Source organism: Flavobacterium suncheonense GH29-5 = DSM 17707, assembly GCF_000430025.1.
GTDB lineage: Bacteria > Bacteroidota > Bacteroidia > Flavobacteriales > Flavobacteriaceae > Flavobacterium > Flavobacterium suncheonense.
Map to the genome: position 1 here is coordinate 166,626 of NZ_KE387020.1, position 230,686 is coordinate 397,311.

A 230,686-nucleotide genomic window follows, 5' to 3' on the forward strand; every position below is an offset into this window, starting at 1 on the left:
TCAAGAAATTAAATAAAAATATCGTGAAAAAAAATGCTTCTTTTTTGCAGTGATAAGGCAAGATTGAAGCATTTTTTTATTTATAAGACTAAAAAAGCTCAAGTTGTGTGGGCTGCAGTTCTTTAGGCACTTCCGATTTTCCCCAAAAATTCTGGATATTCCCAAATTGCTTGTCGGTTATTCTTAAAATGCTCACTTTTCCTAACGGCGGCAATAATTTCTGTACTCTTTTCTCATGAACGTCTGCACTTTCACTACTGGCACAATGTCGCATATACACCGAATACTGCATCATATTAAAACCGTCTTTTAAAAGCTGGTTCCGAAAACCGGAAGCATTTTTCCGGTCTTTCTTGGTTTCGGTGGGTAAATCAAAAAACACAAATAGCCACATAATGCGATAACCGTTTAAATCCATAATTGTGGGTATTTAATTTTTTTTCGCTCCCCAGTATAACATTGCTGTAAGGAACTTGCCGTTTTTTGCAGTGCTACCATTAAAGGACTCTTTTCGTCTTTAAAATAAACTGTTCGGGTTAAGGTTTGTAAAAGTTCTGCCTTAATCGCTGTTTTCAGTTCCTGTTCTTCATAATGCTGCACTAACTCATAAACCTTTTCATCCACAATGGGCCGAAAAGGCTCCATGATATCGTCTGCCAAAGCAAACGCATTGTACTTGCTCTTATGGTGAATCCCTAACGTATTTAATAAACCACTTCCGGACAAAGCCCTTGCTGTTGCCGCTCTCAATAAAGCATAGCCGTAATTTAAAAAGTTATTCGGATAGTCGCCAAAACGCTCCCTTTTGAAGTTTGCCGTATGAAACTCTTTCCAGTACAGGTTAGCCGCAACAGCTTCCATATTCGAGGTATCGCCACTTAAAACTTTCGAGGCCAGGAAATCAAATTTATTTTTCTTTCCGGTAATTTTTGCCAATAATATCCCCTGATTATTGATTTTCTCTACAATGGTTTGTTGCCAAAGCTTCTTTTTTAAAGGTTCGGAAGCATTAATCTGTTCTTTAAAAATCTCCTGTTGAATGTGGTGGCTGTTTAGGTTAAGAAACATTCCGTTTGGCAAATGATTGGTTCCGCAGACAATTACCGAGGTGTTGTTCTCCAAGAGTAAATTCATTGCCGGAATACTCAAATAAATTTCAGGATTATCAAGAACAATAAATCCTACATCCTCAACCGGAATGCTGCTTTCCCTACTCTCCGATTTCAGTATTAACTGAAGATTCTTAGTGGTTATTGAGGTTTTACTTTCTATTAATAAAGTTCGCTTTATCATAAGAGTAAATTATTTTTTACAACAATTTACTATAAATAAAATTTTATTTGTTTTTTTATCGCCAAAAGGAAATTATAGTCTATATATTACAATTTTGGCGATACCCCCAACCTAAAAACACAGAACCATTAAGAAAATTTCAAGGGTTTACGTTAAGAAGTAGTAGCTGTCTGACCGAAGGGAGTTCGGATAATTTAGAAACCTTTGGAATTTTTAGGTGGCGTGTTTCAGTCTTGAAACCTTTAGGTTCACGAAATCCATAGGCAAAATAACACTTGAGTATTTTTTGTTTCCTTTAACTCATTAGTTAATATTTTGTTTTGGCATTCGTTGAATCGGAGATTTGTATCAAGACAAAAGAAAAGAAGTTGTTCAATTCAAAACAACACAATCGGGACTTTTACAGGCTCAGCCTCCGATTAACTAAAAATCAGCCCCCAATTAACTAAAAAAAGTTCTAAACCCCTTTCAAAACCCACCACCAAAACACCAGCGTCAAAAAAGACATAGGAATCCCGAAACCAATCATCATGTTGGCCAGCTTGGGTTTTAAACCGTAATTGACGGCGACGATGGCTCCGGTAATCATGGGTGCCATGGCGGCTTCCAGTACGGAAACCTGTACCTCCTGCCCTTTTCCGTTTAAAATCATCACGTATAAAAGATAGAAGAAAGCCGGAGTGATGAGGAGTTTAAAAAACAGCCCTAAAGTCAGGAATTTCCAGTGTTTGCTTTTCCAGTCGAATTCGAGTTGCATGCCCACGGCTACTAACGCTATGGGTGTTACGGTTGTTCCCAGACGCTGGAATACCGATTGGAGCATTTCGGGGAAATCAAGCTGCATGACATTGAGTAAAACGGCCACTATAAACGCGATGAAAGGTGGAAACAACAAAATCTTTTTAAAAACCGTAGTTGTGGAATTTTCGGTACTTCGGGAATACAGCGAAGCAATTAAAATCGCTACCGTGGAAACCACCACGAACGAACCCGGCTGATCTACAATAACGGCGGTTTCCAGAGCCTTTTTCCCGTAAACCGCTTCGACAACCGGAAAGCCTACAAACGAGGTATTGCCCAATCCGGCTACTATTATCAAACAACCCGTTAGTTTTTTAGACCAACCAAACACTTTTGAAAACGCCGTAAAAAACAAAAACGACAACCCAAAACCCAGCCATGCAATGCCCAACGGAAACAGCAGTCTTGAACTGATTTCCAGTTTCGGGATATAATACAGCGCCACGGCAGGAAGCGAAATGTAAATCACGAACTGGTTGAGCGTTTTGTAACTTAACGGAGGAAAAGCCGCCATTCTTTTGAGCAGAAAACCCAAAAGCATGCAGACAAAAATGAGTATAATGTTATCCATAACAAACGTTGACGGGCAAAGGTATTACTAATTTGAAATCTATTTACTACTTTTACCAAAAGCTTTGTTTTGAACTCTTCGCATAAAAAATCGGCCTTAAAGGAAAATGACGGTATTGAACAACCGGACAGCATTAGCGCTTCTTCCGTGGAACAAATCCAGAAGTTCCGAAGAAAGCAACCTACTGCCGAAGAACTGATTGCCAACATCCTGAAAGGCGACAAAACCGCCTTAAGCCGCGCCATCACCTTAGTGGAAAGCACCAGCGAAAAGCATCTGGAAAAAGCCAACGACATCATTAAAGGCTGTTTGCCTTATGCGAACCAATCGATTCGGATTGGGATTACGGGCGTTCCGGGTGTGGGAAAATCGACGTTTATTGAGGCTTTCGGAAAATATCTGACTTCGATTGGAAAGAAAGTAGCCGTTTTGGCGGTGGACCCGAGCAGTTCCATTTCGCACGGCAGTATTTTAGGCGATAAAACCCGCATGGAAGAACTGGTGAAAGACGAAAATGCGTACATCCGACCGAGTGCTTCCGGGGAAAGTCTGGGCGGTGTGGCGCGAAAAACAAGGGAAACCATTATTTTATGTGAAGCCTGTGGTTTTGATACCATTCTGATTGAAACCGTGGGTGTCGGTCAAAGTGAAACCGCAGTACACAGTATGGTCGATTTCTTTCTGCTGCTGAATTTAGCCGGTGCCGGTGATGAATTGCAGGGCATCAAACGCGGGATTATGGAAATGGCGGATTTAATCGTAATCAACAAAGCGGACGGCGACAACGTAAAACGCGCCCGATTAGCCAAAACCGAATACAACCGTGCTTTACATCTGTTCCCGATAAAAAACTCGGGCTGGTCACCAAAAGTAACCACCTGTAGCGCGCTTCACAACGAAGGAATTGCAGAAGTTTGGGAAACGATTACCGAGTATTTCAACCTGACAAAAGAAAATCATTACTTCGAACAAAAACGCAAGGAGCAAAACCAATATTGGCTCATTGAAACCATCAACGAACAGTTAAAACAGCATTTCTACAACCATCCGGAAGTACAAAAATTACTGGAGGAAAACAAAAAAGCGGTGCAAAACAATGAGATCTCACCGTTTGCCGCCGCTCAGTTGCTTTTGAACATGTATCATAAATAGACAGCACTGCAAACTGCGACTGTCCAATGAACAATGAACACTGCTTAAGCTTCGTAGCGCTCCATTTCACGATCGTAAAACTCTCCTGCCAAGGTAATTAAATGTTCCATTTCGGATTCCATTTCGTGTTCGTCTTCTTCGTCAATGTCTTCTAAAAATTCCACTGAATCGTCTTTCAGATTGATTAAAAAACGCGGGAATTCTAAGTGAATGATGAAAATATCGTCCGGGAAATCAGTGTTGTCTGCTAATACGAATTTCGGTAATTCCATAAAGGTTATGAATTATAAATTATGAGTTATACGTTTAAAAAAAACTAAATTCCAAATCTTTAATGTCAAATCTATTTTTAACAATATAAGGTCATTAAAGAAAATCTTTCAATCTTTCAATCTTTCAATCTTTCAATTATCAATTTATTACTTAAATGATTAAAGCGAAGATACAAAAATAAGGCGGCTGCGGTTAATCCGGACAATAATCCAATCCAGATGCCGATGGCTTTCAAATCGGTGTACAATCCTAAATAAATCGAAATTGGGAAACCGATTAACCAATACGCAATGAAAGTAATGTACATCGGGATTTTCACATCCTGCAATCCGCGTAAGGCACCTAAAACCACCACCTGAATCCCGTCGGAAATCTGGAAAATGGCAGCGATGATGATTAAATGGGCGGCGATGGAAATCACCTCAGAACTGTCTGCCAACTGCGCAACGTTTTCGGCATTCATAAACAATTCCGGCAAATACGGATGCAGCACCACGAAAATGAAGGCGAAAATCCCCTGAATGATAATTGCTAACAGGAACAACGAACGGGCAACGGTTCGCAGGAGTTTAAAATCCTGAGCACCTTTGTAATTGCCGACTCTCACCATAGCTGCAACGCCCAAACCGGAAACAAACATAAACGTAAAAGTTGCCAGACTCAGGGCTATCTGATTGGCTGCCTGTGCAGTGGTTCCGATTCTTCCGGAAAGCCAGATGGCTCCGGTGAACAACGCCACTTCAAAAAACATCTGCATCGAGGAAGGCAAGCCTAAATTTACAATTTTTTTTACGATATCTTTTTGCAGTTCTCTGAATGAAAATCCCTCAAAATACGTTTTAAAACGCTCTTTGTGAATCAGGGAATAATGGATGTAAATCAACATGACAAAACGGGAAATTACCGTTCCGTAGGCCGCGCCCAACATACCCAGCTTCGGAAAGAACCACAAACCGTAAATCAAAACCACGTTCAGGAAAAAGTGTACCACGTTGCACAGTAAATTCGCCCACATCGCCACTTTGGTTTCCGATTTTCCGTCGGCAAACTGTTTGTAACCCTGAAAGATAATCAGCGGAATTAGTGAAAACGCCACGATATCCAAAAACGGTTTGGCTAAAGTAACCACGTCTTCCGGTTGCCCCATCAGACTAATCAGGGGCTTTGAAAAATAGATAATCAGAAACAGACTGATACCCAAAATGGTACACAAAATCAGGCCGTGATGGAAAATGGTACGTTCTTTATCCACATTTTTCTCGCCGTCTGCTTCTGCTACCAAAGGAGTAATCGCCGTAGAAAAACCTAATCCGATCGACATCGCGATAAACACAAAACTGTTGGCCAGTGAAGCCGCTGCCAGCTCGGTTGGCCCTAATTTCCCTACCATGACGTTATCGATGATGCTCACTAAGGTGTGCCCGAGCATTCCCAGAATAATCGGATAAGCGAGTTTCAGGTTTGCGGAAAATTCTTTTGTATAGTCAGACCAACGCATTTTTCTAAATTTTGGGCAAAGGTAAGAAGTAGATTTTCGGTAACGCTACAGATTTCTGAAAATTTAGCCAAAACAATAAAAAACCAGCAAACTACTGAATATCAAATTTTTACATTTCTTTATTAAGAAACCTTATGAATTTTTAACAGAAGTTTAAGTTTTTCAGACAAACGAAAATCCGGTAAACGCAGTTTTTATACCAACTATCCCTAAAATACCCTATCATGAGAGTAAAACACAAATTTTTAAGGACGTTGTTCCTTTTCGGAATCATCTCGGCTTCTGCGACCGCTTTGGCACAGGAAACCAAACCGGAATATTTACACCATTGGCGCGCAGGATTTGGCCTTAACGGAGGAATCCCTTTAAATAACAACTACAATTTCAGTTTAGGTGTCGATGGCCGTTTACAATACGATTTGACGATGAAGACGTCATTAGCAGCCACAACGGGTTACACGCATTTGTTCAGTTCGGGAAGCGATGCCGGATTTATTCCTGCCAAACTGGGTTTTAAGTCCTTTTTAGGCAATCAGTTTTATGTTTTGGGCGAAGTCGGTGGTGCATTTGGCGTTACCAAAGAATTGGGGAATTCCTTTTTATGGACGCCGGGCATTGGTGTAGCAACCAAACATATCGACATTAGCCTGCGCTATGAAAACTACAACGATTACGATACCGGGCAAATTTCGCTGCGATTGGCTTACGGTTACAAATTATAAATTTTATAAAGCCACAAATGCACGATTTTTAAGTAGTTATACAATTCGTGCATTCGTGGCTATCTCTTTATTTGCTTAACTTTTCCCGGTACAACGCAAAATCCGCTTTTACTTTAGCGTCTAGCTCCGGTTCTTTAATATCGGTATACTTCTGCATTTCTTCCCAGATGATTTTGGCTACCATGTACCGTGCCATATCTTTATCATCAGAGGGAATTACGTACCACGGTGCGTGCGGTTTTGAAGTTTTGTTGATCGCTTCCTCGTAGTATTTCATGTAATCGTCCCAACGGTCGCGTTCTTTTAAATCGCCGGGTGAGAATTTCCAGTGGTGTTCTTCCTCTTCCAAACGGCGTAATAATCGTTTCCGTTGTTCTTCTTTGCTCATGTGGAAATAAAACTTCAGGACAATCGTGCCGTTTTGTACTATGTGTTTCTCGAAATTGTTAATTTGCTCGAAACGGTTTTCCCAGAATTCGGGTGTAATGTCTTCCACTTTTTCAATGCCGGGCAGGTTTTCATTCAAAATGTATTCCGGATGCACTCGGGTAACCAACACATTTTCATAATGCGTACGATTGAACACCGCAAACTTCCCTTTTTCCGGTAACACCAGATAATGCCGCCACAAATAATCGTGCTCCAGCTCGGTGGAATTGGGCGTTTTAAAACTGTGCACCACTACCCCGCGCGGATTGAATTCCTTAAACACTTCGCGAATCAGGCTGTCTTTTCCGGAAGTGTCCATACCTTGCAGACAAATCAGCACGCCGTAACGGTTGTGGGCATACATCACATCCTGCCATTCGCTTAATTTCTTCTGGACTTTATCCAGTTTTTCCTCTTTTTCCTCGTCGTCGATATGCGTTTGCAGTACCGTTGGAAAATCGTTAATCTGAAAAGGAATGGTAATTTTAAAATTATCGGGACTAAATAGTGCCATAATCATTCGCTTTATATACGTAAATATAAGTAATTTTAGGAGCTTTTTCCCGCTTTCCGTTACAATCTTTCCTTGCTTAAAGAAAGCAAGAAAAGGATTTTCACTGCAATCGGGGCTAAACCAAAACACAACATCATGCACAAATTCACCCTGGAAATCCTGTTTCAAATCATCGGAATCGGTTCGGCTTCCGGACTTATGTTTAAAAACAATCAGGTATTGGTTGTAGGCGACAACAGCAGTTATTTTTACGAATACAATATCGCAACCAAAACGCTGGAACGCCATCCGCTCACGGAAAACCCGTCGGAAAACATCGCCAAAAAAGACAAACCCGATTTTGAAGCGGTTACGGAATTTGAAGGCAAAATCTACATTTTTGGCTCCGGTTCCACGGAAAAACGCACCAAAATGATGCAATTGGATGCCAAAACCAAAACTGTTGAAGCAACAACCGATTTAAGTGATTTGTATTTATCGATGCAAACGTTCGCCGAATTGCCCGAAGGCGATTTAAACATTGAAGGCGTGGCACGCAAGGATAACGAGTGGTTTTTCTTCAACAGAGGAAACGGCGCAAAAGGGAAAAATATCGTCTTTACGGTTCAGGGCAAAAACCTGACGGAGGAATTCAACATCATCACCAACGAATACAAACTCCCGAAACTGAAAGGCATTCGCGCCAGTTTTACCGATGCGGTTCTGGTGGGCGACATACTCTATTTCTTAGCAACCGCGGAAAACACTGATTCTACTTATAACGACGGGGAAGTTTTGGGCAGCCTCATCGGAAGCATCGACACCAAAACCATGAAAATCGGCTTTACCAAAAAAATTACCAATACGCATAAATTTGAAGGGTTGACGTTATATAAAGAAACGGAAAAAGAAATCAGTTTTTTGCTTTGTGAAGATAAGGACACGGAGGAATTGAAGGCGGATATTTTTCTGTTAAATCTTAAAAAATAATTTATGAGAAAATTGTTGTTCATTTTTATTGCTTTCCTCAGTTTACAACTGAATGCCCAAACGGATTCCATTAAAAAAACGGGCTGGAAAATTAATGATAAAGCGGTCTTAAGAAATAATCCGGAAGCTGTCTTTGTAGTTAACGGGACTATAGTTCATAAAGATATTACTGAAGTAATTGATCTGAAAAACATTTCCTCAGTAAATATTCTAAAAAATGAAACTGCCACAAAGGCTTATGGAGAAGTGGCAAAAAACGGCGCTGTTCTTATAACCACTAAAAATATTTCTGAGTCTGAATTACAAAAACTATACAAATTATATCCTTACACTACTGAAGAAAACCGTACGGATAATGCATTTCGGATAACCGGAACTGTTTACGACTGTGAAAATTTCCCTGTAGTAGGTGCTACGATTTTAAATTTAAATTCTAAGGCTGAAACCACAGCTGACTTTGATGGAAAATTTTCCTTAGAAGTACGGAACAATGATATTTTAAAAATCGAATTAAGGGATTACAAATCTGAAAGAGTACTGATCGACTCCAAAAAAGAACTTACAATAAAGCTTTCGGAAATTCCGGGTAACATAAAAATAAAAGTAGCAAAACCGGTGATTTATCTGTACCCGACTGTAAAAACCGAAATTGATGTAGTTCTGGATTTCAAAGGAAAACTACGCACTACTTTTCCGAAATATGATAAAGCCTGGAAGGTAACCGCAAAACCTAACGGACAAATTTTTGACAAAAACTCCAAACGGTATTACAGTTCCTTATTTTGGGATGGCGATATCAATTTACCGAACGCGCATTATGGCTATCAGGACGGTTTTGTTGTCGCTAAAGAAAACCTAACTTCTTTCTTTATTGAAAAGTTAGAGCATATCGGATTAATCAATCAGGAAACCAATGATTTTATTCAGTTTTGGCTGCCGATTCTGGAAAAAAACGAGTTCAATTTTATTCATTTTCAGATTAATGATGCCTGCAATGCGATTGCAGAACTTAACGTAACACCAAAGCCTGAAACATCGCTACGGGTTTATATGGAATTTTACGGTCTAAAAGAATTTACTGTCGTTAAAGAGCAACAACTTCACAAAACAGAACGCAAAGGCTTTACACTTGTGGAATGGGGCGGCTCGGAAGTAAAAAACAGCGTTAAAGAATTGAATATCGCTAACTAAACTCATAAAAAATGCCGTTTAAATATCTGATCCTGCTGATTTGTACGACTTTCACATTCGCACAAACACCAAAAACCAAAAAAACACAAATTCCGAACAGGGAACTGAAGTTGAAACGAGAACGTGCTTATCGTAACAGCGGAACTGAAAGAGCCCAAAACGATTTTGACAAAGGAATCTATATTTTACAAACTCTTGGGCAAAAAATTGACAAAGACTTTCATCCTTTTTTCATTAAAACCGCTAAAGAAAAGTACAACATTAAACTAACGGAAGCTCCTTGTGTGATTATTGGCGATCAAAAATATTACGCCATGGCTATGCGCGAAAAAGTATTGCAAAAATTCGGCGATGGTATTGAAGCTAAAATGAAAGCAGAAGCTTTACTGGAGTTCAAACAATCGGAACTTTACAAGACAACCCTTCAGCCCAAAATTGATACCGGTTTTGTTTTTACCGGTGTACATACCAAAGCGAGATTTCCCGGTGAGGAAACCGAAATGCGTAAATTCCTCAAAAACAACATTCAGGAAATTAAAACCCATTCGTACTGGAGCGAAATTGTTTCTTTCATAATAGAAAAAGACGGTTCAATTTCCAACATCAGTTTTCATAAAGAACCGAAAGAGGAAATAAAAAATGAAATCATCCGAATTGTCCAACTAATGCCAAAATGGATTCCGGCTGAATATTATGAGGAAAAAGTTCGCTCTAAACAAAGCATCGGAATATCCTCAAAAAAGGAAATGGTGATGATGGAAGATATCAGGAGAAAAAAAACAACTAATTAAAGATGAAAAAAACACTTGCTCTTTTGTTACTGCCTGTACTTTTCAGTTGTAAAACATATATGAAATTCAATATTGAAGATTTATCCAAAACCGATACTCTTTACAAATTGGACCTGTCTAACCGAAATTTCAAATCACAACCGGATTTGTCTGAATTTACAATATTGGATTTAGACTTATCTCACAACAAGATTGCCCATTTTGAAGAAAAGAAACTGCCAAAAGGAATTTATACTTTAAACATCAGTCACAACAAACTATCGAGAAATATTATCATCCGAGAAAAACGAAATTTTAAAAAACTGGATTTCTCTTTTAATAAAATTGAAGTTTTCTATTATCAAAACGGAATTTCACAAAACCTGAATCTTTCCGACAATCGTTTAAAGGACCTTCAAATGGCGCAATACAACAAAAAGTTGGCTGACACACTTAACGTTGCCAACAATAAAGATTTAGAGACCAAAAGCTGGTATTTCCCACAGTTTTACAACCATTTGGTTAATTACAGTTTGAGTACTAAAAACTAAAAAAGAGAAGGAATACGCGTATTCCTTCTCTTTTTGACGTTCAATACTTAGTGATTGTTAGGGTAAATTGTAAAAAATACACTTGAAAAATGAACGTCTAAAATCTGTAGAATTTTCTTTTATTGCTTAATGTTGTCTTTTTTAGTTTATTGTAATTCCTGCTATTTTTTTTGGATTACTATCAATAAATCTAGTTGAAAATTTAATATGGGAATCACCAAATACAGCAAAGCTTATCAATTCTGTAACTTTGTTATTATCGACAGTGGAAAAATTAATAGAATGCAAATCAATTTTTTCAATTTTGTTAAAAACAGATTGATTTTTAACGATTACAGTTTGGATGATATTTTTATTAAACTCATCAATGTTAATTGTTTTTCTGTTTAAATGATTTGCTAAATTTTCTAAATCTCCGTCTTTTAATTTTTGAATGAATTCTTTTGTAATAGCAAAGTATTGGTCAACTTTGCTAAGCTCTTTTATCGAATAATTGTATTCAAATTTTTTATCAGGCGTTTCGATGCTTACAACTATTAAATCTCTATCATTTCTTTCTTCTTGATTTAGATTATCAAATAGTGTTTTTGCTGCAATTGAAGCTAAATATTCTGAAGGATAACTCCCGTTATTAATATCCGCAACATTTCTTATTTTAATTTCATAAGAATCTATTGAACCCTTGTCAGTACTTGTGAAGTTTGATATTGATGCCGTTACATCATTTGAACCACAATATTCAGCAATTTTATTTCCGGCTTTTGAAAGGTTTTCATAGTTTCTGCAACTCGTTAATGATATTGTGATTAAAATGCTTAATAATATTCTTTTCATCTTTCTTATTATATGGTTATTCGATTTAGTTATGAAACATAAAATTACTGAACCACAACTCACAACTACTTCTCAATCTCCTTCAAACTCTCCATCTTCTTATGCGCCAGGAACCCTTTAATATCTTCAAAATGTTCTTTCACTCTTTTGTGACCGAATTCAAACACTTTTTCTGCCAAACCGTCCAAGAAATCACGGTCGTGGGAAACTAAAATCAGCGTGCCGTCGAAATCTTTTAGTGCGTCTTTGATGATGTCTTTGGTTTTCATGTCCAGGTGATTCGTCGGCTCATCCAGAATCAATACGTTAACCGGTTCCAGCAACAGTTTAATCATCGCCAGGCGGGTTTTTTCTCCACCAGATAGCACTTTTACTTTCTTTTGAATGTCGTCGCCTTTAAACATGAACGCTCCCAATAAATCTTTGATTTTGGTACGCACGTCGCCTACTGCAATCTGATCGATGGTATCAAAAACAGATAATTCGCCATCTAATAATGAGGCCTGATTCTGTGCAAAATACCCAATCTGAGCGTTGTGCCCGATTTCCAGTTTGCCGCCGTCATAATCAATTTCTTTCATGATGGCCTTAATCATGGTCGACTTTCCTTCCCCGTTTTTCCCGACGAAGGCTACTTTCTGACCGCGCTCAATAACCAGATTGGCATCCTTAAACACCACATGGTTGCCATACGATTTTGACAAACCGTCCACTACAACCGGATATTGCCCCGAACGTGGTGAAGGCGGGAATTTCAGTTTTAAGGCTGATGTATCTACCTCATCCACTTCAACCAAAACCAGTTTTTCCAGCATACGAACACGGGATTGTACTTGCTCCGTTTTAGAAAACGTTCCTCTGAAACGCTCAATAAACGCCTGGTTTTCGGCAATGAATTTCTGCTGCTCATCGTAAGCTTTCTGTTGGTGGATTCTTCGGTCTTGTCTTAAAACCAAGTAATCGGAATATTTTGCTTTGTAATCGTAAATTCTTCCCATTGTCACTTCAATGGTTCGATTAGTGATGTTATCGACAAACGCGCGGTCGTGGGAAATCACCATTACCGCTTTCGCCTGATTGATTAAAAATTCCTCTAACCACTGAATACTTTCCATATCTAAATGATTCGTCGGCTCATCCAGAAGAATCAGATCCGGTTTCTTCAAAAGGATTTTCGCCAATTCGATACGCATTCTCCAGCCTCCCGAAAATTCTGAAGTGGAACGGGTAAAGTCTTCTCTTTCAAAACCTAATCCTTTCAGTACTTTTTCTACTTCCGCTTCGTAGTTGACTTCTTCAATGGAATAGTATTTTTCGGAAAGTTCGGAAACGCGCTCGATTAATTTCATGTAGTCGTCGCTTTCATAATCGGTACGGATGGTTAACTGCTCGTTGATGTCGTCGATTTCCTTCTTCATGTTCAGCACATCGGCAAAAGCTTTTGAGGTTTCTTCCATGACCGTACAGTCATCGGCAGTAAGTAAATGCTGAGGCAAATAAGCGATTACAGCATCACTGGGCGCGGATATTCCGCCTCGGGTAGGTTTATTTTCACCGGCTACGATTTTTAAAAGGGTCGATTTCCCGGCGCCGTTTTTTCCCATCAGGGCGATTCGGTCGTTTTCATTAATGGCAAAAGTGATGTCGCTGAACAGGGTCGTTCCGCCAAATTCCACTGCGATGTCGTTTACTGTAATCATTTTAGACTGTTGGATTTTTTTTAGATTGCTGATACTTAAAATACCGGCCTGTCTTCTTTTGAAGGTGCAAAGATAACTGAATTTAAGAATGAGACAATTTGAAAATCTGAAAATGATTTTCTGTAACTTTGGTATTCTAAATTCATCAGTCATGGAAAAAATAACATTTACAACAACCATTAACGCCCCGAAAGAAAAAATATGGAAAACCCTTTGGGAAGATGCTACGTACCGAAAATGGACTGCGGTTTTTAGTGAAGGTTCCCGCGCCGTATCCGACTGGAAAGAAGGCAGTAAGGTGCATTTCCTCAACGAAAACAACGACGGGATGTACAGTATAATAGACAAATGTGTAACAAATGAGTGTATGCATTTCAAACACCTCGGCAACATTAAAAACGGGCAAGAGCAACCGCAGGATGAAACTACCGAGAACTGGTCGGGCTCAATGGAAAATTACAACCTCACCGAAACGCAAAACGGCACGCAACTAAACGTTGAAATGGATATTATTGCAGAGTATAAAGATTATTTTACGGAGAAGTTTCCGCTGGCTTTGGAGAAAGTAAAGGAATTGTCTGAATAAAAAAAGCCTCGATTTACTCGAGGCTTTTTTATGAATTATATTTTCTACTCTTCCTCATCCATTTCGAAAAACAGCGGTTCAATCATGATTTTATCGGCCATGATTTCGACTTTTTCGGTTATGGCAGAACAGAAAAACAAACGTTGTGTTTTGGCAATACTGTCTGAAATCCGGGTTACTTTTGGTTCCATGCGGTTTTTGAAAAGCACATCGGCATCGTCTACTACAAACATTTTCAACTGGTTGACATCGTAACCTGCTGTAGCAAACATATCGTTCAGACGGTTCGGAGTGCCGACAAGTACATCGATTCCGACAGAAATCTGGTTTTTATCGTAATCCATATCGCTTTTGTCGTGGGTGCCGTAAACCCGTAAATCGGTATATTTCCCTAATTCGGAAAACATCTCCAGCATTTCGAGCATTTTTCCTTTGTCTTCCACGATGATTAAAGCTCTGGGCGACACCATGTGCGCTTTCTCCAAACGCTGGATGACATTTAAAACAATAGTTGTAGTTTTCCCACTTCCGCCAACGGACTGAATCACGGCATCAGCACCGCTTTTGATGGTGGAAAAGGTTTCCTGCTGCATTTCGTTGGCTTCGGTTAAACCGAGCTCAATTAGGGCTTTTTGCAGGTTGGGGTTTATTTTTTTTAATTGCATTTCTATTTGTAATTACATTCACATTTCTCTTCATTCCAACTTCCTCCATTATCTAAACATTGATCAATTCTGATGAAGTCATAAATTTGGAAAACCAGAAAAAGCACCGCTACTAAAACTAAGACGTATAAAATTTTCTTCTTTTTCAAAACACCTATTTCGAAGCAAACAGTTTCACATCATTCTCTGATATTTCGGAGCCACCTAAAATAATAAGACGTTCCACGACATTGCGCAACTCCCGGATATTCCCGGTCCAGTCGTATTCCTGCAGCAATTTTATGGCGCCGTCTGAAAACTTCTTCATCGCATTGCCTTGTTCGGAAGCGATTTTCTCGGCAAAATGATTGATGAGCAACGGAATGTCGTCACGTCGGTCGTTCAACGCCGGAACTTTGATTAAAATTACGGCCAGACGATGGTACAAATCCTCACGGAAACGGCCTTCGGCTATCTCTTTTTTCAGGTCTTTATTGGTAGCGGCTACCACGCGTACATCAATTTTAATGTCTTTGTCTGCTCCTACTCGCTGGATGAGATTTTCCTGCAACGCGCGCAATACTTTCGCCTGTGCAGACAAACTCATATCGCCGATTTCATCCAGGAAGATGGTTCCTCCGTTAGCGGCTTCGAATTTTCCGGCGCGGTCTTTCACGGCAGACGTAAAAGCGCCTTTCACATGACCAAACAACTCACTTTCAATCAGTTCTGACGGTATGGCCGCACAGTTGACTTCGATTAGCGGTGCTGCGGAACGCTCGCTTTTTTCGTGCAGCTGATGGGCCACCAGTTCTTTTCCGGTTCCGTTGGGTCCCGTAATTAGCACGCGGGCTTCGGTGGGTGCTACTTTTTCAATCATTTCTTTGATTTGATTGATGGGTTCGCTTTCCCCTATCATTTCGTAGTTTTTGGAGACTTTCTTTTTTAAGATTTTGTTCTCCACTACGAGTTGTTTTCGGTCTAGAGCATTGCGGACTGTGTTGAGCAAACGGTTCAAATCCGGTGGTTTGGAAATGTAGTCGAACGCTCCTAAACGCATGGTGTTGACTGCGGTTTCCAAATCGCCGTGGCCGGAAATCATGACCATCGGGATTTCGGGTTTGATTTTTTTAACGGCTTCGAGCACTTCTTCGCCGTCCATTTTCGGCATTTTGATATCGCACAACACCAAATCGTAATCTTCGTTCTTGATTTTCTCTAAGCCCTGAAGGCCGTCTTCGGCTTCGTCTACTTTATAGGTGTCGCTTTCTTCCGAAAGGATTTTGGTTAAAACCCTGCGGATGGCGGCTTCGTCTTCTATGATTAAAATTTTTGACATAATTGTTTTTTGCGGATTCGTGTATTTGGTTATTCGAATTTACGAATTCAAATTAACAAATAACCAAACTATCAAACAACCTATTTAGTATTTCAGCCATTTGAACAACTCTTTCCAGGTTGGTTTTTTGCCGTACATTAAAATTCCGACGCGGTAAATTTTAGAGGCAAACCACACAATTCCCAGAAAACTTCCAAACAAAATCGCGATGGAAAGCGCAATCTGCCACCAAGGCACCCCGAACGGAATACGCATCAGCATTACGATGGGCGACGTTAGCGGAATCATGGAAAATATGGTCGCCACGGTTCCGTGCGGATCGTTCATCACCGTAAAGAATCCTACGTAAACACCCAACATCAAAGGCATGATAATCGGTAACAGGAATTGTTGGGAATCGGTTTCGGAATCTACAGCGGCTCCGATGGCGGCGTAAAGGGAACTGTACAAAAAGTAACCTCCGATGAAATACAAAATAAAAAACAGGAAAAGGGTTATCGTTGGAATTTCATTCAGATACAGCTGAATTTTTCCCAGCAGTCCGGTAGCCATTTCCATTTGTTCCGGTTGCATTTGTGCTGTTGTCGTGCTAAGGTCGGCCTGACTTGCTCCGAAAAGGGTAAGCACAAACATCAGCCCTAAGCCCAACAGAATCCAGACGATGAATTGCAGAATTCCGGCCAAAGAAGTTCCGATGATTTTCCCCATCATCAACTGGAACGGCTTTACCGAGGAAATGATGATTTCGATAATGCGGTTCGTTTTTTCTTCGATGACGCTTCGCATCACCATGTTGCCGTAAATGATGATAAACATCATAATCAGGTAACCGAACAGAAACCCGATGCCGATTTTAATTTCGTTCAGGTATTTCAGTCCTTCTTCTCCCGAAAATTTAGAAACGCGAACATCTGATTTTACTTTCGCTTTCTCGATTTTATCGGAATCAAAACCCAGTTCCTGCAAATTGTTTTTGCTAAGCTTGGCATTGATTACCGCTTCGATTTCCATCAGGAATTCCATGCGCGGACTGTCATCGGAAATGTATTCGGTTTTGGTGGCTAATTCTTGTATATCTGCCACTTTGGGAACATAAATCATGCCTTCGTAGCTGTTGCTGGCCGTGTCTTTGGCGGTTTTGAAAGGCATGGAAGACAAATCCACATACACGATTTCCTGTGAATTTTTAAAATCGTTTTTGAAGATTCCGGCTTCGTCGTAAATAGCGATTTTTTTCACTTCGCCTTCGTTAGCCTTTGAAAGATAAGCAATTAAAGCGGTCATGGCCACAATTAACAACGGTCCTAAAAAAGTCATGACAATGAAGGACTTGTTGCGGACCTTGGAAATGAATTCTCTTTTTATGATTAGTGGTAATACTGACATTTTGGATAGTTTGATTGTTCGATTATTAGATTGTTCGATTATTAGATTTTCTTTAAAATTCTAACCTCTAAAATCTGAATTACTATTTGTTCGTAACGGTTTTGATAAAGATGTCGTTGATGCTCGGGATTTTTTCCACGAAATGGGTTACCTGGCCGTTTTGGGTTAGAATATGCAGCAACTCATTGGGCGCGGAACCGTTTAGCTGTACTTCAATTTTCAATTCGTCGTTCAGGGATTTGAAATCGGTTTGCTGCAATTGGAATTTTTGCGTTAAATCATACATCAGGCGTTCCACATTACTTGACAGGATACCCACTTCGTAAGCATTGGTACGGTGTTCTTTTTTCACGTCGATTAACTTCCCTTCGATTAACTTGTTGGATTTGTGGATTAAGGCGATGTGGTCGCACATTTCTTCCACACTTTCCATACGGTGGGTGGAAAAAATTACTGACGTTCCTTTTTTGTTGAGTTCGATGATTTCGTCTTTAATTAGGTTCGCATTTACTGGGTCAAATCCGGAAAACGGCTCGTCTAAAATCAACAATTTGGGTTGATGCAAAACAGTAACAATGAACTGTACTTTCTGCGCCATTCCTTTTGACAATTCCTGAATTTTTTTGTTCCACCAGCTTTCGATTTCGAATTTTTCGAACCAGTATTTTAGCTGTTTTTTGGCATCCGCTTCGGATATTCCCTTTAATTGGGCCAGGTACATACACTGTTCGCCTACTTTCATGGTTTTGTACAAACCACGTTCTTCCGGCATGTACCCGATATACTGCACGTGTTTTGGAGCTAATTTTTCACCGTCCAGAATCACTTCGCCACCATCGGGCATGGTAATCTGGTTGATGATTCGGATTAAAGAGGTTTTCCCGGCTCCGTTAGGACCAAGAAGCCCGTAAATACTACCTTTAGGAACACTTAACGAAACGCTGTTGAGCGCGGTATAGTCGCCGTATTGTTTAACTACATTATGTACTTCAAGTATTGAATTCATGAATTGCTATTGTTTTTGTAAAAGTAACGATTAGATGCCAATTGGAAGGATTTGTTACACAAAAAAACCCATTATCGGGCAGACAATGGGTTTTTTCAGGATATAAAAAAATTATGAAAACATGTCTTTCACTTTTTCAAAGAAAGACTTATCGGTTTTTTCGGGTTTCGGAACGAAATTAGGATCTTCCAGCATTTTCTCGAAGAACTGTTTTTGCTCTTTGTTTAAGGTTTTCGGGGTCCAAACGTTGATGTGAACCAGTAAATCTCCGCTGCCGTAGCTGTTCAGACTCGGAATTCCTTTGCCTTTTAAACGCAGGATTTTTCCGGACTGAATGCCTTCTTCCAGCTTGATACGCACTTTACCGCTTACCGTTTCAATTTCTTTGGAAGTTCCTAATGCCGCTTCCGCAAAACTGATGTACAAATCGTAATGCAGGTTTTCGCCTTCGCGTTTTAAGGTTTCGTGTTCTACCTCTTCGATTACCACAATCAGATCGCCCGGAATTCCGTTGGCACCCGGCGCATCGTTTCCTTTTCCGGATACTTTTAACTGCATGCCGTCTACTACTCCGGCCGGGATTTTGATGGATACGGTTTCGTCTTCCAGTATCATTCCGTGCGCATCGGCTCCGGCAGGTTTACTGTCGATGATTTGACCGGTACCGCCACAAGTGTTACACGGCGTCGAGGTTTGCATTCTTCCCAAAATGGTATTGGTTACCCGCATCACCTGACCCGATCCGTGACAGGTAGGACAGGTTTTGTAACTAACGCCTTTGGCCTGTACTTTACGTTTTACTTTTACTTTTTTCTCTACGCCGTTGGCAATTTCTTCCAACGTAAGTTTTACTTTGATACGAAGGTTGCTGCCTTTCATTCTGCGCTGACCGCCACCGCCGCCAAAACCTCCGAATCCGCCGCCAAAAGCACTTCCGAAGATGTCCCCGAACTGACTGAAAATGTCGTCCATGTTCATGTGGTGACCGCCGCCGAAACCTCCGGCTCCGTCGAAAGCAGCATGACCGTATTGGTCGTAACGTGCTTTTTTGTCTGCATCGCCCAAAATCTCGTATGCTTCGGCTGCTTCCTTGAACTTGTCTTCGGCAGCCTTATCCCCCGGATTTTTATCGGGATGGAATTCAAGGGCTTTTTTACGGTAGGCTTTTTTAATCTGCTCCGGTGTTGCGTTTCGGTCTACTCCTAATACTTCGTATAAATCTCTTTTCTTCATGAGTTCATTCTGTTTGGGAACTTACGCTCCGATAACCACTTTTGGGAAACGAATAATTTTGTCGCCCAATTTATAACCTTTTTCCACTACATCAACCACTTTGCCTTTCATGTCGTCTCCGGCAGGGATTTGGGTAATGGCTTCGGCAAAATCGGCGTTGAATTCGTCTCCGGCTTTTACCGTCACTTCTTCCAGTCCTTTGGCGGTTAGGGTTGATTTCAATTTGTCGTAAATCAGTTCCACGCCTTTCACCAAAGCTTCGTCTTCTGATTTTGAAATTTGAGCTAAGGCCCTGTCAAAATCGTCCATTACCGGCAACATCGCCTGAAGGACTTCCTGTCCGGCAGTTTTGAACAATTCGATGCGCTCTTTGGCGGTTCTTTTCTTGAAATTTTCGAATTCCGCAAACAAACGTAAAAACTTGTCTTTTTCTTTGGCCAAATCTTCCTGCAACTGTTCTTCTGCTGTTAATTCCGGATTGGTAATCTCCTGATTTTCTGAAACATTTTCTCCTTGTAATTGATCTTTCTCGATGTTTTCAGTACTTTCCTGGCTCATATTTCTGAATATTTTTTTAAACATTAGCTATTTCTCGTTAGTTGAGATTGCAAAAGTATTGCCAAAGGTTTAAAAATGCCAATTTGTCACTATTATTTTTTACGGAACGGCAATTTTGTTCGTGAATCTTCGTTAACTTTAATATAATTTTAAGAAGTTTTCGTTTACATTTAAATAGATTTGTGTTATACCTAAAACCATTTCATTATGAAAAAAATCGTTTTTAGTTTGCTTATTGTTTCCTCTGCATTTTTAACTTCCTGTAAAAAAGAAAAGGTTACAGAAGATGCCGTAAACACTGCCACGGCAGATGTTGTAATGACTCCGGGAAATATTAAACTTAGTGCCGACACCCAACAATCTGTCATCCGTTGGACCGGCTCCAAACCAACAGGTAAACATAACGGAACCATCAGTATTAAAGAAGGTGATGTAACGGTGAAAGACGGACAAATTCTAACCGGAACTTTTGTTTTAGATATGAATTCCATTACCGTAACCGATTTAAAACCGGAAGACGGAAAAGAAGACTTAGAAGCGCATTTAAAAGGAACCAGCGCTAAAAACGGTGCAGATGATTTCTTCAACGTAAAAAAATATCCTACCGGAAAATTCGTGATTACCAAAGTGGCGGATGAAAACGGTAAAACGGTTGTTTACGGAAACCTGACCCTGAAAAATGTAACCAAAGCGGTAAACTTCCCGGCAACTGTGGTAGCTTCCGACACTTTGGTAACCATCGACAGTGAACCGCTGGTGATTAACAGAACATACTGGAACATTAATTATGGTTCAAAATCGGTTTTCAAAAATTTGGCCGACAAATTTATAAACGACGAAGTGGAAATTAAAGTAAACGTTAAAGCAACTTCCAACTAATTATTAATTCATCTTACGATTATAGTTTAAAAAGCACCGGATTTCGGTGCTTTTTTTATGTCAGTAAGCTGTCAAGCGCTTTGTCTACGATTTTATATTTAAACTGGAAGCCGTTATCCAATGCTTTTTGGGCGCTTACATTCTGGCTTTCAAACAGTAAAATATGCATTTCTCCTAACAGTAATTTCATTAAAAACTTAGGCACATTGGGCAGAATAATGTCTTTATCTAAGGTTCTTCCTATGGCTTCCACCAATTCGGCATTGGTTACCGGGTGGGGCGCCACGGCATTATAAACCCCGTTCCAGTGATGCTGTACGGCATATAAAAACATATTGGCCAAATCGTGAAGATGAATCCAGGACTGCATTTGTTTGCCCGTTCCGAAAGCGGCTCCCATTCCGGATTTTATGGGTTTTACCATTTGCGGCAGCGCTCCGCCGTTATTGGCCAGTACCAAACCTATACGGAGTTTGCAGACCAATATGTTCAGTCGGTTGAATTTTTCCACGGATTCTTCCCACCGCTCCGTTACGGTACCCAGAAAAGTCGGGCTTATTTCGGCAGTATTTTCCGAATACAGTTTTTCATAACTGCTGGGATAAACACCAATGGCGGAAGCCGAAACAATTTGTTTTACTTCGTTGGGATTGTTTTTTAAGGCTTTGTAAAGTAAATCGGAAGTAAGAATCCTGCTTTCGATGATTTCCTGTTTATAGGAACTCGTCCAGCGCTTGGCTATATTAGCACCGGCCAGATGAATGATGGCATCAACGCCTAAAAGGCAGTTTTCATCAATAATTCCTTTTTGAGGATCCCAGAAAAAACCCTGATAGTGTGGCTCTCCTTCGATTTTCTTTTTAGAGGTGGTAAGATAATGAATCGAAATCCCGTTTTGCAGCAGCAACGAAACCAGCTCTTTCCCTATCAACCCGGTTGCTCCTGTTATCAAAATCTTCATATTCAGCTTTTTATTACAAATTTAAAGGCTGAAGGATAAAAAATAATGTTAATTAAGTAAGGTTTAACTTTTATACGGAATTACTTTACTTTAATGCTCCATTCGAAGTCCATTTCGGAAACCTGATCGCCTTTTTCGTCGGTTCCTACGGATGTCATCCAGAACGTTTGACCTTCTCCGGTAGTCACGGCACGCTGAATGGCTTCTTCCAGCAAATGACCGTCTTTACATATAAAGGTAATACGGCCTCTCGCTTTTTTGGTGAAGTTCCCTTTGTTATTAGCCACCAGCATCGAAATGTTTTTACCGCTTTTTTTAATCTGATACATCACTAAAGCACCCGTAGTAAGTTCTGCCGCCATCGCCTGTACCGCAAAATACATCGAATTAAACGGGTTTTGGTTAATCCAGCGGTGTTTTACGGAAACGGTACATTGTTCTGTAGAAATCTGTTTTACGCGCACTCCGCACCAAAATGCCGAGGGCAATTTAAAAAACAAAAAAGTGTTCAATTTTGACGGGGTAAACTCCATAATGCTATATTTTAGGCTAATGTACAAAAAATTACTATGCGCTCATACAAAAATGAAATTGTTAAAAATATGTTAATTATCAGTACTTTGCTTTGCAAGGTATCTTCTTTTAGCTTTATCTTTGTATAAGAAATTAATAGATAATCAATAGTATTATAAAAATAAACATCAATCATCATGAAAACAGCAGTCATTTTTTTAGGAATCGCTTTGGCAACATTTACCAATGTAACTTTAGCCGCAGATTTTGAACAATCTTTTGAAGAAGACAATCGCCATCCGCAGGAGAATTTCCAAAAAAGTTCAAGTAATATCAGTGCAGGTTTTGAAACTTCTACTTTAAAAGATATCGATTTAATCAGCAGCATTTCAAATTTACCAACAGCTCCTGTTCATAAAAAAACCATGGAGGAAATCATAGCCGAAGACAATCTGATTATCGAAAGCAATCTGACAACCGCTAAAAACACATTCGAAGACAATGCAATTGAACCGGTTGTCGATCTGAGCCCGATTTCTCCCGAAAAAACCATCGAACAAATCATCCTCGAAGACAGCCAGATAACTGAAAGTCCGGTGTTGAATACCAAGAACCTCATCCTTATCGGTACTTCAAAGGAAATCTTAAGTTTACAGTAAGTTTCGGAATTCAGATATTGTTAAAAAAATGTTAATTATAAGTACTTTGCATTACAAGGTATCATCTTTTAACCTTATCTTTGTATAAGAAATTAATAGTCAATCAATAGTATTATTTCAAGAGTTTCAATCATCAATCAAATCATCAGCCTAAGCGCAGCCGAATTGTTTGGAGCGCGGCGGTAAAATCAAAAAACAAAAAACCATGACAACCGCAACCGAAAAAAGCACAGCCACCGTTTTACATCTCAGCACGCTGTCACAGTATTTCGTTCCGTTTGGCAATTACTTCTTCCCGATTTTAATCTGGGCATTCCGCAAAGACAAATCGGAATTTGTAGACTACACCGGAAAACAGGTTTTGAATTTCCAGCTTAGCATGTTGCTGTATTCCGTAATACTGGCAGCTATTGCCATCCCAATGTTACTTTACAGTGTTTTCAGCAACGTGACCTTTCAGGAGCTGGAAACTGGAAGTTTTGAACTGAAGCAGCTAACCGCCGGGAATTTAACCGGAATTGCAATGGTCGCTTTAACAGCCATTTTTCTGTTCTGTACTTTAAAAGTAATCGAGTTCTTCTTAATTATTTATGCCGCAGTAAAAACAAGCAACGGAGAACAATACAAATATCCTTTGAGCATTTCATTTTTAAAATAAAACGCACATCGTCAATCAATCAATCAATCAATCAAAAAATGAACAGTTTAATCCCAAAAAGCAAAATCCTATGAACATTGAGAACACCAAAGCTCAGATGCGTAAAGGAGTTTTAGAGTTCTGCATTCTGTCCGTCTTAAAAGAGAAAGACGCTTACACTTCAGAAATTCTGGACACCTTAAAAAACGCTAAATTATTAGTCGTGGAAGGTACGGTTTATCCTTTACTGACACGATTAAAAAACGACGGCCTACTTAGCTACCGCTGGGAAGAATCAACTTCGGGACCGCCCAGAAAATACTACGGTTTAACCGAAGAAGGACATGAATTTTTAAAAGAATTAAATGGCACCTGGAACGAATTAGCCGGAGCCGTAAACACCATAACCCGCCAAAACCAATAGTCATGAACAAGACAGTAAACATAAACTTAGGAGGTTTTCCTTTCACAATTGACGAAGACGCCTTTCAGAAACTGAGTCGTTACTTTGATGCTATCAAGCGTTCCCTTTCGGCAGACGGAAGAGACGAAATCATGAACGACATCGAAAGCAGAGTTGCAGAATTGTTATCTGAAAAATTATCCAACAGCAAACAAGTAATCAGCTTAACGGAAATTGATCAGGTTATCGACGTTATGGGACAACCGGAAGATTACCGTATCGAAGACGAGAGCGAGAAAAAAACCTATACCACTTACAATCCGAGCGGTACGAAAAAATTATACCGCGACAGAGAAAAAGGAATGTTGGGCGGTGTTCTGGCTGGTTTCGGTCATTACTTTGGCGTAGATCCGCTTTGGCTGCGCATCATTATGGTGATTTTACTGTTCAGCTGGGGGATTGGAATCATCCCATACATCCTTTTCTGGATTTTAGTACCGGAAGCCAAAACAACTGCCGAAAAACTGGAAATGACCGGCCAACCCATTACCATTTCCAATATCGAGAAAAAAGTAAAGGAAGGCTTCGCTGAAATTTCGGACACCTTAAACAATATCGACCATCAGAAAATTGCCGATAATGCCAAAAGCGGTGTTCAAAAAGTAGGCAACTCTCTGGAAGAAGTGCTGATGACTATTTTCAGAGTAATCGCTAAAGTAATCGGTGCGTTTATTGTGGTGGTTTCGGCCTCATCTTTAATCGGAATCATTATTGCATCCATCATGCTGATTTTTTCATCCACCATGCCAGATACGCCTTGGTTCAACTATGTGAATGCCGGAAATTATACAGATATCCCGATGTGGCTGTTAGGCCTCTTGTCGCTGTTCGCCATCGGAATCCCGTTCTTCTTCTTCTTCCTTTTAGGCCTGAAGCTTTTAATCAACAACTTGAAATCTATCGGCAACTACGCTAAATTTACGTTGCTGGCGGTTTGGATTATCGCTGTTATTTCCCTGATTTACTTCGGAGTACGCCAGGCAACCGAAGTAGGTTTCGACGGAAAAGTGGTGAAGAAAGAACAGTTGATCATTAAGGCAAACGATACGTTAAACATCAAATTCCGTTTTAACGATTATTTCTCAAAAACGGCCAATGCCAATACTAATTTCCGATTCACACAGGATTCCACACAAAACGAAGTGATTTATTCGAATAACATCGAACTGCATTTATTGAAAACGATGGAAGCGCCTTACATGCAAATTGAAAAAACAGCTGAAGGAAAATCATTAACCGATGCCAGAAAACGCGCAGAAAAAATACGATATAGTTTTGAAATTCAGGGAAATACCTTAATTTTAGACAATTATTTACTGACGGATATTGAGAACAAATTCCGCAATCAGAAAGTAAAAATATTCCTTTACTTACCGGAAGGTACGATTATTCATCCGGATGCGAACACAGCGGAATATTTAGACAACGATTATTCGAACTACTACTTCTACAGCAATAGTGATCAGAACTATTACAAAATGGAGAAGGAAGCATTAAAATGTCTGAACTGTCCTGAAGATGATGAAGACTGGGATGAAGAAACAACAGACAGTGCCAGTACTCACACCACAACCGTCACTTTAAACGAAAAAGGCTTACAAATCAAAGAAAGCAAAAAAGTAACCAACAAAGAAGTGGAAGGCATTAAAGTTACCGATAACGAAGTCATCATTAAGACTAAAAACTAAAAAGTGAAATCATCAATCAAACTTTTTTTAGCAGCAGTCTCCCTGACAAGTTGGTTTGCAAATGCTCAGCAGGTCGTCATCAAACCCAAACCTGAGCAGCCGATTATCGAAAACGGAGAATACAACAATTATCTGAATTTCGATTTCATAATCAGCAACACCACAAAAGACACTTTAACGCTAACCCGGCTTGAAGTGCAACTTTTCGACAAAAACAACCGGCTGATTCAGCAGAAGTTCTTAGACAATAACGGTACGGCTCCCAGCATAAACACCATTCCCGAAAAACAGTGGAATGGTGTTTCCGAGAGCCTGATTTTCAACCCTTTTCACGAGATACACAACCTTACTGAAAAACTGGAATACACGTTTACATTTAACAATTCCGTTGAAGTAAAAAAGACCGTAATTCCGGTACATTACAAACAATCGGTGGCGTTCAGTTTGCCTTTAAAATCGAAACTGCTGGTGTACGACGGCCATGATTTTTATTCACATCACCGCAGGTTCAATTACGAATTCTCGCCAATTAAACAGTTGGGATTCAAGGGGAATTTTATGCGCTACGCCTACGATTTTGTAATTTTAAATGAAGACGGAAAACAATTTAAAGGAAACGGAGAAGAAAACACCGACTGGTACGGTTTCGGCTCCGATGTGCTGGCAGTTGCCGACGGAGAAATCATCGCTTTGGAAACGAATCAGAAAGACGACAAGTCGTTCGACATTCCGAGCCTGAAAACCAATCCGCTGGCGCTTTACGGCAATTATGTCGTAATCAGACATGCCGATGGTGTTTACAGTATGTACGGGCATTTGAAACAGCAAAGCACTGCGGCTTTACAAAAGGGTTTAAAAGTAAAAAAAGGGCAAAAGATAGGTCAAATCGGAACATCAGGAAGCTCGTTTTTCCCGCATCTGCACTTTGAGATACGCAACAACACGAATCACGATGCCGAAGGATTGCCCTCCTATTTCGACAACTATACCTTATTTCTGGGAAGTACCAAGAAAGATATGAAAAGAGGCGGTATTAATACCGGAGACATTCTACAATCAAAATAATCAACTTATAAAAACAAACATTATGGTAAAATTAGTTGTTAACCTTACGAAAATAGTAATCGCTGTAGTGGTTGCCCTGTTGTTCGGTTCCTGCAACCTGAACATTGGCAGCCTTAAAAAAGTGGACGGAGACGGTAATGTAGTGCGTAAAACCAGAACCGTAACTTCTAACTTCACCTCGGTAAAAGCCAGTAACGGATTGGACGTTATTTTAATTTACGGACCAAGTCACAACATAAAAGTGGAAGCCGATGCTAACTTGCACGACCACATCAAGACGGAAATTACAGACGGCGAACTGAAAATTTTCACCGATGCCAATCTCCGCAATGCTGAGGCCAAAAAAGTTTACGTACAGTTGCCGAAACTCAGTTCGCTAGAAAGTTCAAGCGGTGCTTCCGTAACCGGAAAAAATATTTTTGAAAGCACATCGTTAGACATTTCTTCCAGCAGCGGCAGTGAAATCGACATTAAAGTAAAAGCCGTTTCGGTAAGTTGTCAGAGCAGCAGCGGCAGTGAACTGAAAATAAGCGGAACCGCAGACCGTCTGGAAACCAAATCCTCCAGCGGAAGTTCTATCGATGCCTCTGATTTAATAGTCGCTAACGCCTTTGCCGATTCTTCCAGCGGAAGCAGTATCGAAATAAACGCAACCGAAACCCTAACGGCAGAAGCCTCCAGCGGAAGCTCGGTTACTTATGAAGTCGACCCTAAAACGCTTAACCGAAAAATGAGCTCGGGTGGCAGTATCAGCAAGGATTAATCAAAATTTAAAAACATCAGTATTCGCTGATGTTTTTTTTTATATTTGTGAAAACTAAAGAATGTAACCCAAATGAAAAAACTCTACTTCCTTCTTTTTGCTTTAGTCATCACATCGGTTTCCTTTGCCCAGAAAAAGGAAAAAATTAAAGGATCCAAAATTGTTACGGTTACCCAAAAAGATGTGGAGCCTTTTCAGAATTTGGAAATCACCGACAATCTGGAAATTTTCATCATTAAAGGTGACAAACAAAGCATCGAAATCGAAGCCGATGACAACCTGCATGATGTTTTAAAATACGAAATGAGCGGCAATACCCTGCAACTGAGTTCTACAAAAGATGTTACGGGAGCCAAAAAATTCAGTGTCAGAGTTACCTACACCAACGATTTGAAATTGATTACCGTGCGAGGCGAAGCACAGTTAAACTCTCTGGCAGATTTGCAAGGCGATAACATCACGGTAAAAAATTACGACTATTCAAAATCGTATCTGAATGTTAAGGCCACCTATTTCACTTTAATTATGAACGACCGTTCGAAAGCAGAACTCAATGCAAAATCGGAATCCGTTACGGTGGAATTAAGTAAAAATGCCGAAATCAAAGCTTTAGTAGCCGCCCAAAGCCTCAAAATGGATTTGTACCAGAAAACCTCCGCCACTGTAGAAGGTGACGCGGCACAAGCTAAATTCAGGGCAGACAACAACGCCAATTTAACCGCTAAAAAGCTAACCGCGCTTGAGATGGAATTAGTGGCCGAAGCTTACACCAACGTTAGCGTAAATGCAACCAAAAACATCAGCATCACTGCTACAGGAAAATCTGAAATCCAATTGTTTGGAACTCCAAAAATAAATATGGTTAATTTTGCGGATAACGCGACTTTGTACAAAAAGCAGCTGCAGTAAATTTTTAACAATAAAAAATCCCAACTTTTCAGTTGGGATTTTTTATTTGGCTATTTATTAATTAGCATTCGCTTCAACATGATGCTCTTTGGCCGCCAAATAGCGTTCGGCATCCAAAGCCGCCATACATCCGGTTCCGGCCGCTGTAACCGCCTGACGGTATACATGGTCGGCTGCATCTCCTCCAACAAACACACCTTCTACACTGGTTTTAGCAGTTCCCGGTTCGTTGATAATGTAACCTGTTTCGTCTAACTTCAGATAATCTTTGAAAACATCCGTGTTCGGCTTATGACCGATGGCTACAAAGAAACCGGTAGCCGGAATTTCCTTCACTTCGCCGGTTGTGTTGTTTCTAACGCGTACGCCGGTTACCACATTTCCGTCTCCTAACACTTCTTCGGTTTCGGTATGCAACAGGATTTCGATGTTTTCGGTTTTACGCACGCGGTCTTCCATGATTTTTGAAGCACGGAATTTTTCACTGCGCACCAACATCGTTACTTTTTTACATAATTTCGATAAATAATGGGCTTCCTCACAGGCACTGTCTCCTGCTCCGACAATTACCACTTCCTGATTTCTGTAAAAGAAACCGTCGCAAACCGCACAAGCCGAAACCCCACCACCCATTTGCAGGTAATGCTGTTCTGAAGGCAATCCTAAATATTTTGCTGAAGCTCCGGTAGAAATAATTACCGTCTCACAGTGGATTTCGTTCGTTTCGTTCACCCAAACTTTGTGAATTGGTCCGGTAAAATCTACTTTGGTTACCCAACCGTCACGAACGTCTGTTCCGAAACGTTTCGCCTGTTCCTGAAGCTGTACCATCATTTCCGGTCCGGTAATTCCTTCCGGATAACCCGGGAAATTTTCCACTTCGTTAGTTGTGGTTAACTGTCCGCCCGGTTGTGTCCCTTGGTATAAAACAGGATTCATGTTCGCTCTTGCGGCATAAATTGCTGCGGTATAACCTGCTGGTCCAGAACCTATAATAAGGCATTTTACTTTTTCTATAGTATCTGACATAATCTTATGTAGTTATTTTATTTTTTGAAGTTTACAAATGTAAGTTTTAATTAAAAAAGATTTCTAAAAAAGATATCAGATTTACCTATTGAAAAATAATCCATATTTATTCTCAAAAATATTTTGGAAATAAAATTTAAGTCTTATATTTGCACCCGTCAAATGAGACACGGGGTGTAGCGTAGCCCGGTTATCGCGCCTGGTTTGGGACCAGGAGGTCGCAGGTTCGAATCCTGCCACCCCGACAAACAAATCCTTTCAGCTTTGCTGAAGGGATTTTTTGTTTTTATTCCGGTTTGAATTCGTCTTTTAAATTTATAAATTCCTATTTTTGCCAGGATAAATTAACACAACATTATATGCTGATTATTGGAATCGCCGGCGGTACCGGAAGCGGAAAAACAACCGTTGTGCATCAGATCATGAACGAATTGCCGGAAACAGAAGTAGGTATCATTTCTCAGGATCATTACTATAAAGAAACGCACGACTTAAGTTACGAAGAGCGTTCAAAAATCAATTTTGACCATCCGCGTGCTATCGATTTTGAACTGCTTACCGAACATTTGAAAGATTTAAAAGCCGGGAAAGCGATCGATCAGCCCGTTTATTCCTTTGTTCAACACAACAGAACCGGCGACACCATTCACACCCTACCTAGAAAAGTAATGATTGTGGAAGGCATTTTAATCTTAACCAATCCGGAATTACGCGAATTATTCGACATTAAAATTTTCGTCCATGCGGATTCCGATGAGCGCTTAATCCGTCGTTTAAAGCGTGACATTGCCGAGCGTGGCCGTGACATGGAAGAAGTGCTGAATCGTTACCAGACGACTTTAAAACCGATGCACGAACAGTTCATCGAACCCACCAAAGCGTATGCAGACATCATCATTCCGAACGACAAATACAATACCGTTGCCATTGACGTGGTTCGTGCGGTAATCAACCAAAGAATTGCTTAATTTTCAGTACATTTACAACCTATGAAAAAAGCATTTGAAGTCTTAGTAGCCCAGTACCCGTTTCTGAAAATCTTCGGAAACCGTTATGTATTGGTGTTGCTGTTCTTCACGGTATGGATGCTTTTTCTGGACAACTATTCCTATCTGGAACACCGCGTTTTAAACAAGGAAATTGAGGAACTGGAAGACAACAAAAAATACTATCAGGAGGAAATCAGAAAAGATAACGAAAACATCAAAAAACTGAAAAATCCCGGTCAGATAGAGAAATACGCGCGGGAGAAATACTACATGAAGCGCGAAAACGAAGACATTTACATAATAGAATTTGAAGATGAAGTGCCTCATGACGGCGCTGAATAATGCATAACACCATGAGCGACAAGCTATTTTCAGAATTTGAAGGCGTTTCTTCCAAACAGTGGAAGCAACAGATTCAATACGAATTAAAAGGAGCCGATTACAACGAAACCCTGGTTTGGGAAAGCCCCGAAGGCATAAAGGTAAAACCTTTTTATCACAGCGACGAAGCCGGACAACCTTTACCTGTTCAATCACCTAAAACAGCTTTCAGCATTGTGCAGAACATTTTCGTACACGATCTGGAAAAATCCATTGCAAGAGCTAATGAAACCTTGAACAGAGGAGCCGAAAGCATCCGTTTTACTTTAGAAAACGATCAGGCCGATGTGGAAAAACTGCTAACAAACATTCCCACAAACGTTCCCGTTTATTTCTATTTCGAATTCCTGAACCCTGATTTCATCAAAAAAATTGACGGAATTGCCGCCAAACGCAACGCCACTGTTTTTGTGGAAATCGACCCAATCGGACAATTAGCCAAAGACGGCAACCTCTTTGCAAATGTAGATTCCGATTTTACGGTGTTAAACGATTTGGCAAAAAGTTGCCAGCATATTAATTTTCTGAGCATTAACGCGGCTTTGTGCCAGAATGCAGGAGCGAATATCGTACAGCAATTGGCGTACACTTTGGCACATGCGAACGAATATTTCAACCGAATTTTGGCCATCGGAAAACCAATTACCATTAAAGTAGCCGTTGGAACGAATTACTTTTTTGAAATCGCTAAACTTCGCGCTTTACGATTGTTATTCAACACTTTAGCCAAAGAATACAACCATACTTTCGACTGTCATATTGTGGCCACGCCAACCAAGCGCAACAAAACCTTATACGATTACAATGTAAACATGCTGCGTACCACTACGGAATGCATGAGTGCCATTTTAGGTGGAGCCGATGCCGTAGCGAATTTAGCTTACGACGCCATCTACCACAAAGACAACGAATTTGGCGATAGAATTTCCCGTAACCAGCTATTGGTTTTAAAACACGAGAGTTATTTCGATATTGTGAACAATCCTTCGGACGGCGCGTATTATATCGAAACTTTAACCGAACAACTGGCTGAAAAAGCGCTGGCGTTATTTAAAGACATCGAAAAAGGTGGCGGTTTCATCACACAATTGATCGAAGGAACCATTCAACGAAAAATCAAAGAAAGTGCCGATAAAGAACAGGAATTGTTCGACAATGGCAAGGAAATCCTATTGGGAACTAACAAATACCCGAACAAAGAAGACCGCATGAGCCACGATCTGGAACTATATCCGTTTGTAAAAATTAATCCGCGTAAAACCTTGATTACTCCAATTATTGAAAAACGATTGGCCGAAAAAATGGAACAGGAACGTTTGGAAAATGAAAAGCAATAAGTATTTGCAACAGCAATGAGAAAAGACATTCAACATATAACATTAAACAAAGTAGAAGAAAAAAGGGAAAAGTCACAAGACAAAACCTTTTTAACTGCCGAAGGCATTGAAGTAAAATCCAATTATTCCGAAACCGATTTAGAAAATTTGGAGCATTTGGAATTCGGAGCCGGATTTGCACCCAATTTACGCGGACCGTATGCAACAATGTACGTGCGTCGTCCGTGGACCATTCGTCAGTACGCAGGATTTTCAACTGCCGAAGAAAGTAACGCCTTTTACCGCAGAAACTTAGCCGCCGGACAAAAAGGATTATCCGTAGCCTTCGATTTAGCGACGCACCGCGGTTATGATTCCGATCACGAACGCGTTGTCGGAGACGTTGGGAAAGCCGGGGTTGCGATTGACTCGGTGGAAGACATGAAGATTCTGTTCGACCAGATTCCGTTAGGGGAAATGTCGGTTTCGATGACCATGAACGGTGCGGTATTACCGATTATGGCCTTCTATATCGTCGCAGCGGAAGAACAGGGCGTGGATGCCAAATTACTGTCCGGAACCATTCAGAATGACATTTTGAAAGAGTTCATGGTGCGTAATACGTACATCTACCCGCCTACACCGTCGATGAAAATCATTGCGGATATTTTCGAATATACCAGTAACAACATGCCGAAGTTCAACTCGATTTCCATTTCGGGTTACCACATGCAGGAAGCCGGAGCTACCGCCGATATTGAGTTAGCGTACACTTTAGCCGATGGTCTGGAATACATCCGAACCGGTTTGGCAGCAGGCATGGATATTGATACTTTTGCCCCTCGTTTGTCGTTCTTCTGGGCTATTGGGATGAACCATTTTATGGAGATTGCCAAAATGAGAGCCGGACGTATGTTGTGGGCAAAACTCCTAAAGCAATTCAATCCGAAAGACGATAAATCGTTAGCACTTAGAACGCACTGTCAGACTTCCGGGTGGAGTTTAACCGAGCAGGATCCTTTCAACAACGTAGCCAGAACAGCAATTGAAGCAGCCGCAGCAGCATTTGGAGGAACGCAATCCTTACACACAAATGCCTTGGACGAAGCCATCGCTCTACCAACTGATTTCTCGGCACGTATCGCCCGTAACACCCAAATCTTTTTACAGGAAGAAACCAAAATCTGCAAAACTGTAGATCCTTGGGCGGGAAGTTATTATGTAGAATCCTTAACCAAAGAAATTGCCGACAAAGCCTGGGCGTTAATTCAGGAAGTGGAAGAATTGGGCGGTATGACCAAAGCCATCGAAGCCGGAATCCCGAAACTTAGAATTGAAGAAGCGGCTGCCAGAAAGCAAGCGCGTATCGACAGCGGTCAGGATATTATCGTCGGGGTAAACAAATACCGTCTGGAGAAAGAAGATCCATTACACATTTTAGAAGTTGACAACCAAACCGTTCGTAAACAGCAAATCGAACGTTTAGACCATATCAAAGCAACCCGAAACACTGCTAAAGTACAGGAATGTTTGGCCAAACTGACCGAATGTGCCAAAACAGGCAACGGGAACTTACTGGATTTAGCAGTAGATGCAGCGCGTAACAGAGCCACTTTAGGGGAAATCAGCGATGCACTGGAAACTGTTTTCGGACGTTATAAAGCACAAATTAAATCCTTCAGCGGCGTGTACAGCAAAGAGATTAAAAACGACGAAAGTTTTGAAAAAGCAAAACAATTAGCCGACGACTTCGCGAAAAAAGAAGGCCGTCGCCCGCGTATCATGATTGCCAAAATGGGTCAGGACGGGCACGACCGCGGAGCGAAAGTAGTAGCCACCGGTTATGCCGACGTAGGTTTCGACGTAGACATCGGACCCTTGTTCCAAACTCCTGCCGAAGCGGCCAAACAAGCCGTGGAAAACGACGTTCATATTTTAGGGGTTTCTTCTTTAGCGGCCGGACACAAAACGTTGGTGCCGCAGGTTATCGAAGAACTGAAAAAATACGGCCGTGAAGACATCATGGTGATTGTGGGCGGTGTAATTCCGGCGCAGGATTATCAGTATTTGTTCGATGCCGGAGCGGTGGCGGTTTTCGGACCGGGCACTAAGATTAGTGAAGCGGCGATTACGATTCTGGAGGTATTACTGGAAGATTAATACATACAACTTAAATGAAGAAAACACTTTTATTAATACTGTTTTTTACTGCATTAATCGCAAATGCTCAAGCCAGTAAAACTGAAATAACCGTTGAATCCGTTTCCAAAAAATGGGAGTTTTCAGATTTGATCAATCCAAAACTTTCTAAAGAAGAGTACAAGGAAAACAAAGAATTACTGGAAGCTACTCAAATTGAATTTAGAAAAGACATGACCTTTACTTTTAGTTTTGTGGCAGATTTGGAAGGAACCTGGACTTTGGACAAAAACATCATCACTACAACCGACAGAAGAGGTAAAAACACTTGGACAATTCACAAAATAAGCCCAAACGAAATTATCATGTCAAGAAATGATGCGGAGCAGAGAATTATTTTTAAAACGAAAACATAAACAAAAGAGATTAATACAAAAAGAGCGGCAAATGCCGCTCTTTTTGTATTCCTATTTTAGCCATCGCAAGGAGCAAGAACGAAAGACTCTCGTATGTTGTAAGAACTCTCTCTTCTCACTTCTCACTTCTCACTTACCCTACAATTGCAACTTCTCCTTTATACTATCTGACAACCGATCAAAATGTTCTTTCTCCAGTTGCAGTTGCTCCAAGGTGTACAGGTTATGCTTATGCAAGGTCTTTAAAGCGCGGTCTCTGATAATCAGCAGCAAATCTGTATCAACGGGGAATTCCTGCTGGTTTTCCAGAAAGGCAACCATTTCGAGCGCCGCGAGGCTTTCCCTGCGGTGGTTTTCAATCGTCTCTAAGGCTTTTTGCACGCGGTATTGTTTGATTTGAATGCCCAGATAATACTGTTTTAGTTTTTCTTTTGCTTTCTGTTCTTCGGCTTTTAAAACCTGCGCTACTTCTTTTGACGTTTGTTTTCGCTCCCGGACAGCCTTCAACAAAAAAGCCAAGTGCAGCTTAGCATCAAGAGGAATATCCCGCATTCCGGATTTAAACATTTTCCACTGACCGGTAGAAATACGCAACAGCATCGCCATTTCTTCCTGGGTTAATCCCAGCAGTTTTTTTAATTCAGGTCGCTTTCTCATTGGTGACTTTTTTGTTTTTTTCTTTGGAAAGTCACAACTTTTGTGCCTTTTTTAAAAAAAATAAAATTTAGTCCCAAAAAGTGTGACTTTTTTGAAAATTATTTTTTTAAGTCACAGGGTTCAAGTACACCAGAAAGGTTTTAAAAACCTGTTGGGTTTACTGTTTTTTGATTCCCCTCAAACATTATTCTTATAAACCAACAGCACCGATTTACAACTTTTTTAAAATAGCACTGAATTTGGCGATTGTATGGGAATTTATTTATGGTTAGTTTTGAGGGATTGTTGATTGAAACGGCTTTGGATTGAGGTTGTTTTGAGTGGATGCGTGTAGAACTGTTCAGAAATTTTAAAAAAATGTACCGATTTTACTTACTCGTGATAATTATAGTTTCAATTTCTGCGAATTGTCAAAATTCTGTTGATCAAATTGTCATCAAAAAAAATTTATATCAAAACAAATTTGATGGTACGGATAGCTTATATAAAACGGAAATTAAAACTGTAACGGATAAGAGTACAATATCTCAATTAGTTGAGGGAATAACAAAAAATGACGATTCAGAAAATTTACTTGCAGTATTTGAAATTGACTCGAACTACATCAAAAACAATAGTGAAGAATTGCTAAACCTATATTCTGGTAAGGAAATAGTTTGGAACACAAAACAAAAAGAGTTTATCATAAATGAATTAAAGAACATTGAAAATTTCAAAATCAAGCTTAGTGATTATCTTTCAAATGGTTGTTGTTACACAATGCATAGTTCATATAAAAACGAATACATTCTTGATTTTAAAAAAGAGGGAAATTCATTATATAGGTATACATCCAGAAAACATATTTGGGGATATAAATTTCCTTGGAAAAATGAAATGGGAAAATCAATCTACAATTTCCAAGTCGACAATTTAATTGACAAAATATTTGGGGCAAAATCAAAAACAGAAAAGCCTTTAAAAAGTGATAAACTTTTAAAATATCTGGTAAATAAAATAATTGATAGTAAGCAAAGAAAACTTTATCAACTGTCTTCTTTTACATACATAAAATCAAATTTTAAAGTCATTTCTCATGAGGAACTATATGGACGAGGCAGATATATTTGGGATGAAAATAAAGTTATCAAAGTAAGATTACATGACGACAACATGTTATCAAATGTAAATCTCCTATTTTTAGCAAAAGTTGAAGATGGCAAACTATACAGCAGAGATTCTATTAAAAATGAAGCTCCAAGAATTATTAAAAGAATTCAGGATATAAATTTTATACGTCAATATTTAATTAACAACGAACATTCAAGGCTTGATACATACTATTTTAATAATAATTCAATAACAGATTATACAATTGACGGAATAAACAAGTCTCCAAAAGAATGGAAAAATCACGACAACTATCTTAAGGGTTTAAAGTATTATGAAAAGAATAATATTAAACCAAATTTTGATATAAAACAAGCCATTGAAAATTCGACAAGAGTAAATTGTGGATGCAATTATAGATTTGAAAAAAGCTATTTAGAACAAGGAATCTTTTTTGAATTATTTGGTGAGGAAGGAGATTCTTCAATCTGGGTTTTGCTCCCAGATAACAAATTATTGTTATATATAATGGACAATGACAAAGTTATTAATCTAAACTTAAAAGGTTACGAGAATAAACACGGGATTAAATTTCCTTGTAAATTATTTAATGCTGATGGCATTGAATTAAAAAAATAAAATTTCTCTAACAAAATGGCGGAGCCTGTGTGTATACCTAAATAGTCAGTGATTTTTTTCTCATCCGAAGTAAAGTTCTTCCTTCCAAACTTTTTCAGTATATTAGTAAACATCAGCAGCAAAATTTTTCCATTTCGAACATTAACTCACAGTAAAACCCCATCATAACCCATCCCTTATGCAACCCAATTACAACACCGTAGACGACTACATCACCACCTTCCCCAAAGACATACAGCAGATTTTAAAAACACTTCGCGCAACCGTTTTAAAAAATGCTCCGGAGGCTGTGGAAAGTATTTCGTATGGGATGCCGGCATATAAAACCAACAAAAAGCCGTTGGTGTATTTCGCGGCTTTCAAAAACCATATCGGGTTTTACGCCACGCCTACCGGCCATTCCGAATTTGCAGCCGAACTTTCAAAATACAAACAGGGAAAAGGTTCCGTACAGTTTCCTTTTGATGCTGTGCCTTACGAATTGATCGAAAAAATAGTCCGGTTCCGGGTGGCGGAAAATGCATCGAAAAGTAAATCATAACCAAGGTACTTCGATTCTTCCCATGAAAAAATACAAACTCCATACGTTTAACACTACGCTCGAAATTATCGGCATCAACCCGTATGTGGCAGTACCCGAAGCCATTTTGCAATCGATTTTTGAGGATGCGGGAAAAGACAAAGGCCCCATTCCGATTAAAGGTACCGTAAACGACAACCCGTATTTGCAAACACTGGTAAAATATGCCGGACACTGGAGGCTTTACATTAATACCCTCATGCTCAAGGATTCCCCAAAACGCATCGGGGAAAGCCTCACGATTACAGTGGCTTTCGATCCTGAAGAGCGAAAAATCGATATGCATCCGGTACTGGCTAAAGCGCTTACAGAAAACCCTGACGCTGCTGCCATTTTTGAAACCCTGACACCTTCCCGGCAAAAAGAAATCATACGCTACATTGCCAACCTGAAAACCGAAGAAAAAGTAAAAGAAAACACAGCCAAAGCAATTAATTTCCTGCTTGGGAAAGATAAATTTGCCGGAAGAGCCAAACCTTAATGAGCTTCCGGCAGGAATTGCATTATTGTTAAATTACAACACGTGTACATCGTACCATTTTGCGGCAAGTTTGGCAATATCGGCACGCATTAAATCGTCCGGGGTCATGACGGGTTTGAACTCGCAAGCGGCTTCAAAATTTAAAAACCAAGGTTCGGAGATGGCGGGTATTTGAGCAACATCGGTTACCTCTGCTATCATTACGGCGCCTCGGTTGCCTTCAATTTCCGTGAAATAAATCGTCTCGGGCTTGATGTCGTCAATGATGCGACCTAAGATTTCACTTGCTTTCCCACTTCTTACCAAGGAGTTAAACGGCTCAATAGGCAGAATAACATTGACTAACATTTTCATGACTTACGACTTTAAAATTCAATCTTTAAAGTTACGAAATATCACGATTGGTTAAAGATTTAACTGATTAAAAATCAGTAATTTAAAAACGCTAAAAAAGTTTTCCTGTAGCCCTGATTCCTCCGGCAGTTCGCTTCGCTCGTGTGGAGCAAGTTACCTTGTAGCGCGGAAAGCAGGAATTGCGTTTAAAAAGGCCCGCAGTGGTGCTCCAAAAAATAACTACATTTACATTTCAAATTTTTCAGCATGTCTAAATTACCTAACGTAACCGCCAGTATTTTTTCCGTGATGTCGCAATTGGCCAACGAACACGGTGCTATTAATTTGTCTCAGGGCTTTCCGAATTTCCCGGTAGACGAGCGCTTACTGCAGCTTTCGGAACAACTGCAACGCGAAAATATTCACCAGTACACGCCTATGGCCGGTTTGCCGTCCTTACTGGAGAAAATCGCCAGACTGACTTTGGAACAGTATAAGCGAAAGGTAAACATTGCCACGGAAATGCTGATAACCGCCGGTGCCACACAAGGTATTTTCACGGCCATCAACACGTTTGTGGGCAAAGGAGATGAAGTGATTATTCTCGATCCGAGCTACGACAGTTACGAACCTTCGGTTTTGGTGGCGGGCGGAACTCCGGTACGGATTTCACTGAACGACGATTATTCGCCGAATTTCAATCGTATTGAAGCGGCGCTTTCCCCGAAAACCAGGATGATTGTCATCAACAATCCGCACAACCCGACCGGAAAAATCTGGAACCTTGCTGATTTTGAAGCCTTCGAAACTTTAATAGAAAAATATCCGAACGTACTGATTTTAAGCGACGAAGTATACGAGTACATTGCGTTTTTACATCCGCATATTTCATTTCATACAAGGCCAAAATTGGTTGACCGAACGATAATCGCTTCGTCATTTGGAAAATCCTTACACGTGACCGGATGGAAAGTGGGTTATCTGATTGCTCCGGAAAAATGGATGGCAGAAATGAAAAAAGTGCATCAGTTTCTGGTGTTCAGCGTGAACAGTTTTGCACAACATGCCATTTCGGCTTATCTGGACGTCGTGGATTTCGGAGCGATTTCAGAAATGTATTTGCAGAAGCGCGACCTGTTCCAAAGTTTACTAAAAAACAGCCGGTTCGAGTTGTTGCCTTGCGACGGAACGTATTTTCAAGTAGTAAATTATAAGAACATCAGCCATAAGAACGATGTGGTTTTTGCGAAGGAGCTGATTGTGAAACACGGTGTGGCGGCGATTCCGATTTCGGTGTTTTATAACGACAGTACCGACCGGCAAATGCTGCGGTTTTGTTTTGCGAAGACTGATGAGACGTTGCTGGCAGCTGCTGAAAAACTCAGCGTTATTTAACATTTTAAAAAAATCACAATTTGATCTTATTTTTTTAGTATCTTTAGTAAGAGCAAATTTTTATAACACATGTCGCAACACAATCTGTACATTGACAACAAACTTGTCATTTCAAGAGATTTCAAAGCCCCGAAAAATTTAGTGTACAAAGCCTTATCCGAAGCCGACCGGTTTGAACAATGGTGGGGTCCAAGCGGTTTTACCACCCATGTTTCGACATTCGATTTTCGTCCGGAAGGGATTTGCCATTACTGCCTTGAATCACCGGACGGTGCTACAATGTGGGGACGGTTTGTGTTTAAAGAGATTCTTCCCAACCGGAAAATTGAGTTCCTGAATTGTTTTTCCGATGAAAATGCCGGGGTGATTCGGGCGCCGTTCAGTGAAACCTGGCCGTTGGAAATGTTCAACATTATCACTTTAGAGGAAAACAACGGAACCACGGTGCTTACCTTTATCATAGCGCCGTATAACGCTTCGGATACGGAAATCAAAACCTTTGGCGAAAACCATGAAAACATGGAGTTGGGCTTTAAAGGAACGTTGGACCGTCTCGAGGATTATCTCCTCAAAAATTAACCTTTACTATGCAAGCATAGTATTTTTGTATATCTTTACGATTCTAAAAACCAAAAACTATGAATTTTTCAGCAAAAATGCTACGCGATAACGCCCTGGCAGACAAAGTAATTGTGGTGACCGGAGGCGGAAGCGGTCTTGGAAAAGCCATGACCAAGTACTTTCTCGAATTGGGTGCCAAAGTGGCCATCACTTCCAGAGATTTAGAAAAATTACAAAATACGGCTAAAGAATTGGAAGCCGAAACCGGCGGACAATGTCTGGCAATTCAGTGCGATGTACGCCATTACGATCAGGTGGAAGCCATGTTAGCCGAAACCTTAAAAACGTTTGGCAAAGTAGATGTTTTACTGAACAACGCGGCCGGAAACTTCATTTCACCTACCGAGCGTTTATCGGCAAATGCGTGGGATACGATTATTGACATCGTCTTAAAAGGTTCTAAAAACTGTACCCTTGCCTTCGGAAAACACTGGATTGCAGCAAAACAAACCAATTGCAACGTCTTAAATATCGTAACCACTTACGCCTGGACGGGTTCTGCCTTCGTAGTACCTTCCGCAACCGCCAAAGCCGGCGTTTTAGCCATGACAAGAAGTTTAGCGGTGGAATGGGCCAAATACGGTATCCGTATGAATGCGATTGCTCCGGGACCTTTCCCTACCAAAGGCGCTTGGGACCGATTGCTTCCGGGTGACTTAAAAGAGAAATTCGATTTAGCCAAAAAAGTACCTTTGAAACGTGTGGGTGACCATCAGGAATTGGCGAATTTAGCAGCGTATCTGGTTTCGGATTTTTCGGCTTACATCAACGGGGAAGTGATTACCATTGACGGTGGCGAATGGCTGCAAGGTGCCGGACAATTTAATTTACTGGAACAGGTTCCGAAGGAATTGTGGGATATGCTGGAAATGATGATTAAGGCGAAAGGGAATAAATAGTTCGCAGTTACAGTAAACAGACAAAAAATAAAAGTCAGCTTAGTAAATTAGGCTGATTTTTTTGTTTGAAAATATCACAAATAAAATATCCGTAAGGCATTTTGCCTAAATTATCAGCAGTACAAGGCTGTTATGGCAATTGAAAACTGCGACTGTAAACAGTGACTTCTTTCTTTGTGCGATTTGTTAACAAATAACATTTTCATAAACCATAATAAATTGTATTTTTACGCTTCAAAATTTGTAAAGACAAAATGGGTAAAATCATTGCTATAGCCAATCAGAAAGGTGGCGTTGGAAAAACTACGACTTCCGTTAATTTAGCGGCCGCTTTAGGTGTTTTAGAAAAAAAAGTTTTATTGATTGATGCTGATCCTCAGGCCAATGCGTCTTCCGGGTTAGGAATCGATGTAGAAGCTGTTGAAATCGGCACCTATCAGATTCTGGAACACAGCAATACACCCGACGAAGCAACCATTCAGTGTTCCGCGCCGAACGTTTCGGTGATTCCGGCACACATCGACCTGGTGGCTATCGAAATTGAACTGGTAGACAAAGAAAACCGCGAGTACATGCTGAAACAAGCCTTGGAAAGCATAAAAGACAAATACGACTACATCATCATCGACTGCGCCCCATCGTTAGGATTATTGACCTTGAACGCTTTAACCGCAGCCGATTCGGTAGTAATTCCGATTCAGTGCGAGTATTTCGCATTGGAAGGATTAGGAAAACTCCTGAACACCATCAAAAGTGTACAGAAAATCCACAATCCGGAACTGGACATCGAAGGTTTGTTGCTAACGATGTACGATTCGCGTTTGCGATTGTCGAATCAGGTGGTGGAAGAAGTGCAGAAGCATTTCAACAATATGGTTTTCGATACCATCATCCAGAGAAATATCAAGTTGAGCGAAGCTCCGAGTTTCGGGGAAAGCATCATCAATTACGACGCGACCAGCAAAGGCGCTTCAAATTATCTGAATCTGGCAGAAGAGATTATCAAGAAAAACAGCAAGTAATAGTGTATGACTAAAGTGGTAAAAAAACAGGCGTTAGGAAGAGGATTATCAGCATTATTAAAAGATCCGGAAAACGATATCAAATCGGTTGAAGATAAAAATGCAGACAAAGTAGTCGGCAATATTATCGAGCTGGAAATTGATGCGATTGAAATCAACCCGTTTCAGCCGAGAACCAATTTTAACGAGGAATCGTTACAGGAATTGGCGTCTTCCATTCGCGAATTAGGCGTAATTCAGCCAATTACCGTACGAAAAACCGATTTTAACAAATACCAGTTAATCTCCGGAGAACGCCGTTTGCGCGCTTCCAAATTGGTGGGATTAACCACGATTCCGGCATACATCCGCTTGGCCAACGATAACGACTCGTTAGTGATGGCTTTGGTGGAAAACATCCAACGTCATGACTTAGATCCCATCGAAATTGCTTTGTCCTACCAACGTTTGATTGACGAAATCCAGTTAACGCAAGAACAGATGAGCGAGCGCGTGGGCAAAAAACGCTCTACGATTGCCAACTATTTGCGTTTGTTAAAGTTAGACCCGATTATCCAGACCGGAATCCGCGACGGATTTATCACTATGGGCCACGGCCGTGCGATTATCAATGTGGAAGACCTTGACGTACAGACCGATATTTACCAGAAAATCGTAAGCCAGAATCTTTCCGTGCGCGAAACCGAGGCTTTGGTGAAATCGTACCAGGACAGTTTAAAACCGGCTCCTGCCAAGGCTCCGAAAGGAGCTTCTTTTGAAGTGAGTTCCGACAAGAAAAAAGCCATTACCGATTTCTTCGGTGCAAAAGTAGACGTAAAAGTAGCCGGAAACGGAAAAGGGAAAATTACAATTCCGTTCCATTCTGAAGAAGATTTCAACCGAATCATTAAACTAATTAACGGATAGTGCTAAGAATCCTTTTCATATTGTTTTTTACATTTTGCGGCAGCCAATCTATTTTTTCTCAGGAAGAACTGAAACTGACCGTACGGGATTCGGTAAAAAACGAAAAAAACAATGTTCTGGCACCTTCTAAAGCCGCGTTCTATTCTGCGGTTTTACCCGGTTTAGGACAGGCCTACAATAAGAAATACTGGAAAATTCCCATTGTCTATGCCGGATTGGGAACGGGAATCTATTTTTATGCCGACAACAACAAGAAATACCACCGTTTTCGCGACGAATACAAAAAACGCTTAAACGGTACAAGCGATTCCAACGATCCGTATTTCGGGAATCTGGACAACAGCCGAATAATCGACGGACAGAAATTCTACCAGAGAAACCGCGATTTATCGGTATTGGTTACCGCGGCAATTTACATTTTAAATATTGTTGATGCTAACGTAGATGCGCATTTAATGCAATTCAATGTCAATGAAAACCTTTCGCTGAAACCGGATTTGTACCAAAATGAAATGGATTACAAACACAATATCGGCTTAACACTGAATTACAATTTTTAAGCATGAAAATAGCACTTTTGGGATACGGAAAAATGGGCAAAGTAATCGAGCGCATTGCCTTGGAAAGAGGACATGAAATCGTGCTGAGAAAAGACCACGATTCGGACTACACCGGCTTGGAAAATGCCGATGTAGCTATTGATTTCAGTGTCCCAACGGCAGCGGTCAGTAACATTTCGACTTGTTTTGCTACTAATATTCCTGTAGTGAGCGGTACAACCGGATGGCTGGAACATTATGAAGAAATGGTTGCTCTGTGCAAAGAGAAAAACGGCGGTTTCATTTACGCTTCCAATTTCAGTTTAGGCGTAAACATTTTCTTTGAACTGAACAGTTATCTGGCCAAAATGATGGCCAATTTAGAACAATACACCGTTTCCATGGAGGAAATCCATCACACGCAAAAACTGGATGCGCCAAGCGGAACGGCTATTTCATTGGCTAACGGTATTATTGCCAATTCGGCCTACACCAACTGGACTTTGGAAGAGGCCAAAGCAAACGAAATTCACATTGAAGCCAAACGCATCGAAAACGTACCGGGAACGCACAGTGTTTTCTACGATTCGGAAGTCGATCAGATTGAAATCAAACACACTGCCCACAGTCGGGAAGGATTTGCCTTAGGCGCTGTGATTGCAGCAGAATGGCTTCAGGGTAAAAAAGGAACATTTACAATGAAAGACGTTTTGAATATCGGCAGTTCGGTTATGCGTTAATTCGCTTATTCGAATTGTCAAATTAAAAAAGTATCAGAGTATCAAATAAACAAATTACCAAATAAACACATTATGACACTAATTCAATGGTTTATCTTTTTCCTAATTATTCAGATAGTACATTATTTAGGAACGTGGAAATTATATGAAAAAGCGGGAAGAAAGTCATGGGAAGCCGCCATTCCGGTGTACAATGCCATTGTATTGATGAAAATCATCGACCGCCCGACCTGGTGGACGGTTTTGCTTTTCATTCCGATTGTCAATCTGATGATGTTCCCTGTAATTTGGGTGGAAACCTTACGCGCTTTTGGCAAAAAATCTACGACCGATACGATTTTAGGCGTGGTAACACTTGGTTTTTATCTCTACTATATCAATTATACGCAGGACGTTACCCACATTCCGAACAAAAATGCGATTCCTAAAGAAAATACAGTTAGTTCTTTACTTTTTGCTTTGGTGGTAGCGACATTGGTTCATACCTATTTCATGCAACCATACACCATTCCAACTTCGTCCCTGGAGAAATCGTTATTGGTTGGGGATTTCCTTTTCGTAAGCAAATTCCATTACGGTGCCAGAACACCAATGACAACAGTGGCCGCTCCGATGGTGCACGATACGATTCCGGTTTTAGGCACAAAATCCTATTCTAAATTCCCGCAATTGCCATATTTCCGTTTTCCGGGCATGCAGCAAATTGAGCGTAACGACATAGTTGTGTTTAACTGGCCGGCCGATACGGTTTACCAGTTTTTTGACCGCTCCGGAAGAAGAGCCGACAAGCCTATCGACAAAAAATCCAATTACGTAAAACGCTGTGTGGGGATTCCGGGGGATAACCTTTCCATCAAAGACGGCGTGGTGATGATTAACAATGTACCGTTACAGCTACACGACAGACAAAAACTGCAATACTTCTATACTGTAAAGTTAAAAAACGATTTTATGGTAGATATTCTTAATGAAAACAAACTCAACGAATATCAACCATTCTATACAATTCCAACTTCTATCTGGAATAAGCCTGAAATCAAAAATTATTTAACAAGCGGAATTAATTCTGCGAAATTAGAAGAGGTTTATAAAGATAGTACACTTACAACAGTGAGTGGTTATATAAACAATACTGATTATGAAAAACTAGGAATGGATGTTTCTAGAAGAATAGCCAATGTAAATTTGACTGAAGATTTAGCTCAGAAATTAAAGTCTGACTCACGAGTTGAAAGCATTGAATTACTTATTCATACTGACGAAGGAAAAAGAATCTTCCCGCACACCAAACCCTGGACGCAGGACAACATGGGTCCAATATACATCCCGGAAGCCGGAAAAACAGTGGAACTGAACAGCGAAACCCTGCCGTTCTACAAAAGAATCATTACCGATTACGAGCATAACGATTTGAAAGTGACCGGTAACGAAATCCGTATCAACGGACAAATCGCCACAAATTACACCTTCAAACAGAATTATTATTGGATGATGGGAGATAACCGCCATAACTCGGAAGATTCCCGTTACTGGGGTTTTGTACCGGCCGATCATATCGTCGGAAAACCGGTATTCATCTGGATGAGTTTAGATCAAAATATTCCGTGGAGCAAAGCGATTGATAAAATCCGTTGGGAGCGATTGTTTACTACCGTTGGGGGCGACGGGCAACCGGTTTCGTATTTCAAATATTTCTTATTAGCGCTTTTGGGTTGGTATGGATATAGTTTTTTCAAAAAAAGAAAAGCGAAAACAAGTTAATTTGACTATTTGTTAATTTGGTTATTTAAGGTCAGAGAATGTATGTTTTTTCATTTGAGAAATTAGAAGTCTGGATTGAAGCCAAGGAGTTTTCAAAAGCAATTTATCTGATAACCTCAAAATTTCCTGAAACTGAAAAATTTGGTTTAGTTGCGCAACTTCGCAGAGCATCCGTTTCTGTTTGCTCAAATATTGCAGAAGGTTCTGCCAGAAAAAGTTTTAAAGATAAAGCACATTTTTCAACCATGTCTTTTAGTTCTGCAGTTGAAATACTAAATCAGCTAATCATTTCCTACGAGTTAAAATTTATTACTAAAAAAGATATTCTGATTTACGAAAAAACCTGGAAAGCATCACCAACAAACTGAACGCATTGCGCAATTATCAAATCGAAAAATCATCGGAAGTAACCAAATAACCAAATCCACAAATTACCAAAATGAATATCCTCATACATCCCACTTATTTTCCTTCCATCAGTCATTTTGTAGCGATGGTAAAGGCCGATTCGATTACGTTTGAAACGGAAGACAACTTCCAGAAGCAGACCAATCGCAACCGGATGTATATTTATTCGCCCAACGGCATTCAAATGCTGAATATTCCCCTGAAACACAGTAAGGAAGCACATCAGAAATTTAAAGATGTCCGCATTGAAAACGCTTTCGACTGGCAGAAAAACCATTTCAAATCGTTGGAAGCGGCTTACCGAACCTCACCTTTTTTTGAGTATTTTGAAGATGACATCCGTCCGATTTTCGAAAAGAAACAGGAATTCATGATGGATTTGACTTTTCAGACCATGGAAATCGTAACGGATTGTTTGGGCATGGATTTTCAGTTTGAAAAAACAACAGAATACTTTCACGAAGTGGCCGACAAAACCGATTTTCGCCATTTGGCCAACGGTAAAAAAGACAACGCTCAGTTTGAACCATACACACAGGTTTTCGAAGAAAAACACGGATTTCTGAACAATCTGAGTATTCTGGATTTGCTTTTTAACGAAGGACGTTATGCCTTAGACTATCTGAAAAACCAGACGTTATAAATTACTCTTCGTCTTTCAGGCTGATGCGCGACAGTATCGGAAAATGATCGGAATTGACAAAATTGTCGAAATTTTTAAAACTTTTCACCTCAAAGCGTTTGTCCACTAAAATATAATCGATTCGCGCCGGATAGAATTCGTAATCGTACGTCTTTCCGAATCCTTCGCCAGCCTCTTCAAAGGTATCTTTCATATTGCCTTTGATGTTGCGGTAAACATACGAAAATGCGCTGTTGTTCATGTCTCCGCAGATAATCATCGGATAATGGCATTCTGCTTTGTGCGCTTTGATTAATTCCGATTGCACCTGTTGTTCGGCAAAAGCTTCACTTATACGGCGGAAAATTTTCTTCGATTTTGCTTCATCAATTTGCTCGTGAATGTCGGGACTGATTCTGGTCGACTGCATGTGAATACTGTACACCCGAATCGTATCGCGACGCATTTTAATATCCGCGAAAATCACGTTGTTGTTCGAATCGGGAAACTCGATTTCTCCCCGATGAATGATGGGAAATTTTGAAAAAATGGCCTGTCCCGTTCTGATGTTGTCACCCTGCATCAGAATGTATTTGTGCTTGTACGCTTCCAGTTTTACATCGGCCGAAGTGGAAAACTCCTGAATACACAAAATGTCCGGATCCTGAGAACCGATAAAATCAACGATATCTTCCGGAATGTTCTGTTTGCTCATCCACTCAAAAACGTTGAACAGCCGCACGTTGTAGCTCATTACGGTAAAATCGTCTTCTTCCTCAATCAAATCTTTTCCCGAGAATTTATAAAACTTGTTGAAAAAGGTAATCCCGATTAAAAAAACGACTGCCGACAAAAAAAACTGTCTTTTCATCTGAATCAGCCAATAACAAAGGAAAACAATATTCAGAATTAACATCAGCGGCAGCACGAGTGTGAGAACCGATAAAAACGGGAACATCTTGGGCGCCAGAAAGGGCAACAAATACGCTATGAACGTCAGGATCGCCAAAACGATATTGAAGAAAAACGCTATTTTATTTAACCAAGATAAATTCTTCACGGATTACCTGCTGTTGCTTTTATTTTCGGAAGACAGCTTACTGCTCCTTCCCTACTTTAAACAAAAATTCCTTCTCTTCTTTCGTCAGGCTGTCGTAGCCGGATTTACTGATTTTATCCAGAATTTCGTCAATTTGTTGTTGTGTAAAATCCTTTTGCGGTTTCGGTTGGTTTTTGGGCTGCTGCGTCACGTTTTTGTGAACCTTTTTAAACGGCGTAGCTTTTCGGGGGCGGAACAAAGTAACGAAATAATCGATAATTTTCGACACGGGTTTGCTCAAATCAGTACCGTTTTGCAATAATCGGATGTATAAAAACCCGAACAGCGCACCGCCCAAATGTGCCAAATGACCGCCGGTATTGCTTATCGGAACCTGAATCAGATCTAAAACCAATAAAACGAGTGCGATATGCCAAAGTTTTACGTTTCCAATCAGCAACAAACGGATTTCCGACAAGGGCGAATAGGTGGCCGAAGCGATCAAAACCGCCATGATTGCACCGGAAGCACCCACTAAAATCGTATTATTCTGGAAAAACAAATCCGTCAGGACAAAAACAACACCTGCAAAAATGCCGCCTAACAGATACAACCCGAAAAACTGTTTTTGGGTAAAATACGTTAAAAACAAACGGCTAGTGAAATTCAGCACTATCATGTTAAACAGCAAATGCCAAAAATCGGCGTGCAAAAAAGCATAGGTAATAAACGTCCAGGGCTTAACCGCAAACTCTGATGCAACAGAGGAAAGACTCAGCCAGCCTAACAAAAACTGAAACGCATCCGGAGCAAAAGACCGCAACACAAAAAAAGGCAGCGCAATCCCCACATTCCAGAAAATGAGTCGTTGTGTAATCCCGCCCGTGCGGTATTGCATTTTTAAATCGTCTATGACATTCATATCCTAATCCCAACGATTTTGGTTAAACTGATTCTTTTTCCAGTACCACATCATGATAAAACCGATAATCGCACCACCGATATGCGCGAAATGGGCAATACCGCTCGCTCCGCCAAAAATGGATTTCCCGGTAAGTCCCAAATACAAATCCAACAGCAATAAGCCCGGTACAAAATATTTGGCTTTTACGGGAACCGGAATAAACATCAAGGCTAATTCTGCATTTGGAAACATAAAAGCGAAGGCCACCAAAAGGCCGTAAATAGCTCCGGATGCCCCTACTGCAGGTGTTAAATAGCTTTGCATAAAAGAGGTGAAATCAAACTCAGAAAAGAAATCCTGCCAACGAGTATCAAATTTTCCTTCAGCAATCGTAGCCATAATTTCATTCTCCTTAAATCCATTTTCAACCAGTAAATCAAGCCCATGGTGAAACTGAAAGTAATTAACAGCCGTATGCAAAGCTGCTGCACCCAATCCGCAGGATATATAGAAAAAGAGAAATTTCTTACCACCCCAAAAATGTTCCAAAGCACTTCCAAAGGAAAATAACGCAAACATATTGAAAAAAATATGCATAATACCTCCATGCATAAACATGTGCGTTAACGGTTGCCATAACTTGAAATTAGGATTTTCAAAATAAAACAATGCTAAAAAATCTCCAGCTGCAGGCACTAGTATCGAACCCACAAAAAAGATTACATTGATAATAATCAAATGCTTAACAGTTTCGGTCATGTTCATCATAAGGCAAAACGTTTGTCTAAATCTTCCACTCCCAGCGTAATGAAAGTAGGCTTATTAAAGGGTGAAATATTGGGTTCTTTACAGGCGAACAACGCATTCACGATGTTTTCCTGCTCTTTTTCGGTTAAATAAGCACCGGTTTTTACCGCCAGACTGCGCGCCATCGATTTGGCAATGCGGTCGCTCTGGCTGAAACTGCTCTCCGGCAATTCTCCCTGTAAATCGTGAAGCAGTTCTTCCAGCAGCGGACGTACTTCACTTTCGGTTACATTGGAGGGCAATCCAGTAAAAACCACTATTTCAGTTGTCATGGCACTAAAAACAAAACCGGTGTTCTCCAGCGACGTACGCAATTCTTTCAACATGATCATTTCCGAAGGCGAAAAATGCAGCTCCAAAGGGAACAACAACTGCTGGCTCGCGGCATGATGCACCGTAATATTCGTCAGGAACTGCTCATACAAAATACGCTGATGCGCCCGTTTCTGACTGATAATCAGCATACCGGATTTAATCGGACTAACGATGTATTTTTTCTGAAGCTGATAGGTTTTGTTCGACGATGTTTCCACTGCACTTTCTTCAAAAAGCGAACCGGTAACTTCTTCACTTTCAAATTGGATTTCTTTCACGTCGATTTCATCGGTAGCGGTGGTCAGCCCAACGTAAAGGCTCTCCCAACCCGGCTGATTCGACTCCTTTTTATAACCGGAACCGAAGGCATGCGAACCGCCGGAAGACGACGAAAAACTGCGCGCGGGTTTCTCATCCGCAAACGGATTAAAATTCGCATCCACCTGAATTAAAGGCGTTTCACTTTCCTTATCCTTATACTCGTACGGAATGTCCAACGAGGCATCACGCTCAAAATCGAGTACCGGCGCCACGTTAAATTGTCCTAAGCTGTGCTTAACCGAAGAACGGATAATTGCATACATCGACTGATCGTCGTCAAACTTAATTTCGGTTTTGGTCGGGTGAATGTTGATATCGATGGTGTGTGGCGGAACGTCCAAAAACAAAAAATAGCTCGGCTGGCTACCGTCTTTCAGCAATCCATCGTATGCCGCCATAATCGCATGATGCAAATACGGACTTTTAATGAAGCGGTTGTTCACAAAAAAGAACTGCTCCCCTCTGTTTTTCTTGGCAAATTCCGGTTTTCCGACAAACCCCTGAATTTCAACTATTTCGGTACTTTCCGATACCGGAACAAGTTTTTCATTGGTTTTTCCGCCGAAGACATTCACAATACGCTGTCTTGCGTTGGAAATCGGCAGGTTGCACATCTCGCTGCCGTTATGGGTTAACACAAAATGAATGTTCGGATGCGCCAAAGCCACGCGCTCAAAATCATCTACGATATGACGGAATTCCACAGTATCGGACTTCAGGAAATTGCGGCGCGCCGGTATGTTGAAAAACAGGTTTTTAACCGAAAACGAAGTTCCCTTAGGCAAAACCGCCACGTCCTGTGATATAAATTTTCCGCCCTCAATAATAAGGTGCGTGCCCAATTCTTCCTGATCCTGTTTGGTTTTCAGTTCTACGTGGGCAATGGCAGCAATGGAAGCCAGCGCTTCTCCGCGAAATCCTTTGGTGTGCAGCGAAAACAAATCTTCCGCCTGACGGATTTTGGAGGTCGCATGGCGTTCGAAACACAGTCGGGCATCAGTTTCCGACATTCCCTTTCCGTTGTCGATTACCTGAATTAACGTTTTTCCGGCGTCTTTAACGATCAGTTTGATTTCGGTGGCTCCCGCATCTACGGCATTTTCCACCAACTCCTTTACCACCGAGGCAGGCCGCTGAACGACTTCTCCGGCAGCTATCTGGTTGGCTACGTGGTCAGGAAGTAATTGAATGATGCTTGACATTACTGCTTTTGGTTTCGAGTTTAGCTTTGGGAAAACCCAAGTTCACAAATTTAACGAAAATCTCTCGGGTTTTATCGTTTACAAAATCATAAAAAATAAAAAAACCTACTCTTTCGAATAGGTTTTCAATATTGTAAAGACAACTGCGTTTATTGCGCTGTGTTTCGTCGTAAATCGGCCATTTTAATGGCGGCAATGGCGGCTTCGATGCCTTTATTTCCGTGTTTTCCGCCGCTTCTGTCGATGGATTGCTGTTCGTTGTTATCGGTTAACAGACAGAAGATTACCGGCACATCGGTTTGTACGTTTAAATCTTTAATTCCCTGGGTTACGCCTTCGCACACAAATTCAAAATGCATGGTTTCCCCTTTGATGACACAACCGATTACAATCACGCAATCCACTTCCTGCGTTACGATCATGCGCTGGGCGCCGTACACCAGTTCAAAACTTCCGGGAACGTTCCATCGGATTAAGTTTTCCTTCAAAGCGCCACAGTCCAAAAGAGCGGCTTCACATCCGGAATACAAGCCTTCGGTTATTTTGTCATTCCATTCTGAAACAACAATCCCAAACCGAAAGTCTTTCGCGCTTGGGATTGTGTTTTTATCGTAATTGGATAAATTCTTGTTTTCTGTTGCCATATTATTCTAACATTGCAATCATCGCATCAATGTTCTGTGCTTCCTGAGATGTTTCGTATTTCTCTTTAATGCTGGTGAATAATGTTAACGCTTCTGCTTTTTTACCCATGTCTAAAGCTAACATACCGGCTTTGTACATGTATCTTGGCGTAGTAAAATCGTTAATGTTGGCATCAGCCGCTTTTTTGTAGTAAGTTAAAGCGTCTTCTTTTTGACCTAATTCTGAAAAAGCATCACCAATCGCTCCTGTTGCAATAGCGCCTAAAAACTTATCGTCGGATTTGAATTGCTCTAATTCTGCAACCGCTTCTTTAAATTTTCCGGTGTTTAAGTAAGCCATTCCGGCATAGTAATGTGCCAAATTAGCCGCTTTTGTTCCGGAATATTGCTCTGTGATTCCGATGAAACCAAGTTTTCCTTCACCACCTTTTAACGCTAAGTTGTAAAGCGAATCGTTAGCCGTCTGACCGTCTACCGCCTGTTGAAAATATTGTTGCGCCTGGAACATTTCGTTAGCAGCCTCATCTTCTTTAGGCTCCACGACAAATTTGTTGTATAATAAATATCCTGCTGCTGCAAGAGCTATAGCACCTACAAAGCCGAAAATGTATTTCTGATTTTTAGCAACCCAATCCTCTAACTTATTAGCGCTTTCGTCTAACGTATTAAATACCTCAGCCGTTGCACTGTCTTCTTCTCTGATGTTGTCTAATGCATCAACTTCAACTTGGTTTTCAACTGCTTCGTCTTTCGGTTTTGGTTGTTTATAACCTCTTTTGTTATATGTTGCCATCTATTTTTAATTTAATGAACGGCAAAAATATAATTTTTATTCATATATGAAAATCCTTTTTGTCGATATTTTTCAATAATTTGCACCCACTTTTTAAAATTGATTTAAAATCACCGCATAATTCCGGATTTCAAGTGCATCTCAAGAAACTTTCCCTTTTCAATTACAAGAATATTGCCGAAGCTTCTTTCGATTTCGACGCAAAAATCAATTGTTTTGTCGGAAAGAACGGTATAGGAAAAACCAATATTTTGGATGCCGTCTATCACCTGGCCTACGGAAAAAGCTATTTCAACCCACTGGCGCTACAGAATATCCGTCATGGCGAAGAGTTTTTCGTGATTGACGGTCTTTTCGAAAAAGAGGAACGCAACGAACAAATCGTATGCAGTTTGAAAAAAGGCCAGAAAAAAGTACTGAAACGCAACAACAAACCGTACGAGAAGTTTTCCGATCACGTTGGGTTTATTCCTTTGGTGATTATTTCGCCCTCGGACCAGGATTTGATTACTGAAGGCAGTGAAACCCGCCGGAAATTCATCGACAGTGTCATTTCGCAACTTGACAATCTGTATTTGCAACAACTGATTCAATATCAGAAAATTGTAGCCCAACGCAATGCCTTGTTAAAATACTTCGCCTTAAACCATACGTTTGACCGCGACACTTTACTTATTTACAACGAACAATTGGACGGTTTGGGAAAAGCCATTTTCGAAAAACGTCAACAGTTCTTAGCCGATTTTATTCCGATTTTCGACAAACACCACAAAGCGATTACCAATTCTGCGGAAAGCGTTCAGATTGTGTACGAAAGTCAGCTGTTTGACAAACCGCTTTCGGAACTCTTTGACGAATTTCTGGCGAAAGACCGCGCGTTGCAATACACGAGCGCAGGCATTCACAAAGACGACTTAGCGTTTCAAATCGATAATTTTCCCATCAAAAAATTCGGTTCCCAGGGACAGCAAAAATCGTTTCTGATTGCCCTGAAACTGGCGCAGTTCGAATTCATCAAAAAACAATCGGGCGTTTTACCTATTTTATTGTTCGACGATATTTTCGACAAATTAGACGAAACCCGCGTAGGCAAAATTGTGGAAATGGTTAACGACGAAACGTTCGGGCAGCTGTTCATATCCGACACGCATCCGGAACGCACCGAAGCCATTGTAAAAACCACCCATCAGTCGTACAAACTATTTAATTTGTAATTTTACCGACCAAATCACATTAAAAATGAAAGCATTAAGAATCATCGTTTTAGCAGCAGCTTCCTTGTTTTTCAGCAATTGCAGCAAAGGACAAAATGTAGTAACCGTTCCCGTAACCGAATTTGAAACCAAACTAAAAACGGTGGAAAACGCCCAATTAATCGATGTAAGAACTCCGGACGAATTCAGCGAAGGCGCGTTGGCCAATGCCAAAAACATCGACTGGAACGGCAACAATTTTGAATCTGAAGCCAACAAATTAGACAAATCCAAACCGGTTTTTGTGTATTGCTTAGTCGGCGGTAGAAGTAAAAAAGCCGCATACAAACTACACGAAATGGGTTTTACCGAAGTGTACGACATGGAAGGCGGCTATATAAAATGGAGCGCCACGCATCCGTCCGCTGAAAAAGCAGCTGAGAAAGGCATGACGAAATCGGAATACGAAAAACTGATTGCTTCCGATAAAGTAGTGGTAATTGATTTCTATGCAGAATGGTGTGGCCCTTGCAAAAAAATGACTCCTTATTTACTCAAAATGGAAAAAGAATACGCCGGAAAAGCCAAAATTGTTCGTGTGGATGCCGATAAAAACAAAGCATTATTTAACGGACTAGGCTATCAGGAACTTCCGGTGGTCATCGTTTTTAAAGACGGAAAAGAGGTTTGGAAGAAAAACGGCTTTGTTTCCGAAGCAGAGTTAAAAGCACAACTTTAGAAAAATAAAATTTCAGCCACGAATTCACGAATTTATTAGCATTAAATTAAGTGGTAAAAAAAACAAGAAAATGCAGATTCAACATAATTTCTCTTTAAAAAAGTACAACACTTTCGGCATTGAAGCCAAAGCAAAATCGTTTGTAGAGGTTTCCAATACCGATGAATTGGCGCAAATCCTGAAAGAACATCAGAACGAAAAACTTTTCATTTTGGGCGGCGGCAGCAACATGCTTTTGACGCAGGACATCGATGCCTTGGTGATTTATGTGAATCTGAAAGGCAAAAAAATCATTAAAGAAGACGAAAATCACGCTTGGGCACAAGGCAATGCAGGTGAAAACTGGCATGAATTTGTGCTGTGGAATATTGATCAGAATTTCGGCGGTATTGAAAACATGTCGCTGATTCCGGGCAATGTCGGCACTACGCCTATTCAGAATATCGGCGCGTACGGAGCGGAAATTAAAGACACGTTTGTTTCCTGCGAAGCCATGAAAATTGACACACAGGAAATCGTAACCTTTACCAACGAAGAATGCAAATTCGGGTACCGCGAAAGCATCTTCAAAAACGAAGCGAAAAACCAATACGTGATTACTTCGGTAACCTTCAAACTAACCAAAAAGGACCACAAAATCAATACGTCTTACGGCGCCATCGACGGCGAACTGGCCAAACACAGCATCACCAATCCGACGATTAAAGAGGTGAGCAACGCCGTAATCGCGATTCGCCAAAGCAAACTACCGGATCCGAAAGTATTAGGCAACAGCGGAAGTTTCTTCAAAAACCCAATCGTTCCAAAAGCCGTTTACGAAAAAGCGCATGCCCAATATCCCGAAATGCCGCATTATACCGTAGGTGAAAACGAAGTAAAAGTTCCGGCGGGCTGGCTGATTGAACAGGCTGGTTTCAAAGGAAAACGCTTCGGAGATGCAGGTGTACACACCTTACAGGCTTTAGTTCTGGTAAACTACGGAAACGCAACCGGTCAGGAGATTTTAAACCTTTCGAAAAACATTCAGCAGACGGTTTTGGAAAAGTTTGGGATTGCGATTGAAGCGGAAGTGAATATTATTTAGCCGGTGATTCGGTTAGTTGATTTTTTCGGTTATTTGATGTTTTAAAATTTATAATTTCCAAATGTACATCCCAGAACTTTATAAAAACGAAAATCCGGAAGACATCAAAAACTTCCTCCGAAACAGCAGTTTCGGTATTCTGGTGAATCAGACGGAAGGAAAGCTTTGGGGTACACATATTCCTTTGGAACTGGAAACCAATCTTCAGGGCAAAGAAGTGTTGTTCGGGCATCTTTCTAAAGAAAATCCGCAGGGCAACAGTTTTGAGAACAACAAAGAAGTACTGGCAATTTTCAGCGGACCGCACACCTACATCTCCTCTTCCTGGTACGACCACGAAAATGTTCCGACCTGGAATTACCTCGCCGTTCACGTGTACGGAAAAGTCAGGATTATTGAAGGCGAAGAAATGCTGTTTGCCATGAAAAAACTGGTCGACAAATACGAAGCGGCTTCTAAAAATCCCGTTCGCCTTGAAAACCTTTCTGCCGGAACCATGAAGCAAATCAACGGGATTGTTGCTTTTGAAATCGAAATCACGGAAATTCAGGCGGTGAAAAAACTTTCCCAAAACCGCGACGATAAAAACCACAACGCTATAATTTCTGAATTGGAAAGCCAAAACGACAACAATGCCAAAGCGATTGCAGCAGCGATGAAAACCGAACGAAAAGGACTATCGTAATTGTTAAAAACTAATTCCGTTTTAGTAAACACTTTTCATTAAATTTGCGCAGAATTTCAACACTATTGGGGTTATATGCTGCTAATTTTACTTTACGTTTTTATCGGAATCCTGGCCATTCAACTGTTTTATTACCTGATTGTTTTCGGAAAATTTGCGTTTGCGAGAAACCAACAGATTACACCGAAACGCATTCCGATATCCGTGATTGTATGCGCCAAAAACGAAGCCGAAAACGTTAAGAAATTCGTGCCGCTTCTGGCTGAACAAAATTATCCGGATTACGAAATTGTGTTAATTGACGATGCTTCCAGCGATGAAACCCTTGAGCTTTTTGAAGCTTTCGAACGTCAGTATTCCAATATCAAACTGGTAAAAGTACAGAACAACGAAGCGTTTTGGGGCAACAAAAAATTCGCCTTAACGTTAGGAATCAAAGCCGCTTCCAAAGAATATTTACTGTTTACCGATGCCGACTGTTACCCGACATCCAAAGACTGGATTACAAACATGAGTTCGCGCTTTACCATGCACAAAACCATCGTGTTAGGGTATGGTGCGTATGAAAAAATCAAAGGTTCGTTCCTGAATAAAATCATCCGTTTTGAAACGATGTTAACGGCTACACAATATTTCGCCTGGGCCAAAATAGGCAGACCGTATATGGGGGTCGGACGTAATTTAGCTTACAAACGGGAGGAATTTTTCAGGGTAAACGGCTTTATCGATCATATGAGCGTGCGTTCCGGAGACGATGATTTGTTTATCAATCAGGCAGCCAAAGGAAGCAACACTACGGTTTGCTATACAACGGACAGTTTTACCGTTTCGGAACCTAAAAAAACTTGGAAAGACTGGTTCAACCAAAAGCGCCGTCACGTTTCCACGGCAAAATTGTACAAAGGGTTTGATAAATTCCAGTTAGGCTTATACTATTTTTCTCAATTATCGTTTCTGATTTTGGCGGTGGTTTTGTTAGCGTTTCAGTTTCAATGGATGATTGTGGCTGGATTGGTGGTTTTCCGTTACATTTTCGCGTGGACGACTTTGGGCTATGCGGCCGGAAAACTCAAAGAGAAAGATGTAATGTACTGGTTTCCGATTATCGAAATAATCCTTATCTTCACACAGTTGAATGTGTTTTTCACCAATATCTTTTCAAAACCGGTACATTGGAAATAACTTCGGAAATCATACAGAAAAATATCGAAAAGGCTAAAACAGGCGATCAGGTTGCCTTTACTTTTTTATTGGATTTTTTCTGGAACGAAGTGTACGGCTTTATGCTGAAACGCACCGAAAACGAAACCGATACCGAAGACATCGTCATCGAAACTTTCGCCAAAGCTTTTGACAAAATCGGCACTTACAATCCGGAATACGGCTTCAACACTTGGCTGATTGCCATTGCGAAAAACGTGCATATTGACATGCTGCGCAAGAAAAAATCGGCGCTGTTTGTAGAGATGAACGACGAAGAAGACCATCAGGCGTATGATGTGGCCGATACGACACCAACCGTAGAAGACGAAATCATCAAAGAACAAAACCTCGCCCGATTGCTTTTGTTGATAAAAGAATTGAAACCGGCGTACCAAGAGGTAATACAATTGCGTTATTTTCAGGAAATGAGTTATCAGGAAATTGCCGACGAACTCGAAGAACCGTTAAACAACGTGAAAATCAAACTGTTGCGCGCCAAAAAACTTCTGGCAGAAATTATTCAGCAAAAAAGCTGATTTATTACTTTTACCGACTCAAAAAATACAAAACCACAACCAACCATTCAATAGAAATGTTAAAATAAAATTGTTTTATAAAATTTTTAACATTTCATATACTATGCTAGCATAGTTTTCGTTATTAAATAAAAAAGAAACTATTTAATTAACCTCAAAAACTATCTACGTATGTCTAAAATCAACATTTACGAAACCGGTTGGCTAAACATGGTTTTCGAAGGACGAAACAAAAACTACGGCGCATATCAGTTGCGCGCTGAAAATCCTAAAACCACCTTACGGGCTTTGTTTTCCGCTCTTTTTCTTATTGGAGGTACGGTCGCTATTCCTGTAAGCATAAACTATTTCACACCAAAGGACAACATTGCTGAAGTAATCTCAAAAGGTCCGGATGTAATCACTCTGGTAGATCTAACACCTTTAAAACCAAAAGCAGAACCGGAAAAACCAAAAGACTTTCCGGGGGAATCCAAACCGATTACCAATCAGAAGGTAATCAAATATGTGAATTTCGTTACCACGGAAAAAGATAAGGCAACAGACGATGTTCCCATCAACAAAGAGCTGGAGGGCGCACAAATCGGACAAATTAACAATGATGGCCCAAACACATCCGGAAATGTTTTAGAAACGACGACAAGACCTACCGAAAACGGTACCGGAAACGACATTTCAGGTAATACTGTCGAAACAACCGCCACCTTAGAAAGACAGCCGCTTTATCCCGGCGGATTGGGCAAATTCGTAAAAGACGTATCGGAAAAATTCAAAACACCTGAATTAGAAACCGATGCAAAAACACTTAAAGTTCTGGTAAATTTCGTAATAGAAAAAGACGGAACGCTTAGCAACATAAAAGTAATACGCGATCCGGGACACAATTTAGGAAAAGAAGCTTTACGGGTTTTGAACAGCATGAAAACCAAATGGTCGCCGGGCTACAAAAACGGAGAACCGGTGAGAACTTCTTTTAACTTACCAATCGTAATTAATATTCAATAGAAAGACTGAGAAATCTCAGTCTTTTTTATTTCCCGGCGATTGTTTTGCTCTCAGCGTAATTCTCAGAAACAAATATCCGATGAAACCCGCTGTTAACGATGCTATCAGAATTGCAATTTTGGAAACCGTTATAGCTTCCGCCTGATTTTTAAAAGCCAGTAACGTGATAAAAATCGACATGGTAAAACCGATACCCGCCAAACAACCGGTGGCTAAAATCTGTTTCCAGTTGAGTTCTTTCGGAAGTTTACAAACACCCAGCATCACGAAAACAAAACTGAAAAGAAAAACCCCAACCGGTTTACCAAGCACCAATCCTAAAAAGATACCGATACTATTCTGATGCGTCAGACCTTCCACCCAATCATTTCCAAAAACTACAGCCGTATTAGCCAAAGCAAACAGAGGCAAAATGATAAAGGCAACCGGCTTATGCAGAAAATGCTGCATATTATACGAAATCGTCTTCTCACTTCCATCTCCAAACGGAATTACAAATGCCAATAAAACCCCGGCAATTGTAGCGTGAACACCGGAATTCAGCATAAAATACCACATTCCGAAACCTCCGATAATATACGGAAGCCAGTTATTCACTTTCATGCGGTTGAAAACAAACAAAATCCCCATAATTCCGAGGGCAATTCCTAAATTCAGCAGGGAAAGATGATCGGTGTAAAAAATCGCAATGACCAAAATTGCTCCCAGATCGTCGATGACCGCCAAAGCTGTCAGAAACACTTTCAGCGAAAGCGGCACTCGATTCCCCAAAAGCGATAAAACGCCTAAAGCAAACGCAATATCCGTTGCCATCGGAATCCCGGCTCCGGCTTGTGTTACGGTTCCGTAGTTAAAAATCATATAAATTCCGGCCGGTACCAACATCCCACCTACAGCTGCAATTATGGGCAATAACGCATTTTTTAACTTAGACAATTCGCCGATGTACACTTCGCGCTCCAGCTCGAGTCCTATCAGCAAAAAGAAAATGGTCATCAGGCCGTCGTTAATCCAATGCACTACAGAATGATGTCCAATCTGATAGTGCCAAATATGCTCATAACTCTCCTGCATCACAGAATTTGCCAGTACGAGCGAAATTATTGTACATAAAATCAATACTATTCCTGATGCTTTTTCGCTTTCAAAAAATTCTGCAAACAACCGGGTTACTTTCATGCTGATTTTTGGCTTTTAAAGATTTCCGCTAAAATACCACTTTTTACGGAAACGATTCCCGCTTCCACTCCTTATTAAAAATGCGTTAAACGAAGTGTCAGGTTCGCAACAATTAGTATCTTTGCCATTATATTTTCAGAATTATGGATACTGTTTTAGACTCCAACATCTTACCGAAAGCAAAACCGAAATGGCTGCGTGTAAAACTGCCAACCGGTCAGAAATACACCGAACTGCGTGGTTTAGTAGACAAATACAAACTAAACACCATCTGCACGTCCGGAAGTTGCCCGAACATGGGAGAATGCTGGGGTGACGGAACTGCCACGTTCATGATTCTCGGAAATGTATGCACCCGTTCCTGCGGATTTTGCGGCGTAAAAACCGGAAGACCCGAAACCGTGGACTGGGACGAACCCGAAAAAGTAGCCCGTTCCATCAAAATCATGAACATCAAACACGCGGTAATTACCAGTGTGGATCGTGACGATATCAAAGATATGGGTTCTATCATTTGGGCGGAAACCGTGAAAGCCATCCGCAGAATGAACCCGGAAACTACTTTAGAAACGCTTATTCCTGATTTTCAGGGTGTGGAAAGAAACTTAGACCGGATTATCGAGGTTAGTCCGGAAGTAGTGTCACACAACATGGAAACCGTTCGCCGTTTAACCCGTGAAGTGCGCATTCAGGCCAAATACGACCGCAGTTTAGCGGTTTTAAAATACCTAAAGGACAAAGGCATCCGCAGAACCAAATCCGGGATTATGCTGGGACTGGGCGAAACCGAAGAAGAGGTTATCCAGACCATGAAGGATTTACGCGAAGCCAATGTGGATATTGTAACCATAGGACAGTATTTGCAACCCAGTAAAAAGCACTTACCAGTTAAGGAATTCATCACGCCGGAGCAATTCGAGAAATACGAAAAAATCGGTAAAGAAATGGGCTTCCGCCATGTGGAAAGCGGTGCTTTGGTACGTTCGTCTTACCATGCCCAAAAACATATCCTGTAATTTTTGTAAGCTTCAGACAATTTGAAAACACGTGTTGCCATTAACGGATTTGGAAGAATCGGCCGAAATGTATTCCGGCTGTTGCTGAATCATCCGACGATTGAAGTGGTTGCCATCAACGATATTGCCGATACCAAAACCATGGCACATCTGCTGAAATACGACAGTATTCACGGCGTGCTTCCTGAAAACGTAACTGCCAACTCTGAGGCTATCAGTATAAACGGGAAACCCTATCATTTTTTTCACGAAAGGGAAATCGCCAAGTTAAACTGGGGAGCTTTAAACATCGACATCGTCATTGAGGCTACCGGGAAATTTTTATCCTGCGAAGCGTCTTATCCACATATCCAGTCGGGTGCCAGAAAAGTTATTTTATCCGCGCCGCCAACAGACGATTCCATAAAAACGGTTGTTTTAGGTGTTAACGAACATATTTTAGACGGCTCAGAATTGATCATTTCCAATGCCAGTTGTACTACCAACAACGCCGCACCGATGATTAAAGTGATTCAAGAACTTTGCGGCATTGAACAGGCTTACATCACCACCGTACATTCGTATACCACAGACCAAAGCCTGCACGACCAGCCTCACCGGGATTTGCGCAGAGCCCGTGCAGCCTCACAATCTATTGTTCCGACTACGACCGGAGCGGCCAAAGCTCTTACTAAAATTTTCCCGGAACTTATCGGAAAAATGGGCGGTTGCGGCATTCGCGTACCGGTTCCGGACGGTTCTTTAACAGACATTACGTTCAACGTAAAACGCGAGGTTTCCATTGAAGAAATCAACAAAACATTCCAAGAAAAAGCGGAAAAGGAACTTAATGGAATTTTGGCTTACACCGAAGATCCGATTGTTTCCGTAGATATTTTAGGCAATACCAATTCGTGCCTTTTTGATGCGCAACTCACTTCCGTAATTGACAAAATGGTAAAAGTGGTAGGCTGGTATGACAACGAAATTGGATATTCGTCCCGAATAATCGACCTGATAAGTTTCGTAGCAAAGAAATAATTTCTTATATTTATGCGGCTTATTCAAAAAACATGAGGTATTATTTACTTTTAATATATTGTTTTTTAACTTTCTCGGGTTTTTCGCAAAAGTCGGACCCTAACGCAAAAGCAGACAGCGTTACCTATTATCTTGAACTTTCCAATTTTCACAAAGACAATTTTTCGTTTGAAAAAGCCCTTTCATTTGCCAAAAAAGCACAAGCCCTTTCAGAAAAAAATAAATCCAAAAAAAACCTGGCAGACTGCTATTTAGCTATCGGCGGAATTTTTTATCAGCTTAGCAAAACGGATCTGGCCGTAGAGAACTTAATACGGGCGCTTTCCATTTACAACACGCTGGCTCCCTCGCCTAATCAGGCGTATTGCTATTATTCCCTGGGGCTTAGTTATCTCGACAAGAAAAACTACAACCTGGCCGATAATTATTTCAACAAAGCAGCAAATGAATACCAACAGATTAATATTCCCGACGCTGTCGACCTGATTACCCTTCAAAAAGGAATAATTTTAAAGCAAAAAGGAAACAAGGAACTGGCCCTTAAGAATTTTAAAACCATCGTTAACAAAGACAATTCGGACAATCTCTTTGAAACAAAATCGGAAGCCTATTACCAGTTAGCCGAAATCATGAAGGCACAAAATAGAGACGGAGCCATCAAATACCTTGAAAAAGCTTATGCTATCTCTAAAGAGAATACCAACAACACGCAAAAGCTGAAAATCATCAAGCGTTTAAGTGAACTTCACGACCAAAATAACGCGTCCAATCAATCCCTTTTATATTTAAAACAATTTGTCCGTTTGCGCGACTCCATCATGGGAATTCGCAATAAAACCATTGGTTCGCCGGTATATGAAAAATTTATTGCAGACGATCAGCTTCGCGCAATAGACAAAATGAACAAAGAAAGTTCCATTCAGGAAAAATCGGTAAAATTTTCGAAGCTCATCAGTATTTTGAGTATCGCTTTAATTTCGATTTTATCGCTTTTGAGTCTTTCGCTGTATAAAAATAACATTATTCGTACCAAAACCAACCAGTTGTTAAAAGATAAGAATCTGGAACTGGAAACCGCCAAAGAAAAAGCAGAAAAAGCCTCCAAAGCAAGGGCTGAATTCCTTTCCACGGTTAGTCATGAATTGCGGACACCGCTTAATGCCATTAACGGAATCACCCATATTCTCCTTGAAGACAATCCGAAACCGGAACAAATGCATTACCTGAATTCGCTTAAGTTCTCAGGAAATTACCTGCTTACGTTTATCAATGACATTTTAGAAATCAACCGCGTCGAATCGGATGTGGTGGAAGTGGAAAAAATACCTTTCGATTTAAGAGAACTTCTGGAAAACATCCTGAATTCCTTTACCGAGATTGCCAACAAAAACAAAACCGTGTACCACCTGCAGATTGATGAGAAAATCCCGTCCACGCTTATTGGCGACCCTACCAAGTTGTCACAGGTTTTCATCAACCTGATTAATAACGCCATTAAATTTACCAAAAAAGGAGACGTCTGGATTTCAGCTACCCTAGTTAAAGAAAAAGCAAAATCTGTTAAAATCTATTTTGAGGTAAAAGATACCGGTATCGGGATTCCAAAAGAAAAACAGGAAACTATTTTTGACAGTTTCACTCAAGGTTCCGTGGAAATCAACCGAAAATACGGCGGTACCGGATTGGGACTGGCTATCGTAAAAAGACTCGTTCACATTTTAGGCGGTAAGATTAAACTGGAAAGCGAAATCAACAAGGGTTGTACTTTCTTTTTCGACCTTTCCTTCAAAGTTAGCGAGAAGAAAATTGTGAAAAAGCCGGAAATCGTTTATGAAGACAGTTGGCTGGACGGCAAAAATATCCTTTTGGTAGAAGACAATAAAATCAACCAGATGATTACCCAAAAAATGCTGGAACGCAAAAATATGAGCTGTTTCATCATCGAAAACGGGGAAGATGCCGTTAATCACCTGAAAGAAAACAAATACGATTTGGTTTTAATGGACGTCCATCTGCCGGGCATCAACGGAACCACCGCCACAGCTGAAATCCGAAAATTCGACACCGAAACTCCGATTGTGGCCTTAACCGCTATTTCTTTAGACGAAAACAGAGAAATGTTGCTCTCTTTCGGTATGAATGAGGTAATCACCAAGCCGTTTAACCCGGATAAGTTCTACGAAACTATCGCCGTTACCATCCACCAGAAGACTAATACTGAATAATCAGATTTTTAATCAGGTTACGGACTTTAGGTTCTGCTTCCTGAGCTGCTTCAAGCACTTCCGCATGGGTAATGGTATCGATGCTTTCTTCGTTACCCATATCGGTAATTACGGAAATCCCAAACGTTTCCAATTCCATGTGTCGGGCTACGATAACTTCCGGAACGGTAGACATTCCCACGCAATCACAACCTATCGCTCTTACCATTTTATATTCTGCTAAGGTTTCAAAAGTTGGCCCTTGCAGTCCTAAATATACGCCGTCCTGAACTTCAATCTGTAAGGAAGCGGCAATTTCTTTAGCTTTGTCCATCATCTTTCTGCTGTACGGCTCGCTCATATTCACAAAACGAGGCCCGAAACGCTCATCGTTTTTCCCTCTAAGCGGATGCTCCGGCATGAAATTTACATGATCCTTAATAATCACAATAGAACCTACTTTAAAATTAGGATTTACACCACCGGACGCGTTGGAAACAATCAGTTTTTCCACACCTAGATATTTCATCACGCGCACCGGAAAAGTAACTTCTTTCATCGAGTAGCCTTCGTAGAAATGAAAACGCCCCTGCATCGCCACGACTTTCTTCCCCTGAATGGTTCCGAAAACCAAAGCGCCCTTGTGCCCTTGTACGGTTGAAACCGGAAAATTCGGAATTTCATTGTACGGCAAGGTGTGTTCTATCTGAATATCTTCGGTAAAACCGCCCAAACCTGAGCCTAAAATTACGCCGTATTCCGGTGTGAAATTGGTTTTCCCTTTAATGTAACTAACGGTTTCCTGTACTTGTTCCCACATAATCTAAAATGCTTTTATCAAAATCTTCCTGATGGCTTAAAAAAGACGTCTTAATCGGCAAATAGAACAGTTGTTCTTTGCGTAATTTCCCTTTCAGGCGCACATAATCCTTCTCGGTAGTGATGATGATCTTATTTTTTGCTTTTTCTTTTATCTTTTCAATGTCCAGCTGCGTAAAATCGTGATGATCCGGAAAGGTCATCGTTGCATCCTGGGCAGCCTGCAAATATGCGAAAAAAGAATCCGGTTTTGCAATGCCGGCCAAAAGTATTTTATCAACAGTGGCAATTTCCTTAACCGGCATGCTTTTTTCTTCGGAAGAAACACTTTCCTCGTATGCAATAAAGGTAAAAAATAATTGCTGATGCTGTTTCAGTTGCAGGCGGCTTCTGATTTCATTTTGCTGAATCAGGGTAAGCTGCGGCGGACATTTGGTTACAATTATCACATCGGCCCGTTTCACGCCGGTTCTGCTTTCGCGGAGGTTACCGGCAGGCAGGATCAGATCGTCACAATACAAATCGCCGTACGCGGTAAGCATGATGTAAAATCCGGCTTTTACTTTACGGTGCTGGAAGGCATCGTCGAGCAAAATAACATCCGGTTTTTCGTTTTGGGACAACAACTGCGTGATTCCGTTTACGCGATTGGCATCGACCGCCACCTGAATGTTTGGGAATTTTTGGTGAAACTGAAACGGTTCATCACCTAAAACAGCTGCATCGGCACCAGCATCGGCCAAAACAAAACCTTTCGATTTGCGTTTATATCCGCGGCTTAACGTAGCTACTTTATACCGGTCTGACAACAAACGGATTAAATACTCAATCTGAGGCGTTTTCCCCGTTCCGCCGACACTTAAATTTCCGACAGCAATTACCGGTAAATCAAACGAATACGATTTTAAAATCCCTTTATCGTACAAAAAATTACGAACCGAGGTCACAAAACCGTACAAAACCGCCAGCGGAAAAAGTAGTTTTCTGAAAAAATTCATGTTACGAATGTAGTATTTTTTATCTTTATTATAAAGTTGCTGCGTTTATTCGTTACTTTGTTTAACAGAAATTTATTCCGATGAAAATTAGAGAAATCCTTTCCGTTTTAGAAGAAATGGCGCCATTGGCTTATGCCGAAGATTTTGACAATGTCGGGCTTTTGGTTGGTGACGCCAATGCCGAAGCAACCGGAGTTTTGGTTTGCCATGATGCTTTGGAATCTGTTATTGACGAAGCCGTTGCCAAAAACTGCAATCTGGTGGTGTGCTTCCATCCTATTTTGTTTTCGGGACTGAAGAAAATTACCGGAAAGAATTATGTGGAACGCGCCGTAATCAAAGCCATTAAAAACGATGTGGCGATTTACGCGGTTCATACGGCGTTAGACAACCACCAGCAAGGGGTCAATAAAATTTTCTGTGACGCGTTAGGCTTGCTGAACACCAAAATATTAGTGCCGAAGCAGCATTTCATTCAGAAATTAGTAACGTATACCATTCCCGAAAATGTGGAACAACTGCGCAATGCTTTATTTGATGCCGGAGCCGGAAAAATAGGCAATTATGAAGACTGTAGTTTCAATTCGAAAGGCATCGGAACATACATGGGCAACGAAAACAGCAACCCGGAAATTGGCGAGCGTTTCGAATTTGTGGAAGCCGACGAAATCAAAATCGAAGTTACTTTTGAAAAATACCTGCAAAGCAAAATCTTAAAAGCCTTGTTTTCCAACCATGTGTACGAAGAAGTGGCGTATGAAATTTACGATTTGCAGAACGCGCATCAGAACATCGGCTTGGGAATGATTGGCGAATTAGACGTTCCGATGAGTGAATCCGATTTCCTTAAAATGGTGAAAGACAAGATGCAGACCGGCAGTATCCGACACAGTCAGTTTCTGAACAAACCGATTCAGAAAGTGGCGGTTTTAGGAGGTTCCGGAAGTTTCGCCATCAAAAACGCAATTAGTTCCGGTGCTGATGCTTTCCTTACGGCCGATTTGAAGTACCATCAGTTTTACGAAGCTGAAAACCGGTTGCTTTTAGCCGACATCGGGCATTTTGAAAGCGAAAGATTTACAAAAAATTACATAGTTGATTATCTTACGAAAAAAATTAGTAATTTTGCAATCATTTTATCGGAAGAAAATACAAATCCAGTTAAGTACTTTTAAAATATGGCAAACGTTAAAGAACTAAGTGTAGAAGAAAAGTTAAGAGCTCTTTATGACTTACAATTAATTGATTCTCGAATTGACGAAATCAGAAACGTAAGAGGAGAGTTACCTCTTGAAGTAGAAGATTTAGAGGATGAAGTTGCCGGATTAAGCACTCGCTTAGAAAAATTAAAAGGTGATTTGGAGTCTATCGAAGAGCAGATCAAAGAAAAAAAGAATGCTATTGACGGGCATAAAGAATCCATCAAAAAATATAGTGCGCAGCAAAAAGAAGTTCGCAACAACCGCGAGTTCAACGCTTTAACCAAAGAGATTGAGTTCCAGGAACTGGAAATTCAATTGGCAGAGAAGCATATTAAAGAAATGAAAGCTTCCATCGAGCACAAAAAAGTGGTTTTAAACGAAACCAAAGAAAAATTAGATGCCAAACAATCGCACTTAAAACACAAAAAAGCCGAGCTGAGTGACATTATGGCCGAAACAGAAAAAGAAGAAAACTTCCTGTTAGGCAAATCAGAAGAATTCCGCGGACAAATCGAAGCGCGTTTGTTAGCCGCTTACGACAGAATCCGAGGCAGCGTACGCAACGGATTAGCAGTAGTTTCCATCGAAAGAGGCGCTTCTGCCGGATCGTTCTTCACCATTCCGCCGCAAACGCAAATGGAAATTGCTTCCCGCAAAAAAATCCTAACCGATGAGCACAGTGGCAGAATTTTGGTGGACAACGTGTTAGCCGAAGAAGAAAAAGAAAAAATGCAACAGTTATTTGCGAAAATATAAGTAACTTAAAGTCTCCAAACGGAGACTTTTTTTATGGCTTATTTCAACAAAATTCCGTACTACGTTTTAACAAAATCCATTGGTTTGTACATCAATGCACTTAGTTATGTAAATCCGGAAAAAGCCTCAAAATTAGCCTACAAGTACTTTACCGAACCCCGGGAAGGAAGGCTGAGCCGAAAATCCATTCCGCAGATTTTAAAGGAATCGGAACAGGAAGTGCTGCAGGATGGCAACAACAACATTCAAACTTACATTTGGAAAGGCAACGAAAATAAAATTCTCTTGGTACACGGCTGGGAAAGCAATGCGTCACGCTGGGAACTGATGATTCCGCAGTTGCGAAAATCGGGCAGTACGGTTATTGCGTTGGACGGTCCGGCTCAAGGACTTTCCAGCGGCACCGAATTCAACATTCCGCAATACGCCCGTTATGTGGATGCTTTAATCCGGAAATTCCAGCCACAGTACATGATTGGCCATTCCATGGGCGGGGCAACCTGTTTGTACTACCAGTTCAAATACAACAACCCTCAGTTGCAGAAAATGGTCATTTTGGGAGCACCGAGTGAATTTGAAATCCTGTTGAACAACTACCGAAAAACCATCAGCCTTAACAGCAAAGCCTTTCAGTTGTTAAAACAGCGTTTTACGGAACGGTTTCAGATTTCACCCTCCGAATTTTCCGGAAAACGTTTTGCTTCCACCTTTAATTTAAAAGGACTTATTGCCCATGACGTAGATGACGATGTGGTTTCATTTAACGAAGGAAAAAAAATTGCAGAAGCCTGGAAATCGGCACAGTTTATTGAAACCAAAGGATTGGGACACAGCATGCACGACGAACATCTGTACCAGAAAATTTATCATTTTCTTTTTGAGGAATAGCTACTTTTTGATTAGTTTTTTAACCGCGGTTTTTTCTCCGTTCTGCACTTTTACAAAATACATCCCTGAGGGCAACAAAGTAATATCCATCATCGCTTCAGCATTCAAATTGTCCTGATGACGCACTTTTCGTCCCACCGCATCATAAACCTCCACGGAAAAAGAAGATATGCTATCCGACAGGCGCACTGAAAAAGTATTGCCCGCAGGATTCGGATACACGGAAACGGCTAAAAAGTTGGCATCCTGCACCGCAAGCATAGTGTCAATCTGCTGAAGTGCTGCCTGCATATTCGGTAACGGGCCAATATTACCAGCCACACCCGTTCCCTGAGGAATTCCGGTGGCTTTTAATAAATTTCGCATGGCGGATGGCGTCATATACGTTCCGGTCAGGCCGAAATAATACGACTGCAGAACAATCACACAAGAAGCTACAATTGGGGTCGCAGAGCTCGTTCCGCCAACAGATCGGTAACTTTGATTAAAATCACCGCCAATACTGAATCCGCCTGCCCCATTTCCGGAAGTGAACACGTTTTGCCCCCATCCCTGCACATCTACACGAGTGCCGTAAGTACTGTACGGAACTCTATTATGACTGACGTTAGAAGTGCCCGCACCCACAATTATGGCTCCGCTATCGCCTCTGCTCATATAAGCGCTGTATCCGGGTGTGTCCAGATTTTCGCCTACATTAACCTCATTCCCGTTCCCTGCGGCTGCCACAATGATAATTCCGGCATCGGTAGCGGCTTTGGTTAAATCCCAAACTACCTGGGAATATTCCGCCGGTACAAAATTATTAACAGTTGTTCCAGCTTGACCATAAGTCTGTATTTCATACAGAATCACATCGCCAACCTGCGAATTGGCAATTGCCTGCGTCACCGCATTTATCCTACTGTAACCGGTTTCCTGCCATTCGGGAAACAATATCATTTCCTGTGCACCATAAGCCATCCCGGAAATTCCGTAAGTTCCTTTGTCTGCCATAACAATTCCGATAACCGAGGTTCCGTGTTCTGTATAGAATGTTGAAGCCGAAGAATTTACCGTCATCCCTGAAGCAAGAGAGACATTAACCTCGTTCAGGTCTTCGTGGTTCGGATTGAAACCGTATTCGACATCTCTTACCCGTATTCCGGAACCGCTCAGTCCAAGGCTCCACGCGTAATTCATGTTTACGCCCGGATTCGGTCCCAAATAAGTTTGATTGGGTTCGTAATTGCTGGTTGTGGGCGGAATATCGGTAGGCGGCGGAATCGGTTGCAAACTCATGAGTTCACAATATTCAACCACATCAAAAGCTTCTAGTTTTTCGGCAAGCTCAAGAAGTTTTTCATTCGTCGGATCGGAAATCTTAACTTTTAAAATGTTTCTGAGTTTTTGAACTGCATAATCGTTTCCTGAAATACGCTTGGCATCTTCGGATAAAACCTGAAAATGCGCTTCGGTAACAGGAATCGCTTTTTCAAATTGCAATTGGTAATCTTCAATTACTTTTTTCAGTTCCGGAAGTGTCAAGGCAAGTGTTTTCGCGAAGTTATCATCCACAAAAGTAACAGAACGCTTAAAGGTCACATACAACTCATGCGGCTCAGAATCAGAAAGCAACCTGTAATGTCCCTTTCTGTCTTGTGCAAAAAGATTCAAAGTAAGAAAAAGAAAACCAAAAAGTACTGCTCTCAAGCCGCTAACAAATTAAGGGTCAAAGATATAAAAAACTTTGAGCACTCAAACCAAATTCATATTATTATTCAAATATGTATTACCTTTGCAGCTATGGAAGAAAATAAAACCCGAATCAACAAATTTTTATCGGAAACCGGTTACTGTTCCCGTCGTGAAGCCGACCGCCTTTTAGAAGAAGGACGCATCACCGTTAACGGAAAAGTTCCCGAACTGGGCACCAAAGTATCTGTAGAAGATGAAATCCGCGTAGACGGCAAACTGATTCGCGAAAAAACTTCCAAACCGGTCTATCTGGCGTTTCACAAACCCGTTGGTATTGAATGTACCACCAATCAGAGCGTACGTAACAACATTGTGGATTATATCAATTACCCGAAACGCATTTTCCCCATCGGACGCCTTGACAAAGCCAGTGAAGGGCTGATTTTTATGACCGATGACGGCGATATCGTCAATAAAATTCTTCGCGCCCGAAACAACCACGAAAAGGAATACATCGTAACCGTAAACAAACCTATTACCGATCGTTTTATTCAAAGAATGGGTAATGGTGTGCCCATTTTGGACACGGTTACCAAAAAATGTAAAGTGGAACAAATCAGCAAGTTTGTCTTCCGCATCGTACTTACACAAGGGCTTAACCGTCAGATTCGCCGGATGTGCGAGTATTTGGGATATGAAGTAACGGCTTTAAAACGCATCCGAATCATCAATATTTCGTTGGATGTTCCGGTTGGACGTTACCGCGATTTAACCGATGCCGAAATCAAGGAACTGAACACCCTGATTGCGCCTTCCAGTAAAACCGAAGAAGCCAGTTTGCCGAAACCACAACCTAAAAAACCCGATATTAAACGTGAGTTTAGAAAGCATTCGGATTTTAAACCCGGCAGCAACCATCTCAGAAGAAAACCGTAAGCAAAAAATCAGAACACTATTTAACTGACGATTAAGCTGTTAAGATAAAAACTGCACTAATATCAAATAAATAGTTTTTTACTTACAAAAATATTCCTATATTTGGTTTAGATGTTAAAACCTCTTTAATGGCTCCTATTTCCGGATGGGAAGACAGATTCAATCTTCCCAAACTGCAAAAAAACAATTTTCACGAAACAGGACATGCTAAAAATGTCGCCAGTTTTTTGCGCCTAATTGTTTACTGTAAAGATCTGGGAACTGTTTATAACCCTGCAAACGGCACTTTAAAAATTGAATCTTTAGAAGTGGCTTATCAGAATGCTTTGCAGAAAGTTAATGAAGTCCAGCATCAAAAAAATATATTCTCCACAAATATCAACAATCGCAGACGCGCATTTGAAGATTTAAAACCTTATGCCACGAAAATCATCAATGCTTTTGCTGCTTCCGGCGTAAACAAACAGGCATTGGAAGAGGCAAAATCCGTGAATAAGAAGATTCAGGGAGTTCTTTTGAAAAAAACTGATCAGTCTTGTGAGGCTTCGCAGCAATCGTACGAGCAAAAACTGGAACATCTTGAAGCGCTTATTGCAATTCTTATCCAAAATCCACTTTACAGCCCTAACGAAGAAGAACTCAGGGTAACTTCTTTACAATCCAAACTGGCGGATTTAAAAAGCCATAACCTTTCATTATTCGAAAGCGCTAAAGCCTACTCAAAAGCTTTAACGGAAAGAAATCAAATCCTTTATGAGCCTGAAACCGGGCTGATTTCCATCTCCAAAAAGGTAAAACAATACATCAAAAGTATTTTTGGGGCCAACAGCGAGCAATACCACCAACTGGTAAGCATCGAATTTAAAGTCCGTAAAGCTTCCAACTGACTTTTGTAAACGTAACCTGAGAAGTTTTCCCGGTTTTTAACAGCTTTACTTTAATCATTCAATTAACCTTATTGATTTTACTTTTCATTTTTCAAATGGACTGCACTGATAAATAATTGCCAATCCTAAATAAATATTTGTCGGAAAATAATCTATTGATAAATTTTATAATTACTGAATTATAAAAATAAAACACTGAATTGGTTAGTATTTTTTTAAAGAATACAATTATAGTTTTTGTGTTGGCGAATTTAGTTCGTTATAATTGTTTTTTTTGAAAACCTCTGTATTTTCAAGTCTTCCATAGAAAAAAGTGAACTATTTTTCTGATAGCTAATATTTATTAAATTTAGTAACAGACTTAATTCACGTTCTTTTACAATTCGTTTTTCAGGTTATTTCTTTCAATGACATTTCCTTCCCAATTAGTTTAATACAAAAAAGATTTACAGCTTTCAGCAATTTTAAAGTATGTCAGCAAATGAGAAAAGTGGTCTAACAAATTACCAAAAAAGCAATTCCGAACTGACCAAAAACTATCCCTGGATGCTTTATCAGCTAAAATTGGCGTTTCGGGAATCAAATCGAAAGAAGTAAAATCATCCTGATCAACAACAAAGCTTGAAAAAATATAAAATTCAGGCTGAAAGAATTATTCTGAACGCTATAAAAACCTGCCGCCCCAAAGCAAGTGAATCATATACGGAGAAGCCTACTAGGATTTGGAATAGCATTTTTGTAACCAAAAACCCTGATAATATGCAGAAACTATTACTCCTGCTCTTCTATTGCCATCTGACGGCTCAGGTAGGCATAGGTACCAATGTCCCGAACAGCGACGCCATGTTAGATGTGGTAAATCCATCCAAAGGTGTTTTACTGCCGCGCGTATCCCTACAAAGTACCATTTCTTCATCTCCAATGAGCAACCATGTGGAAGGCATGATGGTTTACAACACTTCCGAAAACGGTTCAGGCATAAGCCGGGTGTTTCCGGGGCTTTATTATAACGACGGAAACAATTGGATACGTTTCAATCCGAACACGGTTAAAATCGGAGAACTTAAACACAGTTTTGCAACCAGCGACCACAACGGCTGGTATCTGATGAACGGACGAAACACTAATACCTTATCGGCCAACGCACAGGCTAATGCTACCGCCTTGGGATTCTCATCGAATCTTCCTGACATGGCGGATATTTTTCTGAAAGCCAAATCCGGTTCAGAAGTATTGGGAAGTGTCGGTGGCAACCAATCTTTCAGTATTGCGCAAAACAACCTTCCTAATGTCAATTTTTCGGGAAGCACTAACGGAAGCGGCATACACAACCACAATGTAGACAGTTATTTAGGTAATGAAAATATTGGCCTTCTGTCTACAACTGCTCTTACGCTTTTTATCACAGAAAGCGTGGCCAAAGAAAATGCCACAACTGCTTCAAGAACGACTCAGAGCGAGGGCAATCACACCCATACCGTTAGTTTTAACTCCGGCGGAACAGACACTCCGGTAGACAATGTTCCGAAATATATGGCAACCAACATCTTCATTTATCTCGGTTATTAATCTCTCAAACAGTACGACTATGATTAGAAAAATTACTTTGACACTTATCTTAATCTCCTTTGAATCGGCCTTTGCTCAGGTTGGGATCGGTACTTCCGTTCCTAACAATGATGCTGTTTTAGAAGTTACCAGCGATATAAGCGGCGTGCTGATTTCGCGTGTATTGCTTCAAAGCATTGACATTCCCTCACCTTTAACCAATCACGTTTCGGGAATGATTGTTTACAACACTGCTACTTCCGGTACTGGCAATACAGGTGTATTTCCCGGATTTTATTATAACGACGGAAAAAAATGGATTCGATTGGAGCCTTTAACGACTACTATCGGAGACATCAAACAAAGCATCCTTACGGAAGATCATAACGGCTGGTATCTGATGGACGGGCGAAACATCAATACGCTGTCGGTTACGGCACAAGCTAATGCAGCTTCATTGGGGTTTGGCACGACAATTCCCGATGCTACGGATCGATTCCTTAAGGGAAAAGCTTCTGCGGAATCCTTGTCAAATTACGGAGGAAACAACACCCGTACGCTGAGTCAGGCCAACCTGCCAAATGTAACTTTTAACGGAATTGCCAATACAGCCGGAAATCACACTCATGATTACGAGGACAAGTACCATGGTGTGCCGGAAAACTTAAATCTTGTAACCGGTTTATTGGGAATTTTAAGCGGTATACTGCTCAATATCCTAAACAATAATGTAGGTTCCGGAACCATCACCACGACCACTTCCACCTCCACTCTCAACGGTAACCACAATCATACGGCTACTGTATCCACGGGAGGAAGCGGTGCGGTATTGCCTATTGCATCCCATATGGTTACCAATACGTTTGTTTATTTAGGGAAATAAGCAACCGATTAACTTCAAAAACGATTCACATGATAAACTATACTTCTTTTAAGTTCTGGAACAGCATTGCCTTTTCTCTGTTATTACACGGTGTTTTATACGCACAAAACGTAGGGATTAATACCATTACTCCGGATACTGATGCTGCCCTGGAAATTTACAGTTTGGAAAAAGGCTTTTTACCCACGCGACTTCAGCTGATTACAACTGACAACGCTTCACCATTAGCATCGCATGTTGAAGGAATGGTGACTTACAATACCAATGAATCCAACAATTACACTGTAACATCAGTTCACGAAGGCTTCTATTATAACGATGGTACAAAATGGAATGCCATGGGACCTAACACTTTAGCTTTAGGAGATTTAAAACATTCGCTGGAAACATCAGACCATAACGGTTGGTATCTGCTAAACGGGAGGAACAAATCCAGTCTTCCAAATGTGGCCCAAAACAATGCCAGCGCCATCGGTATCGGCTCTGTACTCCCGGATTGTTCTGATGCCTTTCTGAAAACCAGCGATGGACATGAAGCAATGAAGGCTATGGGAGGCTCAAATACAATCACTTTAACACAGGCTAATTTACCAAATGTTACTTATACCACTACAACAAGTACTAATGGCAACCATTCTCATTCCTATACTGATGCTTACAATGCTGCCAAAACACTTGGTTTGGCCACAAATGTACTGCCTCTTGTGCCGCTAATTAGTGAAACGGTCGGAACAAACGATACACTTCCCGGCAACTTATATGCAACCGGCAATAATGGCAATCATACGCACACCGTTACCGTTCCTTCGGGAGGACTCGGCATTCCGATTAACGCCACTCCAAAGCATATGGTAACCAATGTTTTTATTTACTTAGGTGAGTAAACTGGTATAAAACAAATGCCCCAAAGTGCTTTGGGGCATTTGTCTTATATTTTTTTCTCCATGACGTAGTCTTCCATGAGGTAACCGCTGCCGATATCAATATCTTCTTCGTGCACGATTTCAAATCCTAAGCGTTTGTAGAATTCCTGTGCGATATTGTAACGGTTGACATTCAGAAAAAGACATGAGTTTCCGGCCTGTTTTGCGGCTTTTTCCACTTCGGCCAGAAGTTGCTTTCCTACCCCTTTGCCTTGAGTTTCCGGCAAAACATATATTTTATGCAGCTTGGTCTTACCCGAATTTTTACAATTGATTTCATAAGAAGCAAAACCGTAAAACACACCGTCTTCTTCCGCCAGTAAAAACACATGATGGTTTTCCAGCTGTTCTTCCAGAGACGGAATGGCGTAGAAATTCTCCAGCATATAATCCAATTGTGCTTCGGAAAGAATGTCGCCATAAGCATCCGGCCAGATTTTATAGGCCAAATCCCTAACGATATGCAATTGGGTTTTATCCGCGGTAAGAATCTGCATTTATTTTCGTTTTCTGTTTTCTCTTGCTAACAACGTGTTTTTCAGCAACATCGCAATGGTCATCGGTCCTACTCCGCCCGGAACCGGTGTAATGAAAGAAGCCTTTTTGGATACGTTATCAAAATCGACATCGCCTGTAATTACATAGCCTTTCGGATTGGTTTCATCTGCCACACGGGTAATTCCCACGTCGATAATCACCACATCGTCTTTTACCATTTCGGCTTTTAAATAATTCGGAACGCCCAATGCGGTAATGATGATATCGGCCTGAGACGTGATTTGGGTAATGTTTTTAGTATGACTGTGCGTTAAAGTAACCGTTGAATTCCCCGGAAATCCTTTACGTCCCATCAGAATACTCATCGGACGACCTACAATATGACTGCGGCCAATGACCACCGTATGTTTTCCTTTGGTTTCCACGTTGTAACGCTCCAACAATTCTAAAATTCCGAAAGGGGTCGCCGGAATGAAGGTACTCATATCCAACGCCATTTTTCCGAAATTCTCAGGATGGAACCCATCAACGTCTTTGCTTGGATCAATCGCCATCAAAACTTCCTGGGTATCGATTTGTTCCGGAAGTGGCAACTGCACGATGAATCCGTCGATATTATCGTCTTCGTTTAGCTCTTTGATTTTTTTAAGCAATTCGGTTTCCGACGTGGTGCTCGGCATTTTAATCAGCGTTGATTCAAAACCTACACGCTCACAAGCTTTTACCTTGCTGCCCACATAGGTCAAACTCGCTCCGTCATTTCCAACGATGATAGCCGCCAAATGAGGCACTTTTTCACCGTTGTCTTTCATGCGCTGTACTTCCGCAGCAATTTCGTTTTTAATGTCTTCCGATACTTTTTTTCCGTCTAGTAGTTGCATTTTTTATGTAATTGTTGTGTGTTATTGATAAAAAAGAAGACGCGAACAGTCGCGTCTTTATAGTTTATGGTCGCATTCCTTTCATGCCGCCCATCATGCGCATCAGGTTCTTTCCGCCTGCTCCCTGCATCATCTTCATCATTTTGCTCATCTGGTCGAACTGCTTCAGCAATTGGTTTACCTGCTGAATATTCGTTCCGGAACCTTTGGCAATCCTGTTTTTGCGTTTGGCATCCAAAATTGATGGTTTAGTTCGCTCCGCCGGTGTCATCGAATAGATTATTGCCTCAATGTGTTTGAACGCATCATCCTCAATTTCAACATCTTTCAAAGCTTTACCCGCGCCAGGAATCATGCCGACTAAGTCTTTCATGTTCCCCATTTTCTTCACTTGTTGGATTTGGGTTAAGAAATCGTCGAAACCAAATTCGTTTTTGGCAATTTTCTTCTGGAGTTTACGTGCTTCTTCTTCATCGTATTGCTCCTGCGCTCTTTCTACTAAGGAAACCACGTCTCCCATGCCTAGGATTCGGTCGGCCATACGGTTGGGATAGAAAACATCAATCGCTTCCATTTTTTCACCGGTACCGATGAATTTGATTGGTTTATTTACTACGGATTTAATCGAAATGGCAGCTCCGCCACGGGTATCACCGTCTAATTTCGTTAAAACAACGCCGTCAAAGTTTAATCTGTCGTTGAACGCTTTCGCGGTATTTACCGCATCCTGCCCCGTCATGGAATCCACCACGAATAAGGTCTCATGAGGCTGAATGGCTTTGTGTACGTTGGCGATTTCGGTCATCATCTCCTCGTCTACTGCCAAACGTCCTGCCGTATCGACAATTACAACATTGAAACCGTTAGCTTTGGCATGTTTGATGGCGTTTTCCGCAATGGAAACCGCGTTTTTGTTTTCCGGTTCGGAATACACTTCCACCCCGATTTGCTCTCCAACCACATGCAACTGGTTAATCGCTGCCGGACGGTAAATATCACAGGCAACCAAAAGCGGTTTTTTCCCTTTTTTGGTTTTCAGGAAGTTCGCCAATTTACCCGAAAACGTCGTTTTACCCGAACCCTGCAAACCGGACATCAAAATAACGGACGGATTTCCGGAAAGGTTAACCCCGGCTGCATCACCACCCATCAATTCGGTTAATTCATCTTTTACGATTTTTACCATTAATTGTCCCGGTTGTAACGTCGTTAATACGTCCTGACCGATTGCTTTTTCTTTTACGCGGGTGGTAAAATCTTTGGCAATTTTGAAGTTCACGTCGGCATCCAATAAGGCGCGGCGAACTTCTTTTAAGGTGTCGGCAACGTTTACTTCGGTAATTTTTCCGTGACCCTTTAATATATGGAAGGCTTTGTCGAGTTTATCGCTTAAATTATCAAACATGATAGTTTTTGTTTAATGAGGTGCAAAGATAATATAAAGTCGCAAAGGTTCAAAGTGACAGAGAAGCAAAGTTTTAGAATAAGTTCCAACAAAAAAACGGTCTTTCGACTGGTTTGATTCTTAGTTCTTTTCAAAGGTGAGGAAATCGGTTCCGCCTCCGCCACCGCTTACATGGGTCAGGCGAATTTTGGTATTGGTATGCTCCAGGATTTCCCAGTCGTCAGTCAAGTCCTCAAAATCAGGCGGTGCTGTAAACCCGATGTTGAAATGTATATCATTTGGGTTATCATCATTGCTGTTACTGTCTGTGACCGACCAAGTTCCAGTGTAGGTATTCACTCCATTGGTTGCAGTTAAAACGCCTCCGGAAGCAAACGTGAAATTGTAACCGGTAAAATTAGCGGTTTCCTCCTCATCGGTATCGTAAAAGTACGTAATTCTCCAGGTGCCAGTGGCAACGGTATTGTTAATCGCCGTAATTAGTTGACTGTTGTTGTTTGAAGAAGAATTGTCATCATCATCGCTGCAGCCCAGAAAGACAAAAAGCAACGAACAAACCAAAACTTTTAAAACTCTTGCTTTCATACGGTTCTGTTTTTTATCTCCTTGTAAAGTTACAAACTTTATTACTTGCAAAAATCTGAAAATCAAATATTTGAAAACAAAAACACCTCCAATAAGGAGGTGTTTTGAAAATTTCCAAGAAAGAAATTATGCTTTTTTAGCGGAACAACAAGATTTTTTCTCTCCTGATGCACATGCTTTTTTCTCATCTTTAGAACAAGACTCTTTTTTAGTAGTAGTCTCTTTTTTAGCAGGCCCTGCTTGTTTTTTCTCCTGAGCAGTTACATTCATTGATAAAGTGAACAAAGCTACTGCTAAAATTGCGGTCATTTTTTTCATAATCGTATTGTTTAAATAAGTTTTTACTAATCTCGAAGCCAAATATATAAATTTTGTTTACTCAAAAACTAAAAAAACAGTTAAAACTGAAAATAGATGAACGGCTGCGGTCCGGCAGAAGCCATCGCGTACACCAGCCAATACACCAATCCCAGAATAATGGCTTTTCCGATAATCGGTAATGCTTTAAAAACACGCTGCATCCTTTCCACCATTTTTTCAGGGAGAAAATGCCAAACGAATCCGATGGCCATCAACAGGAAAACATTTTTATAACCTTCTGCGATTACCAGCCATTGTTGTAAATCGAAAGTTACGTTACCGATATTGTTGATTACCTGAAGCGCTGTATCAAAATCTTTGGCACGGAAGAAAATCCAGCAGAACGCCACAAAATGAAACGTTGCAATCACCGATAAAACCGTCCAGATGCCGCCAAAAAACGAACGCTTAGCCTCTGCTTTCGGAGGAAAGAACTCCATGAAAATTTTATGCACCGCCAAAGCCAATCCGTGAAGCGCTCCCCAAATAATAAAGCGCAAACTCGCGCCGTGCCATAATCCGCCCAACAACATCGTCGTCATTAAATTCACATTGGTAAACATGGTACGTTCTTTTTCCTTCGACAGTAAAAACGTCAGAGAGAAAACCGCCGTAGCAGCAACCGCAATGAGTAAAGGAATGTTACTTGTTGGCGCATACGTAATTCCCCAGACAATCAATCCGAAGAAAAACAACGCCGGAAACAAAAATCCTGCAAAACTTCCGTGGCGGTTTCCTCCTACTGAAATGTATAAAAAGTCTTTTAACCAGGTGGATAAGGAAATGTGCCATCTTCTCCAGAATTCCGTAATCGAAGCGGACTGATACGGAGTTCGGAAGTTCGTAGGCAATTTAAAACCGAGCAGCAAGGCAACCCCAATCGCCATATCGGAATACCCGGAAAAATCGCAGTAAATCTGAATTGCGTAACCGTAGGAAGCCATTAAATTTTCGAAAGCCGTATAACTCGAAGGCGCATCAAACACCCGATCCACAAAATTGATGGAAATGTAATCCGAAATAACGGTTTTCTTAATCAATCCACCAATAATCAAAAGGAAAGCACGGTTGATATCGTCTTTGGTTACATTCAGTTTCTGATAAATCTGCGGTAAAAAATCCTTGGCGCGAACAATCGGTCCGGCTACCAATTGCGGAAAGAACGACACGAAGAACAGGTAATCCACATAGTTTTTCGTCGGTTCAATTTCCTTGCGGTAAATCTCGATGATGTAACTGATGGACTGGAACGTATAGAACGAAATCCCGACCGGAAGGATAATCTTCTGGAAAGCAAAATCAGCACCGGTAGCACTGTTATAGGTATCAATAATGAAATTCGTATACTTGAAATATCCTAAAAACCCAAGGTTCAGCACCACACTGAACGCCAAACAGAGTTTCTTATTCACGACACTTTGGGTTCGGTGTACCAGATTCCCCAGATTATAATCGACTACGGAGGAACCAACCAGCAGCAAAAAGAAAATCCCGCTCGATTTGTAGTAGAAGAACAACGAGAACAGAATCACATACACCAAACGCGGGTAAAACGTGTTTTTCAGGGCAATGTAAATACTATAAAAAACCAGAAACAAGCCCAAAAACAAGGCCGTGTTGAACAAAATCGGCTCTTTCGGATTGAAAACGAACCAGTTTGTAACGGTTTCGGCCGTAATATCGGTAAACAATGCGGCAATATTTTGGGTAAACCAATCCTGCATATTAATTCTTCTTCGTTACTTTAAAATTTTCGTAGGCGTTTAGCAAAGCCTGGCTGAACAATTCCCCCTGCTTTTCATAACCGGATTTGGTGTAATGTACTTTATCGCCGGACATCAATCCCTGGCGGTAATTGCGGTTCACGCCGTACATGCCGCCCATAATGGCAAACAAGTCCCAGGATGCATGATTCGCGACACTTGCTTGCGCATTGATTTCCCGCGCATAAGCATCCGCAAAATGATTCAGCGAACGACGGTACAACAACGATGGTGGCGTGGACATCACCAAAACCTCCGCATTCGGATTTTTAGCCTTGATATTGGCGATAAACGTATTGAGTTGGTTCATATAATCCTGAACCGGCATTTTGTCGAAGGTTTCGTTGGTTCCCAGGGAAATCACAATCAAATCGGCTTGTAAGGCCGGCGTTTGCTCAAAAAACAACGGATATTTGTTGTAATCGGAAGCTTTGGCACCGTTTACCCCGATGGCACTGTACGTAATGCCGGGTTCGTTTTTCTCGAAAACCAATCCGTTTAGGGCAAAATCAGAAGCTGATTTATTCGGGATCAGGTAAATTTTGTCCATCGGCGTTTCCGAGTAGAAGGAATGCGAATGGCTTTCTTCCGTTAATGAAAGTGGTATAAATTCCGAACGTTTCACACTGCGTTTCTGCATTTCGTTCGTCGGGATTTTTAGGGTTTTTCCTGCGCGTATGTTATTCGATTTCAGTCCGTTATAACGTTTTAATTCGGCTACGGAAATATTGTATTTATCGGCGATGATGGAAAGCGCTTCACCGTTTTTAATTTTATGTACAATGCTTTTCGGCACATCCGATTCTAAAGTAATCGTCTTCTTCGCCGTCGCCACCTCAAACATGTTCTGATTGTCCGGTGTAACGATTTTCAGCGTATTGAACTGATAGGCATTGTCTCTTACGTTGATTTCCACGGCAAAATCCCTGGCTTTCGTCGTTAAGGAAATACCGCTCAAACCGATGGGACTGCCGTTTTTCTCTTTGGTTAACCGATGGTTGTTCCAGGATTGGTTGGAACTGTATTTGATGAAGTAATTCCCGTTGGTTCTTGCCAGATTGTGCGGAAAGGAAAAGCCCAAACCGCCGTTCCCGAATTTCTCCTGAAGGTTTTTGCGGATGACACCGGTAAACAAATCCGCCTGAATGTGGGAATCTCCGATATGAACAATTCTTACTTTCCCCGATTTCTGGGTTTCCAGCAGGTATAATTTTTCAAAGAAGTTCTCGAGCGCTTTAGTGTTGGAAACGGCATTTTCCCCGTAGCTCACTTTTTCTTCCATACCCAGCGTATCGACTTCCGATGCCGTGGAATCAATTACCTGAGCCGAAAGGGTTCCTGAAAACAGCATTCCTAAAAATGCCCTGAAAAATTTAGTCCACATGAATGCTGTCTTTTTTAACGGTAGTTGAATCTTTCTTTACCGCAGCTTTTACCACTTTCCGATTCGCCCGCAATTTTTTAAACTGTTCGTAACCGCTGTAAATCTGGTTGTAAATCATCGAGGAAATGCGTTTGGCGCCCCGGTAATTGAAATGTGTATAGTCTTTATTGGCCGCGGCCGGAACTTCTTCCACCCATTTTACCATCGAACCGTCTCCGCCCATCAGCGTGTACAGGTTCACGTAAGCCGCTTCGGCTTGTACGGCGTATTTTTTCTGAGCCAAAGTTAGCGGAACCACAGCGGAATCCGTTTTCATTTCCAAATCGTATTTGGTGGCTTTATCGGCAGTGGAAATAACGAGAATCGCAACGCCAGGAAAACACTCTTTTAAGTGGTTCACAACGTTTTTCATGCGTTTTTCGTACCAAGTGTAATTCAGCGAACCGTAATTCAAAACGTTGGTTCCGTAATGCAGCACAATCAGATCGTAACCTAATTTCTCCTGAAACTGACGCATCACTTCGGTATTGAAGGTTGAAATCGGCAAACCGGAGTTTCCGCGGTTGGAGAAATTATCCACGTGAACGCCTTTTCCGTCGTCGAAATTGAAACCGTAAATCGGAATGGAATCTGCTTTAACGAAATCGACTTTTAAATTTTTGGTGGTATTGCCAATAACCAGCGTATTGACTAATTTGTTAGGTGTCAGTTTTTTACAAATCGTATCGTTCCCGACTTTTAAAGCGATTTTCCCGGATTTGTTAGCCGATTTTCCGTAGAAAAGTGTCGGATTATATAATTCGGACAGGTTTTTCAGCTTACTTGCTTGGTATTTTACCCATTCCACATGCGCCGTATCGTTAGCGAAAAACACATGACCGTTTACCCCGAAAGGACTTCTCGGATTTTTTACGTTCAGATACGACTGGGTTTTCCAGTTGCCCGAAAATTCATGTTTGATGGAATTTCGTGAAGCCGCCGATTCCGAAGTAATATTCACAAAACCAACACCTTGTCCGCCAAACTGGTTCTGAAAATTGGTTCGGAAATCCTGTACAATCATATCGCCATCGGTCATGGAATCGCCAAAATACGCAATACGGACATTTCCTTGTTGCGTGGTCTCCAACTGATACAGCTTCTCGTAAAACTGTACCAAATGCTGAAATCCTTTGTAATCGCTGAAGGTTTCATCCGGAAAAGTAATCCCGTCAACCGCCGTAAAACTAATCGGCTGATTGGACAACGTATCGCCTTCTTCGGCAGTACTGTCTTCTTCCACCGCTTCCAAAAGCAAACTGTCAATCACGACATTCTTGGAATTGGCAGTGGTTTCAGCGAAAATTTTCTTCGGCAAAAACGATTTAAAGACCAGAAATGCCACTATGGAAAGGGCAAAAATGGCGAAGGATTGCAGGAAGTATGATTTGTTTTGGTTCATTTTATTTTTTTAGGGATAAGTAAAAAGGGATAAGTAATAAGTCGAAACCGAAGAAGCATCAATACCTTTTTCCTTTTCCCTTTTCCCTTGTAACTTTATTTTCTACATTCGCTCCGGCACGGCAATTCCCAACAAACCGAACGCAGATTTAATCACCTCGCCCACTTTTTTCGACAATTGTACGCGGAAGATTTTCTTGTTCTCGTCTTCTTCGCCCAAAATCGAAACGGACTGGTAGAACGAGTTGTATTCTTTCACCAAATCGTAGGTGTAATTGGCAATCAAGGCCGGGCTGTGGTTTTTGGCCGCATCCTGAATCACGCTTGGGAACAATTCCACCTGTTTCAGCAATTCTTTTTCTTTTTCGTGCAGGTCGATGGTTACATCTTTGCTTAAATCGAAATCCGTTTTGCGTAAAATCGACTGGATTCTCGCGTAAGTGTACTGAATGAACGGCCCGGTGTTTCCGGCAAAATCGACGGATTCTTCCGGGTTGAACATCATGTTTTTCTTCGGATCGACTTTCAGCATGAAATATTTTAACGCCCCTAAACCGATTACTTTGTACAACTCGGCTTTTTCCGCATCGGTATAACCGTCCAATTTGCCTAATTCTTCGGAAATGGATTGTGCGGTGGCAGTCATTTCTTCCATCAAATCGTCGGCATCCACTACAGTTCCTTCACGGGATTTCATTTTTCCGGACGGCAATTCCACCATTCCGTATGATAAATGGTACAGGCTTTCCGCCCAGTCAAAGCCTAATTTTTTCAGAATTAAGAACAAGACTTTGAAATGGTAATCCTGTTCGTTTCCAACGGTGTACACCATTCCGCCCACATCCGGATTGTCTTTTACACGCTGAATTGCCGTTCCGATATCCTGTGTCATGTAAACTGCCGTACCGTCCGAACGCAACACGATTTTTCTGTCTAAACCTTCGGCGGTCAAATCAATCCAAACCGAACCGTCCGGATCTTTTTCGAAAATGCCTTTTTCCAACCCGAACTGCACCACTTCTTTTCCTAACAAATAGGTGTTGCTTTCGTAATAGTAGGAATCAAAATCCACACCAAGGTTTTTATAGGTTTCGCTGAAACCGTCGTACACCCATTGGTTCATGGTTTTCCAAAGCGCGACTACCTCTTCGTTTCCGGCTTCCCACTGACGCAGCATTTCCTGAGCTTCCAGCATAACCGGAGCCTGCTTTTTCGCTTCGTCTTCCGATTTGCCCTGAGCGATTAATTCGTTGATTTGAGCTTTATAGGCTTTGTCAAACTCCACATAATATTTTCCGACCAGCTTATCGCCTTTCAATCCGGAAGTGGCCGGCGTTTCTCCGTTTCCGAATTTCTGCCACGCCAACATCGACTTACAGATATGAATGCCGCGGTCGTTGATAATCTGGGTTTTGTATACTTTTTTACCGGAGGCTTTTAAAATTTCCGCCACGGAATAGCCCAATAAGTTATTTCTAACATGTCCTAAATGCAGCGGTTTGTTGGTATTTGGGGAAGAATATTCCACCATAACCGCTTTGTCTCCTTCTTTTGGCATTACAAAGCCGAAGTTTTCGGTGGATTTGATACCGTTGAAGAAATTCAGATAGTAAGCATCCGAAATCACGAGGTTCAGAAAACCGGAAACCACGTTGAAACGTTCCACTTCCGCTACATTTTGCACCAAATAGTCTCCGATTTTATTTCCCAATTCCACCGGGTTGCTTTTTATCAGTTTCAAAAGCGGAAAAATCACCACGGTTATGTCGCCTTCAAACTCCCTGCGGGTAGCCTGAAATTCCACTTTATCGAGTGTAACATCAAATAAATCCTGAACTGCTTTCTGGATTTTTTCCGTAAGAATTTGTTGAAGCGTCATAATCTTGATTTTTTAAGCGTGCAAAGATACTAATTAACTGAATTGCAACAATACTTTTAATCTCAAAAAAGCATCGCTATTTATAATGATTTTAAATTTCTCAAAAAAGCAGCAAAATTTGTAACAACCCCAAGCATTTTAAGTCATACTTCCATTGAAATACCTGAACAAACAACATCAATCAAATCAAATATTTTTAAACAATGAAACTTAAATTCTTAGTTGTCTGCCTTTTAACATGCATCGGTAATGTAATGGCGCAAGGACAAATGAACGTCTCGGGTAACCCGGGCAGCGTATCGGGAAAAATTATCGACAAAGCAACCAAAGAACCTGTTGGCTACGCATCCGTGTCGATTAAAGAGGGGGAAAAAGTGATTACAGGAGCCATTTCGCAGGAAAACGGTAACTTCGAAATCAAAAATCTTGAACTGAAAGCTTATACTTTAGAAGTTCAGTTTATCGGCTATAAAACATTTTCCAAAGCGGTTACTTTGAGTGCCGGAGATAAATCTGTAAATGTTGGTGCCATCGCCATTGAAGCAGAAGCTACACAACTGGAAGGTGTGGAAGTTGTAGCCGAGCGTTCCAACATTGTACAAAAAATAGACCGAAAAGTGGTAAATGTCGGGAAAGATTTAGTGGCATCCGGAACCACGGCGTCCGAAATCTTAAACAACGTTCCAACAGTAAGTATCGATCCGCAAACGAAAGAATTAAGCTTAAGAGGAAATTCAAATGTTCGCGTTTTGATTGACGGAAAACCTTCGAATGTAGATCCTGCTCAATTGTTGCAGCAGATTCCGTCATCTTCCATCAAACAGATTGAGTTAATCACCAATCCATCTGCCAAGTACAATCCGGAAGGGATGAGCGGTATCATCAACATCATTTTACACAAAAACAGCAATAACGGATTTAACGGTTCTATCAATACCGGAGTAACTTTTGGAATAACGCCAAAAACCAACTCGGCTTTGAATCTTAATTACAAAGTGGGAAAGGTGAATTTTTACACCAATTACGGTTTTAACCACGGAATTAACGCAAATCACGGTTTTGTAAACAGTTCCAATCCAGGACTTGACAACCTTCAAAACTTCGAATTCCGCAACCTTAACAACTCACATCTGGTAAAATTTGGTGTAGATTATTACATTAACGAACGCAATACTTTGTCTGCTTATACCAACCAGAATACCACACATTCCGATGGCTTCGGAAAAACCGCAATTGATTATTTCGGATTGCCAAACAACGATCATTTACAGACCTACCGCAACGAAAACGAAAACAAAAACCAAACATACGATGTGGTTTACAAACACGATTTCGAAAAGAAAGGAAAAACATTGGAATTTCAGGTAAACTATTCCAAAACCAAAAATTCGGAAGATACCGGTTACAACAATGAAGATCGCGAGTCTGACGGCGATTTGTACAAAGAATCAGTTTCCCGAAATGTGGTTAACGGACTTACAAATTACACTCAGGTTAACCTAGACTTTACGAATCCACTTACTGAAAAAACAAAATTGGAATTGGGTGCGGAAACCAGAATTCAATCTACAAAAAATAAATTCCTAGCTACTGAATCCGGAACACAATTTGCCGATCCTTATGATTATGGTTCCGATTCTGATTACAACTTTAAGTTCGATCGAAATATTAGTGCCGTATACGCTAACTTCGGAACAGAGTGGAGCAGTAAATGGAGTTCTCAAATTGGTTTGCGTGTAGAGTACTATGATATTTCCGGTGATTTTGCCCGAAATGAAACTAAATTCAAATCGGATGAAACGCCTACAACTACTGTAGAAAACCTTAAAGATAAAGTAACCGATAATATTTTCACCGTATATCCGTCTGCGTTTGTAACGTATACAATTAATGAGAAAAACTCTTTCAACTTTAACTATTCAAGACGTGTAGACCGACCAAGCATCGGCCAAATCAGTCCTATCCGTGAATGGACTACTCCGCTTATGGAATCCCGAGGAAATCCTGCATTGGTTCCGCAATTCACGAATTCTTTCGAAGTTAATTATACACGCGTTACCAAATTAGGTTCTATTACTTCCGGCGTATTCTACAGAAGCATCAGCGATGAAATTTCAAGAGTGGTTTATAACGACCCTAATGACGCTTCAAACAACAGAAAAATTCTTTCTTTTGACAACTTCGATAACAACAATGCTTATGGTGTGGAAACATCGGCTAACCTTAAATTCACAAAATGGTGGGCTGTAAATGCCAGTGCAGATGCTTATTTTAAAACCGTAAGAGGTGCCGTTCAGAATGTGGCATCAGGAGAACTTGAAAATGCTTCTGTAGATGTAACATCGTTTAACACCCGCTTAAACAATACCTTTACCGCAACCAAAAACCTGCGTTTCCAATTGTTCGGAATGTACCGCGGCCGTGATTTGAGCTTACAGTTCGAGAGAAAAGAAATGTATAAAATGGACCTTGGAGCCACTTACAACATCTTAAAAGGAAAAGGAACCATCACCGCACGTTATAACGACGTATTTAAAAACATGCGTTTTGCCTTCGACGGCAACATTCCTTACAGACAATACGGAGCCTTTTACTGGGAAAGCCAAACGTTCTACGTTGGCTTGAATTACAACTTCGGTGGTGGCAAAAACAGAGCTTTACAACGCAAACAACGTGATGCCAACGAAACCCAAGGCGGTGGCGGAATGTTCTAAAAACATCTTTTTATTTTTCGATTTTATATTTAACCAAAAAACCTCGAAGTTTAAAAGCTCCGAGGTTTTTTATTTTTATTCCTTATTGAATTTCAGTTCCTTCGCTTTATCCGGATCTTCTTTGTGTTTCCGCAAATCAAACGTGGTGCCGAAAACTTTATCCCAAAAGGTATTGCTTACTCCGAAACCCAAATGCTCGTTACGGTAATGGTGCATCTGATGGTTGCGCCATAAAGGCTTCATAAACGCAAACGGCGGCTCAAAGGCATGGATTGCATAATGCATGGAAGCATATAACAAATACCCAAACATAAAACCCGGAAAAAAAGCCCAGTTATAATTCCCTAAAAGCAGGTAATGCAGTCCGAAAAGCGTACTCGACAAAATAAGGCTTGGCACCGGCGGCATAAACAAACGGTCGCGATCTCTCGGATATTCGTGATGATTGCCGTGCATGATGTACGCCACTTTCTGGATTTTAACGTTTTCGCTTACCCAATGAAAAATATAGCGGTGCGCCAAATATTCGAAAAAGGTCCAGTAGAGGATTCCGCTGAAAAAAAGTAAAAAAGTGGTCAATGCCGGAATCTGGTATACCGTCAGCGACCGATAAACCAGATAACTCAGGATTGGGATATACATGCTCCAGATTACGATTGGATTTCCCTTGGTAAGCATTTCCAGATACTTGTTTTCAAATAACCTTGCCTGACCTTCGTTGTAAACTACTTTTCGTGCCATAATCTGCTAATTATAAAGGTTAGTAACAGAAACAATGACCTAAATTTAAAAAAATAGTTACAAAGTAAAAAACGATTACATAGGATTTAACATACAGATAATCGAGAAAAAATACAAAAAAAGCAGATTCGAGATAAGATTCCCAAATCTGCCTTCAATACTATTTCTAAAAACTACCAGCGAATAATAACGCTTCCCCAGGTAAATCCGGAGCCGAAAGCAGCCAACACCACCAAGTCGCCTTCCTTGATTTTGCCTTGTTCCCACGCTTCGGTTAAGGCAATCGGAATGGACGCTGCGGTTGTATTTCCGTATTTCTGAATATTGTTGTGCACCTGTGAATCTTCTAATTTGAATTTCTGCTGAATGAATTGCGATATTCTCAAATTCGCCTGATGCGGAATCAGCATGTTGATATCGGAAACCTGTAAATTGTTCGCCTGCAAACCTTCCATAATCACCTCGCTGAAACGAACCACCGCATTTTTAAACACAAATTGCCCGTTCATGTACGGGTAGTAACTTTCGTCGTTCGGATCGTTGTCTTTGATAATATCGGTAACCCAGCGTTTGCCCATTCCTGGAGCGACTAAGGCTAATTCTTCAGCGTGTTGTCCTTCGGAATGCAAATGTGTGGATAAAATACCTTTCCCTGCGTCATCTGATCGGCTCAAAATCGCTGCTCCTGCTCCATCTCCAAAGATTACAGAAACGCCACGACCTCTTGTGGTCATATCCAAACCGGTGGAATGCACTTCGGAACCGATTACCAAAATATTTTTATACATTCCGGTTTTGATGAACTGATCGGCAACCGAAATCGCATACACGAAACCGGAACACTGATTGCGGACATCCAGCGCGCCAACGGTTCTTAACCCTAAATCGCGTTGTACTAAAACTCCAGGTCCAGGAAAATAATAATCCGGACTCAAGGTTGCAAAAATCACAAAATCAATATCTTCTTTGGCAACTCCGGAACGTTCGATGGCAATTTTCGCCGCTTTCACACCCATGGAAGTTGTCGTATCTTCTCCTCGAATTATATGCCTTCTTTCCTGAATACCGGTACGTTCCTGAATCCACTCGTCATTGGTATCCATTATTTTTGACAAATCGTCGTTGGTTACTACATTTTCGGGAACGTAATACCCTAATCCTGAAATCTTTGAATGATACATTTTTTATCTGTTTGTTAAAAATTGGGCTACAAATTTACGCATTATTAAAGTTTCTTAAAAAAACGGCATATTTTTTCGATTACATTAAAAAACTTCTGTTGAAAAACCTGAATTTAACAAAATTTACGAAACTGATGTAACACGATAAGCGTATTTTTAGACCAATTATTCAAAAACCAAATATTGCTATATGAAACTAAAAAACTGTTTTTGGCTTTTACTGCTTGCCGGTTCTGCCCTTTTGGCGCAGGAAAACCTGACGTATCAGAAACCTTCCAAAGAAATTTTAGCTTTAGCCGAATACGAAAGAGCTCCGTCGGTTACCATGGACACCAAAAAAGAATGGATGCTTCTGTCGTATCGCAATACGTATAAAACCTTAGACGACTTGAATCAGGAAGAAATGCGTCTGGCCGGTTTGCGTATCAATCCGGTTACGAACATTTCCAGTACGGTAACTTACATCAACAACCTGAAAGTACGACGCATCAAAGACAAAAACGAAATTCAGGTACAGGGGTTGCCGGCCAATCCTAGAATTTCCAACCTTTCGTGGTCGCCAGACGAAAAGAAAATCGCTTTTACCAATACCACGAACAAAGGAGTGGAATTGTGGGTTTTGGATATTGCATCCGCGAAAGCAACAAAATTGACTTCCGATAATCTGAATGCTAATTTAGGAAACCCGATTAGCTGGTTCCGCGACGGACAAAGCATCTTGGCAAAAACACTCGTAGCCAACCGACCGGCACTAATCGACAGTAAAAAAGACATCCCGACCGGCCCGACAACCTCCACCAGCGAAGGCAAAGCATCCCAGAACAGGACCTATCAGGATTTGCTGAAAAACAAAACCGACGAAACGAACTTTGAAACACTGGTAACTTCCGAATTGTACAAAATCGATTTAAACGGAAAAGCCGAATTGTTCAAAAAAGCCGATTTATACGCCGGTGAATCGTTTTCCCCAGACGGTAACTATTTGATGGTAGCCACGATTCAGAGGCCGTATTCTTACATTGTTCCGTTAAGCCGTTTTCCGCAAAAAACGGTGGTTTACGATAAAACCGGAACCGAAATTAAAGTGGTGAACGAAGTGCCGCTGAACGAAATCATGCCGAAAGGTTTTATGGCCGTCCGCAAAGGCAAAAGAAGCATGAATTGGAGAAACGATGCGCCGGCCACTTTATCGTTTGCAGAAGCTTTAGACGGCGGTGATCCGGCCAATAAAGTAGAATTCCGTGATGAAGTTTTCTTGTGGAAAGCGCCTTTTTCCGCAGCGCCAACGTCTTTGGTAAAAACACCGCAACGCTATGCTGGCATTACTTGGGGTAACGACAACCTTGCAATCGTTTACGACAATTGGTACGACACGCGAAACACAAAAACGTATTTGTTCAATCCTTCCAATCCCGGTCAGGCTCCAAAAGTAATTTCCGACCGAAATTCTCAAGACATCTATTCCGATCCGGGTAATTTTGAGACGAAGAAGAACGAGTACGGCCGTCAGATACTGGCGCTGGAAGGTGACAATGCCTTCTTAATCGGAGACGGTTTTACCAAAAACGGTCAGTTTCCGTTTATCGACGAATTCAACACCAAAACCTTGAAAACGAAACGCTTGTACCAATCCGCTTTCAAAAACAAAAAAGAAGCGATTTTATCAATTGAAGATTTCAAAAAAGGAGAAGTTCTGGTTCAGATTCAGTCGCCAACGGAATTCCCGAATTATTACTTCCGCAACATCAAAACGAAAGACAAAATCACACCGATTACCGCTTTTAAAAACCCGTTTGAAAGCATCAAAAACGTGTACAAAGAAGTAATCAAATACAAACGCAAAGACGGTGTAGAATTATCCGGAACGCTTTATTTACCGGCCAACTACGACCGAAAAGCGAAAAAAGAAAAACTGCCGTTACTGATTTGGGCCTATCCGACCGAATACAAAGACAAAAATTCTGCCGGACAATCCAACCAGAACCCGAACGAATTTACGTTTCCGAACTACGGTTCCTTCGTCTATTGGGTAACCAAAGGCTATGCAGTTTTGGATGACGCGGCTTTCCCGATTATCGGCGAAGGCAAAACGGAACCGAACGATACTTTCATTACGCAATTGGTAGACAATGCGGAAGCGGCTATCAATGCCGTGGACAATTTAGGGTACATCAACCGTAAAAAAGTGGCTGTTGGCGGACACTCGTATGGCGCTTTCATGACCGCTAACTTATTAACACACTCTAATTTATTCGCCTGCGGAATTGCCCGAAGCGGTGCTTACAACAGAACGCTAACCCCATTCGGATTCCAGAGCGAGCAGCGCAATTACTGGGAAGCGCAAAACGTTTACAACGAAATGTCTCCTTTCATGTCGGCTGAAAAAATGAAAACTCCTTTGTTATTGGTACACGGTGAAGCGGACAACAATCCGGGAACGTTTACTTTGCAAACCGAGCGCTATTTCCAGGCTTTAAAAGGTTTGGGAGCACCCGTAAGAATGGTACTTTTACCTAAAGAATCCCACGGATATGCTGCAAAAGAAAACATCTTCCACTTGCTTTGGGAACAGGATCAGTTCCTGGAAAAATATTTAAAGAATTAATTTTAAAATAAAACCCCGAATTAAAATTCGGGGTTTTATTTATCCTGGTTTTTGTTTTAATCTTTCAATTTTTGCATTTCGTTCAAAAGAAAAGGTTGCTGTTTTAACATTGATGTGATTGTAAAGAAGCAACGCTTTTTTAGTAAAATCAGCTTTATCCAATACGGAAAGAATATCCGCTAAAGTTTCCAGATTCTCGGGATTCAAAAGTGGCTGACTGTCTAAAAAAGCAATCATTTCAGTTTCGGACAGGTTTTCAACGGAATTTAAGTCGAAACCTAATTCTTCCTGAAGTTTCAGATTGATTTCCGAAACGGAAGACGAAAGGCCGGAATCGCTTTTTTGTTTCATCAGTTTTTCCAAAACCTTTTTCAGAAAAAAGCCCAACTGACTGATTTGCTTTGCTAAATAATCTTCTTTCGGCATCGTTAACGCAACATTAATGTTACTTGTGAATTATGTTCCAGTTCCGAATCGTGTTCAAAAAAAATCGCTTTGCCGCCTAAAGCTGCTTTAATGAGGTAATGACTTCCTTTAAAATAGGACTGTTTCACCACCACTTTCATAAAGCCATTTTCGACTACTCTCAGTTGATGCGGATATAAAAACAACAAGGTATCTTCCTCATTCTCCACCAACTGCGACAGTTTTATTTCATTAACTTCCCCAAAAAGTGAAGCACTGTATTTCGATTTCGGATTCCGGTAAATTTCCGAAGAATTCCCTTTATCGATAAGGAGACCGTCTTTCAGCACTATGGTTTCGTCTGCAAAAGAAAGTGCATCTACGCTGTCGTGGGTGGCAATTAAAACCGTAATACCTTTAGCTTTCAGATAAGCAAAGAGATTGCGGCGCAGTGCGTTTTTCCGGAAATTATCAATATGACTAAACGGTTCGTCCAACAACAAAACTTCGGGCTCCAAAGCCAAAACTCTGGCCAGTGCCACACGCTGTTGTTGTCCGCCGCTTAAATATTGGGCTTTCACATCGGCATATTCGGTCATTTCCACAATTTCGAGTAATTCCTGTATGCGTTCCTGTTTTTCCTCAGGGTAAAAGTTAGACAGGTATTTGCCGACATTTTCCGCAACGGTGATGTAAGGCATCAAATCGAAATCCTGTGCAAGGTATTTCATGAACGGCATGCCCGGAACCAGATTGTATTTCGGTCCGGTTACCTGGGTATCGTTCCAGAAAATCCGGCCTTCATCTACATCGTGCAGTCCGTAAATCAGTTTTAACAGCGTGCTTTTTCCGCAGCCGCTTTCCCCGATTATGGCTACATTTTTTCCTTTTTCAACTGTAAAACCGATACCGTTAATATTCTTTTTATCGGAATACCCGAAAGAAATTGCATTTACCTGAAGCATGACTGAAATTTGTAGCAGCAAAGTTACATCCTTAAAATACCATTTCACACAAAAATTAACTTTAAGAAGTATTATTTTTTAAAAACTTATTCTAATTATTTGAAAGATAATAACTAACATTGCAAAAAATTTTAACCTACTACTTGCATGATTTTTTCAGTTAAAAGAGTAATATTTTTACTGTTGCTGTGTACGTCGATGGCGTTTGCGCAGCGCCCTTACGGTGGTTTTTCCATCGATGCAAATTATGGAATTTCAGGTGTGAAAGATCCGGGGCTGAGCGATTTTTCGCATTTCGATTTCGGTTTTCGCTATATGTTTGATGATACCTGGGGGCTAAAACTGGATTATGGGCAGGACAAATTCCGAACAGAGAAAAGTCCGGTAGAAAAAGGAATTGACGCTTCCCGAATTTCGTTTCAGGCGGTTACCAACCTAACCAATCTTATCGACAGCAGAAGTTATTTCTACAGCAGAACTTTTAACCTTCTTGCACATGCCGGTGCCGGGTATTCCATGCAGAAATCCGTAACCATTCCTGCCGGAGGTACAGACGAAATCGGACATATCATCTTTGGGATGAACCCACAGTTTTCACTAACGGATAATCTTGCTGTTGGTTTGGATGCCACCGGAATTATCCACTTGTCACAACACTATTGGTTTGACGGGAATTACACCTACACCAGTCCTGAATTTAAAGGGTCGCCAAACGGCACATCAACGTTTATTTATAATTTTACAGTTGGCCTTTCTTATACTTTCGGCGAACCGTAAAATATAATTTCAATAAAAAAAGTCCCTGATTGCTCAGGGACTTTTTTGTTTTGGTAATCTGAAAATTACTGACCTGCTTCTTTTTTAGCATCTTCCACCATTTTATCGTTGGCGGTGATGGCAAATTCCACACGACGGTTTTTTCCTCTTCCTTCGTCGGTGTCATTAGTGGCAATCGGATCGGCTTCTCCCATTCCTACAATTTTGAAACGCGAGCTAACCAATCCTTTGCTGGCTAAATAGCTTTTTACCGCAGACGCTCTTTGTTCGGAAAGACTTAAATTATACTCATCAGAACCTTTACTGTCGGTATAACCGTAAATCTGAATGTCTGTATCCGGATATTGTTTGAAAACCGGTACCAATTTATCCAAGTTCTGTTTCGCTGTAGCCGTTAAAGTCGATTTGTTAAAATCAAAATTCACGGAATTCTCACCCAAAACCAGTTTGATTCCTTCTCCAACGCGTTCTACTTCTACTCCAGGCAAAGCTTCCTTGATTTCACGGGCTTGTTTGTCCATGCTGCGACCGATGATTGCTCCGGCTGTACCGCCAATCACACCTCCCAGTACAGCACCCAAAGCACCTTTTCCGCCTTTTCCTAAATTATTCCCCAAAACTCCGCCAATGACAGCGCCACCAACGGCACCAATCACGGCTCCTTTTTGTGTATTATTGGCATTCTTAACGGAATTACATCCTGTAATCATCGAGCTGGCAGTAATGGCAACGGCCAGAGTATAAATACTTAACTTTTTCATATCGTAAATTTTAGTTTGTTCTTTCAAATTGGTACACGATGTCTGCCGTATTGCCGCCCACATTAATTTTATCTATCAGCTGAAAAGAATTGGCCGACTGATTGGCAACCCGCATTCGATAGCCCTGAGTTACCTTTCTGGCTTTGGCGTCTTCCCCGATAAATTTTAAAGTAAATTCTTTTTCAGGGGTAATCGACCAAACGATATCGCTCTGAAAATCGGTGCATTGGGTTAACGCCATTGTCCCTTTGTTGTTGTTGGAAACAAAAGACCAAGTGCTTCCGATAAAGCATTTCGAATCGGCAATCTGAAAAGAAGTCGCTTTAAAGTATTCCGCTCCGGGATAGGAAACATTCGTGATTTTCCAATTTCCTTTCAGGCCAACCTGAGACTTGGTATCGATGGTTGGTTTACAGGACGTCACTAAGGCCAGTAACAAGCTTACAATAAATATCTTTCTCATACTCAGAAAATTAGGTATATTAAACAATGGTTTTAGTAATTAAAACCGTACTAAATTTACAAATAATTCCGTCTTAAAGCGGCAATTTGTTATTTTTTAACACTTATGTCATTTTGTCACTGCTTCAGGATTTGGTATTTTATTTGCCTAAAGAGCTGCATAACATTTACTTAAATTTTATTCAATATGACAACAGGAAAAATTAACGTTTCAGTAGAAAACATCTTCCCGTTAATCAAGAAATTCTTATACAGCGATCATGAGATTTTTTTGCGCGAACTGGTCTCAAACGCTACCGATGCAACCATCAAACTAAAACACTTAACCAGCATTGGGGAAGCAAAAGTGGAGTACGGCAATCCGATTATCGAAGTAAAAATCGATAAAGAAGGAAAAAAACTTCACATTACAGACCAAGGCTTGGGAATGACCGCGGAAGAAGTGGAAAAATACATCAACCAGATTGCCTTTTCCGGGGCAGAAGAGTTTTTGGAAAAATACAAAGACAGCGCAAAGGATTCGGGCGTTATCGGACATTTTGGGTTAGGGTTTTACTCGGCTTTCATGGTGGCGGAGAAAGTGGAAATCATCACCAAATCCTACAAAGACGAACCGGCTGCGCACTGGACTTGCGACGGCAGCCCGGAATTTACCTTAGAACCGCATGACAAATCGGAAAGAGGAACCGAAATCATCCTGCACATCGCCGAGGATTCTTTAGAGTTTTTGGAGGAGCGCAGAATTCGCGAACTGTTGGTAAAATACAATAAATTCATGCCGGTACCGATTAAATTCGGAACGCGTAAAGAAGCGTTGCCAAAACCGGAAGATGCCGGCGACGACTATAAAACAGAATACAAAGAAGTAGACAACATCATCAACAATCCGAATCCGGCCTGGACGAAACAACCGGCAGATTTAACCGATGACGATTACAGAAATTTCTACCGCGAATTGTATCCGATGCAGTTTGACGAACCGTTGTTCAACATCCATCTGAACGTGGATTATCCGTTTAACCTGACCGGTATTTTGTACTTCCCGAAAATGTCTGCCGATCTGCAAATTCAGAAAGACAAAATCCAATTGTACCAAAATCAGGTTTTTGTAACCGATAATGTGGAAGGAATTGTACCGGAATTTTTAACCATGCTGAAAGGGGTAATCGATTCGCCGGACATTCCGCTGAACGTTTCCCGCTCCTATTTACAGGCGGATGGTGCCGTGAAGAAAATCTCGAACTACATCACCAGAAAAGTAGCCGATAAGCTGAAATCGCTGTTTACCGAAAACCGCGAAGATTTCGAACAGAAATGGAACGATATCAAAATCGTACTGGAATACGGAATGCTGTCGGAGCCGAAGTTCTACGAAAAAGCAGGTGCCTTTGTACTGTATCCGACCGTAGACAAGAAATATTACACGCTGGACGAACTTAAAGGAGCCATAAAAGACCAACAAACCGATAAAGACGGAAAACTGGTGGTGCTTTACGCGTCCAATGAAGATGCGCAACACAGTTACATCGATTTGGCCAAAGAAAAAGGTTATGAAGTATTATTGTTGGATTCACCAATCGTGTCGCATTTGATTCAGAAACTGGAAGCCGACAATGAAAATCTTACGTTTACCCGTGTAGATTCCGATCACATCGACAATCTTATTAAGAAAGAAGACAGCCAGCTTTCCAAACTGTCCGACGAAGAGAAAGAAAACCTAAAAACCGTTTTGGAAGAATTAGTTCCGAAAACAACTTATACGGTACAACTGGAAGCGATGGACAGCAAAACAGCACCGTTTATCATTACGCAGCCGGAATTTATGCGTCGTATGAAAGAAATGAGTCAGACCGGAGGCGGCATGTTCGGCATGAGCAATTTCCCGGAAATGTATAATCTGGTGGTAAACACCAACTCCGATTTAGCTTCGGCTATTTTAAGTGAGAAAGACAAAACCGTTCAGGAGAATCTGGTAAAACAGGCGCTTGATCTGGCTAAATTATCGCAGGGTCTTTTAAAAGGCGAAGATTTAACCGCTTTTGTGAAAAGAAGTTTCGAACTTATAAAATAAACCGATTCAACCACCGTTTAAAACCTGTAAGCCTCTTACAGGTTTTTTTGTTTTAATACAATTTTAAGTTTTCGTTTAAACCTTTTTAACTATTTTACGTCTAATATCACAACCTTAAACCTGAAAATTATGAAGAATCTAAGATTTCAACTATTAAGCGGATTGTTTGCCCTTACCGTATCCCTTGTTTCCTGTTCTAAAGAAGAAGATGTAAAAGGCAGTAGTGATGTAGATCAAAAAATGATGATGGCTTCCGCGGAAATCGATTTTGTCAACGAGGCCGATTTTAATTCCGGAATGGAAGTGGCCAGCGACAACGGGAGTTATTCCGGTAAAAACAGCAGCCATACCGCTGCATTAACCGCTTGTGCCACCGTTACCGTTAACAATATAACACCAGGCGTTTTCCCTAAAGTTTTCACGATTAACTTTGGAAACGGTTGCATCAACAATGGGATTCATCGTTCCGGTATTTTAACCATTACACTGTCTGATTATCTGATGAACACCGGAAGCGTTATGACGATTGAACGCTCCAATTACTACGTAAACGGAAGACATGTCGAAGGAACCGTAACCTACGAAAACGAAACCACCAATCCGGACACACCACAATGGACCCGAACGATAACTAACGGGCAAATCACTAATTTACAGGGAGAAGTTTTCACCCATCACGGTACCAGAACCGTAAAACAAACGGAAGGTGTCGGCACGCTTACTTTAGACGATAATGTATACCACATTCTGTCCGGTACGCATACTGTAAACCGTCCGAACGGAACATCCTTAACTGTAACGGTAGTGGAAACCCTTATTAAAAAATACGCCTGTAACTATATTTCACAAGGACAATTGGATTTAGAAGGTACATATCTCGACGGAATTCTGGATTACGGCGACAACACTTGCGACAATCAGGCCACATATACGCATTCAAACGGAACTGTCTATCCGGTTAATCTTTAATTTTACAATTTAAAAAACATAAGAAACTCCTGAGCGTTTGGTTGGGAGTTTTTTATTTGCAAAACATTCACGTTTAGTTTGCAACAAGTTTTTCTCCTAATTGCCAGACTAAAACAAAAAAACTATCTTTGCCGGCTTTTTAAAATTGAAGATATGTTTGGAAACAGAGTATTGAAAGGAGTTTTTTTAGTAGGTTTAGGTGCAACCAGTTACGGTATGCTGGCCACATTTGTTAAACTGGCATACAAAGAAAACTACACGACAGCAGAAGTAACCACCTCACAGTTTGTTTTAGGGATTTTTGGAATTCTGCTAATCAATGCTTTTCAGAAAACTAAGAAAGGTAATGCAGTCGTTAAAGCTTCAGGCAAAAACATTTTCCACCTCATGCTGGCCGGAACTTCCTTAGGAATGACCAGTGTTTTCTATTATCTGGCGGTAAAATACATCCCGGTTTCCATTGGTATTGTTTTACTGATGCAAACCGTATGGATGGGCGTGCTGCTAGAATGGATGCTGGATAAAAAAGCACCTTCCTTACAAAAAATAATATCTGTAATCATAGTTCTTATCGGAACCGCCTTAGCAACCAACCTGATAAAAAGTGACATTCAATTAGACTGGCGCGGCATCATGTGGGGGCTTTTGGCAGCTTCTTCTTTCACAACCACTATGTTTACGGCAAACCGAATTGCGGTGGGCATTTCATCCGCTCAACGGTCGTTGTATATGTTGCTTGGCGGTGCCATTATTGTTTTCGGCTTTTCGGTTGCCACCCAAACCACACCTTTTAATTTTGGTATTTTCTTAAAATGGGGAATCGTATTGGCACTTTTCGGAACCATCATTCCGCCGATGCTGATGAATGCAGGATTTCCGCACACCGGAATCGGATTGGGCAGTATTGTTTCCTCTTTGGAATTACCCGTTTCGGTAATGATGGCCTTTATTATTTTAGACGAAACAGTGGTTTTCACGCAATGGATAGGGATCATACTGATCATTCTGGCCATTGTCATCATGAACGTCAATTACAGAAAAAAATAACAACTTGTGCGTTTTTTCACTAAATTTGAGAATAACCAAAACTCAGATTTTATGAAAAAATTATTTGCAGAATTTTTTGGAACGTACTGGCTGGTGTTCGGAGGTTGCGGAAGCGCTTTGTTTGCCGCCGGAATACCGGAACTCGGAATCGGATTTGCAGGCGTATCGCTTGCCTTCGGACTTACCGTATTAACAATGGCTTATGCTGTCGGTCACATTTCGGGCGGACACTTTAACCCGGCTGTTTCCTTTGGTTTATGGGCAGGCGGTCGTTTCGAAGCCAAAGATTTGGTTTCCTACATTTTGGCACAATGTCTGGGAGCGATTGCCGCTGCTGGATCATTATTTGTAATCCTTTCCGGAAAACCCGGATTTGCCATCGACAATACTAAAGCCGGCGCCTTTGCCTCCAACGGATACGGCGCCTTTTCACCTGACGGCTATTCGATGATGTCGGCATTTCTTGCAGAATTTGTACTAACTTTATTCTTCCTGCTAATCATTTTGGGTGCTACAGACAAACTGGCGAACGGCAAATTTGCCGGTGTTGCCATCGGTTTAGGCTTAACGTTAATCCATTTGGTTAGCATTCCCATTACGAATACTTCAGTAAATCCGGCGCGTTCCACCTCACAGGCATTATTTACCCAAGGTGAACCACTGATGCAGCTTTGGCTGTTTTGGGTGGCCCCGATATTAGGCGCTGTTGCAGCAGGATTCATTTACAAAAATCTCCTGCAACAAAGCGAAACCGAATAATCTCGAACAATGCAACGAAACAAGCGGTGAAATCTTCATCGCTTTTTTTGTACCTTTAAACATGAATCTGCTTTTCCCAAATACTAAAATTGTTTTCGATTTACCCGATGCCGAACTGGAATATTACCCGGATTTCTTTGCGGAGGAAGAAGCGAATCTGATCTTCAATCAGTTGTATGCCGAAATTCCGTGGCAGCAGGACAACATTACTGTTTTTGGTAAAAAATATTTACAGCCGAGACTTACTGCTTTGTTCGGAAACGAGGGAAAACCTTATTCATATTCGAATATTACGATGCAGCCACATTCGTGGAACAAACTATTGATGGAGATTAAACACAAGGTTGAAACCATAACGCAGGAAAGTTTCACCTCTGTCTTGCTGAATCTGTATCGGGACGGCAAAGACAGTAACGGTTGGCATGCGGATAATGAAAAAGAACTGGGGAAAAATCCGGTAATTGCTTCGGTGAGTTTTGGCGGCGAACGGGTTTTTCAGTTAAAACACAATGAGCGGAAAGACCTCAAACAACAAATCGTATTGAAAAACGGCAGCTTACTTTTAATGAAAGGCACCACTCAGCACTATTGGAAGCATCAGATACCCAAAACAGTAAAACCCGTAAATCCACGAATTAATCTTACGTTTCGAAGACTTTTGTAACACAAAATGCAACGTCGAAATTCATTTTGGTCTGATTTTTGAAAATTTCAAAAAAATAAAGGGGCTCGATTTCTAAATTCATTTTTTTAGTAATATTGAGTAAACAATTAAGCATAACTAAAACCATTTATTTGAATTAATTTTTCATCTGATGAAAAAACGCAAAATTTCAGAAATGGATAACGAGACTTTAGATCGCGTTATCACTATGGCTCAGGAGGAAAAAAAACCTTTTGAAGTATTAAAAGAAGAATTCGGAATTACGGAAAACGACGTAACGGAACTCATGCGAAAAAGACTTTCCAAAGACAATTTCGAACTGTGGAAGAAAAAGGTTACCGCGAGCAAACCGAAACCAAAACCTCAAAAATTCAACGATTTTGAGGATGACGATTTAGACAGCAAATACTATTTTAAAAATAAGTTTGATTAAGCAAAATCCCGAAAAAAATCGGGATTTTTTATTTCAATATGTAACATTTTAAGAGAATTCCTTACTTATAATTCAAAAAAACACAAACGATGAAAAAAATAGTTTACACCATTGCTTTGGCTGCGGTATTTTTAAGCTGCAAATCCCAAAGTACCGCAAGCACGACTTCTTCGGTAAAAAATGAAGTTGAAGTAGCCATCGATTTAAAAAATGTAACCGACGACAAAGTAATGGTTACTGTTACAGCACCAAAGATTACCACCGAAACCACAACCTTCAATATTCCCAAAACTGTTCCGGGCACTTATTCGGCCGACAACTACGGACGTTTTATTGAAAATGTAAAAGCTTACGATGCTAAAGGAAAAGAACTTACCGTTGTTAAAGAAGGCGAAAACACCTGGAAAATCTCCAACGCAAAAGCTTTAGCCAAAGTAACCTATTGGGTTAACGACAGTTTCGACGTGGAAACAACGGGCGGCATTGGCGGAAAAGACGTTTTTTCACCAGCGGGAACCAACATTATTGCAGGGAAAAACTTCATGATTAACACCCATGGTTTTGTTGGCTATTTTGAAGGGAAATCCGAGCTGCCATACAAAGTTAACATCGCACACCCAGCCGATTTATGGGGTGCTACTTCAATGATTGACACAGACAACAGCAATGAAAGCGATACCTTTCATACCTCAAGATATGCAGAATTAGTAGACCATCCGATCATGTACTCCAAACCGGACTACGTTACGTTTAAGGTAGACGACATGGATATCTTAATCAGCCTCTATTCTCCAAACGGCACTTATAAAGCAGCGGATATTGCTCCGGCCATGGAAACCATGATGAGAGCTCAGAAAAAATTCTTAGGTCCGATTAATGCCACCAAAAAATACAGCGTTCTTTTGTATTTGTCCGACATGAAAGAAAAAGACGCAAAAGGATTCGGGGCTTTAGAGCACACCACTTCCACCACGGTCGTAATGCCGGAAATGATGCCGAAAGCGGCCTTATTAGAGCAATTAAAAGACGTGGTTTCGCATGAATTTTTCCACATTGTTACCCCGCTAACGGTGCATTCTAAAGAAATCCATTATTTCGATTTCAACAACCCTAAAATGTCCCAGCACCTGTGGATGTACGAAGGTGTTACAGAATATTTCGCCAACCTTTTCCAGGTAAATCAGGGATTAATTACCGAAGAGGAGTTTTACGACCGTATGGCGGATAAAATCCAACAATCGAAACGATTCGACGAGAAAATGCCGTTTACCAAAATGAGTAAAGACATTTTAGACGCAAAATACAAAGATTCGTATTACAACGTATACCTGAAAGGAGCGCTGATTGCGATGTGTATCGACATTCAGATGCGCGAGAGCAGCAATGGTGAAAAAGGAATCTTAGACTTAATGCAGGCACTGTCGAATGAATATGGTGCAAACAAACCATTTAACGATGAAGAATTGTTTGGCAAAATCACTTCGTTAACCTATCCGGCTGTTGGCGAATTCCTGAAGACTTATGTAGCAGGCGAAACACCAATTCCTTACGACCAGTTCTTCGCTAAAATGGGCGTTAAAGAAACCACCGTTAAAAAACCGGGAAATCCGTTCTTAAAAGACGAATCGACCCCTTATATTACCGTTAACCCGTCCACGAAAGAAATTTTGGTACTTCCGGACGTAGAGCTGAACAGCTTTATGAAAACCTTAGGAATCAAAAACAACGACACCATTCTGGCGATTAACGACACCAACTACAATCTAGACAACATCTACGATATGATAATGTTAAGCATGGACTGGAAAGAAGGTGACGCCATTACCGTTAAAATCAAACGCGACGGCAAAGAACAAATCTTAAAAGGAAAAGTAACCTTACCAATGCAGGATGCCGAAGGGTATCATGCCGTAGACACCAGCAAAACCAAGTTAAAAGAACGCTGGCTGAAAGGATAAAAAGCATTTTCTTCCTCACAGAATCTCCAATCTGAACGTTCAGATTGGAGATTTTTTTATCGAATAATTTTCTTTACTTTGCGATTCGAAAAATAAAATCATGAAAAAACTAATAATAGCATTCGCTGCTACAGCTGTTCTGATTGCCTGTGATAAAAAAGAAAGCGACAGCGGATTACACATTACCGGAAAAGTAGACGGCCTTAAACAAGGCAAACTTTACATACAACACATTGCAGACAGTAGCCTAGTGGTTCTGGACAGCATCCTCATTAAAGGCGATTCAAACTTTGAGAGCAACATCGCTTTAGCGGAACCGGAAATGCTGTACCTGTCCATCGACCGAGGCGTTTCCAGCTCGACGGATAATCTGTTGCCGTTTTTCGCAGAACCCGGCACCATTCACATTGAAACTTCTTTACAGGAGTTTTATGCCAAAGCCAAAATAACGGGTTCTAAGAATAACGATTTGTACAACGATTATAAAAAAATCAAGACGCGTTATGCCGATGAACAAAACAAAACCATGAGTCTTATTTTATTGGCAAAAAAAACCAACAACACCCAGAAATTGGACAGTTTAAACCAACGTGCCGAAAAATTAACCACACGTAATTACCTGGACGCCGTCAATTTCGTCGTGAACAACGCAAAACATGAAGTAGCGCCTTATATCGCCCTTACCGAAATTTACGATGTTAACATCAAATATCTGGACACCATACAAAAAGCGATGTCTCCGGAGGTAGCCAAATCAAAATACGGAAAACAGTTAACCACCTTTATTTCGGAAAGAAAAAAACTGGAACAACCTCAACCATAAACAAAGCGGTTTTTATGCCGCTTTTCTTTTGAAAATTATTTTCTGAATCTCAGAAAAAACTATACGCTGAAAAACAAAAAAACCATCACCAAAGGTGATGGTTTTTTGTTAATTACCAGAGCCGATGGAGGGACTCGAACCCACGACCTGCTGATTACAAATCAGCTGCTCTAGCCAGCTGAGCTACACCGGCAATTAACCTTAAAAATATTTCATAAAAAACCACGCTGAGCGTGGAAAAAAAAGAGCCGATGGAGGGACTCGAACCCACGACCTGCTGATTACAAATCAGCTGCTCTAGCCAGCTGAGCTACACCGGCGACTCATTTCGGGTGCAAATATAAGCGAGTTTTTTAAACCTGCAAATACTTAAAAGCACTTTTTTATGGTTTTTCAGCGATTATAAAGCGTTGATTTTTTCAACCAACTGATTAGCAGCCGCTTCTAAATCTTTATTAATTTGTCTGAAATGTGATTTTTTATCATCCACATTTCTTTGGTTCACTCTGCTGATTAAAGCATCAAAGGAAGTGATGGCTTCATCAATTACAGCATCAGATGCAGCAGTTGGTTTTCCTGTTGTAGTCATCTCATAAAGGTATACTGCCTCAATGATGTCGCCTAATACGTAGTTGATGTCTTTTTTTAAGTTTCTTACGCTTGCCATTTTATTTTTGTTTAAAATTCGTTTGCAAAATTACAATTATTCTTCAGATAAAAAGTTAAGAAATGTATATTTCTAACAAAGTGGCTTTCCCAACTAATTTAAAATCAGTAATACTGGCCGGCACCAAAACTGTATCGCCTTTTCGGAACGAATAGCTTTGTAATGAATCCATTACGATTGAAAATTCTCCTTCCGTGCAGACATAAACCGTAAACGAATCACCGTTTTTAGTACACAACATAGTGCCGTCAAGTGGAATTACTTTTGTTGTAAAATACTCGCACTGTACCACACCGTTGCTTTCATTCGGCTTCTGCTGATAGCGTTTTTTGGCGTTAACTACATTATAATTAATGGCTTCCAAGGCCAAATCGATATGCAGTTCTCTGGAATTTCCGGCATCGTCTACCCGGTCCCAATCGTAAATTCGGTAGGTAATATCCGAAGTCTGCTGAATTTCGGCCAGCATGATGCCGGCACCGATGGCATGAATGGTTCCGGTTTCCAAGAAGAAAACATCACCCGGTTTTACAGGGATTTCCTTTAAAATCTTTGGAAGGGTTTTATTCTCAAGATGAACCAGATATTCATCCGGCGACGATTTCTCCTTAAACCCTACAATAATACGGGCATCTAAATCTGCCTGCATGATGTACCACATTTCGGTTTTACCAAATGAATTATGGCGTTTTTGAGCCAGCTCATCATTCGGATGCAACTGAATGGACAAATCTTCTTTGGCATCTAAAAATTTGAACAGGAGCGGAAATTCAGCACCATATCTGGCATGGACTTTTTTTCCCAAAAACGCAATGGCATCTTTAGCAATTAAATCGTTTATGGAAATTCCGGCTAAATCGCCATTGGCAACAACACTTACTGCTCCCGGAACGGTGGAAATTTCCCAGCTCTCACCGGTAGCGGAAGACGGTATTTCTTTATTGAGTTGCGACTTCAGCTTAGTGCCGCCCCAAATACGCTCTTTTAAAATTGGTTTAAAAACCAAAGGATACAATACTGTTTCCATCAAAGCAGTTTCTTTACTTGTTCGAGGGTTTTGGGAAAGTGATTTTCAGCATTCATACTGTCGAATACCATCCGTACTATTCCTTTTTTATCCACCACATAGGTTACGCGGCCCGGCAACAATCCTAACAAATTAGCAGGAACGCCAAACAACTTGCGCAAACTTTTATCTTCATCCGATAACAACGTGAACGGCAGTTTATAGCGCTCCGCAAATTTTTTATGCGATGCCACACTATCACCGCTAATGCCTACGACTTCCACACCCAAATCCGTAAATTCTTCGTACTGATCCCTGAAAAAACAGGCCTGTTTTGTACAACCCGGCGTATCGTCTTTCGGATAAAAATAAATCACCAACACTTTTTTTCCCAAGACTGAGGCGATATAAAAATCATTTCCTTGCTGATCTTTGGCTCCAAAAAGCGGCAATTTATCCCCAACTTTAATTGCTCCCATTACAAACCTTTATACGTTACAAAATTTCTTGGCGTTTCATACAAAACCACTTCCAAATCGTGCGTTTGGTCAATCCTTTTTCGGATTTTATTCCAGATGACCACCACGATGTTTTCAGCGGTCGGATTAAGATGCTCAAATTCGGGAACGTCCAGATTCAGGTTTTTATGGTCAAACCGGGTTTCCACTTCTTCGTAAATGATATCGGCTAAATCTTTGATATCCATCACATAACCCGTTTCCGGATTGATTTCGCCCGTTACGCTTACAATCAGTTCGTAATTGTGCCCGTGAAAATTAGGATTGTTGCACTTCCCGAAAACGCGCTGATTCTGCTCGTCGGACCAGTCTTTCCGGTACAAACGGTGCGCCGCGTTAAAATGGGCTTTTCTCGAAACAGTTACTCTCATAGTTTATGATCTTCAAGATAGTGGTAAAACTCGTCAAAAATAATTTTGAACCAAACCGTGTAAACGTCCGGATTGCGCTCCATATCGGTTTTTACCTCATCAATCGCCATCCATTTCCAGCTTTCCACTTCGTCGGTATTGATTTTCGGCGCTTCGTTGTAATAACCTATCATCACGTGGTCTAATTCGTGTTCGGTTAAACCGTTATCAAAAGGTGCTTTGTAGATGAAGGAAAAAAGCTCCTTCAACTCTGTGGTAAAGCCCATTTCTTCACGCAGCCTACGGGTTCCGGCCTGAATATTGGTTTCGCCTTCCCTCTGATGACTGCAGCAGGTATTCGTCCACAATAAGGGCGAATGGTATTTGTGATGGGCCCGTTGCTGCAGCATAATCTCATTTTTATCATTCAAAACAAAAACAGAGAAAGCACGGTGCAGCAGAGCTTTTTCATGGGCTTCGAGTTTGGGCATTAATCCGATCTGCTCGTCTTGTTCGTTAACTAATATTACGTTTTCTTCTGTCATAAGGGAATATTACCTGTCAAAAGTACAAAAAAGTACCGGTTTACTGAAGAACAAATTAAATTGCCCATCCCTGAAAATCCATTTGGCAGCAGACCGGACAATTTCAGAAGCCTGATGCTTTTCATTTCATTACCTGCAAATCTTCCTGACAGAAATTTCACCCAACGAATATGAATTATTAATCTGTTTTTTATAAATTGGCCATACTTAAACACATAACAGATATTATTAAAAATATGAAAATCATAGCTACTGTTCTTTTCTTTTTATTGAGTCTGAGTTCCATTGCCCAAACTTATAAAGCGACACTTGTATTTCGCGACAGTCATAGGGAAGAAGGTTTTGTCAAATCGTTCATCGAAAACAGAACCATTACTTCGGGCTTTTCCGGTTCCTTAGAGCACGAATTAAACCTTGACGACAAAACAATTAAGTTCAAACCCAGTGAATCAGGAGAATTCAAAGCGATTCCGTCTGATGAAATCGATGAAATCATTCTTCATCAGGAAAAAGGCAATACTGCATTTAAACACATCCTGTTAAAAGAATTGTCCGGCAAAGGGGAACCGAAAGAAGGAGGCAGAATGGTTTTTCTTCCCTATGTAAAAAAAGGCAAAATCAACATTTACGGTATAAAATATACGGAAACCGGCTCTACCGGACAGGGCGCTTCTTATTTCAGCAAAGGATTGCGGTTCTACTACCAGAATGCCAACGAAGATTACGCCCTTAATTATCAGAATATCGGATTAACCGATCTTATGAATATGGAAAGCCGCATTGTAAATCCTTTTAAGGATCTTTTCAAAGATTGCCCGGCTATGGTAAACGAAATGGAAACTATGAAAAATCAAATGTTTCAAAGAAACAAAGAAGCCAAACAGGAGTACAAAGACAAACAAAAAGAATTCAAAAATCTTCCCAAAGAAGAACAGGAAAAACTGATTAACATTCACAAGTACACTTTCTATGCTATTGAAAGAATGTTTGACAAATACGAAGCCTGTCAATAACTGCTTAACCCTGAATCAATCGCTTTTAATGTAAGGATTCTGCACATTTAATCGCACATTTTTCCCCGTCTATGGCGGCTGAAATGATTCCTCCCGCATAACCCGCACCTTCCCCGCACGGATACAACCCTTTTATCTGAAGGTGTTCCAGCGTTTCAGGATCTCTTGGAATCCGGACCGGTGACGAGGTGCGGCTTTCCGGCGCGTGCAGAATCGCTTCATTGGTGTAATAGCCTCGCATCGATTTGCCGAACTGCACAAAACCTTCCCGCATAATTTGCGTTAAAAAACCCGGAAACACCTGCCCTAATTCCACCGAAGTTGTACCGGGAACGTAAGAAGTTTTCGGAATGTCCGAAGAAATTTTGCTTTGTGTAAAATCCACCAGGCGCTGTGCCGGAACTTTTTGGGTTTCTCCGGCTAAATGCCACGCTTTTTGCTCGATGGCTTTCTGAAATTCCATCCCCGCCAAGGCTCCGAATTTAGCGAACGGCTTGAAATCTTCCAGTTTCAGTTCGACCACAATCCCGGAATTGGCAGTGGCCTGATCGCGTTTGGAAGGCGACCAGCCATTGGTCACCACTTCGCCAGGACTTGTAGCACAAGGCGCAATAACACCTCCCGGACACATACAGAACGAATACATCCCACGACCGTTCACTTGTTTTACGATTGAATAAGGTGCCGGTGGAAGAAATTCCCCTCTGAAATCGCAGGAATACTGGATGGAATCAATTAAACTCTGCGGATGCTCGGCGCGAACCCCTAAAGCAAACGGTTTGGCTTCTATCAGTACTTTTTTTCGGTCTAACAATTCGAAAATATCTCTTGCAGAATGTCCTGTGGCTAAAATAATCTTCTTTGCTTCAATGATATCGCCATTTTGGGTAACAATACCCTGAACTTCATTGCTTTGTATCAGTATATCGGAAACACGGGTTTCAAAAAGCACTTTGCCGCCGTGCTCGATAATTTTCTCCCGGATATCCTGTATGATTTGCGGTAATTTATTGGTTCCGATGTGCGGATGGGCATCCACTAAAATATCGGGTGTAGCACCGTAAGCAACCAACAACCTTAATATCCGGTCGACATCTCCCCTTTTTTTGGATCGGGTGTATAATTTTCCGTCGGAATAGGTTCCCGCACCGCCTTCCCCGAAGCAGTAATTGGAATCTTCGTTAACGATATGATCGCGGTTGATGGCTTTCAGATCGCGTCGACGCCCCCGAACGTCTTTTCCGCGTTCAATTACAATGGGTTTGAGGCCCAATTCCACTAATTGCAAAGCAGCAAACAAACCTGCCGGACCGGCGCCAACCACAATAACTTCCGGTGCATTGGACACGTTTTTATAATCAGGCAGTTCTATTTTCGTTTCGGATATGGGCTCGCCCTGAAAAAAAACATTGACTTTCAGGTTGATTTTAATGGCGCGCTGACGGGCATCAATGGAGCGTTTCAACACCGTCAAATGCTGAATTTCGGTAGTTTTTACCTGCAGCAGTTTGGCAACGTGCTCCGTTAACAAAGGCATATTCGCAGCCATTTCCGGCGCTACCTGAATCAAAAGTTCTTTCGGCATAACAGAAGGTAAATTTTTATTTTACAAACATTTCTGAGGCAAAAATACAAATTAAAACCAACCTTACTATCTTTGCTTAACATTAGCATACCCACATCATGCAACGACAGATAAAACTCATTTGGGATTTCAGAGGACCGGCTGCCGCCAAAACGGCCGAACACCACGAAATTCACCTCAAAGAATACATTGAAATTGAAAAACTACCTTTAAAAATCACAGGCTTTCAGATTCTTAACGAGATGCACGCCATCGCTTTTATGGTCGTAACCGACCAATATATGATTGCCGTACGCGACGCTTTAAAACCACATCGGGGTGAGCTTTATCCATAAAAAAACCGGGGTATTACCCGGTTTTTTTACTGTATGTTAAACTATTCTTGAGTTGTTTCAGTTTCCTGTGAGTTGTTTTGGTTTAGCCCTGCTTTAACTTGTTCCAACTTTTCGTTTAAAGCTTCTTCTGACATTCCGTCTTCTTTCATTTTTTTGTTCTTACAGATTCCGCAAAGGTCGAAATCGGAATGATTAGCAACACCTGCATGTGCCTCCGCAACAGTTCCGTTTAAACGCTCACTGTTTTTAATGGTGTAACAATCTTCATAAATATGATACTTCCCGCCTCCTTTGGTGTAATACACGTTATTGGTTCCGGTTAACGCTTCTACCATATTTGTTTCTTCTGTATATTTTTCTACAGAAGCCGGATTAAACTCTGCGCCGCCAATTCCTGCAATTACCATAGCTACCCCGGCAATACTTCCTAAAATAGCTTTGCTTTTTCCGTCAATCTTTTTGTTGGTCAGGATGAAGATAATCAAAGGTAAAAAAGCGACAAAGGCCATCACCACGCCCAACTGACTTTGCATATAAAACAGAAACTTATTTTTTTCAGAAGGCGGATCCAGACGGTTTGATTTTTTCCAGAAAACGGAACCGGCAAATACTAAAATTAAATCCAGTACAATTAAACCAATCACCCAGGCATTTACCGGAGATTCTCCGGAATTAACCGCTTTTAAAAGCATACGGATTGCAAATACCTGCGCTACAATGGCACCAAGCCACAACAAGACCGCAAACAATCGGAACTGTGTTGCCTGTCCTTTAGCTTCTTCTGTTGGTTTCCAAACATTTTGATTTTCAGACATATATTTATTTGTTTAGGGTTTACAGCTTTTTAATTGGCCACTTCACTGATGAACTGAATCCGCATCAGGCGCAATTCTTCGGTATCGTAGTCGCCATCGAATTCGTCTAAAGCATCCTGGATTTTATCGGAATGCGATTCCATGAAATAGTCGTGAATTTCTTCCTGCTGGTCGTCGTCTAAAATATCATCAATCCAGTACTTGATGTTGAGTTTCGTACCGGAATACACAATTTGTTCCATTTCTTTCAGCAAAGCATCCATATCTAAACCTTTGGCCTTGGCAATATCATCCAACGGAAGTTTACGGTCAATATTCTGTATGATGTACAATTTCAAAGCAGAATTCGCTCCCGTAGACTTCACCACCATATCATCCGGACGCATAATGTCGTTGTCCTCCACGTAACGGGCAATCAGTTCCACGAATTCTTTTCCGTATTTTTTGGCTTTTCCTTCCCCTACACCGTGAACATTGCTCAGTTCTTCAACGGTGATGGGATATTTCAGGGCCATATCTTCCAAAGAAGGTTCCTGAAACACCACAAATGGCGGTACACCCAGTTTTTTGGCCACTTTTTTACGCAAATCGATTAACATCGTCATTAAGGCTTCGTCTGCCGTTCCGGACGATTTTGCCGAAGTCACTATAGCTTCATCGTCTGCTTCGCTGTATTCATGATCTTCAGACATCAGGAAGGAAGTTGGATTTTTGATGAAATCGGCACCTTTTTCAGAAAGTTTTAAAACACCATACGTTTCAATATCTTTGGAAAGCAGGCCGTCTACCAATACCTGACGGATTAAGGCCATCCAGTATTTCTCGTCTTGGTCTTTTCCTTTTCCGAAGAATTTCTGGGCGTCGGTTTTATGTGCCTTAATAACTGCATTCACTTTACCGATAAGGGTGAAAATGATTTCTTTCGATTTGTACAGTTCTTTGGTATCACGAACGGTTTCCAGCAACACCACCACCTGATCTTTAGCTTCGACTTTCTTTTTGGGGTTGCGGACATTGTCGTCCATGTCGGCACCTTCGCCGTTTACTTCGTCGAATTCTTCTCCGAAATAATGCAGTAAGAATTTGCGTCGGGACATGGAAGTTTCCGCATACGAAACCACTTCCTGCAGCAGCGCAAAACCGATTTCCTGCTCGGCAACAGGCTTACCGGCCATGAATTTCTCCAGTTTCTCAATATCTTTATAAGAGTAATACGCAATACAGTGTCCTTCTCCGCCGTCGCGTCCGGCCCTACCGGTTTCCTGATAGTAACTTTCCAGCGATTTCGGAATGTCGTGATGGATTACAAAACGCACATCCGGCTTGTCAATTCCCATCCCGAAAGCGATGGTAGCCACCACTACATCCACATCTTCCATCAGGAACATATCCTGATGTTTGGCGCGGGTTTTGGCATCCAGACCGGCGTGATACGGCACGGCACTGATTCCGTTTACCTGTAACACCTGAGCGATTTCCTCCACTTTCTTTCTTGAAAGACAATAAATCACTCCCGATTTCCCTTTATGCTGCTTGATAAAACGAATGATATCCGCTTCTACATTTTTGGTTTTCGGACGTACTTCGTAATATAAATTCGGACGGTTGAACGACGCTTTAAACGTATTCGCATCGGTCATGTCTAAGTTTTTCAGAATATCTTCCTGAACTTTTGGTGTAGCGGTGGCCGTCAGACCGATTACCGGTACATCACCCAATTGTTTGATAATTGCCCTAAGGTTTCGGTATTCCGGACGGAAATCGTGACCCCATTCCGAAATACAGTGCGCTTCATCAATCGCCACGAAAGAAATCGGAACACTTCGTAAAAATTCGATGTATTCTTCTTTGGTAAGGGATTCCGGGGCAACGTACAACAATTTCGTTACACCCGAAGTAATATCTTTTTTTACCTGATTGACTTCTGTTTTGGTAAGGGAAGAATTCAGCACGTGCGCCACTCCGGCTTCCGAGGAAAGGCTTCGGATGGCATCCACCTGGTTCTTCATCAGGGCAATTAACGGGGAAACCACAATGGCAGTTCCGTCTAAAACCAAAGCCGGTAATTGGTAGCACAGCGACTTCCCGCCACCGGTAGGCATAATCACAAAAGTGTTGTTATGCGTAATAATACTTTTAACAACACCTTCCTGTAAACCTTTGAATTGGTTAAAACCAAAATATTTTTTTAACTCTTTATGTAAGTCAATTTCGCTTGGTTTCATTATTTAGTAATAGGTATTTTACATAAATTTGCAGAGATTAAAGATACGAATTTCTTTAACATTCGCAAATTTCTAAAAACTTTAGATTTGACAACAACAGATTCTGTTTTGGCTTCGGCCCGAAAAACCATACTTTCTGAAAGTGAGAGCATTGCAAAACTGGTTGATTTCTTAGACGACGATTTTGCAAAATCCGCAGAGCTGATTTATCACTGCAAAGGACGTCTCATTGTTACCGGAATAGGAAAAAGTGCCATCATTGCCTCAAAAATTGTAGCAACGATGAACTCTACCGGAACACCTTCCATGTTCCTGCATGCTGCCGAAGCCATTCACGGCGATTTAGGCATGGTACAGCCGGGCGATGTAATCATCTGCATTTCAAAAAGCGGCAACAGCCCCGAGATAAAAGCATTGGTGCCTTTGCTGAAACGTTTCGGCAATCCGTTAATCGGAATGACTGCCAACAAGGCTTCGTTTTTAGGAAAAGAATCCGATTTTGTACTGAATGCATACGTGGAGGCGGAATCCTGTCCGAACAATTTAGCCCCCACCAACAGTACCACGGCCCAATTGGTTTTAGGCGATGCGTTAGCGGTTTGTTTAATGGAAATGCGCAATTTCAAAAGTGAAGATTTTGCGAAATACCATCCCGGCGGCGCATTGGGCAAAAAACTGCTGCTTCGCGTAGTCGACATGCTGGACCAAACCCACAAACCTCAGGTAAGTCCGGAGGCCAGCATCAAAAACGTAATTATGGAAATTTCCGAAAAACGTTTAGGCGTTACGGCCGTCGTGGAAAACAACAAAATCGTCGGAATCATTACCGATGGCGACATCCGGAGAATGCTGGAAAAAAGAGACACTTTCTCCGATTTAACCGCCAGAGACATCATGACGCAAAACCCGAAAACCGTTCGGTTAAACGATATGGTTGTCGATGCTTTCAACACCATGGAAAACCATTCCATCACCCAAATGGTAGTCGTAGATAACGGCGAATACAAAGGCGTACTGCACATTCACGATATTTTAAAAGAAGGAATTGTATAATGGCGAACAAGAAGTCTGCGAAAGAAATGTCATTTTTAGACCATCTGGAAGAACTCCGTTGGGTTTTAGTACGAAGCACCGTTGCCATTCTAATTGGCGGATGCGTAGCCTATTATTTCAGCGATTTTATTTTCGACACCGTTATTTTCGGGCCAAAAGACGGGAATTTTATTACCTATCGCTTTTTCTGCAATTTGGCAACGCAATACGATTTAGATAAAAGTTTCTGCATTACAGAATTGCCTTTCGAACTGCAAAACCGCACCATGGAAGGACAGTTTTCCATGCTCATCTGGACCTCAATAACCTGCGGTTTTGTAATCGCCTTCCCTTACATTTTATGGCAGCTTTGGCTGTTTGTAAGTCCGGCCTTGTACGATAAAGAAAAAAAGAACATCAAACTTTTCATTTTTATTGCCTCGATTCTTTTCTTTTTAGGTGTGGCCTTCGGTTATTTTGTACTCACACCGCTGTCCATCAACTTTTTAGCAAATTTAACGGTGAGTCATCACGTGAAAAACGCTATCGACATGGATTCCTATATCGGATTGGTAAAAAGCACCTCACTGGCAACCGGCTTGGTTTTCGAATTGCCGATTGTCATTTACTTTCTTTCCAAATTAGGAATCGTAACGCCGAAATTCCTGGCCGATTACCGCAAGTATTCTTATGTGATTATTTTGATTATTGCCGCAATCGTAACGCCTCCGGATGTAATCAGTCAGATGATTGTAACCATTCCGTTGGTCATTTTATACGAAGCGAGTATTTTTATTTCGCGATTTGTAACCAAAAAAGAAGCACTAAAAACCACCTGATATGGCTGATTTAGTAAAAGAATTCAACGATTACCGTTCGAAAATGAACGAAAAATTATTGGCCGACGACAACAAAGTCATCAAGCGCATTTTCAACCTGGACACCAATGCCTATATGGAAGGCGCGCTGGACGTAAAAACCAAAGAACTTTTGGGCTTGGTAGCTTCTGCCGTTTTACGCTGTGACGACTGCATCAAGTATCATTTGGAAACCTCGCACAAACAAGGCATTACCAAAGCGGAAATGATGGAAGCCATGAGCATCGCCACGTTGGTAGGCGGAACGATTGTCATTCCCCACTTGCGAAGAGCCTACGAATTCTGGGAAGCTCTGGAAAACCAAACTAAATAATTTGTTAATGTGTTGATTTGGTTATTTGTTTATTCGTTAATTTGCCGAATAACCAAATAACCAAATAACCGAATAACCGGAAACCGAATAACCGACAAAATGAAACTAAGAGCCGAAAATATAGTCAAAACCTACAAAGGACGAAGCGTTGTAAAAGGCGTTTCCGTAGAAGTGAACCGTGGTGAAATCGTAGGACTGCTTGGACCGAACGGTGCCGGAAAAACCACTTCTTTTTACATGATAGTAGGTTTGGTAAAACCCAATGCCGGGAACATTTACCTGGACGACATGAACATTACGGATTTCCCGATGTACAAACGCGCCCAGCACGGCATCGGCTATCTGGCTCAGGAAGCATCCGTGTTCCGAAAACTGAGTATCGAAGACAATATTTTAAGCGTTTTGCAGCTTACCAATCTTTCCAAAAAAGAGCAGGAAGCTAAAATGGAATCGCTGATTGACGAGTTCAGTCTGCAGCACATCCGCACCAACCGCGGGGATTTATTGTCCGGAGGAGAACGCCGTCGTACGGAAATTGCCCGCTGTCTGGCCACTGATCCGAAATTCATCTTATTGGACGAACCGTTTGCAGGTGTTGACCCGGTTGCCGTGGAAGACATTCAACGAATTGTTGCCCAGCTGAAAAACAAAAACATCGGAATTCTGATAACCGACCACAACGTTCAGGAAACTTTAGCGATTACCGATAAAACGTACTTAATGTTTGAAGGCGGCATCCTGAAAGCCGGAGTTCCGGAAGAATTAGCCGAAGACGAAATGGTCCGAAAAGTCTATTTAGGACAAAACTTCGAGTTGAGAAAGAAAAAATTAGAATTTTAAAATACCAATCCCGACTAACCCCGGGATTTTTTATTGCACTAACAGCAACCATCTCCCTTATCCCTTGTCACTTATCCCTTTTCACTTCTCACTTCTCACTTCTCACTTCCCAACACAAAGCGCTTTCAAATCTTCCTTGTTTCCGTTAAAGATGTTTACATCCACCAAACCTTTTATTCCGGGAACCTGCGCTTTTTCCGTAAACTGCCAGAACAGCCAGTCTTTTTTTATGTTATCCACAAAGAAATTGTAATTCGCAATCCAAAACGGATAGCCTTTGAACTCCTTTTTCAGAAAATCAGCATAATAACTTTCTCCGGAATAAATAATCGGTTTTACCTTGTAGTGCTTTTCCACGCGGTTTAGCCAGCGTCGCAGGCCAATTTTTAAACTGTCAATTGATTGGTTTTTAGGCAGTTTTTCGATGTCTAACACCGGAGGCAAATCGCCTTTTTGAAGCCGTACGGTGTTGATAAAGTTCTCGGCCTGTTCCAGCGAATTTTCATTCGGTCGGTAATAATGATAGGCTCCGCGGATAAAATAATGTTCTTTGGCCGCTTTCCAGTTTTCTTCAAATCGGCTGTCGGGTCTGTTATTTCCGGCCGTTGCTCTGATAAAAACAAAAGATAACGGGAAATCGTCTTCAATTTTATCAATTTTGTCCCAGGCAACAGCGCTTTGATATTCCGAAACATCGAAACCCACCACTTTGGTATCATGCCGGCTCAGGACTTCAAAAATGCGGATGTCCTGGATTTTCCGTTCTTCTTCGGTTAATTCGGTAGCGCCGTGATGACTCCTGAATCCGAAATAATACAACAAACCGTTCCGAAAATGGTACACCGTTCCGAAAACAAAAAAAACGAACAAGACACCAAAGACAAATAACGTTATTTTACCAAAAGAGACACTCTTAGCTTTTTTGGCTCTGGATCTTGCGGGCTTTTTCGATACGTTTTTCTTCGCGGGGAAACGCTTCATGAATTACACCTGCTTGCTTACAACTGTATTTTGCAACACCGACAATACAACATAAAAAAGGATAATCATCGGGATGGCCAAAAACTGGAACAACACCAATAAAATGGCAGCAACCACCAAGAAAATCACCTGCAGTTTATTTTTATCCCAACTGAAATATTTTACTTTCAAAGAAAACAGCGGGATTTCCGCATTCAGCAAATAAGCACTTAAAAAGCTGATACCCACCAGAAAATAAGGATTGCTCAGTATATCGGACAACCACTCGTACTGATTAGCGAATAAAATCATCGGAATACTCATGATCAGCAGGGCATTCGCCGGTGTTGGCAAACCTATGAAAGAATCGGTCTGACGGTCATCAATATTGAATTTGGCCAGGCGGAAACAGGACGCAATCGTAATAATAAAACCAATGTAAGGCACAACGCCCATGTAGTACGTATCCGGTGTTAAGTTATAGATATCCTGATTTTCCTGAATATCCGACAACATTTTGTACATCACCACACCCGGAACCACGCCGCTGGTTACCATATCGGCCAACGAATCCAACTGTACGCCTAACGGACTCTGCGCATGAAAGATACGGGCAAAAAAACCATCCCAGAAGTCAAAAAAGATTCCCAGACACACCAGAGAAAAAGCTTCGTTATAGTTCCCGTTAAAAGCGTGAATTAGTGCTAATAAACCGCAAATAAGATTTAAAAAAGTAATCAGATTCGGGATTTGTTTTTTAAATGCCATAGATTTTATTTTATGAGAGACAAAGTTATACAATAAGTTACATAAAATTGAGTTTACTATTTGAGATTTTTATACCATATTTGTAAAAATAATTGGCTTTGAAAAAAACCTACGCTTTCATATTACTTTTTACCACCTTATGTTCCTATAGTCAGGCTGTTAGAAAATACTCCAACGAATTCATGAATATCGGAGTAGATGCCGCAGCGTTAGGTATGGCCAATGCCGTTACCGCGCATACCGGGGATGTAAATTCCGGATACTGGAATCCCGCAGGGTTGTTAAAAATGGAAGACAAACAGCTTTCGCTGATGCACGCCAGTTATTTTGCCAACATTGCCCAATACGATTATGCCGGATTTGCCATGCCGTTGGACGACCGAAGCGCCGTTGGGGTATCCTTAATCCGTTTTGGGGTGGATGACATTCTGAATACCACACAATTAATTGACAGTGAAGGTAATATCGATTACAACCGCATCAGTCTTTTTTCCACTGCAGATTATGGCTTGACCGTTTCCTATGCCCGCGCCATGCCGGTACAGGGTTTTAATTACGGTGTGAATGCCAAAATCATTCGCCGCATTATCGGAAAGTTTGCGAATTCCTGGGGCTTTGGCTTCGATTTGGGCGCCCAGTACGAAACCAAAAACGACTGGAAATTCGGCGTAATGCTTCGCGATATTACCACTACTTACAACGTTTGGGCCATTGACGAAGACGAATACCAGAAAATCAAAGACGCTGTTCCGGGCGAAAATCAGGAAATGCCGGAAACTTCCGAAATTACGCTGCCTAAAGCTCAGCTTGGGCTTTCCAAAAAATTTACCATTCATTACGATTATACCATTTTAGCAGCGGCCAACCTGAACATGCAGTTTGCCAAAACCAACGACCTTATTGCTTCAGACATTGTAAGCATCGACCCGGCCATCGGTTTTGAAGCTGGCTATATTGATTTGGTATTCCTTCGCGGAGGCGTGGGCAACTTTCAGCATATCACCGAAATCGACAATTCCAAAAGCCTCAGTTTCCAGCCTAATATCGGTGTAGGATTTAAATACAAAGGCATACAAGTTGATTATGCCCTTACGGATATCGGTGACCAAAGCGCGGCCCTGTATTCCAACATCTTTTCCTTAAAAATTGATTTCAGCATTTTCCGATAATATGAAATTCCTGTTCCAAGCCTTTTTCTCAGTTTTCTTATTTAGCAACATACATTTCAGTTACGGACAAATCCCATTATCCGGCAATGCAGAAATCAGCCTGTTAACTTGTGGGACGGGCGATCAGTTATACTCGATTTACGGACATACTGCCTTGCGCATCAACGATCCGGAAAAGGGAATTGACATTGTTTACAATTACGGAACTTTCGATTTTTCCACGCCTAATTTTTACGGAAAATTTGTAAAAGGCGATTTACAGTATTTTGTATCGACCAGTTCATTTGAGGAATTCAACTATTCGTATGTGTACGACAACCGGGAAATTACGGAGCAGGTTTTAAACCTTACCCAGCCGCAAAAACAAATGATTTTCAATGAATTGTCTGAAGTTTTAAGTTCGGAAAAACGTTTCTACACCTATAAATTCATCGACCGTAACTGCACCACGATGGTGGCCGATCTCATCAACAGCGTGCTGCCGGAAAAAATATCCACCAAAATTCCGGATACCGAAAAAACCTATCGCACCATTTTATACGGCTATCTGAAAAACAATTTCTACGAAAACCTGGGCATCAACCTCATGTTCGGAATCAAAACAGACCGCAAATCCGACAAGTTATTTCTGCCGGTTGAATTACAGCAAGGTGTCTCACTTAGCCGCAACAACAACGAAAGCCTTGTAAAAGAGGAAAAAACCGTCTATAAAAAGGTTGAAAACGGCTCGAACAAATCGCTGTGGAACAATTATTTTTCCTTTGTAGTACTGATGCTAATCCCTTTGTTGTTCTCAGGAAAACGAATATTTCAGCTGATTTGGCTGACCCTTAGCGGTGTATTGGGTATTTTCTTTGCTACGGTAGGCTTGTATTCCGAACATCAGGAAGTTTTATGGAATTACAATGTCCTGCTGATGAACCCTTGTTTTTTGGTACTGGCCTTCCTGCTCTTACAAAAGAACACCAACGGGATAAAAAAGATGATTATTTTCTGCAGCCTGTGTTTAATCGGATACACAGCCTTCATTGCCGCAAAAGTACAATTAGTGATGATGTTGCCTTTAATCCTTACCAATGCGGTACTTTTCTATCAAATCTGGAAAAAACACAGCCCAAAACCCGAAAAGTAAAAACGGAATTCACCACCTCTTACTTATCCCTTTTCACTTATCCCTTCTCACCTCTCACTCCTCTACTGTCCTCTGAAAAACAACACCGTACTCAGTGTTTTAATCACAACGTTCAAATCCAGAAAAGGACTGCGGTGTTTGATGTAGTACAAATCGTATTGCAGTTTGATCAGACTGTCGTCGATGCTTTCTCCGTAAGCATGTTTTACCTGTGCCCATCCGGTAAGCCCCGGTTTAATCACATGTCGGGTATGATAAAAAGGCATGACTTCCGCTATCTGTTCCACAAAAACAGGGCGTTCCGGTCTTGGTCCTATTACCGCCATATCGCCTTTTAAAATATTGATAAACTGCGGAAATTCGTCAATACGGGTTTTGCGCAAAAACTTCCCGAAAGGCGTAATCCGTGTATCGTTGGAAGAAGCAAAAACAGCGCCTTGCGCCTCCGCATTTACAATCATACTCCGGAACTTGTAAATTTTAAACGGCACACCGTTTCGTCCCACGCGTTCCTGGGTATAAAGCAACGGTCCCCGGTTTGCCAAAAAATTACCAATCACTAAAAACGGCAGCAGCAGCAACCCAACGGTAAGCCCGATGAGCGACACAACGATATCAAACAAACGAATCGCTAAAACGTACAAACGGTTGTTATTACTTCGGCTGAACGGGAAATACTTGTAAAAATCTTTTTCCGCATACTGCACCGGCAAACGATACGTACTGGCCTCGTACACCTGCGAATACTCCCGGATGATGATTCCGCTTTCCAGTAAATGCAAAAGCTTGTCGTATATTTCCACCGGAACCTCATCGGTACTTTTCTGAGCGACAACAACTTCGGAAATCGCATTTTCTTTAATAAATTGCTCTATCTCCTCAATATCGATACGCTGTATTTTTACTTTCTTCCGGGCCGATTCTTTGGTGCTTAAATAACCCATTACTTTGTAATTCGGATCGGCTTTTTCCAGCTCGTGAATCAGGTTGTCTACGGTTTTGTCTTCCCCCAGAAAAAGCACTTTTTTATAAAAACGGTGGGAAGCCAGCATTTTCTGGTAAAACATCCGCCATAAAAACAACGCCCCTAAAATGGCCACATAAAAGAAAACAATCTGTAAACGGTTTTTAGGCAATGGCGGCGTAAGGATGGGCGTTAAAAGATAAACCGCTACCGTAGCGGTTGTGGTAAGCACTATACTTTTAATTATCTGAAACTGATTGGAAGCCACCTGAAGGTTATACATCTCGAAAAGCGTTCCGAAAAAAAGCAGGTAAAACGCCAAAACAAAAGTCCAGTAGTAATTGTGAATGGAAACTCGGAAATATCCGAATTCAAAGGCATACGAAATGGCGTACAAAGCCAGCAAAACAAAAAACACGTCGAACAGTCGCAAAAGGATTTTCCTTTCGGATATTTCAAAATGTATTTTCCTGTTTGAAGTCATTTACGTTCTGTTTGGTGCAAAATAACAAATTATTGTGCAATTGAAATCACAAGACTTCAAAAATAAGTTACAAAAATGAAGCTTTTCAACAGGCTTTCGGCAAGAAATACCTATTGCAGCAAAGCAATCCACAACTTTTTAACGGATTCCCAGTCCCAGTTCAGGGCTTTTTGCCGGCCTTGTAATGAAAGGGTGTGAGCCAATTCGGAAGTTGTAAGCAGTGCATCAATGGCAGATACCATGCCGGATACATCATTGGCGTTAACCAAAAGGGCGTCCTTGCCGTCTTCCAGCAAATAGGGAATACCGCCCACATTGGTACTAACTACGGGTAGCCCCAGGGCCATGGCTTCCATGACACTTACCGGGGTGTTGTCGAAATTGGTGGTGTTAATAAAGATATCGTATTCTGCTGCTAAGGCGGTCCAGTCCGCTTTGGACAATTGTCCGGTAAAAGTAACGGTAACACCCTGTTGTAACGCGTACTGTCGGGTAGCTTCCAGACTGCCGTCTTTATCCGGGCCTACCATACAAAGTTCGGTATCCGGATAGTTTCGCTGCAGCGCTACCAGTACATCCACAGCCATTTTCGGATTATAAAGCGCTGCAAAAGCCCGTACCCAAAGCAGTTTCGGCTTTATGTCTTTTCGTTCTTTAAAAGGATACTGTGATATTACGATGCTGTTAGGAATAAAGCTTACATTGGTAAATCCTGCTTTTTCGAAGGCATGCAGCAGGTAATGGGACGGGGCGATGTTTTGGTGGGCATAACCAAAAATCATGCTGCAAAGCAAAGGATTCTGTTTTAAACGGTAAGGAAGATTGCCGCCATGAAGTATGGGAATGTATTTTTTAGTAAGCACACGGCAAAGCTGACTCACCGCAAATGCATACCAGAACGCCGAAGTGCTGTAGGTATCTATCAAAACATAATCTGCTTTTCGGTAACGGAACACGGAAAATAACATATCCGCAAAACGAAGTAGCACGTTTTTTTGCGACGAAGCGGTAGCAACACGGTAACCAACAGCAGTCAGGTTTTGACTAAGGGTTTCCAATGTGGTTACATTTAACCCACTCCCCGATAATTTATTCCCTATGTACAGCAGGTTTTTCAACGATGGATACTTTTAAGAGTGATAAGGCATAAACAAAGGCTGGGGCTGCTAGTCGCATGGCTGCGTGGTTGATGGTGAGAAGCCAGAAAACAACAAATGATAATAAAAAAATATGCTGTCTGTTATCTAAATAAAGCACGACAGGAGTGATTAATAAAATTAAAAGACATATGACCCCCAAAAGCCCGTGTTCTGCCAACATTCTTGATATTTCATTATGGGAGGCAGCCTCAATCCCTGTCATTTCTTCTCTGTATTCTTTGTTTTTTCCTACCCCTATACCCGTTATAGGATTATCCAAAAACATCTTTAATTCCGCTTCAATCAGTTTTTCTCGCCCCGTCAGTTTACTCTCCTTAACCCTTCCCCTGGCATCTTGATTAGCATAGCGCTTATCAATCAAACCACCTGTTTGCACTGAACTGTAAGTCCAGATTCCTATAAGCAATACAATGGAAGTCACGACAAAACTTATAATTTTTGATTTTGCCCGTGAATTGGCAAACAACATTAAAACAACCAGGAGGAGAAATATCATAATTCCTCCAGCAATAACACCTCCTCGCGAAAATGTTACAATCCCCCTAAAAGTAACCAAAACCAACAAGAGTATATCAACAAATCTTGCCTTTCGTCCTGGAGACATTACCACAACTTTAGCGAAAAAGAGAAAAATACCTAATCCTAAAATAGTTGAAACCTGATTCGGTCCAAAACCTCCTGAAGTCTCAAAATTTGACTGCGTATCTGTTACAACATCTTTAATACTGGGAGTATATAAAAACAAGTAAGTAACTGTTGTAACAATAGGAAAGGCCATTGCGTGAACAATATTCATTAAACCAGACAGTGTTATTCTTCGCCTGTAACAATAAATTGCAGATATTGCTAAACAAACAGGACCAATGATATTAAACGTAATAGCCTTACGAATGTTCGTGTCAAAATTCAAAGAAAAGGTACCAAGGATAACCCCTGGAATTAACAGAAGTAAAAAAATCCAATACGGGTAGGCACTCTTTGAAAAACCTCTGTAAAACATCCCTAAGATCAAACTGCCCATAACCACATATTTGGCATATTGCTCTCCGAAGTTACCTTCGGTCATCCTCAAAAAAACCTCTGCTCCAACTATATAGCCTGCAAAATAAAGCGATTCATTATTTGCGTTACGGTTTTTAATTACCATATAAAACCCAAATAACGCAATTATAGCGGCATACAATTTCGAAAAAACAGGTATGAAGAAAACTACAACACCTATCAGGATGTGTACAACCACCAGCTTGCTATAAGGTATAACTTTTTTTTCTTGCACTACAATGATTGATAAAAAGTGACTATGGTTTTAATTACAGCTTCCTTAGAAAAATTATCGTTTACGAAGGTATGCAAGTTTTTCGCAAAAGCAATTCTTAGATTAGTGTCTGCGACTAAAATTTTCATTTTGGTTACGATTTGCTCTTCATTTAAAGGTTCAACCAAAAAACCTGAAACACCATCGCTCACCACATTAGAACAATAACCAACATTAGTAGACAACACAGAGAGTCCTGACATCCCATATTCTAAAAGTGCCACCGGAAAGCCTTCGTAGGTTGAAAGTAATACCCCGATATCACATTGCTTTAATATAGAATATACGTCTGAACATCCTCCATAAATATATATGTTATTCTGTAATTGCATTTTTTCTGTCAACTGCTTCAAGGAATTCGAATAACTATCATGGTAGTCATTACCAATACAGTGTAGTGTCCATTCAGGATTGGCCTTTGCAACAACAGCAAATGTTTTCAGCAAAGTACTGTGGTTTTTAGGATTTCTTAAATTAGCCAAACAAACAATACGTTTTCCTTCTTTACCTTTAAGCTGGGTAATTGATTTCTCTTTTTCAGGAATACAGGTAAAATTAGGTATATATCTAATATTCTTTGATTTTAAATGCTGTCGGGACCACTCCTCTAAAACTGTACTGCAGGTAATCACACCTTTAAAAAAGCCTGATAAAAGAACTATAGGTTTATTTTGTTTTAAAGAGAGTGCCGCTCTGTTACCATTATGATCGTGCCACACAATTTTACATCTTACTCCTAAAAATTTAACCAATACGGCATAAAAAAAAGAAGAACTATGAGCGTGAATGATATCTATTTTATTGTTCTTAATGTATTTTTTTAATTTTAATAAAGCTCTAATATCAAGAGATTTACGTTTGTCCAAAAAAACATAATCAACCTTCGTTGATAATTGTTCTTTTAAAGCCCCTTCTTTTCGGGTAGCAATAAGCCCTGAGAACTCGATTTCATCTGCTAATGCATTGGCAAAATTAACAGCCATCCGCTCGGCTCCTCCTGTTTGCAAACTGTCTATTAACTGTACTACCCTCATTTTTCAATAAAAATCAAGAAAATATATTTCCTGCCAATAATTGCTTAACCTCGCTCTCAAAAAACTCTAAAGTAAACTGTCGGGACCAAGTGGCTCCTTGCTTAGAAGTTAAGTTATAATTCTCTTCAGAATTAAGACATGACTCAATCTCACTTACATCGGTTGTAATATCCATCGTTAAAAGTACGCCTCGTTTTCCGGAATCTAACATACTGGAAACACATGACACAGGTGTAGCAATAGGCACGCAACCCCAAAACATAGCTTCAGCAACCACTTTTGGCCAGCCCTCACTCTTAGACGGAAGCACTAAAAAATGGCTGTTTTGATAAGCGTTTTTAATTTCGTCAGATGCCTTATTTCCATATAATTGCATAATAGCTGAAAGGTTCTTTTCCTCGATATACTTTTCAAGTGAATTACGCTCGGTTCCTTCCCCATATAAATCCAAAGATACTGAATAGCCTTTATTGGCTAATTTCTCAACTAACTGAACAGCATAAAGCGGCTGCTTACCGGGTGATAATGTTCCGACAAACAGAAATCGTATGGCATCAAAACTTTTAGTTTGTAACGGAAGTATAGTGCTTTCGGAGTATGATGCTGTAAAAAAAGGCTTTATATTTTTAGTACTCTTAGGCCATTCTCCATATACCAGCACTTGCATATTTTTAGTTAAAAACATACTGCTTAAAATCCATCTTTGCAAACGGTAGGACCACGGCTGCTTGCTTTTTGGATCCCAATTTCCCGCATATTTTGCTGTTTTTTTCTTCCAGGGGAAGAAAATCTGTACGATACTCGCTAATAAACCCACATTTCCCGGGCATCTCAGATGGATATGGTCTGCCCAAAACATGGCCTTGAAAAGCACCAAAAAATTAAACGGAATTTGAATCAATCCTTTTAAAACAGTCTTAAAAGATTTGACATCAAAATCAGACAAACGGAAATTTTTATAAAACTGAAATGGTATTTCCGATACAAGCAATCCGTTTTCATCTTTCCATACCGGACAGCAAAAAGCTACTTCATCTGCATAATTTGCCCATATCTTCATTTCCTTAATGTAAGGACTATAAGCAAAAGTACCTGTTTGCTTTTTAATAATGGGTGCGTTAGAAACAATCAGAAACTTCATTAAATATATCCTTTTGAACCCTTTTCGGAAATTTTCACCGCAGGATTACCCAACATTACACTACCCGATTCAACATCTTTATTAACCAGTGAACACGCACCGATGAGTACATCATCCCCAACAATAATTTTACCGGCAACGACCGAATTTGGCGCTATATAAACATTGTTCCCGATGACAGGCACGCCTCTTTTTTCTCCCAGTCCTGAAACACCGATAGTAACACCTTGCGAAATATTACAGTTATCCCCGATTTTAGAATTTGCATTTAGAATTATCCCGCCAAAATGACCAATATAAAAGGAATGACCGATTTGAACAGAAGCCGGTATTGAAATACCTGTTAATATTTCTAACATTTTCTGCCAAATCAAACAAACAAAAAGCAATAGGTGTCTTAATCCCGGGATGGAAATTTTCCTGTAGATAAAATTCGCTGTCCTATACTGAAAAATTACCCAGAAACCCTGAGTAAAGAATACTATGGAAATAAAATTCCCGCCATATTTTTTATATTTCCTGTAATCAGAAAGTAACATTTTATCTTTTTTGCATTTTCATAGTCAAGTGCATACAACTAAACATTGAACTATCACAAGTTTGTGAAGTTTCCCAGTCTTCTTTGTGCCATCTTCTGCCAATTGCCTGTCTTTTTTCCTCATTCATTGGTACAAAATTTAACAGAAAAAACCACTTAGACTTTCCTAATACACCACGTCTTTCAGTTATATCAAAAGCTTTGTCAAACTTATAATACGTTTTCTTAGTAAAAGGCCACTCCCAGTCTTTATCGGATTGAAAAGGTCTGTAAGCTGCTCGTACAATTTTTATAGGCAAACTGGTTTCCAAAGGGTCATAACTTATTATTTCTCCGTTTGGTGCTAATTTTTGATTCAATCTATTGATCAACATGTCTACATCCTGAAAATGATGCAATACCCCATAAGCATAAATTAAATCGAAATCTTTATCTGGGAAGTCTGCATCAGAAAGAAAGTCTGCCGCTATCGCATTTGCTGTTGGTATATCTTTTAATTTTTGATTCAACTTTTCGATAGCCACATCACTTAAATCCAGTCCAATATATTCCTTACTGTTTTGAGCCAGATATAAACTCAGGTTATTTCCGGAATAGCAACCCAAATCAAGCACTCTTTTCTGAGATAAATCACCAAACCAAGATTGGTGTAACTTATATGCTTCCTGTTGAATACCAATACTTTTACGAATCTTCCCCAGTAATCCACCTCTAATTTTAGACCACATTTCTGTAACAAAATTGCGCTTTTTAGTATTGTAAAATTCTTTCTGCTTCTTATTTAATTCAATAATATCTTCCTTTTTCATAGATATAATATACTTTAATTAAACTAAAGTAACGATTTAAAATAACTTATGTTATGCTTTACAATAATTGGCAATGCAAAACGGCTGTTGATATCTTGTATAGCCTTCTTTCCCATTTTTTTTGCTTGTTCCTGATTTTCAAAAACCCATTTAATCCCCTTGGCAATTTCCTTCGGATCGTGAGGGTTGACCAGAATACCGGTTTCACCATTACGTACCGCTTCAGGTCCGGGTCCTGTTAAGCTTCCCACAAAAATTTTACCCATGGCCAAAACTTCTAACCAGGCTAACGGCATCGCTTCCATATGACTCGGATAACAGCAAACATGAGCTTTTGAAATTACGTTTGGCATCTCGTGATTAGGTACCACTCCTAAAAATTTGATATGCGGTCTTATTTTTTCAGAGATGGATTGTTCCAGTATCGGACGATAAGGCAATCCGGTTCCGGGAACTTTCCCGTCTCTTCCGGCAATCAGCAACTCTACTTGAGGATATTCATCTGCTAAAAACGCTAAAGCCTCAACAAGCTGTCGGACTCCTTTTTTCTCAACCAGACTTCCGGCAAATAAAACGGAATATGGTTTTACGATACTTTCAGTAGCATCAAAAAAGCGCGATGTATCTATAGGATTGTAAATTACTTCAATAGGTCTGTCCCCTAAGTTTAAAAGCTTACGGGTTGTTTCTCCCACATAATTTGAAACCGCTATTACGGCATCGGCTTTTTTAAAAGATTTTCGCTCCTGATACGCTTTCCACCATTCGGTATTTCTCTTTTCAGATTGCGCAAAATAATGATGCCCGCCATGCATGCGGATAACATACTGTATGCCTTTTCGCTTTGGCAGAAAAGCCAGCCCCAATTCTGGTGTTTCCACAAAATGAATAGGGTTTTCCTGGTGCACTTCATCTATTTTCCGTGCAATGGCTTTGGCATTAAAAAACCATTCCAGCCCTTTCACTTTTTTGGGAGCAAGTCGGTATACTTTTATACCATCTATAACTTCTTCCTCCTCCTTTGGAATATAATTTTTACCAATCACACTAACCTGCACGCCTTCCTTTACCAATGCTTTACCAAGAGTGGCCACAAAGGTCCCTACTCCCCCATGAGGGAAGCCGGGTTTGGGAAATTCGCTGGTTATGAAACAGATGTGCATGACGTATTACTTATTAATTGTTACGACAACATCTTTAGGTATGTTATTCGTTATTAGCATATGTGCTCCGATAATTACATTATCTCCAATTGTTACTTCTCCGATTATTGATGAGTTGGCATACAAAGTAACATTATTCCCAATCGTGTTTCCGCTGCCGGAACCATTTTTTTTATGACCAATGGTACAGCCCTGATGAATCTTAAACCCTTTTCCGATTTTGTTTCGGCTTCCTATGACAGTGCCTTCGCCGTGTACCACGTAAAAACCTTCTCCTATCTCATTGTTAAAATAAATTTCACAACCACAAAGCTCTTTTAACAGCCAATGTATTTGTGACTTTAAATCATCTGCCCCTTTTTGATGCAGTTCATTTCCTAAACGAAATAAAAAAACAGCCAATTCATTATTATTGGTGATTATCCTCTCAACAACATCTTTGTCAGAAAGCTGCTGATGGTGATATTGAACATCCAAAATTGTTTTGGATAGTGCTGAATCTATATATTTTTTTTCAATTCTCTTAGAATTATAAACCTTCTGAAGTAAAAAATGCACAAACGCTTCCATCGCTACTGATATTTTTTAACAAACTGTTCTATTGGCAGATAAAAATCATTCACTCTTTCTTTAACCATATCATCAGACCAATTCCACCAGGATATATGATTTAATTTATCAATTATGCTTTGCTCGTGTTTCGTTTTAACAACTTTTGCCGGAACTCCTCCAACAACAGCATAATCAGGCACATGGCCTGAAACTACAGCTCCTGCCAAAACACTGACCCCGTTACCAATAAAGGTTCCCGGTAAAATTGTCACTCCATGACCAATCCAAACATCATTTCCGACAAGGATATCACTTTTAGAAGGTATCAGTTCTTCTTTAATATTCCTTACTTTATATTTCTTTGCACCTATTACAACCTCGTCTTCCTTAGAGAGTATCTCATGGAAAAGCGGAAAAGCAGTAACCTCACTTTCTGTATGATATCCGGAATCACAGATAAAATTCACATTTGCAGCGATGGAACAATAATTGCCGATTTTCAATTTCGAATGAGTTGACCAACGCCAAACAACCGCACCATTATCGTAACTATTCTTACCAATCTCTACCCAAGATGCATCTTTAAGATTTTGCTGATTTTTGTACTTTAAATAATCATAATGCTTTGATCCCAAGATTTTCCAGGCTAATTTCCGAACCATTTTCATCATGATACTTCTGTATTAATTCCCAGTTTCTTTCTGATTTCTATTGAAGCCACTAAATCATTAGTCATGACAATATTTTTCCAATCCTTCACATGATTAATTGAATGTCCGGAAATAGAATTTACTATTGTCCCTAAATCTTCTTTTTTATCCCACCATACAACAGCTTTATTGTTGGGTATACTTCTAAAATGCTGAAACTTGTATACTTCGTTTACAGTCCAGCTCGGCACCGTTTTATCTTTTTGATCGTAATTAATAAAAATGCAAGGCTTTTCAAACATAGCAAAATCAAAAGCCATTGTTGAGCCCAGATTAACAACAACATCACTGTAAAAAACAGTGGAAACCAGTAATTTCACATCTTCGGGCAAGGCATAAACCGTAGTCCAGTTCTCTTTATCTTTAAAATTCCAAATAGGTGGCGCCTCTTTAATTAAATCAGGGAATTTCGCAATAACTGTGGCAAAACGATTTGACAAATCCACCGGACAACGGCGAAGCAAAATCTGATAATCATTTGTCAAATTTCCTTTTATTAACTCTTCTGCCAAATCACTTAAATACTTAGGATCGTCAGGGGAAGTTAATACATCATCACCGGAATAACAAATAATCTTTTTAGCAGGATCCAGCCCATATCTTTTGTAAAATTCATCCCGTGGAATTACATTTGACGAATCGCTGTAAAACTCAAATTGTGGCGTACCGGTTACATGAATGGCTTCCTGAGGAATTTCAGGATAATACAGTTTCATCTCCTCTTTCATATAATCCGACCACACTAAATAATTATCCGCTCTGAGTGCCATTCGGGCTTTAGGCAAATTATCCCATGAAAAAATTACCGTGGTGTTCAGAATTCCCAAATCTGAGGCTGCCGCAAAAAAAGGAGCACATTGTATCCCGCGCTGATGGGAACAAAACAGTTCATCGGGAGCTATATCTTGAAGCATTTTCTTAGCCTCAATATAAAAAACATTTTTCCTAATGGCATTTTGATAAGCCTTTTCTAACTTTAGAATTGTCGAATATTTTTTTATTCTCGGCGCTACAAACTCAATAGTTTTGTATACTATTTTTTTGGAAATAGATTTATGATTTCGGTTCCAGTTTTTAAGTATAGTAGAATTATTCGTTAACCTTGAATTATAATAGAGTCTGGACAAACAAATTAACTCTCGCAAAAAACGCTCTTTAAAAGATTCGGTATATTTAGGAAGAGCTATAGCTGTTTTAAGTTCTGTTATTCCTTTTATTTCATCAACGGTCTTACTATCGAACGAATGAAATAAAACCAATTCGCTTTCAGTATGTTTAAAAACCTTAGAATAAAGATAGTTTCGTACTCCAACCCCATCCGGAAACAATAATGCTATCTTCTTTTTTTTCATATATCCCTGAATTGTTTTTGATGGTTAAGCTGCCAAATATCGTTTTTTTCCAACGATTGCAAAAACAAGGCGGCACTGTTTCCTTTTCCGAAATCGCCATCAGTGGGTTGTACCTGATGGGTATCTATTAGCTGAAGTGCCTCGGCAATACTCGCTTTATCGTAATCCACATTAAGGATATCCGCATGTAAGGCCCGGTTTTGCTGACGGGTTCCGATGTTAATAATCGGCAAACCGTAATAAGGTGCTTCCCGTATGCCGGCACTACTGTTACCGATTATAAACTGTGCTTTTTTGAGCAAGGTTAAGAAATATTCAAAACGCAGCGATGGGAAAACCCGGAAACGCGGATTGCCCTTTAACCGCTCATACGCTTTTAAAATAGCCTGACTGCCCAAGTCGTTGTTCGGATAGATTACTATGTAATGGTGAGAATCCTCCAACAAAGCCGTAACAAAATCATCCGCATACTGTTGCATATATTTTGCTTCTGTGGTTACCGGATGAAACATCGCCACCGCATAACGCTCAAACGGAATTTCGTAATATTTTTTCGCCGTTTCCAAATCTGGCAAACTGTCCGAAAACATAATATCCACATCCGGTGAGCCGATGGTAAATACAGATTGCTCCAGTTCTCCCATCTGAATCAGCCGTTTCTTGGCCTGCTTGTTAGACACAAAATGCACATGACTCATCTTACTGGTAGAATGGCGAATCAGTTCGTCTATGGTACCGGACACTTCACCGCCTTCAATATGGGATACCAGGATATTATTCAGACTGCCTACTATGGCTCCGGCCAGAGCTTCCACCCGGTCACCGTGAATCACTATCATATCCGGCTGAACATCTTTCACATAAGCAGACAATCCCTGAATGGTTTTGGCTAAAGTCAGATCCATTGTGGTTTCATCGGTATGGTTTTCGAAAGTATGCACGTTTGAAAAACCACAGCGCTCAATTTCCAGCAACGTATAACCGTACTCCTTCTGCAAATGCATTCCGGTTACAAATACATAAACTTCAAAATCCTGATGCTTTTCAAGAATTTGAATCAACGATTTTATTTTGCCGAAATCGGCACGGGTACCGGTTAAAAAGAGTATTTTTTTCATTGTACTGATGCAACGCACTTAACAGGCCGTGAAGATAATAATATGAAAATTCAATTAAAAACTTCTCATACATTTTATTCCGTTAGCGCCCCATAAAAACACTCGAACCGACGGTCTTCTTTAAAAAAGTACCGTCAGTTCGAGTGATTTTGCGCAATGGAATGGAGCAAAATTGTATCGAGAACCTACTGAAAATCCGACCAATCCAGTTGTTCGTCATGAGCAATATCGCGCAAAGCCGTTTTTCCCAAAAGGCTTTCAAAATGCTCCGCTAAAATTTTACCGGTTCCCGGACGTTTTACCCAGATGTTGTCTTTGGTCAAAACCTCTCCTTTTTTGATGGATGCGATGGAACAAACCGTGGCAAAAGCGAAATCAATCGTAACTTGCTCTTCGTCGGCTGGTTTTTTGGTTCCGCCGCGCATTAGAGCCATTTCCGCACTGTTTACGATTAATTCCCGGCAGGCCTGCTCATCCATACTGCAAACAATATCCGGTCCGGTGCGGTTCATATGATCGGTAAAATGGCGCTCCAGAATAGAAGCACCCAAAGCCACAGCTCCTAAACAGGCATTGTTATTCAGTGTGTGGTCACTCAATCCGAAAACCTTATCCGGAAAAGCTTCGTGCATTTCCATCATTGCCCCGAAACGTACCAAGTGAATTGGAGTTGGATATAAATTAGTAGTATGCAGCAATGCCACCGGAACCTTATGCTTATCAAAAACGGCAACTGCTTTTCGGATACTTTCAATGGTATTCATCCCGGTACTCAAAATTACAGGCTTACCAAAAGACGCAATATGTTCCAATAGCGGATAATTATTGCACTCTCCCGAGCCGATTTTATACGCCGGAATATCAAACTTTTTCAAACGCTCGGCAGCTGCTCTTGAAAAAGGTGTCGAGATAAAAATCATCCCCTTGCTTTCCACGTAATTTTTCAGTTCCAGTTCCTCTTCTTCATTCAAAGCGCAACGTTCCATGATTTCATAAATGGAAACATCGGCGTTGCCCGGAATTACTTTTTTGGCTGCCCCGCTCATTTCATCGGCTACAATATGGGTTTGATGCTTTACCACCTCAACACCGGCTCTGTGTGCGGCATCTACCATTTCTTTGGCCACCTGCAGCGAACCTTCGTGGTTAATACCTATTTCGGCTATAACTAACGGTGGAAAATCCGGACCTATTTTTCTGCCGGCTATTTCAATATAAGGATTCATATTCAAGTATTTATTTGCAAAATTCAATTTAAAAGTACATAACAACCCCTCTCACTTCTCACTTCTCACTTCTCACTTCTCACTTCTCACTTTCCCCAACAAATATTCCGCATAGTCAAAATCCTCCTGCGTATCAATATCCACAAGAGCATAAGGATGATTCACAACCATCGGATAAGCATTTTCACTTAAAATAATATCAGAAAGGATTAACCTGGATTTACTGATATACAACAACCCGTTCTCAAAATACAACGGGTCCAGGTCCTGACTTCGCTGTCCTATTTCGTAATTAAAGGGCACAAACTTATCTGAAATTATTTTACCAAACTTCTGATGGTTGCGGGTTACGGTAAACAGACTGTCATAATTTCCCTGATTGTATTTCCGGAACGCTTCTTCCAGTAAAGTTTCAGGACGCAACGGATTTGTGGGCTGTAAAAGGATTACGTTTTCAACTTCGTCGGTCAGGGTTTCCAGAACGTGTTTCAGAGCCGAAACGGTTGGTTCCAAATCGCCGGAAAGCTGTTCAGGACGGTCAATTACCTGGGCACCATAACTCAGGGCCACCTCTTTAATCGCGGCATCATCAGTAGAAACATAAACGGCGTCAATAAAAGTGTGTTGCTGCGCATAGCGTATGCTGTGTGCCAACAACGGCAAATCGCCAAGTAGTTTTAGGTTTTTGCCCGGCAATCGTTTGGAACCGCCCCGGGCGGGTATAATGACGATGGTTTTATTCATAAATACTTTCTTTATCCGCAAAATCTTTAAAAAACATTGGCTTTAACTGCTCCAGTTCTTCTTCCGGTTTATCCCACCATTTCAAGGCTTCAATTTCTTGTATCACAGAATCTGAAAACCGTTTTTTAATTTCTTTTGCAGGCACACCTCCAACAATAGTGTATGGAGGAACGTCTTTAGTAACAACACTTCCGGCGGCCAGAACAGCTCCGTTACCAATAGTTACATTACCCACTATTATTACGTTATGACCTATCCAGACATCATTTCCGATACTTACTTTTTTAATCTCTTTTAATCCCTTTAAATCGCCTTTAAACAAATTGGAATTAATATAAGTAGACAAATAACTTGTGGGGTGGTTTGTAGTATGAATGGCTACATCGGCTCCAATCTGACAATATTTACCGATGATAATATCCCCGTGAAAAAAATTATTATACCCTAACGTGGTAGCATAACCGATTTTTATGTTACCCGAAAAATTACAACGGTCGGGTACAGCGTTTTTACCTTCAAACTGCACATTTTGTATGCCTCTTGAAAAACCTGCAATAACCACCTTGTCCGTTTTTTCAACCGAATTAATAAAATAAAGTATGGCTTTCTTTATAATTTTTTTAATCATGTAAACTAATATTCATTTGCTTCTTGTTTTGACAATCCTTTCCAACGTAAAAATAATTTCCAGATGGGTTTTCTGAAAATTATTCTCGCAAACAATATTGTTTTTATCCAAACTGCCAATTTATTTGCAAACACTTTTTTAAGTACTGGCTGTTCTGGCTTTATTTTTTCGTTTCTTATTTTTGAAAACACCTCTTCCATCCAACTCTCTTTCACATTCCCCAGATGATAGGCATAATTTTCATCCGTAGAAAGACGCCAAAAACCTTTTTCAATAACCGGTTGGTCTAAAAAATCCTTCATTGCGCTACCCATCTTATACTTTGAATATATTGATTTTGGTCGTTCATATACTTCAGAACGATAAGTAGCAACAAAATGCCCGGCACCGATTACGGCTTTCGGCCCATTTTCAGATGACAAGGTAAGATTTTTATCCAAATGTACCTCTTTATAAAACTGAGAGTCTCCGATACTTAAAGCAAACATTCTTAAAGCCTCCTCATTTTTAACCGCTGTAAATTTCAGTCGTTTGGAAAAAAGATTATCTAAAAGGACATTAGCCGTCAATTGTTTCAAAACCTTAGATGAAGGAACTGGACAAACAGCTCCGGCTCTCGGAAAAGCCTCAAACACCTCGTAAGACGCTTGCTGCCATCCGTTTAAAAACAAAACATCGGCATCGGTAATGGTAACCAACGGAAACGGATGTCCGGTCAAACCTTTTAAAATGGCGTTAAGTTTCCCTATAGCAGTGGTATGAACTACTTCATGCAATTTTCCTTCCTGTTGCAATTGATGCAGATAATCTACAACAACAGTGCAACTGCCGTTATTCACCACGGTAAAATAGGTCTTATCGTGACAGGTCTTAAAAAGGGATTCCAGACAATAGTGCAAAATCTGAAAACTGTCTTTAAAATACCCTTCCTGATTGGGGATATGCACAGGTACAATCACCTGATGAAAAAAATCCGTCGGGGCTACTTTTTGATCTTTATTAGGATTAAAACCTATACGCATGATTACTGTAAAATCGAATGAATCAGTTTTTGGTATTTTAAGGCAACGGCTTCAAAACTGTATTCGTCTTTGTATCTTTTTCTTAAAAGAGCAGCGGCTGCCTGATAATCGTCCAAAGATAAAGCATTTACTTTATTGATAGAGCTTTCAAACGTTGCTAAATTTTCAATGGCAAACCAATGCCCTTCCAAAGGAGCTAAACGTTCTTCCATGGCGCCCACTTTTGTAGAAATAATAATTTTCCCGGCCGCCATAGCTTCCAACCCAACCAACGGACCTGATTCTTCGTATGACGGAATTACCAGCACATCAATTTGGCTGAAAAAAGCATGTAACTCATGGTTCTGAAGCAATCCCATGTACGTACAATTGGAACTGTCCCGTATTATTGTTTGCAACTCCGCTTTTTGAGGACCGTCTCCGGCAACCACAAAAGGACAGTCGGTTTGGGCAAAAAAACGGGCTATCGGCAGTATGCCTTTTTCCGCACTCAGGCGTCCTAAATAACCAAAACGAAAAGGTTTTCTTCCGCTTAGTGGCAACGCCAGCAATTGGTCTTCGGCCAAAGCACATTGGTCGATTACGGTATAGGGCAGTGCAAGTTGCCGGTTTAAGTTTTGCGCGTTAGCTTCGGAATGGTGGATAAACAAACGGACCTTTTTTAAAAGATCAAAATCCGTTTCGGTAACGTTTCGGATGGTTCCGGTAGTACGCACCAAACAGGGAATCTTGTGCTCGTGACAGTATTGTACGGTTTCCGGTAAAAATTTAGTGGTTAACTGAACACAGAGCAACACCATATCGGCGTTTTGCAGTTCGTTTTGCAGCACATGCCATTGCAAACGGTCTAAATCGGTAAGTTTTTTTGAGAAACGGTTAATCAGGTAGGCATAGGCTTCTTTCGGTCCTTTGTTAAACCGCTTTGAAAACTTACTCAACCCCCGAAGTACGGCGCTCCGTCTGTACAATTCTTTAGGCACCGATTTCCAGGTTGTGTTTTGCAGTCCTGCCAGCGCAAAAGAACTGCCCGTCATGTAAGCTGTCGATACTATGGAAACCTGATATTCCTTTTCCAGCGCTTTGGCTATGATATTCACTTCTACATCCCGTCCGCCAAAATCGCCGATAGGACCGGCTATGACTATGTGTTTTTTCATTGGGACCCGGAATTGCGTTGGATAAAATCGTCTACATCAAAAAAATGTTTATTCACTTCTTTCAGTTTTTCCTCATCAAAATCCCACCAGGCGATTTGTTGTAGTTTCTCAATTTGCACCGGAGTGAAGCGATAACTCTTAATCTGAATCGGACAACCTACCGCAACGGCATAATCGGGTATATCTTTAGAAACCACCGCCCCGGCACCAATAACGGCACCATCACCAATGGTTACACCGTCCAGAATCGTTACGTTTGCCCCAATAAAAACATCGTTTCCTATGGTAATAGACTTCCGTTCTTCAAACAGGTTCTCTTTTGTCAAAGTACTCCCGTTTTGTTTGGCTGTACTGTAAAAATACGGGCTCGTGGATATTCCGTTTGTAGGATGGATGCCCCAACCGCAAACTAAATTAGGCCCAATCGAACAGAACTTGCCGATGGTAGTATTAACAATTTTGGAATTGGACGAAATGTAAGTCCCTTTCCCAATCTTAGATTGAAGAATCGTATAAGGGGCATGCAGTTTGGTCAGGCTATCCCGTTCTACATTCTGCTCGACATTTTCAATCCAATGCAAAGCAATTTTGCCTTTTAGTATCGGAGCTAACTGAGGCATAAAACGCATGGCTAATTTTGTGACTATTTGTTTTATCATATCAGATTATTTCCAATGTACACTTTCTTTCAACACTCGTGCCGGATGACCACCTATTAGGGAATTAGGGGTTGTAAAAACACCTCTTACCACAGAATTTGCCGCAATAACACTGCCGTCCGGAATTACTGCTCCTTTATAAATTTTAACACCACAGCCAATCCACACATGGTTTCCGATAACAATTTCATTAGCGACCGTTTTTTTTCCTTCATAATCAATCTCGTGAAAATCTTCATCCAGAAACTGACAATCCCACGAAATAACACAGTTATCACCAATAGTAAGGCCATGCATAATGATAAAAGTCGAATTCGCATTGATATAACCGCCCTTTCCAACTGTCATAACCGCTTTTTCCGCTATATCGAAACGGCATCCTCTTCCTATGGAATAAGGGCCGGTCAGTTGCAGTTTCCCCTTAATATTCAGATACGTTACATCCGATTTATGAACAAAGCCAATATAACTCATACCGACATCCAACCGGTCTGTGGTTACAATGTTTTCCGCACCACGAATACTGACATTATGATGCAACACATAGTTTTTCCCATAAAACACCTTGTAAAAAAAATGCAACAACAAAGTTGTCAGAAAATTACTTTCTGCTTTTTTACATCTTCTGTATAACGAAACGGTCGTGGATAAAAGCATTTATTTTCTTAGTTTGTACCAGTCATACATCCTTTGTACTCCTTCTGTAATCTCAACCTGATGCTTCCATCCCATCGAATTCAGTTTGCTGACATCGGTAAGCTTTCGCATTGTTCCGTCAGGCTTAGCGGTATTAAAAACAAAATTCCCGTTAAACCCTACAGTAGTTTTAACCAGTTCTGCTAAATCAGCAATGGTTATGTCTTGTCCTGTTCCTATGTTTATATGGGTGTTTCTCACTTCACTATGATTGGTAACGCAATCCGAAAAATTCCGATTTTCCATCAGAAAAACACAGGCATCCGCCATATCTTCAGACCATAAAAATTCGCGCATGGGTTTACCGGAACCCCAAATTTCCACAGCAGCACCGGTATCGGTTTGGGCAATTCCGAAAGACTGCAGCACTTCCAGAATAGCTGTCTGCGAAGCGGTACCGTTTACTCCTTTTATCGGCAAACAGTTCAAGTCTTCCCGCAGGGTTTCCCAATCGCTGTTTTCTAATGCTTTACCCAAATGAACTTTCCGGATCAGGGCCGGCAGCACGTGTGACTTTTCCAAATCAAAATTATCATTGGGCCCGTATAAATTCGTAGGCATAACCGACATGAAATTAGTCCCGTATTGCAGGTTGTAACTCTCACAGGTTTTAATGCCTGCTATTTTCGCAATGGCATAAGGCTCATTAGTGTATTCTAAAGATCCTGTTAACAGGTAATCTTCTATTAGAGGTTGTGGCGCATTTTTCGGATAAATACATGTACTGCCTAAAAATAATAGTTTTTTCACCCCATGCACATAACTCTGATGAATCACATTATTTTGAATCATCAGGTTATCATAAATAAAATCGGCGCGATACGTATTGTTTGCAATGATTCCGCCTACTTTGGCAGCCGCAAGAAACACATACTCAGGCTTTTCTGATTCAAAAAAATCAGCGGTTGCTTTCGCATCGGTTAAATCGAGTTCGGCGTGTGTGCGCACCACAATATTGGTGAATCCTTTTGTTTCCAGATTTTTCTTTATAGCACTGCCCACCAATCCGCGATGTCCGGCAACATATATTTTGGAATGTTTATGCATTATTCAAAATAGTTCTTGGTTTCAAAGTTACCTTGTTTTAAATACATTTCTTTTTGCATTAGTTTCAGGTCACTTTGCATCATATCGGTTACCAAATCCTGTAAATTATATTCCGGCACCCAGCCCAATTTGTTTTTGGCTTTGCTGGCATCACCTATCAGCAAGTCTACTTCAGTAGGCCTGAAATATTTTGGATCAACGGCTACCACTTCCGTTCCTTCTGCTATCTGAAACCTTGAATCGTTACATTTGGCCACATAACCTTTTTCATCAACTCCGGAACCTTTAAATTCAAGCTCGATACCGACTTCGGCAAATGCCATTTTCACAAACTCGCGCACCGCTGTAGTTTTTCCGGTAGCAATTACCCAGTCTTCCGGAGTTTCTGCCTGTAGAATCATCCACATCATTCGCACATAATCTTTGGCATGTCCCCAATCGCGTTGCGCATCTAAGTTGCCTAAATATAATTTGTCCTGCAAGCCCAAAGCGATACGTGCGGCGGCTCTTGTAATTTTTCGGGTAACAAAGGTTTCTCCGCGAATGGGCGATTCATGGTTGAATAATATCCCGTTACAGGCGTACATCCCGTAAGCTTCCCGGTAATTTACCGTAATCCAGTAGGCATACATTTTTGCCACAGCATAAGGGCTTCGCGGATAAAAAGGTGTAGTTTCGGTTTGTGGCACTTCCTGAACTTTTCCATACAATTCGGAAGTAGAAGCCTGATATATTCTTGTTTTCTTTTCCAATCCCAACAAACGCACGGCATCCAGAATACGTAGTGTTCCCAAACCATCTGCATTTCCGGTATACTCCGGTATCTCAAAAGACACATGCACATGGCTCATTGCCGCCAGATTGTATATTTCGTCGGGCTGAATCTCCTGAATAAGACGAATCAGATTGGTACTGTCTGTCATATCGCCGTAGTGCAGAAAGAAATTACGGTGCTCTACATGCGGATCCTGATACAAATGATCAATTCTGTCGGTATTAAACTGTGAGGAACGTCTTTTCAAACCATGAACAATATAGCCTTTGTTTAACAAAAACTCGCTCAAATAGGCACCGTCCTGTCCTGTAACTCCTGTTATTAATGCAACTTTCATAGCTTGTATTATTTTCTCTTTTCAAATAGTTTCATCAGCATAATGGTTGCTGAAAGTTGAAAGGTAGTGAATTTTCTGAAAAACGGCCGTTCGTCTATCTCTCGAAGCATCCTAAACCGTTTGTTTGTTTCCCTGAATTTATCAAAAATATAACGATCATTTTCGTTATTAAACACATAAGGCAGGTAGTTTTTAAAAACCCGAAGTTTTTCTTCCTGCACCTTCTCTCCATGAACCGAAGAGATGCCATTCATATCAAAATGGGTAATGGTCTGAGACAACTTTTTATAACTGGCTCCATTCAAACCCAACGCTTTAAAAAAGAATTCCCAATCCGAAACGATTTTGTTGTTTTCATTATACAGGCCATATTGGTCAAACAGCGCTCTTTTGATAAAAGTGCTGGGATGATAAACCGTCCTCGCAACCAGGTAACTGAAGGTCATTTGTTCGGGATGCTCTTTAACAACTGCCTTTCCGGCCTGTTCGTAATAGAGATTCCCGCATATAAAATCGGCATCGGAAGTAAAACTGCTGAAAACGTTTTCAAAAACGGTGTCCGCAACCAGATAATCACCCGAGTTTAAAAACAACAGATATTTTCCTTTGGCGGCTTTAATCCCTTTGTTCATGGCATTGTAAATACCGTTGTCTTTTTCACTTACCGAGTACGCAATATCCGATTGGTAAGCCTCAATAAGCGCCGGACTTTCATCGGTGGAACCGCCGTCAATAACAAGATACTCAAAACCTTTCCAGGTTTGACGCACCACACTGTCCATGGTTTTTTTCAGCCCTTTGGCATCGTTATAATTAATGGTAATAACCGATAAGAGTATATTTTCCAATGGGTTTATTGATTTTGGTTGAGGATTAAATCGCTACGTTGTTCAAATGGGAATACATCAAAATGGGAAAACGGATCGCCGTTAACAATTTGCAAATTCAGTTTTTCCGCTTCTTTTTTCAGGCTTTCATACTGCTGGTACAATTCATATTCACGGTACAAACGCTCTTTAGGAAAAGGCTGTTTCTGTTCCTCGTAACTTATTTTGATTCCCTCTTTTTTAAGATAATACTCCAAAGAAGGCTTTTCGTGATTATAAAAATGCGTATACGGCTGAATGCACTGCCAGTCGTGATTAATCCCTAACAAAACAATTTTAGGAATTTTGCAGTAAACAGCCAACTGTAAGCCAATAATGGTAACACTCCAGGGAGACAAAATTTTTTTTGTAAAATCAGCCGGAAGTGTTCCGCCATAAGAATAGAAAAACAATTTCCGTCCTTTAAAGGTTTGCTGGGCTATGATTTTGTCTTTGGCTGCAATTAAAATCGGTGTTTGTGGGGGCAAAATTTCATGACAACGGGTCCACCAATCTACTAATACTTTTTCGGTGATGGGTGGATGCGAAGCCGCAAAAATATGAAGTTTAGGATTGATGACCGCTATATCCGGATGCTCGTAAAAGTTCCCCATCGTAATAACAAAATCGTCCTTAAAAACGGTTAGGTCCAAATTGTTTATAGACGGACCGGAACCTAAAATTACGGCTTGGTGGTATTTACTGAAAGTTTCAGTCAATATACTGTTCTCCGGATGTACCACCTGAGAAACAAACATGCTCCTGATTTTATTTTTTATTTTTTGCAAAACGCTCATCCTCTTTATTCTCTAAATCGTGCGTCAATAATGGCAACATTGGTCGCCCGGTTAATCTTACCGGATTTCCAGTAATCACCCGGAAAAACATTAAACTCAAACACATCGTGCAGCAAATCTATCTGATTGGCTGCAATTTTTCCGTTTTGAACAACAATATCCAAACTGTAAACGCCGCCTCTTAACAGTAGTTTCGGTATTTCCAAATCGACATAACCATTCTGAAGTACTTTGTCGAAAGTTATCCCCATCTCATCCGAATAAAAATCAGCTACTTTAACTTCGTTAATATCCCTGAAAACTACGCCAAAAACTAAATTCTCAGTTGTAATCTCTTTTATCCTCTCAAATGTAAACCTCAGTCTGGCCGATTCTCCGGATACTATTTCAAAAACAGAATCACCTTTATCATCAAGCAAACTTACCGAGGAAAATTTCAATTCCCCGCTTCCTCTTCTGTCTGTTCTGGATAACAAGTCTGTATTTGTTTTATTGCTATCACTGGTAAGATAGAAATCTACAGCGGCATTACTGTCACCTTCAAAAACCACCTTTCCGTGCTCCAAAACGATTCCCTTCGTACACAAACTCTTTACAGCCGCCATATTATGACTCACAAACAACACAGTACGCCCTTCACTTCGCGAAATATCCTGCATTTTACCAATGGCTTTCTTCTGAAACTCGGCATCGCCTACTGCCAACACCTCATCCACTACTAAAATTTCAGGCTCCAAAAACGCGGCTACGGCAAAAGCCAAACGTACAGTCATACCACTGCTGTAACGCTTGGTTGGCGTGTCGATATAACGTTCACATCCCGAAAAAGCAATTATTTCATCTAACTTAGAGGTGATTTCCTGTTTGGTCATTCCTAAAATGGCACCGTTCAGGTAAATGTTTTCACGTCCGGTAAGTTCCGGGTTAAATCCGGTTCCCACTTCCAGCAACGAGGCAATACGCCCTCGCGATTTAATGGTTCCGGTTGTTGGTGCGGTAACTTTCGATAAGATTTTAAGCAACGTCGATTTCCCGGCGCCGTTTTTCCCGATAATGCCCAAGACTTCACCACGCTCCACTTCAAAGTTAATATCCTGCAACGCCCAGACATACTCACTATTCCCTTTAGAACTCCGGTCGTTGGTCTCTCCCACTTTCAGATAAGGATCTTCCTTCCCTCTGATGGTATGCCACCAACGGTTAAGGTCATGGCTTAATGTGCCGGTACCCACAGTTCCCAAACGGTATTGCTTGGAAATATTTTCAACTTTTAATATGATGTCTTTCATTTTATATTGTGAGAAGTGAAAGGTGAGAGGTGAGAAGAAATTGCTACTTTTTCAGTATATAGTTTCTCAACCCTAAAATCATTCTCTTTATTCCATTTATTTTATTTAACAGTTCTCCTTCTTCTTTTATATAATCCAACCTTGCTGCTATTAAACATTGTGTTTCTAATTCAAACAGTAATCCCAAAGCAATATACAGAAACTGAATAAATTCTTTATCATTTTTTCTTGCAGCCCCTTCAGCTATATTTGAGGGAATTGATATCACCGACCTTCTTATCTGACTGGTTAGTTTAAATTAGAAGCCTCAGGAAAATGTTTTGTTACTTTGTAAATATCTTCAACAAAATCCATACTCTTTTTCCAAGCATCTAAATCTTTATGGCTCATAATTTAATTATTGAAAAAGTAGTAAAAAAACAATTATATCTTTCAACTAGCTCTTTCCTGTTTCACAACAATTGCACACCTCACTTCTCACCCCCTACACCGTATCAATAAAACTTTTCTCAGTTCGGTTAAAAACAATCAGTCCTAAGAAGAATACAACAACCGAAACTACAACCGTATAGGTTAATCCCCAGGCCGAAACCGAACCTTCTCCTAAAAGCAGGTATCGGGAAGTTTCAACTACATACGCTAACGGATTGTATTCGATTAACCATCCCAATTGCGATAATTTTTCTTTCACCAATGCCATCGGATACATCACCGCGGATACATACATGAGCAACTGAACCCCGAAAGACACTAAAAAAGTCAAATCGCGGTACTTGGTAACCATAGAGGAAATAATCATTCCCAATCCTAAGCCCAAAAGCCCCATTACTACCACCAATAACGGATAGAAAATTATAGTCCAACCGGCTGCAGCTTCCATTCCCTGAGTTAAATAATACAGATAAAAGGCTATAAAAATAAGCAGTTGAATGCCCAGCTTCACCAGATTGGTAATCACAATAGACATGGGCAATATTACCCTCGGGAAATAAACCTTCCCGAAAATCGAAGCATTCTTTTTAAACGTATCCGAAGTTTCGTTTAAGCAGGCCGTAAAATAATTCCAGACTACAATACCGGCCAGGTTAAATAAAAACGAAGGCACTTTCCCCGTTTGAATGCCGGCAACATTATTAAAAATAATCGTAAAAGTTATTGCTGTGAAAAGAGGCTGGATAAAATACCAAAGTGGCCCTAAAATAGTTTGCTTGTAAACCGTTACAATATCGCGTTTCACAAAAAGAAACAGCAAATCGCGGTAACGCCAGACTTCTTTAAAATTCAGAGAAAAAACATTGTTCTTCGGCCCAATCTCATAAAGCCATTCCCCTTCAGCAAAGCTTCTCTTTTCCATGTGTTTAATAGAGTGTTTAACAAGCTCCCAAAATTAAACTATTTTAAAGACTGAACAAATTTAAGCCCCGTAAAATAACCTCCATCTTTCCACCCCAAATCACACCACACTTCTCCCCCCTTACTCCTCACTCTTCACTTCTCACTTTTCACCTTTCACTTCTTACTTTTTTTCATACTTTTACTACAAAAATGGCAAAAGTAACCGCTCCCATCAAAATATCCGGCACCCTCGACGACCTCAACTTTGTAATCACTTCAGACGGAAACAATTACGTTCGCATGAAAGGAAAAACCGGAATTACCGCCGAAGCTTTCAGAAACAATCCAATTTTTAATCCGATACGCGAACAAGGGAAAGAATGGGGCTACTGTTCGGTAAAATCCAAAAGTTTCCGGCAACTGGTACCGCTATTTTTTAACCAGGCCAAAGACGGAAGTTTTGCCGGCAGAACGGTTAAACTTGTTTCCGAAATACTGCAGGAAGACCGGGCCAAGCCCAAAGGTTACAAAAAACTCGAAACAGCCTACCATTCCGAAGCGGTTCCTGAATTGGTTACTGGCTTTGAAGGCAACCGGAACCGTCCTTTAGCTAAAACACTCCGTACAGATTATAGCTATGACCCACATAGTAGCAACTTTACCTTGCCTGATTTTTGTCCGGAAACCAAAATCGACTGGCCGGAAGCTCATGCCACCCACCTCACCATACAACTGGCCACAGCTGTTTGGAATCCCGAAAACGAAACTGTCGAAACCCTTTACAGTCCGGAGGTTAATATCGCTAAATACGAAAGAGAAAAACAAACTGTTACACTAACTGCCCCTACTTTGGAGTGCGACTTGTGGAAAATGGTGTTTCTTTTTATAGGCTTTACCGTCAAAAGCGGCAATACCTTTAAAATGCTGCACCGCAAACACAATACCACAACCCTGATAGCCTGTTACAAATAAAAGCGGGATGTGAAATCGGGAAAGTTATTGCAAATCGTTCAGCATGTCCAACGTGATGGGTTTTGACAAAAATTTAGCCACCAGCGGATAGGATTGGGCTTTGTTGTGGTCGGTTTCATCGGTGGAAGAAGTAACCAGATACACCGTGATGGTGTCCCGATTTGCAAAGGCAGACGCGGCTTCCAGAAATTCCCAACCGTTCATCACCGGCATGTTGATGTCCAGAAAAATCACATACCGTCCGGTAACCGAAAAGGATTTTTGCAAATGCTCCAGCATCTGTTTGCCGTTTACAAAAGACAACGGCGCAGGAAAAACATCACATTTGGCGAGTACTTTCTTTAAAATCATCAGTGCTACCGGATCATCATCAACTATAAAAACCTGCGGCGTGCTCATACATCAGTATCTTTGGGAAGAATCAGTTTCGATTGTTTTACAATTTTCCGGATAATCGCATCCAGTTCGTGAGCCGATTGCGTTACATACGGAAGCAGTTCTGTTTTTTCCTCAAGAGGCATTTCCTCGTCCGAAATCAGGTAAACAAGCCCCATAATGCGCGCCAGGGGAGCCCGTACCACATGCGATTGCGTCCAGGCGATATCCATAAGCTGTTTGTTCTGCTGCTCAATGGCTTTCAGGTACGTCAGACTTTCCGTTATGTCATTGACCAAGACCAGTTCAGCTTTGTTTCCGTTGTAGGGAATCCTGTTACTTCGGATGTCTACATAAATTACGGCACCGTTTTTTTTCTTGTGCCTGAAAATATTTTTAGATTCTCCGGCCGTTCCGGTAAAAAGCGGGTTGTCATCGGTAACTTCCGAAATGATATCGGCAACGGTAAGCTGCAGAAATTCTTCGGCAGTATACCCGTAATGTTGTTCGGCAGCCAGATTTACATCGAGGAATTGGAGAGTTTCGGTATCGTACACCCACATCGGCAAAGGACTCAAGTGGAACAAATCGGAATACCGCTGCTCCGATTCCTTCAGTTTTACCACGTTTTTGTTCCGCTCAATATTGTAAAGAATACTCTTGTAAAGCGTCGCAGCATTCAAATCGTCTTTAAGCAGGTAATCGGAAATCCCAAGACCTAAAGATTTTACGGCAAAAGAAAAATCCGGATAACCGGTAAGTACAACTATCGGTGCTGTGGCAATGATGTTAAGGGCTTCTTTTATGAGTTCCTCACCGCGTTTGTCCGGAAGGCTTAAGTCGAGAAGCACAATATCAATAGCTTTGGAAGTGTCCGTCAGATATTCTTCGAGCGCTTTAAACGACTCCAGATGAATAATTTCGGGCGCAAGAATTGTTTCTTCAAGATAATCCTGCAGCAGAAAAAAATCGCCGGCATTATCCTCCACCACAACAATCGCGTACTTTTTCTTGTCTCTATGCATTCATTCTATTTTCGGACCGGTAATTTTACGGTGTTAAACCAAAATTGTTCAATATTGGTAACGGCATCAAAAAAATCGGTTAGCTCTACCGGTTTGGTGATGTAGCAATTTACATGATTTTTATAAGAAAGATTAATATCCCTTTCAGACGAAGAGGTACTCAGCATGATTACCGGAATGTGCTTGGTGCGCTCATCCCCTTTTATGACGGTAAGCACTTCATGACCGCTTTTCAGGGGTAAATTCACGTCCAACAGTATTAAATCCGGCTGGGAAACGTCTTTATAGTTCCCTTCGTTAAAAACATAATCAATAGCTTCTTTTCCGTTGCGTACTACGTTTACGGTATTGATAATATTACTTTCTTCCAACGCTTCTGTCGTTAAAACAATGTCGCCTTCATTGTCTTCTACTAATAAAATATCGATTAAAGTATCTACTGATTTCATGTGTTGTTGTTTTTAGTATTGCCCACAGGTTTTGCTCCTAAAATAACCCGTTAAAACAAATGAACCGTAAATTTAAGACTTCTGAAAATGAATTCAAAGAAAGATTTTACTTATATTTTAAAAAAAATGTTTCAAAACTTGTTTTTTAAACAGGAAAGGAAAGGATTGTCACAGAAGCTTTACGGAAGGTATTCCGGCGCTTTGTTTCAGGGCAAAGCAGCAAAACTACATCCCTGATGGCAGCTGTTCTGCTGCCTGTCTTTAATGATGATTGCCGGACAAAGTTCCCGCTGCCGGTAAGGTAAAATAAAACGTACTGCCCTTACCCGGTTCCGATTCCAGCCATATTTCACCCCCTAAACTAATGATTATCTTTTTCACAATCGCCAGCCCTATTCCGGTACCGGCATACTGATTGGTGGAATGCAGTCGTTGAAAAATGACAAAAATTTTATCGGCATATTCATTTTCAATCCCAATTCCGTTGTCTTTTACTGAGAAAAGCCACATCTTGCCGCGTCGTTCAACGGTTATTTCTATGATGGGTAAAACGCCTTCCCTGCTGTACTTCAGCGCATTTCCAATCAGGTTTTGAAACACCTGCAGCATGGGGGAACGCTGTGTTACTATAACGGGAAGTACTCCGTACTTTACAAAGGCCTTTTTTTCTTTGATGTTTTTTTGCTGCAACTGGCATACTTCATCCAGCAACAGATTCAGATCGATGGCTTTCGGCTTTTCGGTATATTTCCCTACCCGCGAAAATTCCAGTACATCCAAAATTATGGAGCGCATCCTTTTGGCGCCTTCTACCGCAAAGAAAATATATTGCCTGCCTTTCTCGTCCAACCGTTCCGAATACTTTCGTTCAATTTGAGTTAAAAAGGTTGAAACCGTACGGAGCGGCTCCTGAAGGTCGTGGGAAGCAATATACGCAAATTGTTCAAGTTCTTTGTTCGAAACGGTAAGTTCCAGAGCGCGGTTCCGGAGCTCCTGATTTAGTGCATCGAGGGCTTTTGTTTTTCGGGCTACCAGCAACTTCAGCCGGTTAGGCTGTACCGAAAGATGCCACATGAAAATAGCAACTAAAACGGAAAACAGCAAACCCAGAAAAGAAAATTGCAGGGCACGGTCTATGTAATTCGGGTTTTTCAGTTTGGCATAAATGTCCCAGTCACCAAGCTCCAGATGTTCCCGGTGGAAAATGCCTGTATTATAATCCTCAAGATGTTTAAAAAACAGATTATCCCGCGAATTGCCGTTGCTGGTTTTCACCAACTGATACAGATAAGTATCATTCGTCCCGCTGCGGTTAATCCCCAAAGCCTTCAGCAGGGTTGCTTTACGGACAATTACCGCCGAGAATCCCCAAAGCCGATTGTCCTGATAAACCGGCAAACGACCGATAACCCCAACATCGCCCTGCTTGAGCAGCAGGGGACCTTCAAAGTAAAAGGCATCTCGCTGTACAGCCTTCATGGCCTCTTTGCGGTGTACCGGATCGCTTAACACCGGATACCCGATAACGGCTTCGTTCCCTTTTAACGGGTAGGTTTTAACAACCGTGTCGTCTTTAACCAGCTGCAGGGCATCAACCAGTCTGTTCTGACTGACTAATTTTTGGGCAACCGTTTCAAAATAAGCATCCACTAAATTTTGCTCTATGAGAAAAGCGATAATCCGCGAAGCATTGGAACTTTGGCTGAGTGAACTCTCCAATTGGTTTTTTATATGATTGGCTTCCTGTTTTACCTGCAGCAGTTCGTTCTCTTTTACAACCGAAAAAATACGATACGCAATACCCTGTGTAACCAACAGCGACACTATAAAAACAGTCCAGACCGTTCGGTTAGGCCGTGTTTTTAATAAATCGCGCAGTATCACTACAGATTTCATGTTCATGATTGCTTAGGTAAGGTAAAGTGAAACGCACTGCCTTCGCCTTCTTTGGACTCCACCCAGATCCGGCCGCCTAAATGATCTAAAATTTTCTTTACTATCGCCAGACCGATACCTGTTCCGGCGTATTGTTCTTTTACATGAAGCCGCTGAAAAAGTATGAATATTTTCTCATGGTATTCTTTACTGATTCCGATACCGTTATCCTTAACAACAAGTTCCCATTCGCCGGGATGTTCCTTAACCAAAACAGAAATCACTGCAGGCACATCGGGCTTGGAATATTTCAGCGCATTACCGATTAAATTCTGAAACACCTGCACAAGCGGAGAACGGTATGAGGTTACCACTGGGAGCGTTTCAAAATTCAGGGTCGCCCGTTTTTCTTCTATCAGCCGGTGCTGAAGCTGACTGACTTCCTGAACGATTTCGTTTAAATCGATTTGCTCTTTGTTGTCTTCGTGTTTTCCTACGCGGGAGAACTCTAAAATATCCAGAATAATCTGGCGCATGCGCAACGAACCGTCTACCGCAAAATGAATGTACTGGTGGGCTTTTTCGTCTAACTGATCGCCGTATTTCTTCTTCAGTTGGGTTAAAAAACTGGTTACCATCCGCAGCGGCTCCTGCAAGTCGTGAGACGCTACATAGGCGAATTGCTCCAGTTCTTTGTTGGAAATCATCAGCTCATTGGCTTTTTCTTCCAATCTCGCGTTCAGGCTTTTTAACGATTCTTCGTATTCTTTCTGATAAGTAATATCCGTCATCGCACCAATCATTCGGACGGCTTTCCCCTGCGGATTTCGTATGATAACACCTCTGTCGATCACATAGGCCGAACTGCCGTCCTGACGCCTAATGCCGTATTCGAGTTCCCAATGGGTTGTTTCAGGATTTTCTAATGCTTTGGCAACACTCTTCCGGATCCGCATTTTATCTTCGTCTGAAAAATGATTCTGCCAGAATTCCTGGGAAGCCTCGCCGCTGTCAATCTTACAGCCGAACAACCGCTCAAAACCATCACTTCGGTAATAGGTATCCTGCTCTATGTCCCAATCCCAGATGGCATCACTGGTGGCTTCGGTAACTTTTTCAAAACGCTCGTTGGTTTGCCGGATTTGCTCTTCGGCAATCTTTCGGATACTTACGTCTTTAAAATATACCGAAAGTCCTTCTTCAGCCGGATAGGCACTTACTTCAAACCACTGGTTGCGAACCGGATTGTATTCTTCAAAATGCACAATTTCACCGGTTTCCATGGCTTTGTGGTATTCGGTGTAAAATTTTAACCCAACGGCTTCGGGGTAAGCATCCCAAAGGTTTGTACCCACTATCGATTCGCGTTTGCGTTCCAGTACATTTTCGGCTTCTCTGTTCCAGTAAGTAACAATCCAGTCCCGGTTTACGGCAAAGAATGCATCGCCGATACTTTCCAGTATGTTGTTGCGCTCTTCCAAAGATTTTTGCAGTTCAAATTCTGCAATTTTCTGATTGTGAATATCCTGCAAACTTCCGTAAAAATGTATGGCTTTTCCGTTAAAAAATTCGGCGTTACCAATCGCCCGAATCCATCGTTCGTTGCCTTTGGCAGTGATAATCGGCGCTTCAAAATCAAAAGGTTTTCCCTTTTTAAGGTCGTTGTCTATAAAAGCCTTAACGGTTTCCCTGTAATCTTCTCTGCAAAAGGAAATAAGTGACGACATATCGGGCTGAAAATCTTCCGGTACTTCATGAATAATTTTCGTCATCGGAGACCAATACAGCACATTATGAGCCACATCCAGTTCCCAGGCGCCCACAAGTGCTAATTTCGAGGTTTCTTTGAGCAGCTCATCGAGTCGTATGGTTTCTGTTACATCCCTTCCGTAGGCGAACATCATTTTTTCCTGCCCGAAAAAACCCGAAGTACTCCAGGAAATCCAGCGGTAATCACCGGATTTTGTCCGGTAACGCACCGTAGAGTTAACAAGCCGTTTTCCTTCGTTAATCGCTTCCATGAATGCTGAAGTCGCCTTTTGCAAATCGTCCGGGTGTACAAAAAAATCGAGCGACTTGTCTTCCACTTCGGCTTCGGAATAGCCTAACAAACGGTAAAAAGTAGAATTTACTTTAACAAAATACCGCTCTGCCGAGACAATGGCCATAATTTCCGGAGCACTGTGAAACAAGAGATACATTTCCTCTTCTTGCTGTTTTCTTTTGATTTCATCGCCCAGATAATGCTGCAACGGTTCAAATCTTGCCTGAAAAGAGGCATTGAAAAACTGTTTGCTGTCTGAAAATAAAAGCAAAACCCCTATAACTTTGTCCTTGTGAAAAAGAGGCAATCCCATAGCGCTTTTTAAGCCTGCCTTTTGTGCCGATTCCTTACGGATAAACAAATCGGTTTCGTCGATGTTATCCCAGATGACAATGCGGCCGGTTTTCCATACTTCCCCCGGCAGTCCTTCCCCTTTTTGCAGCTTGTTTATGCTTTTACTTTCGCTGAAAAAGACGGAACCTTTCGGAGTATGGGCATACGAAGACATTACATTGATATACTTTTGATTGCTTCCGGTAAACCAGATTTCTGCGTTTTGCAAGGCTCCGGAAACCGTTAAAAAATGTAAAACGTCCGATAAAATAGTGTTCAGGCTGTTTTCCGTTTTAAAAAATGCCGAGACCTGATATTGGAACTTTTTTTGCTTTTTGCTCATTTTGGTCAAAGTGACATCGCGCAATACCCCAATCATGCGCAGGGGTTCTCCTTTTGCGTTGCGAATCAGATGACCGATTTCTTCCACATAGGTGTAAGTACCGTCGGCTTTTTGGAACCGGAATTCTTTCTCCCATTTGTCCCGCTTCGGATTGTTTAAAAAAGCGACCCATTTTTCGGCCAGTTTCTGATGATCCGAAGGATGCATTAAGGCCTCCCAGTCGGCAAGACGAAAGGCCTCTTTTCTTTTCGGATGTCCAAAAAGACTGTAAAAACCTTCACTCCAGTAAAAAATATCGTTGATGCCGTCCCATTCGTAAATAGCATCTCTCGAAGTTTTATTAATCAGTTCATACCGCTCGTTATCCTTTTGAATGGTAGCAATGTACTCACATTTTTCAATGAAAAGGGCAATTAAACGGCTGGAATGTTCCATAACATGTTCCTCGATAACCGTTGGTAGTTTAGCGATGGCATGGTAAGCATTAAAGGTGGCAATCACGACGCCTTCGGCATTAAAAATCGGATAGGACCAACAGGATCGGATACCGTGCTGAACCGCCAGATCTGCGAAATTTTCCCAGTTTTTGTCGCGCAACACATCGGCCGCTATTACCTTATGCTTTCCATAGGCTGCCGCGCCAAAGGAAGCTACATTATTACCAATAGCAAGGCCTTCTATAGCCCGGATATAGTCCTGAGGCAAAGAGGGCGATGCCAGATTGTTAATTTTATGATTTTGTACCCCTAATACCGAAGCCCTCATTTCCGGAAAAAGACCTTCCAGTTTTTGGATGTAAAATTCCAGTATGTCGTTAATTTCAATATTCTTAGTCATGCTGTATTGCATCACCTCTTTTTCGAGCACTTCGAATTGCTGGTAAAAAAACACTTTGGTAATGTCTTTTACGGTGCCCAGAGCACGGTAAGCAATTCCGTTGGAATCCCGCAGTAGGGCGGCTTCTTTTTTTACATATGCCGTTTCGCCGTTGGCTTTTAACAAACGGTATTCACAAAACCATTTTCCCTCATTTGTATCCTTTATAGCGGCTTCAAAACTTTTGAGAACCCTGTCTTTATCGTTCGGATGCAGGTGGGAAACCAGAAGGTCGAAATTTTGCTTTAACTCTTTTCCTTCAATCCCGAATTTTTCGGAATAGCCGTCGCTTAAAAAAAGCTCGTTGCGCGTCAAATCGTAATCCCAGAAGCAGTCGGTTCCCGCTTTCATAAGGATTTCAAAACGCTCTTCGCTCTGGCTGATAGTTTCGGAAGCAGTCCTCAAATCAGTAATATCCTGAAAAACGCCAATCAGTTTTATTGGCACATTATTTTCATCGCACAAAACATTCCCCGACGATTGAACCAACTTAATTGCCCCGCTTGCGGTTACAACACGAAACTGCGTGGAATAGGTCCCGCCGTGACTCATAACGGCATTCATTACCTGAATGGCTTTCGCCCGGTCATCAGGATGGATAATGTCAATTCCTTTATCGTAATCCGGTAAAAAGGATTGCGGTGCATACTCCAAAAGCCTGTAAACCCCGTCAGACCAATATAGTTCCTTCGTCTGCAAATCTAATGCCCAACTGCCGGCTTTGGCTATGGCTTCGGTTTCCTGCCATAACGCTTCATTGCTTAAAACGGATTTGGTATTGGCAATTGTTTTGTTTTTCTTCTGCATAGTAGAGATATAAGTACAATATCGTTCCGGTCCCGTTGAATTTTCGTTTCAGAATTCAGCAGCATCTTTTACAGAAATCCCTCTGAAAACCTGTGCTTTATCGTCTAAAACATAAGCATTGGAATAAAATTCTGTAAGGTAAATATACCATTTTTTAGTGTAAAACCCAACACACTTATTCCCTGGAGAAAACATTTCAGGCATAAAAGCAACTGATCCGACTGTTTTCATCAAAACCTCTTTTCATTAAATAAATAAACAATTCGCAATAAACACCTTAAATATTTATTTTTTTTCAAGAACACCTCCAAAATCATCCTTTTTTTCAACAAAAAGACAATTAATGGGATTTTCAGGTTATTCCTCAAAAGCATACACTTATTAAACCAATCCCAACGGTTATTAAGTTGTGATAAATACCTTACAACAAAAAGGCGAAATTTGATTTAAAATTCTGAAAAAGAGCAAGTTAATAACAAGGTCAAATCAATTGCTGATGAAAAAAACATTACACGCAACTTTATGCCATATCGTAATCACAACAGTACTTCTTCTGAAATTTCAGGCTTCGGAAGCACAGTGTGCAGACAGTTTTATCCGACCTGCCGACGGATTTCAGGTTCAGGGATGGTCACCAAGATGCCATAACGGAACCGATGGCGAAATTCATTTCACAGGCATTAGCAGTACGGCTGGTCCGGATGATTTTACAAATCAGAATTATGCCGTGCGGATATTATCCGGGCCGAATGGAGCAACAACTATTCCGATAACTCCAAACTCCGCTTCCTTTACCATTACAGGACTGGCTGCCGGGACTTATGTCTTAGATATTATAGACCAATGCGGTGGCAACAGTGCCGATAAAACGGTAACGCTGTCCAATCCGCCGCTTAACAGTAGTTTGACTCCTGCGACTCATATTTTTAAAGATATCACTGTCCATCCCGCTTTAGGAGAATGTGGCAATATGCTGAAATTTAGAATTACAATCACCTCAACTAATACAGCAGGAGATCTTATTTGTGTGTTTACCAACCATAACGGGAATACACTAACACACACTAAACCGATTGAAAGAACTTCACAGCCAGCCAACAAAGTTGTTTTTTTAGACTTAGAAATCCCATCATTATTTTTTGACGAACAAAATGTAACTTATACGATATCAAATTTGTGCGGAACATTACAAGGAGGCGCCATAACATTACCCACAACCAGCGATATCATTTACGGAATGCCGAGTATTGCAGATACTTCCGATTCCCAAAATCAGTGTCTTATCGGATACGACATCAAAGTCTTCAGAGATTTCATGACCAACCCTGTTACCGTTACGGTAGAGGAAGCAGCAAACCCTGGGACAACACCATTAGACTTTATGGGGAATCCCATTACTCCAAAAACGGTAAACCTGCTTCACCTGAACAGTGTTCCGATGGGTATGGCTACTATTGTTGGATTAGGTCTTAAATATAACACTCATTACAGCATCACTTTTACGGATGCCTGCGGAAAAACCGTAACCAAAAACATGGTACAGACAGTTACCCCTTTTAATCCGGCAATAACCTGCAATACAGACTCATCCGTAGCTGATACAGGAGGTTATTTTGACGATGCGTCCTTACTTAAATTTAACGGGGTTGCCATTTCCAGTAATGCCGTCGGCCCTTTAACAATAACCGTAAATTCAGGTCCTGCAACCTATACAACATCTTCGGGAACCGGAAACAGTGCTACTGCGGCGGCCATTCAGTATCCGTACTCCACGGTGTTTACTTCTCCTTTTTTAAACGATTATATTGCGAACGACTATCTGAAAACTTTCCCTCCAGGAACATACAATATAACCATCACAGATGCCTGCGGTAAAACCTACACTTTTAACCACACCGTCAGCTGCGTTAGAAATTTCAACCTAAGTCACTCTTTACAAACTTGTGGTAATGTTTCAGAAAACAGCATTGGTATCCAACTGAACATCCCAAAAGCGCTTTTAGGGACAAAAGCCACCATCTATAAAACTGACGGAAGCATCGCACTTACAGGTATTATAAATTCGGGAGCACCCTTTTACTATCTTGCATATTCCTCATTGGGAACGCTAACCTTTAACCTGCCCAACAACAACCAGTATTTTTTCAGATACGGTGGGGTAACCGAAACGGGCGAACTTGCTGAACCTGCCCAGTTTGGAGGTCCCGGTGCGTTACCAAGATTACAGGGCGGCTATCTATACGAATATGCTTTTGAAACCGCATTGACACCTTTCCGTTTTGAAGCCATTCAGGCTTGTGGCACTTCGGTGACCATGACGGCTACGGGAGGAACCGCCCCATATACCTTTACTGTGCTGGATGCTTCTGGAAACGTGCAATTGTTCCCGAATCAAAGTGCGGCTTCTTTTTCAGGTTTAACTACCGGAATCACCTATACTGCCAAAGCTATTGATGCCTGCGGACGGGAATTCACCCAACAGTTTGAAGTTTTTGCGCTTCCGGTGGCCAACATCGAAAGCATTACCCAACCTACCTGTCAAAACAATACCGGAAGTGTAACGGTTAACAATCTTCCCTCCGATTGGACAATTACGGTAAACCCCGGAGATTTATCCTATCAGGGTACTGCATCGTCCTTCAGCATTAACGATTTGCAACCCGGAGCGTATACGTTCACCATTCAGGATAACATCACTACCTGTACAGCAAATCAGAATCTGAACGCTGTTCTCAATGCCGTTCCTCTGTGTCCGATAGCTACCGATGACAGCAGTCCATACCAAACCGGAGTTGCCGTATCAGTAGATGTACTGCAAAACGACACGACAGGTGCCGTAGTTAACCCCGCTACCGTTAGCTTAGTTCCTCAGGCAAATTCTACAAATATTATAACAAACAATCACAACAGTATTATCAGTATGGTTGTGCCTTCGGAAGGAACCTGGTCGGTAGATCCGGTTACAGGACAGATTACTTTCGAGCCGTTTCCTGATTTTTCCGGTGTTCCTTCCGCTATTGCATACAATGTCCAAGACTACGACAACAACACCAGTAATATTGCAACGGTAAGCTTAGATTTATTACCAATAGCTGTAAACGATACCGCAGCTTATATACCGGGCAGTAGCATTACTTTGGATATTACGGCCAATGATACTCCTGGCGATCTTGTTAACCCTGCAACTGTTAGCCTTATACTTCCGGACAGTCCAATGCCGGAGAATCCGGAGAATACTACACAACTTCTTCAGATTACAATAACAGATGAAGGTACTTGGTCTATTAACAACACAACCGGAGCAGCCACTTTCACCCCTATTGCGGGATTTTCCGGCATTCCCACTGCACAACAATACCGGGTAAGGGATTATGAAGGAAACTTGTCTAACATGGCAACCATCCAACTGCAATTAAGCTGCAACTTTGAGGTGGTATGCCCTACTTTCCCTGATACTACAGTAGCCTGTTACAGCGAAATCCCGACAGGCACCCAACTTACCATAGCGGAGTTTGCAATGTTAGGAAATGCCGATGGAAGCATTGGAAATACCCCTTGTGGAGTTATCAAAATCACGGCTTCTAATTCTCCGTTTTTAGGATGTAATACCACAGTGGAAAGAACCTATACCATAACCGAATATCAGGACAACAACGGAAACGGTATAAAAGATGCAGACGAAAACACCATTCTGAACACTGTTGTATGCAGTCAGGTGTTTCATGTAAACGATACGGTTGCGCCTGTTTTCAACGGAACCTTGCCACAGGATCTAACACTCGAGTATTCAGACAGTATCCCTGCAGCCCTAACCTTAACCGCATCCGACAATTGCGGAAATCCTACCGTAACTTTTGATGAGGAAACTGTAGTGGGCACTTGTCCCGATAACACCAAAATCATCCGCACCTGGACAGCGGCAGACATTTGTGGGAATGAAACCGTTCACACGCAAACCATTACAATTATCGATACCACACCTCCTGTTTTTACCGGTGCTTTACCCACAGACCAAACTTTAGAATGCGGCGACATTCCAACCGCTCCAACCCTGACGGCCACAGATGGCTTCGGAGAGGTAAGCGTTACCTTCGAAGAGCAGGAAGTACAGGGCGATTGCAAAAGCAAATACAGCCTGGTAAGAACCTGGACAGCTACCGATTCCTGCGGCAACACGGCTACCCATACACAAACTCTGTACTTCAATTGCCAAATCAAAGTGTACAATGCGGTATCGCCTAACGGAGACGGAAAAAACGATATCTTTTATCTGGAAGGAATTGAATGTTATCCCAGAAATACGGTGGAAATCTTCAACCGTTGGGGGGCAAAAGTGTTTGAGACAACAGGATACGACAATACTTCAAAGGTCTTCAGAGGCAAGTCGGAAGGGAAAAATACGGTTTCCAAAAATGAAGCCTTACCAACCGGAACGTACTTCTACATCCTTCGTTACGACTTCAGCGCAAACGGAAATCAGAACGAACAAATTGAAAAAACAGGCTATTTATACGTAGTAAACCAGTAAACCATGAAAACAACTTTAAAAAAAATAACCCGTTGGGTATTCCTTTCGGTTACGCTGACATCTTCGCTTCCTGTTTTTTCGCAGCAAACGGCGCAATACACCAATTACATGTACAACACCGCCATTATTAATCCGGGCTATACCGGAACCCGGGAAGCGCTCAGTCTGTTCGGACTACACCGATCACAATGGGTTGGTTTTGAAGGAGCTCCCGTTACAAGTAGCTTTTCGGCACATTCACCTTTGGGAGATTCCAAAACAGGCTTGGGTTTTTCATTTGTTAACGAGCAAATCGGCCCTTCGGTTATAAATGATGTTGCGGTAGATTTTGCCTATAGAATTTCCACCGGCAACAGCACTTTATCGTTCGGGATCAGAGGAGGTGCCAGCATTCTTAATGTGGACTATAACAAACTGGACGTTTACGACCTTTCCGATTCTACCTTTCAAAACAATGTAGACAATCAGTTTTCACCGAATATCGGAGCCGGGTTATACTGGTATTCCAATCGGCATTACGTGGGAGTTTCGGTACCCGAATTTCTGGAAACCAAACACTACCTGAGCAATCAAACCTCTGTAACACAAGAGCACATGCACTATTATATTATGGGAGGTTATGTTTTTAACCTGAACGAGAATCTGAAATTGAAGCCCGCTCTTCTCGGAAAAATCGTTAGTGGTGCCCCTTTTCAGCTGGATGCCGCCGCAAACGTAATGTTGTATGACAAATTCACCATAGGCGGTTCTTACCGATGGAACGCTGCTTTAAGTGCTTTGGCCGGTTTTCAGATAACAGAAAAAATATTTGTTGGCTATGGCTATGATGCCGAAACTACCCGAATGTCAAATTACAATTCCGGGTCGCATGAAATTTTTCTGAGGTTTGAATTGTTCCCCAAAGAGACAAGAATGGACTCGCCCCGTTTTTTCTAACCCGGTTCGCTTGTCAAAGGTTCCGGTACAAAAATTTAAGAAAACCATAATTTAATTTTTAACAAAAACATAACAACCCAGACAAAAATCAGTTAACTTTTCATACATTTTATTACTAATTTTGTAAAGAGTGGCAGTAACTATCTCGTTATAAGGTGCCCCAGCAACTACTCCATTAAATACGATGCTGTTAGTAAACGAAAGAATGGTACAGGAAAAGGAAATATTGCGGTTAAAAATTCTGGATGAGTATAAAATTCTGGACACCTTGCCGGAACAAATGTACGACGACATTACCACTATGGCGGCATCTATCTGCAATGCACCAATAGCGCTAATCACTTTAGTAGACAAGCACCGGCAGTTTTTCAAATCGCATTATGGCATCGATATTAATCAAACCCCGATTGAAGATTCGGTTTGCAGTCATGCCATCCAGTCCGGCGCACCCTATTTCGAAATAACAGACCTTCGTAAAGACAGCCGGTTTAAAGACAACCGTTTGGTTACGGGCGAGCCAAAAATCGTATCTTACTTTGGGGTTCCGCTCGAATCGGACGAAAAGATTCCGTTCGGTACCTTAAGCATCATCACCACCGAAGTACTGCAACTCTCCGAATTACAACGAAAAGCCCTGATGAGTCTGGCCAAACAGGTGGTGTACCTGCTCGAATTGCGAAAAAAGAATTTCCTGTTGGATTCGTATCAGGAAAAACTGGAAAACCATTCGATAAACATGGAGGAATTCGCCTTCATAGCCGCGCACGATTTAAGATCGCCACTCAGAAGCATCAACTCGTTTCTGAAATTGCTGGAAAGCAAAAACAGCGACCTGTGGGACGAAAAAGACCGGCAGTATTTCGGATTCATTTTCGAAAACGTACAGCGCATGGACAAACTGGTCATCGATTTACTAGATTTAGCCAAATGCCACATGAATCATCCTGCCGATGAAAAGGTAAATCTCCATGAATTAATATCCGGAATTTTCGAAGCACAAACCAAAGCAAACACCGAACAGCAGGCGCAATTAACGCTCAACAAACTGCCTGAAATTACATCTTCCGGAATTGCTTTAACCATTGTTTTTCAAAACCTGATCGCAAATGCATTAAAATATCAGCCTAAAGGCAACACTGCTAAAATTGAAATAAGCGGCAGGGAAACCGAAAAACAGTGGATTATTACCGTAAAAGACAATGGCATAGGCATCGAACAAGACCATTTGCCCGCTATTTTCGAACCTTTCAAACGTCTGCACACCCAATCGGAATTTAGCGGGAGCGGTTTGGGGCTTACCGCCTGTAAAAAAATCATCGAGAACCTGAAAGGAACCATCAGCGTGACTTCCGAAAACAACAAAGGAACTGTTTTTACCATCGAACTGCCAAAACAACAAGCTTAAATTGATTGCCCAAACAAACAGGGATTTAATTTTTCAATAAAACAAAAAACCACAAAGCGGTCCGTCTTGCCCATAACGACAGTAAATCACGTTGTTACATCTCAAACAAAAAAGAAAACCGGAATCGCAATTCCTGCCATTTCCGAAAATCAAAACAAAAAACCTCTGATTTGTTATTAATACCAGCCGAAAACACTGCCGGTTCCGTTGATTTTTTCATTTTAAGTAACTAATTTTGCAAATATTATCGGACTTTTCTGCAAAAACTAAAAACCCGTATATTCCTATCTGAAATCATACGAATGACGTCAGAAGATCTTGGCAGTAAATCTGGCTGACAGCACTTTTAAAAGTGTTTCTTCCTAAGAAGTTCCAAAATATCCTTATCGGACGATATCGAAGAGCTTACTTTATAAAGCATACAAAAAACGCAGTAAAAAATAATCAGAACACAAGCCTGAAAAAACAAATACACGACAACCCAGTTTACAAATGAAGAACATATTAATCATAGACGATTCTGTTTTCGACCGTTTAATTGCCAGCGAAGTTATTAAAAGCAGCCTGTTCAACCCGAATGTGGTAGCTTTGGAATCTGCCGAAGAAGGACTTGCCTATATTTCCGAGAGAATCGATGTGCCTTCAGAATTACCCGACATCATTTTACTCGACATTATCATGCCAAAAGTAGATGGTTTTGAGTTCCTGAACCGCTATGAAAAACTAATTGATTCCGTAGCCGTTCCGACTAAAATACATATTTTGAGTTCTACTGTCGATCCGAACGATTTCAGCAAAGCCCTAAAATCAAAACACGTTCAGGATTGTATCGAAAAACCTCTTACAAGAGAATCTGTAGAAGCGCTGCTGCTTACTTCAGACAATTAGGCAAGCCTTTAAATCGTTTTTTCTTTTCGTTTAAAGAATCAGTCGCCCCAAATTCTCAAAACAAACCTCTGCATGCGCTGTAATACTACAGCGACAAATTTCTTTTTCGTAAATTTGGAATCGGTCCTTTGACGACCGTCGGGAAAAGTATGAGAACAGTAAAGGCCATAATACTTGAAAACGACACAGAAACGACGCAATTCCTGGATAAGTTCAGCGAAGACAATTCCCTGATTCTGAACGTTATCGGAAAAGCGGAGAATATCGAATCGGGTCTGGAACTGATAAAGGAACACAAACCCGAACTGATTTTCCTGAATGCGGCGGCTGAAAACCTCGTCAACATCAAACTGTTGTCCGATCTGGATTTTAACACCCCCAAACTCATTTTACTGTCGGACGACGTGCGGAAAGCCTATGAAGCCTTCAAATGCAACGCGGTGGATTTCCTTTTAAAACCCTTGGATTTCAATACAATGATCATTGCGATTTACAAAGTGATTAAAAACATTGAAATGGAAATCAGTTTTCAGAACCAGAAACTGCAACAGATTGCTTCCATTAACGAGCAGCATAAAAACAATGAATACATCGCGGTTTCCTCTGTGGATAAAATCGAATTGCTTAAAATAAAGGATATTATTTTCTGCAAGGCCGAAGGGAAATATACCGAATTCATTTTGGCCAACGGCTTAAAAATAGTGTCCAGCCGCAATTTAGGTGAATACGACGAACTGCTGAAGGACAATTATTTTTTCCGGATACACCATTCGTACATTATTAACATCAAACACATTACAAAAATATCCAAAAAAGAAGGGTTTTATTGCGAATTCAGCAACGGAACGGTGCTTCCTGTGGCCAAAAGAAGACAGGAAGAATTTGTAAAATTTATAAAATTCTGATTTGCAACCTAAATCCCAAAGTTTGCCCTATTTTTACACCAACAAAAACGGAACGGAATGACAACAAAGTTTAACAAAGTAATGGTTATTGACGACAATGAATTTGACTGTTACATTGCAGCGAAATTAATCAGCAACAGCCATCCGGAAACTACGGTACTCGAATTTAATTCCGCCGAATCAGCCCTGCAGTATCTGGTGGACAACCAAAAGAATCCGGACATGCTGCCCGAACTTATCTTTCTGGACATCTACATGCCGCTGATGGACGGTTTCGATTTCATCAAAATGTTCAGGCTCTTACCGCAGGATGCAACCAAACACTGCGAAATTTGCATCGTTTCCACTACGGTAGACGATTTCTATATTCACAAAGCCAAAATCGACGAAAGCATCCGCCTGTTTACCAGCAAACCCATCACAGTGGAATTTCTGGAAAGTCTTTCCGACAGGTAACACAACTTTTATCCGTTTTTTTTATTTTCTCCTACCGTTCAAATCGTTTAGCAGACCCTTTTTAACCCTAAAAAATTGTTCGGATTTTGTTTTGTCTCCATGCGTTGCAGAACAACAACAGAAATAGTACTTTTACGGCATTCAAAAAAGCACCTTTTTAGCATGTTTACAATTTTCAAATCCAAACCCGTTCTGAAAGACATGATACCGGTCGGTTATACCGATATCCATTCCCATATCCTGTTCGGAATCGACGATGGCGCAAAAAAGGTGGAAGACTCTAATTTACTGATGGAGTCCTTAATCAGTTTCGGTTTTTCCAAATGCATTACCACACCGCATACCATCGAACAAGTTTGGGACAATACTCCGGAAATTATAACGGCTAAAAGAGAAGAACTGCAGAAACTTTCGCCGGAACTTACCACGAAACTGCAACTTGAGGCTGCTTCAGAATACATGATTAACGAATCGTTTGTCAGACTTTTTCAGGAAGGACGCCTTTTAACCCTGAAAGACAAATATGTGCTGGTGGAAATCTCCTATCTGAGTCCGCCGCTTCATTTACAGGAAACGCTTTTTCAATTGCAAATCGCCGGCTATATTCCTGTATTGGCACATCCGGAACGTTACGCCTATTTTCATCACAATTTTGAGGAATACCAGAAACTTAAGAAAGCGGGGTGTCTGTTTCAGCTGAACTTACTTTCTGCTGTCGGGTATTATGGTCCGGATGTAGCCCAGGCTGCAGAAAAACTCCTCAAAAAAGGACTTATTGACTTTACAGGCTCGGATGTACACCACAAAAACCACATCGATGCATTTTCCGGAAAAGTCCGTATAAAAGAAACACAAGCGCTTGCTGAAGCCATGAAAAATAACGAATTTTTCAACTAAAAAAGAGGCTTATGCCTCTTTTTTAAATTTATCTTTTAACCGCTCTATCCAGCTTTTTTTAACCACTTCAACACCGTAGCCGTAGCCGTAACCATAGCCGTATGCGCCATAACCGTAACCATAACCCTTGTTTATAGCGGTATCGTTTATCAGAATCGCCATATTCGGCAATTTCTTCTCTAAATGTAACTGATACGGAACACGCAGTAACGATTTATCCAGATAGTTAGCCCGTACCACATATACAAAGGCATCGGCATGTTGGGCAATCAATAAGGTATCGGTTACCAGATGTACCGGAGAAGTGTCCACCACGATATAATCAAATTCCTGTTTTAATTGTTCAAAAAGTGCGTTCACCTTGTTGCTCATCAGTAATTCAGCCGGATTGGGAGGAATAACCCCGGAAGGCAACACGTAAAACGACTCATACTTCGGAATGCGGTGAATAAGCGAATGAATATCCAAATCTTTGGTAGACAGATAATTGGTTACACCTTCCTTCGGAAGATGCAAATAGTCTTCCAGTTTAGGATTACGGATATCCATACCAATCAGCAACACTTTTTTCCCGGAAAGCGCAATGGTTCCCGCCAGATTAACCGCAACGAAGGTTTTTCCTTCTTTAGGAACAGTAGAGGTTACAAAAACGGTTTTGGCTACATTATCCGGAACCTGATTGAGCATAAACTCGAGATTGGTTCTTACAATACGAACTGCCTCCGCCGCACTGGTTCTGCTGTTGGCTTCAATAATTTCTTCATTCGTAAGCGAAGTCGGAACGTCTCCTAAAATCGGAATGGTAAGCTTGCTTTCCACATCGGAACGGCCTTTAATTTTGGTATCCATCATCTGTAACAGATACAAAACGCCCAACGGCAATAAAAGTCCGATGGCCATGGCAGACATAAAAATCGACTGTCTTTTCGGTGTTACCGGCGATTTAGAAGACAAAGCCGAATCAATAACTTTTGCATTCGGTGCTGTTACTGCCAATGAAATAGCCGTTTCTTCCCTTTTCTGCAACAAATACAAATAGAGGGATTCTTTAATTTGCTGCTGACGTCCTAAAACACGCGCTTCCCGCTCTAAAGTAGGGATTTTGGAAATTTTTCCGTTAAACAGGGCATTCTGATATGCCAGATCTTTTTTCTTAATCTCCAACGCCGCTTTCAGTCGCGCCATGCTGGACTTGATGTTCTGCCGAAGCGATTCAATTTTTTTATCAATGGTAAGGATGACGGCATTTTTAGGCGTTCCGTTTTTCAGCAATCGGTTGCGCTCCAGAATCAGCTGATTGTACTGGTCAATTAACCCCGAAGCATTGGCATCGGAAGTAAGCACATTGGCCGGAATCAGTTCATAACGGTTGCTGTTGTTTACATAATCCGTCATGGTGGCAATCACTTTCAACTGGGTTTCGGTTTCGATTTCGCGCTTCTCAAATTCGCTGGCATTGTTCAAAAACAGATTGGCCTCGGAAGCAATATCGGTTACATGGTGTTTTATTTTAAAACCTTCCGTATTGCGTTCCACATTGTCTAATTCGTCGGCAATGATTTTCAATCGCTCGTTAATAAAACGTGACGTATTTTCAAAAATCAGGTTTTTATCGTTTACCACATCCTGATTGTATACGCGCACCAAAGCATCCAGGAAATCTTCCGCTTTCTCGCTTACCGGGTCAACAATGGAAAGTTCTACAACACTGGTTCGGTCGCCTACTTTTCTAACCCCGAGACGACCTTTAAAACTACCGGTTACAGCCTCTAAAGGACGGACAATTACCGAAATTGCAAAAGATTTTTCTTTTGTTTTCTCTTTGTCTCCGACTAACAGCACAACGGCATTCCCTTCTTTAAGTTTGATGGTTTGCCCGTACTGAAAGGTACCCAGTTTCACCTCATTCCTGTTGTAAAGAGAATACAAAGTTGCCGATTCTCCGACAATCTTGTATGCAATGGTCCGGTTTTCAAAGCCTTCGTTAAATCGGGAAACCAAAAACTGTATCGGTGATTTTTTATACAGGTCTTCCGATTTCACCCTTCCTTCATTAACATAGGACACATTCAGCCCTAAATCTTTAATAGTGCTTTTGATAAGGGTTCGGGATTTGATTACTTCAATCTCGTTGTCAATATTGTTTTTCACACTGGACAGTACGCCCAAATCAGAGAAGGCTGTCAGTTCGGAGTCTACACCGCCTTTTTTATCATCTTTCAGCATCAGGGTGGTACTGGCGCTGTATTGCGGAACCGTATAACGCAAATACACATAAGCCCCAGCCAAAAACAAAAAAACACTGATAATAAACCAATACCAGTTTCCGATATAGTAGGTTAGCTGCTCCCTGATATTCAGTGAGTGGTCAAAAGGGTTTTGCTGCACGTTATTTTCGGAATCCATCATAATTAACGCGTAATTAATAATATAACGCCTATCGCAAAAGACAATACGGAAAGACCAACGGTAATATTGGGTCCGATTATAGCCGAATTGCGACGCGCTCCGTTAGGTTCTACGTATACCACGTCATTTTGCTTCAGGTAATAATAATCGGAATTCAGAAAGTTGGCATCGGTAATATCTACTTTGGCAATCGACTTGGCACCTTCACTTTCACGGATGACCATGATATTTTTACGCTTCCCGAAAATTGAAAGGTCTCCGGAAAGACTCAAAGCCTCCAACAAAGTAATACGCTCACTGTTAACCCGATGCACACCCGGATTGTTTACTTCTCCGATTACCGAAATTTTAAAGTTTACGATACGCATGTGAATTGTTGGGTTCGTGATGTATTCCGAAAGAATGGTTTTTAATTTATCGACTGCTTCATTCCGGGTAAGTCCGGCCAATTTAATCTTCCCAAGTTGCGGAAACTCAATTTCACCGTTTTTATCGATAATGTAATTGTCTAATGATGTAGCCTGTGAAGCAACCGCTCCGTTTACATTACTTACGGAAACTGCTTTCAGATTATAAGGTGCTGCTACTTCGGGATTTTCCGCCGAAACCGTAATACTCAGAATATCATCGTTCTGAAGAACCGGCTCGTAATCTGTTTTCCCGCTTTCTGTTTTAGAAGCCCCATCGGAATTATACAAATACACCATGTCTTTTTTCGACACACAGGACACAAACATAAAGGCAAAAAATACTAAAAAATATATTTTAAACTTTGGAAAGAGCATATACAATTTTTTGCAAAGATAGAATTAATACGCAATTATCCGAATATCAGTTTTTTGCTTCGTCCAGCGTTTCGTATTCGGAGTTCATGCTCTTGTATTCCGGAACGATACTTTTCATTTTAGCCACGATTTGTTCCGAATACAGGGCGGTGGAAAGTTCCAGCAATTCCAAAATTTGTTTGTTTACATCTTCGTAATCATCCGTAGCCTCTTTGGCAATCATAATTTTTTCATGGTGAGTTGGCAGGGTTTTCGAGGAATCGTTCAGCAATTCTTCGTATAATTTTTCCCCCGGACGTAATCCCACAATCTCAATTTTAATGTCTTTATCCGGTCGCAATCCGGCCAGACGGATCATCTTTTTGGCCAAATCGATAATCTTAACCGGTTTCCCCATGTCGAAAATAAAAATCTCACCGCCCATTCCCATGGCGCCCGCTTCCAAAACCAGCTGACAGGCTTCGGGTATCGTCATAAAATAACGAATGATTTCCGGATGGGTAATCGTAATCGGGCCACCGTTGGCAATCTGCTGTGTAAACAAAGGCACCACAGAACCGTTAGAGCCTAATACGTTTCCGAAACGGGTGGTTATAAATTTGGTAGGATTGTTTTGTTTTTCGGTTAAGGAGAAAAACAGCGATTGCACGTATTTCTCGGCGATTCGCTTGCTGGCCCCCATTACATTACTTGGGTTTACTGCCTTATCGGTGGAAACCATCACAAAACTTTCCACACCATAAGCCACAGATAAATCGGCCAGGTTTTTAGTTCCTGAAACATTGGTAAAAACGGCCTGCGACGGGTTTTCTTCCATCAGCGGCACGTGTTTGTAGGCGGCGGCATGGTACACCACATCCGGTCTGCTTTTGGCAAAAATGGATTTCATCATGGCAAAATTCCGGATATCCGCAATCGTACTTTCAATCGTCACGCCGAAATTCTGCTTCCCTAATTCAAGGCTTAAGTGATGCAGCGGGGTTTCGGCCTGATCCACCAAAATGATGCGACTTGGTCCGAAGGCACAAACCTGCCAGACAATTTCACTTCCGATAGAACCGGCCGCACCGGTAATCATAATGGTTTTTCCTTTTATCTGATCGGAAATCGCTTTGTTATCAAGCTGAATCGGATTGCGTTCCAGCAAATCCTGAATCTGGAAATTCTTGATTTTTTTGGAAATATCTTCCTGATTTTCCCAATCGGTTAAATCGGGAACAGACAATACTTTAAAGTTGTACTCCAAACAGTCGTCTACCAGCGCTAATTTTTCGTCTTTTGAAAGCGAACGGTCGGCTATAATCAAGGCCTGTGCACCCTGAGACCGCAACAAAACCGGAACCCTTTTTTCATGATGCAGAATAGGCAGATCCAGAATCCGCTTCGATGAGTTTTTATTCTCACGGTCTACAAATCCGATTACCTTGTAGCGGGCCGGCGTTTCAAAACGAAGTGCATTGGCTACTGAAATCGCATTGGCGTCCGCTCCGTAAATAAGTGCTTTGGTGATTCCTTTATGCTTACTGGCAATCATATAATGCTCGAATACCTGCTTTACCACAATCCGATAAAGCAGTAACAGCATAAAAGAAAGCACGATACTGATAAAAAGCCTTGTGTTTAAAAACAGTTTTCCGCCTTGAAATACTTCAAAAAAAGTATTGACCAGCAATAAAAAAAGAAAAGCTGACGACTGCGCCATAAAAAGCTTTACGGCATCTATGAAGCTGGAATGTCGGATAATTCCCGAATACGTGCGGAAAACCCAAAAGAAAAATACGGTTACCCCGAGATACAGAGTTAACACTGCAGACATATTCCGGTTGAGTTCGAAATTAAGTCCGATCCCTTTTAAGAGAAGATGGCCCAGAAATCCGGAGACAAGCACCATGAAAATATCGAGCATCAGTATGATCCAACGCGGAAGGTAACTCAGATTTTTAATGGAAAAATTTAAGCTGCTGCCACTCAGAACCAGATTGAAGGCCGATTTTAAGGTAAATCCCGAATTCTTTTTCACCACCATACTCCTTTTCTCTGGAATTAATTAAAAAAAGCTTTCAATGTTACAAAAATCCTTTCAATTTCCTGTCCGGTTAAATTAGAACCCGAAGGCAGACAAAGTCCGTCTTCAAAAAGCTGCTCTGAAACTCCTGAACCGTAAAACGGACAGTTTGCAAAAACCGGCTGCAGATGCATCGGCTTCCACAACGGGCGGCTTTCTATATTTTCCTGCTCTAAGGCCAGACGCAACTCTTCTCTTGTTTTCCCTGTTATGGCCGGATTAATGGTGATGGCCGTTAACCAATGGTTGGAGAAAAAGTCCTCATTCGGTTCCTGCAATACCGTAACACCGGCAATTTCAGAAAAAAAAGCCGCATAAAGGTCGTGCATTTTTCTTCGCAAGGCAACATGTGCATCCAAAACTTCCATTTGCCCTCGGCCAATCCCGGCACAAATATTACTCATGCGGTAATTGTAGCCTATCTCGGAATGCTGGTAATGAGGCGCCTGATCACGGGATTGTGTGGCATAAAACACAATTTTATCTTTCGTTTCCCTGTTTTTGGAAACAAGCGCTCCGCCTCCCGATGTGGTGATAATTTTATTTCCGTTGAAAGAAAGTACGCTGAAATCTCCGAAAGTTCCGCAGGCTTTTCCTTTATAGCGGCTTCCCAATGCTTCCGCACTGTCTTCCAGCACCGGAATATCGTATTTTTGGGCTACTTCCAAAATTTCAGTTACCCGATAAGGCATTCCGTACAAATGAACCGGTATAATCGCTTTGGGTTTCTTTCCTTTTGAAATTCTGTCCTGAATGGCCGCTTCCAGAGCTTTCGGACACATGTTCCAGGTAGTTGGTTCGCTGTCTACAAAAACGGGCTGTGCGCCCTGATACACTATCGGATTGGCCGAAGCGGAAAAAGTCATGCTCTGGCAAAGTACCTCATCACCGGCTTTTACCCCTAACAACAGCAACCCTAAATGAAGGGCGGCTGTCCCGGAACTCAACGCAGCTACCTGCGAATTTTGCTGTAAATACGCTTCTAAATCCGCTTCAAAACCGGATACGTTTGGCCCTAGCGGAGCCACCCAGTTGGTGTCAAATGCCTCCTTGATGTACCGCTGTTCATTTCCTCCCATATGAGGTGAAGACAGCCAAATTTTTTCCTTGTTCATTTTCAATAAGTTAGATGCAGCTTTGGGGAACTGGTGAGCAAATTTACAGAATCTTTTGAAAGTTAATACGCAATCATAGTAATTTTTGAAAAATGGTGGCCATCACGATTTTCAGATCACCGAAAAAACTGCGGTGGTAGTAATAATCCAGGTTCATTTTTACCTTATCCGGAAAGATGACGGTATCGTTATATTCCAAAGGATTTTCCTGCTGTGTCAAAAGGTATTCTTCATCGAAATATTTTAGCGATGCCGCACTGGTTAAACCCGGTTTTAACTTCAGAATATTGCGTTCTTCTCCTTCTAACAGATCATAATATCCAACAATATCCGGTCTTGGTCCCACAACACTCATATCGCCAATTAGCACATTCAAAAACTGAGGCAGCTCGTCGATTTTGGTTTTTCGGAAAAAAGCCCCGATTGGTGTTACTTTTCCGTCTTTCATCGTTCTTAATTTGATAATCGTAAACAACTTACCCTGTTGTCCCACGCGCTTTTGCAGAAAAAACCCGTTGGCTTTGGTATCCAGCGTGGCCAGCAGCCAGCACAAAAGAATCAGCCAGCCGATACACAAGAGGGCAAAACCTGAAAAAAAAAGATCAAAAAGACGTTTTAAAAGCATTTATTCTGCGTTTGTGTATTTAATGATTCGCCCGGGATTTCCCACCACCACGGCATAATCCGGCACATCTTTGAGCACCACGGTTCCGGCTCCAATGGTTGCCCACTTCCCGATTTTCACACCCGGCAAAACAACAGCTCCAAGCCCTACATGCGAACCTTCACCGATTTCAATATTCCCGGCCAACGCTGCATTGGGAGAAATGTGCACATAATCTGCCACGGTACAATCGTGCTCCACCACTGCTCCGGAATTGATGATGCAATGCTTCCCGATGGTGGTATCGGCATTAATTACGGCATTCGGCATCACAACCGTCCCGGAACCCAAAACCGCACTTTCACAAACAGCAGCGCTTGGATGTACCACAGAAAAATAATGTGCGTTTAACCGTTCGGCTACTTTTTTTCGGTTAGCGTTATTTCCGATTCCGATAATTAGCGACTGATTTTCAACAGCGTTCATTGCAGAAGCATGCACAACAGGCAATCCGAAAACCGCATCCGACGGAGGATTATCATCAATAAAACCTTTGAGCTCTGCCACTTTAAGAACTTTTAAAATGGAAGCGATTACTTTTCCCTGACCGCTGGCGCCAAAAATATACATATGCATTAATTTCCTTTAAAGGGTTCTGCCGTTGCCACCGCTTCCCCCGATATTCCTTCTCTTTTAATAACTTTCTGAATGGTTTTCCACACGATGACGGCATCCAATTTTAAGGAAATATTTTCGGTGTACCAAACATCGTAATCAAATTTCTGCTGCCAGCTGATGGCGTTTCGTCCGTTTACCTGTGCCCAGCCTGTTATCCCCGGCCGTACCGCATGCCGCTTTCGCTGATGTTCGTTGTATAGCGGAAGGTATTGCACCAGCAACGGACGCGGCCCAATCAGGCTCATATCGCCTTTTACGACATTGAATAACTGGGGCAATTCGTCCAGCGAAGTTTTACGCACAAAACGTCCGATGGACGTTAACCGCTCGGCATCGGAAAGCAGATGGCCGTTTTGGTCTTTTTTATCGTTCATCGTTTTAAACTTCACAATCGTAAATATTTTTCCGTGTTGCCCAGGGCGCTGTTGTACGAAAAAAGGTTTCCCGCTATTGGCAAAAAACAATCCGATTATCGCAAACAGCAGGATTGGCGAAAGCAGCAGCAAAAGCAAAAGTGCCACATTAAAATCCAGGATTCTTTTAAAAAAATTACGATACATGTTCCAGTTTTTGGTATTCGGCCAACAGGGCTTCCCAGATAACTTTTTGTTCAAATCTCGAGGTAATTGCTTCCCGGGCGTGTTGTTGCAGCCTCAAGTACAAATCCTTTTCAGACAAAATCCTCTGCATGGCAAGATACAACGCTTCCGAAGATTTAACAGGTACAATCAGGCCGTTTTTTTCATGAGTGATGATTTCGTTACAGCCGTTGATATCGGTTACGATACCGGGCAGTTCCATCGCGCCGGCCTGCATGACCACGTTGGGAAATCCTTCGCGGTAACTCGGAAAAACCAGACAGTGGCTGATGGCGAGAAACAACCGCACATCCTGCTGATAACCCACGGAAATGCAATTTTTATTCTCATTAATCCGCTTCACGGTGGTTTCGGAAAGCGGATCTAAATCGTCTTCATAAGGTCCGACCAAAAGTAATTTTACCTTCTTGCTTTCAGCGGAAATCTTGTCAAAAGCGGCAATTAACTCGTTAATTCCTTTATCGCCGACAATCCGGCCTACGAATACGAATACGAAATCCTCTTGGGTAATGCTTAATTGGCTTTTTAGTTGCTCGGCATCGGATTGAGACAGACTCTTTCTGCTGAAATATTCGGTATCAATGCCGTTGGAACTTCCTTCACCAATCACTTTTAATTTCGATTCGGAACAGAATTTTTCCTGAAGGATAATCTGTCGCAATCCTTTAGAGTTTGGATAGACTTTGGTGGCACAGGAATAGGTAAGCTTTTCGACAGCCGTTAATATGGTTCGCTTAATTCCGGCAGTTTCCAGCAAAGGCAATCCGGCCACGGTATGCAACCGATTGGGGACTCCTGCTAATTTTGCAGCCAGCATCCCTACAATTCCGGCTTTTGGCGTGTGGGAATGCACCATAAAAGGTTTCTCCTTTTTCAGAAAACGATACAACTGCCACACGGCTTTCAGGTCCTGTAAAGGTGTTATTTTTCGGGTAAGACCGACTTCGAAAGTGCGAACGCCTTCTTTGGCTCCAAATTTCCGCAAACGTGCTCCTTCCGAAGAAACCGCAATCACCTCATAATGCCCGTTCATAAAACGCAGCTGATTTTCCAGAAGTTTTTCCAGAGAAAGCGGTACGGTGGTAATACGGACAATTTTTTTCATGTATTTTTTTCAGTTTGGGGCGGAACAAAAGTCAAAATCCACAACAAAACCAACCCTGTAAAAGGCTGGAGCATGATTTTGGTTCGTGCAAAAATACCAAACCCGGCATAACGCTGCACTATAATTACCGCTGAAATTACGGCAAAAAGCAGTATAATTTTCATAACCGGTGTAAAATGAAGTTGTTGCCATTTTCGGGCCAGCAAAAATAACGCGGTCAGGTGCAAAAGCAGCCACACGATATTCTCTAAGGCCAATCCCCAACCCAAAAAAGTGGTAAATTCTCCGGGAAAAGGACGGAACCAAAACGTGAATAATCTATACGGATAGGAATAGTCTAGCATCGGCACATAACTTCCGGAATCTCTAAAAGACAACAGCGAATATTCGTTAAAATAGCGGATGCGTTCCCAATCGGGATAGCGGATTTCCGAAAGCTGAAGCACCATATAACCCGCCACGGCAGCGACAATCAGAAACACTAACCCTGAAAGCAGTTTTTGCATGGGTTTCAATTGTTTTCCGAAAAAAAACACGAACATTACCGCGGTCAGCAAAAACAAGGCAATGTGTGGCCGAATAGCCATCAGCAGCAGAAAAGCCACAATGAGCTTGATGGAAAAATATTTTTTCTGACAGATTTCAAGCAATACAGCCGTTATCAGTAAAAAGCAAACGGGTTCCTTTCCTAATGTTGCGGTCCAGAAATGAAGATTCGGAAGCAATAACAACAAAAAAAGAAAATCTATTCCAAACACTGTCGTACATCCGTTCATAAGGGCTTTTCCCAATCGGTAAAACTGTAAAATACCCAAAAAACCAATCAGACTGTAAAGTAAAAAACCAAAAACAATATCCAGGTGCAATATGTTGGCAAAGAAATAATTAAACAGTAAGATTACATCCGAACCGTAATGAAATAAATCGCAAAGCAGACGGTTTCGGGACGCCTCGGTCTGAAACCAGTAGAAAGCAGCATCGCCGCCGTTTTCCACAAAATAGTCCCAGCTGAAATACGTAAAAATCAAATGATAGCCCAACAAAAAGAGCAGGAAACGATTGCTTTTTATTTTATCGGCAGGTATCAAAATTTAATGCGCTTATGGTTTCGCTGCTGATAGGAAAAACTCCAAAGGATAAAAATAAGCAAGCCCGGCAGGAACATGTTCCGCATCCGAATCATGATACCGAGATTTCCTAACGATTGCGAAAACGCCAAGGTTCCGATAATCAGAAAAATAACCAGTCCTTTTATCACAAACGGAGCGGCTTTAAACATCTGTACCGGTTTGTTTTTAAAAATATTTACCGTGATTACCAACAGCATCAGGTTTTCAAAAGAGGCAATGGCGGCCGGAATTCCGTTGATATCAAAGAATAACGGGCGGAACAAAAAAGTAAACACTTTCAGCGGGAAAGGGTATGAGGAGATATCGATACGCGAACCCGAACTGGCACGGCTTAACAAATCGGCTTTTTTCTCAGAGAATTGTTCGAAGCTGTCGATAGTGGTTTCTTCAATTTTGGCAAATTCCATTACAGAAGGCAGAATGGCAATTCCGATACCAATCAAAATCACCGATAACATCACCCTTTTGGCACCGGAAACCTTAGAACTGAAAACATAGGAAAGTCCGAAAGCCACCAGTAAAAAAAGTGTAATATGCGGTCGAATGTAGTACGAAAGTGCCAACGCAAACAATAACAAAAATATCCGCTTTGCAGGTAAGAGCAAACCATAAGCAAACATTCCGATACACAAAAACAACAGCGTGTCTTTCCCTACTCCGCAACTCCAGAAATGCAGGTTCGGCATGAAGAAAACCAAGGGAAACAACTGATAATTACCGTATTTCGGATTTGAAGGAACCGTTTGGTAAGCAATCACGTAGAAATAACTAAGTCCTATAAATCCTAAAAGTGTGTAAAGCATTGTTCCGGAAAGATAAGACAATCCGAGCAGTTTGGCCGGAAAGTAGTTCACCGCAAACAAAAAGTACGTTCCTTTCTGCTCGTTGATAAACTTATAGAAATCTTCGGAAGTCATTTCCTGGGCAATCCGCCAGTAACCAATCGCGTCACCCTGAACAAAAAAGCAGTAATACAACCCGAAAACGATATGAAAAAACCACAAGTTCTTCAGGTGTTTACGTTGTGAAGCGGGCAGTGTGTCTTTAAAAACCGAGGTAAAGCCAACTCCGCAGGCAACAATCAGTAATACTACAATTAAGTCCAAATACGTTCTCTTTTTCTACTGTATACGATAAGCTTTTTCGCAGCTTTGATGGCCATTTTTTCAAAAACCAACGAGTAGAGATAACCTGCCACACAGCAAATTACCACTGCTAAAACTATCGCAAATGTAAGACTAATTTCAGTAGAAATTTTAGGGAATGTACGAATTATAATCATCTGAATCGGATTGTGAATCAGGTAAATGGAATACGTGGCATTCCCTAATAACATAAAAAGCTCGGTTTTCTTAATCCGGAACGTAAATTTCGTAACCGAAAGATAAAGCATGAAGAAAACAAAAATCCCGAAAATCAGATTTTCCGCAAAAAAGACCGTATCGGCTTTTACACCCATGAGATAAAGGTAAAAACTTAAAGACAGGATTGTTAACAGCAAAGGCACGGAGAATCCTAATTTTACTTTTCGGATAAACAGTTGCGCTAAAATATACCCTAGTACAAATTCGATGTTATACGCCGAAAAAAAGACTTTTAAGACAGGATTTCCGTCATTTAACAGGTATTGCAGCGAAGTGTAATTGCAAACCACAATCGCCACTACCCAAAAAACAATAAAATAATTCCAGACATTTCTGGAAACAAAAGTGATGCTAAACAACAAATAAAACATCATTTCAAAAATCAGTGTCCAGGCTACGGAAAGCGCAGGGCTTCCGTTGGGAATAAGCGTAAGGGAAGTAAACCAGCTGATATCGCGCTCCGCATTGGAAAAATCCGGAAAAAGCGAATACAGGAACAACATGGCAATGCCGATGGGAAGGTACGGAATGTAAATCCTTAAAATTCTTCCGGTTATGTATTTTTTAAACGCATTCGGCTTATGATAACTGAAAGAGGCCGAATAGGCAATGATAAATCCGGAAAGTACGAAGAAAAAATCGACTCCGAATTTCCCGATATCACCTAAAAAAGTTAAAATTGGGTTTTCGACATGATGGTAATATCGCAACGATCCGACGGAATGATGAAAAATTACCATAAGGGCTGCTAAACCCCTGTAGACCTGTAGGATGTCTAGGTAGTTGTGTTTTCGTAATTTGGGCATGCTATTCTTTGGGGCTTGGGTTAAATCGTCCTTAAGACTGTAATTAATTTCCGAACATACCTTTGCAAGGTATACTCATTTTCAACTACTTGCCTGCCGGACGTCCCAAAATTACGACTTTTTGTTTTTTCTTGTGTTAAAATTTGAAAAACTTCGCACCATTCTTCCGGATTTTTAGGCAAAAAACCCGTTTTACCGACTGCGACCACGTCTTTGTTCATCCCGACCGGTGAAGCCACAACCGGCAATCCGCAGGCCATATACTGAATGATTTTATAGGCGCATTTTCCTTTTTCCCAAGGCGAATCTTCCAAAGGCATAATCCCGATGTCGAAATTTTGAATGGATATGACTTCCGTTTCTTCGCTCCAGTCTATAAATGTAATCGGAAAAGAAGGCTTTTCATCCGATTTAGCACCCACGATTTGCAATTCGAAATCGTGTTGCCGGATTAGCTTCTCAAAGACCGGAAAAAGCTGCTTTACATATTTAAAAGTAGAAGGCGACCCGATCCATCCAATTACCGTTTTTGCTCCGGAAGGTTTCGGTTTTACGGTATAGCGGTTAATATCGATTACAGTCGGAATGATGATTACCTTTTTTGCGCCCGCTTTTTGGGCTCTTTCTGCCAGATATGCATTCCCGGCAATAACCGCTCCTGACAAACGCATAACCGTATCAATCTTATGCTTCAGAAAAAAACGCAACACCTTATTCGGATGCAAATCGTAATTGTGAAAAATGGCATCGTCATAATCTACCACATATTTTTTCCCGAACAGCCACAGCAGTCTTTCCGCAAAAGGCGGCAAGTACGGAAAAAGCTCCTTTTCAATTACAATTGCACCATATCGGAAAACTGTAAAAAGAATGAAAAACCTTCGCAAATATCCTTTCACTGCCTCTAAAACGGTAGTCTGTCCGTTGTAAAGGTGGTCCAGATAAGCGTCGCTGAAGAGTGGCGCGGCGGTTATTGCAAAACCATCCTGCTCCAGTAACGGGAAGTACTGAAAACTGCGAAGCCTGCTGCTCGCTCCTTTCCGTGTGTATTTTGTGAGATAAAGAACTCTCATAATTTTTGAAATGCCTTCCGGTAACTTTCCGCACTTTTCTTAAGGGAGAAATATTTTTCCCCGGCTTCCCGAAGCAATAACGGATCGTATTTTAAGTTGGCTACAAAAGTAACGGCTTTTTCAATTGCCTGCGCATCGTTGTGTTCAAAAAGAAACGTTCCCGGAACATTTTCGAGCAAGGTTTCCGTGTCGCCAATACCGGCCGAAGCAATCGTAGGAAGCCCCATTAACAGATACTCCCCTAATTTAATGGGTGCCACACCCTGCATACTGAACGTTGGTTTGCGAATCGCAAAAGCCACATCCGCGGCCGACAGAAATTTAGGCACTTCTGCAAACGGAACACTTTTAACTATGATACTGTTTTGCAGCTCCTCAGGGATTTTGTCTTTCACGAATTCCGGATTACCGGATACAATCAGGAATCGGGCGGTTGATTTTATTGTATGATAGGACTTAAAAATGGTCAGCATTTCTTCCCAGCCGTATTGTGGCCCAAGCGAACCGCAGTACACGAACACAAAATCATCTTCCGGAATGCCGAGCATTTTGCGGACTGCTGTTTTTTGGGAAGCATACGGTTGGAAAAATTCAGGGTTTCTTCCGTTAAAAACTACGGTGAATTTATCGTGAAACTGGTTTCCGATGGTTTTCAGATGAATTGCTATGGCTTTTTGCGAACGGGTCAGTACACCATCTGCCTTTATCAGAAGTCTGGTTTCTTCTTTTTTCAGCCATTGGTATTGCTTACTGGCTTTGGAAAGTCCGGAAAAATCGACTCGCTCTTCGAGTGGCAAACCGTCGGCATCGAAAATGATTTTAGTATTTTTAAGGCGCAGCCGATTGACCATAACCGCCGGCATCGTACTTCGCGGCATGACCACATCAATCTTATGTTGATCGATGTATTGCTGAAGAAAGGATTTTCCCTGAAACAAAGTGAAAAGGCTTCCTAAAAGCGCAATTGGTTTTCTTTGAATCTTATATGCAGCATAATGAATTCCGAATGAATCCGCAATTTTCCGGATGCTGTCAGTTTTACTTTGATCGGCCCAGGTAAACTGAATCACATGAAAATCAATTGCATCTGTTTTCTTTATTGCGTTGAAAATAGGCAAAAACAAGCCTTCCATGTAACTGGTTTGCGGTCCGTCCCAAGTAATGAATAGTATTTTCTGCATATTAGTTCTGATACAGTTTCATCAGCATTGCGGCATGGTTTGCCAGCGAATAATTTGCTGCTATCATCTGTTTTCCTTTTTTGCCTATCGCTTTTCGTGTTTCACGATCGGTTGTCAGGATTGTTGTTAAGGTACGTTTTAAAACCTCATCGTCTCCCGGAGGTACCAGCCATCCGTTTTCGCCTTCCGAAATAATTGCTTCGGCCGCACCGACTCTTGTGGAAAGCGACGGGGTTTCGCTGTACATCGCTTCGGCCAGTGAATTGGAAAACCCTTCTGTAAAGGAGGTAAGCACATACAAATCGGCTGCCTGTAAAAAAGGTATCGGATTGCTTTGATAGCCGGCAAAGGTTACGTATTCCTCAATATTCAGTTCCTTAACCAAGGCTTCTAACACAAAACGATGACTTCCGTCACCCACAATCGTATACCGAATTTTATGCTGTTCCGAAAGCAATTGAGCAATTACCCGTAAAACTGATTCGATGTTCTTAACCGGCTCCAGTCGCGAAACGGAAACAATGCTGAAAATTTCATCTTTTCGTTCCGGTCTTTCGTCCAGCTCCTGAAAAATCATTGGGTTGGGAATCTGTTGCAATTTTTTCCGTTTCACCCCGTTTTCTTTTTCCAGATAAGAAATCACTGGTGCTGAATTCCCAATCACATAATCGGAAAGGTTATAGATGAATTTAAAAATCCGCTTAGCGGTCTTACTTTGTGACGGAATCCCGATTTCTTCGGAAACAATTACCGGTACTTTCGCAAGCTTTGCCGCCAAGACGCCGTGAAAATTTGCTTCCGCACCGGAAGTATGTACCACTTCTGGTTTTTCCTTTTTAAAAAACCGATACAGTTTGTAAATGGTAGCAAAACTTGGAATTTTATACGATAATCCGAAACAAACTACTCTTTTTCCTTGCTTTTGGATATTTTCGGCGGCGGTTCCTCCTTTATTTATGGCGCAAAATACCCAATCGTGTTCGTCTCGGATATGCGAAAGGGTTTCCAATCGGCGTTCTACGCCTCCAAAATCGAGAAACGTGGCTAATCGGACTATTTTCATGGATTTTTCAGGGTTAAACCGTGATGAATGGCTTGTGCATATTCTTCCTCCAGATTGGACTGCGTAAGCACTTTATGCCAATGGGATGTGTTTTTCTGAAAGTAGTACGGCGAACCTATCAGAGTAAGCGGGCCAAAACCAATGCCCTGGTATTCCACTAAAGCACAGTATTCTTCTGTCTCCACGATATCTAAGGAATTAAACCAGACTCCCATTTTGGTCACGACTTCCCGGGCGTAGTCCAGCACTTTTTCGGAAGGCTCTGTCCATTCGAATTTTCCGCTGCCGCTTGCTTTGAAGTCGTTATCCCGGACTTTTCGCTTCAGTACAAAATATTTTTCGCCAAAAATCAATACTTTATAATCACATTCCAGACCAGGCACAAATTCCTGAGCCACAAACGGACTGCGTTTCGAGAAAAACTTGCTGAAATTTACTTCGCTGTATTGCTTAACCGGCTGCAGAGACTGGTCTTTGTGCTTATTTTTGGCTTTTTTGTACAAACGAAGGCGTTCCAAGAACGTTAACTTTTTAACTTCTTTATTCAAGGTCTCCAATTCTTCTTTGTTTTGAATTAACCGGACACCGCTCGACATGGCGCCTTTCAGACTTTTATAAACAAAAGGAAAAGTGGCTTTATTAACTGGAAAATCATCGAAATCGCCGTAATAATTTCCATTTACCTTTTCAATGCCGATGCGTTTTTTATACAATTCCTGATACCCTTTGTTTTCAAAAGAATAGAGCTGGTTGATATCGGGTAACAGAATAACATCCGGTCTTGACTGGCTAATATCAAAAACCACATCTTTAATAAATTGGTTATAATTGTCATTATAACTTGCCGTGTAGAACAAAACACATTGTCTTGGCAGCAATTCATAATTTGCCGCAATTTTAGCAAAATCCAAAAGCTGCACTTTGTGATGAAAATCGTTTTCAAGAACGTTTTTGATACGCTCCAAATCCAATCCCATCCAGATACGTCCGGAGAAAAAAGTCTCGTGTATGGGTGCGATTACGATATGCATAAATTATCTTTCAAAAGGCTAAAAATCATTCTTTCACTAACTGTTTGTATAAAGCTTCAATCTTTCCAACATAGACTTCTTCGGCAAATTCTTCCACTACTCTTTTATAACCTTTCTCTCCATATTCTTTTAGTTTTTCAGGATTTTCATAAAACCACGCTAATGCATTGGTTATGCTTGAAACATCAAATTTATCAACTAAAATGCCGGTATTCTTATCATCAACTACATATTGCATTCCTCCAACCCTTGTCGCAACAACTGGCAATTTAGAATACATGGCTTCAGCAAGCACTAATCCGAAAGATTCATTGGCTGATACTAAAGAAAAAACATCCATAACCGAATAATACTTGGCAACATCTTCTTGATATTTTGTAAAAATTACATGCTCCGAAATATTTAATTCGTTTGCCAGTTTTTCGTAATTCTTACGTTCTTTTCCATCTCCAACCAATAGCAACTTTACCTTATATTTTTTTTTAACAAGTAAAGATACAGCTTTAATTAAATCGGAGAAACGTTTGTTGCTGTCGTCGATCATTCGTCCTACAGAACCCACAATAAAATCTTCATTTGTGATATTCAAAGAGGCTTTCAAAGCAACCTGTTCGGCTTCCGATACTCTTCTGGGAGCTCTGACTCCGTTGTTGATTAGTTGGATTTTATCAGGATTAACCTTAGCCTTATGTTCAAGGTAATCACAAGTTGCCTGTGATACTCCAATAACCTTATCCGAAACCATGGAAAACAACCGTAAAAGTAAATTCGCTTTCCAGTTCCGATGTATTGGATCAGAAGTCTCTTCCAGTATTATATGCGGAACACGTTTTAAAAAACCGCTGATGGCTGCCATGGAAATCCCTTCGAAAACGGCTCCATGTATAATGTCCGGTCGGAAATCACCAATCACTTTCTGCACTTTCTGATGCACGGAAAAATCGAAAGGATGCTTTAACTTTCCCACCACGATAATTTCGACACCTAAATCCTCAAACTCTTTATAAAGTTGATTTTGCAATTGTGTACAAACAATTTTAACTTCAAAGCGGTCTTTTGGCAAAAGTTTCACAATGGACAATCTTCGCCGTTCGACACCTCCTGCGCCCAATGTTTCCAGACAATGTAATACTTTTATCTTTCTCATGACAGTAAGGCAATGACCCTTTGGGTGTTCATGCTGTTTTGCTGTTTTCCCCAAATGCTGATTAACTGGCTGCGGTGAAAGGAAACGGTTTCAGGATCCAACTGCAAATCGAGCAAGGCCGGATCTTTTTGAAGGGCTTCCAGGGTAAAAACCGTAAAGCCGCGGTTTTTGAAAAAAGCATACGTTACACTGTCCTTGTAAAAATACACTTTTGCTCCCACATATAACATCGCAACGATATTTCCCAAAGCCTGCTGACGAATATGACCCATGACAACATTTCCGCAGTTTTGCAACAGTTTCATGTATTCCTCGTAAGGCATAAATTCCGAAAGCACGTGCGCCTGTTGCGGAAAAAGCCCCATCACCTTCTGTTGGATGATTTTCCCGTAATTCAAATCGCCGTAATTTAACGGCAACAGTATTATATGATTGTTCACATGGATTTTGGCAAGAACCTCGAACACATCCAGATGGTTATTGGTTGGCGTGGCGCTGTTTCCCAGAAGAATATCGTTTCCGGTAACGGTAAAATCTTCGTAGCCTTTGATGTAATGCTGTTCCAGATTCCCGTAATTCCATTGCACGTACTGCGGTTTGAAATCGGGATGGCTCTTTTTTATCAGTTGGTAATCGTCCGGAAGCACCGGAGCAAAATAACTGATACCTGTATTGATAAGCCTTAAACGTTTCTTTCTTCGGATGCGGTTAACCTTTTTAGAAAAAAAATACACCAATTGATTACCCATGATTTTAGACACCAATTTCCTCGTAAGCGGTTTGTACATGTGAAAATCGGCCAGTGTATCGGCTAACCAATAATAATCACCGCCCCAGCCTATCCACAGAATTTTTGGCTTTAATGCCGCATTTTGCAGTAAACGGTCGTATTTGGTATCCAGAAAATGCAGTACAATTAAATCGTAAGCATTTACAATTGCCAGAGTTTCTTCCGTATAAAACTGATCGACCGTAAGAAGCCGACAGGGAAATTTAATATGCTTTAAAGATTCCGCACCGGACAACACCCAAAAATCGCTTTGCGCAGCCTGTTCTTCCGTAAAAGACGCATGTGCGAAACCGATAAATTTTTCATCGTTTACCAAATGTAAAATCTTCTTCATAGTTCCAACGATGGTAAATCTTTAATTTTTTGGGCAGGAACGCCTACTACGAGCGTATTATCCGGGACATCTTTGGTTACAACCGCTCCGGCGCCTACAATCACATTATTTCCGAGTGTTACTTTCGGCAGGACTACTGCATTGGTTCCCAAAACGCAATACTTCCCGATGGTACAATTGCCGGATATTTTCACTCCCGGCGATAATTCGCTGAAACACCCTATAGTGGTATCGTGTCCTACCGTGCAGTTTAAATTTATCAGAACACCTTCGGAAACTACCACATCATTCGTAATAACCGTCCCGGTCATAATGTTACAACCCTGACCAATCCGGGTACCGAAATGTCCAATGTGCGCAAACGGACTGATAGTGGATACCAATTCACCTCCTAAAGCTGTAAATTTATCAAAGAGCTGTTTCCGAAGCACCGGATTGCCAATGCCAATCGTAAACCTGTTGTCTGTTTTTTCAAAATACTCTTTAGCTGCATCAGTCGATTTTAAAACCGGAAATTTTCCGTAAAGCATATCCGGCACATCACGGTTTACGTCGTCATAAAAAACTACAGCATCTGCTTGATGATCCTGATATAATACTTCCAGAACTTCTTTGGCAAAACCTTTGGCTCCGATTATTATCATAGTGCGGCATTAATGATGGAACATATTCTTTGCAAAGCTGTAGTTTCCAATCCCACGAATAAAGGTAAACACAAAATTCTTGAGGCAATGCTTTCCGAAATCGGCATGGGTTTTCCCTGGGTATATTCAATGGTATTCAAGGACGGATAGAAATAACGTCTTGGTGCGATTTCCGCTTCATTTAATTTTGCCTGCACTTGAAGCAATTGCTGCTCACTTTCAAAAATTACAGGGTAATAACTGTAATTCCACTGCGTGTTTTCGCGGATTTTTATTTTTTCCAGACGGTTGAAATCGAGATGGGCATCATAATGGTCGCATATTCTTTTCCGGTCGTTTAGTATTGTATTCATATAGGGCAAAACCGACAATCCCATAGCGGCCTGCAGTTCGGAAATTTTACCGTTTACGCCTAGTCCGTGAAAAGCCAAAGGGCCGTTATGACCAAAATTGTGATGGTAAAACAGTTTGTGGAATAATTCTTCATCCTGCGTAAACATCGCTCCGCCTTCCCCGGTATGGAACAATTTGGTCGCGTGAAAACTACAGGTGCTCACCTCCCCGTACTCGAAAATGGATCTTCCGCTGTATTCCACCCCAAAAGCATGGGCGGCATCGTAAATCACGTTCAGGTTATGTTTTTTGGCAATACGTTCAATTTCGGTTACATTACAGGGATTTCCGAAAACGTGCGTAACGAGAATGGCTTTGGTTTTATCCGTTATAGCTTCTTCAATTTTACTTTCATCGATGGTTAAATACTCCGGATGAATGTCTACAAAAACGGGAGTGCAGTTTTCCCAGACAATCGCTGCAGTAGTCGCCACATAACTGAACGGTGTCGTAATCACTTCACCGCCATTTGCCAATAGCTTTAAGGCAATCTGCAAGGGTACGGTTCCGTTATTGGTGATGATAATGTTGTCGGTTTTCAGATAATTTTTCAGCTTTTCCTCCAACTCCAAAACCAACTCGCCACGGTTGGTGAGCCATTCGTTTTTAAAAGCGCGGTTTACCTGCTGAGTGTATTCCTCAAGAGGCGGGAGAAAGCATTTGGTAACGTTAATCATCGTAAAAACCTGTTTTTAAGTAATTGTTCGGTGTAGATATAGGCCGGGTTTGCAAATAATTTATTCAACACAAAGTAAACAATAATTCCGGTTATTCCCGACAGAAATAACTTTAAAATAACGGAAAAATCACATAGCAGATAAAGCATTACAGCTACTGCCGTACCGGAAAGCAGGGCATACACAAAAGTAGGCAACATGTCTTTTAACTGCTGAAGTGTTTTATAGTGAATCATATCACTGCTGTAGTAGGTATTGACAAGCAAAGACAGAAATGATGTCACCACACTGGTCCACAATAAGGCGTAAATCCCGAAAGAAAACGAAATAAGGACGCCAATCAGTATGATTATTTTTTTTAAGATTTCGAGTTTCAGGAACAAATCGCTTCTGCCATAAACTTTCAGGACATTGATGTTGAAGGCGTGAATCGGGTACAGCATACTTGAAAAACACAACACTTTAAAGAAAAAGGCCGACGTAAGCCATTCTTTGCCCAACAACAATTCCACCAAAGGCTCTGCTGCTGCAGCCAAACCTATCATCAGCGGAGCGGTAACAAAAAAAGTAAACTGCAAAATTTGTTTATAGGTTCGGGAAATGCGTTCTTTTTCTTCCTGAATGTTCGACAACAAAGGATAGGTTACTTTGGAGATAATCGTCGTTAAAATCGTAACCGGATAATTGTTAAACACTTTCGCCCGATCGTAAAACCCCAATTGTCGTACCGAAAAATATTTTCCGATCAAAACACTGTAAATATTGTCAAAAACCGCGTTCAGAATACCCGAAAGCATCAGTTTGTTGCCAAAATCAAAGTGTTTTTTGAGTTTTTCTGCAGAGAAATACCAACTTGGTTTCCAATCGGAAAAAAACCAAAGCAAAGCTGAATTTACCGATTGGGTTGTCAGGTACATCCCGACAATACTCCAAACACCAAAATCGCTATAAGCCATTGCAATACCGGTTACCACACCAATCAGATTGGCCGGCAGGTTGTACCGCATGAGTTTTTTAAACTGCATATTTCTGGTATGAATTGCCAACTGCACCGCCGATAAAGCCGAAATAACAAAACTCAGTCCGTAAACCCTGACCACATCCGTAAGAACCTCCTGATTATAAAAACCTGCAATGAACGGTGCTGTAGAAAACAGAATCAGGTAAATAACAAGACTGATTCCTACATTGGTTATAAACACCGTGGAATAATCTTTATCGTCTGCCTCCAACGAACGGATTAACGACGAAGCCAGACCGCTGTCTGCAAGCGTTGTGCCTACCGCTATGAAAATGGTAATCATCCCGATAATCCCGAAATCGTCAGGGCCAAGAGTTCTGGCTAATAGTATTGATGCCAAAAGGGTAATCCCTTTCGTGAAAACCGTATCCAAAAAGGTCCAGATTAGGGCCGAAAATGTTTGTTTTTTCAGTGACACGGTTTGAAAATTGAATCAATTAGAGTTTTCCGTCTGCTTGGCTGCCCAGAATTCCTTTTACATCATACAACAAACTGTTTTCTTTCTGCAATGCAGACAAATCCAACCCAAGGAATTCTTTGTGAGACACTCCTAAAACAACAGCGTCAAATTTATCATTAGGTAAGGTTTGCGTGGTCGTCAGGCCGTATTCGTGGTTTACTTCAGCAGGATTGGCCCACGGATCGTAAATGGTTACATGGGTTTCGTAATCTTTTAACGCGTTAACCACATCCACCACTTTGGTGTTGCGAACATCCGGGCAATTTTCTTTGAAGGTAATGCCCAGCATCAGAATTTTGGAACCGTTCACTTTGATACTTTTCTTAATCATCATTTTCACGACTTGAGACGCCACATAATCGCCCATGCTGTCATTCAAACGACGGCCTGCCAGAATAATTTCCGGATGGTAGCCGTGTTCCTGTGCTTTCTGCGCCAAATAGTAAGGGTCAACACCAATACAGTGCCCGCCTACCAAGCCCGGTTTAAACGGCAAAAAGTTCCATTTGGTACCCGCTGCCGCTAAAACAGCGTGTGTATCAATATCTAAAATATTAAAGATTTTCGCTAGTTCGTTCACAAAAGCAATGTTGATATCGCGCTGTGAATTTTCAATGACTTTGGCGGCTTCGGCCACTTTAATGGTAGGTGCCAAATGCGTTCCGGCAGTGATGACACTTTTGTATAAAGCATCTACTTTTTGCCCGATTTCAGGCGTGGAACCGGAGGTAACTTTTAAGATTTTCTCAACAGTGTGTTCTTTGTCTCCCGGATTAATTCTCTCAGGGGAATAGCCGGCAAAGAAATCCGCGTTAAACTTCAGACCGGAGATTTTTTCCAGAACCGGAATACATTCTTCTTCTGTAACGCCGGGATATACAGTCGATTCGTAAATAACAATATCGCCTTTTTTCAAAACCTTACCGACCGTTTCACTGGCCTTGTAAAGCGGTGTTAAATCGGGACGGTTGTTTTTATCTACCGGTGTGGGTACGGTAACTATAAAATAGTTGCAGTTGGCAATATCGGAAAGCACATTGGAACAATAAAGCCCGTTTGCATCTGATGGCTGATTTACTAAAACAGCCTGCAACACCTCATCTTCCACTTCCAAAGTAGAATCGGTTCCGCTGTTTAATTCTGAAATTCTGCTCTGATTGATATCAAAACCTATAACAGGATATTTTGTGGCAAACAAACGTGCCAATGGCAATCCCACATAGCCTAATCCGATAACTGCAATTTTAATGCTCATATTCTTTCTGTCCGTTTAAGAGCCAATCGACTGGTAAACGAATCCTATTTTTTCAAGTTGATTTTTATCCAATAAATTTCTGCCGTCGAAGACGAAAGCCGGTTTTAACATACTGTCGTAAATTTTTTGCCAGTCGTATGTTTTAAATTCATCCCATTCCGTCAGTACGGCAATAGCGTGAGAATCTTTACAGGCTTCATACGGATTCGTATGTACCGCAACGCCGCTTTTATTCTCCTGCTCCGAACGGGTTTCCAGATAATTCAAATCGGCGTACACCTGTTCTTCCTCCACTTTCGGATCGTAAACGGCAATATGTGCCTGCTCGCTTAACAGATCGTCTGCCACATAAATCGCGGCTGATTCCCGGGTGTCGTTGGTATCTTTTTTAAACGCCCAGCCCAAAAAAGTAATCTTTTTTCCCGACACCGTATTGTATAAGGTACTGATGATATTTTTGGCAAAACGGCGCTTCTGATGGTCGTTCATAATGATTACCTGCTCCCAGTAATCGGCTACTTCGTTCAATCCGTAAGACTTGGCGATGTACACTAAATTCAGAATGTCTTTCTGAAAACAGGAGCCTCCGAATCCAACGGATGATTTCAGGAATTTAGGTCCGATTCGACTGTCCATTCCGATAGCTTTGGCTACTTCGTTTACATCGGCACCGGTCTTTTCACACAATTCCGACATGGCATTGATGGAAGAAACGCGTTGGGCCAAAAAGGCATTAGCCGTTAATTTTGACAATTCGGACGACCATACGTTGGTGGTAAGGATGCGGTCTTTCGACACCCAGTTTGCATAGATGTCCGCCAAAGCCTGAATCGCTTTTTGTCCTTCCGGCGTTGTGTCGCCTCCGATCAATACCCGATCCGGATTGTGTAAATCGGCAACCGCCGTCCCTTCTGCCAAAAATTCCGGATTGGATAGAATCTGAAAATTCACGCCGTTTCCGGTATGATCTAAAATATCTTTAATGGCACTGGCCGTACGAACCGGTAAAGTTGATTTTTCCACCACAATTTTATCAGTCTTGGCTACACGGGCAATCTGACGGGCACACAATTCGATATACTTCAAATCAGCTGCCATCCCTTTTCCGACTCCGTAAGTTTTGGTTGGGGTATTTACGGAAATAAAAATCATATCGGCTTCATCGATAGCCTTATCTACTTCCGTGGAAAAGAAAAGGTTTCTGCCTCGGGCCGCTCCCACAACGGCTGCCAATCCGGGTTCGTAAACCGGAATATTGTCCAGATTTTCATCGTTCCAGGCCGCGATTCGTTTCTCGTTCAAATCGACTACGGTTACTTTAATGTGCGGACATTTCTCCGCAATCACTGCCATAGTCGGTCCTCCTACATAGCCCGCTCCGATACAACAAATAGTTTTTACTTCCATGTTATTTTAAATTTTCCCAATACCATTTCACGGCTTCTTTTAACCCCTGTGAAATGGAAAACTGCGGATTGTAATGTAATAATTCTTTCGCTTTATCCACGCTGGCCAGAGAATGCGGAATATCTCCCATCCGGTTTGGCCCGTGAATGATATTAATATTTTTAATTTCAGAATCGAACTCTGAAAGGTATTCTTTTAGATACTGAACTAATTCATTCAAAGTAGTCCGGTCGCCAAAAGCCGTATTGTAAACGGTGTTGACTGCTTTGGGATTCTGAGTCATCAAAGCCAATTCATTCATCTGAATGACGTTGTCAATATAGGTAAAGTCTCTTGAATAGTTTCCGTCTCCGTTAATTACCGGACTTTCATGCTGCATCAGTTGCATCACAAACTTCGGAATTACGGCAGCGTAGGCTCCATTAGGGTTTTGTTTTCTGCCAAATACATTAAAATAGCGCAGCCCGATGGTTTCGATTCCATAGGTTTTACTGAAAACATCGGCATACAGCTCGTTTACATATTTTGTTACGGCATAAGGAGAAAGTGGTTTCCCTATGATGTGTTCCACTTTTGGCAGACTTTCCGAATCGCCGTAGGTAGACGAACTCGCCGCATATACAAATCTTTTGATTCCTGCCGCTTTACTGGCATGAAGCATGTTCAGAAAACCCGACACATTTACCTCGTTAGACGTAATCGGGTCATTGATGGAACGGGGCACCGAACCCAACGCCGCCTGATGCAGCACATACTCGGCTCCGTCTAGCGCTTTCAGACAAGTGTTATAGTCTCTGATGTCTCCTTCAATAAGGCTAAAATCGGGATTTCCAAAAAGATGCTCAATATTATGCCGGAAACCCGTTGAAAAATTATCCAGACAGATTACGCGATGTCCTTTTTGAAGAAAATACTCGCACAAATTCGAACCGATAAACCCGGCCCCGCCCGTAATAAGAATTGTAAAATTGTTCTGAGACATCTTTATTAATTTGGGTGCAAAGATAATTTAATTTTCAAAAACAGCAGGCCATTATAACACAGAAACAAAAGCCATTATTTCCCCTTACCGAATTTTGATTTTAATTTATCCAGACGTGTTTTAGGTTTTTCTTCTTCAAGATAACCGTTTCCGTAGGCACCATAACCGTAGCCATAACCATAACCATAACCGTAACCATAACCGTATTTGGCTCTGTTCTCAAAACCGTTCAATACAATACTGATATTATGAAGCTCGCCTCGTTTGTGTTTTTCATTCACTATGGAGAGCATACCTTTTTTGGTAAAGTTCTGTCGGGTCACATATAAAATTGCATCACAATATTCCGCCAGTTCAAGGGCATCAGCCACTAAACCTACCGGTGGCGTATCCAGAACGATAAAATCATACTGTGCTTTCAGTTCTTCAATCATTTCCTTCATACTTTCCCCTAAAATAAGTTCCGAAGGATTTGGCGGTATAGGCCCGGAAGTGATTACATCCAGATAAGGAATATGTGTTGCCTGAATTACTTCATTAAGTGTCTTCTGACCAATAAGATAATTTACCGCTCCGATATTGTTTTCAATGTTGAAATCGCCAAAAATTCTCGGTTTGCGCAAATCGAGTCCTACAATAATGGTTTTCTTTTCACTCAAAGCAAAAACGGTTGCCATATTGATGGAACAGAAGGTTTTACCTTCACCACCCACGGAAGAGGTAAGCATCAGGATTTTTGTACCGTCCACTTTCTGCTTTTTATACATATACTGAAGCGAAGAACGGATAGCCCTGAAAGATTCTGCCAATGGCGACTTTTGTTTCTCAAACACCGACAGGTTGTTATCCGTATTTTTCTTTCCGACAACCCCGATAATCGGAATTTTGGTTAATTTTTCAATATCATCGGAATTGTGAATGGTATTATCCAGCAAGGTAATGGTAAAGACAACCAACAACGGAATAAAAATCCCGAAAAGGATGGCCAAAATATAGTTTACGCTGGTTTTAGGACCTAACAATCCTCCGCCAACGTCCTTGGCTGTATCAATAAAAGCGATATCCGAAACGTTAGCGGCTTTCACGATATCTGCTTCGCTTCGCTTCTGCATGAACGTATTAAAAATATTGTCTTTTAAATCGTACTTGCGGGTAATCTTCAGCAATTCCTGCTTGTCCTGCGGCATTTGTTTTATTTCGGATTCCGCAGCACCTATTTTCTGATTGATTAAAGCCAAATCATACTGCAAAGCCTGTTTGGCCGAATTAATATTTTCCAGCAGTACTTTTTTATAAGCCTCCATTTCCTTGTCAAACTCGTCGAACATCTTTTTGTTCTTTACGGCATACGCCATTTCGGAACGTTCGGCAGACAGCTGAATTAATTTGGACACGTTTCCGATTACGTTCGGATCGTCAATTCCGGCAACGGTTGGCGCCGGCAGCTTTGAAAAATCGGTACTGTTTACCAGGTAATTGCGCAGGGAATTGTAATAGGCTATTTTCCGGGTGACCGCATCCTTTTCCAAATCCAGTCCTGAAAGTTTTTCCGACAATTTCATCCCTCCGGCTTCAAGCTCCAGGATATTTTTGTCTTTGCGAAAATCTTTCAGTTCATCTTCAGTTTTCTTGAGATCGCCTTCCATCGCAATTAAAGTACTGTCAATGAACGATATGGTGTTGTTCGCAAATTGATTCTTACTGTCTAACTGACGTTTTCTGAGCACCTCAACAGTGGCGTTAAGATAGTCGACCAAACGGGCTTTGTTGGTGCCCTGTAACCCGATTCGGATAATTGAAGGTGCTTTGGTATCCGTATCCACGTTAATGGATTTATAATGGGATACTGTGGCATCAAAACTTCGGAACTGAATGTAAAAATCTTCTTCAAAGTTTTTACCTCCTTTCGGGTTTAACAGTATGGTTCCGTTAAAATAAGGCAAATTAATCTGGTCGCCAATGCGATAGCGTTTTTTTACTGCATTAGAAGGCAGGCTTACCGGTTCCACTTCATTGGTTTTATAAATAAAGTTTTTGGCCGATGTTTCTTCTGTATCCACGGAAAGTTCAAATTCCGTCGTACTCAGAAAGTGTATTTTTATCGGAATATTGGCCAGTTGCCCTTTGGATTCGTCTATGCTCACATAAAAGGGAACTTCACCGTATGCATCCTGATAATTGTATTTCCCCAATCGCAAATACTCGATATAATAATTAAGCCGTTTTACCACATATTCGTTATGGGTTCTCGACTTCAGCATATTCATAATGGTCTGTACTTTATCGGAAGTACCGCCCCAATTGAAAACCAGACTGGTATTGGAGGTAAAGAACGGATTATTTTCATCTTTCACCACTATGGAAGCTTCCATCCCGTAAATTTTTTCCTTACGGATATTCACCTGATAGGCGATGAAAAAAGTAATAATCAAACTAACGACAAACCATTTCCAATAACTTGCAATTTTTATCAGAAAACCTTTAAAATCAAAACTGTTTTGATTTTCAAAAAATGAAAAGTCTTTGGTATCAAGCATCTCTTATTCTATAGGTTTCTAAGTAGTAAAAAAGTAGTGGTAACCAATGATAATGCGGTTATGATCGTGGCCACCGACTGCGTTCCTGTTGTTCCTGTTCCCCAGGACTTCTGCTTTAACGGTTTTACATAAATGTAATCGTTCGGCTGCAGGTAATAATACGGAGACTGCATGGCTTTAACATCGGTTAAATCCAGCGTATGAATTTCGGAACCGTGCGGATACTGACGGATAATCATTACTTCCTTACGGTTACCGGTCATGGTAATATCCCCTGAATTGGCAACGGCATCCATAACGGTGGCTCTGTCCTGATACAGCATTTTAGTTCCGGGAGAATTCACTTCCCCGTTAACCGTATAACGCAATCCCGATAATTTTACCGTCACGAAAATATTCGCTTCTTTTCTGAAGTATTCCTCCAAAAGTCTTTTTTCAATTTTGGCCCGGATTTCTTCGGTGGTAAAACCTAAAACGTTTACTTCTTCCAAAACCGGAATCCGGATATTTCCATGATCATCAACCGTAAAACCATTAAAATAGATTCCCTGCTCAGACTGCATCTGGGTCCCCTGCACTTCAGATGGGTTAAACATATCCACCAGCTTCTGATCCAAAGCCTTCACTTTAACCGACAGGATGTCGTTTACCTGTACCCGGTAAGGCTTCGAGGCTACAGACTGAATTGTTACTAAAGTAGAATCGTTATTCTTATTTTGAAGGTAAATCAACTCTTTATTCGGAATACAGGAAACGCTAGTAATCCCCACAATCAGCATTAAAAGAAAAATAACTTTTCTCATTCTTATTTTTTTAAAAAAACAAATATAGTTTTTCAATTGAAATTATTAAACTTTTCAGCAATAATAAACCAAAAAGTAACTTTTACCTATTTATTAAGGGAATTTTCAAAAGGAATACGCTGCATCAGACTTCGCCCTAAAGTAACCTCATCGGCATATTCCAGTTCGTCTCCGATGGCAATTCCGCGGGCAATTGCAGAAGTCATCACGTTATAATCCTTTATCTGTTTGTAGATGTAAAAATTCGTCGTATCGCCTTCCATGGTAGAACTCAGGGCAAAAATCACTTCTTTTACGGTTCCGGATTTTACTTTGTCGACTAAAGAGACAATGTTCAGCTGATTCGGTCCTATGCCGTCTATCGGCGAAATTTTACCGCCCAGCACATGGTACAACCCTTTAAAAATCCCGGTGTTTTCCAGTGCCATGACGTCGCGAATGTCTTCGACCACACAAATAACCGAGGTGTCGCGGGACGGATTCGCACAAATCTCACAAACATCGGTATCCGAAATATTGTGACAGCTTTTGCAGAATTTTATCTCATGGCGCATTGTAAGCAAGGCTGCTGCCAACTGTTCCGACTGCTCTTTCGGCTGTTTGAGCAGATGCAGCACCAGACGCAGGGCGGTTCGTTTACCAATCCCCGGCAGTTGCGCCATTTCGTTAACCGCTTTCTCTAAAAGTTTCGATGAAAATTCCATGAGACAAAAGTAGTTATTTTGAAATTCATCCGATTTGAAAATTTGAAGATTATTTGTGTAAATTGGCAACCTAAAACACATCGCATGACATCGGCAACCATACTCTCCATTATCATTATTTATTTCGGGCTTCTTATCCTGATTTCCAATCTGGTAAGCAAGAAAGATTACAGTAACGATACTTTTTTCAAAGCCAACAAAAACTCAAAATGGTATTTGGTGGCATTCGGGATGATCGGAACCGCGCTTTCGGGCGTTACCTTTATTTCCGTACCGGGTGAAGTGGGCAATCCTGATTTACAGTTCAAGTATTTTCAGTTTATTCTCGGGAATGCGATCGGGTTCATCATTATCGCTAAAGTGCTTCTTCCACTGTATTACCGCATGAACCTTACTTCCATTTACGGGTATATCGAACAGCGTCTTGGAACGATTAGCTATAAAACTTCAGCGATTATCTTTCTGATTAGCAGAACCATTGGCTCGGCTTTCCGTTTGTATCTGGTGGTGATTGTTTTACAACGCTATGTTTTTGACGATTTTAACGTTCCTTTTGCCGCTACCGTTCTGATTTCGCTGGGTTTGATTTTTGCTTACACCTATCGCGGCGGTTTAAAAACGATTATTATTACCGATACATTACAGACTTTTTTCCTGGTTTCTTCCGTATTCCTGACGATAATTTTCGTGTGCAGCAGTTTGGATTTCGGAGCATTGGAAGCCTTTGAAGCCGTTAAAAACAGTCAGTATTCCAAGATTTTCTTTTACGAAGATTACCTGAAAGGCAATTATGTAATCAAACAGATTTTAGGCGGAATCTTCGTTACCATTGCCATGGTGGGCTTAGATCAGGACCTGATGCAGAAAAACCTGAGCTGCAAAAACATCGGCGAAGCCCAGAAAAACATGTTCACGTTTACCGGAATTTTTGTACTGATTAACATCTTCTTTTTGAGTGTGGGCGCCTTGTTGTACATGTATGCCGAGAAAAACGGTATCGCCATTCCGATGGTGGACGGTGTTGCCCGTACAGACTATCTTTTCCCGGAAATTGCTTTCAGACATTTGAGCATCGTACCGGCCGTGATTTTCCTTTTAGGCCTGACCGCTGCCACTTTCGCCACCACCGACAGCGCGCTAACCGCCTTAACCACTTCCTTCTGCGTAGATTTTCTGGGAATGGACAAAGCCGAAAATACCAACAACATGAAAACGGTACGAACCAGACATTTGGTGCACCTTACCTTTTCTTTTTTGATGTTTCTGGTGATTTTGGTTTTCAACTCGCTGAATGACAAATCGGTAGTAACGATGATTTTCACCGTGGCCGGATACACTTACGGACCGCTTTTAGGCCTGTACGGATTCGGATTGTTCGTTAAATCCAAAACGGTAAACGATAAACTGGTTCCTTTTATCTGTGTGACATCGCCTTTAATTACGTATTTCATCAATTCCAATTCCAAAGACTGGTTTGGCGGTTATGTTTTTTCATTCGAACTGATTATCGTAAACGGATTGATCACGCTGTTGGGATTGTTTCTAATCAGCAAACCGGCAACTGGACAAACCCGTTTTTAGAACTGATTGGTACTAAGCAACACTAATGTACAAGCTGCCTCATACGGAATATTCGCCTTTTCCAAAAGATTGAAAAACTCAGGGTTTTCGGTTCCGGGATTGAAGATGACGCGTTGCGGTTTTAACCCGATCACATACTCATAATATTCCGGTTGCCGCTGCGGATTGAGGTATAAGGAAACCGTATGCACCGCCTCAAACGGAAGCTTTTCGGTTTCGATTTTTACGTTTTGAATGCTGTCAGAATGGGCTCCGATGGCCACTACTTCGTGGTTGTGTTTCAGCAAACTGTTTACCGCCAGAAAAGCATAACGCTCCGGATTTGCCGACGCACCGATTACTAATGTTTTCATCAGAATAATTTTCACTAAAGTTACTGTTTTTATCCATTTTTTCCTATTTTAGTCCAACCTGAAAAACTGATAAGATAATCGTTCCTTAAAATTTCGTTTACCTTAATCGCCTTTATTCATTTTAATTTTGCCGTAAAAAACCATGGAATTATTCGTTTACATTTTTGCTGCCTTATTTTCAGTACTGAACCCTTTGGGAGCTATTCCGATTTATGTGGGTTTAACAGAACACGATTCGAAAGCCGAACGCTTCCGGACCTCGCTGTGGACGGCCATCAATGTTTTTATCATTTTGATTATTTCCTTTTTCGTAGGCGAATACGTCATTAATTTCTTCGGCATCAGCATCGACGCGCTTCGGATTGCCGGCGGACTGGTGATTGCCAGTTCCGGGTTTGCCTTGCTGAGCGGACAGTTCAGCAAAAAAAGAGGCGTAAACAAAAAGGTTACGACAGATGCTCAAACGCGAAATGATATTGCCTTAACACCGTTAGCCATGCCTATTCTTGCCGGCCCGGGCGCTATTTCATTATTGATTGCTTTCTATCAGGACTATCCTGAATTATCTGATAAAACCATTATCTGCCTTTCCATATTGGCGGTAGCCATGGCTATTTTTATCATTTTAAGAAGCGGTCATTATCTTTCAAGACTTTTGGGAGCATCCGGGATTGTAGCCATTTCCAGAATTATCGGTTTCTTTGTGATTGCCATTGGAGTGCAGTATATCAGTAATGCCGTAGTCAATATTTTCAAAGGGATATAAAACAAAAACGCCTCAAAAAATGAGGCATTTTTTATTCTTCTGTTTATTCTTCATCTTCCTGAAGCGGCAGAAAAACTTCCGCCATCATGCAGCGGGCGCTTCCGCCTCCGTAGGTTTCAATGGTGGTTAAATCGGAACTGATAATTTCACCGTGTTTTTCCAGAACTTTGAGCTGGGCCGGTGTAAAAGTGTTTTTTGCGGTTTCGCTCATCACGATGTATCTTTTTCCGTCGGCTCCTTTAACCTGCAGGATATTGCCGGCGAAACCGTTTACCTGTTCTTCCGTAATCAGAATAATTTCTTTCCCATCCGAACGAAGACAATCCAAAACCATTTTACGCTCTTTGGAATCGTCGATGGCATCAGCACAAATTACCGCAAATTTTTCGCCTACCGACATCATCACGTTAGTGTGGTAAATCGCTTTGCGTTCCCCATCAACCGTTTGAAACGCGTCAAAAATAACCGGATCCATTTCAAAATCTTCACAGAATTCGATCATTAATTCCTCATCGGATCTTGGCGAAATACAGCAGTAGGCTTTACCGTTTTCACGGTCTAACACCAGACTTCCGGTTCCTTCCAGGTATACTTCGTCGTTCTCCGCCGCGGAATAATCTACCAACTGCTCGATATAAAAGCCGTTTTCTTCCAAAAGATCCAATACATCTTCACGTCGCTCCCAACGTCGGTTTTCCGCAAACATCGGATAAATGGTTACATCGGCACTTTCGTGAAAGGAAATCCAGTTGTTGGGAAAAATACTGTCCGGGGTTTCCGGAGAAAGTGTGTCGTCTAACACAATCACGTTGACTCCGGCTTCTTCCAGTTTAAGCACCAGATGATCGAATTCGTTTTGGGCTTTGGCATTTATGGCCGCCGGCAACAGACCGTTTTCTGCTTTTTGATAATAATTATTGGCTGCGGTTTGCTCGTTACGACGAAAGGCAATCGGGCGAATCATTAAGAGGGTGTTAGTCGTTTGCTGCATACAATTAGCTTTTCAATTGTTGTGTTATTTCTTCGATAATATCCAGCGTCACTTCCGCCATGACATTTACCTTTTCGTCCAGACACGGATTTACTTCCACAATTTCCATGCAAACCGTTTTTTCGTTTTTGGCCAAATGCAGCAGTATGGCTTTTGCTTCTTCCGGTGTGAGTCCGTTTTCAACCGGCGTTCCGGTTCCGTGTGAAGTCAGTTCCGGATCCATGGAATCTACATCGAAAGAAACATAAATCAGGTCGCAGGCTTTTAATTGCTGATCGATTTCAGCCATTACAGCAGCTACTCCTCTGTTCCGGACATCGGCTACTTCGTAGTTTTTAATCCCCAGTCGATTCATCACGGCATCTTCCTGTTCTTCCGTATCACGTACTGCGATGTACACCAGATCTTCGGGTCTTACTTTTGCCTCCGGACTTCCGGTTTGTTTCAGTTTGTTCCAAAAGGCAAGCGTTTCCTCATCCACCTCGTTTACCTTACATTCTGTATTATCGATATTTAAAGCAGTAGCAAGCGGCATTCCGTGCATGTTCCCGGACGGTGTGGTAAAAGGGGTGTGAATATCCGCATGGGCATCAATCCAGACAACGCCCAGACGTTTATCGGGAAAGGCTGATTTTATTCCGGCTATAGTTCCTCCGGCTGAACCGTGATCTGCGGCCAAAATTATCGGAAAAGAATTAGTATTAAGAATGGCAGATACTTTATCATTTAAAATATCGTACACTTTGTTCAGCCCGTCGATGCGTTTGGCAAAGCGATACGGCGTGGGCTTGTCCAGTAAATCATTCACACTCCTGAGTTTTTCCACTGCATTCTCGCCGAAAATAAAACTTCCTTTTTTCCGGGCTGCGGTCATGATGGCGTCTGGACCCAGTGAAGAACCTCGGGTTCCTGCCGTAATTTCCGATTTGTTGATTAAAAAAACGATACTTTTGTTCATAGTAAAAACTACTCTTTTGGTTTGGTTTGTTTGCTAAAGCAGAAAAATAACAGTCTGTTTCAAAATCGTTATTTTTGGGCTTTTGACAAAGATAGAAAAAGGCCTCTGATAAAAGAAAACTTCTTCCAAAATAAACCCGATTAACCGATAACCCTCAGACATTCTGTTACTTAAAAAAATCATTTCCAACTCTTTTTCTGCTTCTATCAGTTAATTCTTAACGTATTTTTTAGTAAATTTGATAAAAATCAAGAAATTATGGGATTATCAAGTTTTTTCAGTTCGCTTTTCGGGAAAGCCAAACAAAGTACCGAAGGCTTAGGGAGAGATGTCTCCGATTTGGCTGATACTGCCGCAGATAAAGTGGAATCGTTTGCTAAAGATGCCGGTGAAAAAGTATCGGAAATAGCAAACCAAGCCGAACAAAAATTTGAAGAGTTAGGCGTAAAAGATTCTTTAAACAATTTGGTGGATTCTGCCAAAGAAACCGCTTCAAAAGCTGCTGACTGGATAGAAGACAAAGCGGCCGATGCCAAAGAAACCTTATCCGATGTCGCGGACAGCGTAGAAAATAAAATCCAAGAGGTAACCGGAAATACCGTAGAAGAAAAATCATCAGAAAATCCTGCCGAGGAAGAAAAGCCGTCGGAATGATTTCAAATGTTCTGAAAAAATAAAAGTCCCGGTTGCCCGGGACTTTTTTTATGAAATCAAAGTATCTTATCTCTCATTCATCGGTTTAAAAGGACGCAACGGTGCTCCCACATAAACCTGACGCGGGCGACCAATTGGTTCTTTATTTACGCGCATTTCTTTCCATTGTGCAATCCAACCTGGCAAACGACCTATTGCAAACAATACAGTAAACATATCGGTAGGAATTCCCAAGGCACGGTAAATGATACCGGAATAGAAATCTACGTTTGGATATAATTTTCTTTCTACGAAATACGGATCCACCAATGCGGCTTCTTCCAATTGCTTGGCAATATTCAGAATTGGGTCGTTAACGCCTAATTCCGCCAATACTTCATCGGCTGCTTTTTTGATGATTTTCGCTCTTGGGTCGAAGTTTTTATAAACACGGTGACCGAAGCCCATTAAACGGAACGGATCATTTTTGTCTTTTGCTCGGGCCAACGCTTTTTCTGCATCGCCACCGTCTTTCTGGATTTCTTCCAACATTTCTAGCACCGCCTGGTTGGCTCCACCGTGAAGCGGTCCCCAAAGTGCAGAAACTCCCGCAGAAATCGAAGCAAATAAGCCTGCATGCGATGAACCTACCATTCTTACCGTAGAAGTCGAACAGTTTTGCTCGTGATCTGCGTGAAGGATAAACAATTTATCCAAGGCATTCACCACAATTGGATTGATTGCATAAGGACCTGTAGGCAATTCAAACATCAAACGCATGAAGTTTTCTACATATCCTTTGGTATTGTCATAATAATTTAATGGGAAACCAGATCGCTTGCGGAATGTCCAAGTCGCTAAAACAAGGAATTTACCCATTGTTTTACAAACCGCATCGTACATTTCTTTCTCGTTCTCCACATTAACCACTTTAGGATTGAAAGCGGTTAAGGCACTGGTTAAGGAAGACAAAACGCCCATTGGATGAGCCGTTTTCGGGAAACCGTCGATGATGTTTTTCATCTCTTCATTAACCAACGTATATTTACGGATATCGTTCTCAAATTGCTCCAGTTGTTGTGCTGTTGGCAATTCTCCAAAAATCACTAAATAGGATACTTCTAAAAAGTTGGCTTTTTCTGCTAAGTCTTCGATGGCATAACCTCTGTAACGCAGGATTCCTTCTTCTCCGTCAAGAAAAGTGATTTCACTCTTACAAGAGCCTGAATTTTTGTACCCTGGGTCTAAGGTGATTGCACCAGTTGCAGCACGCAACTTCTCTATATCGATAGCAACCTCATTCTCACTTCCCACGATAACTGGAAACTCATATTTGTTGCCATCAATTTCTAATATTGCAGTTTTCGACATATTTTATATTAGGAATTAAATGTAATTGTTTTTTTGTTCTACGCGAATTTATGAAATTCCAAATGAATTAAAAAAGAAAAATTTCGGCCTTTCGCGAATTATTTTAAAAAAAGACACCTTGGTCCTGATAAAAATAAAAAGCCCGAAGAAATATCTCTCCGAGCTTCTTGTTCAAATTAAAAAAACAAAAAATTATTTTCGTAGCAGTCTTCCGGTTTTCACGCCGCTGTCTGTAGTAACTTTTATAAAGTAAACTCCTGAGGCTTCCGATGTTAAATCGAGAACCTCACTTCTTTCACCAGAGCTCTTTGTCTGCAAAATTCTACCCTGCACATCCAACAGCTGAACAGAACGAATTACACTCTCTGATTTTACCGTAATTATACCATTGGTAGGGTTCGGATACATCGCAATGTCTGATAATACTTGGCTATCGTTAGTTCCCAGCAACTGGAACGTTGTACTGGCAACATTTGTAGCTATCGGCGAATTGTAATCGAAGAAAATATCTGCTTTGTTGGTGACCACATCGCCTACAGTTAAATTATCGCGGGTTTTAATTTTCAACAGAATATTCCCGTGACCGCCGTGCTGAAGATTGATCCCTTCAAAAATAAATTCCGCGATATTGCCGTTTATTTTAGCCTGAACCGGATGGGAACTGTCTAATATCTGCAGGGTTTTTTCGTCGAATTTCGTCACATCGATAACATCTTTCACCACAATATTAACCGCATCGGCAGCGCCAATGTTTTCAAAATTGATGATGTAATGCAGGTATTCTCCGATTTTAGAAGGCACTTCAATTTCTCCTTCCAGACAGATTTTATCGTTCGGATCAAAAGAATTCACAACGGCTTGATTGTACTGATAAGTGTTATCGGTTACGGTTTCGTCTCCCAGCATTGGCAATATCGTAGTCGTGAACTGCAAAACATCGCCCTGATTAACCGGATTGGCGTCTACCGGCGTATTGATGTGCAGCACCACTTCGATGCTTCTGGATTCAAACGGCATCAGGTTTGCATAACTCCAGGTTAAAGTACCCGGTGTTTGAGAAGCGGTAAGCTCCGAAGTTGATACCAGATTCATTAAATTTTGATTATACGAAAAGCTGATACCATAAGCCTGGGATAACGTCTGATTTCCTTTATTCTTATAAACGATTTTGTAAACCGCATCAAAACCCGGTCGTGCCGGAATTACCGGTGCCACCACGATTTCCAAATCGGGATGTACCCCGTTCGCCGACAAACAGAAATGTTGCGTAGCCACGTTATTGTTGTTATCCGGAAAATTGATTACCGCATTGGCCGGGGAAACATTAAAAAATGCTGAATTTTCCAAATCGGGGGTTACGGTGAAGGTTCCGGCGTCTGTATAGAAGAAATAATTCCCGCTGTTGTTTACAAACGAAGCGCCTTCTGTTGTCCCGTCGTTAATTTTTACTTTAATGAACGGCTGCGGCGCATCGGAAGCATCACAACCGTTATTGTCTCCATCGAAAAGGACGTTCCCTGTTATGGTATTGAAATTTCCGCCCGGTGTGAAGTTACAGTATTGCGAAATCATTGATCCGGTATTATACCCCGAAAAAGTAAATACATCTCCTTCATCTGTGCAGATATATTGTACAAGATCGGCTAAACTTGGGGAGAAAAAGTCTACATCCGGATTTGGAAATCCGTTTTTCATATTGATACTAATCAAATCCGGATTGTTATTACAGCTAATTTCCAGAGTCGATGCATTCGGAATGTTATTAAGATAAGGTTCGTAGGCAATAGAGGATAAATCCAAACTTGTAAGCTGGTTGTTCTGTACGTTAATCTTATACAAATGCGGCAGATTTTGCAACGCAACATCCGTTAACGCATTATAGCCAAGATACAAAGTTGTTAGTGCGTTTTTATTGGAAAGCGAAAAAGTAGTAAGGTTGTTTTTTCCTGCCTGAACCGTCCATATATCCTGTAAACCGTTTAGATCTAAGGATGTTAAATCATTATTGGTTAACACAATGCTTTGCATAAGCGGCGTACTGCTAAAGTCTACAGTAGTTAAAAAATTGTTAGCCGCTGCAAACGTTTTCAAAGCAGAACACCCAACCGTACTTATGGAAGTAAGCTGGTTATCATCAAAAGCAATAAAATTCAGATTCGACAAGCCGTTTAAATTTACGGTTGTCAGATTGTTGTATCGGCAGTAAAGCTGCTGCAAATTGACAAACGCTTCAATACCCTGCAAATTGGCAATTTTATTGGTGGCCGTGGCCGATGAATTCAGATTCAGAAAAATAATTGCTTCCGCTTCCGAAACCTGAATTTCACCATCGCCGTTGGTATCGATAGTCGTATAAATCCCATAAGTGGCCGAACTGTTGGGATTCACAGTAGAACCGACATGAACCGTAGGACTTGCCGATAACAGTCGTGCCTTAAAATTGGCATCCGGAATATTCACAATTTGTGCCTGTACCATCCCGGTTAGCAGCAAAAAGAGTAAATAAATCTTTTTCATATAGTAGTTTTTTTTCATTTGTCTGTGCGTTTTGGTTTTTATAAAAGTAAAAACTTGTAAAATGGTTTGCTTCAGCTATTGAGAATTCCGTTCTTATCGATTAGAATTTGCTAAAGATTCTTCAGCACTTCCTGCAAGCGTTCTTTTTTGCGTTGCGAAATCGGCAGATTGCTGTTATCGGCCATCACTACATATCCTCCGTCTTTCTTGATATACGATTTCAGATACGAAAGATTGATCAGATGCGACTGGTGAATCCTTTCAAAACCGTGTTCCGCCAACATTTCTTCGTATTCTTTTAGCGTTTTGGAAATTAAAATCGGTTTGCTGTTTTTGATGTAAAACTTCGTGTAATTGTCCTCACTCTCACAACGGATAATATCACTGATTTCAAACAAATGAATCCCGTCTGAGGTGGAAAGCGCAATGCGTTTAAAATTGTCTACCTTTTTCCGGATGTTCTCCAGCAGCAAATCGATATGGGCATAATTATCGTTTTTGTTGAGTACATTCTTGATTTTCACAATTACCTTTTCCAGTTCTTCCGGATCGACCGGTTTTAAAAGGAAATCGAGTGCACTGAAACGAAATGCTTTTACCGCATATTGCTCGTGCGCCGTGATAAACACAATATGAGAAGTCGATTTTCCTCTTTTATGGGCAATTTCCTCCAGTATATCAAAACCAGTTCCGTCGCCTAACTGAATATCCAGAAAAACCACCTGCGGCTGCAGACTTTCCATCGCTTCTATTCCGGATTTTACATTATCCGCTTCGCCAACAATCATAATTTCCGGAGCATACCGTTCCAGCAGGCTCTTCATCCCGTTGCGTAAATTGGCGTCGTCATCAATTAATAAAGCTGTTATACTGCTCATTTGTTCTGTGTGTATTGAATGGGTAGATTTAGGATCACTTTTGTACCGCATGCGGTTCCGTTTTCGGAAAGTTCATTAATTTCCACTTTGGCTTTCTTAGCCGTGTAGGCCTCCATCATTTCCAGACGTTTTTTCGTAATGTCCAGCGCCATGGATTTGTGTACCGTTACCGAATTCTCCTTCAGTTCTTTCGACCTGTTAAACCCAATGCCGTCGTCGGCAACCGTACAGATTAAATTTTCATCTTTCAGCGAAAAATCAACGGTAATCGTACCGGATTCTTTTTTGGGAATCAGTCCGTGAATGATAGCATTTTCCACAAACGGCTGCAGCAACAAAGGCGGCAAAGCCATATCGTCTTCAATATCACTGCTCTTGGTGATGGCAAAATCAAATTTTTTATTGAAGCGCAATTGTTCCAGTTCCAGATAATTCTGCAAACTTTCGATTTCTTTGTCGATCGGAATTAAGGATTCTTTGGAATATTCCAGCGTTAACCGCATTAATTTGGAAAATTTCGACAGGTATTTAATCGCCGAATCCGTTCCATTCTGCACGATAAAACTCGAAATCGATCCCAGACAGTTGAACACAAAATGCGGATTCATCTGCAAGTGCAGAGCTTTTTGTTCGTATTCCGCCAGCTCTTTTTGCAAAGTCAGATTCTTTTTTAACTGCAGGCGATTGTAAATCAGAAAACCGATGCCGCACAACGATACAATCAAAAGAATGGTGAAAAGAATTTGCTGGTGATGTCTTTTGGATTGCTCCACATAAACGATTTCCTTTTTTTCTTGTTCTTTTTTCTGTAAGGCTTCTTTTTTCTCAAATTCGAAATTCATTTCGGCCCGCACCGTATTTCGGATGCTTTCGTGATTGCTCACACTGTCTTTGGCAATGCTGTACAATTTATAGTGTTGCAGCGCTTCCGCGGATCGGCCCAGCTTTTCATAAATCTCGCTCAGGCGTCTTTCGGCGTTCTGAACCTGTTCGGTAATTTCCAATTCTTTGGCCAGCTGCAACGATTTGATTGTATGCTGCAACGCTTTCTGGTACTCTCCTTTTTCAAAATGGATTTCCCCGATGTAGAAATAGGTATCCGATTTTCCGAATTTATCCTCAATCGAGGAGAAAACTTCCAGCGCTTTGGCATAACTTTCCAGCGCTTTCGCCGGATTGTTGGTGTTTTTGTAATACAAACCCATATTGTTGTACAACTCACCTAATCCTCTGCCGTTCGGATATTTTCGAAACAGTTTTTGTGCTTCCGCATAGTATTCCAACGCTTTAGCATAATTTTTCTGATGCAGGTAAATGTTTCCGATGTTGGTCGTCGTAATTCCTACCGTGTTGTCGCTGATGCTTTTCTGAATTTTCAAACATTTAATAAAGTATTCCAGCGCTTTGAAATCCTCACCCTGAGCTTTATAAACGATTCCGACATTGTTATAAACCCGGGCCAGCTTTTCCTGATTGCCCCCGAATTCGTATATTTTTAACGCTTTTAAATGATATTGCAATGCTTTAGCGTAATTGCTTTGTTCTGAAAAAACAATCCCGATGCTTCCGTAAGCACGCGCCAGGCCATTGTTGATTTCTTCTTTGTCTGTGCTGTTTTTCTTCTCGGCTTCGGTTTCAAAAACCGCTTGGGCATTGGAAAAATTAAGCAGTGCTTTGGCATAATCTCCGGTGATGATAGCAACGTTCCCTAAATTCATATAGGCATTTCCTTCCGCAAGCCGAAACTTGATTTTTTTGGACAGTTGGAGTGCTTCACTCGCATAGTGCAGCATCTGCTTAGGATTATCGATACGGTAGGCACTGGCGATATCATTGAGCAGATTGGCTTTGTCAATGTCGTTCGCAGTTCGCTTCAATACAATTTTCAGGCTGTCTGCAACAGGATTCTGCGCTGTCACTTCAGACAGGAACAACAAAAATGCGATAATTAAAAAACGGGCTATAATCATAAATACGTTTTAGCAAAGAATTTGCAAAAACAAAAGTAACGGTTACAACTTCTCCCAAAAGGAATAATGAGAATTTCACAGATTTGAGTGAGAATTTGATAAAACTAAAAAAACCTGACAGCTCGAGGCCATCAGGTTTTGTTTAAGCGTATTCTGAAATCATTTTTTAACCTTAAAGGCTTTCTCCTTCGGGAAATAGGCTACTTCCGCCAGTTCTTCCTCGATTCTCAACAACTGATTGTATTTTGCCATACGGTCCGAACGGGAAGCCGAACCGGTTTTAATCTGACCACAGTTTAACGCTACGGCTAAATCGGCAATCGTGTTGTCTTCGGTTTCTCCTGAACGGTGTGACATTACAGACGTATAACCGGCATTGTGCGCCATGTTTACGGCCGCAATCGTTTCCGTTAACGTACCGATTTGGTTTACTTTGATTAAAATCGAATTTGCGATGTTCTGCTCAATTCCCTGTGACAATCTTTGTACGTTAGTAACGAATAAATCGTCTCCCACCAATTGCACTTTATCCCCGATCTTCTCGGTTAACAGTTTCCAGCCGTTCCAGTCGTCTTCGTACATACCGTCTTCGATGGAAATGATGGGATATTTTGCCGCTAAATCCGCCAAATATTGTGCTTGTTCTTCTGAAGTTCTGATTTTTCCGGTTTCACCTTCGAATTTGGTGTAATCGTATTTGCCGTCGATATAGAATTCTGAAGCCGCACAATCCAGTGCAATCATGATGTCTTCTCCGAATTTGTAGCCTGCATTTTCTACTGCTAACTTGATAGAATCCAAAGCATCTTCAGTTCCACCGGCCAAGTTTGGAGCGAAACCACCTTCGTCCCCTACGGCTGTAGAAAGATTTCGGTCGTGCAAAACTTTTTTAAGGTGGTGGAAAATTTCCGTTCCCATTTGCATCGCATGTGTAAAATTCTGTGCTTTTACCGGCATGATCATAAATTCCTGAAACGCGATAGGCGCATCCGAGTGCGAACCTCCGTTGATAATATTCATCATCGGAACCGGTAGCGTGTTGGCTGAAACACCTCCTACATAACGGTACAAAGGCATACCCAATTCGTTAGCTGCCGCTTTTGCCACAGCCAAGGAAACACCTAAAATAGCGTTGGCACCCAAATTGGATTTGTTTGGCGTCCCGTCCAGTTCAATCATCATTTTATCGATGGCATTTTGTTCGAAAACCGACATTCCCACTAATTCGGAAGCGATTGTCGTGTTTACGTTTTCAACTGCCTTCAGAACGCCTTTGCCCATGAACGCTTTTCCGCCGTCGCGCAATTCCACCGCTTCGTGCTCTCCGGTTGACGCCCCAGAAGGTACGGCCGCTCTCCCTAAGATGCCGTTTTCCGTAACCACATCTACTTCTACGGTAGGATTTCCTCTTGAATCTAATATTTGTCTCGCGTGAATTTTAATAATCATGCTCATAGTTATAGTAATTTGTCGTTAGTAAATAGTCATTAGTTTTTGGATGCTTTGATATTGGCTACAAAATCATCGAACAGATAACGGGCATCGTGTGGGCCCGGGCTCGCTTCCGGATGGTATTGTACGGAAAATACGGCTTTGTTTTTCATGCGCATTCCGGCTACGGTTCCGTCGTTTAAGTGCAAGTGGGTGATTTCGAAATCCGGGTGTTGTTCCAGCTCTTCGCGGTTCACGGCAAATCCGTGGTTCTGGGAAGTAATTTCCCCGCGGTTCGTAATCACGTTCATTACCGGGTGGTTGATGCCGCGGTGTCCGTTGAACATTTTATAAGTGGAAATTCCGTTGGCTAACGCTAACGTCTGGTGTCCTAAGCAGATGCCGAAAACCGGCTTATCTGTTGCAATGATTTGACGCGCCACGTCCTGCACGCCTTTTAAAGGTTCCGGATCTCCGGGCCCGTTGGACAGGAAATATCCGTCCGGGTTGAAGGCTTTCAGTTGCTCGAAAGTCGCGTTATACGGGAATACTTTTATGTAGCAGTCTCTTTCGGCCAGACATCGTAAAATATTGGTTTTGATACCTAAATCCAAAGCGGCTACTTTGTAGGTGGCGTTTTCGTTGCCGAAGAAATAAGGCTCCTTCGTGGAAACCACAGAAGCCAATTCCAAACCTTTCATGTTGGGCACTTCGGCCAACTGTCTTTTCAATTCTTCAAGAGGCGTGCCGTCGGTGCAGATTACAGCGTTTTGGGCGCCGTGGTCACGGATGTAACTTACTAAAGCTCGCGTATCGACATCGGAAATGGCTACTAAATTTACTTTTTGAAAATAGTCGAACAGACTTCCTGCTGCGTCCGGTCGGGAGTAATTAAAGCTGAAGTTTTTACACACCAGCCCTGCGATTTTGATGCCGTCGGAATCCGTTTCGTCGGCATGGACGCCGTAGTTTCCGATGTGGGCGTTGGTCGCCACCATGATCTGCCCGTAATACGAAGGGTCGGTAAAGATTTCCTGATAACCGGTCATTCCGGTGTTAAAACAAACTTCACCAAAGGTTTTGCCTTCAATCCCGATGGATTTTCCGTAGAAAACCGTTCCGTCGTTTAACAATAAAATGGCCTGACGTCTACTTGAATATTTCATTTGTTGTTGTGTTGTAAAAAGTTGTGCAAATTTAGGGTAAAATATTGCTTTTAAAAAATTTCGTTGAAAAGATGCCTACAGTTTTCCCTTAGCCCCGATGGGAGCGGCATCTTGTAGAGCGGACAGCGGGAACACGGCTAAAACAATTTCCTTAGTTTTGCTCCACCACCCCGCCCTTCGGGCACCCCTCCAAAGGAAGGGAATATCCAAAAAAAAAGGACAAACTGTAAAAGTTCATCCTTAATTTTATTGAAAATCAGTGTTTCATGATTATTCCGTAGCTTCTGTAGTTTCTGTTGCATCAGCCGCAGGTGCTTCAGGAGTTGCAGCAGGAGCCTCAGTTGTAGTCTCCGCTTTTTTAGCTCTACCACGACGGGTTGTAGCTTTTTTAACTTCTTTTTTACCTCCGTTGTACAATTCGTTGAAGTCTACCAATTCGATCATCGCCATATCAGCGTTATCCCCAAGACGGTTTCCTAACTTAATGATACGGGTATAACCTCCTGGACGATCACCAACTTTAGCAGCGACTTCTCTGAACAATTCTGTAACCGCATATTTGTTTCTCAGGTAAGAAAAAACAATACGACGGTTGTGTGTAGTATCTTCTTTTGATTTGGTTACCAAAGGTTCTACGAATTGCTTCAACGCTTTTGCTTTAGCAACAGTAGTGTTGATGCGTTTGTGCTCGATCAACGAACAAGCCATGTTAGCCAACATCGATTTTCTGTGTCCGGCTTGTCTGCTTAAATGATTTACTTTTTTTCCGTGTCTCATGACGTACTTTTTTTAACCTTCATCTTGCTTCAATCCTCTGGGGAGCGCAAAATATGAAGTAATTTATTCTTTATCTAATTTGTATTTAGCCAAATCCATTCCGAAAGTAAGCCCTTTAACTGCTACTAATTCGTCTAGCTCTGTTAAAGATTTTTTACCGAAGTTACGGAACTTCATTAAGTCATTCTTGTTGAACGAAACTAAATCGCCAAGTGTCTCAACTTCAGCCGCTTTCAAACAGTTTAGTGCTCTTACAGACAAGTCCATATCAACAAGCTTAGTTTTAAGCAATTGTCTCATGTGTAAAGACTCCTCATCGTAAGACTCAGTTTGAGCAATTTCATCTGCCTCAAGTGTAATTCTTTCGTCAGAAAACAACATAAAGTGATGAATCAACGTTTTAGCTGCTTCTGTTAACGCATCTTTCGGATGAATGGAACCGTCTGTGATGATTTCGAAAACCAATTTTTCATAATCGGTTTTTTGCTCCACACGGAAGTTCTCAATTGCATATTTCACGTTCTTTACAGGAGTGTAAATAGAATCGGTGAAAATGGTTCCAATTGGTGCATTTTGTTTTTTGTTTTCTTCAGCCGGAACATAACCACGACCTTTCTCGATAGTTAACTCCATGTTGATGGTGATCTTGCTGTCTAAATTGCAGATTACCAATTCTGGGTTTAACACTTGGAAACCGGAGATGAATTTTTGGAAATCCCCAGCCGTTAATTGGTCTTTTCCTGAGAAAGAGATAGATACAGACTCGTTATCGATATCCTCAATCTGACGTTTGAAACGCACTTGTTTAAGGTTAAGGATAATTTCTGTAACATCTTCAACCACGCCGGCGATGGTAGAGAATTCGTGTTCCACTCCTTCAATACGTACCGAAGTGATTGCGTATCCTTCTAAAGAAGAAAGCAATACACGTCTTAAAGCGTTACCAACTGTCAATCCATATCCCGGTTCTAAAGGTCTGAATTCAAATTTACCTTCAAAATCGGTTGAATCGATCATGATAACTTTATCGGGCTTTTGAAAATTGAATAATGCCATATTTGTTTTCGACTGATGTCAGTTATTATTTGTTGTACAACTCTACGATTAACTGTTCTTTAATGTTTTCAGGAATCTGAAGTCTTTGAGGAACAGAAACGAAAGTTCCTTCTTTAGTATCATTATTCCATGTAATCCACTCGTAAACAGCACTAGAATTAGATAACGAACGCTCGATAGCTTCAAGCGATTTTGATTTCTCACGAACCGCAACTTTATCACCAGGACGTAAGTGGTACGAAGGAATGTTTACCACTTCTCCATTTACCGTGATGTGACGGTGAGAAACGATTTGACGGGCCGCACGACGAGAAGGTGCGATACCCATTCTGTAAACCACGTTGTCTAAACGCGCTTCACACAATTGTAAAAGAATTTCACCAGTTACTCCTTTAGAAGCAGCTGCTTTTTCGTATAATCCTCTGAATTGACGCTCTAAAATACCGTAAGTATATTTCGCTTTTTGCTTTTCCATTAACTGAACAGCATATTCAGATTTTTTACCTCTTTTTTTAGCCAAACCGTGTTGACCAGGAGGGTAGTTTCTTTTTTCGAAGGCTCTGTCGTCTCCGAAGATTGCTTCCCCGAATTTACGGGCAATTTTTGTTTTTGGACCAGTATATCTTGCCATTGCTAAAATAAATAAAAAGGTAGGGATTATGAATTCAGGTCTTATCCTCCGATAATCGTATTCCTACCTTTGGTTATACTATAAATTAAACTCTTCTTCTTTTTGGAGGACGACATCCGTTGTGTGGCATTGGAGTTACGTCGATGATTTCGGTAACTTCAATTCCTCCGTTGTGAATAGATCGGATTGCAGACTCTCTTCCGTTTCCTGGACCTTTAACGTAAACTTTTACTTTTTTAAGTCCAGCTTCTAACGCTACTTTGCTACAATCTTCTGCGGCCATCTGAGCTGCATACGGAGTGTTCTTTTTAGAACCTCGGAAGCCCATTTTACCGGCTGAAGACCAAGAAATAACTTCACCTTTCTTGTTGGTTAACGAGATGATGATGTTGTTAAAAGTTGCATTAATATGAGCTTCGCCTGTTGATTCAACGATCACTTTACGTTTTTTTGTACTTGCCTTAGCCATACTACTACTTATTATTTAGTTGCTTTTTTCTTGTTAGCAACAGTTTTTCTTTTACCTTTTCTTGTTCTGGAGTTGTTCTTAGTTCTCTGACCTCTTAAAGGAAGACCAGCTCTGTGACGGATACCTCTGTAACATCCGATGTCCATTAAACGTTTGATGTTTAATGAAATCTCAGAACGTAATTCTCCTTCAATTTTGAAATAAGAAACCGCGTCACGGATTGCTCCGATTTCGTCGTCATTCCAATCCTGAACTTTTTTATCTTCGCTAACATTAGCTTTCGCTAAGATTTCTTGCGCTCTGCTTCTACCAATTCCGAAGATATAGGTTAAAGCGATAACTCCTCTTTTGTTTTTTGGGATATCAACCCCTGCTATTCTTGCCATAATTATCCTTGTCTTTGTTTAAATCTAGGATTCTTTTTGTTAATAACGTACAATCTTCCTTTTCTACGTACAATAATGCACTCGGCACTTCTTTTTTTAACTGATGCTCTTACTTTCATTTTATAATAGCTTTAGTATCTATAAGTAATTCTTGCTTTTGACAAATCGTAAGGGCTCATTTCCAGTTTCACTTTGTCACCAGGTAACAACTTGATGTAATGCATACGCATCTTTCCCGAAATGTGAGCAATCACAACATGCCCGTTTTCTAATTCTACACGGAACATCGCATTTGACAATGCTTCAATGATTGAACCGTCTTGTTCTATTGCTGATTGTTTTGCCATAAAAATTAAGCTACTGCTTTTCTATTTTTACCACTTTTCATCAACCCATCATAATGCTTATTCAATAGGTAAGCATTTACCTGCTGAATAGTATCAATTGCAACTCCCACCATAATTAACAATGATGTTCCGCCATAAAACATTGCCCAACCTTGCTGTACTCCTATCAAACTAACGGCAATTGCTGGGAACACAGCAATCAATGCTAAGAATAACGAACCCGGAAAGGTAAGTAATGACATTATTTTGTCAAGATAATCACCTGTTTCTACACCCGGTCGGATACCCGGAATAAAACCGCCGCTTCTCTTTAAATCGTCGGCCATTTTATTGGTAGGCACCGTAATGGCGGTGTAAAAGTAAGTAAAAATTATGATTAACAAAGCAAAAACTAAATTATACTGCCATCCAAAGATATTTTGGAAGCTGGTTGTAATGGTTTGTGCCGCATCAGAAGAAGATAATCCTGCCACTGCTGCCGGAATAAACATAATTGCCTGTGCAAAGATAATCGGCATAACTCCGGAAGCATTCAGCTTTAACGGAATCCATTGACGATTGCCTCCCATCATGTCCTGCTCGAAATCACCAGCAGTAGTACGACGCGCATACTGTACCGGAATTTTACGAACCGCCATAGTTAATAAGATACAAGCAATAATGATCAACAACCAAATAATCACCTCCAATACAATTAGCATTGGTCCTCCGTTGTTTTCTGTTACACGGGAAGAAAATTCCTGAATGAATGCCTGAGGCAAACGAGCCAGGATACCCACCATGATCAGCAACGAAATACCGTTTCCAATCCCTTTATCGGTGATTTTTTCACCCAACCACATTGCAAAAATTGTTCCCGTAGTTAAAATAATTACAGAAGAGAACAAGAATCCGAACGAACTGAACCCTAATAAAAAGGCATCAGCCGGCAATTGTTTGTATAAGTTATAGATATAACCCGGTCCTTGCAACAAGGTAATACCAATTGTTAACCATCTTGTAATCTGGTTAATTTTCTTTCTGCCGCTTTCCCCGTCTTTTTGCAGTTTCTGTAAATACGGAATCGCAATTCCCATTAACTGAACCACAATCGAAGCCGAAATGTACGGCATAATACCCAATGCAAATACAGATGCCTGCGAAAACGCACCACCTGTAAATACATTGATTAACCATCCTATACCTTGATCAGTTTGAGTCGATAAATTTTGCAATTTAGTTGCATCAATACCCGGAAGCGTAACCTGCGCACCGAAACGGTACACAACCAACATCCCGAGAGTAAGAACAATCTTGTTTCTTAACTCATCGATTTTCCAAGCATTAACTAACGATTCTATAAACTTCTTCATCTGGTATATGGGATTATAAAGTTACAGCTTCTCCACCTGCAGCCTCGATAGCCGCTTTTGCAGTCGCAGTAAATTTGTGAGCAGTTACTTTTAATTTTGCTTTAAGCTCTCCTCCTCCTAAAATCTTTACAAGCTCATTTTTTGTTGCCAAACGGTTTTCTACCAAAGTAGCGAAATCAACTGTATCTGTTACAACGCCATTATCCACTAATGTCTGTAAAGTTGAAAGGTTGATTCCCTGGTATTCCACACGGTTGATGTTTTTGAAACCAAACTTAGGCACACGTCTTTGCAAAGGCATCTGACCTCCTTCGAAACCAATTTTCTTAGAATAACCAGAACGTGATTTAGCCCCTTTGTGTCCACGTGCAGCAGTACCACCTTTTCCGGAACCTTCTCCTCTACCTACTCTTTTATTTTGGTTATGTGTTGAACCTTCAGCCGGTTGTAAGTTACTTAAATTCATAATGAATATGATATTATTTAGTTTCTTCTACAGAAACTAAGTGTTTAACTTTATTTACCATTCCAAGGATAGCAGAATTTGCATCATGCTCCACAACTTGTCCTAATCTTTTAAGACCTAAAGCCTCTAATGTTCTCTTTTGTGTAAGAGGACAGTTAATCTGACTTTTTACTTGTTTTACTAATATCTTTGCCATAATTTCCTTGAATTAACCTTTAAATACTTTTTCCAGAGAAACACCTCTTTGTTTTGCAACAGTGTGTGCGCTTCTCATTTGCAATAAAGCATCAAAAGTAGCTTTAACAACATTGTGAGGGTTAGAAGAACCTTGAGATTTTGACAATACGTCGTGAACACCAACAGACTCCAATACCGCACGTACTGCACCACCGGCAATAACTCCCGTACCGTGAGAAGCCGGCATCAATAATACTCTTGCTCCACCAAATTTACCTTTTTGCTCGTGAGGAACAGATTGACCACTTAAAGGAATACGAACCAAGTTCTTTTTCGCATCTTCTACTGCTTTCGCAATAGCTTCCGAAACGTCTTTTGATTTCCCTAAACCGTGACCCACTACTCCGTTCTCGTCTCCTACAACCACAATAGCGGAAAACCCGAAAGCTCTACCTCCTTTTGTAACTTTAGTTACACGATTCACACTAACCAAACGGTCTTTCAATTCAAGACCACTAGGTTTTACTAGTTCTACGTTTTTATAATTATGATACATAATTCTTAGAATTTAAGTCCAGCTTCTCTGGCACCGTCTGCTAATGATTTAACTCTTCCGTGATATAAATAACCACCTCTGTCAAATGAAACAGTACTGATTCCTGCTTTTTGTGCTTTCTCGGCAATCAATTTACCCACAGCAGCAGCAATTTCAATTTTTGTTCCTTTTGCGCCAGCTTCTCTAGAAGAGGCAGCAGCTAGTGTCACACCGTTTACGTCATCTATGATTTGCGCATAGATTTCTTTATTACTTCTGAAAACAGAAAGTCTTGGATTTGCAGCAGTTCCGCTTACAATCTTTCTGATTCTGAACTTGATTCTTTGTCTTCTTTCAGATTTTGTTAATGACATAGTCTTAATTTTTAAGCTGATTTACCTGCTTTTCTTCTTAACTCTTCCCCTACGAATTTAACTCCTTTTCCTTTGTAAGGCTCTGGCTTGCGGAAACCTCTGATTTTCGCAGCTACCTGTCCTAACAATTGCTTGTCATGAGAAGTTAATTTAATGATAGGGTTTTTACCTTTTTCAGATACAGTTTCTACTTTCACCTCAGGAACCACCTCAAGAACTATGTTATGAGAAAAACCTAAAGCAACATCCAATTTTTGTCCTTGGTTAGCCGCTCTATAACCTACTCCCACTAATTCTAATTCCTTAGTGAAACCTTCGGATACACCAACAACCATGTTGTTGATCAAAGCTCTGTATAAACCGTGTTTTGATCTTTCTTCTTTTTGATCAGAAGATCTTTCCACGATTACTTGTCCTTCCTCAACTTTTACAGATACATCTGAAAACTCCTGAGAAAGTTCACCTAATTTTCCTTTTACTGTAATTACAGCATCTTTAACCTCTACAGTTACACCCGCCGGAATTGCAATTGGACTTTTACCTATTCTTGACATTGTTAAGTCTTTTTAATTAGTATACGTAACAAATAACTTCACCACCAACATTCAATTGTTTCGCCTGTTTTCCGGTCATAAGACCTTTGGAAGTAGAAACAATAGCAATACCCAAACCGTTTAAGATTCTAGGTAATTTAGCGGCACCTGCGTACTTACGTAAACCTGGTTTACTGATTCTTTGGATATCTCTGATTACAGACTCTTTAGTGTCTTTGTCATACTTAAGAGCGATTTTGATCGTACCTTGTACAGTACTGTCATCGAATTTGTAACTTAAGATATATCCTTGATCGAATAAAATCTTAGTGATTTCTTTTTTCATGTTAGAAGCAGGGATTTCCACCACTTTGTGGTTCGCACGCACTGCATTTCTAATTCTTGTTAAGAAATCTGCAATAGGATCTGTATACATATTTATTAAATTTCGGCAACGGTTTTCAACAGGACTATCCCATTGAACCTGAAGCCATTAAACTCTATTTTTAAAGCAGATAACTGCATATTACCGGCTAAAACGCGGCAAATGTACAATTATCTGCTTAAATAAACAAACTTTTACCAGCTTGCTTTCTTTACTCCTGGAATTAAGCCGTTGTTGGCCATTTCACGGAAAGTAACACGTGAAATTCCGAACTGACGCATGTACCCTCTTGGTCTTCCAGTCAGTTTACAACGGTTGTGCAAACGTACCGGAGAAGCATTTTTTGGCAATTTTTGTAAACCTTCATAATCTCCAGCTTCTAACAAAGCTTTTCTTTTTTCAGCATACTTTTCTACCAACGCTTGTCTTTTCACCTCACGGGCTTTCATTGATTCTTTAGCCATGTCTTAATTCTTTTTAAAAGGTAAACCTAATTGAGCTAATAATGATTTTGCTTCTTTGTCTGTGTTTGCAGAAGTTACAAATGTAATATCGAAACCTGCAATCTTGTTTACTTTGTCAATATCAATTTCAGGGAAAATGATTTGCTCCAATACACCCAAGTTGTAGTTTCCTCTTCCGTCAAAACCTGTAGCTTTGATTCCTCCGAAGTCTCTTACACGTGGTAATGCAGAAGTGATCAAACGATCTAAGAATTCATACATTCTCTCTCCACGTAAAGTAACTTTAGCTCCGATCGGCATCCCTTTTCTCAATTTGAAAGACGCAACGTCTTTTTTAGAGATGGTAGCTACCGCTTTCTGACCTGTGATTTTTGTTAACTCTTCCACAGCGTGATCTACCAATTTCTTGTCAGACACTGCTGCACCAACACCACGGCTGATAACGATTTTTTCCAATTTAGGAACCATCATTACGTTTTTATAACCGTACTCCTCTGTAAGAGCAGCAATTACTCTGCTCTTGTATTCTTCTTTAAGTCTAGGTATATAAGTCATGACTATAATACTTGATTAGATTTTTTAGAAATTCTCACTTTCTTATCTCCTTCAACTTTAACCCCTACTCTAGTCGCAGACTTAGTTTTAGGATCAATTAAAGCAATGTTAGAGATATGAATAGGAGCTTCTTTTTTCACGATACCTCCCTGAGGGTTTTTAGCACTAGGCTTAGTGTGTTTCGACACTAGGTTTACCCCTTCAACTACCGCTTTATTTTTCTCGCGAAGAACACGTAAAACCTTACCTTCAGCACCTTTATGGTCGCCTGCGATAACTTTTACCACGTCTCCAGATTTGATTTTTAGCTTCATCATTGTCTTAACGAATTAAAGCACTTCTGGTGCTAATGATACAATTTTCATGAATTGTTTTTCACGAAGTTCTCTTGCTACCGGACCAAAAACACGAGTTCCTCTCATTTCACCTGCAGCGTTCAACAATACACATGCGTTATCGTCGAAACGGATGTAAGATCCATCAGCTCTTCTCACTTCTTTTTTGGTACGTACAACAACTGCAGTAGACACCGCTCCTTTTTTAACGTTTCCGTTTGGAGTCGCATCTTTAATCGCTACTACAATTTTATCTCCAACAGAGGCATAACGACGTTTCGTTCCTCCTAAAACACGAATAGTCAAAACTTCTTTGGCTCCCGTGTTATCTGCTACTTTTAATCTCGATTCCTGTTGTACCATAATTACTTCGCTCTTTCAATGATTTCAACTAATCTCCAACATTTTGACTTAGACATAGGTCGTGTTTCCATGATCTTTACCGTATCGCCGATGTTGCAATCGTTTGTTTCGTCGTGTGCTACATATTTCTTAGTTTTCAACACGAACTTACCGTATAACGGGTGTTTTACTCTTCTTGTTTCAGAAACAACAATAGATTTTTCCATTTTGTTGCTAGTAACAACACCAATTCTCTCTTTTCTTAAATTTCTTTTTTCCATCTTTCAGCAGAATACAATTATTGTAACTCTCTTTTGCTTAACTCAGTAGCAACTCTTGCGATTGATCTTCTCACAGTTCTTAACTGCAAAGGATTCTCAATTGGCGATATTGCGTGAGCATTTTTTAGGTCGGTATAAGTCTTTCTTAACTGACTAAGTTGTCCTTGTAACTCAGCTGCAGACAGATTTTTAATTTCTGATTGTTTCATAATGTTTTTTTATTATGCTTCGAAATCTCTAGCAACGATAAACTTAGTTTTAACTGGAAGTTTCTGAGCAGCAAGACGTAATGCCTCTTTTGCTACTGCGATTGGCACACCGCCAACCTCAAACATGATTCTTCCAGGTTTTACAACTGCAGCCCAGTATTCAACTGCACCTTTACCTTTACCCATACGTACTTCAAGAGGTTTCTTTGTGATAGGTTTGTCTGGGAAAATTTTGATCCACAATTGTCCTTCACGTTTCATGTAACGAGTGGCAGCGATACGCGCCGCTTCGATTTGACGAGAAGTAATGAATGAATAATCTAAAGATTTGATACCAAACATTCCGTTAGAAAGCTCGTGACCTCTTTGAGACACGCCTTTCATTTTACCTTTCTGTACCTTACGGTATTTTGTTCTTTTAGGCTGTAACATTTTTCTTTAGTTTAAAAATTACTTTCTTTTGCGTGCGTTCGGTTTACCATTTCCTTTTGGAGAAGATGATCCTGCAGATTTAGACTGTTTTTTGTCCATACCTACTAACGGAGAAAGATCTCTTTTCCCGTAAACTTCACCTTTCATGATCCACACTTTGATACCCATTCTACCGTAAGTAGTATGCGCTTCACCAAGTGAGTAATCGATGTCAGCTCTGAAAGTGGATAGAGGAATACGTCCTTCTTTGAACATTTCAGAACGCGCCATTTCAGCACCGTTCAAACGACCGGAAATCATAACTTTGATTCCTTCCGCGTTCATACGCATAGCAGCAGCGATAGCCATTTTGATTGCACGACGGTATGAAATACGACTTTCAATCTGACGAGCAATACTTGTTGCCACTAAATACGCATCAAGCTCTGGTCTTTTAATTTCAAAGATGTTGATTTGAACCTCTTTGTCAGTAATTTTCTTAAGCTCTTCTTTCAACTTGTCTACCTCTTGCCCCCCTTTTCCGATAATGATACCAGGACGAGCCGTAGTGATAGTAACGGTTACAAGTTTCAAAGTTCTCTCGATGATTACTTTAGAAACACTAGCTTTCGATAAACGAGCATGGATATACTTACGGATTTTAGCATCTTCCGCTAATTTATCACCGTAGTCATTTCCACCGTACCAGTTTGAGTCCCATCCTCTGATGATCCCAAGGCGATTTCCGATTGGATTTGTCTTTTGTCCCATACTGCTTATTAATTGCTTTGTGTGTTATTAATATCTCCTAACACGATTGTTACGTGGTTAGAACGTTTTCTGATTCTGTGTGCGCGACCTTGTGGAGCCGGACGAAGTCTTTTCAACATCATACCGCCGTCTACACGGATCTCTTTTACGAATAAGCCTGCTTCCTCGATGTTCACATCAGCATTTTTCTGCTGATAGTTGTTGATTGCTGATAACAACAATTTCTCCAACTTACGAGAAGCTTCTTTTGAACTAAATCTTAATATGTTAAGAGCTTTTTCTACCTTCTGACCTCTTACTAAATCTGCTACTAAGCGCATTTTTCTAGGTGAAGTTGGGCAGTTATTAAGCTTAGCAACAGCAACCTGTTTCTTAGCTTCTTTAGTCTGCTCGGCTCTTTCTCTTTTACGAACTCCCATAGCTTCTTATTATTTTTTACCTTTATTTTTAGCTCCAGCATGACCTCTAAAAGATCTTGTTGGCGAAAACTCTCCTAATTTATGACCTACCATGTTTTCAGTAACGTAAACAGGTACAAATTGACGACCGTTGTGTACTGCGATAGTCTGTCCAACAAAATCCGGAGTAATCATTGAAGCTCTTGACCAAGTCTTAACCACTCCTTTGTTACCTTTTTCGATATTTTCCTGAACTTTCTTCTCTAATTTAAAGTGTACGAAAGGTCCTTTTTTTAATGAACGTGCCATATCTTACTTATTATTTCTTTCTACGTTCTACGATATACTTATTACTCGGGTTAACTTTAGAACGAGTTCTATAACCTTTAGCAGGTAAACCTTTTCTTGAACGTGGGTGACCTCCTGAAGAGCGTCCTTCACCACCTCCCATTGGGTGATCAACAGGGTTCATTGCTACCGGTCTAGTTCTTGGTCTTCTACCTAACCATCTAGATCTACCAGCTTTACCTGATACAACTAACTGGTGGTCTGAGTTAGAAACTGCTCCAATCGTTGCAGAACAAGTCAACAAGATCAATCTTGTCTCACCTGAAGGCATTTTGATGGTAGCATATTTTCCGTCTCTTGCCATTAACTGAGCAAAAGTTCCAGCCGAACGAGCGATAACCGCTCCTTGCCCTGGTCTTAACTCGATACAAGAAATAACAGTTCCTAGAGGAATTTTACTTAAAGGCAAAGTGTTACCAATTTCCGGAGCCGCTTCTGGGCCAGAAACTACAGTTTGTCCTACTTGTAAACCATTCTGAGCGATGATATATGTTTTAGCACCATCTGCATAGTGTAACAACGAAATGAACGCCGAACGGTTTGGATCGTACTCGATTGTTTTCACTGTAGCAGGAACTCCCACTTTAGTTCTTTTGAAATCTACAATACGGTACTTTTGTTTGTGACCACCACCTGTGTAGCGCATGGTCATCTTTCCTTGACTATTTCTACCTCCAGAGTTTTTTTTCGGTGCGATCAAAGAACGCTCCGGCTTGTCAGTTGTAATAGTGTCAAAGCTATTTACAACTCTAAAACGCTGACCCGGGGTAATAGGTTTTAATTTTCTAACTGACATTTTCTATTAGATATTAGTATAAAAATCTATTGTTTCTCCTTCTTGTACTTGAACCACCGCTTTTTTGTAAGCATTAGTCTTTCCACTGATTAAACCACTCTTAGTGTATTTAACCGATCTATCAGCTCTGTAATTCATTGTATTCACAGCAACCACATTCACACCAAAAGCAGCCTCAACCGCATTTTTGATCTGGATTTTGTTTGCTTTTTTGTCTACAACGAAACCAAAGCGGTTGAAAGTTTCCCCCTCTTTGGTAATTTTTTCAGTAATGATAGGTTTAATTATGATACTCATAGCCCTATTATTTGCTTAAATTTTCTACAATTCCTTCTACTGAACCTTCTAAAAGCACTAAACTATTTGCATTCAAAATTGCATAAGTGCTTAATTCTGAAGAAGTTACAACGTTAGAAGCCTTTAAATTGCGTGACGACAAATATACATTTTTATTTGTATCACCCAACACGAATAAAGATTTTTTGTTTTCTAACCCTAAAGCTTTCAATACGTTAATGAAATTTTTAGTGTTCGGAGTTTCAAAAGTGAAGTCTTCAAGAACTACTAAATTCGATTCTTTCATTTTTAAAGAAAAAGCCGATTTACGAGCCAATCTTTTTAACGTTTTGTTCAATTTGAAAGAATAACTTCTCGGTCTTGGACCAAAAACTGTACCTCCACCTTTAAACAAAGGGTTCTTAACAGAACCTGCACGAGCCGTACCGGTTCCTTTTTGTTTTTTAATCTTACGTGTACTTCCGGCCACTTCAGCTCTTTCTTTAGCTTTGTGCGTACCTTGTCTTTGATTTGCTAAGTATTGCTTAACATCAAGATATACCGCATGATTATTAGGCTCAATTGCGAATACTGAATCTGCAAGTTGCACTTTGCGACCAGTATCTTTTCCGTTGATATCTAATACTTTTACTTCCATTACTTCTGAATGATTACGTAAGAGTTTTTGTGTCCAGGAACTGCTCCTTTAACCACAAGTAGGTTCTTGTCAGTCACTACTTTTAAAACTCTAAGGTTTTGAACTGTTACATTTTCTCCTCCTGTTCTTCCCGCCATACGCATTCCTTTGAATACTCTTGATGGATAAGACGATGCTCCAACAGATCCCGGTGCTCTCAAACGGTTGTGCTGACCGTGAGTTGACTGACCAACACCACCAAAACCGTGACGTTTTACAACCCCTTGAAAACCTTTACCTTTTGATACACCTACTACGTCTACGAATTCACCTTCAGCGAAAACATCCACAGTGATTACATCACCTAATTTGTACTCGTTTTCAAACTCCTGGAATTCAACGACTTTCTTTTTTGCAGAAGTACCCGCTTTTTTAAAGTGACCTAACTCAGCTTTAGTAGCGTGCTTTTCTGTTTTGTCATCGAAACCAAGTTGTAACGCTTCATACCCGTCAACCTCATTGGTTCTGACTTGGGTAACGACACATGGACCTGCTTCGATTACAGTACAAGGAATGTTTTTCCCGTTCTCATCGAATAAGCTGGTCATGCCGATTTTTCTTCCAATTAACCCAGACATATTAAACTATTTATTAATAAATTATAAAAATTCTTATTTTTTTGAGTGTGCAAAAGTAGGGATTATGTTTTTAATATCAAAACATAATCCCTAAATACTTTAGAATGCGTGATTTATCACACTTTGATCTCTACTTCAACTCCACTTGGAAGCTCCAATTTCATTAGAGCGTCGATCGTTTTTGAAGAGGAAGAGTAGATATCTAAAAGTCTTTTGTATGAACTCACTTCAAACTGCTCTCTCGATTTTTTGTTTACGTGCGGAGAACGCAATACAGTGAAAATCTTTTTGTGAGTTGGCAATGGAATAGGACCCGTTACCACAGCACCTGTACTTTTTACAGTTTTTACGATTTTTTCTGCCGATTTATCAACCAACATGTGATCGTAAGATTTTAATTTTATTCTGATTTTTTGACTCATCTTGATAAAAATTAAGCGTTACCTTTTGCTTTTTTAATTACTTCTTCGGAAATATTCGAAGGTGTTTGCTCATAGTGCGAGAACTCCATGGTAGAAGTTGCACGACCGGATGATAATGTTCTTAATGTAGTTACATAACCGAACATTTCAGAAAGCGGCACACTAGCTTTGATAGTTTTAGCACCGGCTCTGTCACCCATATCGTTAACCTGACCTCTACGACGGTTCAAGTCTCCTACGATATCCCCCATGTTTTCTTCAGGAGTAATAACTTCGATTTTCATGATTGGCTCTAAGATTACAGCTCCCGCAGCTTTCGCCACTTCTTTGTAACCCATTTTCGCCGCTAATTCGAACGATAAAGCATCCGAATCCACAGGGTGATACGAACCATCCAATAAAGTAACTTTCAAGCTATCTACCACATATCCCGCTAAAGGACCTTGCTTCATAGCTTCTCTGAAACCTTTCTCTACTGCAGGAATATATTCTTTAGGAACGTTACCACCTTTCACCTCATTAATGAACTGCAATCCAACAACTCCCGGATCTGCAGGCTCCAAACGGAATACGATATCACCAAATTTACCACGACCTCCGGATTGTTTTTTGTACACTTCTCTGTGTTGTGCAGATTTAGTAAACGCCTCTTTGTACTCTACCTGTGGTTCACCTTGGTTAACTTCTACTTTGAACTCACGTTTCATACGGTCTACCAAGATATCCAAGTGAAGCTCACCCATACCGGAGATAATCGTCTGACCTGAAGCCTCATCTGTTCTAACCGTAAACGTTGGATCTTCTTCAGCAAGTTTTGCCAAAGCCATACCCATTTTGTCCACGTCAGCTTTTGTTTTAGGCTCGATCGCGATACCGATTACCGGATCAGGGAATTTCATAGACTCAAGAATGATTGGGTGTTTTTCATCACACATGGTATCTCCAGTCTTGATATCTTTAAATCCAACTGCCGCTCCGATATCTCCTGCCTCGATGTACTCTATTGGGTTTTGTTTGTTCGCGTGCATTTGGTAGATACGGGAAATACGCTCTTTGTTTCCGGAACGAGTGTTCAGGATATAAGAACCTGCATCCAAACGACCAGAGTAAGCACGGAAGAATGCCAAACGACCAACATAAGGGTCAGTAGCAATTTTAAATGCCAAAGCCGCGAAAGGCTCATTTACGTCCGGACGACGGATGATTTTAGTTTGATCTTCTTCCAATAAATCTGCATCATCAGGATGAATACCTTCGATACCTTCTTTATCTAAAGGAGACGGTAAATATTTACAAACTGCATCCAACATGAACTGAACTCCTTTATTTTTGAAGGAAGACCCACACAACATTGGAATAATCGCCATATCGATAGTAGCAGCACGTAATGCATTGTTGATTTCTTCTTCAGTAATTGAATTCTCATCTTCCATGTACTTATCCAATAAGTTTTCATCGTAAGAAGCGATCTCTTCAATTAATTTAGAACGGTATTCTTTTACTTCGTCAACCATATCCGCAGGGATGTCAACAACGTCAAAAGTAGCTCCCTGAGTTTCATCATGCCATACAATAGCTCTGTTTTTCACTAAGTCTACTACTCCTTTGAAATCAGCTTCCTCACCGATTGGCAATGTAATCGCAACAGCGTTAGACTTCAACATGTCTTTCACCTGCTGACATACTGCCAAGAAGTTAGAACCCTGACGGTCCATTTTGTTTACGAACCCCATACGAGGAACGCGGTACTGGTCTGCAAGTCTCCAGTTGGTCTCCGACTGAGGCTCAACACCGTCAACCGCAGAGAACAAGAACACTAAACCATCCAATACACGCAACGAACGGTTCACCTCTACTGTAAAGTCAACGTGTCCCGGGGTATCGATAATGTTAAAGTGGTACGGTTTAGATTCAGGAATGTTTTTCCCTTGTTCAGTTGGGAAATTCCAGGTACAAGTTGTAGCTGCTGAAGTAATGGTAATACCTCTTTCCTGCTCTTGTGCCATCCAGTCCATTGTTGCAGCACCATCGTGTACTTCACCAATTTTGTGTGATTTCCCGGTATAAAATAAGATACGCTCCGTAGTTGTTGTTTTACCAGCATCAATGTGAGCAGCAATACCTATGTTTCTTGTGAATTTTAAATCTCTAGCCATTTCTTATGAATTAAAATCTAAAGTGAGAGAAAGCCTTGTTAGCTTCTGCCATTTTGTGAGTATCCATTCTTTTCTTAACAGCAGCTCCTTCTTCTTTAGCCGCAGCCAAGATTTCAGAAGCAAGTTTTCCTGCCATAGATTTTTCATTTCTTTTTCTTGCATACAAAATCATCCATTTCATAGAATAGGAAATTTTTCTATCCGGACGGATTTGCATAGGAATCTGGAACGTAGCTCCTCCCACACGACGGGAACGAACTTCTACGTGAGGCATAACATTCGTTAATGCATCTTTCCAGATTTCTAATGCCGATTTTTCAGCATCTTGCTTTTTAGCTTCCACAATGTCTAATGCATCATAGAAAACTTTAAAAGCAGTCGATTTTTTACCATCCCACATTAAGTTGTTCACAAAACGTGTTACTAACTGATCGTTAAATTTCGGATCTGGTAAAAGAGGTCTTTTTTTGGCCTGTCTTTTTCTCATGTCTTTTTCTTAAAAGTTAAAAATTACTTTTTAGCGTCTTTAGGTCTCTTAGCACCATATTTAGATCTTCTTTGTGTTCTACCGTTAACTCCGGCAGTATCCAAAGCACCACGTACGATGTGGTATCTAACACCTGGTAAATCTTTTACCCTTCCGCCTCTAACTAATACTATCGAGTGCTCTTGCAGATTGTGTCCTTCTCCCGGGATGTAAGCATTCACTTCATTACCATTGGTCAAACGCACACGCGCAACTTTACGCATTGCAGAGTTTGGTTTCTTTGGTGTAGTAGTGTAAACACGCGTACAAACCCCTCTTCTTTGAGGACAAGAATCTAAAGCAGCCGATTTACTCTTCTTAGTTACTTGGGCTCTCCCTGTTCTTACTAATTGTTGAATTGTTGGCATAATGTTTAATAAAATTACTAACGTTATTAATTCCCGACACTTTTCGGGGCTGCAAATGTAGGAATTAAATTTTATAAAACAAACCCTAATTCTTTAATTTTCAACACAATTCTATATTCGGCAAAAAACGCATATTCAAAAACCATTTTTTACGTTATTTTTACCAAAAGATTTTCCCGTTTGAAAAATTTGCTTCTTTTTTTACTTCTGATAGTCACCGGCTTTACCGCAAAAGCTCAGCAACTGCATTTGAAAGTGGAAGGAGATTCGCCGGCGGAAACCCAAATCATCGACAGCATCGGGTATAAAAAACTGCACGAAAACACCAAATCAATTCTGGACGAAACTGAAAATCTTACCACAACACTACTTCAGAAAGGTTTTCTGGAAAGCGAACTAATCCGTCAGCAAAAAGTAAACGACTCTACTTTTTTGTTCCAATACCACCTTGGCAAAAAAACCAATCGCATACATATATATATAGGTAAACTTTCCGAAGATGAAAAAAAACTGCTGGAATTCACCTCCGACACGATAAAACTGGAATCCTCCGAAATCGAAAGCTTCATGAACCTGAATTTGTCCAAACTGGAACAAAAAGGTTACTCCCTGAGCGAATTGCAACTCGTCAACCACAAAAAAGAAAAAACACACCTGCTTGCCGATTTAAAAATCAAAACCGAAAAGATGCGTCAACTCAATGACATCGTGATTGTCGGCTACACCAAATTCCCGGAAGGTATTCGACGGAACATCGCCAAGCAATACAAAAAGCGGCCGTTCAATCAGGAGAATTTAAAACAACTGAACGATAATTTCAAAGCGCTGCCGTTTGTCAATCAGTTAAAATATCCGGAAATTCTGTTTACCAAAGACAGCACCAAAGTATATGTGTATCTGGAGAAAACAAGAGCCAATCGTTTTGACGGGTTCATCGGTTTTGCCAACGAAGAAAGCACCGGCATCCGTTTTAACGGCTATCTCGACTTATTGCTGAACAACGCTTTAAACACCGGCGAAAAATTCAACCTGTACTGGAAAAGTGACGGTAAAAAACAGACGACTTTCAACATCGGAACCGAATTGCCGTATATTTTCAAAACGCCGCTGGGCATTAAAGCTGATTTACGGATTTTCAAACAGGACAGTACCTTTCAAAACACCACCACATCTTTAAATCTGGGGTACTATTTCCGATACAATTCCAAAGTGTTTTTAGGACATCAGTCTTCGGAATCGGTTGACATTCAGAACACCAACAATTCGTTCATCAGCGATTTTTCGAACTCCTTCTGGACGGCTTCCTATGAATACACCGATTACAATGCTGAGGACTTCCTTTTTCGCGAACGAACCGGCCTCAATGTCAAATTCGGCTTCGGAAACCGGAAATCGAAACTGGAATCCGCCGGTCAGTATTTTGTACAGCTCGACGTACATCACAATTTCTATCTGAACAAAAAAAACAGTATTGCCGTAAAAAATCAGAGTTTTTACCTGCAAAGCGACAATTACATCATTAACGAACTGTACCGTTTTGGTGGTATCAACTCCATTCGCGGTTTCGTGGAAAACAGCCTGCAGGCCAACTTATTTTCCGGACTGATGGCCGAATACCGCTACACACTAACGCCGAGCATGTACCTCCACACCATCACCGACTACGGTTATTTTCAGGACAAAACCTCCAACTTAAAAGACAACTTACTGGGCTTAGGCTTCGGCTTCGGACTGCTCACCCAAAACGGCTTATTCAATTTGATTTACGCCAACGGAAGTACCGGCGACCAGGCAATTAAATTGTCGAATTCGATTGTGCATATTAGCTTTAAGACTAATTTTTAAAAACA

234 protein-coding genes, 3 tRNA genes and 1 pseudogene are annotated in these 230,686 nt (G+C 41.0%); 83 read left to right on the top strand and 155 right to left on the bottom strand.

Annotated features, from left to right (window positions below):
* Positions 1–88: 88 nt before the first annotated feature.
* From cas2 to G498_RS0110935, 3 genes are all read right to left on the bottom strand, one after another.
* Positions 89–418, bottom strand: a complete 330-nt coding sequence (gene cas2 / locus G498_RS0110925; RefSeq protein WP_026981180.1) for a CRISPR-associated endonuclease Cas2 — start codon at positions 416–418, stop codon at positions 89–91.
* Positions 409–1,293 (bottom strand): type II CRISPR-associated endonuclease Cas1, encoded by an 885-nt coding sequence (cas1, locus tag G498_RS0110930; RefSeq protein ID WP_026981181.1) that lies wholly within the window; start codon positions 1,291–1,293, stop codon positions 409–411. Before cas1 ends, cas2 begins: the two co-directional genes overlap by 10 nt.
* Positions 1,294–1,750: 457 nt before the next feature.
* The gene (locus tag G498_RS0110935) at positions 1,751–2,665 is read right to left on the bottom strand and encodes an AEC family transporter (RefSeq protein ID WP_026981182.1); all 915 of its coding nucleotides are present in this window, start codon (positions 2,663–2,665) and stop codon (positions 1,751–1,753) included.
* 69 nt (positions 2,666–2,734) lie between these two features.
* On the opposite strand from G498_RS0110935, the gene meaB reads away from it, so the two are divergent.
* Positions 2,735–3,817: a methylmalonyl Co-A mutase-associated GTPase MeaB gene (meaB, locus tag G498_RS0110940; RefSeq protein WP_026981183.1), complete on the top strand. Its 1,083-nt coding sequence runs from the start codon at positions 2,735–2,737 to the stop codon at positions 3,815–3,817.
* 44 nt (positions 3,818–3,861) lie between these two features.
* Here meaB and G498_RS0110945 read toward each other — a convergent pair whose 3' ends face one another.
* The gene (locus tag G498_RS0110945) at positions 3,862–4,089 is read right to left on the bottom strand and encodes a hypothetical protein (RefSeq protein WP_026981184.1); all 228 of its coding nucleotides are present in this window, start codon (positions 4,087–4,089) and stop codon (positions 3,862–3,864) included.
* 116 nt (positions 4,090–4,205) lie between these two features.
* Positions 4,206–5,588: an MATE family efflux transporter gene (locus G498_RS0110950; protein WP_026981185.1), complete on the bottom strand. Its 1,383-nt coding sequence runs from the start codon at positions 5,586–5,588 to the stop codon at positions 4,206–4,208.
* Positions 5,589–5,812: 224 nt separating this feature from the next.
* Here G498_RS0110950 and G498_RS0110955 point away from each other — a divergent pair, with 224 nt between their 5' ends.
* Positions 5,813–6,310 carry a hypothetical protein gene (locus G498_RS0110955; RefSeq protein ID WP_026981186.1) on the top strand — a complete coding sequence of 166 codons (498 nt, stop codon included), beginning with the start codon at positions 5,813–5,815 and terminating at the stop codon, positions 6,308–6,310.
* A gap of 67 nt (positions 6,311–6,377) precedes the next feature.
* Here G498_RS0110955 and G498_RS0110960 read toward each other — a convergent pair whose 3' ends face one another.
* Positions 6,378–7,253 (bottom strand): PPK2 family polyphosphate kinase, encoded by an 876-nt coding sequence (locus tag G498_RS0110960; RefSeq protein WP_026981187.1) that lies wholly within the window; start codon positions 7,251–7,253, stop codon positions 6,378–6,380.
* Between the two features lie 135 nt (positions 7,254–7,388).
* Between G498_RS0110960 and G498_RS0110965 the strand changes: the two genes are divergently transcribed.
* From G498_RS0110965 to G498_RS0110980, 4 genes are read left to right on the top strand one after another with little or no spacing between them, the layout of a single operon-like run.
* Positions 7,389–8,222: a DUF6929 family protein gene (locus G498_RS0110965; RefSeq protein WP_026981188.1), complete on the top strand. Its 834-nt coding sequence runs from the start codon at positions 7,389–7,391 to the stop codon at positions 8,220–8,222.
* Between the two features lie 3 nt (positions 8,223–8,225).
* Positions 8,226–9,413, top strand: a complete 1,188-nt coding sequence (locus tag G498_RS15495) for a carboxypeptidase-like regulatory domain-containing protein (protein WP_051269864.1) — start codon at positions 8,226–8,228, stop codon at positions 9,411–9,413.
* A gap of 11 nt (positions 9,414–9,424) precedes the next feature.
* Complete coding sequence (locus tag G498_RS15500; protein WP_026981189.1) at positions 9,425–10,204, top strand: energy transducer TonB; 780 nt, start codon at positions 9,425–9,427, stop codon at positions 10,202–10,204.
* Positions 10,205–10,263: 59 nt separating this feature from the next.
* Entirely contained in the window at positions 10,264–10,734 is a 471-nt protein-coding gene (locus tag G498_RS0110980) for a hypothetical protein (RefSeq protein ID WP_026981190.1), read from the top strand.
* A 141-nt stretch (positions 10,735–10,875) separates the two neighbouring features.
* On the opposite strand, the gene G498_RS0110985 is transcribed toward G498_RS0110980, so the two are convergent.
* Both G498_RS0110985 and G498_RS0110990 read right to left on the bottom strand, forming a co-directional pair.
* Positions 10,876–11,568: a hypothetical protein gene (locus G498_RS0110985; RefSeq protein WP_026981191.1), complete on the bottom strand. Its 693-nt coding sequence runs from the start codon at positions 11,566–11,568 to the stop codon at positions 10,876–10,878.
* 65 nt (positions 11,569–11,633) lie between these two features.
* On the bottom strand, positions 11,634–13,268 hold the full coding sequence (locus tag G498_RS0110990; RefSeq protein ID WP_026981192.1) for an ABC-F family ATP-binding cassette domain-containing protein: 1,635 nt from the start codon (positions 13,266–13,268) through the stop codon (positions 11,634–11,636).
* Between the two features lie 151 nt (positions 13,269–13,419).
* Between G498_RS0110990 and G498_RS0110995 the strand changes: the two genes are divergently transcribed.
* Entirely contained in the window at positions 13,420–13,854 is a 435-nt protein-coding gene (locus G498_RS0110995; protein ID WP_026981193.1) for an SRPBCC domain-containing protein, read from the top strand.
* Positions 13,855–13,898: 44 nt separating this feature from the next.
* Here G498_RS0110995 and G498_RS0111000 read toward each other — a convergent pair whose 3' ends face one another.
* The 6 genes from G498_RS0111000 to G498_RS0111030 all read right to left on the bottom strand — a co-directional run bounded on the left by G498_RS0111000 (position 13,899) and on the right by G498_RS0111030 (position 20,020).
* Complete coding sequence (locus tag G498_RS0111000; RefSeq protein WP_026981194.1) at positions 13,899–14,519, bottom strand: DEAD/DEAH box helicase; 621 nt, start codon at positions 14,517–14,519, stop codon at positions 13,899–13,901.
* 154 nt (positions 14,520–14,673) lie between these two features.
* Complete coding sequence (locus G498_RS0111005; protein WP_026981195.1) at positions 14,674–15,837, bottom strand: sigma-54-dependent transcriptional regulator; 1,164 nt, start codon at positions 15,835–15,837, stop codon at positions 14,674–14,676.
* Positions 15,838–15,921: 84 nt separating this feature from the next.
* On the bottom strand, positions 15,922–17,223 hold the full coding sequence (locus tag G498_RS0111015) for an ABC transporter permease (RefSeq protein WP_026981196.1): 1,302 nt from the start codon (positions 17,221–17,223) through the stop codon (positions 15,922–15,924).
* 82 nt (positions 17,224–17,305) lie between these two features.
* Complete coding sequence (locus tag G498_RS0111020; RefSeq protein WP_026981197.1) at positions 17,306–18,229, bottom strand: ABC transporter ATP-binding protein; 924 nt, start codon at positions 18,227–18,229, stop codon at positions 17,306–17,308.
* A gap of 111 nt (positions 18,230–18,340) precedes the next feature.
* The gene (gene dnaJ / locus G498_RS0111025; RefSeq protein WP_026981198.1) at positions 18,341–19,462 is read right to left on the bottom strand and encodes a molecular chaperone DnaJ; all 1,122 of its coding nucleotides are present in this window, start codon (positions 19,460–19,462) and stop codon (positions 18,341–18,343) included.
* Positions 19,463–19,483: 21 nt separating this feature from the next.
* Positions 19,484–20,020 (bottom strand): nucleotide exchange factor GrpE, encoded by a 537-nt coding sequence (locus G498_RS0111030; RefSeq protein WP_316928683.1) that lies wholly within the window; start codon positions 20,018–20,020, stop codon positions 19,484–19,486.
* Positions 20,021–20,227: 207 nt separating this feature from the next.
* Between G498_RS0111030 and G498_RS0111035 the strand changes: the two genes are divergently transcribed.
* A complete protein-coding gene (locus tag G498_RS0111035; RefSeq protein ID WP_026981200.1) occupies positions 20,228–20,899 on the top strand; it encodes a YceI family protein in 672 nt (223 codons plus the stop codon).
* A 55-nt stretch (positions 20,900–20,954) separates the two neighbouring features.
* Here the strand turns inward: G498_RS0111035 and G498_RS0111040 are convergent, their stop codons facing one another.
* A complete protein-coding gene (locus G498_RS0111040; RefSeq protein ID WP_026981201.1) occupies positions 20,955–21,860 on the bottom strand; it encodes a TIGR01777 family oxidoreductase in 906 nt (301 codons plus the stop codon).
* 80 nt (positions 21,861–21,940) lie between these two features.
* The gene (locus tag G498_RS0111045) at positions 21,941–22,393 is read right to left on the bottom strand and encodes a DUF4442 domain-containing protein (RefSeq protein ID WP_026981202.1); all 453 of its coding nucleotides are present in this window, start codon (positions 22,391–22,393) and stop codon (positions 21,941–21,943) included.
* Positions 22,394–22,570: 177 nt separating this feature from the next.
* On the opposite strand from G498_RS0111045, the gene G498_RS0111050 reads away from it, so the two are divergent.
* From G498_RS0111050 to G498_RS0111080, 7 genes are all read left to right on the top strand, one after another.
* Positions 22,571–23,032, top strand: a complete 462-nt coding sequence (locus G498_RS0111050) for a hypothetical protein (RefSeq protein WP_026981203.1) — start codon at positions 22,571–22,573, stop codon at positions 23,030–23,032.
* 205 nt (positions 23,033–23,237) lie between these two features.
* Positions 23,238–23,690, top strand: a complete 453-nt coding sequence (locus tag G498_RS0111055; RefSeq protein WP_026981204.1) for a DUF4870 domain-containing protein — start codon at positions 23,238–23,240, stop codon at positions 23,688–23,690.
* A gap of 70 nt (positions 23,691–23,760) precedes the next feature.
* The gene (locus tag G498_RS0111060; RefSeq protein WP_026981205.1) at positions 23,761–24,093 is read left to right on the top strand and encodes a PadR family transcriptional regulator; all 333 of its coding nucleotides are present in this window, start codon (positions 23,761–23,763) and stop codon (positions 24,091–24,093) included.
* Positions 24,094–24,095: 2 nt separating this feature from the next.
* Entirely contained in the window at positions 24,096–25,820 is a 1,725-nt protein-coding gene (locus G498_RS0111065; protein WP_026981206.1) for a PspC domain-containing protein, read from the top strand.
* A gap of 3 nt (positions 25,821–25,823) precedes the next feature.
* On the top strand, positions 25,824–26,885 hold the full coding sequence (locus tag G498_RS15505) for a M23 family metallopeptidase (protein ID WP_026981207.1): 1,062 nt from the start codon (positions 25,824–25,826) through the stop codon (positions 26,883–26,885).
* A 22-nt stretch (positions 26,886–26,907) separates the two neighbouring features.
* On the top strand, positions 26,908–27,648 hold the full coding sequence (locus G498_RS0111075; protein WP_035744034.1) for a head GIN domain-containing protein: 741 nt from the start codon (positions 26,908–26,910) through the stop codon (positions 27,646–27,648).
* Positions 27,649–27,720: 72 nt separating this feature from the next.
* The gene (locus G498_RS0111080; RefSeq protein ID WP_026981209.1) at positions 27,721–28,557 is read left to right on the top strand and encodes a GIN domain-containing protein; all 837 of its coding nucleotides are present in this window, start codon (positions 27,721–27,723) and stop codon (positions 28,555–28,557) included.
* 57 nt (positions 28,558–28,614) lie between these two features.
* On the opposite strand, the gene trxB is transcribed toward G498_RS0111080, so the two are convergent.
* Complete coding sequence (gene trxB / locus G498_RS0111085; protein ID WP_026981210.1) at positions 28,615–29,586, bottom strand: thioredoxin-disulfide reductase; 972 nt, start codon at positions 29,584–29,586, stop codon at positions 28,615–28,617.
* 170 nt (positions 29,587–29,756) lie between these two features.
* Here trxB and G498_RS0111090 point away from each other — a divergent pair.
* From G498_RS0111090 to G498_RS0111115, 6 genes are all read left to right on the top strand, one after another.
* Positions 29,757–29,831: transfer RNA gene (locus tag G498_RS0111090), tRNA-Pro, on the top strand.
* Between the two features lie 114 nt (positions 29,832–29,945).
* The gene (gene udk / locus G498_RS0111095) at positions 29,946–30,554 is read left to right on the top strand and encodes a uridine kinase (protein WP_026981211.1); all 609 of its coding nucleotides are present in this window, start codon (positions 29,946–29,948) and stop codon (positions 30,552–30,554) included.
* Between the two features lie 21 nt (positions 30,555–30,575).
* The gene (locus G498_RS0111100; RefSeq protein WP_026981212.1) at positions 30,576–30,917 is read left to right on the top strand and encodes an FtsB family cell division protein; all 342 of its coding nucleotides are present in this window, start codon (positions 30,576–30,578) and stop codon (positions 30,915–30,917) included.
* 11 nt (positions 30,918–30,928) lie between these two features.
* A complete protein-coding gene (locus G498_RS0111105; protein WP_026981213.1) occupies positions 30,929–32,293 on the top strand; it encodes a methylmalonyl-CoA mutase subunit beta in 1,365 nt (454 codons plus the stop codon).
* 15 nt (positions 32,294–32,308) lie between these two features.
* Positions 32,309–34,432 (top strand): methylmalonyl-CoA mutase, encoded by a 2,124-nt coding sequence (gene scpA / locus G498_RS0111110; protein ID WP_026981214.1) that lies wholly within the window; start codon positions 32,309–32,311, stop codon positions 34,430–34,432.
* A gap of 14 nt (positions 34,433–34,446) precedes the next feature.
* Entirely contained in the window at positions 34,447–34,827 is a 381-nt protein-coding gene (locus tag G498_RS0111115) for a hypothetical protein (RefSeq protein WP_026981215.1), read from the top strand.
* Between the two features lie 138 nt (positions 34,828–34,965).
* Here the strand turns inward: G498_RS0111115 and G498_RS0111120 are convergent, their stop codons facing one another.
* Positions 34,966–35,484, bottom strand: a complete 519-nt coding sequence (locus G498_RS0111120) for a hypothetical protein (protein ID WP_026981216.1) — start codon at positions 35,482–35,484, stop codon at positions 34,966–34,968.
* A gap of 357 nt (positions 35,485–35,841) precedes the next feature.
* Here G498_RS0111120 and G498_RS0111125 point away from each other — a divergent pair, with 357 nt between their 5' ends.
* From G498_RS0111125 to G498_RS0111135, 3 genes are all read left to right on the top strand, one after another.
* Complete coding sequence (locus G498_RS0111125) at positions 35,842–37,212, top strand: hypothetical protein (protein ID WP_131387671.1); 1,371 nt, start codon at positions 35,842–35,844, stop codon at positions 37,210–37,212.
* Between the two features lie 178 nt (positions 37,213–37,390).
* Positions 37,391–37,753 (top strand): iron chaperone, encoded by a 363-nt coding sequence (locus G498_RS0111130; protein ID WP_026981218.1) that lies wholly within the window; start codon positions 37,391–37,393, stop codon positions 37,751–37,753.
* Positions 37,731–38,273: a YdeI/OmpD-associated family protein gene (locus G498_RS0111135; protein ID WP_240470445.1), complete on the top strand. Its 543-nt coding sequence runs from the start codon at positions 37,731–37,733 to the stop codon at positions 38,271–38,273. The genes G498_RS0111130 and G498_RS0111135 overlap by 23 nt, the downstream gene beginning before the upstream one ends.
* Before the next feature lie 33 nt (positions 38,274–38,306).
* Here the strand turns inward: G498_RS0111135 and G498_RS0111140 are convergent, their stop codons facing one another.
* Positions 38,307–38,627, bottom strand: coding sequence for a hypothetical protein (locus tag G498_RS0111140; protein ID WP_026981220.1), 321 nt, complete (start codon positions 38,625–38,627; stop codon positions 38,307–38,309).
* Positions 38,628–38,873: 246 nt separating this feature from the next.
* Between G498_RS0111140 and G498_RS0111145 the strand changes: the two genes are divergently transcribed.
* The 10 genes from G498_RS0111145 (at position 38,874) to G498_RS0111190 (ending at position 47,540) form a co-directional block, all read left to right on the top strand.
* Entirely contained in the window at positions 38,874–40,001 is a 1,128-nt protein-coding gene (locus G498_RS0111145; protein ID WP_026981221.1) for a methionine aminotransferase, read from the top strand.
* A gap of 69 nt (positions 40,002–40,070) precedes the next feature.
* Entirely contained in the window at positions 40,071–40,580 is a 510-nt protein-coding gene (locus G498_RS0111150) for an SRPBCC family protein (RefSeq protein WP_026981222.1), read from the top strand.
* Positions 40,581–40,639: 59 nt separating this feature from the next.
* A complete protein-coding gene (locus G498_RS0111155) occupies positions 40,640–41,521 on the top strand; it encodes an SDR family oxidoreductase (RefSeq protein WP_026981223.1) in 882 nt (293 codons plus the stop codon).
* A 254-nt stretch (positions 41,522–41,775) separates the two neighbouring features.
* The gene (locus G498_RS0111160; protein ID WP_026981224.1) at positions 41,776–42,543 is read left to right on the top strand and encodes a ParA family protein; all 768 of its coding nucleotides are present in this window, start codon (positions 41,776–41,778) and stop codon (positions 42,541–42,543) included.
* 6 nt (positions 42,544–42,549) lie between these two features.
* Positions 42,550–43,449 carry a ParB/RepB/Spo0J family partition protein gene (locus G498_RS0111165; protein WP_026981225.1) on the top strand — a complete coding sequence of 300 codons (900 nt, stop codon included), beginning with the start codon at positions 42,550–42,552 and terminating at the stop codon, positions 43,447–43,449.
* Positions 43,450–43,469: 20 nt separating this feature from the next.
* Positions 43,470–44,009: a DUF5683 domain-containing protein gene (locus tag G498_RS0111170; protein ID WP_240470446.1), complete on the top strand. Its 540-nt coding sequence runs from the start codon at positions 43,470–43,472 to the stop codon at positions 44,007–44,009.
* Between the two features lie 2 nt (positions 44,010–44,011).
* A complete protein-coding gene (gene dapB / locus G498_RS0111175) occupies positions 44,012–44,728 on the top strand; it encodes a 4-hydroxy-tetrahydrodipicolinate reductase (protein ID WP_026981227.1) in 717 nt (238 codons plus the stop codon).
* 72 nt (positions 44,729–44,800) lie between these two features.
* Positions 44,801–46,489, top strand: coding sequence for a signal peptidase I (gene lepB / locus G498_RS0111180; RefSeq protein WP_026981228.1), 1,689 nt, complete (start codon positions 44,801–44,803; stop codon positions 46,487–46,489).
* A 38-nt stretch (positions 46,490–46,527) separates the two neighbouring features.
* The gene (locus G498_RS15065; protein ID WP_316928684.1) at positions 46,528–46,857 is read left to right on the top strand and encodes a four helix bundle protein; all 330 of its coding nucleotides are present in this window, start codon (positions 46,528–46,530) and stop codon (positions 46,855–46,857) included.
* Between the two features lie 71 nt (positions 46,858–46,928).
* Positions 46,929–47,540 carry a WbqC family protein gene (locus G498_RS0111190; RefSeq protein ID WP_026981229.1) on the top strand — a complete coding sequence of 204 codons (612 nt, stop codon included), beginning with the start codon at positions 46,929–46,931 and terminating at the stop codon, positions 47,538–47,540.
* Between the two features lies 1 nt (position 47,541).
* Here the strand turns inward: G498_RS0111190 and G498_RS0111195 are convergent, their stop codons facing one another.
* The 6 genes from G498_RS0111195 to G498_RS0111225 all read right to left on the bottom strand — a co-directional run bounded on the left by G498_RS0111195 (position 47,542) and on the right by G498_RS0111225 (position 53,544).
* Positions 47,542–48,579: an endonuclease/exonuclease/phosphatase family protein gene (locus tag G498_RS0111195; RefSeq protein WP_026981230.1), complete on the bottom strand. Its 1,038-nt coding sequence runs from the start codon at positions 48,577–48,579 to the stop codon at positions 47,542–47,544.
* Between the two features lie 37 nt (positions 48,580–48,616).
* Complete coding sequence (locus tag G498_RS0111200; RefSeq protein WP_026981231.1) at positions 48,617–49,480, bottom strand: rhomboid family protein; 864 nt, start codon at positions 49,478–49,480, stop codon at positions 48,617–48,619.
* A 3-nt stretch (positions 49,481–49,483) separates the two neighbouring features.
* Entirely contained in the window at positions 49,484–50,230 is a 747-nt protein-coding gene (locus tag G498_RS0111205; RefSeq protein ID WP_026981232.1) for a rhomboid family intramembrane serine protease, read from the bottom strand.
* Positions 50,227–52,107: a DNA mismatch repair endonuclease MutL gene (mutL, locus tag G498_RS0111210; RefSeq protein WP_026981233.1), complete on the bottom strand. Its 1,881-nt coding sequence runs from the start codon at positions 52,105–52,107 to the stop codon at positions 50,227–50,229. Before mutL ends, G498_RS0111205 begins: the two co-directional genes overlap by 4 nt.
* A 149-nt stretch (positions 52,108–52,256) precedes the next feature.
* The gene (gene ribH / locus G498_RS0111220) at positions 52,257–52,751 is read right to left on the bottom strand and encodes a 6,7-dimethyl-8-ribityllumazine synthase (RefSeq protein ID WP_026981234.1); all 495 of its coding nucleotides are present in this window, start codon (positions 52,749–52,751) and stop codon (positions 52,257–52,259) included.
* A gap of 1 nt (position 52,752) precedes the next feature.
* A complete protein-coding gene (locus tag G498_RS0111225) occupies positions 52,753–53,544 on the bottom strand; it encodes a tetratricopeptide repeat protein (protein ID WP_026981235.1) in 792 nt (263 codons plus the stop codon).
* Positions 53,545–53,678: 134 nt separating this feature from the next.
* Between G498_RS0111225 and recF the strand changes: the two genes are divergently transcribed.
* The 7 genes from recF (at position 53,679) to G498_RS0111260 (ending at position 59,989) form a co-directional block, all read left to right on the top strand.
* Positions 53,679–54,758, top strand: coding sequence for a DNA replication/repair protein RecF (recF, locus tag G498_RS0111230; RefSeq protein ID WP_026981236.1), 1,080 nt, complete (start codon positions 53,679–53,681; stop codon positions 54,756–54,758).
* A gap of 25 nt (positions 54,759–54,783) precedes the next feature.
* The gene (locus G498_RS0111235; protein WP_026981237.1) at positions 54,784–55,476 is read left to right on the top strand and encodes a thioredoxin domain-containing protein; all 693 of its coding nucleotides are present in this window, start codon (positions 54,784–54,786) and stop codon (positions 55,474–55,476) included.
* A gap of 40 nt (positions 55,477–55,516) precedes the next feature.
* Positions 55,517–56,560: a UDP-N-acetylmuramate dehydrogenase gene (murB, locus tag G498_RS0111240; RefSeq protein WP_262486433.1), complete on the top strand. Its 1,044-nt coding sequence runs from the start codon at positions 55,517–55,519 to the stop codon at positions 56,558–56,560.
* 61 nt (positions 56,561–56,621) lie between these two features.
* Positions 56,622–57,245, top strand: coding sequence for an FMN-binding negative transcriptional regulator (locus G498_RS0111245; protein WP_026981239.1), 624 nt, complete (start codon positions 56,622–56,624; stop codon positions 57,243–57,245).
* A 75-nt stretch (positions 57,246–57,320) separates the two neighbouring features.
* Positions 57,321–58,427, top strand: coding sequence for a glycosyltransferase (locus G498_RS0111250; protein ID WP_026981240.1), 1,107 nt, complete (start codon positions 57,321–57,323; stop codon positions 58,425–58,427).
* The gene (locus G498_RS0111255) at positions 58,418–58,984 is read left to right on the top strand and encodes an RNA polymerase sigma factor (protein ID WP_026981241.1); all 567 of its coding nucleotides are present in this window, start codon (positions 58,418–58,420) and stop codon (positions 58,982–58,984) included. The genes G498_RS0111250 and G498_RS0111255 overlap by 10 nt, the downstream gene beginning before the upstream one ends.
* 171 nt (positions 58,985–59,155) lie before the next feature.
* Positions 59,156–59,989, top strand: coding sequence for an energy transducer TonB (locus G498_RS0111260; RefSeq protein ID WP_026981242.1), 834 nt, complete (start codon positions 59,156–59,158; stop codon positions 59,987–59,989).
* Between the two features lie 15 nt (positions 59,990–60,004).
* On the opposite strand, the gene nhaA is transcribed toward G498_RS0111260, so the two are convergent.
* The gene (nhaA, locus tag G498_RS0111265; protein WP_026981243.1) at positions 60,005–61,168 is read right to left on the bottom strand and encodes a Na+/H+ antiporter NhaA; all 1,164 of its coding nucleotides are present in this window, start codon (positions 61,166–61,168) and stop codon (positions 60,005–60,007) included.
* 143 nt (positions 61,169–61,311) lie between these two features.
* On the opposite strand from nhaA, the gene lipA reads away from it, so the two are divergent.
* Genes lipA through G498_RS0111280 form a run of 3 tightly spaced genes read left to right on the top strand, consistent with a single transcriptional unit; the run spans position 61,312 to position 65,429 of the window.
* Positions 61,312–62,184 (top strand): lipoyl synthase, encoded by an 873-nt coding sequence (gene lipA / locus G498_RS0111270; RefSeq protein ID WP_026981244.1) that lies wholly within the window; start codon positions 61,312–61,314, stop codon positions 62,182–62,184.
* Between the two features lie 21 nt (positions 62,185–62,205).
* Positions 62,206–63,204: a type I glyceraldehyde-3-phosphate dehydrogenase gene (gap, locus tag G498_RS0111275; RefSeq protein ID WP_026981245.1), complete on the top strand. Its 999-nt coding sequence runs from the start codon at positions 62,206–62,208 to the stop codon at positions 63,202–63,204.
* A gap of 32 nt (positions 63,205–63,236) precedes the next feature.
* Positions 63,237–65,429, top strand: a complete 2,193-nt coding sequence (locus G498_RS0111280) for a tetratricopeptide repeat-containing hybrid sensor histidine kinase/response regulator (protein ID WP_026981246.1) — start codon at positions 63,237–63,239, stop codon at positions 65,427–65,429.
* Here the strand turns inward: G498_RS0111280 and G498_RS0111285 are convergent.
* Both G498_RS0111285 and lpxK read right to left on the bottom strand, forming a co-directional pair.
* A complete protein-coding gene (locus G498_RS0111285) occupies positions 65,416–66,228 on the bottom strand; it encodes a purine-nucleoside phosphorylase (RefSeq protein WP_026981247.1) in 813 nt (270 codons plus the stop codon). The genes G498_RS0111280 and G498_RS0111285 overlap by 14 nt on opposite strands.
* Positions 66,200–67,225: a tetraacyldisaccharide 4'-kinase gene (gene lpxK, locus G498_RS0111290; protein ID WP_026981248.1), complete on the bottom strand. Its 1,026-nt coding sequence runs from the start codon at positions 67,223–67,225 to the stop codon at positions 66,200–66,202. The genes G498_RS0111285 and lpxK overlap by 29 nt, the downstream gene beginning before the upstream one ends.
* An 80-nt stretch (positions 67,226–67,305) precedes the next feature.
* Between lpxK and G498_RS0111295 the strand changes: the two genes are divergently transcribed.
* Genes G498_RS0111295 through G498_RS0111305 form a run of 3 tightly spaced genes read left to right on the top strand, consistent with a single transcriptional unit; the run spans position 67,306 to position 70,071 of the window.
* Complete coding sequence (locus G498_RS0111295; protein WP_026981249.1) at positions 67,306–68,400, top strand: Nif3-like dinuclear metal center hexameric protein; 1,095 nt, start codon at positions 67,306–67,308, stop codon at positions 68,398–68,400.
* Between the two features lie 3 nt (positions 68,401–68,403).
* Positions 68,404–69,183 (top strand): zinc ribbon domain-containing protein, encoded by a 780-nt coding sequence (locus G498_RS0111300; RefSeq protein ID WP_026981250.1) that lies wholly within the window; start codon positions 68,404–68,406, stop codon positions 69,181–69,183.
* Between the two features lie 33 nt (positions 69,184–69,216).
* Positions 69,217–70,071 carry an alpha/beta hydrolase gene (locus tag G498_RS0111305; protein ID WP_026981251.1) on the top strand — a complete coding sequence of 285 codons (855 nt, stop codon included), beginning with the start codon at positions 69,217–69,219 and terminating at the stop codon, positions 70,069–70,071.
* Here the strand turns inward: G498_RS0111305 and G498_RS15070 are convergent, their stop codons facing one another.
* On the bottom strand, positions 70,072–71,763 hold the full coding sequence (locus G498_RS15070; protein ID WP_131387672.1) for a S8 family peptidase: 1,692 nt from the start codon (positions 71,761–71,763) through the stop codon (positions 70,072–70,074).
* 93 nt (positions 71,764–71,856) lie between these two features.
* On the opposite strand from G498_RS15070, the gene rluF reads away from it, so the two are divergent.
* The 5 genes from rluF (at position 71,857) to G498_RS15520 (ending at position 76,886) form a co-directional block, all read left to right on the top strand.
* Positions 71,857–72,684, top strand: coding sequence for a 23S rRNA pseudouridine(2604) synthase RluF (rluF, locus tag G498_RS0111315; RefSeq protein WP_026981252.1), 828 nt, complete (start codon positions 71,857–71,859; stop codon positions 72,682–72,684).
* A 128-nt stretch (positions 72,685–72,812) separates the two neighbouring features.
* Positions 72,813–73,571 (top strand): hypothetical protein, encoded by a 759-nt coding sequence (locus tag G498_RS0111320; protein ID WP_026981253.1) that lies wholly within the window; start codon positions 72,813–72,815, stop codon positions 73,569–73,571.
* Between the two features lie 759 nt (positions 73,572–74,330).
* The gene (locus tag G498_RS15510; RefSeq protein ID WP_026981254.1) at positions 74,331–75,140 is read left to right on the top strand and encodes a hypothetical protein; all 810 of its coding nucleotides are present in this window, start codon (positions 74,331–74,333) and stop codon (positions 75,138–75,140) included.
* A gap of 19 nt (positions 75,141–75,159) precedes the next feature.
* On the top strand, positions 75,160–76,002 hold the full coding sequence (locus G498_RS15515) for a hypothetical protein (protein WP_051269868.1): 843 nt from the start codon (positions 75,160–75,162) through the stop codon (positions 76,000–76,002).
* A 29-nt stretch (positions 76,003–76,031) separates the two neighbouring features.
* A complete protein-coding gene (locus G498_RS15520) occupies positions 76,032–76,886 on the top strand; it encodes a hypothetical protein (RefSeq protein ID WP_051269870.1) in 855 nt (284 codons plus the stop codon).
* 44 nt (positions 76,887–76,930) lie between these two features.
* Here the strand turns inward: G498_RS15520 and G498_RS0111340 are convergent, their stop codons facing one another.
* The 9 genes from G498_RS0111340 to argS form a co-directional block, all read right to left on the bottom strand.
* Positions 76,931–77,422 (bottom strand): GNAT family N-acetyltransferase, encoded by a 492-nt coding sequence (locus tag G498_RS0111340; protein ID WP_026981255.1) that lies wholly within the window; start codon positions 77,420–77,422, stop codon positions 76,931–76,933.
* The gene (locus G498_RS0111345; protein WP_026981256.1) at positions 77,423–78,304 is read right to left on the bottom strand and encodes a bifunctional 5,10-methylenetetrahydrofolate dehydrogenase/5,10-methenyltetrahydrofolate cyclohydrolase; all 882 of its coding nucleotides are present in this window, start codon (positions 78,302–78,304) and stop codon (positions 77,423–77,425) included.
* Positions 78,305–78,368: 64 nt separating this feature from the next.
* On the bottom strand, positions 78,369–79,709 hold the full coding sequence (gene ffh / locus G498_RS0111350) for a signal recognition particle protein (RefSeq protein ID WP_026981257.1): 1,341 nt from the start codon (positions 79,707–79,709) through the stop codon (positions 78,369–78,371).
* A 120-nt stretch (positions 79,710–79,829) separates the two neighbouring features.
* The gene (locus G498_RS0111355; RefSeq protein WP_035744075.1) at positions 79,830–80,294 is read right to left on the bottom strand and encodes a hypothetical protein; all 465 of its coding nucleotides are present in this window, start codon (positions 80,292–80,294) and stop codon (positions 79,830–79,832) included.
* 126 nt (positions 80,295–80,420) lie between these two features.
* A complete protein-coding gene (locus G498_RS0111360) occupies positions 80,421–80,612 on the bottom strand; it encodes a hypothetical protein (protein WP_026981259.1) in 192 nt (63 codons plus the stop codon).
* Positions 80,613–80,692: 80 nt separating this feature from the next.
* Positions 80,693–82,378 carry an MBOAT family O-acyltransferase gene (locus tag G498_RS0111365; protein WP_051269871.1) on the bottom strand — a complete coding sequence of 562 codons (1,686 nt, stop codon included), beginning with the start codon at positions 82,376–82,378 and terminating at the stop codon, positions 80,693–80,695.
* Between the two features lies 1 nt (position 82,379).
* Positions 82,380–83,801, bottom strand: a complete 1,422-nt coding sequence (locus G498_RS15090; RefSeq protein WP_051269873.1) for a GDSL-type esterase/lipase family protein — start codon at positions 83,799–83,801, stop codon at positions 82,380–82,382.
* A complete protein-coding gene (locus G498_RS0111375) occupies positions 83,791–85,242 on the bottom strand; it encodes an SGNH/GDSL hydrolase family protein (RefSeq protein ID WP_026981261.1) in 1,452 nt (483 codons plus the stop codon). Before G498_RS0111375 ends, G498_RS15090 begins: the two co-directional genes overlap by 11 nt.
* Positions 85,243–85,344: 102 nt before the next feature.
* Complete coding sequence (argS, locus tag G498_RS0111380) at positions 85,345–87,120, bottom strand: arginine--tRNA ligase (protein WP_026981262.1); 1,776 nt, start codon at positions 87,118–87,120, stop codon at positions 85,345–85,347.
* 203 nt (positions 87,121–87,323) lie between these two features.
* Here argS and G498_RS0111385 point away from each other — a divergent pair, with 203 nt between their 5' ends.
* Positions 87,324–89,834 (top strand): TonB-dependent receptor domain-containing protein, encoded by a 2,511-nt coding sequence (locus G498_RS0111385; protein WP_026981263.1) that lies wholly within the window; start codon positions 87,324–87,326, stop codon positions 89,832–89,834.
* A gap of 75 nt (positions 89,835–89,909) precedes the next feature.
* Here the strand turns inward: G498_RS0111385 and G498_RS0111390 are convergent, their stop codons facing one another.
* Both G498_RS0111390 and G498_RS0111395 read right to left on the bottom strand, forming a co-directional pair.
* A complete protein-coding gene (locus tag G498_RS0111390) occupies positions 89,910–90,575 on the bottom strand; it encodes a sterol desaturase family protein (RefSeq protein WP_026981264.1) in 666 nt (221 codons plus the stop codon).
* A gap of 173 nt (positions 90,576–90,748) precedes the next feature.
* Positions 90,749–91,756 carry a 3-oxoacyl-ACP synthase III family protein gene (locus tag G498_RS0111395; RefSeq protein WP_026981265.1) on the bottom strand — a complete coding sequence of 336 codons (1,008 nt, stop codon included), beginning with the start codon at positions 91,754–91,756 and terminating at the stop codon, positions 90,749–90,751.
* 190 nt (positions 91,757–91,946) lie between these two features.
* Here G498_RS0111395 and G498_RS0111405 point away from each other — a divergent pair, with 190 nt between their 5' ends.
* On the top strand, positions 91,947–94,361 hold the full coding sequence (locus G498_RS0111405) for a prolyl oligopeptidase family serine peptidase (RefSeq protein ID WP_026981266.1): 2,415 nt from the start codon (positions 91,947–91,949) through the stop codon (positions 94,359–94,361).
* A 39-nt stretch (positions 94,362–94,400) separates the two neighbouring features.
* On the opposite strand, the gene G498_RS0111410 is transcribed toward G498_RS0111405, so the two are convergent.
* On the bottom strand, positions 94,401–94,787 hold the full coding sequence (locus tag G498_RS0111410; protein ID WP_026981267.1) for a hypothetical protein: 387 nt from the start codon (positions 94,785–94,787) through the stop codon (positions 94,401–94,403).
* A gap of 2 nt (positions 94,788–94,789) precedes the next feature.
* The gene (locus G498_RS0111415) at positions 94,790–95,731 is read right to left on the bottom strand and encodes an ABC transporter ATP-binding protein (RefSeq protein WP_026981268.1); all 942 of its coding nucleotides are present in this window, start codon (positions 95,729–95,731) and stop codon (positions 94,790–94,792) included.
* Positions 95,732–95,878: 147 nt separating this feature from the next.
* Between G498_RS0111415 and G498_RS0111420 the strand changes: the two genes are divergently transcribed.
* Positions 95,879–96,508 (top strand): outer membrane beta-barrel protein, encoded by a 630-nt coding sequence (locus G498_RS0111420; RefSeq protein WP_081694233.1) that lies wholly within the window; start codon positions 95,879–95,881, stop codon positions 96,506–96,508.
* 65 nt (positions 96,509–96,573) lie between these two features.
* Here G498_RS0111420 and G498_RS0111425 read toward each other — a convergent pair whose 3' ends face one another.
* Together G498_RS0111425 and G498_RS0111430 are read right to left on the bottom strand one after the other, a co-directional pair.
* Positions 96,574–97,269, bottom strand: a complete 696-nt coding sequence (locus G498_RS0111425) for an OmpA family protein (RefSeq protein WP_026981270.1) — start codon at positions 97,267–97,269, stop codon at positions 96,574–96,576.
* Positions 97,270–97,279: 10 nt separating this feature from the next.
* On the bottom strand, positions 97,280–97,732 hold the full coding sequence (locus tag G498_RS0111430) for a lipocalin family protein (RefSeq protein ID WP_026981271.1): 453 nt from the start codon (positions 97,730–97,732) through the stop codon (positions 97,280–97,282).
* 186 nt (positions 97,733–97,918) lie between these two features.
* Here G498_RS0111430 and htpG point away from each other — a divergent pair, with 186 nt between their 5' ends.
* The 8 genes from htpG (at position 97,919) to G498_RS0111475 (ending at position 106,455) form a co-directional block, all read left to right on the top strand.
* Positions 97,919–99,802, top strand: a complete 1,884-nt coding sequence (gene htpG, locus G498_RS0111435) for a molecular chaperone HtpG (RefSeq protein WP_026981272.1) — start codon at positions 97,919–97,921, stop codon at positions 99,800–99,802.
* Positions 99,803–99,931: 129 nt separating this feature from the next.
* Positions 99,932–100,771 carry a hypothetical protein gene (locus tag G498_RS0111440; RefSeq protein WP_026981273.1) on the top strand — a complete coding sequence of 280 codons (840 nt, stop codon included), beginning with the start codon at positions 99,932–99,934 and terminating at the stop codon, positions 100,769–100,771.
* Positions 100,772–100,924: 153 nt separating this feature from the next.
* Positions 100,925–101,818, top strand: a complete 894-nt coding sequence (locus tag G498_RS0111445; RefSeq protein ID WP_026981274.1) for an EamA family transporter — start codon at positions 100,925–100,927, stop codon at positions 101,816–101,818.
* A 6-nt stretch (positions 101,819–101,824) separates the two neighbouring features.
* The gene (gene aqpZ, locus G498_RS0111450; RefSeq protein ID WP_262486430.1) at positions 101,825–102,577 is read left to right on the top strand and encodes an aquaporin Z; all 753 of its coding nucleotides are present in this window, start codon (positions 101,825–101,827) and stop codon (positions 102,575–102,577) included.
* 61 nt (positions 102,578–102,638) lie between these two features.
* Positions 102,639–103,241 carry an alpha-ketoglutarate-dependent dioxygenase AlkB family protein gene (locus G498_RS0111455; RefSeq protein WP_035744081.1) on the top strand — a complete coding sequence of 201 codons (603 nt, stop codon included), beginning with the start codon at positions 102,639–102,641 and terminating at the stop codon, positions 103,239–103,241.
* Between the two features lie 151 nt (positions 103,242–103,392).
* A complete protein-coding gene (locus G498_RS0111465) occupies positions 103,393–103,674 on the top strand; it encodes a TIGR03643 family protein (RefSeq protein ID WP_026981277.1) in 282 nt (93 codons plus the stop codon).
* Between the two features lie 89 nt (positions 103,675–103,763).
* Positions 103,764–105,632 carry a M61 family metallopeptidase gene (locus G498_RS0111470; RefSeq protein ID WP_026981278.1) on the top strand — a complete coding sequence of 623 codons (1,869 nt, stop codon included), beginning with the start codon at positions 103,764–103,766 and terminating at the stop codon, positions 105,630–105,632.
* 100 nt (positions 105,633–105,732) lie between these two features.
* Positions 105,733–106,455: a DUF4369 domain-containing protein gene (locus G498_RS0111475; RefSeq protein WP_026981279.1), complete on the top strand. Its 723-nt coding sequence runs from the start codon at positions 105,733–105,735 to the stop codon at positions 106,453–106,455.
* Between the two features lie 119 nt (positions 106,456–106,574).
* On the opposite strand, the gene G498_RS0111480 is transcribed toward G498_RS0111475, so the two are convergent.
* The 7 genes from G498_RS0111480 to idi form a co-directional block, all read right to left on the bottom strand.
* Positions 106,575–106,648, bottom strand: a tRNA-Thr gene (locus G498_RS0111480).
* A gap of 53 nt (positions 106,649–106,701) precedes the next feature.
* Positions 106,702–106,775: transfer RNA gene (locus G498_RS0111485), tRNA-Thr, on the bottom strand.
* 80 nt (positions 106,776–106,855) lie between these two features.
* Positions 106,856–107,122: a hypothetical protein gene (locus G498_RS0111490; protein ID WP_026981280.1), complete on the bottom strand. Its 267-nt coding sequence runs from the start codon at positions 107,120–107,122 to the stop codon at positions 106,856–106,858.
* A gap of 55 nt (positions 107,123–107,177) precedes the next feature.
* Entirely contained in the window at positions 107,178–108,149 is a 972-nt protein-coding gene (locus tag G498_RS0111495; protein WP_026981281.1) for a type I phosphomannose isomerase catalytic subunit, read from the bottom strand.
* The gene (locus tag G498_RS0111500) at positions 108,149–108,607 is read right to left on the bottom strand and encodes a peroxiredoxin (protein ID WP_026981282.1); all 459 of its coding nucleotides are present in this window, start codon (positions 108,605–108,607) and stop codon (positions 108,149–108,151) included. Before G498_RS0111500 ends, G498_RS0111495 begins: the two co-directional genes overlap by 1 nt.
* Positions 108,607–109,017 (bottom strand): 6-pyruvoyl trahydropterin synthase family protein, encoded by a 411-nt coding sequence (locus tag G498_RS0111505; protein WP_026981283.1) that lies wholly within the window; start codon positions 109,015–109,017, stop codon positions 108,607–108,609. The genes G498_RS0111500 and G498_RS0111505 overlap by 1 nt, the downstream gene beginning before the upstream one ends.
* A complete protein-coding gene (idi, locus tag G498_RS0111510) occupies positions 109,014–109,541 on the bottom strand; it encodes an isopentenyl-diphosphate Delta-isomerase (protein ID WP_026981284.1) in 528 nt (175 codons plus the stop codon). The genes G498_RS0111505 and idi overlap by 4 nt, the downstream gene beginning before the upstream one ends.
* Before the next feature lie 236 nt (positions 109,542–109,777).
* Between idi and G498_RS0111515 the strand changes: the two genes are divergently transcribed.
* Complete coding sequence (locus G498_RS0111515) at positions 109,778–110,554, top strand: hypothetical protein (protein WP_131387687.1); 777 nt, start codon at positions 109,778–109,780, stop codon at positions 110,552–110,554.
* Between the two features lie 25 nt (positions 110,555–110,579).
* Here the strand turns inward: G498_RS0111515 and G498_RS0111520 are convergent, their stop codons facing one another.
* Complete coding sequence (locus tag G498_RS0111520; protein ID WP_026981286.1) at positions 110,580–112,139, bottom strand: NAD(P)/FAD-dependent oxidoreductase; 1,560 nt, start codon at positions 112,137–112,139, stop codon at positions 110,580–110,582.
* Positions 112,140–112,237: 98 nt separating this feature from the next.
* Here G498_RS0111520 and G498_RS0111525 point away from each other — a divergent pair, with 98 nt between their 5' ends.
* Positions 112,238–112,474 carry a hypothetical protein gene (locus G498_RS0111525; protein WP_026981287.1) on the top strand — a complete coding sequence of 79 codons (237 nt, stop codon included), beginning with the start codon at positions 112,238–112,240 and terminating at the stop codon, positions 112,472–112,474.
* 41 nt (positions 112,475–112,515) lie between these two features.
* Here G498_RS0111525 and G498_RS15095 read toward each other — a convergent pair whose 3' ends face one another.
* Both G498_RS15095 and recQ read right to left on the bottom strand, forming a co-directional pair.
* Entirely contained in the window at positions 112,516–113,289 is a 774-nt protein-coding gene (locus tag G498_RS15095) for a hypothetical protein (RefSeq protein ID WP_051269875.1), read from the bottom strand.
* A gap of 29 nt (positions 113,290–113,318) precedes the next feature.
* Positions 113,319–115,514, bottom strand: a complete 2,196-nt coding sequence (gene recQ, locus G498_RS0111535; protein WP_026981288.1) for a DNA helicase RecQ — start codon at positions 115,512–115,514, stop codon at positions 113,319–113,321.
* 87 nt (positions 115,515–115,601) lie between these two features.
* Between recQ and G498_RS0111540 the strand changes: the two genes are divergently transcribed.
* The 4 genes from G498_RS0111540 to lptB all read left to right on the top strand — a co-directional run bounded on the left by G498_RS0111540 (position 115,602) and on the right by lptB (position 118,577).
* Entirely contained in the window at positions 115,602–116,567 is a 966-nt protein-coding gene (locus G498_RS0111540) for a KpsF/GutQ family sugar-phosphate isomerase (RefSeq protein WP_026981289.1), read from the top strand.
* On the top strand, positions 116,567–117,385 hold the full coding sequence (gene tatC / locus G498_RS0111545) for a twin-arginine translocase subunit TatC (RefSeq protein ID WP_240470462.1): 819 nt from the start codon (positions 116,567–116,569) through the stop codon (positions 117,383–117,385). The genes G498_RS0111540 and tatC overlap by 1 nt, the downstream gene beginning before the upstream one ends.
* Before the next feature lies 1 nt (position 117,386).
* Complete coding sequence (locus tag G498_RS0111550) at positions 117,387–117,737, top strand: carboxymuconolactone decarboxylase family protein (RefSeq protein WP_026981291.1); 351 nt, start codon at positions 117,387–117,389, stop codon at positions 117,735–117,737.
* Between the two features lie 99 nt (positions 117,738–117,836).
* Complete coding sequence (gene lptB / locus G498_RS0111555) at positions 117,837–118,577, top strand: LPS export ABC transporter ATP-binding protein (protein WP_026981292.1); 741 nt, start codon at positions 117,837–117,839, stop codon at positions 118,575–118,577.
* Positions 118,578–118,679: 102 nt separating this feature from the next.
* Here the strand turns inward: lptB and G498_RS0111560 are convergent, their stop codons facing one another.
* Together G498_RS0111560 and G498_RS0111565 are read right to left on the bottom strand one after the other, a co-directional pair.
* The gene (locus tag G498_RS0111560; protein ID WP_026981293.1) at positions 118,680–119,558 is read right to left on the bottom strand and encodes a glycoside hydrolase family 25 protein; all 879 of its coding nucleotides are present in this window, start codon (positions 119,556–119,558) and stop codon (positions 118,680–118,682) included.
* Positions 119,559–119,561: 3 nt separating this feature from the next.
* The gene (locus tag G498_RS0111565) at positions 119,562–120,305 is read right to left on the bottom strand and encodes a CDP-alcohol phosphatidyltransferase family protein (protein ID WP_026981294.1); all 744 of its coding nucleotides are present in this window, start codon (positions 120,303–120,305) and stop codon (positions 119,562–119,564) included.
* Positions 120,306–120,403: 98 nt separating this feature from the next.
* Between G498_RS0111565 and G498_RS0111570 the strand changes: the two genes are divergently transcribed.
* Both G498_RS0111570 and G498_RS0111575 read left to right on the top strand, forming a co-directional pair.
* Positions 120,404–121,474 (top strand): putative type IX sorting system protein PorV2, encoded by a 1,071-nt coding sequence (locus G498_RS0111570; RefSeq protein ID WP_026981295.1) that lies wholly within the window; start codon positions 120,404–120,406, stop codon positions 121,472–121,474.
* Between the two features lies 1 nt (position 121,475).
* A complete protein-coding gene (locus tag G498_RS0111575) occupies positions 121,476–122,606 on the top strand; it encodes a lipoprotein N-acyltransferase Lnb domain-containing protein (protein ID WP_026981296.1) in 1,131 nt (376 codons plus the stop codon).
* A 62-nt stretch (positions 122,607–122,668) separates the two neighbouring features.
* Here the strand turns inward: G498_RS0111575 and G498_RS0111580 are convergent, their stop codons facing one another.
* From G498_RS0111580 to G498_RS0111705, 26 genes and pseudogenes are all read right to left on the bottom strand, one after another.
* Positions 122,669–124,054, bottom strand: a complete 1,386-nt coding sequence (locus G498_RS0111580; protein ID WP_026981297.1) for a sugar transferase — start codon at positions 124,052–124,054, stop codon at positions 122,669–122,671.
* A 110-nt stretch (positions 124,055–124,164) separates the two neighbouring features.
* A complete protein-coding gene (locus tag G498_RS0111585) occupies positions 124,165–125,172 on the bottom strand; it encodes a glycosyltransferase family 4 protein (protein WP_026981298.1) in 1,008 nt (335 codons plus the stop codon).
* Positions 125,144–126,490, bottom strand: coding sequence for an O-antigen ligase family protein (locus tag G498_RS0111590; protein ID WP_051269877.1), 1,347 nt, complete (start codon positions 126,488–126,490; stop codon positions 125,144–125,146). Before G498_RS0111590 ends, G498_RS0111585 begins: the two co-directional genes overlap by 29 nt.
* On the bottom strand, positions 126,490–127,563 hold the full coding sequence (locus G498_RS0111595) for a glycosyltransferase (protein ID WP_026981300.1): 1,074 nt from the start codon (positions 127,561–127,563) through the stop codon (positions 126,490–126,492). Before G498_RS0111595 ends, G498_RS0111590 begins: the two co-directional genes overlap by 1 nt.
* Positions 127,564–127,576: 13 nt before the next feature.
* Positions 127,577–128,704 (bottom strand): glycosyltransferase, encoded by a 1,128-nt coding sequence (locus tag G498_RS0111600; RefSeq protein WP_026981301.1) that lies wholly within the window; start codon positions 128,702–128,704, stop codon positions 127,577–127,579.
* Positions 128,704–129,243 (bottom strand): serine O-acetyltransferase, encoded by a 540-nt coding sequence (locus G498_RS0111605; RefSeq protein WP_026981302.1) that lies wholly within the window; start codon positions 129,241–129,243, stop codon positions 128,704–128,706. The genes G498_RS0111600 and G498_RS0111605 overlap by 1 nt, the downstream gene beginning before the upstream one ends.
* Position 129,244: 1 nt before the next feature.
* A complete protein-coding gene (locus G498_RS0111610; RefSeq protein ID WP_035744462.1) occupies positions 129,245–130,051 on the bottom strand; it encodes a class I SAM-dependent methyltransferase in 807 nt (268 codons plus the stop codon).
* Between the two features lie 23 nt (positions 130,052–130,074).
* A complete protein-coding gene (locus G498_RS0111615) occupies positions 130,075–131,214 on the bottom strand; it encodes a glycosyltransferase family 4 protein (RefSeq protein ID WP_026981304.1) in 1,140 nt (379 codons plus the stop codon).
* A 6-nt stretch (positions 131,215–131,220) separates the two neighbouring features.
* Positions 131,221–131,784 carry a serine acetyltransferase gene (locus tag G498_RS15525; RefSeq protein ID WP_051269879.1) on the bottom strand — a complete coding sequence of 188 codons (564 nt, stop codon included), beginning with the start codon at positions 131,782–131,784 and terminating at the stop codon, positions 131,221–131,223.
* 2 nt (positions 131,785–131,786) lie between these two features.
* The gene (locus G498_RS15105) at positions 131,787–132,437 is read right to left on the bottom strand and encodes a CatB-related O-acetyltransferase (protein ID WP_051269881.1); all 651 of its coding nucleotides are present in this window, start codon (positions 132,435–132,437) and stop codon (positions 131,787–131,789) included.
* Positions 132,434–133,828 carry a CDP-glycerol glycerophosphotransferase family protein gene (locus G498_RS0111630; RefSeq protein ID WP_026981305.1) on the bottom strand — a complete coding sequence of 465 codons (1,395 nt, stop codon included), beginning with the start codon at positions 133,826–133,828 and terminating at the stop codon, positions 132,434–132,436. The genes G498_RS15105 and G498_RS0111630 overlap by 4 nt, the downstream gene beginning before the upstream one ends.
* Positions 133,825–134,946: a UDP-N-acetylglucosamine 2-epimerase gene (neuC, locus tag G498_RS0111635; RefSeq protein WP_026981306.1), complete on the bottom strand. Its 1,122-nt coding sequence runs from the start codon at positions 134,944–134,946 to the stop codon at positions 133,825–133,827. The genes G498_RS0111630 and neuC overlap by 4 nt, the downstream gene beginning before the upstream one ends.
* Before the next feature lie 185 nt (positions 134,947–135,131).
* Complete coding sequence (neuB, locus tag G498_RS0111640) at positions 135,132–136,172, bottom strand: N-acetylneuraminate synthase (protein ID WP_026981307.1); 1,041 nt, start codon at positions 136,170–136,172, stop codon at positions 135,132–135,134.
* Positions 136,173–136,244: 72 nt separating this feature from the next.
* Positions 136,245–136,916: an acylneuraminate cytidylyltransferase family protein gene (locus tag G498_RS0111645; RefSeq protein ID WP_035744459.1), complete on the bottom strand. Its 672-nt coding sequence runs from the start codon at positions 136,914–136,916 to the stop codon at positions 136,245–136,247.
* A complete protein-coding gene (locus tag G498_RS15110) occupies positions 136,909–137,544 on the bottom strand; it encodes a CatB-related O-acetyltransferase (RefSeq protein WP_051269882.1) in 636 nt (211 codons plus the stop codon). The genes G498_RS0111645 and G498_RS15110 overlap by 8 nt, the downstream gene beginning before the upstream one ends.
* 5 nt (positions 137,545–137,549) lie before the next feature.
* Entirely contained in the window at positions 137,550–138,566 is a 1,017-nt protein-coding gene (locus tag G498_RS0111655) for a glycosyltransferase family 2 protein (protein WP_026981309.1), read from the bottom strand.
* 2 nt (positions 138,567–138,568) lie between these two features.
* Entirely contained in the window at positions 138,569–139,723 is a 1,155-nt protein-coding gene (locus G498_RS0111660) for a glycosyltransferase family 4 protein (RefSeq protein WP_026981310.1), read from the bottom strand.
* Positions 139,724–139,907: 184 nt separating this feature from the next.
* A pseudogene (locus G498_RS16005) lies at positions 139,908–140,013 on the bottom strand (DapH/DapD/GlmU-related protein); the annotation flags it as partial.
* Between the two features lie 375 nt (positions 140,014–140,388).
* Positions 140,389–141,039, bottom strand: a complete 651-nt coding sequence (locus G498_RS15530) for an acyltransferase (protein ID WP_051269884.1) — start codon at positions 141,037–141,039, stop codon at positions 140,389–140,391.
* Positions 141,040–142,125, bottom strand: coding sequence for a GDP-L-fucose synthase family protein (locus tag G498_RS0111675; protein ID WP_026981312.1), 1,086 nt, complete (start codon positions 142,123–142,125; stop codon positions 141,040–141,042).
* Entirely contained in the window at positions 142,125–143,237 is a 1,113-nt protein-coding gene (gmd, locus tag G498_RS0111680; protein ID WP_026981313.1) for a GDP-mannose 4,6-dehydratase, read from the bottom strand. Before gmd ends, G498_RS0111675 begins: the two co-directional genes overlap by 1 nt.
* Before the next feature lie 8 nt (positions 143,238–143,245).
* Entirely contained in the window at positions 143,246–144,085 is an 840-nt protein-coding gene (locus tag G498_RS15120) for a glycosyltransferase family 2 protein (protein ID WP_051269886.1), read from the bottom strand.
* Between the two features lie 5 nt (positions 144,086–144,090).
* A complete protein-coding gene (locus G498_RS0111690; RefSeq protein ID WP_026981314.1) occupies positions 144,091–144,861 on the bottom strand; it encodes a hypothetical protein in 771 nt (256 codons plus the stop codon).
* A 44-nt stretch (positions 144,862–144,905) separates the two neighbouring features.
* Positions 144,906–146,189, bottom strand: coding sequence for an ABC transporter ATP-binding protein (locus G498_RS0111695; protein WP_026981315.1), 1,284 nt, complete (start codon positions 146,187–146,189; stop codon positions 144,906–144,908).
* A 43-nt stretch (positions 146,190–146,232) separates the two neighbouring features.
* On the bottom strand, positions 146,233–146,457 hold the full coding sequence (locus G498_RS15125) for a four helix bundle protein (RefSeq protein ID WP_262486431.1): 225 nt from the start codon (positions 146,455–146,457) through the stop codon (positions 146,233–146,235).
* A 216-nt stretch (positions 146,458–146,673) separates the two neighbouring features.
* Positions 146,674–147,543: an ABC transporter permease gene (locus tag G498_RS0111705; RefSeq protein ID WP_026981316.1), complete on the bottom strand. Its 870-nt coding sequence runs from the start codon at positions 147,541–147,543 to the stop codon at positions 146,674–146,676.
* 191 nt (positions 147,544–147,734) lie between these two features.
* Here G498_RS0111705 and G498_RS0111710 point away from each other — a divergent pair, with 191 nt between their 5' ends.
* The gene (locus G498_RS0111710; protein WP_026981317.1) at positions 147,735–148,496 is read left to right on the top strand and encodes a hypothetical protein; all 762 of its coding nucleotides are present in this window, start codon (positions 147,735–147,737) and stop codon (positions 148,494–148,496) included.
* A gap of 24 nt (positions 148,497–148,520) precedes the next feature.
* Here G498_RS0111710 and G498_RS0111715 read toward each other — a convergent pair whose 3' ends face one another.
* The 6 genes from G498_RS0111715 to G498_RS0111745 form a co-directional block, all read right to left on the bottom strand.
* Positions 148,521–148,895: a response regulator gene (locus tag G498_RS0111715; RefSeq protein WP_026981318.1), complete on the bottom strand. Its 375-nt coding sequence runs from the start codon at positions 148,893–148,895 to the stop codon at positions 148,521–148,523.
* Positions 148,892–149,896, bottom strand: coding sequence for a response regulator (locus G498_RS0111720; RefSeq protein WP_026981319.1), 1,005 nt, complete (start codon positions 149,894–149,896; stop codon positions 148,892–148,894). Before G498_RS0111720 ends, G498_RS0111715 begins: the two co-directional genes overlap by 4 nt.
* 5 nt (positions 149,897–149,901) lie before the next feature.
* On the bottom strand, positions 149,902–150,345 hold the full coding sequence (locus G498_RS0111725) for a response regulator (protein ID WP_026981320.1): 444 nt from the start codon (positions 150,343–150,345) through the stop codon (positions 149,902–149,904).
* A gap of 261 nt (positions 150,346–150,606) precedes the next feature.
* Entirely contained in the window at positions 150,607–152,247 is a 1,641-nt protein-coding gene (locus G498_RS15535; RefSeq protein ID WP_051269888.1) for an ATP-binding protein, read from the bottom strand.
* Entirely contained in the window at positions 152,244–156,623 is a 4,380-nt protein-coding gene (locus G498_RS15540; RefSeq protein ID WP_026981321.1) for a PAS domain-containing protein, read from the bottom strand. Before G498_RS15540 ends, G498_RS15535 begins: the two co-directional genes overlap by 4 nt.
* Positions 156,624–156,671: 48 nt before the next feature.
* Positions 156,672–156,854: a hypothetical protein gene (locus G498_RS0111745; RefSeq protein ID WP_026981322.1), complete on the bottom strand. Its 183-nt coding sequence runs from the start codon at positions 156,852–156,854 to the stop codon at positions 156,672–156,674.
* Positions 156,855–157,119: 265 nt separating this feature from the next.
* On the opposite strand from G498_RS0111745, the gene G498_RS0111750 reads away from it, so the two are divergent.
* The 7 genes from G498_RS0111750 to G498_RS0111785 all read left to right on the top strand — a co-directional run bounded on the left by G498_RS0111750 (position 157,120) and on the right by G498_RS0111785 (position 166,638).
* Positions 157,120–161,151 (top strand): T9SS type B sorting domain-containing protein, encoded by a 4,032-nt coding sequence (locus G498_RS0111750; protein WP_026981323.1) that lies wholly within the window; start codon positions 157,120–157,122, stop codon positions 161,149–161,151.
* A 3-nt stretch (positions 161,152–161,154) separates the two neighbouring features.
* Entirely contained in the window at positions 161,155–162,087 is a 933-nt protein-coding gene (locus tag G498_RS0111755; protein ID WP_026981324.1) for a PorP/SprF family type IX secretion system membrane protein, read from the top strand.
* A gap of 184 nt (positions 162,088–162,271) precedes the next feature.
* Positions 162,272–163,492 (top strand): sensor histidine kinase, encoded by a 1,221-nt coding sequence (locus tag G498_RS0111760; protein WP_026981325.1) that lies wholly within the window; start codon positions 162,272–162,274, stop codon positions 163,490–163,492.
* 492 nt (positions 163,493–163,984) lie between these two features.
* Positions 163,985–164,380, top strand: coding sequence for a response regulator (locus G498_RS0111770; RefSeq protein ID WP_026981326.1), 396 nt, complete (start codon positions 163,985–163,987; stop codon positions 164,378–164,380).
* 149 nt (positions 164,381–164,529) lie between these two features.
* A complete protein-coding gene (locus G498_RS0111775) occupies positions 164,530–165,285 on the top strand; it encodes a LytR/AlgR family response regulator transcription factor (RefSeq protein WP_026981327.1) in 756 nt (251 codons plus the stop codon).
* A gap of 57 nt (positions 165,286–165,342) precedes the next feature.
* A complete protein-coding gene (locus G498_RS0111780) occupies positions 165,343–165,741 on the top strand; it encodes a response regulator (protein ID WP_026981328.1) in 399 nt (132 codons plus the stop codon).
* 162 nt (positions 165,742–165,903) lie between these two features.
* Positions 165,904–166,638: a tyrosine-protein phosphatase gene (locus G498_RS0111785; protein ID WP_026981329.1), complete on the top strand. Its 735-nt coding sequence runs from the start codon at positions 165,904–165,906 to the stop codon at positions 166,636–166,638.
* A 9-nt stretch (positions 166,639–166,647) separates the two neighbouring features.
* On the opposite strand, the gene G498_RS0111790 is transcribed toward G498_RS0111785, so the two are convergent.
* The 26 genes from G498_RS0111790 to recR form a co-directional block, all read right to left on the bottom strand.
* The gene (locus tag G498_RS0111790; protein WP_026981330.1) at positions 166,648–169,047 is read right to left on the bottom strand and encodes a GumC family protein; all 2,400 of its coding nucleotides are present in this window, start codon (positions 169,045–169,047) and stop codon (positions 166,648–166,650) included.
* A 2-nt stretch (positions 169,048–169,049) separates the two neighbouring features.
* A complete protein-coding gene (locus tag G498_RS0111795) occupies positions 169,050–169,784 on the bottom strand; it encodes a polysaccharide biosynthesis/export family protein (protein ID WP_240470461.1) in 735 nt (244 codons plus the stop codon).
* Positions 169,785–169,878: 94 nt separating this feature from the next.
* Positions 169,879–171,852: a polysaccharide biosynthesis protein gene (locus tag G498_RS0111800; protein ID WP_394330618.1), complete on the bottom strand. Its 1,974-nt coding sequence runs from the start codon at positions 171,850–171,852 to the stop codon at positions 169,879–169,881.
* A 23-nt stretch (positions 171,853–171,875) separates the two neighbouring features.
* On the bottom strand, positions 171,876–173,012 hold the full coding sequence (locus G498_RS0111805) for a DegT/DnrJ/EryC1/StrS family aminotransferase (RefSeq protein WP_026981333.1): 1,137 nt from the start codon (positions 173,010–173,012) through the stop codon (positions 171,876–171,878).
* A 73-nt stretch (positions 173,013–173,085) separates the two neighbouring features.
* A complete protein-coding gene (locus G498_RS0111810; protein WP_026981334.1) occupies positions 173,086–173,637 on the bottom strand; it encodes a sugar transferase in 552 nt (183 codons plus the stop codon).
* On the bottom strand, positions 173,638–174,252 hold the full coding sequence (locus G498_RS0111815; RefSeq protein ID WP_316928685.1) for an acetyltransferase: 615 nt from the start codon (positions 174,250–174,252) through the stop codon (positions 173,638–173,640). It abuts the gene before it with no gap.
* Entirely contained in the window at positions 174,252–174,854 is a 603-nt protein-coding gene (locus tag G498_RS0111820; RefSeq protein WP_026981336.1) for a sugar transferase, read from the bottom strand. The genes G498_RS0111815 and G498_RS0111820 overlap by 1 nt, the downstream gene beginning before the upstream one ends.
* Positions 174,844–175,998, bottom strand: coding sequence for a glycosyltransferase family 4 protein (locus tag G498_RS0111825; protein WP_026981337.1), 1,155 nt, complete (start codon positions 175,996–175,998; stop codon positions 174,844–174,846). The genes G498_RS0111820 and G498_RS0111825 overlap by 11 nt, the downstream gene beginning before the upstream one ends.
* Positions 175,995–177,086, bottom strand: coding sequence for a hypothetical protein (locus G498_RS0111830; protein WP_026981338.1), 1,092 nt, complete (start codon positions 177,084–177,086; stop codon positions 175,995–175,997). The genes G498_RS0111825 and G498_RS0111830 overlap by 4 nt, the downstream gene beginning before the upstream one ends.
* Positions 177,083–178,234, bottom strand: coding sequence for a hypothetical protein (locus G498_RS0111835; protein ID WP_026981339.1), 1,152 nt, complete (start codon positions 178,232–178,234; stop codon positions 177,083–177,085). The genes G498_RS0111830 and G498_RS0111835 overlap by 4 nt, the downstream gene beginning before the upstream one ends.
* Positions 178,225–179,298, bottom strand: coding sequence for an acyltransferase family protein (locus tag G498_RS15545; RefSeq protein ID WP_081694235.1), 1,074 nt, complete (start codon positions 179,296–179,298; stop codon positions 178,225–178,227). Before G498_RS15545 ends, G498_RS0111835 begins: the two co-directional genes overlap by 10 nt.
* Before the next feature lie 20 nt (positions 179,299–179,318).
* Positions 179,319–180,371, bottom strand: a complete 1,053-nt coding sequence (locus G498_RS0111845) for a glycosyltransferase family 4 protein (protein WP_026981340.1) — start codon at positions 180,369–180,371, stop codon at positions 179,319–179,321.
* A complete protein-coding gene (locus G498_RS0111850) occupies positions 180,368–181,552 on the bottom strand; it encodes a glycosyltransferase (protein ID WP_026981341.1) in 1,185 nt (394 codons plus the stop codon). Before G498_RS0111850 ends, G498_RS0111845 begins: the two co-directional genes overlap by 4 nt.
* 1 nt (position 181,553) lies before the next feature.
* Positions 181,554–182,615, bottom strand: a complete 1,062-nt coding sequence (locus tag G498_RS0111855) for a glycosyltransferase (RefSeq protein ID WP_026981342.1) — start codon at positions 182,613–182,615, stop codon at positions 181,554–181,556.
* The gene (locus tag G498_RS0111860; protein ID WP_131387686.1) at positions 182,612–183,646 is read right to left on the bottom strand and encodes an ATP-grasp domain-containing protein; all 1,035 of its coding nucleotides are present in this window, start codon (positions 183,644–183,646) and stop codon (positions 182,612–182,614) included. Before G498_RS0111860 ends, G498_RS0111855 begins: the two co-directional genes overlap by 4 nt.
* Before the next feature lie 25 nt (positions 183,647–183,671).
* Complete coding sequence (locus G498_RS0111865; RefSeq protein WP_026981344.1) at positions 183,672–184,793, bottom strand: glycosyltransferase; 1,122 nt, start codon at positions 184,791–184,793, stop codon at positions 183,672–183,674.
* On the bottom strand, positions 184,790–185,917 hold the full coding sequence (locus G498_RS0111870; protein WP_026981345.1) for a TDP-N-acetylfucosamine:lipid II N-acetylfucosaminyltransferase: 1,128 nt from the start codon (positions 185,915–185,917) through the stop codon (positions 184,790–184,792). The genes G498_RS0111865 and G498_RS0111870 overlap by 4 nt, the downstream gene beginning before the upstream one ends.
* Positions 185,914–186,561: an acetyltransferase gene (locus G498_RS0111875; RefSeq protein WP_026981346.1), complete on the bottom strand. Its 648-nt coding sequence runs from the start codon at positions 186,559–186,561 to the stop codon at positions 185,914–185,916. Before G498_RS0111875 ends, G498_RS0111870 begins: the two co-directional genes overlap by 4 nt.
* Positions 186,558–187,631, bottom strand: a complete 1,074-nt coding sequence (locus G498_RS0111880) for a DegT/DnrJ/EryC1/StrS family aminotransferase (RefSeq protein WP_026981347.1) — start codon at positions 187,629–187,631, stop codon at positions 186,558–186,560. The genes G498_RS0111875 and G498_RS0111880 overlap by 4 nt, the downstream gene beginning before the upstream one ends.
* A complete protein-coding gene (locus G498_RS0111885) occupies positions 187,628–189,070 on the bottom strand; it encodes a lipopolysaccharide biosynthesis protein (RefSeq protein WP_026981348.1) in 1,443 nt (480 codons plus the stop codon). The genes G498_RS0111880 and G498_RS0111885 overlap by 4 nt, the downstream gene beginning before the upstream one ends.
* A 19-nt stretch (positions 189,071–189,089) precedes the next feature.
* On the bottom strand, positions 189,090–190,367 hold the full coding sequence (locus G498_RS0111890) for a nucleotide sugar dehydrogenase (RefSeq protein WP_026981349.1): 1,278 nt from the start codon (positions 190,365–190,367) through the stop codon (positions 189,090–189,092).
* Positions 190,368–190,382: 15 nt separating this feature from the next.
* Positions 190,383–191,774, bottom strand: coding sequence for a UDP-glucose 6-dehydrogenase (locus G498_RS0111895; RefSeq protein ID WP_026981350.1), 1,392 nt, complete (start codon positions 191,772–191,774; stop codon positions 190,383–190,385).
* A gap of 1 nt (position 191,775) precedes the next feature.
* Positions 191,776–192,756 carry an SDR family oxidoreductase gene (locus G498_RS0111900; protein WP_026981351.1) on the bottom strand — a complete coding sequence of 327 codons (981 nt, stop codon included), beginning with the start codon at positions 192,754–192,756 and terminating at the stop codon, positions 191,776–191,778.
* Positions 192,757–192,830: 74 nt separating this feature from the next.
* The gene (locus tag G498_RS0111905; protein WP_026981352.1) at positions 192,831–195,293 is read right to left on the bottom strand and encodes an exopolysaccharide transport family protein; all 2,463 of its coding nucleotides are present in this window, start codon (positions 195,291–195,293) and stop codon (positions 192,831–192,833) included.
* Between the two features lie 8 nt (positions 195,294–195,301).
* Positions 195,302–196,096: a polysaccharide biosynthesis/export family protein gene (locus G498_RS0111910; RefSeq protein ID WP_026981353.1), complete on the bottom strand. Its 795-nt coding sequence runs from the start codon at positions 196,094–196,096 to the stop codon at positions 195,302–195,304.
* 86 nt (positions 196,097–196,182) lie between these two features.
* Positions 196,183–196,800 (bottom strand): recombination mediator RecR, encoded by a 618-nt coding sequence (gene recR, locus G498_RS0111915; protein ID WP_026981354.1) that lies wholly within the window; start codon positions 196,798–196,800, stop codon positions 196,183–196,185.
* A gap of 84 nt (positions 196,801–196,884) precedes the next feature.
* Here recR and G498_RS0111920 point away from each other — a divergent pair, with 84 nt between their 5' ends.
* Entirely contained in the window at positions 196,885–198,381 is a 1,497-nt protein-coding gene (locus G498_RS0111920) for a sodium:solute symporter (protein ID WP_026981355.1), read from the top strand.
* Here G498_RS0111920 and G498_RS0111925 read toward each other — a convergent pair.
* Positions 198,378–198,734 carry a CoA-binding protein gene (locus G498_RS0111925; protein ID WP_026981356.1) on the bottom strand — a complete coding sequence of 119 codons (357 nt, stop codon included), beginning with the start codon at positions 198,732–198,734 and terminating at the stop codon, positions 198,378–198,380. The genes G498_RS0111920 and G498_RS0111925 overlap by 4 nt on opposite strands.
* Positions 198,735–198,876: 142 nt before the next feature.
* Between G498_RS0111925 and G498_RS0111930 the strand changes: the two genes are divergently transcribed.
* A complete protein-coding gene (locus tag G498_RS0111930; RefSeq protein ID WP_026981357.1) occupies positions 198,877–199,500 on the top strand; it encodes a MarC family NAAT transporter in 624 nt (207 codons plus the stop codon).
* Between the two features lie 43 nt (positions 199,501–199,543).
* On the opposite strand, the gene ctlX is transcribed toward G498_RS0111930, so the two are convergent.
* A complete protein-coding gene (ctlX, locus tag G498_RS0111935; protein ID WP_026981358.1) occupies positions 199,544–200,491 on the bottom strand; it encodes a citrulline utilization hydrolase CtlX in 948 nt (315 codons plus the stop codon).
* Between the two features lie 4 nt (positions 200,492–200,495).
* Entirely contained in the window at positions 200,496–201,449 is a 954-nt protein-coding gene (locus tag G498_RS0111940; protein ID WP_026981359.1) for an arginase, read from the bottom strand.
* A 258-nt stretch (positions 201,450–201,707) separates the two neighbouring features.
* Between G498_RS0111940 and G498_RS0111945 the strand changes: the two genes are divergently transcribed.
* A complete protein-coding gene (locus G498_RS0111945) occupies positions 201,708–202,103 on the top strand; it encodes a hypothetical protein (RefSeq protein WP_026981360.1) in 396 nt (131 codons plus the stop codon).
* 66 nt (positions 202,104–202,169) lie between these two features.
* Here G498_RS0111945 and G498_RS0111950 read toward each other — a convergent pair whose 3' ends face one another.
* From G498_RS0111950 to rpsL, 38 genes are all read right to left on the bottom strand, one after another.
* Positions 202,170–203,453 (bottom strand): citrate synthase, encoded by a 1,284-nt coding sequence (locus G498_RS0111950; RefSeq protein WP_026981361.1) that lies wholly within the window; start codon positions 203,451–203,453, stop codon positions 202,170–202,172.
* Between the two features lie 192 nt (positions 203,454–203,645).
* The gene (locus G498_RS0111955; RefSeq protein WP_026981362.1) at positions 203,646–205,988 is read right to left on the bottom strand and encodes a DUF7619 domain-containing protein; all 2,343 of its coding nucleotides are present in this window, start codon (positions 205,986–205,988) and stop codon (positions 203,646–203,648) included.
* 92 nt (positions 205,989–206,080) lie between these two features.
* A complete protein-coding gene (locus G498_RS0111960) occupies positions 206,081–206,848 on the bottom strand; it encodes a LytR/AlgR family response regulator transcription factor (protein WP_026981363.1) in 768 nt (255 codons plus the stop codon).
* Positions 206,845–208,818 carry a tetratricopeptide repeat-containing sensor histidine kinase gene (locus tag G498_RS0111965; RefSeq protein WP_026981364.1) on the bottom strand — a complete coding sequence of 658 codons (1,974 nt, stop codon included), beginning with the start codon at positions 208,816–208,818 and terminating at the stop codon, positions 206,845–206,847. The genes G498_RS0111960 and G498_RS0111965 overlap by 4 nt, the downstream gene beginning before the upstream one ends.
* Before the next feature lie 159 nt (positions 208,819–208,977).
* Positions 208,978–210,273 (bottom strand): phosphopyruvate hydratase, encoded by a 1,296-nt coding sequence (eno, locus tag G498_RS0111970; RefSeq protein WP_026981365.1) that lies wholly within the window; start codon positions 210,271–210,273, stop codon positions 208,978–208,980.
* A 32-nt stretch (positions 210,274–210,305) separates the two neighbouring features.
* Positions 210,306–211,415, bottom strand: coding sequence for a glutamine-hydrolyzing carbamoyl-phosphate synthase small subunit (gene carA / locus G498_RS0111975; RefSeq protein WP_026981366.1), 1,110 nt, complete (start codon positions 211,413–211,415; stop codon positions 210,306–210,308).
* A gap of 270 nt (positions 211,416–211,685) precedes the next feature.
* Complete coding sequence (gene rplQ, locus G498_RS0111985; protein ID WP_026981367.1) at positions 211,686–212,192, bottom strand: 50S ribosomal protein L17; 507 nt, start codon at positions 212,190–212,192, stop codon at positions 211,686–211,688.
* Between the two features lie 63 nt (positions 212,193–212,255).
* Positions 212,256–213,248 (bottom strand): DNA-directed RNA polymerase subunit alpha, encoded by a 993-nt coding sequence (locus tag G498_RS0111990; RefSeq protein WP_026981368.1) that lies wholly within the window; start codon positions 213,246–213,248, stop codon positions 212,256–212,258.
* A gap of 25 nt (positions 213,249–213,273) precedes the next feature.
* Entirely contained in the window at positions 213,274–213,879 is a 606-nt protein-coding gene (gene rpsD, locus G498_RS0111995; protein ID WP_026981369.1) for a 30S ribosomal protein S4, read from the bottom strand.
* 85 nt (positions 213,880–213,964) lie between these two features.
* Positions 213,965–214,348 carry a 30S ribosomal protein S11 gene (gene rpsK / locus G498_RS0112000; protein ID WP_023574076.1) on the bottom strand — a complete coding sequence of 128 codons (384 nt, stop codon included), beginning with the start codon at positions 214,346–214,348 and terminating at the stop codon, positions 213,965–213,967.
* 11 nt (positions 214,349–214,359) lie between these two features.
* Positions 214,360–214,734: a 30S ribosomal protein S13 gene (gene rpsM, locus G498_RS0112005; protein WP_026981370.1), complete on the bottom strand. Its 375-nt coding sequence runs from the start codon at positions 214,732–214,734 to the stop codon at positions 214,360–214,362.
* A 2-nt stretch (positions 214,735–214,736) separates the two neighbouring features.
* Positions 214,737–214,853, bottom strand: coding sequence for a type B 50S ribosomal protein L36 (ykgO, locus tag G498_RS15640; protein ID WP_002987490.1), 117 nt, complete (start codon positions 214,851–214,853; stop codon positions 214,737–214,739).
* Positions 214,854–214,865: 12 nt separating this feature from the next.
* Entirely contained in the window at positions 214,866–215,081 is a 216-nt protein-coding gene (gene infA, locus G498_RS0112010) for a translation initiation factor IF-1 (RefSeq protein ID WP_026714631.1), read from the bottom strand.
* A 5-nt stretch (positions 215,082–215,086) separates the two neighbouring features.
* The gene (gene secY, locus G498_RS0112015) at positions 215,087–216,433 is read right to left on the bottom strand and encodes a preprotein translocase subunit SecY (protein ID WP_026981371.1); all 1,347 of its coding nucleotides are present in this window, start codon (positions 216,431–216,433) and stop codon (positions 215,087–215,089) included.
* A gap of 13 nt (positions 216,434–216,446) precedes the next feature.
* The gene (gene rplO / locus G498_RS0112020; protein ID WP_026981372.1) at positions 216,447–216,899 is read right to left on the bottom strand and encodes a 50S ribosomal protein L15; all 453 of its coding nucleotides are present in this window, start codon (positions 216,897–216,899) and stop codon (positions 216,447–216,449) included.
* A 13-nt stretch (positions 216,900–216,912) separates the two neighbouring features.
* Entirely contained in the window at positions 216,913–217,095 is a 183-nt protein-coding gene (gene rpmD / locus G498_RS0112025) for a 50S ribosomal protein L30 (RefSeq protein ID WP_026981373.1), read from the bottom strand.
* A gap of 12 nt (positions 217,096–217,107) precedes the next feature.
* On the bottom strand, positions 217,108–217,632 hold the full coding sequence (gene rpsE / locus G498_RS0112030) for a 30S ribosomal protein S5 (protein ID WP_026981374.1): 525 nt from the start codon (positions 217,630–217,632) through the stop codon (positions 217,108–217,110).
* A 5-nt stretch (positions 217,633–217,637) separates the two neighbouring features.
* Complete coding sequence (gene rplR, locus G498_RS0112035) at positions 217,638–217,985, bottom strand: 50S ribosomal protein L18 (RefSeq protein ID WP_026981375.1); 348 nt, start codon at positions 217,983–217,985, stop codon at positions 217,638–217,640.
* A gap of 11 nt (positions 217,986–217,996) precedes the next feature.
* Positions 217,997–218,539, bottom strand: a complete 543-nt coding sequence (rplF, locus tag G498_RS0112040; protein ID WP_026981376.1) for a 50S ribosomal protein L6 — start codon at positions 218,537–218,539, stop codon at positions 217,997–217,999.
* A 16-nt stretch (positions 218,540–218,555) separates the two neighbouring features.
* Entirely contained in the window at positions 218,556–218,954 is a 399-nt protein-coding gene (rpsH, locus tag G498_RS0112045) for a 30S ribosomal protein S8 (protein WP_026981377.1), read from the bottom strand.
* Between the two features lie 143 nt (positions 218,955–219,097).
* A complete protein-coding gene (gene rpsN / locus G498_RS0112050; protein ID WP_026981378.1) occupies positions 219,098–219,367 on the bottom strand; it encodes a 30S ribosomal protein S14 in 270 nt (89 codons plus the stop codon).
* A gap of 3 nt (positions 219,368–219,370) precedes the next feature.
* Positions 219,371–219,922: a 50S ribosomal protein L5 gene (gene rplE, locus G498_RS0112055; protein WP_026981379.1), complete on the bottom strand. Its 552-nt coding sequence runs from the start codon at positions 219,920–219,922 to the stop codon at positions 219,371–219,373.
* A gap of 2 nt (positions 219,923–219,924) precedes the next feature.
* Entirely contained in the window at positions 219,925–220,239 is a 315-nt protein-coding gene (gene rplX, locus G498_RS0112060; protein ID WP_026981380.1) for a 50S ribosomal protein L24, read from the bottom strand.
* 12 nt (positions 220,240–220,251) lie between these two features.
* Positions 220,252–220,620: a 50S ribosomal protein L14 gene (rplN, locus tag G498_RS0112065; protein ID WP_014166275.1), complete on the bottom strand. Its 369-nt coding sequence runs from the start codon at positions 220,618–220,620 to the stop codon at positions 220,252–220,254.
* 2 nt (positions 220,621–220,622) lie between these two features.
* Positions 220,623–220,880, bottom strand: coding sequence for a 30S ribosomal protein S17 (gene rpsQ / locus G498_RS0112070; protein ID WP_026981381.1), 258 nt, complete (start codon positions 220,878–220,880; stop codon positions 220,623–220,625).
* A gap of 17 nt (positions 220,881–220,897) precedes the next feature.
* On the bottom strand, positions 220,898–221,089 hold the full coding sequence (rpmC, locus tag G498_RS0112075; protein WP_026981382.1) for a 50S ribosomal protein L29: 192 nt from the start codon (positions 221,087–221,089) through the stop codon (positions 220,898–220,900).
* Positions 221,090–221,101: 12 nt separating this feature from the next.
* A complete protein-coding gene (gene rplP, locus G498_RS0112080; protein ID WP_026981383.1) occupies positions 221,102–221,521 on the bottom strand; it encodes a 50S ribosomal protein L16 in 420 nt (139 codons plus the stop codon).
* Between the two features lie 18 nt (positions 221,522–221,539).
* The gene (rpsC, locus tag G498_RS0112085) at positions 221,540–222,271 is read right to left on the bottom strand and encodes a 30S ribosomal protein S3 (RefSeq protein ID WP_026981384.1); all 732 of its coding nucleotides are present in this window, start codon (positions 222,269–222,271) and stop codon (positions 221,540–221,542) included.
* A gap of 8 nt (positions 222,272–222,279) precedes the next feature.
* Entirely contained in the window at positions 222,280–222,690 is a 411-nt protein-coding gene (rplV, locus tag G498_RS0112090; protein WP_026981385.1) for a 50S ribosomal protein L22, read from the bottom strand.
* A gap of 9 nt (positions 222,691–222,699) precedes the next feature.
* Positions 222,700–222,978, bottom strand: coding sequence for a 30S ribosomal protein S19 (gene rpsS / locus G498_RS0112095; protein WP_023570340.1), 279 nt, complete (start codon positions 222,976–222,978; stop codon positions 222,700–222,702).
* A gap of 10 nt (positions 222,979–222,988) precedes the next feature.
* The gene (rplB, locus tag G498_RS0112100; RefSeq protein WP_026981386.1) at positions 222,989–223,813 is read right to left on the bottom strand and encodes a 50S ribosomal protein L2; all 825 of its coding nucleotides are present in this window, start codon (positions 223,811–223,813) and stop codon (positions 222,989–222,991) included.
* Positions 223,814–223,819: 6 nt separating this feature from the next.
* Positions 223,820–224,110: a 50S ribosomal protein L23 gene (gene rplW / locus G498_RS0112105; RefSeq protein WP_026981387.1), complete on the bottom strand. Its 291-nt coding sequence runs from the start codon at positions 224,108–224,110 to the stop codon at positions 223,820–223,822.
* Between the two features lie 7 nt (positions 224,111–224,117).
* On the bottom strand, positions 224,118–224,747 hold the full coding sequence (gene rplD, locus G498_RS0112110; RefSeq protein WP_026981388.1) for a 50S ribosomal protein L4: 630 nt from the start codon (positions 224,745–224,747) through the stop codon (positions 224,118–224,120).
* On the bottom strand, positions 224,747–225,364 hold the full coding sequence (rplC, locus tag G498_RS0112115; protein WP_026981389.1) for a 50S ribosomal protein L3: 618 nt from the start codon (positions 225,362–225,364) through the stop codon (positions 224,747–224,749). Before rplC ends, rplD begins: the two co-directional genes overlap by 1 nt.
* Positions 225,365–225,480: 116 nt before the next feature.
* Complete coding sequence (rpsJ, locus tag G498_RS0112120; protein WP_023579610.1) at positions 225,481–225,786, bottom strand: 30S ribosomal protein S10; 306 nt, start codon at positions 225,784–225,786, stop codon at positions 225,481–225,483.
* A gap of 11 nt (positions 225,787–225,797) precedes the next feature.
* A complete protein-coding gene (gene fusA / locus G498_RS0112125; RefSeq protein WP_026981390.1) occupies positions 225,798–227,942 on the bottom strand; it encodes an elongation factor G in 2,145 nt (714 codons plus the stop codon).
* Positions 227,943–227,952: 10 nt separating this feature from the next.
* A complete protein-coding gene (gene rpsG, locus G498_RS0112130; protein WP_026981391.1) occupies positions 227,953–228,429 on the bottom strand; it encodes a 30S ribosomal protein S7 in 477 nt (158 codons plus the stop codon).
* Positions 228,430–228,452: 23 nt separating this feature from the next.
* Entirely contained in the window at positions 228,453–228,836 is a 384-nt protein-coding gene (gene rpsL / locus G498_RS0112135) for a 30S ribosomal protein S12 (RefSeq protein ID WP_026981392.1), read from the bottom strand.
* A gap of 180 nt (positions 228,837–229,016) precedes the next feature.
* Here rpsL and G498_RS0112140 point away from each other — a divergent pair, with 180 nt between their 5' ends.
* Complete coding sequence (locus G498_RS0112140) at positions 229,017–230,681, top strand: BamA/TamA family outer membrane protein (RefSeq protein ID WP_026981393.1); 1,665 nt, start codon at positions 229,017–229,019, stop codon at positions 230,679–230,681.
* Positions 230,682–230,686 lie beyond the last annotated feature (5 nt).

Bases quoted from the DNA above. Each gene is read 5' to 3' on its own strand.
- cas2 (WP_026981180.1), bottom strand. From the start codon at position 418: ATGGATTTAAACGGTTATCGCATTATGTGGCTATTTGTGTTTTTTGAT.
- cas1 (WP_026981181.1), bottom strand. From the start codon at position 1,293: ATGATAAAGCGAACTTTATTAATAGAAAGTAAAACCTCAATAACCACT.
- G498_RS0110935 (WP_026981182.1), bottom strand. From the start codon at position 2,665: ATGGATAACATTATACTCATTTTTGTCTGCATGCTTTTGGGTTTTCTG.
- G498_RS0110945 (WP_026981184.1), bottom strand. From the start codon at position 4,089: ATGGAATTACCGAAATTCGTATTAGCAGACAACACTGATTTCCCGGAC.
- G498_RS0110950 (WP_026981185.1), bottom strand. From the start codon at position 5,588: ATGCGTTGGTCTGACTATACAAAAGAATTTTCCGCAAACCTGAAACTC.
- G498_RS0110955 (WP_026981186.1), top strand. From the start codon at position 5,813: ATGAGAGTAAAACACAAATTTTTAAGGACGTTGTTCCTTTTCGGAATC.
- G498_RS0110960 (WP_026981187.1), bottom strand. From the start codon at position 7,253: ATGGCACTATTTAGTCCCGATAATTTTAAAATTACCATTCCTTTTCAG.
- G498_RS0110965 (WP_026981188.1), top strand. From the start codon at position 7,389: ATGCACAAATTCACCCTGGAAATCCTGTTTCAAATCATCGGAATCGGT.
- G498_RS15495 (WP_051269864.1), top strand. From the start codon at position 8,226: ATGAGAAAATTGTTGTTCATTTTTATTGCTTTCCTCAGTTTACAACTG.
- G498_RS15500 (WP_026981189.1), top strand. From the start codon at position 9,425: ATGCCGTTTAAATATCTGATCCTGCTGATTTGTACGACTTTCACATTC.
- G498_RS0110980 (WP_026981190.1), top strand. From the start codon at position 10,264: ATGAAATTCAATATTGAAGATTTATCCAAAACCGATACTCTTTACAAA.
- G498_RS0110985 (WP_026981191.1), bottom strand. From the start codon at position 11,568: ATGAAAAGAATATTATTAAGCATTTTAATCACAATATCATTAACGAGT.
- G498_RS0110990 (WP_026981192.1), bottom strand. From the start codon at position 13,268: ATGATTACAGTAAACGACATCGCAGTGGAATTTGGCGGAACGACCCTG.
- G498_RS0110995 (WP_026981193.1), top strand. From the start codon at position 13,420: ATGGAAAAAATAACATTTACAACAACCATTAACGCCCCGAAAGAAAAA.
- G498_RS0111000 (WP_026981194.1), bottom strand. From the start codon at position 14,519: ATGCAATTAAAAAAAATAAACCCCAACCTGCAAAAAGCCCTAATTGAG.
- G498_RS0111005 (WP_026981195.1), bottom strand. From the start codon at position 15,837: ATGTCAAAAATTTTAATCATAGAAGACGAAGCCGCCATCCGCAGGGTT.
- G498_RS0111015 (WP_026981196.1), bottom strand. From the start codon at position 17,223: ATGTCAGTATTACCACTAATCATAAAAAGAGAATTCATTTCCAAGGTC.
- G498_RS0111020 (WP_026981197.1), bottom strand. From the start codon at position 18,229: ATGAATTCAATACTTGAAGTACATAATGTAGTTAAACAATACGGCGAC.
- dnaJ (WP_026981198.1), bottom strand. From the start codon at position 19,462: ATGAAGAAAAGAGATTTATACGAAGTATTAGGAGTAGACCGAAACGCA.
- G498_RS0111030 (WP_316928683.1), bottom strand. From the start codon at position 20,020: ATGAGCCAGGAAAGTACTGAAAACATCGAGAAAGATCAATTACAAGGA.
- G498_RS0111035 (WP_026981200.1), top strand. From the start codon at position 20,228: ATGAAAAAAATCGTTTTTAGTTTGCTTATTGTTTCCTCTGCATTTTTA.
- G498_RS0111040 (WP_026981201.1), bottom strand. From the start codon at position 21,860: ATGAAGATTTTGATAACAGGAGCAACCGGGTTGATAGGGAAAGAGCTG.
- G498_RS0111045 (WP_026981202.1), bottom strand. From the start codon at position 22,393: ATGGAGTTTACCCCGTCAAAATTGAACACTTTTTTGTTTTTTAAATTG.
- G498_RS0111050 (WP_026981203.1), top strand. From the start codon at position 22,571: ATGAAAACAGCAGTCATTTTTTTAGGAATCGCTTTGGCAACATTTACC.
- G498_RS0111055 (WP_026981204.1), top strand. From the start codon at position 23,238: ATGACAACCGCAACCGAAAAAAGCACAGCCACCGTTTTACATCTCAGC.
- G498_RS0111060 (WP_026981205.1), top strand. From the start codon at position 23,761: ATGAACATTGAGAACACCAAAGCTCAGATGCGTAAAGGAGTTTTAGAG.
- G498_RS0111065 (WP_026981206.1), top strand. From the start codon at position 24,096: ATGAACAAGACAGTAAACATAAACTTAGGAGGTTTTCCTTTCACAATT.
- G498_RS0111075 (WP_035744034.1), top strand. From the start codon at position 26,908: ATGGTAAAATTAGTTGTTAACCTTACGAAAATAGTAATCGCTGTAGTG.
- G498_RS0111080 (WP_026981209.1), top strand. From the start codon at position 27,721: ATGAAAAAACTCTACTTCCTTCTTTTTGCTTTAGTCATCACATCGGTT.
- trxB (WP_026981210.1), bottom strand. From the start codon at position 29,586: ATGTCAGATACTATAGAAAAAGTAAAATGCCTTATTATAGGTTCTGGA.
- udk (WP_026981211.1), top strand. From the start codon at position 29,946: ATGCTGATTATTGGAATCGCCGGCGGTACCGGAAGCGGAAAAACAACC.
- G498_RS0111100 (WP_026981212.1), top strand. From the start codon at position 30,576: ATGAAAAAAGCATTTGAAGTCTTAGTAGCCCAGTACCCGTTTCTGAAA.
- G498_RS0111105 (WP_026981213.1), top strand. From the start codon at position 30,929: ATGAGCGACAAGCTATTTTCAGAATTTGAAGGCGTTTCTTCCAAACAG.
- scpA (WP_026981214.1), top strand. From the start codon at position 32,309: ATGAGAAAAGACATTCAACATATAACATTAAACAAAGTAGAAGAAAAA.
- G498_RS0111115 (WP_026981215.1), top strand. From the start codon at position 34,447: ATGAAGAAAACACTTTTATTAATACTGTTTTTTACTGCATTAATCGCA.
- G498_RS0111120 (WP_026981216.1), bottom strand. From the start codon at position 35,484: ATGAGAAAGCGACCTGAATTAAAAAAACTGCTGGGATTAACCCAGGAA.
- G498_RS0111125 (WP_131387671.1), top strand. From the start codon at position 35,842: ATGTACCGATTTTACTTACTCGTGATAATTATAGTTTCAATTTCTGCG.
- G498_RS0111130 (WP_026981218.1), top strand. From the start codon at position 37,391: ATGCAACCCAATTACAACACCGTAGACGACTACATCACCACCTTCCCC.
- G498_RS0111135 (WP_240470445.1), top strand. From the start codon at position 37,731: ATGCATCGAAAAGTAAATCATAACCAAGGTACTTCGATTCTTCCCATG.
- G498_RS0111140 (WP_026981220.1), bottom strand. From the start codon at position 38,627: ATGAAAATGTTAGTCAATGTTATTCTGCCTATTGAGCCGTTTAACTCC.
- G498_RS0111145 (WP_026981221.1), top strand. From the start codon at position 38,874: ATGTCTAAATTACCTAACGTAACCGCCAGTATTTTTTCCGTGATGTCG.
- G498_RS0111150 (WP_026981222.1), top strand. From the start codon at position 40,071: ATGTCGCAACACAATCTGTACATTGACAACAAACTTGTCATTTCAAGA.
- G498_RS0111155 (WP_026981223.1), top strand. From the start codon at position 40,640: ATGAATTTTTCAGCAAAAATGCTACGCGATAACGCCCTGGCAGACAAA.
- G498_RS0111160 (WP_026981224.1), top strand. From the start codon at position 41,776: ATGGGTAAAATCATTGCTATAGCCAATCAGAAAGGTGGCGTTGGAAAA.
- G498_RS0111165 (WP_026981225.1), top strand. From the start codon at position 42,550: ATGACTAAAGTGGTAAAAAAACAGGCGTTAGGAAGAGGATTATCAGCA.
- dapB (WP_026981227.1), top strand. From the start codon at position 44,012: ATGAAAATAGCACTTTTGGGATACGGAAAAATGGGCAAAGTAATCGAG.
- lepB (WP_026981228.1), top strand. From the start codon at position 44,801: ATGACACTAATTCAATGGTTTATCTTTTTCCTAATTATTCAGATAGTA.
- G498_RS15065 (WP_316928684.1), top strand. From the start codon at position 46,528: ATGTATGTTTTTTCATTTGAGAAATTAGAAGTCTGGATTGAAGCCAAG.
- G498_RS0111190 (WP_026981229.1), top strand. From the start codon at position 46,929: ATGAATATCCTCATACATCCCACTTATTTTCCTTCCATCAGTCATTTT.
- G498_RS0111200 (WP_026981231.1), bottom strand. From the start codon at position 49,480: ATGAATGTCATAGACGATTTAAAAATGCAATACCGCACGGGCGGGATT.
- G498_RS0111205 (WP_026981232.1), bottom strand. From the start codon at position 50,230: ATGATGAACATGACCGAAACTGTTAAGCATTTGATTATTATCAATGTA.
- mutL (WP_026981233.1), bottom strand. From the start codon at position 52,107: ATGTCAAGCATCATTCAATTACTTCCTGACCACGTAGCCAACCAGATA.
- ribH (WP_026981234.1), bottom strand. From the start codon at position 52,751: ATGGCAACAGAAAACAAGAATTTATCCAATTACGATAAAAACACAATC.
- G498_RS0111225 (WP_026981235.1), bottom strand. From the start codon at position 53,544: ATGGCAACATATAACAAAAGAGGTTATAAACAACCAAAACCGAAAGAC.
- G498_RS0111235 (WP_026981237.1), top strand. From the start codon at position 54,784: ATGAAAGCATTAAGAATCATCGTTTTAGCAGCAGCTTCCTTGTTTTTC.
- G498_RS0111245 (WP_026981239.1), top strand. From the start codon at position 56,622: ATGTACATCCCAGAACTTTATAAAAACGAAAATCCGGAAGACATCAAA.
- G498_RS0111250 (WP_026981240.1), top strand. From the start codon at position 57,321: ATGCTGCTAATTTTACTTTACGTTTTTATCGGAATCCTGGCCATTCAA.
- G498_RS0111260 (WP_026981242.1), top strand. From the start codon at position 59,156: ATGTCTAAAATCAACATTTACGAAACCGGTTGGCTAAACATGGTTTTC.
- nhaA (WP_026981243.1), bottom strand. From the start codon at position 61,168: ATGAAAGTAACCCGGTTGTTTGCAGAATTTTTTGAAAGCGAAAAAGCA.
- lipA (WP_026981244.1), top strand. From the start codon at position 61,312: ATGGATACTGTTTTAGACTCCAACATCTTACCGAAAGCAAAACCGAAA.
- G498_RS0111280 (WP_026981246.1), top strand. From the start codon at position 63,237: ATGAGGTATTATTTACTTTTAATATATTGTTTTTTAACTTTCTCGGGT.
- G498_RS0111285 (WP_026981247.1), bottom strand. From the start codon at position 66,228: ATGTGGGAACAAGTACAGGAAACCGTTAGTTACATTAAAGGGAAAACC.
- lpxK (WP_026981248.1), bottom strand. From the start codon at position 67,225: ATGAATTTTTTCAGAAAACTACTTTTTCCGCTGGCGGTTTTGTACGGT.
- G498_RS0111295 (WP_026981249.1), top strand. From the start codon at position 67,306: ATGAAAATTAGAGAAATCCTTTCCGTTTTAGAAGAAATGGCGCCATTG.
- G498_RS0111300 (WP_026981250.1), top strand. From the start codon at position 68,404: ATGGCAAACGTTAAAGAACTAAGTGTAGAAGAAAAGTTAAGAGCTCTT.
- G498_RS0111305 (WP_026981251.1), top strand. From the start codon at position 69,217: ATGGCTTATTTCAACAAAATTCCGTACTACGTTTTAACAAAATCCATT.
- rluF (WP_026981252.1), top strand. From the start codon at position 71,857: ATGGAAGAAAATAAAACCCGAATCAACAAATTTTTATCGGAAACCGGT.
- G498_RS0111320 (WP_026981253.1), top strand. From the start codon at position 72,813: ATGGCTCCTATTTCCGGATGGGAAGACAGATTCAATCTTCCCAAACTG.
- G498_RS15510 (WP_026981254.1), top strand. From the start codon at position 74,331: ATGCAGAAACTATTACTCCTGCTCTTCTATTGCCATCTGACGGCTCAG.
- G498_RS15515 (WP_051269868.1), top strand. From the start codon at position 75,160: ATGATTAGAAAAATTACTTTGACACTTATCTTAATCTCCTTTGAATCG.
- G498_RS15520 (WP_051269870.1), top strand. From the start codon at position 76,032: ATGATAAACTATACTTCTTTTAAGTTCTGGAACAGCATTGCCTTTTCT.
- G498_RS0111340 (WP_026981255.1), bottom strand. From the start codon at position 77,422: ATGCAGATTCTTACCGCGGATAAAACCCAATTGCATATCGTTAGGGAT.
- G498_RS0111345 (WP_026981256.1), bottom strand. From the start codon at position 78,304: ATGCAACTACTAGACGGAAAAAAAGTATCGGAAGACATTAAAAACGAA.
- ffh (WP_026981257.1), bottom strand. From the start codon at position 79,709: ATGTTTGATAATTTAAGCGATAAACTCGACAAAGCCTTCCATATATTA.
- G498_RS0111355 (WP_035744075.1), bottom strand. From the start codon at position 80,294: ATGAAAGCAAGAGTTTTAAAAGTTTTGGTTTGTTCGTTGCTTTTTGTC.
- G498_RS0111360 (WP_026981259.1), bottom strand. From the start codon at position 80,612: ATGAAAAAAATGACCGCAATTTTAGCAGTAGCTTTGTTCACTTTATCA.
- G498_RS0111365 (WP_051269871.1), bottom strand. From the start codon at position 82,378: ATGCAGGATTGGTTTACCCAAAATATTGCCGCATTGTTTACCGATATT.
- G498_RS15090 (WP_051269873.1), bottom strand. From the start codon at position 83,801: ATGTGGACTAAATTTTTCAGGGCATTTTTAGGAATGCTGTTTTCAGGA.
- G498_RS0111375 (WP_026981261.1), bottom strand. From the start codon at position 85,242: ATGAACCAAAACAAATCATACTTCCTGCAATCCTTCGCCATTTTTGCC.
- argS (WP_026981262.1), bottom strand. From the start codon at position 87,120: ATGACGCTTCAACAAATTCTTACGGAAAAAATCCAGAAAGCAGTTCAG.
- G498_RS0111385 (WP_026981263.1), top strand. From the start codon at position 87,324: ATGAAACTTAAATTCTTAGTTGTCTGCCTTTTAACATGCATCGGTAAT.
- G498_RS0111390 (WP_026981264.1), bottom strand. From the start codon at position 90,575: ATGGCACGAAAAGTAGTTTACAACGAAGGTCAGGCAAGGTTATTTGAA.
- G498_RS0111395 (WP_026981265.1), bottom strand. From the start codon at position 91,756: ATGTATCATTCAAAGATTTCAGGATTAGGGTATTACGTTCCCGAAAAT.
- G498_RS0111405 (WP_026981266.1), top strand. From the start codon at position 91,947: ATGAAACTAAAAAACTGTTTTTGGCTTTTACTGCTTGCCGGTTCTGCC.
- G498_RS0111410 (WP_026981267.1), bottom strand. From the start codon at position 94,787: ATGCCGAAAGAAGATTATTTAGCAAAGCAAATCAGTCAGTTGGGCTTT.
- G498_RS0111415 (WP_026981268.1), bottom strand. From the start codon at position 95,731: ATGCTTCAGGTAAATGCAATTTCTTTCGGGTATTCCGATAAAAAGAAT.
- G498_RS0111420 (WP_081694233.1), top strand. From the start codon at position 95,879: ATGATTTTTTCAGTTAAAAGAGTAATATTTTTACTGTTGCTGTGTACG.
- G498_RS0111425 (WP_026981270.1), bottom strand. From the start codon at position 97,269: ATGAAAAAGTTAAGTATTTATACTCTGGCCGTTGCCATTACTGCCAGC.
- G498_RS0111430 (WP_026981271.1), bottom strand. From the start codon at position 97,732: ATGAGAAAGATATTTATTGTAAGCTTGTTACTGGCCTTAGTGACGTCC.
- htpG (WP_026981272.1), top strand. From the start codon at position 97,919: ATGACAACAGGAAAAATTAACGTTTCAGTAGAAAACATCTTCCCGTTA.
- G498_RS0111440 (WP_026981273.1), top strand. From the start codon at position 99,932: ATGAAGAATCTAAGATTTCAACTATTAAGCGGATTGTTTGCCCTTACC.
- G498_RS0111445 (WP_026981274.1), top strand. From the start codon at position 100,925: ATGTTTGGAAACAGAGTATTGAAAGGAGTTTTTTTAGTAGGTTTAGGT.
- G498_RS0111455 (WP_035744081.1), top strand. From the start codon at position 102,639: ATGAATCTGCTTTTCCCAAATACTAAAATTGTTTTCGATTTACCCGAT.
- G498_RS0111465 (WP_026981277.1), top strand. From the start codon at position 103,393: ATGAAAAAACGCAAAATTTCAGAAATGGATAACGAGACTTTAGATCGC.
- G498_RS0111470 (WP_026981278.1), top strand. From the start codon at position 103,764: ATGAAAAAAATAGTTTACACCATTGCTTTGGCTGCGGTATTTTTAAGC.
- G498_RS0111475 (WP_026981279.1), top strand. From the start codon at position 105,733: ATGAAAAAACTAATAATAGCATTCGCTGCTACAGCTGTTCTGATTGCC.
- G498_RS0111490 (WP_026981280.1), bottom strand. From the start codon at position 107,122: ATGGCAAGCGTAAGAAACTTAAAAAAAGACATCAACTACGTATTAGGC.
- G498_RS0111495 (WP_026981281.1), bottom strand. From the start codon at position 108,149: ATGGAAACAGTATTGTATCCTTTGGTTTTTAAACCAATTTTAAAAGAG.
- G498_RS0111500 (WP_026981282.1), bottom strand. From the start codon at position 108,607: ATGGGAGCAATTAAAGTTGGGGATAAATTGCCGCTTTTTGGAGCCAAA.
- G498_RS0111505 (WP_026981283.1), bottom strand. From the start codon at position 109,017: ATGAGAGTAACTGTTTCGAGAAAAGCCCATTTTAACGCGGCGCACCGT.
- idi (WP_026981284.1), bottom strand. From the start codon at position 109,541: ATGACAGAAGAAAACGTAATATTAGTTAACGAACAAGACGAGCAGATC.
- G498_RS0111515 (WP_131387687.1), top strand. From the start codon at position 109,778: ATGAAAATCATAGCTACTGTTCTTTTCTTTTTATTGAGTCTGAGTTCC.
- G498_RS0111520 (WP_026981286.1), bottom strand. From the start codon at position 112,139: ATGCCGAAAGAACTTTTGATTCAGGTAGCGCCGGAAATGGCTGCGAAT.
- G498_RS0111525 (WP_026981287.1), top strand. From the start codon at position 112,238: ATGCAACGACAGATAAAACTCATTTGGGATTTCAGAGGACCGGCTGCC.
- G498_RS15095 (WP_051269875.1), bottom strand. From the start codon at position 113,289: ATGTCTGAAAATCAAAATGTTTGGAAACCAACAGAAGAAGCTAAAGGA.
- recQ (WP_026981288.1), bottom strand. From the start codon at position 115,514: ATGAAACCAAGCGAAATTGACTTACATAAAGAGTTAAAAAAATATTTT.
- tatC (WP_240470462.1), top strand. From the start codon at position 116,567: ATGGCGAACAAGAAGTCTGCGAAAGAAATGTCATTTTTAGACCATCTG.
- G498_RS0111550 (WP_026981291.1), top strand. From the start codon at position 117,387: ATGGCTGATTTAGTAAAAGAATTCAACGATTACCGTTCGAAAATGAAC.
- lptB (WP_026981292.1), top strand. From the start codon at position 117,837: ATGAAACTAAGAGCCGAAAATATAGTCAAAACCTACAAAGGACGAAGC.
- G498_RS0111560 (WP_026981293.1), bottom strand. From the start codon at position 119,558: ATGAAGCGTTTCCCCGCGAAGAAAAACGTATCGAAAAAGCCCGCAAGA.
- G498_RS0111565 (WP_026981294.1), bottom strand. From the start codon at position 120,305: ATGGCATTTAAAAAACAAATCCCGAATCTGATTACTTTTTTAAATCTT.
- G498_RS0111575 (WP_026981296.1), top strand. From the start codon at position 121,476: ATGAAATTCCTGTTCCAAGCCTTTTTCTCAGTTTTCTTATTTAGCAAC.
- G498_RS0111580 (WP_026981297.1), bottom strand. From the start codon at position 124,054: ATGACTTCAAACAGGAAAATACATTTTGAAATATCCGAAAGGAAAATC.
- G498_RS0111595 (WP_026981300.1), bottom strand. From the start codon at position 127,563: ATGAGGGTAGTACAGTTAATAGACAGTTTGCAAACAGGAGGAGCCGAG.
- G498_RS0111600 (WP_026981301.1), bottom strand. From the start codon at position 128,704: ATGAAGTTTCTGATTGTTTCTAACGCACCCATTATTAAAAAGCAAACA.
- G498_RS0111605 (WP_026981302.1), bottom strand. From the start codon at position 129,243: ATGTTACTTTCTGATTACAGGAAATATAAAAAATATGGCGGGAATTTT.
- G498_RS0111610 (WP_035744462.1), bottom strand. From the start codon at position 130,051: ATGAAAAAGGAAGATATTATTGAATTAAATAAGAAGCAGAAAGAATTT.
- G498_RS0111615 (WP_026981304.1), bottom strand. From the start codon at position 131,214: ATGCACATCTGTTTCATAACCAGCGAATTTCCCAAACCCGGCTTCCCT.
- G498_RS15525 (WP_051269879.1), bottom strand. From the start codon at position 131,784: ATGGAAGCGTTTGTGCATTTTTTACTTCAGAAGGTTTATAATTCTAAG.
- G498_RS15105 (WP_051269881.1), bottom strand. From the start codon at position 132,437: ATGATGAAAATGGTTCGGAAATTAGCCTGGAAAATCTTGGGATCAAAG.
- G498_RS0111630 (WP_026981305.1), bottom strand. From the start codon at position 133,828: ATGAAAAAAAAGAAGATAGCATTATTGTTTCCGGATGGGGTTGGAGTA.
- neuC (WP_026981306.1), bottom strand. From the start codon at position 134,946: ATGAAAAAAATACTCTTTTTAACCGGTACCCGTGCCGATTTCGGCAAA.
- neuB (WP_026981307.1), bottom strand. From the start codon at position 136,172: ATGAATCCTTATATTGAAATAGCCGGCAGAAAAATAGGTCCGGATTTT.
- G498_RS0111645 (WP_035744459.1), bottom strand. From the start codon at position 136,916: ATGAATAAAACCATCGTCATTATACCCGCCCGGGGCGGTTCCAAACGA.
- G498_RS15110 (WP_051269882.1), bottom strand. From the start codon at position 137,544: ATGATTAAAAAAATTATAAAGAAAGCCATACTTTATTTTATTAATTCG.
- G498_RS0111655 (WP_026981309.1), bottom strand. From the start codon at position 138,566: ATGCGTATAGGTTTTAATCCTAATAAAGATCAAAAAGTAGCCCCGACG.
- G498_RS0111660 (WP_026981310.1), bottom strand. From the start codon at position 139,723: ATGAAAAAACACATAGTCATAGCCGGTCCTATCGGCGATTTTGGCGGA.
- G498_RS15530 (WP_051269884.1), bottom strand. From the start codon at position 141,039: ATGCTTTTATCCACGACCGTTTCGTTATACAGAAGATGTAAAAAAGCA.
- G498_RS0111675 (WP_026981312.1), bottom strand. From the start codon at position 142,125: ATGCATAAACATTCCAAAATATATGTTGCCGGACATCGCGGATTGGTG.
- gmd (WP_026981313.1), bottom strand. From the start codon at position 143,237: ATGAAAGTTGCATTAATAACAGGAGTTACAGGACAGGACGGTGCCTAT.
- G498_RS0111690 (WP_026981314.1), bottom strand. From the start codon at position 144,861: ATGTTTGTTTCTCAGGTGGTACATCCGGAGAACAGTATATTGACTGAA.
- G498_RS0111695 (WP_026981315.1), bottom strand. From the start codon at position 146,189: ATGAAAGACATCATATTAAAAGTTGAAAATATTTCCAAGCAATACCGT.
- G498_RS0111705 (WP_026981316.1), bottom strand. From the start codon at position 147,543: ATGGAAAAGAGAAGCTTTGCTGAAGGGGAATGGCTTTATGAGATTGGG.
- G498_RS0111710 (WP_026981317.1), top strand. From the start codon at position 147,735: ATGGCAAAAGTAACCGCTCCCATCAAAATATCCGGCACCCTCGACGAC.
- G498_RS0111715 (WP_026981318.1), bottom strand. From the start codon at position 148,895: ATGAGCACGCCGCAGGTTTTTATAGTTGATGATGATCCGGTAGCACTG.
- G498_RS0111720 (WP_026981319.1), bottom strand. From the start codon at position 149,896: ATGCATAGAGACAAGAAAAAGTACGCGATTGTTGTGGTGGAGGATAAT.
- G498_RS0111725 (WP_026981320.1), bottom strand. From the start codon at position 150,345: ATGAAATCAGTAGATACTTTAATCGATATTTTATTAGTAGAAGACAAT.
- G498_RS15535 (WP_051269888.1), bottom strand. From the start codon at position 152,247: ATGAACATGAAATCTGTAGTGATACTGCGCGATTTATTAAAAACACGG.
- G498_RS15540 (WP_026981321.1), bottom strand. From the start codon at position 156,623: ATGCAGAAGAAAAACAAAACAATTGCCAATACCAAATCCGTTTTAAGC.
- G498_RS0111745 (WP_026981322.1), bottom strand. From the start codon at position 156,854: ATGAAAACAGTCGGATCAGTTGCTTTTATGCCTGAAATGTTTTCTCCA.
- G498_RS0111750 (WP_026981323.1), top strand. From the start codon at position 157,120: ATGAAAAAAACATTACACGCAACTTTATGCCATATCGTAATCACAACA.
- G498_RS0111755 (WP_026981324.1), top strand. From the start codon at position 161,155: ATGAAAACAACTTTAAAAAAAATAACCCGTTGGGTATTCCTTTCGGTT.
- G498_RS0111760 (WP_026981325.1), top strand. From the start codon at position 162,272: ATGCTGTTAGTAAACGAAAGAATGGTACAGGAAAAGGAAATATTGCGG.
- G498_RS0111770 (WP_026981326.1), top strand. From the start codon at position 163,985: ATGAAGAACATATTAATCATAGACGATTCTGTTTTCGACCGTTTAATT.
- G498_RS0111775 (WP_026981327.1), top strand. From the start codon at position 164,530: ATGAGAACAGTAAAGGCCATAATACTTGAAAACGACACAGAAACGACG.
- G498_RS0111780 (WP_026981328.1), top strand. From the start codon at position 165,343: ATGACAACAAAGTTTAACAAAGTAATGGTTATTGACGACAATGAATTT.
- G498_RS0111785 (WP_026981329.1), top strand. From the start codon at position 165,904: ATGTTTACAATTTTCAAATCCAAACCCGTTCTGAAAGACATGATACCG.
- G498_RS0111790 (WP_026981330.1), bottom strand. From the start codon at position 169,047: ATGATGGATTCCGAAAATAACGTGCAGCAAAACCCTTTTGACCACTCA.
- G498_RS0111795 (WP_240470461.1), bottom strand. From the start codon at position 169,784: ATGTTTGTGTCCTGTGTGTCGAAAAAAGACATGGTGTATTTGTATAAT.
- G498_RS0111805 (WP_026981333.1), bottom strand. From the start codon at position 173,012: ATGAACAAGGAAAAAATTTGGCTGTCTTCACCTCATATGGGAGGAAAT.
- G498_RS0111810 (WP_026981334.1), bottom strand. From the start codon at position 173,637: ATGCTTTTAAAACGTCTTTTTGATCTTTTTTTTTCAGGTTTTGCCCTC.
- G498_RS0111815 (WP_316928685.1), bottom strand. From the start codon at position 174,252: ATGCATATGTATATTTTTGGCGCCAGCGGTCAGGGAAAAGTAATCGCT.
- G498_RS0111820 (WP_026981336.1), bottom strand. From the start codon at position 174,854: ATGTATCGTAATTTTTTTAAAAGAATCCTGGATTTTAATGTGGCACTT.
- G498_RS0111825 (WP_026981337.1), bottom strand. From the start codon at position 175,998: ATGAAAAAAATTGTCCGTATTACCACCGTACCGCTTTCTCTGGAAAAA.
- G498_RS15545 (WP_081694235.1), bottom strand. From the start codon at position 179,298: ATGCCCAAATTACGAAAACACAACTACCTAGACATCCTACAGGTCTAC.
- G498_RS0111845 (WP_026981340.1), bottom strand. From the start codon at position 180,371: ATGAGAGTTCTTTATCTCACAAAATACACACGGAAAGGAGCGAGCAGC.
- G498_RS0111850 (WP_026981341.1), bottom strand. From the start codon at position 181,552: ATGCAGAAAATACTATTCATTACTTGGGACGGACCGCAAACCAGTTAC.
- G498_RS0111855 (WP_026981342.1), bottom strand. From the start codon at position 182,615: ATGAAAATAGTCCGATTAGCCACGTTTCTCGATTTTGGAGGCGTAGAA.
- G498_RS0111860 (WP_131387686.1), bottom strand. From the start codon at position 183,646: ATGCATATCGTAATCGCACCCATACACGAGACTTTTTTCTCCGGACGT.
- G498_RS0111865 (WP_026981344.1), bottom strand. From the start codon at position 184,793: ATGAGAAAGATAAAAGTATTACATTGTCTGGAAACATTGGGCGCAGGA.
- G498_RS0111870 (WP_026981345.1), bottom strand. From the start codon at position 185,917: ATGAAGAAGATTTTACATTTGGTAAACGATGAAAAATTTATCGGTTTC.
- G498_RS0111875 (WP_026981346.1), bottom strand. From the start codon at position 186,561: ATGATAATAATCGGAGCCAAAGGTTTTGCCAAAGAAGTTCTGGAAGTA.
- G498_RS0111880 (WP_026981347.1), bottom strand. From the start codon at position 187,631: ATGATTAACGTTACCAAATGCTTTCTCCCGCCTCTTGAGGAATACACT.
- G498_RS0111890 (WP_026981349.1), bottom strand. From the start codon at position 190,367: ATGAGCATTAAAATTGCAGTTATCGGATTAGGCTATGTGGGATTGCCA.
- G498_RS0111895 (WP_026981350.1), bottom strand. From the start codon at position 191,774: ATGGAAGTAAAAACTATTTGTTGTATCGGAGCGGGCTATGTAGGAGGA.
- G498_RS0111900 (WP_026981351.1), bottom strand. From the start codon at position 192,756: ATGTCTCAGAACAATTTTACAATTCTTATTACGGGCGGGGCCGGGTTT.
- G498_RS0111905 (WP_026981352.1), bottom strand. From the start codon at position 195,293: ATGCTTGATACCAAAGACTTTTCATTTTTTGAAAATCAAAACAGTTTT.
- G498_RS0111910 (WP_026981353.1), bottom strand. From the start codon at position 196,096: ATGAGAAAAGTTATTTTTCTTTTAATGCTGATTGTGGGGATTACTAGC.
- recR (WP_026981354.1), bottom strand. From the start codon at position 196,800: ATGGAATTTTCATCGAAACTTTTAGAGAAAGCGGTTAACGAAATGGCG.
- G498_RS0111920 (WP_026981355.1), top strand. From the start codon at position 196,885: ATGACATCGGCAACCATACTCTCCATTATCATTATTTATTTCGGGCTT.
- G498_RS0111925 (WP_026981356.1), bottom strand. From the start codon at position 198,734: ATGAAAACATTAGTAATCGGTGCGTCGGCAAATCCGGAGCGTTATGCT.
- G498_RS0111930 (WP_026981357.1), top strand. From the start codon at position 198,877: ATGGAATTATTCGTTTACATTTTTGCTGCCTTATTTTCAGTACTGAAC.
- ctlX (WP_026981358.1), bottom strand. From the start codon at position 200,491: ATGCAGCAAACGACTAACACCCTCTTAATGATTCGCCCGATTGCCTTT.
- G498_RS0111940 (WP_026981359.1), bottom strand. From the start codon at position 201,449: ATGAACAAAAGTATCGTTTTTTTAATCAACAAATCGGAAATTACGGCA.
- G498_RS0111945 (WP_026981360.1), top strand. From the start codon at position 201,708: ATGGGATTATCAAGTTTTTTCAGTTCGCTTTTCGGGAAAGCCAAACAA.
- G498_RS0111950 (WP_026981361.1), bottom strand. From the start codon at position 203,453: ATGTCGAAAACTGCAATATTAGAAATTGATGGCAACAAATATGAGTTT.
- G498_RS0111955 (WP_026981362.1), bottom strand. From the start codon at position 205,988: ATGAAAAAAAACTACTATATGAAAAAGATTTATTTACTCTTTTTGCTG.
- G498_RS0111960 (WP_026981363.1), bottom strand. From the start codon at position 206,848: ATGAGCAGTATAACAGCTTTATTAATTGATGACGACGCCAATTTACGC.
- G498_RS0111965 (WP_026981364.1), bottom strand. From the start codon at position 208,818: ATGATTATAGCCCGTTTTTTAATTATCGCATTTTTGTTGTTCCTGTCT.
- eno (WP_026981365.1), bottom strand. From the start codon at position 210,273: ATGAGCATGATTATTAAAATTCACGCGAGACAAATATTAGATTCAAGA.
- carA (WP_026981366.1), bottom strand. From the start codon at position 211,415: ATGAAATATTCAAGTAGACGTCAGGCCATTTTATTGTTAAACGACGGA.
- rplQ (WP_026981367.1), bottom strand. From the start codon at position 212,192: ATGAGACACGGAAAAAAAGTAAATCATTTAAGCAGACAAGCCGGACAC.
- G498_RS0111990 (WP_026981368.1), bottom strand. From the start codon at position 213,248: ATGGCATTATTCAATTTTCAAAAGCCCGATAAAGTTATCATGATCGAT.
- rpsD (WP_026981369.1), bottom strand. From the start codon at position 213,879: ATGGCAAGATATACTGGTCCAAAAACAAAAATTGCCCGTAAATTCGGG.
- rpsK (WP_023574076.1), bottom strand. From the start codon at position 214,348: ATGGCTAAGGCAAGTACAAAAAAACGTAAAGTGATCGTTGAATCAACA.
- rpsM (WP_026981370.1), bottom strand. From the start codon at position 214,734: ATGGCAAGAATAGCAGGGGTTGATATCCCAAAAAACAAAAGAGGAGTT.
- ykgO (WP_002987490.1), bottom strand. From the start codon at position 214,853: ATGAAAGTAAGAGCATCAGTTAAAAAAAGAAGTGCCGAGTGCATTATT.
- infA (WP_026714631.1), bottom strand. From the start codon at position 215,081: ATGGCAAAACAATCAGCAATAGAACAAGACGGTTCAATCATTGAAGCA.
- secY (WP_026981371.1), bottom strand. From the start codon at position 216,433: ATGAAGAAGTTTATAGAATCGTTAGTTAATGCTTGGAAAATCGATGAG.
- rplO (WP_026981372.1), bottom strand. From the start codon at position 216,899: ATGAATTTAAGTAACTTACAACCGGCTGAAGGTTCAACACATAACCAA.
- rpmD (WP_026981373.1), bottom strand. From the start codon at position 217,095: ATGGCAAAGATATTAGTAAAACAAGTAAAAAGTCAGATTAACTGTCCT.
- rpsE (WP_026981374.1), bottom strand. From the start codon at position 217,632: ATGTATCATAATTATAAAAACGTAGAACTAGTAAAACCTAGTGGTCTT.
- rplR (WP_026981375.1), bottom strand. From the start codon at position 217,985: ATGTCATTAACAAAATCTGAAAGAAGACAAAGAATCAAGTTCAGAATC.
- rplF (WP_026981376.1), bottom strand. From the start codon at position 218,539: ATGTCAAGAATAGGTAAAAGTCCAATTGCAATTCCGGCGGGTGTAACT.
- rpsH (WP_026981377.1), bottom strand. From the start codon at position 218,954: ATGTATACAGATCCTATTGCAGATTTCTTAACAAGAATTAGAAATGCA.
- rpsN (WP_026981378.1), bottom strand. From the start codon at position 219,367: ATGGCTAAAGAATCAATGAAAGCCCGTGAGGTGAAAAGACAAGCGTTG.
- rplE (WP_026981379.1), bottom strand. From the start codon at position 219,922: ATGACTTATATACCTAGACTTAAAGAAGAATACAAGAGCAGAGTAATT.
- rplX (WP_026981380.1), bottom strand. From the start codon at position 220,239: ATGATGAAGCTAAAAATCAAATCTGGAGACGTGGTAAAAGTTATCGCA.
- rplN (WP_014166275.1), bottom strand. From the start codon at position 220,620: ATGGTACAACAGGAATCGAGATTAAAAGTAGCAGATAACACGGGAGCC.
- rpsQ (WP_026981381.1), bottom strand. From the start codon at position 220,880: ATGGAAAAAAGAAATTTAAGAAAAGAGAGAATTGGTGTTGTTACTAGC.
- rpmC (WP_026981382.1), bottom strand. From the start codon at position 221,089: ATGAAACAATCAGAAATTAAAAATCTGTCTGCAGCTGAGTTACAAGGA.
- rplP (WP_026981383.1), bottom strand. From the start codon at position 221,521: ATGTTACAGCCTAAAAGAACAAAATACCGTAAGGTACAGAAAGGTAAA.
- rpsC (WP_026981384.1), bottom strand. From the start codon at position 222,271: ATGGGACAAAAGACAAATCCAATCGGAAATCGCCTTGGGATCATCAGA.
- rplV (WP_026981385.1), bottom strand. From the start codon at position 222,690: ATGGGAGTTCGTAAAAGAGAAAGAGCCGAGCAGACTAAAGAAGCTAAG.
- rpsS (WP_023570340.1), bottom strand. From the start codon at position 222,978: ATGGCACGTTCATTAAAAAAAGGACCTTTCGTACACTTTAAATTAGAG.
- rplB (WP_026981386.1), bottom strand. From the start codon at position 223,813: ATGTCAGTTAGAAAATTAAAACCTATTACCCCGGGTCAGCGTTTTAGA.
- rplW (WP_026981387.1), bottom strand. From the start codon at position 224,110: ATGAGTATCATAATTAAACCTATCATTACTGAAAAAATTACCAAAGAG.
- rplD (WP_026981388.1), bottom strand. From the start codon at position 224,747: ATGGAAGTAAAAGTATTAGATATCAACGGAAAAGATACTGGTCGCAAA.
- rplC (WP_026981389.1), bottom strand. From the start codon at position 225,364: ATGTCTGGGTTAATTGGAAGAAAAATCGGCATGACCAGCTTATTCGAT.
- rpsJ (WP_023579610.1), bottom strand. From the start codon at position 225,786: ATGAGTCAAAAAATCAGAATAAAATTAAAATCTTACGATCACATGTTG.
- fusA (WP_026981390.1), bottom strand. From the start codon at position 227,942: ATGGCTAGAGATTTAAAATTCACAAGAAACATAGGTATTGCTGCTCAC.
- rpsG (WP_026981391.1), bottom strand. From the start codon at position 228,429: ATGAGAAAAAGACAGGCCAAAAAAAGACCTCTTTTACCAGATCCGAAA.
- rpsL (WP_026981392.1), bottom strand. From the start codon at position 228,836: ATGCCAACAATTCAACAATTAGTAAGAACAGGGAGAGCCCAAGTAACT.